This window comes from Streptomyces sp. 1331.2 (assembly GCF_900199205.1).
Lineage (GTDB): Bacteria > Actinomycetota > Actinomycetes > Streptomycetales > Streptomycetaceae > Kitasatospora.
This window is the reverse complement of the sequence record NZ_OBMJ01000001.1, coordinates 6,423,829-6,654,514: the sequence shown is the minus strand read 5'-3', so window position 1 is coordinate 6,654,514 and position 230,686 is coordinate 6,423,829. Positions and strand designations below refer to the sequence as shown.

186 protein-coding genes, 3 pseudogenes and 2 riboswitches (1 of these 191 cut by a window edge) are annotated in these 230,686 nt (G+C 73.6%); of the genes and pseudogenes, 90 read left to right on the top strand and 99 right to left on the bottom strand.

Going from position 1 to position 230,686, the window contains the following annotated elements:
* The 11 genes and pseudogenes from CRP52_RS28930 to CRP52_RS28880 all read right to left on the bottom strand — a co-directional run.
* Window positions 1-606 carry the 5' end (the start) of a non-ribosomal peptide synthetase family protein gene (locus CRP52_RS28930; protein ID WP_097239082.1) on the bottom strand. Its footprint begins 2,499 nt before the window's first position, so only the first 606 of its 3,105 coding nucleotides appear in the window; the start codon lies at window positions 604-606; the stop codon falls past the left edge of the window.
* A pseudogene (locus CRP52_RS28925) lies at window positions 603-3,773 on the bottom strand (non-ribosomal peptide synthetase); the annotation flags it as partial. The gene CRP52_RS28930 and the pseudogene CRP52_RS28925, both read right to left, overlap by 4 nt.
* 32 nt (window positions 3,774-3,805) lie before the next feature.
* Complete coding sequence (locus CRP52_RS28920; protein ID WP_097239080.1) at window positions 3,806-4,015, bottom strand: MbtH family protein; 210 nt, start codon at window positions 4,013-4,015, stop codon at window positions 3,806-3,808.
* Between the two features lie 188 nt (window positions 4,016-4,203).
* Window positions 4,204-5,532 (bottom strand): MFS transporter, encoded by a 1,329-nt coding sequence (locus CRP52_RS28915; RefSeq protein WP_179852958.1) that lies wholly within the window; start codon window positions 5,530-5,532, stop codon window positions 4,204-4,206.
* Complete coding sequence (locus CRP52_RS28910) at window positions 5,525-6,820, bottom strand: glutamate synthase-related protein (protein ID WP_097239078.1); 1,296 nt, start codon at window positions 6,818-6,820, stop codon at window positions 5,525-5,527. The genes CRP52_RS28915 and CRP52_RS28910 overlap by 8 nt, the downstream gene beginning before the upstream one ends.
* A complete protein-coding gene (locus CRP52_RS28905) occupies window positions 6,817-7,812 on the bottom strand; it encodes an asparagine synthetase A (protein WP_097239077.1) in 996 nt (331 codons plus the stop codon). The genes CRP52_RS28910 and CRP52_RS28905 overlap by 4 nt, the downstream gene beginning before the upstream one ends.
* Complete coding sequence (locus tag CRP52_RS28900) at window positions 7,809-9,245, bottom strand: methylaspartate mutase (protein ID WP_097239076.1); 1,437 nt, start codon at window positions 9,243-9,245, stop codon at window positions 7,809-7,811. Before CRP52_RS28900 ends, CRP52_RS28905 begins: the two co-directional genes overlap by 4 nt.
* On the bottom strand, window positions 9,242-9,766 hold the full coding sequence (locus CRP52_RS28895; protein WP_097239075.1) for a cobalamin B12-binding domain-containing protein: 525 nt from the start codon (window positions 9,764-9,766) through the stop codon (window positions 9,242-9,244). The genes CRP52_RS28900 and CRP52_RS28895 overlap by 4 nt, the downstream gene beginning before the upstream one ends.
* Window positions 9,767-10,008: 242 nt before the next feature.
* Complete coding sequence (locus CRP52_RS40640) at window positions 10,009-11,352, bottom strand: helix-turn-helix domain-containing protein (protein ID WP_097239074.1); 1,344 nt, start codon at window positions 11,350-11,352, stop codon at window positions 10,009-10,011.
* A 324-nt stretch (window positions 11,353-11,676) separates the two neighbouring features.
* Window positions 11,677-13,845: a HelD family protein gene (locus tag CRP52_RS28885; protein ID WP_179852957.1), complete on the bottom strand. Its 2,169-nt coding sequence runs from the start codon at window positions 13,843-13,845 to the stop codon at window positions 11,677-11,679.
* Between the two features lie 145 nt (window positions 13,846-13,990).
* Window positions 13,991-15,616: an ADP-ribosyltransferase domain-containing protein gene (locus CRP52_RS28880; protein ID WP_097239073.1), complete on the bottom strand. Its 1,626-nt coding sequence runs from the start codon at window positions 15,614-15,616 to the stop codon at window positions 13,991-13,993.
* 240 nt (window positions 15,617-15,856) lie between these two features.
* On the opposite strand from CRP52_RS28880, the gene CRP52_RS28875 reads away from it, so the two are divergent.
* The 3 genes and pseudogenes from CRP52_RS28875 to CRP52_RS28865 all read left to right on the top strand — a co-directional run bounded on the left by CRP52_RS28875 (window position 15,857) and on the right by CRP52_RS28865 (window position 17,921).
* Window positions 15,857-16,543: a macro domain-containing protein gene (locus CRP52_RS28875; RefSeq protein ID WP_097239072.1), complete on the top strand. Its 687-nt coding sequence runs from the start codon at window positions 15,857-15,859 to the stop codon at window positions 16,541-16,543.
* A gap of 103 nt (window positions 16,544-16,646) precedes the next feature.
* Window positions 16,647-16,703 (top strand): annotated as a pseudogene (locus CRP52_RS40915) (hypothetical protein); the annotation flags it as partial.
* Between the two features lie 330 nt (window positions 16,704-17,033).
* Complete coding sequence (locus tag CRP52_RS28865; protein WP_179852956.1) at window positions 17,034-17,921, top strand: N-acetylglucosamine kinase; 888 nt, start codon at window positions 17,034-17,036, stop codon at window positions 17,919-17,921.
* A gap of 43 nt (window positions 17,922-17,964) precedes the next feature.
* Here CRP52_RS28865 and CRP52_RS28860 read toward each other — a convergent pair whose 3' ends face one another.
* Entirely contained in the window at window positions 17,965-19,251 is a 1,287-nt protein-coding gene (locus CRP52_RS28860) for an SUKH-4 family immunity protein (protein ID WP_097239070.1), read from the bottom strand.
* Window positions 19,252-19,562: 311 nt separating this feature from the next.
* Between CRP52_RS28860 and CRP52_RS28855 the strand changes: the two genes are divergently transcribed.
* On the top strand, window positions 19,563-22,394 hold the full coding sequence (locus CRP52_RS28855; RefSeq protein ID WP_373560530.1) for a penicillin acylase family protein: 2,832 nt from the start codon (window positions 19,563-19,565) through the stop codon (window positions 22,392-22,394).
* Between the two features lie 88 nt (window positions 22,395-22,482).
* Window positions 22,483-23,094, top strand: coding sequence for a hypothetical protein (locus tag CRP52_RS28850; protein WP_143685848.1), 612 nt, complete (start codon window positions 22,483-22,485; stop codon window positions 23,092-23,094).
* A gap of 32 nt (window positions 23,095-23,126) precedes the next feature.
* On the opposite strand, the gene CRP52_RS28845 is transcribed toward CRP52_RS28850, so the two are convergent.
* Complete coding sequence (locus CRP52_RS28845) at window positions 23,127-23,456, bottom strand: hypothetical protein (protein WP_097239068.1); 330 nt, start codon at window positions 23,454-23,456, stop codon at window positions 23,127-23,129.
* Window positions 23,457-23,573: 117 nt separating this feature from the next.
* On the opposite strand from CRP52_RS28845, the gene CRP52_RS28840 reads away from it, so the two are divergent.
* On the top strand, window positions 23,574-24,794 hold the full coding sequence (locus CRP52_RS28840) for a threonine synthase (RefSeq protein WP_097239067.1): 1,221 nt from the start codon (window positions 23,574-23,576) through the stop codon (window positions 24,792-24,794).
* 126 nt (window positions 24,795-24,920) lie between these two features.
* Here the strand turns inward: CRP52_RS28840 and CRP52_RS28835 are convergent, their stop codons facing one another.
* Window positions 24,921-25,877: an AraC family transcriptional regulator gene (locus CRP52_RS28835; RefSeq protein WP_097239066.1), complete on the bottom strand. Its 957-nt coding sequence runs from the start codon at window positions 25,875-25,877 to the stop codon at window positions 24,921-24,923.
* 86 nt (window positions 25,878-25,963) lie between these two features.
* Between CRP52_RS28835 and CRP52_RS28830 the strand changes: the two genes are divergently transcribed.
* Window positions 25,964-26,869, top strand: a complete 906-nt coding sequence (locus CRP52_RS28830; RefSeq protein ID WP_097239065.1) for an NAD(P)H-binding protein — start codon at window positions 25,964-25,966, stop codon at window positions 26,867-26,869.
* Window positions 26,870-27,123: 254 nt separating this feature from the next.
* Window positions 27,124-28,461 carry a DUF3616 domain-containing protein gene (locus CRP52_RS28825; RefSeq protein ID WP_257032901.1) on the top strand — a complete coding sequence of 446 codons (1,338 nt, stop codon included), beginning with the start codon at window positions 27,124-27,126 and terminating at the stop codon, window positions 28,459-28,461.
* A gap of 58 nt (window positions 28,462-28,519) precedes the next feature.
* On the opposite strand, the gene CRP52_RS28820 is transcribed toward CRP52_RS28825, so the two are convergent.
* From CRP52_RS28820 to CRP52_RS28795, 6 genes are all read right to left on the bottom strand, one after another.
* Window positions 28,520-29,575: an MDR family NADP-dependent oxidoreductase gene (locus tag CRP52_RS28820; protein WP_097239064.1), complete on the bottom strand. Its 1,056-nt coding sequence runs from the start codon at window positions 29,573-29,575 to the stop codon at window positions 28,520-28,522.
* A complete protein-coding gene (locus tag CRP52_RS28815) occupies window positions 29,572-31,236 on the bottom strand; it encodes a phytoene desaturase family protein (protein ID WP_097239063.1) in 1,665 nt (554 codons plus the stop codon). Before CRP52_RS28815 ends, CRP52_RS28820 begins: the two co-directional genes overlap by 4 nt.
* 29 nt (window positions 31,237-31,265) lie before the next feature.
* The gene (locus CRP52_RS28810) at window positions 31,266-32,945 is read right to left on the bottom strand and encodes a phytoene desaturase family protein (protein WP_097239062.1); all 1,680 of its coding nucleotides are present in this window, start codon (window positions 32,943-32,945) and stop codon (window positions 31,266-31,268) included.
* Entirely contained in the window at window positions 32,932-42,171 is a 9,240-nt protein-coding gene (locus CRP52_RS28805; RefSeq protein WP_097239061.1) for a non-ribosomal peptide synthetase/type I polyketide synthase, read from the bottom strand. Before CRP52_RS28805 ends, CRP52_RS28810 begins: the two co-directional genes overlap by 14 nt.
* Before the next feature lie 64 nt (window positions 42,172-42,235).
* Window positions 42,236-43,093: a sterol desaturase family protein gene (locus tag CRP52_RS28800; protein ID WP_097239060.1), complete on the bottom strand. Its 858-nt coding sequence runs from the start codon at window positions 43,091-43,093 to the stop codon at window positions 42,236-42,238.
* Window positions 43,094-43,367: 274 nt separating this feature from the next.
* On the bottom strand, window positions 43,368-44,804 hold the full coding sequence (locus CRP52_RS28795) for a helix-turn-helix domain-containing protein (protein ID WP_257032900.1): 1,437 nt from the start codon (window positions 44,802-44,804) through the stop codon (window positions 43,368-43,370).
* Window positions 44,805-45,172: 368 nt separating this feature from the next.
* On the opposite strand from CRP52_RS28795, the gene CRP52_RS28790 reads away from it, so the two are divergent.
* Window positions 45,173-48,382 carry a M28 family peptidase gene (locus CRP52_RS28790; RefSeq protein WP_373560529.1) on the top strand — a complete coding sequence of 1,070 codons (3,210 nt, stop codon included), beginning with the start codon at window positions 45,173-45,175 and terminating at the stop codon, window positions 48,380-48,382.
* A gap of 101 nt (window positions 48,383-48,483) precedes the next feature.
* Here CRP52_RS28790 and CRP52_RS28785 read toward each other — a convergent pair whose 3' ends face one another.
* Window positions 48,484-49,371, bottom strand: a complete 888-nt coding sequence (locus CRP52_RS28785; RefSeq protein WP_097239059.1) for a hypothetical protein — start codon at window positions 49,369-49,371, stop codon at window positions 48,484-48,486.
* A gap of 23 nt (window positions 49,372-49,394) precedes the next feature.
* A complete protein-coding gene (locus CRP52_RS28780; protein WP_097239058.1) occupies window positions 49,395-50,015 on the bottom strand; it encodes a hypothetical protein in 621 nt (206 codons plus the stop codon).
* Window positions 50,016-50,220: 205 nt separating this feature from the next.
* On the opposite strand from CRP52_RS28780, the gene CRP52_RS28775 reads away from it, so the two are divergent.
* The 4 genes from CRP52_RS28775 to CRP52_RS28760 all read left to right on the top strand — a co-directional run bounded on the left by CRP52_RS28775 (window position 50,221) and on the right by CRP52_RS28760 (window position 55,352).
* On the top strand, window positions 50,221-51,477 hold the full coding sequence (locus CRP52_RS28775) for a cytochrome P450 (RefSeq protein WP_257032899.1): 1,257 nt from the start codon (window positions 50,221-50,223) through the stop codon (window positions 51,475-51,477).
* A gap of 178 nt (window positions 51,478-51,655) precedes the next feature.
* Window positions 51,656-52,162, top strand: a complete 507-nt coding sequence (locus CRP52_RS28770; RefSeq protein ID WP_257032898.1) for a carboxymuconolactone decarboxylase family protein — start codon at window positions 51,656-51,658, stop codon at window positions 52,160-52,162.
* Between the two features lie 192 nt (window positions 52,163-52,354).
* Window positions 52,355-54,106 (top strand): penicillin-binding transpeptidase domain-containing protein, encoded by a 1,752-nt coding sequence (locus CRP52_RS28765; RefSeq protein WP_097239056.1) that lies wholly within the window; start codon window positions 52,355-52,357, stop codon window positions 54,104-54,106.
* Window positions 54,107-54,230: 124 nt separating this feature from the next.
* Window positions 54,231-55,352, top strand: coding sequence for a hypothetical protein (locus CRP52_RS28760; RefSeq protein WP_179852955.1), 1,122 nt, complete (start codon window positions 54,231-54,233; stop codon window positions 55,350-55,352).
* A 202-nt stretch (window positions 55,353-55,554) separates the two neighbouring features.
* Here CRP52_RS28760 and CRP52_RS28755 read toward each other — a convergent pair whose 3' ends face one another.
* The 3 genes from CRP52_RS28755 to CRP52_RS28745 form a co-directional block, all read right to left on the bottom strand.
* A complete protein-coding gene (locus CRP52_RS28755; RefSeq protein ID WP_097239055.1) occupies window positions 55,555-56,682 on the bottom strand; it encodes a glycosyltransferase in 1,128 nt (375 codons plus the stop codon).
* A gap of 40 nt (window positions 56,683-56,722) precedes the next feature.
* Window positions 56,723-58,078, bottom strand: a complete 1,356-nt coding sequence (locus CRP52_RS28750; protein ID WP_097239054.1) for an ATP-grasp domain-containing protein — start codon at window positions 58,076-58,078, stop codon at window positions 56,723-56,725.
* 77 nt (window positions 58,079-58,155) lie between these two features.
* Window positions 58,156-60,219, bottom strand: coding sequence for a PEP/pyruvate-binding domain-containing protein (locus tag CRP52_RS28745; RefSeq protein WP_097239053.1), 2,064 nt, complete (start codon window positions 60,217-60,219; stop codon window positions 58,156-58,158).
* Between the two features lie 430 nt (window positions 60,220-60,649).
* Between CRP52_RS28745 and CRP52_RS28740 the strand changes: the two genes are divergently transcribed.
* On the top strand, window positions 60,650-61,453 hold the full coding sequence (locus tag CRP52_RS28740; protein ID WP_097239052.1) for a glycerophosphodiester phosphodiesterase: 804 nt from the start codon (window positions 60,650-60,652) through the stop codon (window positions 61,451-61,453).
* Window positions 61,450-62,952, top strand: coding sequence for an MFS transporter (locus CRP52_RS28735; RefSeq protein ID WP_097239051.1), 1,503 nt, complete (start codon window positions 61,450-61,452; stop codon window positions 62,950-62,952). The genes CRP52_RS28740 and CRP52_RS28735 overlap by 4 nt, the downstream gene beginning before the upstream one ends.
* Before the next feature lie 77 nt (window positions 62,953-63,029).
* Here the strand turns inward: CRP52_RS28735 and CRP52_RS28730 are convergent, their stop codons facing one another.
* From CRP52_RS28730 to CRP52_RS28700, 8 genes are all read right to left on the bottom strand, one after another.
* Complete coding sequence (locus tag CRP52_RS28730) at window positions 63,030-64,235, bottom strand: lanthionine synthetase LanC family protein (RefSeq protein ID WP_179852954.1); 1,206 nt, start codon at window positions 64,233-64,235, stop codon at window positions 63,030-63,032.
* Window positions 64,236-64,339: 104 nt separating this feature from the next.
* A complete protein-coding gene (locus CRP52_RS38560; RefSeq protein ID WP_179852953.1) occupies window positions 64,340-64,477 on the bottom strand; it encodes a hypothetical protein in 138 nt (45 codons plus the stop codon).
* Entirely contained in the window at window positions 64,474-67,179 is a 2,706-nt protein-coding gene (lanL, locus tag CRP52_RS28725; RefSeq protein ID WP_097239049.1) for a class IV lanthionine synthetase LanL, read from the bottom strand. Before lanL ends, CRP52_RS38560 begins: the two co-directional genes overlap by 4 nt.
* A gap of 239 nt (window positions 67,180-67,418) precedes the next feature.
* A complete protein-coding gene (locus CRP52_RS39935) occupies window positions 67,419-69,002 on the bottom strand; it encodes a trypsin-like serine protease (protein ID WP_097239048.1) in 1,584 nt (527 codons plus the stop codon).
* Between the two features lie 85 nt (window positions 69,003-69,087).
* Window positions 69,088-70,830, bottom strand: coding sequence for a trypsin-like serine protease (locus CRP52_RS28715; protein ID WP_097239047.1), 1,743 nt, complete (start codon window positions 70,828-70,830; stop codon window positions 69,088-69,090).
* A gap of 43 nt (window positions 70,831-70,873) precedes the next feature.
* Complete coding sequence (locus CRP52_RS28710; RefSeq protein ID WP_097239046.1) at window positions 70,874-71,392, bottom strand: hypothetical protein; 519 nt, start codon at window positions 71,390-71,392, stop codon at window positions 70,874-70,876.
* A gap of 39 nt (window positions 71,393-71,431) precedes the next feature.
* The gene (locus CRP52_RS37765; protein ID WP_143685847.1) at window positions 71,432-71,926 is read right to left on the bottom strand and encodes a hypothetical protein; all 495 of its coding nucleotides are present in this window, start codon (window positions 71,924-71,926) and stop codon (window positions 71,432-71,434) included.
* A gap of 617 nt (window positions 71,927-72,543) precedes the next feature.
* On the bottom strand, window positions 72,544-73,485 hold the full coding sequence (locus CRP52_RS28700) for a helix-turn-helix domain-containing protein (protein ID WP_097239045.1): 942 nt from the start codon (window positions 73,483-73,485) through the stop codon (window positions 72,544-72,546).
* A gap of 241 nt (window positions 73,486-73,726) precedes the next feature.
* Between CRP52_RS28700 and CRP52_RS28695 the strand changes: the two genes are divergently transcribed.
* Window positions 73,727-74,617 carry a hypothetical protein gene (locus tag CRP52_RS28695; protein WP_097239044.1) on the top strand — a complete coding sequence of 297 codons (891 nt, stop codon included), beginning with the start codon at window positions 73,727-73,729 and terminating at the stop codon, window positions 74,615-74,617.
* Window positions 74,618-74,950: 333 nt separating this feature from the next.
* Here CRP52_RS28695 and CRP52_RS28690 read toward each other — a convergent pair whose 3' ends face one another.
* Window positions 74,951-75,571, bottom strand: coding sequence for a maleylpyruvate isomerase N-terminal domain-containing protein (locus CRP52_RS28690; protein WP_257032897.1), 621 nt, complete (start codon window positions 75,569-75,571; stop codon window positions 74,951-74,953).
* Window positions 75,572-75,669: 98 nt separating this feature from the next.
* Window positions 75,670-76,572: an NAD(P)-dependent oxidoreductase gene (locus tag CRP52_RS28685; RefSeq protein WP_097239042.1), complete on the bottom strand. Its 903-nt coding sequence runs from the start codon at window positions 76,570-76,572 to the stop codon at window positions 75,670-75,672.
* A 212-nt stretch (window positions 76,573-76,784) separates the two neighbouring features.
* On the opposite strand from CRP52_RS28685, the gene CRP52_RS28680 reads away from it, so the two are divergent.
* The 3 genes from CRP52_RS28680 to CRP52_RS28670 all read left to right on the top strand — a co-directional run bounded on the left by CRP52_RS28680 (window position 76,785) and on the right by CRP52_RS28670 (window position 79,863).
* Window positions 76,785-77,777, top strand: a complete 993-nt coding sequence (locus CRP52_RS28680; RefSeq protein ID WP_441349064.1) for a helix-turn-helix domain-containing protein — start codon at window positions 76,785-76,787, stop codon at window positions 77,775-77,777.
* A gap of 192 nt (window positions 77,778-77,969) precedes the next feature.
* The gene (locus tag CRP52_RS28675) at window positions 77,970-79,082 is read left to right on the top strand and encodes a serine hydrolase domain-containing protein (protein ID WP_097239040.1); all 1,113 of its coding nucleotides are present in this window, start codon (window positions 77,970-77,972) and stop codon (window positions 79,080-79,082) included.
* A 4-nt stretch (window positions 79,083-79,086) separates the two neighbouring features.
* A complete protein-coding gene (locus CRP52_RS28670) occupies window positions 79,087-79,863 on the top strand; it encodes a MerR family transcriptional regulator (protein ID WP_097239039.1) in 777 nt (258 codons plus the stop codon).
* 150 nt (window positions 79,864-80,013) lie between these two features.
* On the opposite strand, the gene CRP52_RS28665 is transcribed toward CRP52_RS28670, so the two are convergent.
* The 3 genes from CRP52_RS28665 to CRP52_RS28655 form a co-directional block, all read right to left on the bottom strand.
* On the bottom strand, window positions 80,014-84,240 hold the full coding sequence (locus CRP52_RS28665) for a glycoside hydrolase family 38 C-terminal domain-containing protein (RefSeq protein ID WP_097239038.1): 4,227 nt from the start codon (window positions 84,238-84,240) through the stop codon (window positions 80,014-80,016).
* A 47-nt stretch (window positions 84,241-84,287) separates the two neighbouring features.
* Window positions 84,288-86,744 (bottom strand): endo-beta-N-acetylglucosaminidase, encoded by a 2,457-nt coding sequence (locus tag CRP52_RS28660; RefSeq protein WP_097239037.1) that lies wholly within the window; start codon window positions 86,742-86,744, stop codon window positions 84,288-84,290.
* Window positions 86,745-87,018: 274 nt separating this feature from the next.
* The gene (locus CRP52_RS28655; protein ID WP_097239036.1) at window positions 87,019-88,059 is read right to left on the bottom strand and encodes a LacI family DNA-binding transcriptional regulator; all 1,041 of its coding nucleotides are present in this window, start codon (window positions 88,057-88,059) and stop codon (window positions 87,019-87,021) included.
* Window positions 88,060-88,196: 137 nt separating this feature from the next.
* On the opposite strand from CRP52_RS28655, the gene CRP52_RS28650 reads away from it, so the two are divergent.
* From CRP52_RS28650 to CRP52_RS28625, 6 genes are all read left to right on the top strand, one after another.
* Entirely contained in the window at window positions 88,197-89,486 is a 1,290-nt protein-coding gene (locus tag CRP52_RS28650) for an ABC transporter substrate-binding protein (RefSeq protein ID WP_097239035.1), read from the top strand.
* Window positions 89,487-89,645: 159 nt separating this feature from the next.
* A complete protein-coding gene (locus tag CRP52_RS28645; protein WP_097239034.1) occupies window positions 89,646-90,518 on the top strand; it encodes a carbohydrate ABC transporter permease in 873 nt (290 codons plus the stop codon).
* A 4-nt stretch (window positions 90,519-90,522) separates the two neighbouring features.
* Complete coding sequence (locus CRP52_RS28640; RefSeq protein WP_257032896.1) at window positions 90,523-91,473, top strand: carbohydrate ABC transporter permease; 951 nt, start codon at window positions 90,523-90,525, stop codon at window positions 91,471-91,473.
* Window positions 91,474-91,568: 95 nt separating this feature from the next.
* Complete coding sequence (locus CRP52_RS28635; RefSeq protein WP_097239033.1) at window positions 91,569-92,834, top strand: glycoside hydrolase 5 family protein; 1,266 nt, start codon at window positions 91,569-91,571, stop codon at window positions 92,832-92,834.
* A gap of 103 nt (window positions 92,835-92,937) precedes the next feature.
* A complete protein-coding gene (locus tag CRP52_RS28630) occupies window positions 92,938-96,006 on the top strand; it encodes an alpha-mannosidase (protein ID WP_097239032.1) in 3,069 nt (1,022 codons plus the stop codon).
* Window positions 96,007-96,094: 88 nt separating this feature from the next.
* Entirely contained in the window at window positions 96,095-97,081 is a 987-nt protein-coding gene (locus CRP52_RS28625) for an ROK family protein (protein WP_097239031.1), read from the top strand.
* A 283-nt stretch (window positions 97,082-97,364) separates the two neighbouring features.
* On the opposite strand, the gene CRP52_RS28620 is transcribed toward CRP52_RS28625, so the two are convergent.
* The 6 genes from CRP52_RS28620 to CRP52_RS28600 all read right to left on the bottom strand — a co-directional run bounded on the left by CRP52_RS28620 (window position 97,365) and on the right by CRP52_RS28600 (window position 101,943).
* Window positions 97,365-97,760 (bottom strand): DUF2267 domain-containing protein, encoded by a 396-nt coding sequence (locus CRP52_RS28620; protein ID WP_097239030.1) that lies wholly within the window; start codon window positions 97,758-97,760, stop codon window positions 97,365-97,367.
* Window positions 97,761-98,055: 295 nt separating this feature from the next.
* Window positions 98,056-98,658: an acyl-CoA thioesterase gene (locus CRP52_RS38555; protein ID WP_179852952.1), complete on the bottom strand. Its 603-nt coding sequence runs from the start codon at window positions 98,656-98,658 to the stop codon at window positions 98,056-98,058.
* Window positions 98,655-98,966, bottom strand: a complete 312-nt coding sequence (locus tag CRP52_RS38550) for a hypothetical protein (RefSeq protein ID WP_179852951.1) — start codon at window positions 98,964-98,966, stop codon at window positions 98,655-98,657. Before CRP52_RS38550 ends, CRP52_RS38555 begins: the two co-directional genes overlap by 4 nt.
* Before the next feature lie 321 nt (window positions 98,967-99,287).
* A complete protein-coding gene (locus CRP52_RS28610; protein ID WP_097239028.1) occupies window positions 99,288-100,685 on the bottom strand; it encodes an NAD(P)/FAD-dependent oxidoreductase in 1,398 nt (465 codons plus the stop codon).
* A 107-nt stretch (window positions 100,686-100,792) separates the two neighbouring features.
* Complete coding sequence (locus tag CRP52_RS28605) at window positions 100,793-101,290, bottom strand: flavoprotein (RefSeq protein WP_097239027.1); 498 nt, start codon at window positions 101,288-101,290, stop codon at window positions 100,793-100,795.
* A gap of 167 nt (window positions 101,291-101,457) precedes the next feature.
* Window positions 101,458-101,943: a cysteine/serine endopeptidase inhibitor gene (locus tag CRP52_RS28600; protein ID WP_097239026.1), complete on the bottom strand. Its 486-nt coding sequence runs from the start codon at window positions 101,941-101,943 to the stop codon at window positions 101,458-101,460.
* A gap of 304 nt (window positions 101,944-102,247) precedes the next feature.
* Between CRP52_RS28600 and CRP52_RS28595 the strand changes: the two genes are divergently transcribed.
* The 10 genes from CRP52_RS28595 to CRP52_RS28550 all read left to right on the top strand — a co-directional run bounded on the left by CRP52_RS28595 (window position 102,248) and on the right by CRP52_RS28550 (window position 113,972).
* The gene (locus tag CRP52_RS28595) at window positions 102,248-102,463 is read left to right on the top strand and encodes a hypothetical protein (RefSeq protein ID WP_097239025.1); all 216 of its coding nucleotides are present in this window, start codon (window positions 102,248-102,250) and stop codon (window positions 102,461-102,463) included.
* A gap of 555 nt (window positions 102,464-103,018) precedes the next feature.
* Window positions 103,019-104,020 carry a TauD/TfdA dioxygenase family protein gene (locus CRP52_RS28590; protein ID WP_097239024.1) on the top strand — a complete coding sequence of 334 codons (1,002 nt, stop codon included), beginning with the start codon at window positions 103,019-103,021 and terminating at the stop codon, window positions 104,018-104,020.
* A gap of 67 nt (window positions 104,021-104,087) precedes the next feature.
* The gene (locus CRP52_RS28585) at window positions 104,088-105,305 is read left to right on the top strand and encodes an ROK family transcriptional regulator (RefSeq protein WP_097239023.1); all 1,218 of its coding nucleotides are present in this window, start codon (window positions 104,088-104,090) and stop codon (window positions 105,303-105,305) included.
* Between the two features lie 27 nt (window positions 105,306-105,332).
* Entirely contained in the window at window positions 105,333-106,922 is a 1,590-nt protein-coding gene (locus CRP52_RS28580) for an ABC transporter substrate-binding protein (protein WP_097239022.1), read from the top strand.
* 24 nt (window positions 106,923-106,946) lie between these two features.
* Entirely contained in the window at window positions 106,947-107,891 is a 945-nt protein-coding gene (locus CRP52_RS28575) for an ABC transporter permease (protein ID WP_097239021.1), read from the top strand.
* 4 nt (window positions 107,892-107,895) lie between these two features.
* A complete protein-coding gene (locus tag CRP52_RS28570; protein ID WP_097239020.1) occupies window positions 107,896-108,744 on the top strand; it encodes an ABC transporter permease in 849 nt (282 codons plus the stop codon).
* Window positions 108,741-110,396 (top strand): ABC transporter ATP-binding protein, encoded by a 1,656-nt coding sequence (locus CRP52_RS28565; protein WP_097239019.1) that lies wholly within the window; start codon window positions 108,741-108,743, stop codon window positions 110,394-110,396. The genes CRP52_RS28570 and CRP52_RS28565 overlap by 4 nt, the downstream gene beginning before the upstream one ends.
* Window positions 110,393-112,744 (top strand): arylsulfatase, encoded by a 2,352-nt coding sequence (locus tag CRP52_RS28560; RefSeq protein WP_097239018.1) that lies wholly within the window; start codon window positions 110,393-110,395, stop codon window positions 112,742-112,744. The genes CRP52_RS28565 and CRP52_RS28560 overlap by 4 nt, the downstream gene beginning before the upstream one ends.
* A 128-nt stretch (window positions 112,745-112,872) precedes the next feature.
* Window positions 112,873-113,526, top strand: coding sequence for a 4'-phosphopantetheinyl transferase family protein (locus tag CRP52_RS28555; RefSeq protein ID WP_097239017.1), 654 nt, complete (start codon window positions 112,873-112,875; stop codon window positions 113,524-113,526).
* A 62-nt stretch (window positions 113,527-113,588) separates the two neighbouring features.
* A complete protein-coding gene (locus CRP52_RS28550; RefSeq protein ID WP_097239016.1) occupies window positions 113,589-113,972 on the top strand; it encodes a barstar family protein in 384 nt (127 codons plus the stop codon).
* Window positions 113,973-114,002: 30 nt separating this feature from the next.
* On the opposite strand, the gene CRP52_RS28545 is transcribed toward CRP52_RS28550, so the two are convergent.
* Window positions 114,003-114,956, bottom strand: a complete 954-nt coding sequence (locus CRP52_RS28545) for a polysaccharide deacetylase family protein (RefSeq protein ID WP_257032895.1) — start codon at window positions 114,954-114,956, stop codon at window positions 114,003-114,005.
* A 203-nt stretch (window positions 114,957-115,159) separates the two neighbouring features.
* Between CRP52_RS28545 and CRP52_RS28540 the strand changes: the two genes are divergently transcribed.
* Together CRP52_RS28540 and CRP52_RS28535 are read left to right on the top strand one after the other, a co-directional pair.
* Window positions 115,160-116,764 (top strand): CehA/McbA family metallohydrolase, encoded by a 1,605-nt coding sequence (locus tag CRP52_RS28540; RefSeq protein ID WP_097239014.1) that lies wholly within the window; start codon window positions 115,160-115,162, stop codon window positions 116,762-116,764.
* A gap of 241 nt (window positions 116,765-117,005) precedes the next feature.
* Window positions 117,006-117,500, top strand: coding sequence for a hypothetical protein (locus CRP52_RS28535; RefSeq protein ID WP_097239013.1), 495 nt, complete (start codon window positions 117,006-117,008; stop codon window positions 117,498-117,500).
* 36 nt (window positions 117,501-117,536) lie between these two features.
* Here the strand turns inward: CRP52_RS28535 and CRP52_RS28530 are convergent, their stop codons facing one another.
* The gene (locus CRP52_RS28530) at window positions 117,537-117,995 is read right to left on the bottom strand and encodes a DinB family protein (RefSeq protein WP_097240402.1); all 459 of its coding nucleotides are present in this window, start codon (window positions 117,993-117,995) and stop codon (window positions 117,537-117,539) included.
* A 245-nt stretch (window positions 117,996-118,240) separates the two neighbouring features.
* Between CRP52_RS28530 and CRP52_RS28525 the strand changes: the two genes are divergently transcribed.
* From CRP52_RS28525 to CRP52_RS28515, 3 genes are all read left to right on the top strand, one after another.
* Window positions 118,241-118,813: a carboxymuconolactone decarboxylase family protein gene (locus CRP52_RS28525; RefSeq protein WP_097239012.1), complete on the top strand. Its 573-nt coding sequence runs from the start codon at window positions 118,241-118,243 to the stop codon at window positions 118,811-118,813.
* Window positions 118,810-119,688, top strand: a complete 879-nt coding sequence (locus CRP52_RS28520; RefSeq protein WP_097239011.1) for an RNA polymerase sigma-70 factor — start codon at window positions 118,810-118,812, stop codon at window positions 119,686-119,688. The genes CRP52_RS28525 and CRP52_RS28520 overlap by 4 nt, the downstream gene beginning before the upstream one ends.
* A gap of 109 nt (window positions 119,689-119,797) precedes the next feature.
* Window positions 119,798-120,691, top strand: coding sequence for a class I SAM-dependent methyltransferase (locus CRP52_RS28515; protein WP_257032894.1), 894 nt, complete (start codon window positions 119,798-119,800; stop codon window positions 120,689-120,691).
* 83 nt (window positions 120,692-120,774) lie between these two features.
* Here CRP52_RS28515 and CRP52_RS28510 read toward each other — a convergent pair whose 3' ends face one another.
* Both CRP52_RS28510 and CRP52_RS28505 read right to left on the bottom strand, forming a co-directional pair.
* A complete protein-coding gene (locus tag CRP52_RS28510) occupies window positions 120,775-121,407 on the bottom strand; it encodes a response regulator (protein WP_097240401.1) in 633 nt (210 codons plus the stop codon).
* A 29-nt stretch (window positions 121,408-121,436) separates the two neighbouring features.
* Entirely contained in the window at window positions 121,437-122,771 is a 1,335-nt protein-coding gene (locus tag CRP52_RS28505; RefSeq protein ID WP_257032893.1) for a sensor histidine kinase, read from the bottom strand.
* A gap of 276 nt (window positions 122,772-123,047) precedes the next feature.
* Between CRP52_RS28505 and CRP52_RS28500 the strand changes: the two genes are divergently transcribed.
* The gene (locus tag CRP52_RS28500) at window positions 123,048-124,958 is read left to right on the top strand and encodes an FtsX-like permease family protein (RefSeq protein WP_097239009.1); all 1,911 of its coding nucleotides are present in this window, start codon (window positions 123,048-123,050) and stop codon (window positions 124,956-124,958) included.
* Window positions 124,959-125,014: 56 nt separating this feature from the next.
* On the opposite strand, the gene CRP52_RS28495 is transcribed toward CRP52_RS28500, so the two are convergent.
* A complete protein-coding gene (locus CRP52_RS28495) occupies window positions 125,015-126,298 on the bottom strand; it encodes an MFS transporter (protein ID WP_257032892.1) in 1,284 nt (427 codons plus the stop codon).
* A gap of 239 nt (window positions 126,299-126,537) precedes the next feature.
* On the opposite strand from CRP52_RS28495, the gene CRP52_RS28490 reads away from it, so the two are divergent.
* Both CRP52_RS28490 and CRP52_RS28485 read left to right on the top strand, forming a co-directional pair.
* The gene (locus CRP52_RS28490) at window positions 126,538-127,914 is read left to right on the top strand and encodes a condensation domain-containing protein (RefSeq protein ID WP_179852949.1); all 1,377 of its coding nucleotides are present in this window, start codon (window positions 126,538-126,540) and stop codon (window positions 127,912-127,914) included.
* Between the two features lie 41 nt (window positions 127,915-127,955).
* Complete coding sequence (locus tag CRP52_RS28485) at window positions 127,956-129,062, top strand: alkene reductase (protein WP_097239007.1); 1,107 nt, start codon at window positions 127,956-127,958, stop codon at window positions 129,060-129,062.
* Between the two features lie 208 nt (window positions 129,063-129,270).
* On the opposite strand, the gene CRP52_RS28480 is transcribed toward CRP52_RS28485, so the two are convergent.
* The 5 genes from CRP52_RS28480 to CRP52_RS28460 all read right to left on the bottom strand — a co-directional run bounded on the left by CRP52_RS28480 (window position 129,271) and on the right by CRP52_RS28460 (window position 134,400).
* Window positions 129,271-130,827, bottom strand: a complete 1,557-nt coding sequence (locus CRP52_RS28480) for a M1 family metallopeptidase (RefSeq protein ID WP_097239006.1) — start codon at window positions 130,825-130,827, stop codon at window positions 129,271-129,273.
* A 185-nt stretch (window positions 130,828-131,012) separates the two neighbouring features.
* Complete coding sequence (locus CRP52_RS28475) at window positions 131,013-131,885, bottom strand: sulfurtransferase (RefSeq protein WP_097239005.1); 873 nt, start codon at window positions 131,883-131,885, stop codon at window positions 131,013-131,015.
* A gap of 165 nt (window positions 131,886-132,050) precedes the next feature.
* Window positions 132,051-133,133 carry a class I SAM-dependent methyltransferase gene (locus tag CRP52_RS28470; RefSeq protein ID WP_097239004.1) on the bottom strand — a complete coding sequence of 361 codons (1,083 nt, stop codon included), beginning with the start codon at window positions 133,131-133,133 and terminating at the stop codon, window positions 132,051-132,053.
* A 152-nt stretch (window positions 133,134-133,285) separates the two neighbouring features.
* Window positions 133,286-133,612, bottom strand: a complete 327-nt coding sequence (locus CRP52_RS28465; RefSeq protein WP_097239003.1) for a hypothetical protein — start codon at window positions 133,610-133,612, stop codon at window positions 133,286-133,288.
* Window positions 133,613-133,773: 161 nt separating this feature from the next.
* Window positions 133,774-134,400 (bottom strand): polysaccharide deacetylase family protein, encoded by a 627-nt coding sequence (locus CRP52_RS28460; RefSeq protein ID WP_097239002.1) that lies wholly within the window; start codon window positions 134,398-134,400, stop codon window positions 133,774-133,776.
* A 458-nt stretch (window positions 134,401-134,858) separates the two neighbouring features.
* Between CRP52_RS28460 and CRP52_RS28455 the strand changes: the two genes are divergently transcribed.
* Window positions 134,859-135,716 (top strand): SAM-dependent methyltransferase, encoded by an 858-nt coding sequence (locus CRP52_RS28455; protein ID WP_097239001.1) that lies wholly within the window; start codon window positions 134,859-134,861, stop codon window positions 135,714-135,716.
* A gap of 42 nt (window positions 135,717-135,758) precedes the next feature.
* Here CRP52_RS28455 and CRP52_RS28450 read toward each other — a convergent pair whose 3' ends face one another.
* The gene (locus CRP52_RS28450; RefSeq protein WP_097239000.1) at window positions 135,759-136,628 is read right to left on the bottom strand and encodes an Fpg/Nei family DNA glycosylase; all 870 of its coding nucleotides are present in this window, start codon (window positions 136,626-136,628) and stop codon (window positions 135,759-135,761) included.
* A gap of 167 nt (window positions 136,629-136,795) precedes the next feature.
* Between CRP52_RS28450 and CRP52_RS28445 the strand changes: the two genes are divergently transcribed.
* The 5 genes from CRP52_RS28445 to CRP52_RS28425 all read left to right on the top strand — a co-directional run bounded on the left by CRP52_RS28445 (window position 136,796) and on the right by CRP52_RS28425 (window position 140,202).
* The gene (locus CRP52_RS28445; RefSeq protein WP_097238999.1) at window positions 136,796-137,257 is read left to right on the top strand and encodes an SRPBCC family protein; all 462 of its coding nucleotides are present in this window, start codon (window positions 136,796-136,798) and stop codon (window positions 137,255-137,257) included.
* Window positions 137,258-137,337: 80 nt separating this feature from the next.
* Window positions 137,338-138,015, top strand: coding sequence for a hypothetical protein (locus CRP52_RS28440; protein WP_143685844.1), 678 nt, complete (start codon window positions 137,338-137,340; stop codon window positions 138,013-138,015).
* Between the two features lie 93 nt (window positions 138,016-138,108).
* Window positions 138,109-138,903, top strand: coding sequence for a DsbA family protein (locus tag CRP52_RS28435; protein WP_097238997.1), 795 nt, complete (start codon window positions 138,109-138,111; stop codon window positions 138,901-138,903).
* Entirely contained in the window at window positions 138,900-139,550 is a 651-nt protein-coding gene (locus tag CRP52_RS28430; protein WP_097238996.1) for a vitamin K epoxide reductase family protein, read from the top strand. Before CRP52_RS28435 ends, CRP52_RS28430 begins: the two co-directional genes overlap by 4 nt.
* 67 nt (window positions 139,551-139,617) lie before the next feature.
* Window positions 139,618-140,202: a dihydrofolate reductase family protein gene (locus CRP52_RS28425; protein ID WP_097238995.1), complete on the top strand. Its 585-nt coding sequence runs from the start codon at window positions 139,618-139,620 to the stop codon at window positions 140,200-140,202.
* 37 nt (window positions 140,203-140,239) lie between these two features.
* On the opposite strand, the gene CRP52_RS28420 is transcribed toward CRP52_RS28425, so the two are convergent.
* The 3 genes from CRP52_RS28420 to CRP52_RS28410 all read right to left on the bottom strand — a co-directional run bounded on the left by CRP52_RS28420 (window position 140,240) and on the right by CRP52_RS28410 (window position 143,194).
* Complete coding sequence (locus CRP52_RS28420; protein ID WP_097238994.1) at window positions 140,240-141,223, bottom strand: adenosine deaminase; 984 nt, start codon at window positions 141,221-141,223, stop codon at window positions 140,240-140,242.
* A gap of 70 nt (window positions 141,224-141,293) precedes the next feature.
* Window positions 141,294-142,586, bottom strand: coding sequence for an MFS transporter (locus tag CRP52_RS28415; RefSeq protein WP_218893207.1), 1,293 nt, complete (start codon window positions 142,584-142,586; stop codon window positions 141,294-141,296).
* The gene (locus CRP52_RS28410; RefSeq protein WP_097238993.1) at window positions 142,583-143,194 is read right to left on the bottom strand and encodes an ArsR/SmtB family transcription factor; all 612 of its coding nucleotides are present in this window, start codon (window positions 143,192-143,194) and stop codon (window positions 142,583-142,585) included. Before CRP52_RS28410 ends, CRP52_RS28415 begins: the two co-directional genes overlap by 4 nt.
* Window positions 143,195-143,349: 155 nt before the next feature.
* On the opposite strand from CRP52_RS28410, the gene CRP52_RS28405 reads away from it, so the two are divergent.
* Both CRP52_RS28405 and CRP52_RS28400 read left to right on the top strand, forming a co-directional pair.
* A complete protein-coding gene (locus CRP52_RS28405; protein ID WP_051829638.1) occupies window positions 143,350-143,631 on the top strand; it encodes a DUF6158 family protein in 282 nt (93 codons plus the stop codon).
* A 164-nt stretch (window positions 143,632-143,795) separates the two neighbouring features.
* The gene (locus CRP52_RS28400; RefSeq protein ID WP_097238992.1) at window positions 143,796-145,184 is read left to right on the top strand and encodes an NADP-dependent succinic semialdehyde dehydrogenase; all 1,389 of its coding nucleotides are present in this window, start codon (window positions 143,796-143,798) and stop codon (window positions 145,182-145,184) included.
* A gap of 48 nt (window positions 145,185-145,232) precedes the next feature.
* Here the strand turns inward: CRP52_RS28400 and CRP52_RS28395 are convergent, their stop codons facing one another.
* Together CRP52_RS28395 and ku are read right to left on the bottom strand one after the other, a co-directional pair.
* Window positions 145,233-145,514: a hypothetical protein gene (locus tag CRP52_RS28395; RefSeq protein ID WP_097238991.1), complete on the bottom strand. Its 282-nt coding sequence runs from the start codon at window positions 145,512-145,514 to the stop codon at window positions 145,233-145,235.
* Window positions 145,515-145,565: 51 nt separating this feature from the next.
* Window positions 145,566-146,582, bottom strand: a complete 1,017-nt coding sequence (ku, locus tag CRP52_RS28390; RefSeq protein ID WP_097238990.1) for a non-homologous end joining protein Ku — start codon at window positions 146,580-146,582, stop codon at window positions 145,566-145,568.
* Window positions 146,583-146,741: 159 nt separating this feature from the next.
* Here ku and CRP52_RS28385 point away from each other — a divergent pair, with 159 nt between their 5' ends.
* The 3 genes from CRP52_RS28385 (at window position 146,742) to CRP52_RS28375 (ending at window position 150,090) form a co-directional block, all read left to right on the top strand.
* A complete protein-coding gene (locus tag CRP52_RS28385) occupies window positions 146,742-146,990 on the top strand; it encodes a hypothetical protein (protein ID WP_143685843.1) in 249 nt (82 codons plus the stop codon).
* A 232-nt stretch (window positions 146,991-147,222) separates the two neighbouring features.
* Window positions 147,223-148,662 (top strand): amino acid permease, encoded by a 1,440-nt coding sequence (locus CRP52_RS28380; protein ID WP_097238988.1) that lies wholly within the window; start codon window positions 147,223-147,225, stop codon window positions 148,660-148,662.
* 234 nt (window positions 148,663-148,896) lie between these two features.
* Complete coding sequence (locus CRP52_RS28375; RefSeq protein ID WP_101948258.1) at window positions 148,897-150,090, top strand: helix-turn-helix domain-containing protein; 1,194 nt, start codon at window positions 148,897-148,899, stop codon at window positions 150,088-150,090.
* 325 nt (window positions 150,091-150,415) lie between these two features.
* On the opposite strand, the gene CRP52_RS28370 is transcribed toward CRP52_RS28375, so the two are convergent.
* Window positions 150,416-151,204: a S1 family peptidase gene (locus CRP52_RS28370; RefSeq protein WP_097238986.1), complete on the bottom strand. Its 789-nt coding sequence runs from the start codon at window positions 151,202-151,204 to the stop codon at window positions 150,416-150,418.
* Window positions 151,205-151,345: 141 nt separating this feature from the next.
* On the opposite strand from CRP52_RS28370, the gene CRP52_RS28365 reads away from it, so the two are divergent.
* The 4 genes from CRP52_RS28365 to CRP52_RS28350 all read left to right on the top strand — a co-directional run bounded on the left by CRP52_RS28365 (window position 151,346) and on the right by CRP52_RS28350 (window position 157,681).
* On the top strand, window positions 151,346-152,185 hold the full coding sequence (locus CRP52_RS28365) for an EI24 domain-containing protein (protein WP_097238985.1): 840 nt from the start codon (window positions 151,346-151,348) through the stop codon (window positions 152,183-152,185).
* A gap of 546 nt (window positions 152,186-152,731) precedes the next feature.
* A complete protein-coding gene (locus CRP52_RS28360) occupies window positions 152,732-153,400 on the top strand; it encodes a transglycosylase SLT domain-containing protein (RefSeq protein ID WP_097238984.1) in 669 nt (222 codons plus the stop codon).
* Window positions 153,401-153,671: 271 nt separating this feature from the next.
* Window positions 153,672-154,676, top strand: a complete 1,005-nt coding sequence (locus CRP52_RS28355) for a glycosyltransferase family 2 protein (RefSeq protein WP_097238983.1) — start codon at window positions 153,672-153,674, stop codon at window positions 154,674-154,676.
* 113 nt (window positions 154,677-154,789) lie between these two features.
* Window positions 154,790-157,681 (top strand): FAD-binding and (Fe-S)-binding domain-containing protein, encoded by a 2,892-nt coding sequence (locus CRP52_RS28350; protein WP_179852948.1) that lies wholly within the window; start codon window positions 154,790-154,792, stop codon window positions 157,679-157,681.
* Between the two features lie 11 nt (window positions 157,682-157,692).
* Here CRP52_RS28350 and CRP52_RS28345 read toward each other — a convergent pair whose 3' ends face one another.
* A complete protein-coding gene (locus tag CRP52_RS28345; RefSeq protein ID WP_097238982.1) occupies window positions 157,693-158,178 on the bottom strand; it encodes a CcdC protein domain-containing protein in 486 nt (161 codons plus the stop codon).
* A gap of 73 nt (window positions 158,179-158,251) precedes the next feature.
* Here CRP52_RS28345 and CRP52_RS28340 point away from each other — a divergent pair, with 73 nt between their 5' ends.
* Window positions 158,252-158,872, top strand: a complete 621-nt coding sequence (locus CRP52_RS28340) for a TetR/AcrR family transcriptional regulator (RefSeq protein ID WP_097238981.1) — start codon at window positions 158,252-158,254, stop codon at window positions 158,870-158,872.
* A gap of 32 nt (window positions 158,873-158,904) precedes the next feature.
* Window positions 158,905-159,315, top strand: a complete 411-nt coding sequence (locus CRP52_RS28335; protein ID WP_097238980.1) for a PaaI family thioesterase — start codon at window positions 158,905-158,907, stop codon at window positions 159,313-159,315.
* Between the two features lie 93 nt (window positions 159,316-159,408).
* Here CRP52_RS28335 and CRP52_RS28330 read toward each other — a convergent pair whose 3' ends face one another.
* Window positions 159,409-159,861 carry a CBS domain-containing protein gene (locus CRP52_RS28330; protein ID WP_097238979.1) on the bottom strand — a complete coding sequence of 151 codons (453 nt, stop codon included), beginning with the start codon at window positions 159,859-159,861 and terminating at the stop codon, window positions 159,409-159,411.
* A 75-nt stretch (window positions 159,862-159,936) separates the two neighbouring features.
* Window positions 159,937-160,959 carry an SPFH domain-containing protein gene (locus tag CRP52_RS28325; RefSeq protein ID WP_097238978.1) on the bottom strand — a complete coding sequence of 341 codons (1,023 nt, stop codon included), beginning with the start codon at window positions 160,957-160,959 and terminating at the stop codon, window positions 159,937-159,939.
* Between the two features lie 178 nt (window positions 160,960-161,137).
* On the opposite strand from CRP52_RS28325, the gene CRP52_RS28320 reads away from it, so the two are divergent.
* On the top strand, window positions 161,138-161,926 hold the full coding sequence (locus CRP52_RS28320; RefSeq protein WP_097238977.1) for a uracil-DNA glycosylase: 789 nt from the start codon (window positions 161,138-161,140) through the stop codon (window positions 161,924-161,926).
* A 64-nt stretch (window positions 161,927-161,990) separates the two neighbouring features.
* Here CRP52_RS28320 and CRP52_RS28315 read toward each other — a convergent pair whose 3' ends face one another.
* Window positions 161,991-162,869 (bottom strand): CHAD domain-containing protein, encoded by an 879-nt coding sequence (locus CRP52_RS28315; RefSeq protein WP_097238976.1) that lies wholly within the window; start codon window positions 162,867-162,869, stop codon window positions 161,991-161,993.
* 149 nt (window positions 162,870-163,018) lie between these two features.
* Here CRP52_RS28315 and CRP52_RS28310 point away from each other — a divergent pair, with 149 nt between their 5' ends.
* The 3 genes from CRP52_RS28310 (at window position 163,019) to CRP52_RS28300 (ending at window position 165,418) form a co-directional block, all read left to right on the top strand.
* Entirely contained in the window at window positions 163,019-163,693 is a 675-nt protein-coding gene (locus CRP52_RS28310) for a hypothetical protein (RefSeq protein WP_097238975.1), read from the top strand.
* A gap of 174 nt (window positions 163,694-163,867) precedes the next feature.
* On the top strand, window positions 163,868-164,683 hold the full coding sequence (locus CRP52_RS28305; protein ID WP_097238974.1) for a DsbA family protein: 816 nt from the start codon (window positions 163,868-163,870) through the stop codon (window positions 164,681-164,683).
* Between the two features lie 84 nt (window positions 164,684-164,767).
* The gene (locus CRP52_RS28300) at window positions 164,768-165,418 is read left to right on the top strand and encodes a vitamin K epoxide reductase family protein (protein ID WP_097238973.1); all 651 of its coding nucleotides are present in this window, start codon (window positions 164,768-164,770) and stop codon (window positions 165,416-165,418) included.
* 19 nt (window positions 165,419-165,437) lie between these two features.
* On the opposite strand, the gene CRP52_RS28295 is transcribed toward CRP52_RS28300, so the two are convergent.
* The 4 genes from CRP52_RS28295 to CRP52_RS28280 form a co-directional block, all read right to left on the bottom strand.
* The gene (locus CRP52_RS28295) at window positions 165,438-165,938 is read right to left on the bottom strand and encodes an NUDIX domain-containing protein (RefSeq protein ID WP_097238972.1); all 501 of its coding nucleotides are present in this window, start codon (window positions 165,936-165,938) and stop codon (window positions 165,438-165,440) included.
* Between the two features lie 103 nt (window positions 165,939-166,041).
* Entirely contained in the window at window positions 166,042-167,115 is a 1,074-nt protein-coding gene (locus CRP52_RS28290; RefSeq protein WP_097238971.1) for a serine hydrolase domain-containing protein, read from the bottom strand.
* Between the two features lie 58 nt (window positions 167,116-167,173).
* Complete coding sequence (locus CRP52_RS28285) at window positions 167,174-167,725, bottom strand: GNAT family N-acetyltransferase (RefSeq protein WP_097238970.1); 552 nt, start codon at window positions 167,723-167,725, stop codon at window positions 167,174-167,176.
* A gap of 24 nt (window positions 167,726-167,749) precedes the next feature.
* Complete coding sequence (locus tag CRP52_RS28280) at window positions 167,750-168,166, bottom strand: ankyrin repeat domain-containing protein (RefSeq protein WP_097238969.1); 417 nt, start codon at window positions 168,164-168,166, stop codon at window positions 167,750-167,752.
* Between the two features lie 394 nt (window positions 168,167-168,560).
* Here CRP52_RS28280 and CRP52_RS28275 point away from each other — a divergent pair, with 394 nt between their 5' ends.
* The 3 genes from CRP52_RS28275 to CRP52_RS28265 all read left to right on the top strand — a co-directional run bounded on the left by CRP52_RS28275 (window position 168,561) and on the right by CRP52_RS28265 (window position 171,153).
* A complete protein-coding gene (locus tag CRP52_RS28275) occupies window positions 168,561-168,755 on the top strand; it encodes a hypothetical protein (RefSeq protein WP_097238968.1) in 195 nt (64 codons plus the stop codon).
* 121 nt (window positions 168,756-168,876) lie between these two features.
* Entirely contained in the window at window positions 168,877-170,493 is a 1,617-nt protein-coding gene (locus tag CRP52_RS28270) for a hypothetical protein (RefSeq protein ID WP_097238967.1), read from the top strand.
* A gap of 285 nt (window positions 170,494-170,778) precedes the next feature.
* Window positions 170,779-171,153, top strand: a complete 375-nt coding sequence (locus CRP52_RS28265) for an RNA polymerase-binding protein RbpA (RefSeq protein ID WP_030058371.1) — start codon at window positions 170,779-170,781, stop codon at window positions 171,151-171,153.
* 89 nt (window positions 171,154-171,242) lie between these two features.
* Here CRP52_RS28265 and fxsA read toward each other — a convergent pair whose 3' ends face one another.
* From fxsA to CRP52_RS28240, 4 genes are all read right to left on the bottom strand, one after another.
* Entirely contained in the window at window positions 171,243-171,821 is a 579-nt protein-coding gene (fxsA, locus tag CRP52_RS28260) for an FxsA family membrane protein (protein ID WP_257032891.1), read from the bottom strand.
* Window positions 171,822-171,876: 55 nt separating this feature from the next.
* Complete coding sequence (lnt, locus tag CRP52_RS28255; protein WP_097238965.1) at window positions 171,877-173,523, bottom strand: apolipoprotein N-acyltransferase; 1,647 nt, start codon at window positions 173,521-173,523, stop codon at window positions 171,877-171,879.
* Between the two features lie 659 nt (window positions 173,524-174,182).
* Window positions 174,183-175,790 carry an amidohydrolase gene (locus CRP52_RS28245; protein ID WP_097238964.1) on the bottom strand — a complete coding sequence of 536 codons (1,608 nt, stop codon included), beginning with the start codon at window positions 175,788-175,790 and terminating at the stop codon, window positions 174,183-174,185.
* Window positions 175,791-175,851: 61 nt separating this feature from the next.
* A complete protein-coding gene (locus CRP52_RS28240; RefSeq protein WP_097238963.1) occupies window positions 175,852-176,292 on the bottom strand; it encodes an Lrp/AsnC family transcriptional regulator in 441 nt (146 codons plus the stop codon).
* A gap of 241 nt (window positions 176,293-176,533) precedes the next feature.
* Here CRP52_RS28240 and CRP52_RS38545 point away from each other — a divergent pair, with 241 nt between their 5' ends.
* Complete coding sequence (locus tag CRP52_RS38545) at window positions 176,534-177,028, top strand: hypothetical protein (RefSeq protein ID WP_179852947.1); 495 nt, start codon at window positions 176,534-176,536, stop codon at window positions 177,026-177,028.
* A gap of 187 nt (window positions 177,029-177,215) precedes the next feature.
* On the opposite strand, the gene CRP52_RS28225 is transcribed toward CRP52_RS38545, so the two are convergent.
* Window positions 177,216-178,379: an acyl-CoA dehydrogenase family protein gene (locus CRP52_RS28225; RefSeq protein WP_097240396.1), complete on the bottom strand. Its 1,164-nt coding sequence runs from the start codon at window positions 178,377-178,379 to the stop codon at window positions 177,216-177,218.
* A gap of 285 nt (window positions 178,380-178,664) precedes the next feature.
* Here CRP52_RS28225 and CRP52_RS28220 point away from each other — a divergent pair, with 285 nt between their 5' ends.
* Window positions 178,665-179,267, top strand: coding sequence for a uridine kinase family protein (locus CRP52_RS28220; RefSeq protein ID WP_257033145.1), 603 nt, complete (start codon window positions 178,665-178,667; stop codon window positions 179,265-179,267).
* 467 nt (window positions 179,268-179,734) lie between these two features.
* The gene (locus CRP52_RS28215; RefSeq protein WP_097240395.1) at window positions 179,735-181,804 is read left to right on the top strand and encodes an AAA family ATPase; all 2,070 of its coding nucleotides are present in this window, start codon (window positions 179,735-179,737) and stop codon (window positions 181,802-181,804) included.
* Between the two features lie 53 nt (window positions 181,805-181,857).
* On the opposite strand, the gene CRP52_RS28210 is transcribed toward CRP52_RS28215, so the two are convergent.
* The 10 genes from CRP52_RS28210 to CRP52_RS28165 form a co-directional block, all read right to left on the bottom strand.
* Window positions 181,858-182,856 carry an NAD-dependent epimerase/dehydratase family protein gene (locus CRP52_RS28210; RefSeq protein ID WP_097238961.1) on the bottom strand — a complete coding sequence of 333 codons (999 nt, stop codon included), beginning with the start codon at window positions 182,854-182,856 and terminating at the stop codon, window positions 181,858-181,860.
* Window positions 182,857-183,002: 146 nt separating this feature from the next.
* The gene (locus CRP52_RS28205) at window positions 183,003-184,049 is read right to left on the bottom strand and encodes a hemolysin family protein (protein ID WP_097238960.1); all 1,047 of its coding nucleotides are present in this window, start codon (window positions 184,047-184,049) and stop codon (window positions 183,003-183,005) included.
* Window positions 184,046-185,389, bottom strand: a complete 1,344-nt coding sequence (locus tag CRP52_RS28200) for a hemolysin family protein (RefSeq protein WP_097238959.1) — start codon at window positions 185,387-185,389, stop codon at window positions 184,046-184,048. The genes CRP52_RS28205 and CRP52_RS28200 overlap by 4 nt, the downstream gene beginning before the upstream one ends.
* 304 nt (window positions 185,390-185,693) lie before the next feature.
* On the bottom strand, window positions 185,694-186,134 hold the full coding sequence (locus CRP52_RS28195; RefSeq protein ID WP_097238958.1) for a PH domain-containing protein: 441 nt from the start codon (window positions 186,132-186,134) through the stop codon (window positions 185,694-185,696).
* A gap of 117 nt (window positions 186,135-186,251) precedes the next feature.
* A complete protein-coding gene (gene hisG, locus CRP52_RS28190) occupies window positions 186,252-187,100 on the bottom strand; it encodes an ATP phosphoribosyltransferase (RefSeq protein ID WP_097238957.1) in 849 nt (282 codons plus the stop codon).
* 52 nt (window positions 187,101-187,152) lie between these two features.
* Window positions 187,153-187,425 (bottom strand): phosphoribosyl-ATP diphosphatase, encoded by a 273-nt coding sequence (locus tag CRP52_RS28185; protein WP_097238956.1) that lies wholly within the window; start codon window positions 187,423-187,425, stop codon window positions 187,153-187,155.
* Between the two features lie 112 nt (window positions 187,426-187,537).
* Entirely contained in the window at window positions 187,538-188,011 is a 474-nt protein-coding gene (ribH, locus tag CRP52_RS28180) for a 6,7-dimethyl-8-ribityllumazine synthase (RefSeq protein WP_097238955.1), read from the bottom strand.
* Between the two features lie 32 nt (window positions 188,012-188,043).
* Window positions 188,044-189,315, bottom strand: a complete 1,272-nt coding sequence (locus CRP52_RS28175; protein ID WP_097238954.1) for a bifunctional 3,4-dihydroxy-2-butanone-4-phosphate synthase/GTP cyclohydrolase II — start codon at window positions 189,313-189,315, stop codon at window positions 188,044-188,046.
* Window positions 189,312-189,899, bottom strand: coding sequence for a nicotinamide mononucleotide transporter family protein (locus tag CRP52_RS28170; RefSeq protein ID WP_097240394.1), 588 nt, complete (start codon window positions 189,897-189,899; stop codon window positions 189,312-189,314). Before CRP52_RS28170 ends, CRP52_RS28175 begins: the two co-directional genes overlap by 4 nt.
* 56 nt (window positions 189,900-189,955) lie before the next feature.
* Entirely contained in the window at window positions 189,956-190,666 is a 711-nt protein-coding gene (locus CRP52_RS28165) for a riboflavin synthase (protein WP_097238953.1), read from the bottom strand.
* 218 nt (window positions 190,667-190,884) lie between these two features.
* A riboswitch (FMN riboswitch) is annotated at window positions 190,885-191,012 on the bottom strand.
* A 296-nt stretch (window positions 191,013-191,308) separates the two neighbouring features.
* Between CRP52_RS28165 and CRP52_RS28160 the strand changes: the two genes are divergently transcribed.
* On the top strand, window positions 191,309-191,557 hold the full coding sequence (locus CRP52_RS28160; protein ID WP_097238952.1) for an SCO4226 family nickel-binding protein: 249 nt from the start codon (window positions 191,309-191,311) through the stop codon (window positions 191,555-191,557).
* A gap of 212 nt (window positions 191,558-191,769) precedes the next feature.
* Here CRP52_RS28160 and CRP52_RS28155 read toward each other — a convergent pair whose 3' ends face one another.
* The gene (locus tag CRP52_RS28155; protein ID WP_179852946.1) at window positions 191,770-192,084 is read right to left on the bottom strand and encodes an antibiotic biosynthesis monooxygenase family protein; all 315 of its coding nucleotides are present in this window, start codon (window positions 192,082-192,084) and stop codon (window positions 191,770-191,772) included.
* 178 nt (window positions 192,085-192,262) lie between these two features.
* Between CRP52_RS28155 and CRP52_RS28150 the strand changes: the two genes are divergently transcribed.
* Window positions 192,263-192,958 carry an MSMEG_1061 family FMN-dependent PPOX-type flavoprotein gene (locus tag CRP52_RS28150; RefSeq protein ID WP_097238950.1) on the top strand — a complete coding sequence of 232 codons (696 nt, stop codon included), beginning with the start codon at window positions 192,263-192,265 and terminating at the stop codon, window positions 192,956-192,958.
* Window positions 192,959-193,055: 97 nt separating this feature from the next.
* On the opposite strand, the pseudogene CRP52_RS40910 reads toward CRP52_RS28150, so the two are convergent.
* Window positions 193,056-193,205 (bottom strand): annotated as a pseudogene (locus CRP52_RS40910) (YegP family protein); the annotation flags it as partial.
* A 207-nt stretch (window positions 193,206-193,412) separates the two neighbouring features.
* Here CRP52_RS40910 and CRP52_RS28140 point away from each other — a divergent pair.
* The 5 genes from CRP52_RS28140 to CRP52_RS28125 all read left to right on the top strand — a co-directional run bounded on the left by CRP52_RS28140 (window position 193,413) and on the right by CRP52_RS28125 (window position 199,726).
* Window positions 193,413-193,826, top strand: coding sequence for an HIT family protein (locus CRP52_RS28140; RefSeq protein ID WP_097238949.1), 414 nt, complete (start codon window positions 193,413-193,415; stop codon window positions 193,824-193,826).
* A gap of 150 nt (window positions 193,827-193,976) precedes the next feature.
* Entirely contained in the window at window positions 193,977-195,083 is a 1,107-nt protein-coding gene (locus CRP52_RS28135; protein WP_179852945.1) for a serine hydrolase domain-containing protein, read from the top strand.
* A gap of 23 nt (window positions 195,084-195,106) precedes the next feature.
* A complete protein-coding gene (locus CRP52_RS38540; protein WP_179852944.1) occupies window positions 195,107-195,274 on the top strand; it encodes a hypothetical protein in 168 nt (55 codons plus the stop codon).
* A 208-nt stretch (window positions 195,275-195,482) separates the two neighbouring features.
* Window positions 195,483-199,208 carry a SpoIIE family protein phosphatase gene (locus CRP52_RS28130; protein ID WP_179852943.1) on the top strand — a complete coding sequence of 1,242 codons (3,726 nt, stop codon included), beginning with the start codon at window positions 195,483-195,485 and terminating at the stop codon, window positions 199,206-199,208.
* 113 nt (window positions 199,209-199,321) lie between these two features.
* Window positions 199,322-199,726: a nuclear transport factor 2 family protein gene (locus tag CRP52_RS28125; protein WP_097238946.1), complete on the top strand. Its 405-nt coding sequence runs from the start codon at window positions 199,322-199,324 to the stop codon at window positions 199,724-199,726.
* 56 nt (window positions 199,727-199,782) lie between these two features.
* Here the strand turns inward: CRP52_RS28125 and CRP52_RS28120 are convergent, their stop codons facing one another.
* From CRP52_RS28120 to CRP52_RS28105, 4 genes are all read right to left on the bottom strand, one after another.
* Window positions 199,783-200,874, bottom strand: coding sequence for an S-adenosylmethionine:tRNA ribosyltransferase-isomerase (locus tag CRP52_RS28120; RefSeq protein ID WP_097238945.1), 1,092 nt, complete (start codon window positions 200,872-200,874; stop codon window positions 199,783-199,785).
* Complete coding sequence (locus CRP52_RS28115; protein WP_097238944.1) at window positions 200,871-201,725, bottom strand: SDR family oxidoreductase; 855 nt, start codon at window positions 201,723-201,725, stop codon at window positions 200,871-200,873. The genes CRP52_RS28120 and CRP52_RS28115 overlap by 4 nt, the downstream gene beginning before the upstream one ends.
* Before the next feature lie 205 nt (window positions 201,726-201,930).
* The gene (locus CRP52_RS28110) at window positions 201,931-203,181 is read right to left on the bottom strand and encodes an IS701 family transposase (protein WP_179852681.1); all 1,251 of its coding nucleotides are present in this window, start codon (window positions 203,179-203,181) and stop codon (window positions 201,931-201,933) included.
* Between the two features lie 80 nt (window positions 203,182-203,261).
* Window positions 203,262-204,224 (bottom strand): pseudouridine synthase, encoded by a 963-nt coding sequence (locus tag CRP52_RS28105; RefSeq protein WP_097238943.1) that lies wholly within the window; start codon window positions 204,222-204,224, stop codon window positions 203,262-203,264.
* Between the two features lie 207 nt (window positions 204,225-204,431).
* Between CRP52_RS28105 and CRP52_RS28100 the strand changes: the two genes are divergently transcribed.
* The 3 genes from CRP52_RS28100 to CRP52_RS40635 all read left to right on the top strand — a co-directional run bounded on the left by CRP52_RS28100 (window position 204,432) and on the right by CRP52_RS40635 (window position 207,227).
* Window positions 204,432-205,520, top strand: coding sequence for a PP2C family protein-serine/threonine phosphatase (locus CRP52_RS28100; protein ID WP_257032890.1), 1,089 nt, complete (start codon window positions 204,432-204,434; stop codon window positions 205,518-205,520).
* 144 nt (window positions 205,521-205,664) lie between these two features.
* Window positions 205,665-206,057, top strand: a complete 393-nt coding sequence (locus CRP52_RS28095; protein ID WP_097238942.1) for a DUF3224 domain-containing protein — start codon at window positions 205,665-205,667, stop codon at window positions 206,055-206,057.
* Between the two features lie 102 nt (window positions 206,058-206,159).
* Window positions 206,160-207,227 carry a DUF5995 family protein gene (locus CRP52_RS40635; protein WP_306458895.1) on the top strand — a complete coding sequence of 356 codons (1,068 nt, stop codon included), beginning with the start codon at window positions 206,160-206,162 and terminating at the stop codon, window positions 207,225-207,227.
* Here the strand turns inward: CRP52_RS40635 and CRP52_RS28085 are convergent.
* On the bottom strand, window positions 207,188-208,627 hold the full coding sequence (locus tag CRP52_RS28085) for a GuaB1 family IMP dehydrogenase-related protein (RefSeq protein WP_097238941.1): 1,440 nt from the start codon (window positions 208,625-208,627) through the stop codon (window positions 207,188-207,190). The two genes, CRP52_RS40635 and CRP52_RS28085, sit on opposite strands and share 40 nt — an antisense overlap.
* 324 nt (window positions 208,628-208,951) lie before the next feature.
* Between CRP52_RS28085 and CRP52_RS28080 the strand changes: the two genes are divergently transcribed.
* From CRP52_RS28080 to CRP52_RS38535, 3 genes are all read left to right on the top strand, one after another.
* Window positions 208,952-210,439 (top strand): SDR family NAD(P)-dependent oxidoreductase, encoded by a 1,488-nt coding sequence (locus CRP52_RS28080; protein WP_257033144.1) that lies wholly within the window; start codon window positions 208,952-208,954, stop codon window positions 210,437-210,439.
* A gap of 21 nt (window positions 210,440-210,460) precedes the next feature.
* Entirely contained in the window at window positions 210,461-210,922 is a 462-nt protein-coding gene (locus tag CRP52_RS28075; protein ID WP_097238939.1) for a nucleotide triphosphate diphosphatase NUDT15, read from the top strand.
* Window positions 210,923-211,428: 506 nt separating this feature from the next.
* Window positions 211,429-212,088: an Rv1733c family protein gene (locus tag CRP52_RS38535; RefSeq protein ID WP_097238938.1), complete on the top strand. Its 660-nt coding sequence runs from the start codon at window positions 211,429-211,431 to the stop codon at window positions 212,086-212,088.
* A gap of 65 nt (window positions 212,089-212,153) precedes the next feature.
* On the opposite strand, the gene CRP52_RS28065 is transcribed toward CRP52_RS38535, so the two are convergent.
* From CRP52_RS28065 to CRP52_RS28055, 3 genes are all read right to left on the bottom strand, one after another.
* Window positions 212,154-212,837 (bottom strand): YoaK family protein, encoded by a 684-nt coding sequence (locus CRP52_RS28065; protein ID WP_097238937.1) that lies wholly within the window; start codon window positions 212,835-212,837, stop codon window positions 212,154-212,156.
* A 133-nt stretch (window positions 212,838-212,970) separates the two neighbouring features.
* Window positions 212,971-213,705, bottom strand: a complete 735-nt coding sequence (locus tag CRP52_RS28060) for an MgtC/SapB family protein (protein WP_097238936.1) — start codon at window positions 213,703-213,705, stop codon at window positions 212,971-212,973.
* A gap of 53 nt (window positions 213,706-213,758) precedes the next feature.
* Window positions 213,759-215,405, bottom strand: a complete 1,647-nt coding sequence (locus CRP52_RS28055) for an NRAMP family divalent metal transporter (RefSeq protein WP_097238935.1) — start codon at window positions 215,403-215,405, stop codon at window positions 213,759-213,761.
* A gap of 442 nt (window positions 215,406-215,847) precedes the next feature.
* A riboswitch (M-box (ykoK) riboswitch) is annotated at window positions 215,848-216,023 on the bottom strand.
* A gap of 182 nt (window positions 216,024-216,205) precedes the next feature.
* Here CRP52_RS28055 and CRP52_RS28050 point away from each other — a divergent pair.
* The 4 genes from CRP52_RS28050 to CRP52_RS28035 all read left to right on the top strand — a co-directional run bounded on the left by CRP52_RS28050 (window position 216,206) and on the right by CRP52_RS28035 (window position 221,252).
* Window positions 216,206-216,976 carry an ABC transporter ATP-binding protein gene (locus CRP52_RS28050; RefSeq protein ID WP_257032889.1) on the top strand — a complete coding sequence of 257 codons (771 nt, stop codon included), beginning with the start codon at window positions 216,206-216,208 and terminating at the stop codon, window positions 216,974-216,976.
* Window positions 216,973-219,714 (top strand): FtsX-like permease family protein, encoded by a 2,742-nt coding sequence (locus CRP52_RS28045; protein WP_097238933.1) that lies wholly within the window; start codon window positions 216,973-216,975, stop codon window positions 219,712-219,714. Before CRP52_RS28050 ends, CRP52_RS28045 begins: the two co-directional genes overlap by 4 nt.
* A 279-nt stretch (window positions 219,715-219,993) precedes the next feature.
* Window positions 219,994-220,329, top strand: a complete 336-nt coding sequence (locus CRP52_RS28040) for a BlaI/MecI/CopY family transcriptional regulator (protein WP_257033143.1) — start codon at window positions 219,994-219,996, stop codon at window positions 220,327-220,329.
* Window positions 220,326-221,252, top strand: coding sequence for a M56 family metallopeptidase (locus CRP52_RS28035; protein WP_097238931.1), 927 nt, complete (start codon window positions 220,326-220,328; stop codon window positions 221,250-221,252). The genes CRP52_RS28040 and CRP52_RS28035 overlap by 4 nt, the downstream gene beginning before the upstream one ends.
* 95 nt (window positions 221,253-221,347) lie before the next feature.
* Here CRP52_RS28035 and CRP52_RS28030 read toward each other — a convergent pair whose 3' ends face one another.
* Window positions 221,348-222,433 carry a C40 family peptidase gene (locus CRP52_RS28030; protein WP_097238930.1) on the bottom strand — a complete coding sequence of 362 codons (1,086 nt, stop codon included), beginning with the start codon at window positions 222,431-222,433 and terminating at the stop codon, window positions 221,348-221,350.
* 409 nt (window positions 222,434-222,842) lie between these two features.
* Between CRP52_RS28030 and CRP52_RS28025 the strand changes: the two genes are divergently transcribed.
* From CRP52_RS28025 to meaB, 3 genes are read left to right on the top strand one after another with little or no spacing between them, the layout of a single operon-like run.
* Entirely contained in the window at window positions 222,843-224,723 is a 1,881-nt protein-coding gene (locus CRP52_RS28025) for a methylmalonyl-CoA mutase subunit beta (RefSeq protein ID WP_097238929.1), read from the top strand.
* Window positions 224,720-226,924 carry a methylmalonyl-CoA mutase gene (scpA, locus tag CRP52_RS28020; RefSeq protein ID WP_097238928.1) on the top strand — a complete coding sequence of 735 codons (2,205 nt, stop codon included), beginning with the start codon at window positions 224,720-224,722 and terminating at the stop codon, window positions 226,922-226,924. The genes CRP52_RS28025 and scpA overlap by 4 nt, the downstream gene beginning before the upstream one ends.
* Window positions 226,925-226,936: 12 nt before the next feature.
* Window positions 226,937-227,923, top strand: coding sequence for a methylmalonyl Co-A mutase-associated GTPase MeaB (meaB, locus tag CRP52_RS28015; protein ID WP_097238927.1), 987 nt, complete (start codon window positions 226,937-226,939; stop codon window positions 227,921-227,923).
* 204 nt (window positions 227,924-228,127) lie between these two features.
* On the opposite strand, the gene CRP52_RS28010 is transcribed toward meaB, so the two are convergent.
* The 4 genes from CRP52_RS28010 to CRP52_RS27995 form a co-directional block, all read right to left on the bottom strand.
* The gene (locus CRP52_RS28010) at window positions 228,128-228,658 is read right to left on the bottom strand and encodes a GNAT family N-acetyltransferase (protein ID WP_179852942.1); all 531 of its coding nucleotides are present in this window, start codon (window positions 228,656-228,658) and stop codon (window positions 228,128-228,130) included.
* A complete protein-coding gene (locus CRP52_RS28005) occupies window positions 228,655-229,497 on the bottom strand; it encodes a protein kinase domain-containing protein (protein ID WP_097238926.1) in 843 nt (280 codons plus the stop codon). The genes CRP52_RS28010 and CRP52_RS28005 overlap by 4 nt, the downstream gene beginning before the upstream one ends.
* Entirely contained in the window at window positions 229,461-230,030 is a 570-nt protein-coding gene (locus CRP52_RS28000) for a hypothetical protein (RefSeq protein WP_306458894.1), read from the bottom strand. Before CRP52_RS28000 ends, CRP52_RS28005 begins: the two co-directional genes overlap by 37 nt.
* A gap of 83 nt (window positions 230,031-230,113) precedes the next feature.
* Complete coding sequence (locus tag CRP52_RS27995) at window positions 230,114-230,539, bottom strand: hypothetical protein (protein ID WP_257032888.1); 426 nt, start codon at window positions 230,537-230,539, stop codon at window positions 230,114-230,116.
* Window positions 230,540-230,686 lie beyond the last annotated feature (147 nt).

Genomic DNA, 230,686 nt, shown 5'->3' with positions numbered 1-230,686 from the left:
GCCCTTGGGGCGGCCGGTGGAGCCCGAGGTGTAGACCACGTACGCGGGGTGCTGCGGGTGCAGCGGGGCGGTGCGCTCGGCGTCGGTGACGACGCCCGCCGGGCGCCGGGCCAGGGCCTCGGCGGTGGCGGCGGAGTCGACGGTCAGCGCGCCGGGCGGCAGCCGGTCGGCCAGGGCCTCGGTGGTGAGCACCAGGGTCGGCTCGGCATCGGCCAGCACGTGGGCGATCCGGCCGGCCGGGTGGTCCGGGTCGATCGGCAGGTACGCGGCACCGGACTTGAGCACGGCCAGCAGGGCGACCACCAGCCCGGCCGTGCGCGGCAGCACCAGGGCGACGGTCCGTTCGGGGCCCGCGCCGTGCTCGATCAGCAGCCGGGCGAGGCGGTTGGCGGCGGCGTCGAGTTCGGCGTAGCCGAGCACGGTGCCCTCGAAGACCACGGCGGTGGCCCGCGGGGTGCGGGCGGCCTGGGCCTCGAACAGCTCCGGCAGCAGGGCGGGCGGCGCGGGGGCCGGGTGGGACGCCGCCAGGGGCGGCGCGGGGGCCGGGGCCGGGTGCGTCCCCGCGGCAGGCAGCCCGGGTGCGGGCGGTGCGGGGGGCCGGCTCACGGTGTCTCCTTGCTCCGGCGCCGCAGGGCCGGGCGGGCCTTGCCGGCACGGGAGAGCCGCTGGGCCAGGGCGGCGACCGTCCGGGCCTCGAAGACGGTGCGGATGCCCAGTTCGGCGTCCAGGGCGGTGCGGATCCGGCTGATCAGGCGGGTGGCGAGCAGGGAGTGGCCGCCCAGGGCGAAGAAGCTGTCGTCGATGCCGACCTTCTCCAGGCCCAGCACCTCCGCGAACAGCGCGCAGAGGACCTCCTCCTGCGGGGTGCGCGGGGCCCGGCCGGTGCTCGCCGCGCTGTAGTCGGGGGCGGGCAGCGCCTTGCGGTCCAGCTTGCCGTTGGGCGTGCGCGGGATCGCCTCCAGGACCACGACGGCCGAGGGGACCATGTACTCGGGCAGGAAGGCGGCCACCTGCTCGCGCAGGTCGGCCGGGTCCAGGTCGGCCTGCCGGCCCTGATCGCCGATGACGTAGCCGACCAGCCGCTTGTCGCCGGGGGTGTCCTCGCGGGCCAGCACCACGGCCTGCCGGACGCCCTCGCAGCGCGACAGCGCGGCCTCCACCTCGCCGAGTTCGATCCGGAAGCCGCGGATCTTGACCTGCTGGTCGGCGCGGCCGAGGAACTCCATCACGCCGTCGGCGCGCCAGCGCACCAGGTCGCCGGTGCGGTACATCCGGGTGCCCGGCTCGAAGGGGTTGGCGACGAAGCGCTCGGAGGTGAGCGCCGGCTGGCCCGCGTAGCCGCGCGCCAGGCCCGGGCCGGCCATGTACAGCTCCCCGGCCACGCCCGGCGGGACGAGGTTGAGGAAGTTGTCCAGCACGTAGACCCGCTTGCCGGCGATCGGCCGGCCGACCGGCAGCGAGACCGACGAGGCGTCCGCCGGCACCGCCGTGTGGCACATGGTGAAGATCATGTTCTCCACCGGCGAATAGCCGTTCACCAGCCGGAGGTCGGGACGCTGCTCCAGGAGCTTGCGCACGTGCGGCATCGAGGCCGGCTCGCCGCCGGTCATCACCTGGCGCACCGAGCCGAAGACACCCGGGTACATGTCCAGCAGGAAGTTGAGCAGGCTCGCCGACACGTGCATCGTCGACACCTTGTGTTCGGCGACCAGCGCCTCGATCACCGCCGGCTCGGGGCGCTGGCCCGGCTGGAGCACGCAGGTGCCGCCGGAGAACAGCGCGCCGAACAGCTCCAGGGCGAAGGCGTCCCAGGAGACGGGCGAGCACTGCAGCCAGACCTCGTCCGCACCGAAACCGACGAACTCCTGGCCGACCAGGGTCGCCACCAGCGCACGGTGGGAGGCCACCACGCCCTTGGGACGGCCGGTCGAGCCGGAGGTTAACATCACGCAGGCCACGTCGTCCAGGCCGACGCTCAGGCCCGGGTCCGCCGGGTCCTGGGCGGCGATCCGCGCCGCATCCGCGTCCAGCCGCACCGCCCGCAGCTCGGGCAGCCGCTCGGCGTACTCGGCCGTGGTGACCACGACCTCGGCGTCCACCTGCCCCAGGACGGCCTTCCAGCGGTCCGCCGGGAAGTCGGTGTCCAGCACGGTGTAGCCCGCGCCGGCCTTCAGCACGCCCAGCACCGCCACCACCAGGTCGACGCCGCGCTCCAACAGCACCCCGACCACCCGGCCGCGCTCGACGCCGGCCGCGCGCAGCTGCCTCGCCAGCCGGTTCGCCCGGGCGTTCAGCTCCGCGTACGTCACCCGCTCGTCGCGGAAGACCAGGGCCGTCGCCTCCGGGGTCTCCGCGGCCCGGGCCTCGACCACCCCGTGGGCGCACTGCGCCACCGGCACGCCCGCCGGGCCGTTCCACTCCTCCAGCAGCGCCAACTCCTCGTCGCTGAGCAGGTCCAGCTCGCCGACCCGGGCGTCCGGGAACGCGGCCACCGCCTCCAGCACCCGCAGCAGGCTCGCCGCCAGCCACTCCGCCGTCCGGCGGTCGAACAGGTCGGCCGAGTACTGCAGGGTGCCGCTCAGCCCGGCCGGGCCGCCGAAGAGGTCCTGGCGCTCGGCGAGGTCCAGGGTCAGGTCGAACTTCGACCCGGTGCTGGCGGCGATCCGGTGCTCGGCGTCGAGGCCGGCGAAGTCCAGGCGCGCGGTGGCGGCGTTCTGCAGGACCAGCATCACCTGGAACAGCGGGTTGCGAGCGAGCGAGCGGTCCGGGTTGAGCTCCTGGACCAGCTGCTCGAAGGGCACGTCCTGGTTCTCGAAGGCCGCGAGGTCGCTGCGGCGGACCCGGGCCAGCAGCTCGGTGAAGGTCGGGTTGCCGGAGAGGTCGGTGCGCAGCACCAGGGTGTTGACGAAGAAGCCGACCAGCTCGTCCAGCGCCTCGTCGGTGCGCCCGGCCACCGGCGTGCCCAGCGGGATGTCGGTGCCGGCGCCCAGCCGGGAGAGCAGGACGCCGAGCGCCGCCTGCAGCACCATGAACAGCGTGCCGCCGTCGGCCTGGGCCAGCCGCGCCAGCCGGCGGTGCACGTCGGCGTCACCCTCGAAGCGGACGGTGCCGCCCAGGTGCGAGCCGACCGCCGGTCGGGGCCGGTCGGCGGGCAGCGCCAGCTCCTCCGGCAGATCGGCCAACTCCTGCTTCCAGAAGGAGAGTTGACGGGACAGCAGACTTTCCGGGTCGTCCTCCTCACCGAGCAGTTCGCGCTGCCAGAGGGTGTAGTCGGTGTACTGCACCGGCAGCGGCTCCCAAGCGGGCGCCCGGCCGGCGCAGCGCGCCTCGTACGCGGTGGCGAGGTCGCGCAGCAGCGGGGCCATCGACCAGCCGTCGCTGGCGATGTGGTGCATCACCACCACCAGCACGTGCTGCTGCGGGTCGACGGAGAGCAGCAGCGCCCGCAGCGGCATGTCCACCGCGAGGTCGAAGGGCCGCGCGGTCTCCGCGTCGACCAGCTCCTCCAGCTCCGCCTCCGTGCAGTCCCGGGTGACGAAGGTGAGCTGCACCGACTCCTCGTCCGCCACCTCCTGCCACAGCTCCCCGTCCCGCTCGCAGAACGTGGTGCGCAGCGCCTCGTGGCGGACCAGGACGTCGTGGAGGGCGCCGCGCAGGCTCTCGACCTCCAGCGGTCCCCGGAACCGTACGACCACGGGGACGTTGTACGTGCCGTTCGGCTCCTCCAGCTGGTTGATGAACCACAGCCGTCGCTGGGCGTAGGACAACGGGATCACGGGGACTCCTAGGGGTCGCGCGGGGCGGGTCAGTTCGACGCGTTGATCAGGCTGTTGGGCCGCATGTCCGTCCACGCGGACTCGATGTGGGCCAGGCACGCCTCCCGGGTGTCCTCGCCGTGGGCCGAGGTCCAGCCCTCGGGGACGGGGATCGAGGCCGGCCAGAGGGAGTACTGGCCCTCGTCGTTGACCAGCGCGTAGTACGACTCGTCCGGGTTCTCGAAGGGGTTGCTGCTCATGTCGGCTCCTGTGTCCGGGAATTCACTGCGGTATCGGGGTCCGCTGCGGGTTTCTGCTGCGGGTTTCTGCGGGGGATTCGCTGCGGGGGTCTGTCACCAGGGGATTCGCACGCGCCGCGGCCACGCCTACGACCGTACGAGCGGGGGGAAGCGCCGGGGGGCACTCGCTGAGGCAGTCCGGCGGCACTTCAGTCCAGCCGGGCCTTGCCGATGGCGGGCCGGAGGGCGGCGATGAGCGCCGCGAGCCCGGCCAGGGCGCCGTGCAGGAGCATCGTGGCGGGCAGCCCGACGGCGTTGACCAGCACGCCCAGCATCAGGTTGCCCACCGGCACGGCCGTGAAGGCCGTCATGTTGAGGACGGACATCACCCGGCCCCGCACCTCCGGCGCGGCCCAGCGCTGTACCAGCGAGCCGAGCACGTTGCCGACCAGCCCGGAGAGCATGCCGAGCCCGAAGTAGACGGCCACGGCCGGCCCGAAGGACCCGATCACGCCGAGGACGGCCAGCAGCAGGCCCTGCCCCGTCACCCCGACGACCACCATGCCGCCGCTGCGGCGGCGGGTCGGCCAGGCCGTCGAGATCAGGAAGCTGGCGACGGCGCCCAGGGTGAAGGCGGTGAGCAGCGCCCCGACGCCCAGCGGGGTGCCGTAGCGGTCGGCGAGCAGCACCAGGCCGACGTTGACCGGCCCCATGCTGGCGAGCTCGCTCAGGCCGATCAGCACGATCAGCCAGAACAGGTCGCGGTGGCCGCGGATGTACCGCAGGCCCTCCCGGATCCGGGCCGGCAGGCCCTCCGGCGGCGGGCCGCCACCGTCCTCGGCCTTTCCCGGGGACGGTGCCGCTGTCGGTACCGCTCGCCGTACGGCCGGGGCCCGCAGCAGCAGCACCGCGACGGCCGAGACGGCGAAGCTGACCGCGTCGAAGCCGGCCACCAGGGCCGCGCCGCCGACGCCCATGAGCAGCGCCCCGACCGGCCCGCCGAGTGCCTGGCCGCCGCGCGCGCCCAGCAGGAACAGCGAGTTGCCCCGCAGCAGGTGCTCGCGCGGCAGCAGGCGGGGGCGCAGCGCCCCGGAGGCCGGCATGAAGAAGGCGTCCATCAGGTTGGTCAGCAGCAGCACGGCCACGAAGACGGGCACCGACAGGTGGCCGAGCCAGGCGACGACGGCGGCCGCCGCCTGGACGGCGCAGCGCAGCAGGTCCGCCACGACCATGACCCGGCGCGGGCCGGTCCGGTCGACCACCGCCCCGCCGATCAGCAGGCCCAGCAGCGCGGGCAGCGAGCAGAGCGCCAGGACGGCGCCGGTCACGGTCGGGGAGGCGGTCTCGGTGAGCACCACGGTGAGGGCGACGAACCAGGCGGAGTTCCCGACCGCGGAGAAGCCGTTCGCGGCGACGAAGCCGAGGTAGCCGGGGCTGAACGGGCTTCCGTAGGCGTGCGGTTCGGGCTGTCCGGGCTGCCCCGGCCGGCCGGGCGGCTCCGGGCCGTCCTTGCGGACCAGGGTCTCGGCCTCAGCCACGGAGGTGGCCCTCCGCCTGGCTCCCCACCCGATGTTCGGCGGTGGCGGTCGTCGTGGGGTCCGCGCCGAACCAGACGTCCTCCGGGGTCAGCGCGCCGGTGGAGTAGACGCCGAGCGCGCTGGTGATCAGCCGCAGCTCCAGCGCCAGGCACTCCACCAGGCGGGCCAGGCCGTCCTGCGGGTCCTCGTCGACGGCCAGCAGCGCCGCCCGCCCGAGGCCGACGGCGGTGGCCCCGAGGGCGAGCGCCTTGGCCGCCCGGGCGCCCTCCCAGATCCGGCCGGCCGCGAGCAGGCAGCCGGTCGGGCTGACCCGGCGCAGGCACTCGTGCAGCGGGAGGCCGACCTGCGCCGGGAAGGCGCTGGGCGCCCAGCCTGAGCCGCCCTCGGCGCCGTCCACGGTCACCGCGTCGGCGCCGGCCGCCCAGGCCACCGCAGCGGCCGCGGCGACGTCCCGGGCCGGCGGGAGCTTCACCCAGACCCGGGCGTGCGGGAAGTTGTTGCGCATCAGCCGGATCTGCTGGCGCAGGATCTCGTCGGTGAAGGTGCCGGGGCTGCCGCTGCGCAGGACCCGCGGATCGTCCGGACCGAAGACCTCCTGGAGCTGGAAGCGGTCGGCGAGCCGGGCCGCCTCGGCGCGCGGCAGGACGGTCATTCCGCCGAGGCCGGGCTTCGCCCCCTGGCCGACCTTCAACTCGAAGCCCAGGCGCCCGGATTCGAGCAGTCCGCGGGTGCCGGGGTCGCTGTAGACCAGGTTCCAGACCTCGGCGTCGGCGTCCTCGGTGCTCTGCTGGACCACCAACCCGCCCAGTCCGTCCGGGAGTTCACCGGCATAGGCCTCGATCCTGCGCAGCAGGGCGCGCTGTTCGTCGGTCTCGGCGCGGCCGTAGCCCTGGACCGGGACGATGTTCTCGCCGATCACCATCGGCAGGCCGAGCCGGCCGGCCTGCCGGGCGGCGGCCACCCCGAGGTCGCGGCTGGCGACCTGGGTGGAGCCGAAGGCCGACACGTACAGCGGCAGTGCGGAGGCGAAACCGCCGACGGTGGTGGCGAGTTCGACGTCGGAGAAGAGCGGTTCGCGGCCCAGGTCGATCAGCTTCTCCAGCCGCTGCGGGACGAACACCGGCGGGACCAGCCGGGCCCGGTCGAGCGGGTCCGCGGCGGGCCGGCCGTCGTCGCCGTAGAGGGTGTGGCCGTAGTCGTCCACCGAGGGGAAGGCCGCGGCGGTGCCGGTGCGGGCGCGGGTGCGGATCTCGGCCTCCGGCAGGCCGACGGCGTGCAGGGCGCTCACGGCGACACCGTCCCGACCAGCTTGGGGAACGCGCTGGCCTGCCAGACGGCGTCCAGCCCGGCGACGTAGCGGGTGAGGCGCTGCAGGCCGATGCCGAAGCCGGAGCTGGCCGGGATGCCCTCGCGGGCGGTCTCCAGGTACCAGGCGTACTTGGCCGGGTTCTCGCCGGTCTCGCGGATCCGGGCGACGATCCGCGCGTAGTCGGACTCGCGCTCGCTGCCGCTGCACAGTTCGCCGTAGCCCTCGGGCGCGATCAGGTCGAAGTTGCGCAGCACGCCCGGATTTTCCAGGTTCTCCCGGTCGTAGAAGCCGCGCGAGCCCTTGGGGTAGTCGGTGACGAAGAACGGGCGGCTGGCCTTGCCGGAGAGCAACGCCTCGCCGGGCCAGTCGAGTTCGGCGTCCGGGCTCTGCCCGTGGCCGAGCTCGTGCAGCCGCTCGACGGCGGTGGCGTGCGAGATCCGGTCGAAGGCGGTGTTGATCAGGTCGGTGAACGCGCCCGGGTCGCGGCCGAGTTGCTCCAGGTCCTCGGCGTGCTCGGTGACCACGTGGCGGGCCATGTGGCGCACCAGGTCCTCGATCAGCTGGAGGATGTCGTCCCGGGTGGCGCCGGCCACCTCGACGTCCAGCTGGTGGAACTCGGTGAGGTGGCGGCCGGTGCCGGCGGTCTCCACCGGCTCCAGGCGGACGTTCGGCGCCACGTAGAAGATCTTGTCGAAGGCCAGCAGCGAGGCCTGCTTGTACAGGATCGCGCTGGTCATCAGCTTGTAGCGGTGGCCGTAGTAGTCGATGTCGACCTGCTTGGCGCCGCGGTTGCCCGGGTCGGTGACCGGCCCGATGATCGGCGGGAGCAGCTCGGTGAAGCCGTTGTCGCGCAGGAACTGGCGGGCGGCGGTCAGCAGCCCGCCCTGGATGCGCAGCGCGCCGCGGGTGACCGGGGAGGTCAGGTGCCGGCGGGGGTGCGGGAGTTCGGGCGTCTCGAAGGGGGTGTTCACGGTTGGGGCCTCGTGCTCTCTGGAGTGGATGAAGGAACAGTGGTGATCGACCGGCCCGCGGCGCGGCCGAGTTCCGCGCGGTCGTAGCCGCGTTGGACGTACGACAGCGAGGTCAGCAGTCCGGCCGAGGTGAGCGGCCGGGTGAGCCCGGTGACGGCGGCGCGGCCGAGCGGCATCGAGCCGGTCGCCGTCCAGCGCAGTCGGCCGGAGTCGTCGATGGTGCTGCGGGACAGGCCCGCGTTGTCCGGGTGCAGGCAGAACGGGACGTCCAGGTAGCCGCGTTCGAAGGCGGTCGGCAGGGAGCGGGCGACCACGCCGTCCAGGTCCAGCACCGCCTCCACAAAGGCCCGCGCCTCGGCGTAGACCTCGCTGTCCTCCTCGACCCCGGTGCCCGGTAGGGAGGTTGTCCCGGCTGCCACCCGGGCCGCGTGCTCCAGGGCGGTCATGTTCTCCCCGACGGTCGGGATCCCGAACGCCTCGGCGGAGGTCTTCACGATCAGCCGTGAGGCGCCTGAGCGGACCGCGAGCCGCGCCGAGGCGGCGAGCAGGTCGGCCGCCCCCTCGGGGGTCTGTGGGAAGACGCCCATGTAGGTGTAGACCACGATGTGCCAGGAGGGCGTGGGCAGGAACTCGGCCGCCAGCCGGCGCAGCGCGGCCACGGCCTCCTCGTCCTGCGGGCCGCTGGTCTGCTGGGCGTAGCTCAGCGAGACGTCGGTCACCCCGTTCTGGCAGAAGAACAGTCCCTCCAGGAGGCTGATGGCGACCAGCAGCGAGGGCGGGCAGAGCTGGCCCATCATGCAGCCGCCGAAGGTCTCCAGGTGCGGCTCCTCGCCGAAGTCCCTTACGGAGCCGAGCAGTCGGCAGCACTCGGCCCAGTTCTCCACCGACTCGCGCAGCGGCACCCGGCCGTACGGCAGGCAGTAGGAGGCCGGTCCGCCCTCGGTGGCGTGCAGGCCGGCCTCGGCCAGGGCGGTCATGATGCGCTGCGGCCGCGCCGAACCGTGCCGGACCTGGACGGGGAAGCCCTCGTCCAGCGCCCCGTCCAGGACGGCCCCGGTACGGGCAGTGCCGTGGGCGACGATCGGGTAGCCGTTGAGGCGCACCCCTGCGGCCAGCGCCCGGCGGGCGGCGTCGTGGTCGCCGACCCGGGTGTAGCTGTCCAGGGTGAGCGTGCCGACGGTGGTGGCCCGGGCCCGCTTGGTCGCGAGCAGCCCACCGCGCATCTCCTCGGGGTCGCTGAAGCCCATCCGGGGCTGGACGACCAACTGCCCGCGGGCATGCGCCCGGGCGACGAACTCGCCGAAGCCGGACCGCCGGACCGGGAGCACCCGGGCGGCGGACCGGGCGACCTCGCCGGTCCGCTCCGGATCGGCGGTTCGTACCGGTCGGGCGGTCCGGTCCGGTCCGGCGGCCCGCTCCGGCTCGCCGTTCATCGGGCGCCTCCCGCTTCCAGGGCCAGCGACGCCGGCGCCGTTCCAAGGCCGGCCTCCGACGTCCCCGCTCGCAGGGCCGCCTTCTCCAGGGATCCGACGAAGGAGCGGAAGGCCGTCACCCCGCCCGCGTCGTCGAAGACCGCGTCGAACCCGGCCGCCAGCAGCTCGGCCGAGCGGTCGCCTTCGTCGGCGCCGCGCACGCCGAGCTTCCCGCCGATGATCACCGGGCAGTCCGCCAGCTCCGGGCAGGCCCGCAGCCGTTCGATCGCCAGCAGGCCGTCCTGGGCACCGTGCCCGTTCACGCTGCTGAGCACGATCAGGTCCGGGCGGCGCCACTCGCACTCGGCGACCAGCAGGTCGCCGGGCACGCAGGGGCCGAGGTTGACGACTCGGTGCCCCAACTCCTCCAGCAGCAACTGGAGGTAGACGAGGTTCCAGGTGTGGGCGTCGGACATCACTCCGGAGACGACGACATCGAGTCCGGTTCTCGCGATGGCCGAGCGCGTGTTCTCTGTTTCCATAGTTCGCTTCCGCCGGGATGCCGCTTTTCGCGTCGCATCTGACGTCTCGATGAGCTCGCTGAGGTCGACTGTTTGCCGACTGAGCCGAACGTAGTGACGGCCCCGGCCCCCGAAGGGCACTCCCAGGGGCATCCGAGCGGTAGTTTCGGACCCACCGCGGGGTTCCCGCCGCGTGCTGCGACGCCACGAACCCCGCCCCGGGCCCTCCCCCGGACCCCACGCCGAATCCCGCCCCGGACGCGTCAGACCCCGCCCACGGGCACCGGCACGCCGGCCCCGGGCCCGGCTCCGGCCCCGACCGGCCGCTCGGCGGTCAGTGCACGAACCAGGTTGAGCACGGTGAACCGGCGCCGCAGCCCGTCGGCGGTCTCCCGCAGCAGACCGTGCACCAGCAGCCCGTGCACGGCCCGCGTGGCCTCCGCGTACCCGGCCGGGTCCGGCGCGGGGCCGGCCGCCTCGGCCACCGTCCAGGGCTCGGCCCGCCCGCCCATCCGCTCCAGCACCCTCCGCCCGGCCTCCGGCAGCGCGGCCAGGCTCCGGCCGAGGTGGCGACGGGCGTCCGCGTGCTGGCCCACCCCGCTCGGGGAGGAGGCCAGGATCAGCGGACTGTGCGTGGCCAGCGCCAGCAGGTCCGCCGGGCCCTCCGTCAGGAACCACTCGGCCGCGTGCGCCAGCGCACTCGGCACCCCGTCGAGCCGGCGGCAGATCGCCGCCACGGCCGGCGCGGTCGCCGCGTCCAGCCGGAACCCGGGGTGGAACCGGTGGACGTGCGAGACCAGCAGCCGGACGGAGTCGATCCTGGCCAGCTCGGCGGCCCCGGCCACCGACTCCGCCGGCACCGCCAGCGGACCCAGCGGGACGACCTGCTCCCCCGCCGTCCGCAACGGCGCCCGGGAGGTCACCACCACCCGCAGCCGGGGGCACCGCTGCAGCAGCCCCGCCAGCTCCGCCGCCGCCTGCTCACCGTCGGCATCCGATCCGTCGATCACCAGCAGGAGCTGCGCGTCACCGATCAGCGGACCGAGCGCGGCCAGGGCCCGCCGGGGGTCCTCCGCCGCCTCGGGCAGCAGCCTGCCGATCGGCAGGTCCGCCAGCCGACGGCCGCCCGCCTCCCGGCCCGACAGGGCCTGCCACGGCAGCCACAGCACCGGCCACCCGCACCCGGCGTGGACGGCCCCGGCGAGTTCGAGCGCCAACCGGGTCTTGCCGACACCCCCGAGCCCGACGATGCTCAGCGACCGATGACCGTCCACCGTCAACATCCGCATCAGACCGTCGAGTTCGGCGATCCGGCCGACCATCGGCGCGGTCGGCGCGGGCGGGGCCACCGACTCGCCGATGCCCCGCCGACCGACCGGCACCGGCGCGTACGCCGCCGACTCCAGCTCGGCCCGACGCGAGTCGTTCAGCCGCAGCACCTCGCTCAGCAGCCGGACCGTCTCCTGCCGGGGCCGCTGCGCCTTCCCCAGTTCGAGGTTGCGCACGGCGCGCACACTCAGCGTCGCCAGGTCGGCCAGCTGACGCTGGGTGAGCCCGCGCCGGTTCCGGTGGGCCCTGAGGAGTTCGCCGAATTGAGTCCCGTCCATGATGGTCTCCCCACGCTCATTCCCGCCCGGTCGGCCTCTGCCCCGCCGACCGGCGCGACGCCGCCGAGTCCAGCCCGACGACCGCTGGAGCGATCTTCCCGACCGGGGATCCACACCCGATCTCCGAGCGATCTGCGCCCCCCGAACCCCCAGCTCAACCCCCCTTCACCGCAGGGACCGGACGCCGCCCCTCCGCCCCACCGCACCCCCCACTCCCGCGTTCCCCTGCCCGGTCGGCGCCCTCCCCGCGCCTCATCCCGACCCACCGCGCTCCGCGTCCCCCGAAAGCCACCCGGGCGGCCCCTCCACCGCTACCGGTCTGTCTCACCCTCCCAGCGGGGCGGGCAGTGGCCGGGTGTGGAGGATGTCCAGCCGGGAGACCGCCCGGGTCACCACGACATAGAGCCGGTGGAGGCCACGCGGCTCGGCTGCCACGATCGCCGCCGGCTCCAGCACCACCACGTGGTCGTACTCCAGTCCCTTGACCAGCGAGGCCGGCAGCACCGTCACCCGGGCCGTGGTGCCGACCTGTTCGGCCGAGGCTGTCGGGATTCCGGCCGTCCGGAGGGCTTCGACGGCGTCCGCCAGTGCGCCGTCCGCCGCGATCACCGCGATCGATCCCTCCCGTTGCAGCGCGGCCCGCACCGCCGCGACCGCCGCGCCACCGAGGTCGCCGAGGTCGCCGCCATCGGCCTCGCCGACCCGCCGTACGGTCAACTCGCCGTCCTGCCGCAGCGAGACGGCCTGCGGCACGTCCACGTCCAGCGCGTCCAGCAGCCGGTTCGCCAGTGCCATCACCGCGGCCGGGACGCGGAAGCCGGTGGTCAGGGGCACCACGGTAGCCTCCGGCTTTCCGAGGTGGGCGAGCTGTTCGGGCCAGCTGCGGGCGGCCCAGGGGGCGGTGGCCTGGGCGAGGTCGCCGAGGACGGTGAGGGAGCCGAAGGCGCTGCGGCGGGCGATCGCCCGGCACTGCATCGGTGAGAGGTCCTGGGCCTCGTCGACGACGACGTGGCCGAAGCCGGCCGGGCGCTCGATCAACCCGGCCACCTCGTCCAGCAGCATCAGGTCGTGCTCCCTCCACTTGGCGCTCTTCTCGGAGCGTGGTGGCCGCCGCCAGAGGATCGCCGCCTGTTCCTCCGGGCTGAGCACCCCGTCGGCGGCTTCGGCCAGTACGGCGGGGTCGCCGAGCAGCGAGGCGACCACGGCTTCCGGGCGCAGGTTGGGCCAGGCGGCTTCCAGGAAGGCCGCGACGGGCTTGCAGCGCCCGACCTTCGCCCGCCAGGCGCCGGACATCACGCCGGCCCGCCGCTCGGCCTGGTCCTGCAGCAGGGCCACCACGCGGGTGCGGACGCTCTCCCGGCCGATCGCGTACGGCGGCGCCTGCTCGCGCAGTTCCGCGACGACCCGGTCGAGCTTCTCCGGCGGCACCCGCCACCGGTAGGAGCCGTCGGGGACGACCAGCGGCTCCGCGCCGGCCGCTCGGATCCGCCCGTAGAGGGCCCGGCGCAGCACGGTCGCCATCCGGACGTCCTGCTTGATCGTGGCGGCTCCTTCGTCGTCCACGGCCGTGACCGGCCGGGTGGCGACCAGGTCCGCCACGGTGCTCTGGGTGACGTCGATCTCGCCGAGCGCGGGCAGGACCTGGGCGATGTAGCGCAGGAAGGTCCGGTTGGGGCCGATGACCAGCAGCCCGCTGCGCCGGATCCGTTGCGGGAAGCTGTAGAGCAGGTAGGCGGCGCGGTGCAGGCCGACGGCGGTCTTGCCGCTGCCGGGGGCGCCCTGCACGCACACGGACTCGCTCAGCTCGCCGCGGACGAGTTCGTCCTGCTCCGGCTGGATGGTGGCGACGATGTCCCGCATCGGGCCGGTGCGGGGCCGTTCGATCTCGGCGGCGAGAATCCCACCCACCCCACCGCGCCCCGCCCCACCGCTCCCCGCCCCACCGCTCCCGGCTCCGCCGTTCCCCGCCGCTCCCCGACCGATTCCGTCGAGGCACTCGTCCTCCAGCCCGGTCAGTTCCTCCGGCGCGCCGAGGCTCCAGGGCGCCCAGCCGAACCGGCGGCGCTGCGCGAGCCCCTGCGGGTCGTGGGCGCTGGCCCGGTAGAAGGCGCGGGAGACCGGGGCCCGCCAGTCGACCACCAGGGGCGGCACGGTCGGGTCCCCGGAGATCCGTTGACGGCCCACGTAGTAGCGCTGGCGCCGGTGCTCCCCGGCCTGCGGGGTGTCGGCGAAGTCGAGGCGGCCGAAGAAGGACGGGCTCTCCGGCAGCTCCTTCATCTGCTTGGCGCGCGTCCGCAGGTACCGGCCGAGCGCCTCCGCGCTGGCGCCGTCGCCGGAGACGTCCTCTCCGGCGACGACCTGGTGGCTCGCGTCCTCGATCTGCCGGGCCAGTGCCACCCGGCAGACCTCGACGTAGGCCCGTTCCCGCCGCAGCTCGCCGTCGAGGTCCCGGGCTTGCGCCGCGGCGTCCGGCCGCCGGATTTCCGAGGTCATCGTGCACGTCCCTTTCCCCGTAGCGGGCTCACCCACTGGTCTGGAACCAGCTTAACTGAACCCAGTCAATATTCTTACTTGGTTACGCCAGCCCGGGGGGCGAGCCGGGTGAGCGCCACCGGAGGGACGGGACGGCAGGCTCGACTCAGGACACCAATGGCGCCTCCGCCAGCTCGGTCAGCGTCACGGTGCACAACCCGCCCCGCTCGGTCCGGACGTCCGTGACCTCCAGCTGCGTGCCCGGCAGCAGGATGAACTCCTCCTCGCCGGTGAACGCCGAGAAGCTCTGGATGCCGGTGGCCCGCACCGGTCGCACCTCGAAGAGCGTCCGCTTCCCTCGGCTGCCCAGGAAGGCCTGCGCCACCCCGAGCTCGGAGGTGCAGGAGGAGACGCCCCACCACGTCACCGTCTTGCCGAGCGGGTACTGCCGGCGGAGGTCCAGCGACACCCCGCGCCAGAGCGGCGCGGTGCGGACGGGCAGCCTCGACACCGCCGCGAACAGCAGCCGCAGGTACGGGAGGTAGGGCACCAGCCGGGCGCGGTCGGGCGAGCGCAGCACCGCGTTGATCTCCCGGTAGAACGCGGACTCACAGGTGTACAGGTACAGCGCGGCTATCTCGTCGGCGGACAGACCGGGAGCGGCCGCCTCGTCCACCCGCCGCTTCCCGAAGTCGTGCGACAGCGTGACGTGCCGGTCCAGGCCGCGCAGCAGCTCCGCGACCGGGGCGACGGCCTCCCGGAAGCCCATCAACGGGGTGTCGAACACCCCGGTGATGGCGGGCAGGACGAGGCCTTCGTCCTTCACGCTCGCGAGGCGGTCCAGGTAGAGCTGGTGCAGCTCCATCGTGGAGGCGATGAAGGCGCCCATCCGCTCGGCGACCCCGCCCTCCGCCCCGCCGCCCTCGACCGGCTGCGCGTTCCACCCGGCGCTGGGCAGCCAGTCGACCTCCTCGGCACCCAGCGAGGCGAGGGCGGCGTTCACCGTCCCGAAGTGCTCGCCGTCGCAGAAGATGTCCCCCTGGGCGGCCGGGTTGGCGTGGTCGATGTGCCGGACCTCGACCTCGGGGTACTTCTTCTGCAGCCGCAGCACGACGCTCTTCAGGTTGCGCGCGTGTGCACCCCACCAGGCGAAGACGACGTGGCGGTCCTCCTCGGCGGCCTGCTGCTTGGCCCGCAGGATCTCCTCGACGATCCGCTCCGCGACGGGCCGCCAGAACGCGGTGTGCTGGTCCGGGCCCATCGCGCCGTCGCTGCTGGCGGTCAGCGCCGCGTTCAGCAGCAGCACGCCCTGGGTGAGCATCGCCTGGAACCACTCCGGTGGCTGGACGGTCTCCTGCTCCTTCAGCAGCGCCCGTATGTCGGCGATCGGTGTCTTCTTGGGGATGCCGTACTTCCACATCGCCGCGGCCTTGATGATGCAGCGGATGCTCACCACCCGGCCGAACTTGCTGTCCTTCCAGTCGTGGAAGGTGTTGTCGAACATCGCGATGCCGGTCGCGCTCTCGGGCCGCGGGTACGGGTTCTGACCGAAGACCACGACCTTCCACTTGTGCGGCGCGTGCGGCTTGAGCGCCTGGAAGGTCAGCTCGCGGACCGGGACGACGTCCGGGCCGCGGGCGGGGCCGATGAAGGAGGCCGCGCCGGGCTGAGCCTCGATGACCGGCTTCAGCAGCGGGAGCCAGGGCTCGCCGCCGCCGGTGAACAGCTCCGCCAGGGCGAGCGGGTCGTTCGGGTCGGGCTGGGGGACGGTGGGGGTGTCGACAGCACTCATGGTGGTGCAACTCCGGCTGGTCGGGGCCGTGCCAAGGACGGACGGGTGGCAGACGAATGGCAGATGACGATCCGTCAGTTTCCCCTGGCGGACACCACAGTCCTACCAGCCGGGTCCGACAATCCGGGCCGCCCCGACAGCCGCCCGGAGGACCGATCCGGCACCCGGACGGATTGTCAGTGGCGCGCGCTAGCTTCGTCCCCGTCAGCAGGAACCGCACCGACCGACAGGAGCCCCGCCATGTCCACGGACCGTACGCAGTCGCCGCTCAAGGTGGTGCTGACCGACCTCAACGCAACGGTGGTCGAGTCGTGGCGCGCCGCCTTCGCCGACACCCCCGGCATCGAGATCCGGCACGCCTCGATCCTCACCGCGGAGGTCGACGCCTGGGTCAGCCCCACCAACTCCCGCGGCCGGATGGACGGCGGGACGGACGCGGCGATCAAGCGGCACCTGGGCGCGGGCATCCAGCTGCGGGTACAGAAGGCGATCCGCGACGGCCACGGCGGCACGCTGCCGGTCGGCAGCGCGGTGTGCGTCCCCTCCGGGGCCGTCACTCCCAGGTTCCTGATCTCGGCCCCCACCATGCAGACCTCCTCGCAGAACGTGAGCGAGACCTTGAACGTCGCGCTGGCCTGCGCCGCCGCCTTCCAGGCGGTCCACCGGCAGAACCAGCTGGAGCCGGGCTCCATACGGTCGGTCGCGCTGGTCGGCATGGGCGCCCAGACCGGCCGGGTGCCGGCCCGGGTCTGCGCCAACCTGATGTGGACGGGCCACACCCTCTTCAACGACCACCACTTCGAGGACGACGACGCCCTGCGCGCCACCATCCTCGCCCAGCTGGACGACCTCGAACGGGCCCCCGCCACCGAGCGGGTGCGGATCGCGCCGCCCGCCCGCGTCGCCTCCTCGCCCCGAAGGAGCTGACCACCGACGGAAGGCCCTCCATGCACCGTCCCGCGACATCGCCTGACACGAAGGCAGCCGGCTCCACCAGCCCGAGCAGGCAAGGACCGACGGCACCGACCTCCTGGTCACCGCCCGCGGCCACACCGACTTCTGGCGCGCCACCAGCTACGGCTTCGTCCGCGACGACGGGCACGCGCTGCTCACCGGCTTCCCGCCGGGCAGCGCGACGGAGGTGACCACGGTCCGTGCCCGCTGCGAGGACGGCCCTTGGCGCCCGGTCAGACGTGCGCCGCTGCCCCCGGCCGCACGGCGTCAGCCGGACCGTTCTGCGCCTCCCCCGAACGGGACGGCCGGCAGGTCCGCTTCACCCGGTTCGCCCAGGGACCGGCGGACGTGGCCCTGCACCTGGCACACTGACCGCCGACCGGCCCACCACGGCAAGCCCCCTCCGTCTCACGGAGGGGGCTTGCCGAAGACACCCTGCGGAAACGCCCACCGGAGCCGCCCCGTGACCACCCTCCACCTCGGCGTCGACGCCGGCGGCACTCACACCCGCGCCGTTCTGCTCGACACCACCGGCGCGCCGCTCGGTCGGGGCACCAGCGGCGGCGCCAACCCTGCCGGACGCGACCCGGCCAAGGCGATCGAGCACCTGGCCGCCGCCGTGTCGGCCGCGCTCGGCCCCCGGGATCCGGGCCGGGTCGGGTCGTGCCTGGTCGGCCTCGCCGGGTACCGGGCGCTGCCCGACCCGGACGGCTTCGCCCGCCGATCCGCCGCAGCCCTCAGCCTGAACTGCCCGGTTCGGCTCGTCCCGGACACCGTCCCGGCGCTGGCCTCCGGCGGCGTCACCGACGGCCGCGGCACCGTGCTGATCGCCGGCACCGGCGCGATCTGCGTCCGCCTCGACGGCACCCGCACGCTCACCCGCGCCGGCGGGCTCGGCTGGCTGCTCGGCGACGAGGGCAGCGGCTTCTGGCTCGGCCGCGAGGCGCTCCGACACGCCCACGCCCACCCCGACCCGGCCGACGCCCTCGGCGGCGCCGTCCGCGCCCACTGCGCCGCCGACTCGCCCGACGAACTGCTGCGATGGGCCTACGACGGCCCGCCGCAGCGGCTCGCCGGCCTCGCCCCGCTGGTCTCCCGACTGGCCGCGGACGGCGACCCCGCCGCGCTCGCCATCGCCCGCACCGCCGCGGACCACCTCGCCGACCTCGTCCGCGCCACCGTCGCGCCCACCGAACCGCTCGTGCTCACCGGCGCGGTGGCCACCTCACCCGGCCCGATCCGCACCCACCTGCTCCACCTCCTCGCCGACCTCACCCCACGCCTGCCGGTCACGGACGCCGCCACCGCCGCCGCCCGCCTGGCCGCCGGCCTCGCTCACCGCCCCCTCTGACCCCTCCGACCGCCTGCGCGGCCGACCGCCCGACCGACCGCCGCTACTCCAGCAGGCTCCCCATGTGCCCGTCCTCGATCCGTATCGGCCAGAAGTGGTCCTCGGAGGCGAAGGCCTCCGGATCCAGCCCGCGCAGGGCCCCCTCCGCCGCCCAGTCCAGCAGCTCCCGCGGATGGAAGACCGCCCACGGCACCGAGGTGTGCGGGTGCTCCCAGGGCCGCCGGTCGGCGCGCAGGCGCTCGTACGTCCAGACCACGTAGAGCAGCGCCGAGACGTCCTGGTGCAGGTACGCGGCGGGCGCGTCCCCGTCGAACCAGGCCGGGAGTTCGAGGCGCCCAGTGGCACCGTCGAGCGCGATGGGCATGTCGTACAGCCAGTCGGCGAAGGCCAGGAACCCGCCCTGGTAGGCGCGGTGGTGCTCCCCCTCGCCGTCCTCCCCCTCGCCGTCCTCCGAGTCGCCGTCCTCCGAGTCGCCGTTCTCCCCCTCGCCGTTCTCCGACCCGAAGGAGTCCGGGTACGTCTCCGCCATGGTCAGGAACGGACCCACCGGGTCGATCCCGAGCATCCCCCGGTCGGAGACCGGCAGACCGAGCGAGCCGAGCAGCTGCCGGGTCGGCGCATGGCTGAGGGCCGCGGGCAGGTCCTCCTCCTGGAAGCGCCGTACGGTGCCGTCGGTGAGCGCCGCGAGGTCCTCGACCAGCGACGCGTCGAGGGCGTACCGCAGGCCGCCCGGCTCGCCGGGCAGTGCGCCCCAGGCGAGCGCCCTGACCCGCAGCGCCGTCTCCCAGTGCGCGGGCCGGTCGTCCGTCCGCCGGAACAGCTCCGGATCGGCCTTGCGCATCCGCTCCAGGGAGACCCCGGCGACCTCGGCGACCGTCCCCGGGCCGCGCGGCTCGAACTCCTCGCCCTCCTCGGGCTCGTACGGCTCGGCCGCCCCCACCGTGACGGCCTCGACCTCGACCATCAGGGCGACCAGCGTGTCCAGGCTGCTGGCCAGCACGTCCCGCAGCAGCGCGCCGGACTCGTCCAGGCACGCCAGGTACACCTCGCCGGTGGCCCCGTCGAGCAGGACGTCCGCAGTGGAGAAGCCGAAGCAGTCGTCGTACCGCGTCTCGCCCAGCACGATCAGGCCCTCGACGCCCTCCAGCCGGATCCCGTCGTCGTACCAGGCCTCGGCCGTCAGCAACGGCTCGTGCCACGACGCCTGCAGGTCCAGGTACGCGTACGAGGCGGGCAGGCCCCCGGCGGCCAAGCGCTCGCGACTCGGCCCGTGGGTGAGCCCGGCGGGCAGCTCCCGGGGCACCCCCGCCCCCGCATTCGTCTCCACCATTCCTCCCCCTACCTCCCCGCCGCCTTCGACGGACGATCTTGCCTCCGACGCGACCGACCATAACCGACAGCACTGACAACCGGCCCGGCCCCCCGCAGCCCCCCGCCCGGACCCAGAGCCCGGCCCCCGCAGACCCTCGCCCACACCGTCGCCCGCACCCCCGACCCAAGCCCGCCCGAACCCACGCCCCACCCCACTCCCGCCCCGTCAACTCCTCCCCACCCCAAGGAAAATGGCATGCACGCCACTAGCCAACCGTCCAGTAGCCCCCCTACCGTCGATCCCCCGTGGTTTCGACGGAGGAGTCCTCCTTGCGCCTACGCCCCCACCCCCTCCGCTTCCCGGCCGCCGCTCTCGCGTCGGCCCTGCTCGTCACCGCCGCCCTGACCACCCCCACCGCGACCGCCTCCCCCACCACACCCACCAAGCCGGCGACCACCACCACAGCCGCCACAACCGCCGCCGCCAACGACTACTGCGGCGGCCACTGCGCCGACATCCTGCCTCCCGGCGAGAACGGCAACGCCACCCTCGCAGACATCCTGCTCAACCGGATGTTCGGCACCCGCCCCGCCCACACCGACGACCAGCTCGGCCCGTACGCCGCACTCGCCTCCGGCTACCCCGGCCTCACCGACGCCAAGCTGCGCGACTTCTTCAACGACGCCTCCTTCGGCGTCCCCGCCGACCAGGTCGCCGGCAGCACCAGCCCCCGCCCCGACGTCACCATCGTGCGCGACAAGGCCGCCGGCATCCCGCACATCACCGGCACCACCCGCTACGGCACCGAGTTCGGCGCGGGCTACGCCGCCGCCCAGGACCGGCTCTGGGTGATGGACCTCTTCCGGCACGTCGGCCGCGGCCAGCTGTCCGGCTTCGCGGGCGGCGCCGCCGCCAACCGCCAGCTGGAGCAGAGCTTCTGGCAGGCCGCGCCGTACACCGAGACGGAGCTGCAACAGCAGATCGACGCCATCGCCGCCCGCGGCGGCCGGGCCACCCAGGCCCTCGCCGACGCCAACGCCTACCTCGACGGCATCAACCAGTACGCCAAGGAGGCCTACAACGCCCGCACCTTCCCCGGCGAGTACGACCTGACCGGACACATCGACCCGATCACCAACGCCGGGTCGATCGAGCCGTTCAAGCTGACCGACCTGGTCGCCCTCGCCTCCGTGGTCGGCGCACTGTTCGGCTCCGGCGGCGGCAACGAACTCGCCTCCGCCCAGGTCAAGTCGGCCGCCGAGGCCCGGTACGGCAAGGACGCCGGGGACGCGGTGTGGAAGTCGCTGCGCGAGGCCGACGACCCGGAGGCCGTGCAGACCCTGCACGACGGGCAGAGCTTCCCGTACGCCACCGTGCCCGACCAGCCGCAGGGCGAGGCCCTGCCCGACCCCGGCTCGGTGGTGCCCGAGCGGATGATCTACGACGCCACCGGATCCGGCAACACCGCTGCCACCAAGGCGAACGGCGTGCTGCCCGGCAACCTGCTCACCGCCAAGCACGGCATGTCCAACGCGCTGCTGGTCTCCGGCGCGCACACCGACGACGGCCACCCGGTCGCCGTGTTCGGCCCGCAGACCGGCTACTTCGCCCCGCAGTTGCTGATGCTGGAGGAGATCCAGGGCCCCGGGATCAGCGCCCGCGGCGCCGCCTTCGCCGGCCTGAGCTTCTACGTGCAGCTCGGCCGCGGCCAGGACTACGCCTGGAGCGCCACCTCCGCCGGGCAGGACATCACCGACTCCTACGCCGTCCCGCTCTGCACCACCGACGGCTCCCCGGTCACCACGGCCGCCAACTCCTACCTGTGGCACGGCCAGTGCCTGCCCTTCGACCGACTGGACCGCAAGAACGCCTGGAGCCCGACCACCGCCGACTCCACCGCGGCCGGCTCCTACACCCTGGTGATGTACCGCTCCAAGTACGGCCTGGTCACCGCCCGCGGCACGGTCGGCGGCGCGCCCGTCGCCTTCACCTCGCTGCGCTCCACCTACCGCCACGAGGCCGACTCCATCATCGGCTTCCAGGAGCTCAACGACCCGGGCGCGGTGCACGACGCGGCGAGCTTCCAACAGGCCGCGCAGGACATCAACTACACCTTCAACTGGTTCTACGCCGACTCCCGCGACATCGCGTACTACAACTCCGGCAGCAACCCGGTCCGCGCCCCGGGGGTCGACGCCGGACTGCCCGTACTCGCCCAACCGGCCTACGAATGGGCGGACTTCGACCCCGCCTCCAACACCGCCCGGTACACCCCGGCGGCCCAGCACCCGCAGTCCGTCGACCAGGACTACTACATCTCCTGGAACAACAAGCAGGCCGACGGCTTCACTTCGGCCGGCTTCGGCAACGGCTCGGTACACCGCGGCAACCTGCTCGACGACCGGGTCAAGTCGCTGCTCCAGGGCGGCGGCAAGGTCAGCCGGGTCTCCCTCACCCAGGCCATGGAGAGCGCCGCGCTCGCCGACCTCCGGGCCGAGGACGTCCTGCCGGACCTGATCCGGGTGCTGCGCAGCGCGCCCGTCACCGACCCGGCGACCCTCACGGCACTCCAGCAGCTGGAGGCCTGGCTGGCCAATGGCGGTCAGCGGAAGGAGACTTCGGCCGGCAGCCACACCTACGCGGACGCGACCGCGATCCGGGTGATGGACGCCTGGTGGCCGCTGGTGGCCGAGGGCGTGATGCGGCCCGGGCTCGGCGACCAGCTGTTCGGCGCGCTGACCGGCGCCCTGCAGATCAACGAGTCCCCCTCCGGCGGCCAGAGCGGCCCGGCCACCGGCCCGGTGAGCGCCAACGAGGGCATCCCGCACAAGGGTTCGGCCTTCCAGTACGGCTGGTGGAGCTACCTGGACAAGGACCTGCGCTCCGTCCTCGGCGACCAGGTGAAGGGCCCGCTGGCCCGGCCCTTCTGCGGCGGTGGCGACCTCACGGCCTGCCGCTCCGTCCTGCTGGACACCCTCAAGCGCGCGGCCGCCCAGACCCCCGCCCAGGTTTACCCGGGCGACCCGGACTGCTCGGCCGGCGACCAGTGGTGCGCCGACAGCATCATCCAGCGCCCGCTGGGCGGCGTCACCGACCCCAAGATCACCTGGCAGAACCGCCCGACCTACCAGCAGGTCGTCCAGTTCCCGACCCACCGCTGACCCGCCACTGACCCACCGCCGACCCACTACCGAGCCCCACCACCCCGCCCCCGCCGGACTGTCGGCGGGGGCTGCCATCATGACCGCCATGAACACAGAAACGCTGCTGCACAAGCTGGCCGAGGAGTTCACCGACGAGTACCTCGGTGACCGCCCGCAGGAGTTCCACCAGATCGGCGGCCTGACCGTCGTCTCGGCGCTGGTCTTCAGCAGCCCCGACGCCCAGGAGTGGTCCGGCTGCGACGACGTGCCCGCCGGCACCCACCCCGTGCACATCGGCGTGGTCCGGCGACAGGACGCCGAGAGCGGCCGCGAGTCGGCGCACGTCACCATGGCGCTGATCCCCTTCGCCGACCCCGAGGCGATCGCCGAGGCCGAGTTCGAGGACGCCATCGAGGACTACCAGCCGCTCGGCCCCGACCACGGCTTCCTCTGGGACTCCACCGCGATGGACGCCCTGCGCTTCGACGGCCCGCGCCCGGACGCCTTCCCGGACCTCGACGCCTTCGTGGCGCACGTGGAGTCCGAGCTCGCCACCGCCGACGCGGCCGGCCGCATACCCGCCTGGGTGGACGTCACGGTGGACGAGCGCACCGGCGTCAACGTCCTGGCCTTCCCGGTCAACGCCGAGTCGGCCGGCTGCTACGAGGCCCGCGACGCCGACGGCCGCCTGGTCGCCCTCCTGTTCACCGCGTCGTGACCCTCCTCACCGCATGACCGTCCCCCGCCGGGTCAGGGCGCCTTCGCCGGCCCGGCGGGCTCCGGTTCGACTTCGACCGCCACCTTCCGCGCGCCGTCCGCCAGGTTCCTGGCCTCGTGCCGCAACCGCCCGGTCGCGAGGTAGTAGGTGTTCCGGCCCACCGGACGGGTCATCCGCATGTGGATGACGTCGACGAGCTCCGCCGCCGTCCCGACCAACTCGGCCAGGGCGCCGAGCAGCGCCGCCTCGTCGTTCGGCGGAACGTCGCTGCCGCGTGTCCGGGCCTTCGGCAGTGCGTCCTCCAGGAGCTTCGTCCTGGCTGCCCGGACCGCCTCGACCATGGCCTCGATCTCGCTGTCCATTGCTCCCCGATTCCCCGTCCGACCTCGTCCGACCTCCACCAACCCGGGGAGTGTGCCCGCGCGCACGGGAATCGCAAACCCACCCTGTAGTACCTGAAATGCCATTAGGCTACTTACATGGCACCAGCAGACTCCCTCGCGACCGGTCAGCGCTCGCTCGGCGACCCCACCCTCGACTACCCCCTCTGGCCCCCGCTCACCGCGGGCTGCCCCCGGACCGGCACCGAGGACGTCTCCTACCCCGTCGAGGTCGACTACGCCTACGACAAGGCCGACCCGGCGGCCCTGTTCGCCCCCGCGCCCACCCGCGGCGGCCTGGAGCAGTGGGCCCCGCTGCTGCCGCCGCTGCTCGCACCGGGCCTGGGCGAGGGCACCACGCCGCTGGTCGAGCTCTCGCCCGGGGTGTACGTCAAGGACGAGTCCCGCAACCCCACCTGGAGCCACAAGGACCGGCTGAACCGCTGCACCACGAGCGCCGCCGTCGGCGTCGGCGCGCCCGGCATCGCGGTCGCGTCCTCCGGCAACCACGGCGCCTCGGCCGCCGCCTACGCCGCTCGCGCCGGGCTGCCCTGCGTCGTGTTCACCGGCCCCGACCTCCCCCCGAACGTCGACGCCTTCCTCAACGCCTACGGCGCCGTGGTGCTCCCGGTGCCCTGGGAGGCGCGCTGGCCGCTGCTGCGGCAGGTGGTCGACCGCCTGGGCCTGCACCCGGTCAGCAACCTCACCCCCACCCACACCGGGCACGCGTACGGCCCCGAGGGCTACAAGACCGTCGCGTACGAGATCTTCCGGGACATCGGCCTGCCGAGCGCGGTGTTCGTCCCCACCGGGTACGGCGAACTGCTCTTCGGCGTCTGGAAGGGCTTCGCCGAGCTGCACCGTCTGGGCCTGACCGACCGGGTGCCGCGCATCCACTCCTGCGAGGCCGCCGCCTCCGGCCCGCTGGCCCGGGCGATCGCCGACGGCCTCCCCGCCGCCCACGTGACGGTCGGCCCGAGCGCCGCGTACTCGATCGCCTCCCCGGTCAGCGGCTACCGGGGCGTCGTCGCGGTCCGCGCGAGCGGCGGCCGGGCGCTCACCCTGGACGACAGGCAACTCGCCGACGCCCAGCAGGAGTTGGCCCGCGCCGGACTCTGGGCCGAGCTGTCCTCGGCGGCCGGCCTGGCCGGGCTGCGCAGCCTCGGCGAGCCGGACCTCTCCGACGGCCCGGTGGTCTGCGTGTCCACCTCCAGCGGCTTCAAGGACCTGGGCGTCGGCACCCGCCGCACCGACCCGGTCGCCCCGGAGTGGGACGCCGTCCTGCGCCGCCTGCGGACCGCCGGGATCGCCACCGGCTGACCGCGCTCACCCCTTCACCGCGTACCCCGGACAGGTGACCCGCGCCGCCTCGCCGCCCCACCACCCGCATCGCCCCCCGAGGCCTGTCCGGCGGATCCCGCCGAGCCGAGATCCGCCGGACGCGCCCTAACCCACGCCGACCGCCCGCCGATGCGCACTCGGCGTCACCCCCCGCACCCGCTTGAACGCCGCGCTGAACCCGAAGGCATCCGCGTACCCCACCCGCCGCGCCACCGCCGCGACCGTCTCCGGCGACCGCACCAGCAGATCGGCCGCCCGCGCCATCCGCCACTGCGTCAGATAGGTGAGCGGCGGCTCCCCCACCAGCTCGGTGAAGCGCTTGGCGAGCGTCGTCCGGGACACCCCCGCCTCGGCGGCCAGCCCGGCCAGCGTCCAGGGGCGCTCCGGGGCCCGGTGCATGGCCCGCAACACCGGCCCGACCACCTCGTCCCCCTGCGCGCGGTACCAGCCCGGGGCAGCCGCCTCCGGCCGGTCGAACCAGTCCCGCAGCGTGCAGACCAGCAGCCAGTCCAGCAGACGGTCCACCACGATCTGACGGCCGGGGCGCCCGGCCGTGAACTGTGCCTGGAAGAAGTCCCGCAGTGCCGCACAGCCGGCCAGGTCCTCCTCGTCATCCGGGACGACCAGCACCGGCGGCAAGGCCCGCAGCAGCCGCTGCGGCACCTCACCCCGCACCCGGTAGGCCCCCGCCATGAGCACCGCGCCGCCGGCCGGCTCCCGCTCCGCCTCCCCGCCCGTCCGCCCATCCAGCTCCGTACCCGGAAGCCCGTCGGCCTCCGTACACCGGACGTCCCGCAGCAGCTCCGGACGGCCGGCGTCGGCCGGATCGGCCGCGAACACGAACGGCTCCGGGCCCCGCACCACCGCCGTCTCCCCCTCCCGCACCCGCACCGCCCGCGCGCCCGCCTCCCGGACGATCCAGCCCTCCCCGGCCAGCGGCACGCACAGCGTCAGCTCCGCCGCGTCCGCGAAGCGCAGCGCCCACGGCGGCGTGAGCACCGACCGCCCGAACACCGCACCCTCCGCCCGCAGCCCACCCAACAGCTCGTCGAACACGTCCATGCCCCGACCCTAGGCGAACGAACGGACATGCCCGCCGGACGATCTCCCATGGCTCCCACCCCCTGCCCGCGAGTTGACTTGCCGCCATGACCACCGAACACCACGAGATCCTCGTCCTGGGCGCGACCGGCAAGACCGGCCGCCGACTCGTCCGCCGCCTGCGCGAGCACGGAGGACTGCACGACCACGGACTGCGCGTACGGGCCGCCTCCCGCAAGGGCGAGACCCGCTTCGACTGGGACGACCCGGGCAGCTGGGACACCGCACTGGCCGGCGCCGGGTCCGTCTACCTGATCGCACCGGAGGACCCGGCCCCCGTCCCCGGGTTCGTCGACCGGGCCGTGACGGCCGGCGTGCGACGCTTCGTCGTGCTCTCCGGACGCGGGCTGGACCGGGTCGGCCCGGACTTCGGCCAGGGAATGGCCGCCGCCGAGCGCGCCGTCCGGGCCTCCGGAGTCGACTGGGCGATCCTGCGGGCCAACAACTTCCACCAGAACTTCGACGAGGACCTCTGGCACGCCCCGCTACGCGCCGGCCGACTGGCCCTGCCGATCGGCGCGGTCCCGGAGCCCTTCGTGGACGCCGAGGACATCGCCGAGGTCGCCGCCACCCTGCTCACCCGCCCGGTACCCGACACGCCCACCGCGCCCGACGCCCCCAACACCCCCGACGGCCTCACCGCGCTCGGCGGGCGGACGTACGAGCTGTCCGGCCCGCAGGCGCTGCGCTTCGACGAGGCCGTCGACGTGATCGCACGGGCCGCCGGCCGGCCGATGCGCTACGTCGAGCTGACGCCCGAGGAGTACCGGGCGGAACTGCGTGCCGACGGCCACCCCGAGGCCGCCGTACGGGCGCTCGACGCCCTGTTCGCCCTGCACCGCGACGGCCACACCGCCGAACCGACCGACGGGGTACGGCAGGTCCTGGGCCGGGAGCCGCGCAGCCTCGCCGACTACGCGGCCCGCGCCGCGGCGGCCGGCGCCTGGGCGTAGGCGAGCCCCGCAACGCCGGTCTTCCCCAGCGGACTTCCGCCCGAGGGGAGACCGGCCCCGGCCCCGACGACCACCGGAAGCCTGTTGTTCGCCGCCCCGTTCGCCGACCGCGGGCCGGCGTTCGCCGAAGCACACCACGCTGGCAGCGTCCCGACTCCCCCGCGCCATCCCCCGCGTCATCCCCGCGTCGAAGGGTCTGCCACCGTGTCGCGTTCCCCCGCCGTCTGCTGCCGCTGGCCGTCGCCGTCGCGGCGGTGCCCGTGCTCGCCGCCCTGCCCGCCGTCCCGGCCTCGGCGGCGTCGTACGGCACCCCGACGATCTCCTTCTCGGCCGGATACCTCTCCGGCGCGGTCGGTGCCACCGGCGACCCGACCGTGACGGTCACGGTGGCGCAGAGCGGCGCCTCGGCCTCCGCGCTGACCGTCGCCGCCACGGCCAGCACCCGCAGCACCGTGGCCCGCACCGGCGACGTCACCGTGACCGACACCGGCGCCGCCCGCACGCTGTCGGTCACCGCCCAGGGCGTCGGCTACACCGACCTGACCGTCAAGGTCACCGGCCTGGGCGGCCTGAGCGCCACCCGCACCCTGCACTACGCCGCCTCCGCCGCCGTCCAGTACTCCGCCGCCAGCCGCTACCTGACGGGCTCCAGCGACGCCTCGGCCGCGGTGGACGCGGGCGGCGGCTTCATCGTGGTCGGCGACGACGAGTCCAACACCCTGCGCCTGTACGACCGCAACAACTCCGGTGCGCCGGTGCGCAGCTGGGACTTCAGCACGGCCCTCGGCGTCTCCAAGGAGATCGACATCGAGGCCGCCACCCGGGTCGGCAACACCATCTACTGGACGGGTTCGCTCGGCAACAACAAGGACGGCGTGGTCAAGCCGGACCGGCACACCGTCTTCGCCACCACGATCACCGGTTCCGGCGCCGCCACCCAGCTCACCCTCGCCGGCCAGTACCACGGCCTGCGCGACGACCTGATCGACTGGGACTCCGCGAACGGCGACCGCTACGGTTTCGCGGCCGGCGCCGCCGACGGCCAGGTGCCCAAGCAGATCGACGGGTTCAACGTCGAGGGCCTGGAGTTCGCCCCCGGCAGCAGCACCACCGCCTACGTGGGCTTCCGCGCGCCGCTCACCCCGGCGGTCACCGGCGGCCGGGCGCTGCTGGTGCCGGTCACCGACTTCCCGTCCCTGCTGGACGGTTCGGCCTCCCACGCGACCTTCGGCGACCCGATCGAGCTGGACCTCGGCGGGCTGTCGGTCCGTGACATCCGCCGCAACGACCTCGGCCAGTACCTGATCGTGGCCGGTTCCTGGGCCGCGGAGGACAACTCCGCGCCGTACGCCCTGTACCGCTGGAACGGCCTGCCCGGCTCCCAGCCGGTCAAGCTGGTCGACCTGCCGACCGGCGACTACGGCGCCTGGGAGGCCGTCCCCGACGTCCCGGACCTGGACGCCCCGGGCGCCCGGGCCCAGCTGATCACCGACGACGGCTCCGCCGACCTCTACCACGACGGCACCGCCGCCAAGGACCTCACCCACCCCGAGTGGAAGAAGTCCCGCAGCACCTGGTTCACCCTCAACTGACCGCGTACCGGGGCCCCTCGGCCACCCGCACCGAGGGGCCCACCGGGCAGTCCGTGGCTCAGAGCTCGACCAGCACCTTCCCCCGCATCGCCGACCGGTCGAGGTAGAGCCCGCGGTAGGCGGCGGGGATGGTGTCGAACCCGTGGTGGACGGTCTGCTGGTAGCGCAGCTCCCCGCTGCGGACCAGCGCCCCGAGGTCCCGCCGCAGCGCGGCCCAGTTCTCCTCGGTGAACCACTCCAGCGAGAAGATGCCGCGGATCGTGGTGCGCGGGAACATGATCAGCGGCAGCAGCCGCGGGCCCGCCCAGTCCCCGCCGACCTGGCTCCCCCACTGCCAGCAGACGGCCACCCGGCTCTCCACCGCGAGCATTTCGAAGACCACGTCGGTCAGCGCCCCGCCGAGGCTGTCGAAGTACCGGTCGATGCCGTCCGGGGCCAGCTCGGCGAGTTCCTTGCGCAGCCGGTCCGGGGCGTCGCCGTCGCGGTACAGCAGCACCGCGTCGAAGCCCAGCTCCCACAGCCGCTCGGCCTTCTCCGGCGTCGCCGTGGTGCCGATCACCCGCGCACCGCGGTGCCTGGCGAGCTGCCCGACCAGCGAGCCGACGGCCCCGGAGGCCCCGCTGACCAGCACCGTCGAGCCCGGCCGCACGTCCAGGAACTTCTCGACCGTGCCCCAGGCCGTCATCCCCGGCCCGCCCAGGACGCCGAGCGCGGTGGAGAGCGGCAGCGCCTCGTCGTAGTGGTCGCGGTCCAGCCGGCGGAAGGCCGGGAAGACCATCGGGAAGGTCCCGGTCTGCCAGAGCCTGGGCGCGCCGTTGCTGACCAGGTGGGTGCGCCAGCCGCCGAAGCCCTGGACGAGGTCGCCGACCGAGAACCGGGCGGCCGGCCCGGCCTCCAGCACCTCCATGATCGAGTCGGCGCCCATGTGGTCGCCGATCGGGGTGTCCAGCGCGATGCCCTGCAGGTACGGGTCGACCGACACGTACCGGGTGCGCAGCAGCATCTCGTCCTCGGCGAGCCGGACGTCCACCTCCTCCACGACCTTCCGGTACACCCGCTCGACGTCCGGCACGCCGTCCACGTGCTCCTGGACGATCCACTTCTCGATCCTCACGAGGTGACTCCAAACTGCCGGTCCGCGGGCCCGACCGGTTCGATGAGCAGGACGGGCGGCGGCGCGCTGTCGTCCACCTCGGCGGTGAACGGCTTGCGGTCGTCCCGGCAGATGAACTGGACGACGTGCCGGCCGGCCGCCGCCGCCCGGATCAGCCCGCCGGTGGTCGCCCAGACGCCGGAGAGGTAGAAGTTGGCGAGGCCGGGCAGCCCGGGGCCGTTGCGCTTGATCTCCTCCTCCAGGGTCTCGCCGCTCTCCACGAAGGGCTGCCAGCCCAGCACCGTGCCGTCGTAGTTGCCGGTGTAGCGGACCTGGGTGAGCGGGGTGGAGACGTCCTTGACGGCCACCGCCTCCTTGAGGCCCGGGTGGTGGCCGTCCAGGTACTCGATCAGGGTGTCCCGCACCCGGCGCTTCTCCCGCTGGTACTCCCGGCCCCGCCCGACCGGCAGGGTGTGCAGCTCCTCGCCGCGCCGCAGCCGGGGCGTCTGCTCGGGGCCGGTGCTCAGCTTTCGCCAGGGGGCGATGTCGCAGAAGTAGCTGGCGTACACCACGGTGGTGCCGGCCGGGGACAGCTCCGGGTAGTGCCGGCTGCGGAACTGGACGTTGATGCTCGGGTGCCGGATGCCGGTGAGCCGGGCGGCGACCTCGTCCTCCAGCAGGTAGGTGGTGCACGGGTCGCCGGCCGGGAAGGGCCGGCGCAGGCCGAGGAAGACGGTCACGTAGCCGGGGAAGACCATGCCGGGTTCGGTGATGGTCCGGGTGTACAGCCGCCGGTAGGTGTCGTTCAGGTAGCGGCCCTTGAGCAGGTCCATCATGGTCGTCCGGCCGTCGCAGGCCGCCACCACGATGTCCGCCCGCACCTCCTGCCCGTCGCTCAGCCGCACCCCGACCGCCCGGTCCCGCTCGACCAGGATCTCGGTCACCTTGGCGTTGTACGTGATCTCCCCGCCGAGCCGGCGGTAGCGCTGCTCGATCGACTGCGCCAGGCCGAGCGAGCCTCCCTCCGGCACCCCGGCCGACTGCCCGGCGTGCGAGGCGAGTTGGAAGTAGGTGGGCAGCACCGGGAAGTTGGGGTGCTTCTCGTACAGGACGAAGTTGAACGCCTCGCGCAGCAGCGGGCTCCGGAACCGCGCCGAGTAGTCGCTCATCAGCACCGTGATCGAGCGGCGGATGACGTTGAAGTACGGCAGGAAGGAGGCGAGCATCCGCCACCGCTCCCGCCGGCCCATCAGCCCGACCGGCTTGAGGAAGGGGTAACGGGCCAGCGCCAGCCGGAACTTGCGCAGTCCGGCGCAGAACTGCCGGATCTGCCGGGCGTCCTCGGGCGCCAGGTCGAGCAGGTGGGCCTCCAGCCGGTCCGGGTCGGAGTAGAAGTACACCGCCCGGCCGTCCCGGGTGCGCACCACGTTGAAGACGTCGAAGTTGCGCATCCGCTTGCCCTGCAGCGCGCCGAGTTCGAGCCAGATCCGGTGCATCTCGTTGCCCGGTCCGCTGCCCAGCAGCCAGCTGACGCAGCAGTCGAAGGTGAACTCGCCGCGGTCCCAGCCGGTGCAACAGCCGCCGGGGATCTCGTGCATCTCCAGGATCCGGGTGCGGTAGCCGTTCATCTGCGCGTAGCAGCCGGTGGACAGGCCGCCGAGCCCGCCGCCGATGATGACCATGGTCTGCCTGCTGCTGGTCGTCGTCCCGCTCACTCAGGTACTCCCACGGTGGCCCGGTCGAGTTGCGGCAGGCGGCCCCACTTGCCCGCGTGCCAGGGTTCCTGGTTGTCGCTGGGCCAGGCCCGGAACGGCCGGCCGAGTTCCCGGCAGAGGTACTGGGCGGCGTACCGCCCGCTGGTGGCGGCGCGGATCAGCCCGCCGAGCGAGGCCCACTGCCCGGCCATGGAGAAGCCGCGCAGCCCGGGCAGCCGCATCCGGTCCCGGTTGACCAGCCGGTTGGCGGCGTCCTCGGCCTCGGAGAAGGCCTGCCAGGCGAGGATGCTGCCGTAGGTGTTGCCGGTGAACCGCTCGGTGGTCACCGGCGAGGCCACGTCGACCAGTTCGATCCGACCGCGGAGTTCGGGGTAGGTCCGCTCCAGGAACTCCCGGACGAACGCGGCGACTTCCTGTTTGCGCGCCCGGTACGCCCGGCGGTCCCGCAGCCGCAGGTCCTTCCAGGAGCGGTAGTCGCTGAAGTAGGTGCAGTGCAGCACCGACTTGCCGGGCGGCGCGAAGCCCTCCGCGTAGGCCGAGCGCAGCTGCACCACCAGGCTGCACTGCAGCGAACCGGGCAGCCGGTCGCCGTCCTGCGGCGCCAGCAGGTAGGTGGTGCTGTGCGGTTCGCCCTCCGGTAGCGGGCCGTCGATGCCGACGAAGGCGGAGACCACGGCCGGGTACAGGTTGCCCGGCTTGTTCAGGAGTTCGCCGTACAGCCGGTCGGTGGCGGGGCTGGAGTAGCGGCCCTCCAGCAGCCGGTCGAGCACCGTCGGGCCGTCGCAGGCGGCGACCACGTGATCGGCGAAGTGCCGGGTGCCGTCCCGGAGTTCCACGCCGACGGCGCGCCCGTCCTCGACCAGGATCCGTTCCACCCGGCAGCGGTAGCCGATCGTCCCGCCGAGCGAGGTGTACCGCTCCTCCACCGAGCGGGCCAGCCCGAGCGAACCGCCCTGCGGGAAGCCCGCGTTGCCGTTGTGCGCGGCGGCCAGGGTGTACAGGTAGGGCAGCAGCGGGAAGCCGGCGGGCTCCTGCAGGAACATGTTGGGGAAGGCCCGGCGCAGCAGCGGGTCCTGGAAGCGCTCGGCGAAGCCGCTCATCGGGGTGGTGGCGGTGCGCCAGAACAGCCGGAAGGCGGGCAGGACGGCGCGCAGGGTGCGCAGCCGCTCGGCTGTGCTGCGCAGCGGCGGCGGGGTGAGGTCCCAGGGCAGGTCGATGGCGGCGTAGCGGCGCAGGTCCCGGCAGAACGCCCGGATCGGCTTGGCGTCGCCGGGCGCGAGGGCCAGCAGGTGCTCCTCCAGCCGGTCCGGGTCACCGAAGAAGGTGACGGCGCGGCCGTGTTCGTCGACGACCCGGTTGAAGGTGTCGAAGCGGGTCACCGACTTGCCGTCCAGGGCGCCGAGTTCGCGCCAGACCTGGTGGGCACCGGTGCCCTCGGCGGTGCCGATCAGCCAGTCGATGCAGTAGTCGAACAGGTAGCCGTGCCGGGACCAGGCGGTGCAGCAGCCGCCGGGCAGGACGTGCTTCTCGAAGATCCGGGTCTCCAGGCCGCTCATCTGCGCGTAGCAGCCGGTGGCGAGGCCGGCCAGGCCGGCCCCGATCACGATGACCCGGGGCGGGCCGCCGGGGGCCCGCTCCCGGCCGGACCAGTCCGGTCCGCGGTCAGTCGCGGCCATCGACGGTGCCTCCGGCCAGGATGGCGCCGGCCAGTTCGGCGTTGCGGGCGGCGTGCTCGCCGTCGAGCATCTCGGCGTGGCTGCCGTGGCCGGCGTACACGGCGGTGCCGGTGGTGGAGGCGCCGTGCCAGGAGCCCTCCTCGCCGCCGACGTGCACGGCCAGCCGTTCCCGTTCGCAGACCACGTCGAGATGGGCCGCCACGGTGCCGGTGTTGGGGGTGCGGCTGCAGAACTCCAGGTAGTCCCGGGCCTGTTCGAGGGTTTCCTGGGCGACGATCCGCGAGCCGGTGTGCCGGTGCAGGTGTTCGTGGAGTTCGCGCTCGAAGACGGCCACGTGCTCCTCGCCCAGGTCGAAGGCGTCCCGGACCCGGTAGGCGTCCACCAGCAGCACCGAGCTCACCGTGCGGCCCCGGCGTTCCAGTTCCTTGGCGACCTCGAAGGCGAGGTTGCCGCCGAGCGAGTAGCCGAGCAGGACGTACGGCCCGTCCGGGTGCAGTTCCTCGACCAGGTCCGCGTAGCGGGCGGTCTTGTCGTCGCCGGTGAGGTAGTTGAAGGAGGCGATCCGGTGTTCCGGCAGGTGTGCGGCGAGCTGCCGGTAGACCAGGCCGTGGCCGCCGGCCGGCGGGAAGCAGAAGACCGTACGGCCTTCGGTCGCCTCGGGGTTGAACCAGAGGTGGGGCTGGCCGCCGGCCAGTTCGCCGGTGATGATCTGCTCGACGGTGCGGGCCATGCCGTGCAGGGTGGTGACCTTGAACAGCTGGCCGACCGGGATGCTGATGTTGAACTCGGTCTGCAGGTGGTGGATCAGCTCGATGAGTCGGATCGAGCTGCCGCCGAGTTCGAAGAAGTCGTGCTGGAGGCCGACTTCGTCCAGGCCGAGGAGGTTCCGCCAGTGCTCGGCGACCCGGATCTCGTAGAGGGTGACGGGCGGTTCGTGCTGGGCGCCCGCGGTGTCAGCCTTGGGCTCCGGCAGGGCGGCGAGGTCGACCTTGCCGTTCGGGGTGAGCGGCAGGGCGGGCAGTTCGGTGAGGTAGGAGGGGATCATCACGGTGGGCAGGTGTTCGGCGAGGTGCCGGCGCAGCTCCCGGCGGTCCAGCACGGTGCCCTCGGCGGGGACGACGTAGGCGGCCAGCACGGCCTCGCCCGCGGCGTCCTGGCGGACCGCCACGCAGGCCTGGGCGAGTTCGGGCCGGGCGGTGAGGTGGGCCTCGATCTCGCCCGGTTCGATGCGGTGGCCGCGGACCTTGACCTGGTTGTCGATCCGGCCGAGCAGGTGCGCGGTGCCGGCGGTGTCCCAGTGCCCGAGGTCCCCGGTGCGGTAGAGCCGTACGGGTGTGCCGTCGAGTTCCAGGGTGACGAAGCGCCGGGCGGTCTGCTCCGGGTCGTTGGGGTAGCCGGCGGCGACGCCGGCGCCGCCGATCCACAGCTCGCCGGGCACGCCGGCCGGGACGGGCTCGCCGTACGGGTCGAGGATGTACAGCGCGCTGTTCGGGAAGGGCCGGCCGATCGGCACCATCCGGCCGGGTTCCAGGCTGTCGGCCGGGCCCTCGTAGTAGGTGCTGTCGACGCTGGCCTCGGTCAGGCCGTAGGAGTTGACCAGCCGGGTCCGCTCGCCGCACAGGGCGCGCAGCCGCTGGTGCTCGACGGCCTTCCAGGAGTCGGAGCCGACGATGAGCAGCCGCAGGAAGTCCAGCCGCAGGCCCTCGCGTTCGCAGTGCGCCAGCAGGGCGCGGGCCACCGCGGGCACGAACTCGCCGCAGTCCACGGCCTCCTCGCGCATCACCCGGTAGAGCCGGGCGGTGTCGAAGAGCAGTTCGCGGTCGACCAGGACGAGGGTCCCGCCGGTGCCGAGGGCCCGGGCGAGGTCGCCGGAGAAGACGTCGAAGGCCGTGCCGGCCATCTGCAGGTGGGTCCGGGCCTCGGTGTCCAGGCGGTACTCGGCGCGCCAGCCGGCGGTGACGGCGGCCAGGTTGCGGTGGTCGACGCGGACGCCCTTCGGGCGGCCGGTGGAGCCCGAGGTGTGGATCACGTAGGCGGCGCGGTCCGGGTCGGCGGCGGGCAGCGGCCCGGTGGCTGCGGCGGGCCGGTCCAGTTCCTCCAGGGTGACGGGCGTGGCGGGCAGGTCGGCCGGGAGCGGGCGCCGCTCGTCGACCACGACCAGGGTGGCGCCGACGTCGGCGAGCTGGTGGGCCAGGCGGTCGGCCGGGTGCCCGGGGTCGAGCGGCAGGTAGGCGGCGCCGGCCCGCCAGATCCCCAGCAGGGTGGTGATCAGCTCGGGTGACTTGTCCAGGCAGACGGCGACCACCGAGCCTTCGCCGACGCCGAGTTCGCGCAGCCGCAGGGCCGTGCGCTGGGAGAGCCGGTCGAGTTCGCCGTAGGTCAGCCGCCGGGTCTCCTCCCGGCCGGGGGCGACCACGGCGACGGCCTCCGGGTGTTCGGCGGCGGCCTTGGCGATCAGCTCCGGCACCGGGGTGTCGTGGTCGATCCGCCGTTCGGCGCCGCTGAATGCGGTGAGGATCTCCCGGCGTTCGGCCGCGTCCAGCATCCGCAGCCGTCCGACCGGCTCGCCCTCGGCGGCGCGGGTCATGGCGTCCAGCAGGTTGCGGTAGTGCGCGGCGAGCCGCTGGACGGTGGCGGGCTCGAAGAGGTCGGAGTTGTACTTGAAGACGCAGTGGAAGCAGCCGTCCGACCGGTCCTCGTAGGCGGACAGGGTGAGGTCGAACTGCCCTTCTTCTTCAGGGAGTTCGATGTACTCCAGGCGGTAGCCGAAGCGCTCCACGGCGACCTTGTGGGTGAGCAGGATGAACATCGCCTGGAACACCGCGGACCGGCTCGGGTCGTGCTGCAGCCCCAGCTGCTCGACCAGCAGCGGGAAGGGGTACTCCTGGTTGTCCAGCCCGCCGAGCACGCTCTCCCGCACCCGGGCCAGCAGCTCCGGCACGGTCGGCTCCCCGGCCAGACTGATGTGCAGCGGCAGCGGGTTGACGAAGTAGCCGTAGACGGAGGCGAACTCCTCCTGGGTGCGGCCGGTGACGGGGCTGCCGACCACGATGTCCGGCTGGCCGGACCAGCGGTGCAGCAGCAGGTAGTAGGCGCCGAGCAGCACCATGAAGGGGGTGGCGCCGTTCGCCCGGGCCAACTCGTGGACCCGGGATGTCAGTTCGTCGTCCAGCCGGAAGAACTCGGAGGCCCCGTTGTGGGTCTGCACGGCCGGCCGCGGCTTGTCGGTGGGCAGCGCCAGCACCGGCATCTCGGCGGGCAGGTGGCCGCGCCAGTAGTCGAGCATCCGCTGGGCGTCGGGGCCGGCCAGGAAGCGGTTCTGGTGGTTGAGGAAGTCCAGGTAGCGGGCGGCCACCGGGGGTAGTTCGGGGGTGCGGCCCTGCCGCAGCGCCTCGTAGACCTCGAACAGCTCCTCGATGAAGGTGAAGGTGGAGATCGCGTCCGAGACGATGTGGTGGACGGCCTTCATCAGCACCCAGCGGTCCGGCCCGCGCCGGAACAGCCGCAGCCGGACCAGCGGGTCCTCGGCCAGGTCGTACGGCCGCCGGTACTCGCGGACGATCAGCTCGTGGATCTCCTCCCACGGCCGGCCCTCGACGTCGAACAGCCCGGTGTCGGCCACCGCCTCCTCGCGGATGCGCTGGACCGGCCGGCCCTCCTCCGCCGTGAAGGCGGCCCGCAGGCCGGGGTGGCGGGCGACCAGGAAGCGGAAGGCCGCGAACACCAGCTCGGGGTCGAGCACGGCGCGCACCTCGACGGCGCCGCCGATGTTGTACGCGAAGCCGTCCGGGTGCAGCTGGCGCAGGAACCAGAGCGCCTGCTGGTTGTGGGTGAGCGGGTAGCGGCTCTCGTCGGTGTGCAGCTCGATCTCGGCCCGGGCCGGGCCGCCGTCGGCGAGCCGTTCGGCCAGGCCTTCGGTGAGCAGGTCGACCAGGTCGCCGACGGTGCCGTTGCTGAGCAGGGCCACCACCGGGAGGGCGACACCCAGTTCGCCGTGCACCCGGGCGCGCAGCTCCATCGCGAGCAGCGAGTCGAGGCCGTGCGCGCCGAGCCTGGTGTCCGCATCGATCCGTTCGGCGCCGGTCCGCAGCACGGCCGCGGCGGCGGCGGTGAACCGCTCGGTGACCAGCTCCCGGCGGCTCTGCGGGTCGGCCGTGCGGTAGGCGTCCAGGAAGCCGCCGGTCTCGGCCGGGGCCTGTTCGGCGGCGTCGGCCGCCAGGTCGGCGACCAGCGGCGGCGGCTCCGGGTACCAGGCGAGGAAGGTCGGCCAGTCCACGACGGTGGCGACCAGCAGCTGGGCCCGGTCCTGGCCGAGGACGCGTTCCAGGACGGCCGTCCCGGCGTCCGGCGGCAGCGAGCTCATGCCGCGGGCGTCGCGGTAGTGGGCGACCAGGCCCAGTTCCTCGATCATGCCGGTGGCCCAGGGGCCCCAGTCCAGGCTGAGCGCGGGCAGGCCGTCGGCCCGGCGGTGGTGCGCGAGGGCGTCCAGGAAGGCGTTGCCGGCCGCGTAGTTGGTCTGTCCGGCGGTGGTGAGCAGCGAGGCGACGGAGGCGAACAGGACGAAGTGGTCCAGCGGTTCGTCGCGCAGCAGCCGGTGCAGCAGGTGGCCGCCGACGACCTTGGGGGTGTACCCGGCGTCGAAGGAGCTGCGGTCCATCTGCGCCAGCAGGGTGTCCTTGACCTGTCCGGCGAGGTGGAACACGCCGCGGATCGGCGGGAGTTGGCGCTCGCGGTAGTCGGCGAGCCAGGCCGTGAGGGCGGCCTCGTCGGTGACGTCCACCGGGGCGAGCAGCGGTTCGGCGCCGAGTGCCTGGAGTTCACGCAGGAAGGCGATCCGCTCCCCGGCGGGGGTCTGCGGGTCGGTGTGGGCCCACTGGGAGCGCTCGGGCAGCGGGGTGCGGCCGACCAGGATCAGGCGGCGGGCGCCGCGTCGGACCAGGGTGCGGCAGAGCAGCCGGCCGAGGGCACCGAAGGCGCCGGTGACGAGGTAGCTGCCGTCGGGGCGCAGGACGGGCGGCAGCGGCCGGGTGAGGCCTTCGGCCTGGCGCAGCCGGCTGGTCAGGCGGGCGCCGGCCCGCAGGGCGATCTCCTGCTCGTCCCGGGCGGTGAGTTCGGCGAGCAGCGCCTCGGCCTGTGCGGGGGTGTCGACGGCGGGGTCGAGGTCGATCAGGGTGCCGCGCTGGGTGACGAGTTCCTGCTGCCAGAGCACCCGGCCGATGCCCCAGGCGGGGGCGCCGAGCGGTTCGACCCGGTCGCCGGGGGCGGCGGGCTGGGTGCCCCGGGTGACGATGTGCAGCCGGCCGTCGGGGCGGGCGGCGGGCAGGGCCTGGGCGAGGGCGATCAGGGAGTAGGCGCCGTGGGTGGCGAGCGGGCCGAGCCGGTCGGGTGCGGTGCTGCCCAGCGCGGGCAGGTCGAGGTTCCAGAGGTGGACGACGGTGGCGTAGCCGGGGTCGAGGTCGGCGAGCAGCTGCTGGACGTCCTCGGCCGAGTCGGGCCGTACGGTCGAGTGCCCGTCCTCGTGGCGGTACTCGGTGCCGGGCCGGACGAGGTGGCAGCGGGCGCCGCGTTCGGCGGCCAGCGCGGCCAGCCGTTCGGCGAGGCCGCCCTCGTCGGCGAGGAGCAGCAGGTCGCCGGGGGTCCGGTCGGCGGGCGCCTCGGACGCCTGCACCCAAGCGGGTTCGGTGAGCCAGCCGTCGATGGTGGCCAGCCCCACCGTGGCCGGGGCCTGGGCGACGTCGGCGACCCGGAAGCCGGTGATCCGGCCGATCGGGGTGCCGTCCTCGCTGTGCAGGGCGATGTCGCCGACGAGCTCGTCGCCGCTGTCCCGGGTGACAGTGGCGCGGGCCCAGAGCGGCCGGGCGCCGATCTCGTCGAGCCGGACCTCCTCGATGGAGACCGGCAGCCGGACGCTGCCGACCTCGGGGGCGTGCAGCGTGGTGGCGAGCAGGGTCTGGAAGCAGGCGTCCAGCAGCACCGGGTGGAGGTGGTGGTCGGCGGCGTCGGGGCCGAGCAGGTCGGTGGCCCGGATCCGGGCCAGGGCCTCGCCGGGGCCCGTCCACACCTCCTGGACGGCCTGGAAGGCGGGCCCGTAGTGGTAGCCGCGTTCGGCCAGCTGCCGGTAGCAGTCCGGGCCGTCGAGGTGGCGCCCGTGGGCCTGCGGCGTGGCGACGTCCAGCGCGGGGCCGTAGGAGCGGCGCTGGCCGGTGCGGACCCGGCCGCCGGCGTGCACGACGGGTTCGCCGCCGGGCGGGGTGGAGGCGATGGTGAAGCGGGCGTCCTCCGGTGCGTAGCCGAGCTGGACGGTGGCGGGCTCGGCCTCGGAGAGGAACAGCGCCCGGTTGAGCTCGACCTCGGCCAGCACGACCTCGGTGCCGCCGGTGAGCGCACGCACGGCCTGGGCGGCCATCTCCAGGTATCCGGCGGCCGGGAAGACGATCTGGCCCTCGATCCGGTGGTCGTTCAGGTACGGCAGCCGCTCGGGGTCGAGCGCGGTGGTCCAGCCGGGCTGGGCGCTGGGCGTGCGGCGGCCGAGCAGCGGGTGGTCGACCTGTCCGAGCCGGACCTGCTCGACCGGCTTGGGCTCGACCCAGTACCGGTCGCGCCGCCACGGGTAGCCGGGCAGCGGTGCGGGGCGCCCGCCGGGGTGCAGCGCGTCCCAGGTCAGCTCGACGCCCAGGGTGTGCAGTTCGGCGAGGCTGCGGGTGAAGCAGGCGGTCTCGTCCTGGCGGCGGCGGATCGACGCCACGGTGTGCGCCTGGCCGGCGCACTCGCGGATCGCGTGGCCGAGCACCGGGTGCGGGCCGAGCTCCAGGAAGAGAGCGTGTCCGTCCTCGGCCATCCGCTCGACGGCGGCGCGGAAGCGGACCGGGTTGCGGACGTTCTGCCACCAGTACTCGCCGTCCAGTTCGGGCCCCTTGGCGAGACCTTCGCGCGCGGTGAGGTAGAGCGGCAGCCGCGCGTCCTGCGGCTTGATGCCGGCGAGCGCGGCGACCAGATCGTCCCGGATCGGGTCCATCCGCACGCTGTGGTAGGGCACTTCGACGTCCAGGAGGCGGGCGAACACGCCCTGAGCGGTGAGCTCTTCGGCCAGTTCGGCCAGCGCCTCGGTGTCCCCGGCCAGGGTCACCGCCGAGGGGCTGTTGACGGCGCCGAGCGAGACCCGGGTGCGGTACGGGCGGATCCGGCGCTCCGCCTCGGCCTCGGGCAGGCCGACGGCGAGCATGCTGCCGGTGCCGGCCAGCCGCTGCTGGAGCCGGCTGCGGGCCAGCACCACCCGGACGGCGTCGGCCAGGTCGTAGACCCCGGCCTCGTGGAAGGCGGCCACCTCGCCGGTGCTGTGGCCCACCACCGCGTCGGGGCGCAGTCCGTGGCTGCGCCAAAGCGCCGAAAGTCCCACCTGGACGGCGAAGTTGGCGGGCTGGGCGAGCCAGGTCCCGGCCATCCTGGAGTCGGCCTCGTCCCGGCCCAGCTCCTCCAGCAGCGACCAGTCGGCCTGCGCCCGGATCTCGCGGTCGACGGCCGTGACGGCCTCGCGGTAGACCGCTTCGGTCTCGTACAGGCCGCGGCCCATCCCCCACCACTGCGGGCCCATGCCGGTGAACACCCAGGCCAGGCGCCGCTGCCGGCGCTCCCGGGCGCGGCCCCGCACCACCTGCGGGTGGTCCTCGCCGCGCTCGCAGGCGGCCAGTGCCTCGTCCAGGTCCTGCCGGGTGGAGTACGTCACCGCGAGCCGTTCGGGCAGGTGCTGGCGGCGGTGGGCCAGGGTGTGTCCGAGGTCGGCCGGCGAGGCGCCGGCGGCGAGCTCCTGCCGGACGGCGGCGGCGAGTTCGGGCAGTCCGGCGGCGTCCTTGGTGCTCAGCGGGAGGATGGTGCGCACGGGCTCCGCGACCGGCGCGGCGGGCCCGGGGCTCGGCGGTTCCTCCAGCAGGACGTGGGCGTTGGTGCCGCCGAAGCCGAAGGAGTTGACGCCCGCGCGGGCCGGGCCGCGGTGCTCGGGCCAGTCGACCGGCTCGGTCGGGATCTCGAAGGGCAGCGCGGCGAGGTCGATGCCAGGGTTGGGGCGTTCCAGGTTGAGGTGCGGCGGGATGCGGCGGTGCTTGAGGGCGAGCGCGGTCTTGATCAGCCCGGCGACGCCGGCCGCGGCCTCGGTGTGCCCGATGTTGGTCTTGACCGAGCCGACGTAGCAGCGGTCCCCCGAGCGGCGGCCGATGCCGAGCACCCGGCCGAGCGCGGCCGCCTCGATCGGGTCGCCGACCGGGGTGGAGGTGCCGTGCGCCTCGACGTACTGCAGGCTGCCGGGTGCCACCCCGGCCTCGGCGCAGACCCGTTCGATCAGAGTGACCTGGGCGTCCGCGCTGGGGACGGTGATGCCGTTGGTGCGGCCGTCCTGGTTGACGCCGCTGCCGAGGATGACGGCGTGCACCGGGTCCCCGTCGCGCTGCGCGTCGGAGAGCCGCTTGAGCACGACCACGCCGACGCCCTCGGCCCGGACGTAGCCGTCGGCGGAGGCGTCGAACGCGCGCGAGCGGCCGTCCGCGGAGAGGAAGCCGCCCTTGGTCTCGGCGATCGTGTACTGCGGTGCCATGTGCAGCAACGCGCCGCCGGCCAGGGCGAGTTCGGTCTCTCCGCGGAGCAGGCTCTGGCAGGCGAGGTGGACCGCGACCAGGGAGGAGCTGCACGCGGTGTCGATCGAGACGCTGGGGCCGCGGAAGTCGAAGCAGTGCGAGATCCGGTTGGACACCATCGTCATCATGGTGCCGGTGGCGGTGTGCGCGGCGATGGTGGCGAAGTCGAGGTCGGCGAACTGCAGGATCTTCCAGTCGAGGGTGAAGGCGCCCATGTAGACGCCGACTTCGCGCCCGGCGAGTTCGCCCGGGCGCAGGCCGCCGTCCTCCAGCGCCTCCCAGCTGACCTCCAGGAGCTTGCGCTGCTGCGGGTCCATGTGCTCGGCTTCGCGCGGGCTGATCCCGAAGAACTCCGGGTCGAAGGTGTCGAAGCCGTCGATGTAGCCGCCCCGGCCGCCGATCAGCCGGCCCCGCTTGGCCCGGTCCCGACTGCCCAGGGTGCCGGTGTCGTACCGGTCGGCGGGGGTCTCGGTGAGACAGTCCCGGCCCTCGATCAGGTTGCGCCAGTAGGTCCGGTGGTCGTTGGCGTGTCCCGGCAGGCGGCAGCCGATACCGGTGATCGCGATGGGCTCGCGGGGCACGGCGAAGGGCGAGGAAGTCATGATCCAATCCGAGGGTGATGGCGTGGCGCCGTGGACACGGGCAAGAGGGGGCTGCGTGGGCGGGTCAGGCGGACTGCTCGGTGGTCTTCGCCCGGCGCCAGGGGTGCAGCAGGGTGGCGCCGAGTTCACCGGTGGCGGGGAACGCAGCGGGATCGGTGAGGCCGACGGCCTTCGGCGCACGGCCGGGACGCCAGGTGAAGCTCCCGAACACGTGGTCCCAGAGCGAGAGGTCGGAGGAGTAGTGGCCGGCTTCGCCGAGGTCGGTGCTGTGGTGCAGGCGGTGGAGCTCCGGGCCGGCCAGGACGTGGCCGAGCGGACCGAGGTGGACGTCGATGTTCGCGTGGACGAAATACCCCTGAGCCAGAACGAATATTCCGACCACGAACACCGAATCCGCAGAGAATCCGATCAGCGCCAACGAGAGCTGGACCACGGACTGCGCGACGAAGACGTCCAGGAAATGGTTGACGCCGTTGTTCGCGACGTTCACCTTGTCCGGGACGTGGTGCACTCCGTGCAGCCGCCAGAGCCATCGGTTCCGGTGCGACCAGCGGTGCACGAGGTAGTCGCCGAGCGAGCCGACCAGCAGCGCGAGTGGGATCTCCACCGCGAACGGCAGTGCCGGGTGTGCCGGGCCGAGCACCTCCACCAGCGCCGTCACCAGCCCTTGGGCCAGTCCGCCGCCGACCATGCTCAGCACGAAGTAGACGCTGTACCAGCCTAGTTCACGACGGCTCGGGTGCCAGTCGGTCCGGTACGGGATCACCCGCTCCAGCACCGCCAGGTATCCGATGACGGCGATCAGGACGAGCGGGGAGACCCGGTCGGGTGCCCAGTGGAAGTGCAGGGTCGCAACGGAAATGGACAGGACACCCAGGAGCAGGAGCGGATGGGCGAGCCGGCGCGCAAGGGCTGAAAGCACGCGCCCCCCGTTCTTCGCGGACTAACGACTGGAAACGTCAGAGACTCTAGCGGGAGCCGCAAGCCCAGGAAGTCATTCGACGTGTTAACGCCATGAATGACCCGATCGGCGGAAGAATCGCGCACGAAGTTGACGCTCGAACGGCGTGAAGGGGGCGCATTTTGTGGCAGGAGTAGGAATTATCGGCGTGCGGCACCACTGTTCACCACCCCTCTTTGGTCGCACGCCCTCCCATGCGCCCCTGACGGTCGGGAGTCCCGAACGCCGCTCGCGGTCAGGACCGGGCCAGCTCCGCCAGCCGGTGCGCGGCGCGCGGTTCGTGCGCCGCGAGGCGTCCGCGCAGGCCGCGCAGCTCGTGCTCGACCAGCGCGGGCAGGGCGGTCGCGGGAGCGGCCTCCAGGGCGGGGGCGAGGATTTCGAGGGCCGTGCGCGGATCGTGCGCGCAGGCATGGCAGTCGGCCGCCCGGACGATGAACAGCAGTCGACTGGCCGGCAGTTGGTTCGGGCCGAGCAGACCCAGCGCGGTCTCGGTGGCGCTCAGCGCCCGGCGGGCCAGCCGCAGGTCGTCCCCGGCCGCGGCGAGATCGCGCAGCGCGGCGGCCGCCGCGGACTCGACCCGCATCCGCATCGAGGCGATGGAGAGCCAGGGCACGTCGACCTCGTCCTGCGTGCCGATGTGTTCCAGGTGCGCCCGGGCCAGACCGATCTGACGGACCGCCGCCCGGACGTCGCCGGTGAGGGCGTACGCGCGGGCCCGGCTGACCCGGTCCATCGCCCCGGCCCAGGGCCGGCCGGGGGCGATGCGGTCGATCTCGCGGGCGTAGCCGAGCGCGGCCTGCGGATCCCCGTCGAGCCGGGCCAGGATGCTCAGGTCGCTGAGCGTGCCGACCTGGGTGGCCAGGTCGCCGGCCAGCCCGGCCCAGGTCAGCGCCCGGTCGTAGCAGGCCATCGCGGTGGCGTTGCGGCCGTCCTGCATGCGCAGTGCGCCGGCGGCGTGGGCGTGCTCGGCCGCCAGCCGGGCCAGCGGTGCGCGCCGGGCGGCGGGCGCGGTGGCGAGCCGGGCGAGCACGGCGTGCAGGGTGCGTTCGACGGCGGCGGCCAGGCCCGGGCGGCCGCCGATCTCGCCGGCCCGCAGGTGGGCGGCGAGCAGTCCGGTGAGGGCGTGCGCGGTGCCGGCGTCCAGCGGCGGCGCGGCGGCCGGGTCGGCGAGCACCTTCGGTGAGCAGAACTCGGCGTAACGGGCCGCGAGTTCGGCGGGCCCGGGGACCTCGCAGCCCTCGGCGCCGTGCAGCGGGCAGAGCAGACCGTAGTCGGGCAGCCGCGCCGGGGACGGCAGGACGGCGTCGGCGGGTGGGACGGCGGCCGGCGCCCCGGCGGGCAACGGGGGGCGCAGCAGCGCGGGTGAGAAGGAGTCGAGCGCGGACAGCTCGGCGGTCTCGGCGTGCAGGCAGGCGGCGCTCAAGTCGCCGCCGGCGTCGAGGAGTCCGTCGATCCGGTCGGCGGTCCTGGGGGTGACCCGGCGGGTGCCGTGCTCGATCTTGCTGACCGCGGTGTGGTCGTAGCCGATCCCGGCGCCGAGTTGGGCCTGGGTGAGTCCGGCCCGGCGGCGCCAGTGCCGCACCCGGGCGCCGAACTCCCGCCAGGCGCCCTGGCCCTGGCCGGTCGGCCACGCCGGTAGCGCCGCCGCAGGGGCCACACGGTTCCGCTGCACGGCTGCCTCCCCGGGTGCGCCGTTCGTCCCCGGCCGGTCGCGGGGCCCGTCGGCGATTCCAGTGATTCCGACGACTCCGATGACTCAGATGACGAGGACGGTACTCGATGGCCACCCGCCCCGTACATGACGTGGTCTCAACCACTCGCAGAAAAGCCCAGCTTGACGCGAAGCGGAGGGGTCGGCTTGACGGAATTTGCCAACCCTATGCATCGCCTGCACCGGCCATTGACCCGAGCATGACGCCATGTGAGGGTTCGGGCACCCGAGCGCGGACGGCCCGCACGGCCGTCCCCCAGGCACGGCCTGCGGTGCGCCACCAGCCATGCCCGTCCGCGGTCGAGGACCCCCACACGCGAGGAGCCTCGATGCAACGCAGAGTTTCCACAGGTCGGTTGCTGACCACGGCGACCACCCTGACCGTGCTGGCCGGCATGATCGCCGCCGCCGCGGGGCCGGCCACCGCCGCGCCCACCCCCTCCCCCACACCTCCGAGCGCCCTGGCCGCCGCCGTCAACGCCGCCGACGCCGCGGCCGCGGCCGGCCTGGACGCCCTGGCCAAGGGCCCCGGCGAGACCTACGAGCGCCGCGCGGTCACCCCCTGGGTCGGCGGCCTCTACTCCGTCGCGTACGAGCGCAGCTACCGCGGCCTGCCGGTGGTCGGCGGCGACGCGGTGGTGCTCGCCGACGGGCAGGGCAAGGTCCGCGGCCTGCAGTCCGCCGCGACCGGCCCGGTCGGCGGCTCCGTCACCCCGCAGATCGGCGCGGACACGGCGGAGAGGACCGCCCGCACCAGGCTGCCCGTCGTGGACACGGTGGAGTCGAACCGGCTCGTCGTCCGGGTCAAGGACGGCAGCGGCGGCCGGCTCGCCTGGGAGACCGTGCTCAGCGGCAGCAAGGGCAGCGCCCCGAGCCGGCTGCACGTCTTCGTGGACGCGGCCACCGGCGAGGTCATCGACAGCTACGACGACGTCCGCGCCGGCACCGTCAACAGCAAGTGGAACGGCCCCGCGCCGGTCACCATCAGCACCACCGGCTCGGGCGGCTCCTACTCGCTGCGCGACCCGAACCGCCCCGGCCTGTCCTGTTCCGACTACAGCACCGGGCAGGTCTTCTCCAAGTCCAGTGACTCCTGGGGCACCGGCAGCCCGACCAGCAAGGAGACCGGCTGCGGCGACGCGATGTTCGCGGCCCAGAAGGAATGGGACATGCTCCGCGACTGGCTGGGTCGCAACGGGCACAACGGCAACGGCGGCAGCTGGCCGGTGAAGGTCGGCCTCAACGACGTCAACGCCTACTGGGACGGCAGCTCGATATCCATCGGCCACAGCCAGTCCAACGAGTGGATCGCCGCGATCGACGTGGTCGGCCACGAGTTCGGCCACGGCATCGACCAGTACACCCCGGGCGGCGCCAACAACGAGTCCGGCCTGGGCGAGGCCACCGGCGACATCATGGGCGCCCTCACCGAGGCCTACGCCAACGAGCCGGCGCCGTACGACAGCCCGGACTACACCGTCGGCGAGATGATCAACCTGGTCGGCAACGGCCCGATCCGGAACATGTCCAACCCCTCCTCGGTCAACAACGATCCCAACTGCTACTCCTCGTCCATCCCGCAGACCGAGGAGCACGCGGCGGCCGGTCCGCTGAACCACTGGTTCTACCTGCTGGCCGAGGGCTCCAACCCGGGCGGCGGCAAGCCCTCCAGCCCGACCTGCAACAACTCCTCCGTCACCGGCATCGGCATCAAGGACGCCGGCCGGGTCTTCTACGGCGGCATGCTGCTCAAGACCAGCGGCATGACGTACAAGCGCTACCGCACCGCCACCCTGACGGCGGCCAAGAACCTCGACCCGTCCTGCACCTTCTTCAACCGGGCCAAGGCCGCCTGGGACGCAGTCAGCGTGTCCGCTCAGAGCGGTGACCCGACCTGCACGCCGTCCGGCACCAACGACTTCTCGCTCTCGCTCGGCCCGGCGTCCGGCTCCGTCCAGCCCGGCTCCTCGACCACCGCGACGGTGAACACCGCGCTCACCTCGGGCACCGCGCAGTCCGTCAACCTGAGCGTCTCCGGCTCCCCGGCCGGCGTCACCGCGACGGTCAGCCCCTCCTCCGTACAGACCGGCTCCTCCGCCACCCTGACCCTGTCCGCCTCCTCGGGCGCCACGGCCGGGACGTACGTGATCACCGTCACCGGCACCGCCGGCGCGGCCACCCACACCGCCCAGTACACCCTGACCGTCGGTGGCGGGGGCAACCCCGGCGGGCCCGCGCCCGACATCGACGTGGCCAAGGTCCAGGCCCACCTGTCACAGCTGAACGCCATCGCCAACCAGAACGGCGGCAACCGCCGGGCGGGCAGCGCCGGGCACAGCCAGTCGGTGGCGTACCTCAAGGCCAAGCTGCAGGCGGCCGGCTACACCGTCAGCGAGCAGACCTGCACCTCCTGCACCTACCAGTCCGACAACCTGATCGCCGACTGGCCCGGCGGCCCGTCCGACCAGGTCACCATGTTCGGCGCCCACCTGGACAGCGTCGGCGCCGGCCCCGGCATCAACGACAACGGCTCCGGCTCGGCCACCCTGCTGGAGAACGCGCTCGTGCTCGCCCAGCAGAACCCGTCCCTGACCCGGCACGTCCGCTTCGCCTGGTGGACCGGCGAGGAACAGGGCCTGCAGGGCTCGCAGTTCTACGTCGGCCGGCTCGGCTCCGGCCAGCGCTCCGCGATCAAGGCCTACTACAACTTCGACATGGTCGGCTCGCCCAACGCCGGCTACTTCATCAACAACCTCACCTCCGCCGCCTCCGCGCCGATGAAGGCCTACTGGGACTCCCTCAACCTCCAGCCGGAGGAGAACGTCGAGGGCCAGGGCCGCTCGGACGACTACTCCTTCCAGCAGGCCGGCATCCCGACCTCGGGCTACGCGGCCGGCGCCAGCGACACCAAGACCTCCGCCCAGGCCGCCAAGTGGGGCGGCACGGCGGGCCGTTCGTACGACTCCTGCTACCACCAGTCCTGCGACACCACCGGCAACGTCGACGCAACGGTGCTCAACCGCAGCGCCGACGGCGTGGCCTACACCATCTGGAAGACCTCGGTCGGCGGCACCACGCCCGCCAACGACTTCTCCCTCGCGGTGAACCCGGCCACCGCCACCGTCCGGCCCGGTGACACCGCCACGGCGACCGTCGCCACCGCGACCACCTCCGGCTCGGCCCAGACGGTCAACCTGACCGCCACCGGCGCCCCGGCCGGCGTCACCGTCTCCTTCAGCCCCTCCTCGGTGCAGTCCGGCGGCTCCGCGACGCTCACCGTCGCGACCTCCGCCTCCACCGCGGCCGGCACCTACAGCATCACCCTCACCGGGACCGGCTCCGCCACCCACAGCACCAGCTTCTCCCTGGTCGTGGGCAACGGGAACCCCGACCCCGGCGGCACCTGGACTCCCGGCACCACCTACAAGGCGGGCGACACCGTGACCTACAACGGCGTCAGCTACGTCTGCGTCCAGGGTCACACCGCCCAGGTCGGCTGGGAGCCGCCGATCGTCCCGGCCCTGTGGCAGCCGGTGTGACCAGCGTGACCGGGGCGTTCTGACGCCACCTGAAACCGCTGCGCCGCGGTCCGTCGAGGGGGACGGACCGCGGCGCAGCCGTCTGTGCGGGGGCCCGGTTCTCAACCGGCGTGGAAGGCCACCCGGACGTCGGCGCCGACCGGGAGGACCAGCACGTTCCCGGTCTCCCACGTCCACTGCCGCGGGATCAGGAACATCCGGCCGCCCGCCTGCGCCAGCAACCGCAGGCCTTCGTAGCGGTAGCGGAAGTGCGCCCCGGCCTCGGCGGCCGGCAGCGGTGTCTCCCGCACCCCGGACCAGCCCAGCGAAAGCCGCTCCGACGTGTCGAGCACGACCGCCGGGCGCAGATGGAGGTTGTGGGAAAGCTGTTCGGCGTCGGCTTCCCCCTTCTCCTGGGCATAGCTGCCGACCGCCCAGTACGCACACAGTGCGATGATCGCCACCGTGACGCCCAACGCCGCCCGCTCGCCCGCCGCGGGGAACGCCGCGCCGGTGCCCCGCACGTTCAGCAGCCGCGCCAGGAGGGCGAGCAGCAGTGCGCCGCCGATCAGCACCGGAGTGCCCATCGGGCCCGCGTCGATCGCTTCGATCCCGGCCAGCAGGCCGAGCACCAGCAGTGCGGCCACCGGCAGGACGAGAGCCAGGCACACCCGGCGCAGTACCCGGGAACTCCCCGCACTGCGACGGGCTCTGCCGGACACGAGCGGGATCGCCAGGGCGGCCACCAACACCCCGCTGAGCACGACCCCGGCCGGCAGGTAGAGCGCCGAGGAGCTGCGCAGGAGCAGTTCCTGGGTGGAGAAGCCGATCGTCGCGGCGTCGATGCCGAAGTAGCTGTAGAGGGAGTTGGTGTAGGCGTAGCCGAAGAAGAAGAGCATTGCGGTGACGAAGGTGGTCGGGGCGATCCAGCCCGTGAGCGTGGCGATCCAGCCGCTCCACGGGCTTGCGGCGGGCCGTTCCTCGTCGGACGGCCGTTCCCCCTCCTCCACGGGCCGGTCCTCCCTGGAAGGGCTCAGGGCGCGCTCCCGCTCTCGGTGTCGGTCCCCCCGCTGCTTTCGTACGAGGTTGCGCCTCCGCCAGGGCTCGTCGATCCGCCACTCGGACCGGTCCCGCCGGTGCCGGGCGTGCCCGTGTCGGCCGTGCCGGCGACCGCTCCCGTCGCCTGGAGGTCCTGGCTCTCCCCGTCGATGGTCACCGTGTAACAGACCGGTCGAGTCGTCCCGCTCGACGTCGGGAGGGTGAACTCCACCGGTTCGCTCCCGGCGTCGGTCACGGTCACCGTGGCCTCGCTCGGGGTGGCGGGCGTGGCGTTGTCCGTGCAGTCGGTCACGTTGCTGATGACGGCCTCGGCCGGGGTGGGCGAGGAGCTCTTCAACATGACGACGGCCTTCGTGCCGGAACCGCGCGCACTGGCGGACACCGCGCCGGCGTTCTGGAAACTGCCCTGGATCTCACGCGCCTTGGTCCGCCGGTCGTCGGGCTGCGGGCCGCTGCTCTGCCCGTTGTCGGCCTGGCCGCTGTCGGAACCGCCTCCGCCCCCGCAGGCCGCCAGGGCCGGGGCGAGCAGGGCGGCCGCCAGCCACCGGGCCGCTCGGCGGGTCCAGCCGCCTCCGAAGTTCCGGGTCACGGGCATGCCCTCTCCCATCCGCGCAGCGAGCCGGGGCCGGTCGGCCCCGCCGCACGGTACCCGTTCGCATACGGCCCGGCGGGTTGCCGCGCGGGCTCCGGCCCGGCCGGCCACCCGGTCGGCGCAGCCCGGCCGACTCGGCCGGGCCGGCCGTCGAGCTGGCATAGAGTCTGAACGGACGAACCGTCAGCAGACCGGAAGGAACCCGCCCGTGAGCACGGAAACCCGCCCGGTACCGGAGTTGGGCCCCGAGATCGTCGAGCAGTGGCGGGCCGAGGAGGCCGAGCTGGTCGAGCTGCTGGCCCGGACACAGCGCGGCGTCGGCGGTGTCGCCGCGTTCCGGCTCGGCCCGACGCCGACCGTCCTGGTCACCGACCCCGCCGCCGTGCAGCACGTCCTGGGCCGCCACCCGGACCGGTACGTCAAGCGCTCGCACCGGGCCAGGATGCTCGTCGGGGACGGCGTGCTGTCCGCCACCGGTGACCCCTGGAAGCGCCAACGGCGGTTGCTGCAGTCGCAGTTCACCGGCACCGGGATGCGCAGGTACGAGCAGCGGATCGCCACGGCGGCGCGCCGGACGGCGGAGCGCTGGGAGCACCACCGGCGCACCGGGGAGACCTTCGACGTGGCCGAGGAGATGCGCCGCTTCGCCCTGGACACCGTCTGGCGGGCGCTCACCGGGCTGCCGCTGGACGACCGGACGGATCGCGAACTCCGGGCAGTGGAACGGGTGGTGGCCGCCATGCCGAAGCTGCCCACCGACACGGCGGACGCCCGGGACGCCGTCGCCGAGGACCTGGCCCGAATCGACGTCGTCGCTCACGCGGCGATCGACGCGGCGCGGGCGGGCGGCCCGGTGGAGGAGCCGGGCCTGCTCCGGGTGCTGCTGGAGGCGGGCGACCAGTACCCCGAGTACACCGACCGGTTGATCCGCGACGAGCTGGTCACCCTGCTCGTCGCCGGGCACGAGACCACCGCCACCACGCTGACCTGGCTCTTCCTGCTCCTCGACGAGCACCCCGAGGCCCGGACGGCCGACCCGCAGGCGCTGGTCAGCGAGGCCCTGCGGCTCTACCCGCCGGCCTGGCTGCTCCCCCGGCACGCCGTCGAGGACGACGTCATCGCCGGCCACCGCGTCGCCGCCGGGACGGACGTCCTGGTCTGCCCCTACCTCACCCACCGCGACCCCGCCCTGTGGACCGACCCCGAGCGCTTCGACCCGGCCCGCTTCGCCCCCGGCGCGGACCGCCCGCGCCAGCTCGGCGCCTACCTCCCGTTCGGCCTCGGCGCCCGCGCCTGCCTGGGCACCCAGTTCGCCCTCCGGGAGACCACGGCCCTGCTGGACCTCCTGCTGCCGATGGGCCCGTTGGAGTTCCGCGCCAAGCCGACGGGCGCCGCCTACAGCATCACCGTACGGCCGGACGGGCCCACACCCGCCGTCCTGCGCCCGGGCCCGGGCCGGCCCTGACCTCGACCGCGCGCACCGCGCCGCCGGGCCGCTCGCCCGGCTCACCACCATCGGCCCCGACGACGGGCGGTGGAACTCCTTTCGGCAGCGGTGTCACAACCGTGCCTCGGGATCCGTCGGAGCAGTGACAGCACCGCTGATCACGCCGACATCACGGCATCCCGAGAGGAACACCACGTTGACCACCCGATCGATCACCACCGAGATCCCGCAGCGCCCCCGCATGGCCCAGGACCCGGTGCAGCTCATCCCCGAACTCGCCGAGGTCTCGGCCGCGTTGTTCAAGGCCGTCGGCAACGGCTCGGTGCCCCGCAGCACCATCAGCCTGGTCCAGCTGCGCGCCGGCCAGATCGCCGGCAACACCTACCTGACCGTCCTGCACACCGGCTTCCTCCGCAAGGCCGGAGTGAGCGAGGAGCAGATCACCTCGGTCTCCTCCTGGCAGGACTCGCCGTACTTCACCGCCCCCGAGCGCGCCGCGCTCGCCCTGGTCGAAGCCACCCTGCAGCCCGCCGCGGACGGCGAACGCGTCAGCGACGCGCTGTACGCCGAGGTCGCCGGGCACTACGAGGAGAAGGCGCTCGCCACCCTGATGATCGCCATCGGCCAGGTCAACTTCTTCACCGCCATCGCCCTCATCGCCAAGCCCGTCCCGGGCCGCTCCTTCACCGATCCCTGGGCCTGACCCCCGCCCTCCCCCGGGAGGCCCGCCGGCCGAGTCTTCACGGCCGGCGGGCCTCCCGCTCTCGACCGATCCCGGCGCTCGGCTTAGGCTGGTCCGCGCCCGAACTGATCATGAACGGTTCGTCCGGGCGCGGCGGGCCGGGATGCCGGAGGGGGCAGGTCCGCGACAGGAGAAGGACCAGGGGGACCAAACATGCAGGACGAACAGGAATACGACGCGTACGAGGACGAGGCGCAGGAGCGGGCCCCGCGCCGGCCGGCCGCGAAGCGGATCCTGCTGGTGACGGCCGGCGGGGTGTTCGCCGCGCTGCTGGCCGTCGGCGGGTACGGCGCCTACAACATCGTGAACGCCGTCTCGAACGGCAACAGCTCCCCGGGTGCCGCCGGCCACCAGGGCTCCGCCGGCGCCGCGCAGACCCCGCAGGAGCCGGCGACGGCCGAGCAGGCCGAGAAGGTGTCAGCGGAGTTCCTGGCGGCCTGGAGCCGGGGGGACGTCGCGGCCGCCGCCGGGCTGACGGACAGTCCGGAGACGGCCCGCGCCGCGCTGGCGACCTTCCACGAGCAGGTCGCGGCCCGCACGCTCACGCTGACCGGGACCGGCCCCGCGCCGGCCGCCCCGGCGGGCCAACCGGCCGCGCCGGCCGCTACGACCTCGCCGAGCGCACCGACCGCGCCTGCCGTCGGCTTCCGCGCGAAGGCCGAGTTCGACGGCGCGACCGGCGCCTGGGAGTACGACAGCGCGCTGAGCGTCGTCCGGGCCCAGGACGGCCGGGCCGTCGTGCACTGGACACCGACGGTGATCCACCCCCGCCTCGGCCCGGGCCGCACGATCGCCGTGAAGGCGCTGCCCGACCCGGTGTCCAAGCCGACCGACCGCAACGGCAAACCGCTCGACGGCTTCCCGTCGCTGAGCGCCGTCCTGCCCCTGATCGCGCCCGCCGACGGCACGACGGCCGTCACCGGGCGGGCCGTGGTCGTCTCGGGCGGCGCCGGCAAGGAGCCCGAGCAGCTGTTCGTGCTGACCCCGCCGAGCGCGCCGCAGGTCAAGCTCACCCTGGACGCCGACCTCCAGCAGGTCGCCGAGGAGGCGGTCAAGCAGCAGTCGGCGGGCGGCAAGCCCGCCTCCCTGGTGGCCGTCCAGCCGAGTACCGGCCACATCCTCGCGATGGCCTACTCTCCGAGCGGGTTCAACCGCGCGGTCGCGGGCGGCCAGCCGCCCGGCTCCACCATGAAGGTGATCACCTCGGCCGCCCTGCTGCAGGCCGGGGTGACCCCGGACACCGTGGTGCCGTGCAAGGAGACCACCTACTCCCCGCGGGCCTGGCACAACGACGACAGCGGCGACTTCCCCTCGTACACGCTCACCGACGACTTCACCCACTCCTGCAACACCGGCTTCATCGACAAGGGCCTGGAGAAGCTGCCGCCCGGCACCCTCACCAAGGTCGCCCGCGACCAGTTCGGCCTCGGCCTGGAGTGGCACATCGGCATCCCGAGCCGGGACGCCACCATCCCGGTGCCGGGGACCAAGGACGAGGCGGCCGCCGAGTACATCGGCCAGGGCCAGATCCAGGTCAACTCGCTGCTGATGGCCTCCGTCGCCGCCACCGTGCAGAACGGCACCTTCCGTCAACCCGTCCTGCGGGAGGACGCCAAACGGGTGACGGCCCCCGGGACGCTGCCCGCCGACGTCGCCCGGGACCTGCGCGCGATGATGGCCAGGACCGCCACCCAGGGCACCGCCCGCGCCCCGATGTCCGGCCTGTCCGGCCAGATCGGCGCCAAGACCGGCACCGTCGAGGCCGGCAGCCAGGCCACCAACAGCTGGTTCATCGCCTACCGCGGCGACCTCGCCGTCGCCGCCGAGGTCGAGGGCGGCGGCCACGGCAACAGCGCCGCCGGCGTCGCGGCCGCCCAGGTCCTGAAGGCCGGCGGCAAGGGCTGACGGCCGGGCTCCCTCCCCTGCGGGGGGCAGGGAGGGAGCCCGATCGGAAAACCAGTTGCCAAGCCGGGAGTTCGGGTGCCACCATCGGCGCCATGATCACGAGAATCGAGCCCACCGACCGCTGGTGAGCGCCACGTCCGGGCGCCGGGCGCCCGCACCCACGAGCAGTCTGTACGACCACGCGCTGCGCCTGCACCGGCGGACGCCGGACGGGCCGCTGCCCCGGGGCGGGAAGCCGTACCCCGGCGGCCGTCGGCCCCGCCCCGAACCGCCCGAGGACTACCGCACGGCGGGCGTCCCGGTCGCACGCCTCCTGGACGAGCACTTCGCGCAGCCGCTGGCCCAACCCCGGGGGCTGGCGCAGGCGTTCCGCGAGGTCCACGTCCCGATCCACCCCGACGAGCACATCGCCAGGGCCGCGCACCGGGCCGCCCCCGAGCGTGCCCGGCGCACCGGGCGGTGGCTCGTGCAGCACGGGCACGAGGAGAGCACCGTCACGGTGGGGCTCGCCCTGCTCGCCGCGGTCGGGACGGCGGACGACGCCCCGCTGATCCGGACCATCGGCCTGCTCTCCGACACCTTCGGCCCGCTCGCGGCGCACGCGCTCGAACGGACCGAGGGCGGTGCGGCGCACCTGCTCTGGCTGGCCGACCGGGTCACGGGCTGGGGGCGGGTCCACGTCGTGGAGGCGCTGTGCCGGCTCGACGACCCGGCGACCCACCCGTGGCTGCTGCGCAAGGCGATCGACGGCGACTTCCTCAACGGCTACTTCGCGGGCAAGGTCGCCACCGCCGCCCGACTCCACGAGGCGCTACCCGAGTTGGGGCAGGACCGCGGACTGCTCGACCACACCGGGCAGTTGCTGCGGATGCTGACGCACAGCGCCGGCATGGGCATGGCCCTGCGGCACTACCCGCACGCCGCCACCGTCCTGGCCGCCCACGCCCGCCACGCCGGCGGCCCGCCACCGACCGTCGAACGCTTCTGCGTGGTGGCCACGCTGGCGCTGCACCTGGCCACCGAATCCGCCGAGTACTCCGGCTGCACCGAGGCGCAGCGCGAGGCGATCCTCGCCTCCTACCTCGCCCTCCTCGACCGCGAGGACTGGTACGCGACGGCCCGCGCCGCCCTGGCCGCGCAGAACAGCTGGCTGCTCTGGTTCGCGGACTTCAGCGAATCCGGACTGCGGCTGCGGGTGTTCGAGGACTGGAAGGCTGCCGCCGACGGCGCCGGGGAGGGACGCTGATGTCCAGCGGGAACGCACCCGACGCTGGGAGGAGGCGCGGATGACCTCCTCCCCACTCGGTGATTCCGTGCTGCGCGGTGTCGCCGCCAACCCGGCGCTGTCCGCCGCACGCCTCCACGCGCGGGGCCGGCGCCCGGCTCGGTAACGGACTTGTCCTTCCCGCAGCCTGGCACAGGCCCTGGCCGGCGGGAAGGACCTGCCGTCAGGCGAGGGCGGTGAGCTGCTTCGCCACCGTGGTGGGGCTCGGCATCCTCGCGATCTCGGCGCTGACCTCGCGGGCGGTGCGGGCCAGGGCGGTGTCGGTGAGCAGCTGGTCGAGCAGGGCCGGGCCGATCTCCTCGGCGGTGGCGCTGAGGCCGGCGCCGCGGTCGCGGACCGCGTGGGCGTTGATGTGGCGGTCGGAGCCGTCAGGCAGGGCGAGTTGGGGGATGCCGGCGTCGAGGGCGGCGAGCGCGGTGCCACTGCCGCCGTGGTGGATGGCGGCCGTGCAGGTGTCGAGCAGGGCGCGCCACGGCACCCAGCCGTGGGCGTGGACGTTGTCGGGCAGGGTGCCGAGGGTGGCGAGGTCGAGGTCACCGGTGGCCAGGACGAAGTCGGCGTCGGTGTCGGCGGCGGCCGCGATCACCCGCTCGATCCTGGTCAGGCCGTCGGTCTTGGGCGGTACGGTGCCCAGGGTGACCGCCACCCGCGGGCGGTGCGCGGGTGCGGCCAGGGGTACGGGGAGAGCGCCGTCGCCGTTGTAGGCGACGGGCCGCAGGAAGCAGCCGTACGGCTCCGGTCCGGCCATGCTCGGCGGGGCGAGGTCGATGGTCTCCGCCGGCTGGGGCAGCGGGTCGATGCCGTACCGGGCGAAGGTGTCCGCCATCTCGGCGAGCATCAGCGCACGCAACCGGGGGGTGCGGACGAATCCGAGGTCGTGCTGGACGGCGGGCACGCCCAGGACGGTCGCCGCGAGCAGGGCCACCGGGAACTGGTAGTCGTACACCACCAGGTCCGGCCGCCACTGCGTGGCGAGTTCGACGGCGGCGTCGGCCACCGCGCTGTTGACGTGGGCGGCGAGGGGGACGAAGGCCTCGCGGTCGGCCGAGTTGGTCTCGATGGTCCGCTGCAACAGCTCGGGCCGTTTGGTGCGGCCGGCCTCCCGGATCTCCCGGCCCCAGTCCACGCCCGGGGCGAGGGGCAGGTAGGGCAGCCCGGAGGCGGCGACCGGTTCGCCACCGTCCATCGAGGTCACCGCGACCTCGTGGCCGAGCTCGCTCATCGCTCTGGCCAGCGGTATCAGCGGGAAGAGATGGCCGGCGCCGGGCACGCCGGCGAACAGTACACGCATCGAAAGAACCTCGGTAGGGAGGACGACAGAAAGAAGGGGGTCAGCCGGCGGCGCGGTGCAGGGCGGCTTCCAGGCCGTTCAGCACGGCGTTGCAGTCGCGCTGCAGGGTGGCGGCGTCGACGGCGCTCAGCAGGTAGACCCCGAGCCAGTTGCGCGAGCCCGCGTTGGGGTCGAAGGCGGGCACCGGCTGTCCGGCCGGCATGGCGAAGGCGGGGACGGCCTCGATGGTGCTGCCCGGGGACAGCAGGCTCTGCCAGTCCACGGCCTGCGGGTTCCAGACCGGCCTGGTGCGCCAGGGCACGCCGAAGGCGTCGGCGGGGACGACGGCCACCGACGCGGCGGCGCGGATGCCGTCGGTGAGCATGGCCTCGGGGTAGTCGACCGGTTCGCCCAGCAGTTGCCGGACCAGCATGCCGATCGGGTCGAGGCCGAACACCTCGTGGACCTGGCGGGTCGTCAGCAGGCCGCCGAACCGGGCGGCGGTCTCGATGACCACCAGCTCGCCGTCCTTCATCAGCTTGAGCTCGGTGTGGGTGCCGCAGTTCTCCAGGCCGAGCGCGTCGACGGCCTGCCGCGAGACCTCCTCGATCCGGCGTTGCAGCGGTACGGCCATGACGGAGGGTGAGGTGCTGGCCACCTCGACGAAGGACGGGACGGTCGGCAGCTTGGCGGTGATGGCCAGCGGGCGGTAGACGCCGTCCGCGACGATGCCCTCCACGCTCACGTAGTCGCCGTAGCCGGGGTCCTGGTACCAGCCTTCGGTGGATCCCTGGGCGATCTCCTCGACCAGCCGGTCCCGGTCGGTGTCGGCGGCGTAGAGCTCGTTCATGCCGACCCGGCTGCCGGCCTGGAGGCCGCGCTCGATCTCGGCCCACGCCGGGGCGGCGTCCGCGGCCGAGTCGAGCACGATCTGGGCGACCGATCCGGCGCCCCAGGCGGGCTTGAGCAGCAGCGGGGGCGTGAACGCGGCCAGTGCGGCGTCGAGGTCGGCGAGGCTGTCGACCCGGCGGAACCCGGGGATCGGCACCCCGGCGGCGGCCCACGCCTCCCGCATCAGCCGCTTGTCCCGGGCGCGGACGATCCCCTCGCCGGGCCCGGCCAGGCCGAGCCGGCGGGCGGCGTGCGCGACGGCCAGCACCGCGAACTCCGAGAGCGTCAGCACCGCGTCGGCGCCGATCGCCTTCGCGTACCGGGTGATCAGCTCGACGAGTTCCTCGCCGCGCGGCGCGTCCGGCACCAGTTCGATGCTGGTGCAGCTGGGCCGCCACGCGTCCTGCGCGGTGGTGGGCAGCGGGGCCAGTGCGAGGACGTGCAGTTCCCCGCAGGCGGCGATGCGCGGGAAGGCGTACTCCAGCGGGGCGCCGCCCTTGACGTAGACGTACAGGATCCTCTTCAACGTGCTTTCTCCTGAGGGAAGTTCGCTCGGCCGTGGCGCACGCGGGGACGGTGACACCGGCACCCGCCGCGCGCGGGTCAGCGGGCGGCGGTGCGGAAGGGGCGCAGCTGCAGCAGGTCGATCCGGTCGCCCTCGATCGCCCACTCGATGTCGACCGGGTCGGCGTAGCTCTCGTCGGGCGAGAAGTGGGACTGCAGCAGCCGGCTGATCAGGGCCAGCCGGCCGACCAGGTCCTTGGTCGCGGGGTCCAGGTCGGTGCCGTCGGTGCCCAGCGAGACCGTACGGCTGCCGCCCTCCATGGTGTTGCACAGGTACTGGAGCGGGGCGCCCTGACCGGTGACGACCTCGGTCACCGAGCGCGGCGAGATGTTGACGTAGACGTCGCGGAAGTCCTGCGGGCTCAGCGGGTTGCAGGTGACCAGCACACCGCCGACGGCGGCGCCGACCTGCTCCTGGACGATGACGCCCATGCCGCAGTGGTCCAGCGGGATGCCCGCCTGCTGCCGCAGCAGGACGGCGCGGGGCGAGAGCAGCGAGGCCCAGACCTCCCGGACCGCGGCGAGGACGGCATCCGGGCCGCTGACGTTCGCCACCGATTCGTAGAGTCCGGCTGCAGAGAAGCCGGGCAGGTCCTCGGCGTTGGAGGAGCTGCGCACGACCACGAGCGGTGCGCCGTACAGGTGCCGGTCGAGCGCCCGGTCGATCTCGGTGCGGATCGGGTCGGGCAGCGGGGTGGCGCGGATCAGCTGCTGTGCCGCGCGGCAGAGCTCTTCCAGCTGCGCGGCCGCGGCCGCATCCGCCCCCGTCCCCGTCCCCGCCGTCCCCGTGCTCGTCCCCGAAGTTCCGTTCAGGAGCGCGGAGTCGAGCCGGTCGAGGGCTTCCCGGAGTTCGGCCGAGGAGTCGAGGAAGCGCTGCTGGAGCGAGAACGGCAGCACGATCCCGCGCGGCACGTGGGCGTGCTCCTTCACCAACCGCTGTGCGGCGGCGTCCAGTTCGGCCTCGTCGGCGTGCTCCGGGAGGCCGAGCTGCCGGGCCAGGTAGCGCAGCAGGTCGGCCCGGGGCGGGCGGGGGACGCGGTAGAAGCCGAGCCAGCGGGGCGAGCCCTGCTGGAGGAGGTGGGTGAGTTCGCCGAGGTTGGCGGCCTTGGTGCCGAAGCGGACGTGGTCGCCCGCGCGCAGGTCGGACAGCGCGGTGACCGGGGTGGGCGTGCGGTCGGGCCGGTCCACGGTGACGCGTTCGGCCGGCGGTGTCGGCGCGGCACCCTCGGTCCGCGGCGGCGCGGCTTCGAGGTGGAGGTCGGAGCCGTCGGCGTCGACCCGGTAGTGGACCCACCGACCGGCCAGCCCGGCCCGCTCGATCCGGTCGACGGCGTCGATGCCGACGGCGTTGGGGATCCGCCACCCGGCGGCCATCACGTTGATGTGGGAGAGCGGGGTGGTGTGCTCGGTGTGGATGATGCCCGACACCCGGGGAACGTCCTCGGGCACCCGGGGCATCACCACGATGTCGTGCCACTCCAGCGGTTCGGGGTCGGCCCGGTACTCCGCCTCCGAGCGGAACACCCGCAGCCGCCCGTGGGCCTCCCCGGCGTTCAGCGGCACGAAGGAGGCCGTGGAGTAGAGCTCGTGGGAGAGGACGCGCGGGATCTCGCTCTCCGGGATCCCGGCGACGTAGGCCTCCTGCCGGTGGTTGGCCGGCTTGAGGAGCAGCGGCAGCGCGGGGTCGATGTGGGCGCGCACCCGGTGGTAGAAGGCGCGCAGCATGTCCTGGGACATGGTGTCGACGTCGACGGTTTCCAGGGAGAGGAAAGCGGAGCCGCGCCGGTCGTGCAGGGCGAGGGTTCCCAGACAGAAACGGCGGTCGGGATTCCGGTAGACGTCGTCATTGAACGAATCGAGCCCGCGGGCCAGTTCGTCGATCGACATGCCGAGGATCTCGCACGCGATGTAGCGGACGTGGAGGGTGCCGTCGGCGCTGTCGATGAAGTGGAGCACCGACTCGGTGCGGTCGAGCACGATCTTCACGTAGGGGTAGCCGCCGACGGTGCCGGCGAGCCCCCGGAACTCCCGGGTGGTGAGCTTTTCGCCGGTCAGGCGGGGCCGCGTGGTCGCTTCGTTGCGATCCGAACGGGTCAGGCGCACAGTTCAGCCATTCGTCATCATGTACACGATCAGTGTGCAGCAGGTCAGAAGGTGGTACGGCTGCATACACACTGCCATCAAATCCGAACAACTGACGAATAGTCATGTGACATCAGGCCACCACGAAGTATTTCAGCCATGTGAACGGCATCAATTTGCCGTGGCGGCAAGTCAAGTCGTGGCAAAGGTCACAACAATGAGGCGCCTTGACGATCAAAAACGATCAAACATCGCCAAACTGTTAATTCTTGTACGATCTCCCGCCGGTCACGCCGACGGAACGACGGCGCCGGGGGACGGGCGCACCGCGCAGTGTGGAGGGTGCGGCATTACTGCTTGACAGAGTGCGTAATACTGTAACGCGCGCGGGTCCGGGACGGCGGTGGAGCCGGGCTGCGCGGCGTCCTCTCCCAGCAGCTCGGAGCACCACATGCACCCCTTCCTCGACCACCCGGGGCCGCTGGCCTTCGCCCACCGCGGTGGCGACCTCGGCCACCCCGAGAACTCGCTGGCCGCCTTCGAGGCCGCCGTCGCCCTCGGGTACCGCTACCTGGAGACGGACGTCCACGCCACCGCCGACGGCGTACTGGTGGCCTTCCACGACTCCCGCCTCGACCGGGTCACCGACCGCGCCGGAGCCGTCGCGGAGCTGCCCTGGGAGGCGGTCGGGCGGGCCCGGATCGGCGGCACCGAGCCCGTGCCGCTGCTGGAGGACCTGCTCGGCGCCTTCCCCGAGGCCCGGTTCAACATCGACGTCAAGGCCGCGCCGGCCGTCGCACCGCTGGTCGAGGCGATCCGCCGGACCGGCGCCTGGGACCGGGTCTGCGTCGGCGGCTTCTCCGACAGCCGGCTCGCCGCCGTCCGCGCCGCCGCCGGCCCCCGCCTGGCCACCTCGCTCGGCCCGCGCGAGGTGGCCCGGCTGCGGCTGCGCTCGCTGGCCGGGCCGCTGCTGCCGGGACGCGGGGCGCCGTACGCCGGGGTGTGCGCGCAGGTGCCGGAGCGGCGCCGGGGCGTGCGGGTGGTCGACGGGGCCTTCGTCCGGGCCGCCCACCGCCTCGGCCTGCAGGTCCACGTCTGGACTGTGGACGATCCCACACGGATCAGGGCTCTCCTGGACCTGGGTGTGGATGGCATCATGGCCGATCGCATCGACGTCCTGCGGGACGTCCTCGGCGAGCGCGGCTGCTGGACCGACGGCAGCACCGGCTCCAGCACGGTGATGGGGACCCCATGAGCACCACGAACCCGGCGAAGCACCTGCCGGACGATCCACCGGCCGACCCGGCGGCCCCCGCGGCGACGGGCGGCGACGACGGCCGTGCCCTGCGCCGGGTGCAGTTCGGCTGGTACATCAACGACTGGGCCAACGCCGCCTTCTCCGCCACCGTCCTGACGGTGTTCCTCGGGCCGTACCTGACCACCGTCGCCAAGAACGCCGCCGACGCGTCCGGTGACGTGCACCCGCTCGGCCTGTCGATCCGCGCCGGCTCCTACTTCCCGTACACCGTCTCCTTCTCGGTGCTGATCTCGGTCGCGGTGATGCTGCTGACCGGCACGGTCGCGGACCGCACCGGGCGGCACAAGGAGCTGATGTGCGGCTTCGCCTACGTCGGCGCGGTCGCCACGATGGGGATGTTCTTCCTCGACGGCGACCGCTACCTGCTCGGGGGCGCGCTGCTGGTGGTCGCCAACATCGCGTACGCGGTGTCGGTCGCGCTCTCCTACGCCTACCTGCCGGGCCTGGCCGCTCCCGACGAGCGGGACGCCGTCTCCTCCAAGGGCTGGGCGTACGGCTACGCGGGCGGCGGACTGCTGCTCATCGCCAACCTGGCACTGTTCCAGGGCCACGACGCGCTCGGCCTGTCCTCCGGCACCGCCGTGCGGATCTGCCTGGCCTCGGCGGGCCTGTGGTGGGCACTGTTCACGATCGTCCCGCTGCTGCGGCTGCCCTCCCGGGCGGGCGTCGCCCCGGGCACGGCCGGCACATCCCGTACGTCCGGTGCCTCCGGTACGTCCGGTGCCTCCGGTACGTCCGGTGCCTCCGGTACGTCCGGTGTCTCCGGTACGTCCGGTGCCTCCGAGGAGCCCGCCGCCGGCAGCCTGCGCGAACTGGGCCGGACCCTGAAGGGCATGCGCCGGCACCCGCTGACGCTGCTCTACCTGGCGGCCTTCCTCTGCTACAACGACGGCATCCAGACCGTCGTCTCCCAGGCCTCGCTCTACGGCAGCGAGGAACTCGGCATGGACCAGACCTCGCTGGTCGCCGCCGTCCTCATGGTCCAGGTCGTGGCGATCGGCGGCGCCCTGCTGCTCGGCCGGATCGCCCGGCGGTACGGCGCCAAGCGGACCATCCTCGGCTCCCTGGTCGGCTGGGTCGTCACCCTCGCGCTCGGCTACTTCATGCCCGCCCACCAGCCGCTCTGGTTCTACGCCCTGGCCTGCATGATCGGGCTGGTGCTCGGCGGCAGCCAGGCGCTGTCCCGCTCGCTGTTCTCCCACCTCATCCCGGCCGGGAAGGAGGCGGAGTACTTCAGCGTCTACAAGGTCAGTGACCGCGGCACCAGTTGGATGGGCCCGCTGGTCTTCGGCCTCGCGTACCAGATCACCGGCAGCTACCGGTCGGCGATCATCTCGCTGCTGGTGTTCTTCGTGATCGGCTTCGCGGTGCTGGTGAAGGTCCCGGTGCGGCGGGCCATCGAGGCCGTCGGGAACCCCGTCCCCGAGCGGCTGTGACGGGCCGGGCCCGGCGGCTCCTCGGCTCAGCCGACCGGTCAGGAGAGCCAACCGGCTGAGCCGGTCAACTGCGCCGGTCAGGAGAGCAGCAGGGCCCGGTCCCACCCGGGTGGCACGGGCGTCGTCGCGGCCAGCAGCACCAGCAGCACCCCGGCGGCGCCGTCGAGCAGCCCCGGGGTGAGCGCGGGGGCCCGTGCGTCACGGTCGTCCAGGCGTTCCAGGCCGTCCGGGCCGTCCAGGCGGTCGATCAGGCGGTCGATCAGGCGGTCGGCCAGGCTCCGGGCGGCCTGCCGGAAGGCCGGGGCCACCGGATCCCCCCGCTCCCCGGCGTCCCGGGCGAACCGGAGGGTGATCAGCAGCAGGCCGGCCAGGCCGTGGCAGAGGCCCGGCCGGCCGTCGACCCGCCGCAGCCCGGGCGGTCGGCGCAGCGCGGCCAGCAGCGTGTCGCGGGCGAGTTCGCGCAGGGGCGCGTCGTCGAGGGCGGTGCCGGCCAGCCAGAGCGCGCGGGCGATGCCCGGACCGCCGTGGCACCAGGAGGCGGGCACGGATCGGCCGTCAGGGCCGGCGTCCCGGTCCCCCGTCAGGTGCCAGTCCGGGCCCCAGTCGTCGTCCCGGCGGTGCTCCAGCAGCCGGTCCAGGGCCCGGCGGGCGGCCGCGCGCTGGCCCGGCACCTCGACGCCAGCCGACAGCGCCAGCGAGAGCAGCGCCAGCGGGCCGGCCGGGCCGTGGGCCATCCCCGGTGACTCGCCCGGGAACGCCGTCACCCGACGGCCGAGGTCGGTCAGGGCGGCGTGCAGCCGCTCGTCGGCGGCCGGGTCCTCCGTACGGCCGTCCTGACGGTCGAGCGTGCGGTCGAGCAGGACCGCGCCGCTCCCGGTCAGGCCGGAGCTGAGGTCCAACCCCCGGCGGTCGGCCTGCCCCGCGTGGTTGTCCGGCCGGAGGGTGAGCGGTCGCCCCAGCCGGCCCGCGGCGAAGGCGAGCCCGCCGAGACCGCCGAGCAGGCCCGGGGCGCGCAGGCGCATCCGCTCCGCGCCGCGGACGGCGGCGTCCAGGTGGCCGACGGCCACCGCGTGCCAGCCCTCACCGGGGCGGCAGAGGTCGAGCTGGTGGTAGGCGAGGGCCAGGCCCGCGCCGCCGCTGCCGAGGTCGGGCCGCACCGCTCGGGGCGCCGGGCGCGGTCGGCCCGCGACGGCGTCGACCAGCCGCCGGGCCGCGTCGGCCGCGGGGCCGTCGAGCAGGACGGGCCAGGCCGGGCCCGAGGAGCTACCGGAGTCGCCGGTCAACGGCCCCACTCCGTCGATAGGGGTGCTCTGATGATCGGGTGCTCTGATGATCGGGTGCTGTGAGGCGCCGGTGGCGGCTCTCACAGCACCACGGGGGTGGGCCGTCAGTCGACCGGGTCGAGACAGAGGTCGGTCGGCTCGTAGCTGTGGTGGCCGGTGTCGCAGCACATCATCGGCTCCAGCGGCTGCTCCTCGGTCTCGGGCAGCTCCTGCAGCTCCAGGACGGTGCTCTCCATGGTCATCCCCCCTCTCCGGGGCTCGGGTGATGGTGGTGGTGCGGGTCCGCGGCCGGCCGGTCGACCAGCCACGATCGGGGGCCGCCGTGCAGGCGGCGGAGCAGGAGGTCGAGCACGCCGCCGTAGCCGACGTTGTAGGCGGCGGTGACCTCCCTCAGGGTGTCGTCGGGGACGAGGTGGCGGCCGTCGCGGAGCGTGGCGCGCAGGGCGATGCCCTGGATGAGGTCGTCGGCGCGGGCGAGGTGGCGGTCGTCGCCGGTGGCGGCGGCCAGGTCGAGGAGCAGCTCGGCGTTGCCGGCCAGCCCGTGGCAGCTGCCGGGCCCGAGGCGGTGGCGGTCGCGGTGCACGGCGAGCGCGGCGCCCTCGGCGTGGGCGAGGTGGCGCCGGTCGCCGGTCTCCTGCCAGAGCCGCAGCAGGAAGGTGCCGATGCCCGAGGAACCGTGGCACCAGTAGTTCAGGCCCGGGCGTTCGGTGCGGCCGGGGCCCTTGGGCCAGTACGCGGCGCCGTCGCGCCAGTCGGTGAGCGCGCACAGGGCTTCGCCGCCGCCGAGTGCGATCCCGGTCAGTTCGGGCCGGCGCAGTTCGCGGCCGGCGGCGAGCAGGAAGGCTGCGTTGCCCGCGACTCCGTGGGCGAAGCCGTAGTGGGTGGAGCCGGCCAGTTCGGCGCGGTACCGCGGGCCGAGCGGCCAGTCCACGCCGGACCGACGGGGCTGACCGGACCCGCCGGACTGGCCGGACTGGCCGGACGTCAGCAGCTGCAGCAGCCCGTCCGCGCACTCCCGGGCCCGGTCGGCGAAGCGGCGGTCGTCGGTGCGGCGCCAGAGGTGGAGCTGGGTCAGGCCGGCGCCGGCGAGGCCGTGGCACACGTCGGCGCTGCCCGAGGCGAGCGGGATGCGCAGGGCGAGGGCGAGGGCCCGGTCGGCGAGTCGGCAGTCGTCCAGGGTGGTCGCCGCGTCGTGCAGGGCCCAGGCGGTGCCGGAGCGGCCGAAGTGGAGCCCGGGCAGGATCCGGTCGGGCTCGGCGAGCCTGGCGTCCAGCCAGTCGGCGGCCTCGCGCAGCGCGGGCCGGGCGGCCTCGTACCCGCAGCGGACGGCCCGGGCGAGCACGGCGAGCAGACCGGCGGCGCCGAGCTGCACGTTGCAGGGGTCGCCGTTCGGGAGGGAGCGCGGGGCGGGCCAGAGGTATTCGGCGGCGGTGTCCATGGTGGCGGCGAGGTGGGCGAGGCCGTCCTCGATCAGGCGCTCGGCGGTCACGCGCGAGGCGGTCGGCGGTGCGGCCGGGTACCCAGCGGTGGGCACGGTGGGCGCGGCCGGCGCGGCCGGCGCCGCCTCGCCGTCGAGGAACGCCGCCGCCCTGGCCACCGTCCAGCGCCGCGGCATCTCCGCCGTCAGCCCGGTGATCAGGGGCGCCAGGGCGCGCAGCGCGGGCAGGTCCGCAGCGGCGGCGGCGAGCAGTGCGGCGAGCCGTTCGCCGGCCGGGCGGGCCGGTGCGCTGTCCGCGGCGAGCACCGGGCTGATGCCGGCGACGGCGTGCAGCAGGGTCGCACCGAGGCTGAAGCAGTCCGCCTCCGGGCCGGGCGCGGGAACCGGCCCGACCACGGGCTCCACGGACGGACCGTCCAGGTACCCGGGGTCGGTGAAGCCGCGGGTGCCGGCCGGGTGGGCGGTGGCGCCGAACCGTACGGCGAGTTCGAGGTCGACCAGGACCGGCCGGTCCTGCGGGGTCATGATGACGTTGCCGGGCTTGAGGTCGCGCAGGACGAGCCCGGCGGCGTGCAACTCCCCCACCAGCCCGACGAGTCGGCGGGCGAGCGTGCGCGCCGCGGCGACGGGGACCTGCCCGTCGCCCCGGTCCAGGTGTTCGGCGGTCCACTGCTGGAGGTTCCGGCCGGGGATCAGGTCCTCGACCAGGAACAGGTGACCGCCGGCCTCGAAGAGTTCCCGCACCCGCGGGGTGACGCCCCGGGGAGCGAGTCCGTCCAGGACCTCCGCCTCGTAGCGCAGCCGGTCCCTGGCGTCCCGGCCCTGCGGGTCGACGCCGACGTGCGGCCGGGCCTCCTTGAGCAGGACGGTCTCGCCGCTGCGGGTGTCCTCGGCGCGGTAGACGCCGCCGCGGTTGGAGTGCCGGATGGCCTCCTTGACCAGGTACCGTCCGGCCAGCAGGACGGGCTCGCCCTTGCGGCGCGGCTCTCCCGCGCGCCGGGGCGCGGCGGGCACCCGCTCCGCAGCGGCGAACGGGTCCTCGGCCCACGGGGGCGGCGAGAACCAGGGGTTGCGCTCGTCCGGGTGGAGGCTGCCGTCCGGCGCGACCAGCCGGCCCTCGTAGAACCCCTCGTCGTTGAGCAGCCGGGGCCGCGCGAAGCAGCCGTAGCGGTAGTGCACCAGGCTGCCGGGGCGGTGGCGGCGGTCGGAGAGGATGGCGGGGCCGGGCAGTCCGGCGGTCGCCTCGGACAACTCCTCGGCGACGAGCCGGAGTTGGTCGTCATCGGCGGGGTAGGCGGTCAGGAACTTGCCCGACTGCGCCCGTACGGCCCGGGTGCCGGTCAGCTCCGCGGTGACCTTCGGCCGGGCCGCGAACTTGAACGCACAGCCGTGCGCGACGAGCACCCGGCCGGCGCGCTCCAGCACCTGCGGCGCCGAGACCACGGTCGCCGAGACGTGCAACTTCCATCCCTGGCGCCGCGGTTGGTGGCGCGGTGGGGTCACCATCCACCACGGCTCGACATGGCGGACGCGCCAGCCGGCATCGTGATCGGCTCGCGTCAGGACTTCCGCGAGAACGGACCGGTAGGCCTGGGTCACACGGCGACGCTAGCAACGGTCAAATCGCCAACACAAGCCTACTGCAGGCGATTTGATGCCGAGTTGGGGTCTTGATCAGCGTGGGAACCCCCAGGGCGGGCCGGTCCCGGCGCTCCGGTACCGACCCGCTCCCGGGGAAGGGTGCGTCAGTTGGTGGTGGCGGCGATGCCCTGGATGCTGCTGCTGGGGACGAGGTAGAAGGTGGTCCAGCTGCCGTCGGCCTTCTTGTCGGCGGTCCAGATCCGGTCGTCGCTGCCGATGGCGAACACCCGGGTGGTGTCGCCGATGGCGGTGGTGGCGACCTGCTTGACGCCACTGGCGTTGGGGACGGCGTCGAAAGCGCTCCACGGGCCGTTGTCGGTGCTGTCGGTGATCCAGATCTGCTGGTCGCCGCCGATGGCGAACAGCCGCACGGTGCTGCCGACGGTGGTCGCGCCGATGTGCTGGATGCTGCTGCTGGGGATGACCGCGAAGGTGGACCAGCCGCCCGCGGTGTAGTCACCGGTGGTGGTCCAGATCCGCTGGTCGCTGCCGATGGCGAACAGCCGCACCGTGTTGCCGACGACGGTGGCGGTCACCTCCTTGACCCCGGAGGCGCCGGGCAGCGCCTGGAAGGTGGACCAGGTGCCGGCGGTGTAGTCGCCGGTGGTGGTCCAGATCCGCTGGTCGGAGCCGACCGCGAACAGCCGGACCTTGTTGCCCATGGCGACGGCGGTCAGCTGCTGGATGCCGGCGGCGTCGGGCAGCGGCTGGAAGGTGGACCAGGCGCCGTTCACGCCGTCCTTGCTGGTGGTCCAGATCCGCTGGTCGCTGCCGACCGCGAACAGGCGTACGGTGCTGCCCATGGTGACGGCGGCGACCTGGCGGATGCCGCTGCCGTCCGGCACGGCGTCGAAGGTGCCCCAGGTGTTCGTGGTGTACGAGCCTTCGTTGCCCCAGATCTTGGTGTCACCGCCGATCGCGAACAGCCGGCTGCCGGGGCGCGACGCCTTCACCTGCTGCACCCAGGTGCCGAGGTCGTCGACCCGGCTGTTGTAGGCGCCGGTGCGGGTCTCGGTGGCCGGGGTGCCCAGGCAGCCGCCCTGCCAGGAGCGGGAGGCCACCGCGACCAGCTCGGCCTTGCCGTTGGTCTCCCGGATCGCCGGGGCACCGGTGTCGCCCTTGCAGACCGCGGCGCCGCCGGTGCCGGTGGTGCCGATGCCCGTCGCGCTCACCGTGTCCAGCGAGAACGCGCCGGTGTGCAGCTTCAACGGCGCCCACTCGTCCTTCGTCCGCCCGAACCCGGCGACGCGCAGCGTCTGCCCGGCGGTCGGTGCGGTGCCGGCCAGCGCCAGCGGGGCCACGCCGTCCACGGCCGCCGTCAGCCGGGCCATCACCAGGTCACGGTCCTGACGCGGCACCAGCTCGGCGACCTCGGCGGACTTCCCCGCGATGGTCGCGGTGGTCTTCCACTTCGGCGCACCGGCGGCCACTGCCTGCGGCTGCGCCGGGTCGTCGGCGAAGCAGGACGCGGCCGTGACCACCCAGTACCGGTCCACCAGGGCACCGGTGCAAGCCCGCAGGTTGTCGCCGATCGTCAGGCGTGCGGTCGAGGCGTAGGAGCCGTCGGCCGCAGCGTCACCGACCACCGCACCGGCCGGAGCGCCGGAGAAGGTGGCCAGCGCACTGGTCGCCGCAGCCGCAACCAGCACCCCCGCCCGTCGGTTGCGGGGCTTGGTCTCGCGGTTCATGGGGTTCTCTCCTCGGAGGTATGGGACGGTCGCGCCCCGTGGATGCCGGGGGCGAATCGGATGGACCGGGTGGACCGGATGCCGGTCAGGGCGCGGAGGGGCCGCCGTGGTAGCGGACCCAGCCCGGGCCCTGCGGGTCGACGGACCACAGGGTGCCGTTGCCGTCGCGCACGAAGGTGACCAGGTGCTTGCCGACCGGGTCCACGACGGTCTGCGGGACGGCGTCGGCGGCCAGGGCGGTGCCGGCCGGGGTGAGGATGAACTCGGTCCACTTCCCGGTGGAGAAGTCCAGCGAGTTCAGTCGGTTGTTCGGGCCGTTCACGTACACCACGGCCCTCCGGGCGCCCTGGTCGGCGATCGCGACCGGGTCGGTGGCGGCCATCCCGCCCCAGTCGCGCCAGCCGGGCCCGTACGGGTCGACGGACCACAGGTGGTGGGCGGTGTCCCGGACGAAGGTGGTGAAGTGCCCGGTGGCGGGGTCGACGACCGTCGAGGGAACGGCGTCGGCAGCCAGCACCGTGCCGGCGGCGGTCGGGACGAACTCGACCCGGCCGGCGCCCCGGCGGTCGATCGAGTTCAGCTTGTTGTCGGGCCCGTTGACGTACACCACGATGTGTCCGTCGTTCGGGTTGACGACCGGCACGGGGTCGGTGGCGGCCAGCGGGCCGTAGTCGTACCAGCCCTCGCCCTGCGGGTCGACGGACCACAGGTGGTGCGCCGTGTCGCGGACGAAGGTCACCAGGTGCCCGGTGGCCGGGTCGACCACCGTACGGGGCACGGCGTCCGGGGCGAGGACCGTACCGGCGGTGGTGCGGATGAACTCCGTCCACTTGCCGGTGGTGCGGTCGTAGGACCAGAGCTTGTTGTCCGGCCCGTTGACGTACACCATCACGTGGTTGTCGGCGGGGTTGACGATCGCGGTGGGGCGGGTGGCGGCGTAGCCGCCCAGGTCGTTCCAGCCCTCGTTCTGCGGGTCGACGGACCACAGGTGGTTCTTGCTGTCCTGGACGAAGGTGACCAGGTGCCCGCTGACCGGGTCGGCGACGGTGAACGGCGAGCCGGTCACCACGGTCCCGGACGGGGTGCTGTGCCGGACCTTCTCGATCCAGGCGCCGAGGTCGTCGACCCGGGTGCCGTAGGCGCCGGTGCGGGTCTCGGTGGCCGGGGTGCCCAGGCAGCCGCCCTGCCAGGACCGCGAGGCCACTGCGACCAGCTCGGCCTTGCCGTCGGCCTCCCGGATCGCCGGAGCACCGGTGTCGCCCTTGCAGACCGCCGCACCGCCCGTGCCCGTGATGCCGATCCCGGCCGCGCTCACCGTGTCCAGCGAGAAGGCACCGGTGTGCAGCTTGTTCGGCACCCACTCGTCCTTGGTGCGCCCGAACCCGGCGACGCGCAGCGTCTGCCCGGCGGTCGGTGCGGTGGTGGCGATCGTCAGCGGGGTGACGCCGGAGACCGGCGCCGCCAGGCGGGCCATCACCAGGTCCCGGTCCTGACGCGGCGCCAGCTCCACCACCTGAGCCGACGTGCTACCGACGGTGGCGGTGGTCTTCCACTTCGGTGCACCGGCGGCCAGTGCCTGCGGCTGCGCCGGGTCGTCGGCGAAGCAGGAGGCGGCGGTGAGCACCCAGTACTGGTCGACCAGCGCACCGGTGCAGCCTCGCAGGTTGTCGCCGATCACCAGCCGGGCGGTCGAGGCGTAGGAGCCGTCGGCGGCAGCGTCACCGACCACGGCACCGGCCGGGGAGGTGGCGAAGGTGGCCAGTGCGCCGGTCGCGAGAGCGGCGGTCAGTGCGCCGGCCCGGCGGCGGGGCGAGGAGTTGCGAGGCATGGGTTGGGTTCCCGGGGGTGAGAGAGGGGTGCGGGGAGCGGTGTCAGCCGGTGACGGTGAGTTCGACGAGGCTGGTCGGGGCGCTGCCGGTGCCTTCGCCGGTGCCCTTGAAGCCGTCCTTGGGGATGTCGAGGGTCTGGGTGGCGGTGCCGGCGGTGAGGCCGGCCCGGATGGCGCGGCCGGTGGTCTGGAGGGCGAATACGTCGGGCAGTTGCAGGGTGAGTGAGCCTGTGGTGCCGTCGGCGGTGAAGCAGATCTTGTTGTCCGGGTTGCCCGGGGCGCGGGTCCAGATCTGGATCTGGGTGGGCTTGGCGCAGTCGCCGAGCAGGATGTGTCCGTCGCCGCGTATGAGTTTGACGCGGGTGATGGCTGTGGCGCCGGGGTAGCTGAAGTCTTCGACGGCGGGGGGTGCGGCGGAGTTGTCGGCGGGCGGTGTGGTGTCGGCCGCGGCGAGTGCGGTCGCGCCGAGGAGGGCTGCGGTGGTCGCGGCGAGGGCGGCCGTCCATCGGCGGGCGGTGGTGCGGCCGGTCGTCTTCGCCGTGCGCGGGGGGTTGTGGGTCACCTGGGCTCCTGGGGGAGGGTGAGCGGGTGCCGGCGGTGGTCAGCCGATGATCCGCAGTTCGAGGAGGGCTGCGGGCTTGCCGGTGCCGGTGCCGCTGCCGATCCCGACGCTGGCGCCGCCGGGGCCCTTGGCGATGTCGATGGTCTGGGAGACGCCTTCGCTGGTGAGTTTGGCGCTGACTGCGTAGTCGTCCGTGCGGATCCGGATGACGTTCGGCACTTCCAGGGCGAGGTAGCCGGTGTTGGTGGCGGCGCGGAAGCAGATCTGGTTGCCGCTCTCGTTGGGCAGGTCCATGCTCAGGACCTTGATCTGGTCGTCGACGGCGCAGTCCGACAGCAGGATGTGGCCGTCGCCGCGCAGCAGCTTGACGTTGCTGTAGGGGGCCGGGCCGGGGTAGGTGAAGTCCTCGACCGCGGGCGGTGCGGTGGAGTTGTCCGCGGGGGTGCCCTCGGCCGAGGCGAGCGCGGTGGCGCCGAGCGTGGTCGCCACCGCGACGGCGCCGGCGGCGATCCACCGGGACACGTGCTTTGCCATGACTATTCCTCTTCGTTCATCTCGTGTTGCCCGTTGGGCGGGTCCTCGGAATGCGGTGAACCGACCTGGACGGTAGGCGGACCGACTCGCTGGGACGGCGCGTCAAGGGGGGTGGAGGACACCTCGGAACGATCGCTTCGCCACCCCCGGCGATCACAACGGAATCCGGGCCATCGAACCAGAGAGTCTGACATTACGCCAACTTCCGACCCGTTCTGAGCAGGCACTATGTCACGTTTTCGAACAGCCTGGGCGCTTGCTGACGATGCGTCGGAATTTACTGACTATGCATGGCTAACGGCAGTCCATTGCAGGCCGCATACCTCTCGACTTCGCGAGTTCATGCACTTTCTGTCACGGCAGAATGTGTCGGTAAGCTCCACTGCGGCCTTATTCGGCCGACATCGACAGTGGAGGTTCCTGGTGCGTCATCCGATATCCCGTTCACGCCGGCCTTCACCGCCTGGCGAACGAGCGGGATCGGGATCTCCGAATGGTCGGCGAACTGGGTCATGTTCCACCCGGCCGGGAACTGCCGTAGGACCACGACACGCCCGTGGGAGAAGCGGCCTCCGCCCCCTGAACGGGCGGAGGCCGCTTTCGTGTTCCGGGGACCGTCAGCCGGCGTCCGGGGTCTCCGCCGTCGGTTCGGCGCCGGTCCAGCCCTGGTTGGCGTCGACGGTGGTGAGGGGGGCGACGGAGGTGGGGCCGGCGGTGCCGAAGGCGGCGCAGACGGGGTCGGCGGTGTCGACGGTGACCAGGGGGTCGCGCAGGCTGGTGTCGAGTTTGGTGTAGAGGAGGAGGGTGCCGCCGGTGGTCTGGGCCGGGGTGCCCGGTTGGACCGTCACCGGGTGCTGCCAGCGCCAGGCGCCCCAGGTGAGGGTCACCGGGGTGTCGGCGGGCTTGCCGTCGGGGCGGGCGAGCAGGGCGTAGACCTGGCCCTGGTAGCTGTGGTCGTACTGGTAGACCCAGTGGGTGCGGGCGTCGCAGCCGGAGCCGGCGGCCGGCCAGGGCAGCGGTGCGGGCGGCGGGACGACGACGACGGTGGGCAGTGCCCGGGAGGGTGTCGGCTGGGGGCCGGCCTCGGCCGAAGCGGTGTCGCGCGGGAGTCGGAGGCCCGTCAGCAGGCCTGCGGTGAGGCCGACGACGAGGGCTGCGGCCGCGGTGGCGGGCCGTGAGGTCCACCACCGCGGGGTGGCCGAGGAGACGGGCCGTAGGGCCGGCGGCCGGGGCGGTCCGGCGTCGGCGGGCCGTGCGGGGACGGAGCCGTCCTCCGAGGTGGCCGGCTCGCCCAGCGCGTCGCGCGCCCGCTCCCAGTGGTCGCGCCACGGGGCGGGGTCGGTCTCCCCGCAGGCCTCCAGGAAGGCCTCGACCGTCGCCCAGGTCGGCAGGTCCACGCCGCCGGCGGCCTCGGAGAGGACCGTGGTCGAGCGGTGCACGCGCCGGCTCATCGTGGCGAAGGTCGGGTCGCCGGCCCGCTCGCGCAGGGCGCGCAGTCGCAGGGCGAACTCCGCGACCGGCCCCGCGCCGGGGTCCAGGCTCCGTTGTCTGCGGCCCACCGGTGCTGCCCTCCCCCGTACTGCGGCTTCGCGCTGATTGATTGTCCGGACGAAATTGTCCGCAACCATCTGCCCGGTGACCAGGGGTTGATCTTTTTCCGTGATTGTTTGTCCGAGTCCCGACGGTGTTGGCCACGACCGACCGGCCCGCCACTGTGGTGGGCGCACCGGGACCGCCGGACTCACAGGTGCACCACCAGCCCCGTCCGGGAACCGTCCACACCCTTTCCGGGAGACCGCTATGAAACCCCTCGCACAGTGGCTCGGACGCATCGTCGCCACGCTGGCCGTCCTCGCGGGCGGGCTGGTGGCGTTCGCCGCGCCCGCCTCGGCCGCCACGATCTGCGGCAACTCGCCCGTCCCGCCCGGGCAGGTGATCACCGCCGAGCGCACGAGCAACAGTTGTGGTGGCTACCTGGAACTGACCGTCCAGCCGCCGTTCAACGGCATCGGCATCTGCGGCGGCTCCCCGATCCCGCCCGCCTACGTGATCACCTCGGAGCAGACCAGCAACAGCTGCGGCGGCCACCTGGCCCAGACGATCAACATCGCCGCCTCGCGCATGGGCATCTGTATGGACTCCCCCATACCGCCGGGCTACGTGATCCTCTCCGAGCAGCAGACCAACAGCTGCGGCGGCCACCTGGGCGGGTACATCAGCAACGAGCTGTTCCCCGGGATCGGCGTGTGCGCCGACTCGACCGTTCCGGCCGGCTGGGTGATCCTCGCCGAGAACCAGACCAACAGCTGCGGCGGGCACCTGGCCGAGACCATCACCAACAGCCTCTTCAACGGCATCGACGTCTGCGCCGACTCCACCGTCCCGGCCGGCTACGTCATCACCGCGGAGCAGCAGAGCAACGGCTGCGGCGGACACCTGTCGGAGAACCTCAACACGCCGTTCCCCGGCATCAACGTCTGCGGTGACTCGCCGATCCCGGCCGGGTACGTGATCACCTCGACGCAGCAGAGCAACGGCTGCGGCGGGCACCTGGTGGAGATCATCACCAACAACCTGTTCAACGGCATCAACGTGTGCGCCAACTCGACGGTCCCGGCAGGGTGGTGGGTCGCGTCGATGTACACCACCAACGGCTGCGGCGGGTACCTGGGCGAGATCCTGCAGCACTGACGGCACCGGCGAACGCAGGTGCGTCACCCCTGATCCCCCGGCCCCGGTCGCCCGCAACCCCCGCAGGGCGACCGGGGCCGGGTCGTGGACTCCGCCAGGACGGCGGCCGCCCCCAGGGGGGAGGGGCGGCCGACCGCCGGCTCTGTCCGGCCGCCCGGGCGGGCATCCGCCGGGGCTGCCGATCGGCACCCCCGCATGCGGCGGAGATCTGCCGATCGGCACTACCGGAGGACCGTGCTGAAGGGGGAGGGTGAGGGGCACCAGGGGCCGCCGAAGGAGTGGCCCGCAAGGAGGTGAGTCGCTTGCGCACGTCGACGTGGGGAGCCCCCGGGCTCAGCGCACCCGCCCGTCCCACTGCCAGCCCTCGGCCGGGCGACGGGGGTGCCCGGGGAGAGCGGTCCGGCCGGTGCACCAGAGCAGGGTCTCGGCGTTGCCGTGGCCCGTCGGCGCCTCCGGGAACAGCCTGGCCACGGCCGGGCCCGCAAGGTGCTCCGGTGGCTGCCAGTCGAGCTCGAATGCCTGGGTCAGGTCCCAGCCGTGGACGAGGAGTTCGACCACGGCCATGGCCGCGAAGCCCGGACCGTCCGCGTGGCCCCAGGGGTGCCAGGCCCTGGCCTCCGGCGGGGTGTCCCGCACGGTGGCGGCGAGCAGGCTGCCCGCGATGCGCAGGCCCTCCAGGCAGTGCGGGATCGGGGCGCCCGGGTCCAGGGAGCCGAACAGGGTGATGTAGCGGTCGGTGGGGCGAGCGGTCAGCAGGCCCGCGTAGCCCAGCACGCCGAGCGCGAGGTGGTCCAGCATGGCCCGGGCTGACCAGTCGCTGCCGGCGGCGTGACGAGTCCAGTCGGCATCGGCGGCCCGTTCGAGGGCGCTGGTGGTCGTCGCGGCGGCCTCGACCACCAGCGCGGCCCAGTCGGCCCGGGAGAGCGGGGGGGCAGCGGGGCCGCTGACGCCCACAACGGAAGCAACGGGAACAACGGTATTCAGGGGAGCAACAGTTGACGGTTCGATGAGCATACGAACAGTATCCGGCATCAGCGTGGTGGAAGGAGCGCTCACTTCTCGATGACCTCGATGAGGCGCGCGTAACTGTCGGCCCCGTGGCCGGCGTCGATGGCCTGGCGGACGTGGCCGGCGAAGACCTCCGGCAGGGTGGTGTCGATGCCGCGCGCGTGGCTGGCGTGCAGCAGGTGCTCCATCGCGGCCAGGTGGATGTCCAGGCTGGCGTCGTCGCCCGGGTAGCTGCGGGCATCGGTCTGAGCGGCGTAGCGGCTGATGAACCCGGCCACCGCGCCGGACAGCCAACGGTTGGCCACCGGCGTGAAGTCGGCGGCCCGGACACCGTCCGCGCCGACCAGCGCGACGCCGTGCAGCCAGCCGCTCAGCGCGGACCACATCAGGCCGAGCAGCGCCGCGTCGTACAGGCCGGCGACCCCGGCGTCCGGGCCGAGCTCCACCGGCTCGCCGAGGGCGGCGAGCGTCGCGTGATGGCGGGTCAGGACGTCCGGTGCGCCGCTGTAGAGCACCGTGGCGTCCGGGCCTCCGATGCCGGGCGGGGTGATCATGATGGCGCCGTCCAGGTAGGCCAGGCCCAGCCCGGCGGCCCACTCGGCCATCTCCCGGGCCTGCTCGGGCGAGCCGGAGGTGAGGTTCACCAGGGTCCGCCCGGCGAGCGCCGCCTCCTGACCGGCCAGCACGGAGCGCAGCGTGTCGTAGTCCAGCACGCAGGCGACGATCAGCTGGCTGGCCGTCACCGCGGCCTCGGGCGAGGCGGCTGCGACGGCACCGCGCGCGACCAGCGGCTCGGCCTTGGCGGCCGTACGGTTCCAGACGGTGGTCGGGTGGCCGGCGGCGAGGAAGGCGCCCGCCAGCGCGGTGCCCATCGCGCCGAGGCCGAGGACGGTGACGGATTCACGCGCCAGCTCGTTGGACGACTCGTTCGACGGCTCGTTCGACATGGTGTTCTCCTGCTTCCGGTGGTTCAACGGGCCGGGCGCGCCCGGGCCTTGATCGACATCACCTACTTTCGCAATGGCCGAACGCCGCCGACAGTGGCAGGATTGCCCTTCACCGAACGGTTCCTGCCAGGGAGGTATCCACCGCCATGTCCGTTCCCGCCACCGGTCCCACAGCTGGTCCCGGCTTCGGCCCCGCCACTGGTCCCGGCACCGTGGCCGTCGCCGTCCTCGACCATGCCGAGCTCCCGCTCTGGGACCTGTACGAACTCGGCATGGCCTGCGCGGTCTTCGGCATCCCGCAGCCCGAGCTCGCCGACCGCTGGTACGAACTGCGACTGTGCGCCGAGACCCCGGACGCCCCGGCCCCGCCCCCGGCCCCCGGCGGCTTCGGCTTCTCGCTGCGCGCCGAGTACGGCTGGGACGCGCTCGCCGGGGCCGACACCGTGATCGTCACCTCCGTCCCGGACACCTGTGTGACCGGCGAACGCGAGGTGCCGCCCGCACTGGTGGCCGAACTCCGTCGCGCCGCCCAGGCCGGCGCACGGATGGTGTCCCTGTGCACCGGCGCCTTCGCGCTCGCGGCCGCCGGCCTGCTGGACGGCCGACGGGCCACCGCGCACTGGTCGCACACCGCCGACCTGGCCCGCCGCTACCCTGCCGTCACCGTGGACGACGGCGTGCTCTACGTCGACGACGGCGACGTGCTCACCAGCGCCGGCGTCGCCGCCGGGCTCGACCTCTGCCTGCACCTCGTCCGGCGCGACCTCGGCGCCCACGTGGCCAACCAGCTGGCCCGCAAGCTGGTGGTGCCCGCCCACCGCCCGGGCGGACAGGCCCAGTTCGTCGATCTCGCCATCCCCGTGGCCGACGACGACAGCCTCTCCCCCGTCCTCTCCTGGGCCACCGAGAACCTCGACCGCCCCATCACCACCGACGAGTTGGCCCGCCGGGCCAGGATGAGTCCCCGCACCTTCTTCCGCCGCCTCCAGGCCGCCACCGGCACCACCCCGCTCCAGTGGCTCCTCAACCAGCGCCTCGCCCGCGCCCAGTCCCTCCTCGAAGCCACCGACCTGCCCGTGGAACAGATCGGCGAACGCAGCGGCCTCGGCAGCGCCACCAACCTCCGCCGCCACTTCACCGCCCGCGTCGGCGTCACCCCCACCGACTACCGCCGTGCCTTCCGCTCCCCGACCGCCTCGATCTGACCGGAGTTCCACCCCGGCCGTGGCAGGCCCGGTCAGCACCGATCAGTGCCGGGCCGTTCCGATCAGTGCCGGTCCCCGTCGGGGTCGGGTGCTGTGAGCCGGGACACAGTTGAGGTTGACCCTGGGTCAGGGTGAAAGCTCCTCGCAACGGCCCGACAGCGAGTCGGAACCGTCCCACCTGGAGGAGCAATCATGACCGTCACCCTTTCCGTGCAGGGGCAGCACCGTCCGGAGCTGCGGCAGGCGATGGAGGAGATCGTCGCGTCGGGGTTCCTCGGCGTGCAGCTGCGGGTGAACGACGAGCGGGGCGAGTGGGTCGGCGGGGCCGGGGTGCGCGAACTGGGCGGGACCTCCGCGCCGTTGACCGAGGGACACTTCCGGGTCGGCAGCATCACCAAGAGCTTCGTCGCGACCACGGTGCTCCTGCTGGTGGCCGAGGGCAGGATCGGCCTCGACGCCCCCGTCGTCGGCTACCTGCCCGGGTTCGGGCTGGACCGGCGGATCACCGTGCGGATGCTGCTGCAGCACACCAGCGGCATCTTCAACCACACCGGCGAGCTCGGCGCGGACGGGACCTTCGAGCCCGGGGTCGCCTGGCGCGGCAAGGAGTGGGTGGACGGCCGGTTCCGCTCCTACCCGGCGGAGGAGCTGGTGCGGCTGTCGCTGTCCAAGCCGCCGCGGTTCGCGCCGGGGACGGACTGGAGCTACGCCAACACCAACTACGTGCTGGCCCGCCTGGTGGTCGAGAGCGTGACCGGCCGTCCGTTCGCCGAGGAGTTCCGGCGGCTGGTCCTGCGGCCGCTGGGCATGACCGGCACGGTGGCGCCGGGCACCTCCCCGGAGCTCCCCGAGCCGCACCACCACGGCTACTACCGCTACGAGGACGCCGGGCAGCAGAGGACGATCGACATCACCCGCCACAACCCCTCCTGGGTGTCGGGCGGCGGCGACATGATCTCCACCACCCGGGACCTGCACACGTACTTCTCCGCCCTGATGGGCGGCAGGCTGCTGCCCGCCGGGCTGCTGGCGGAGATGCGCACCCCGGAGGCGAAGGCCGGCTACGGCCTGGGCGTGTTCGTCCAGGACACGGGCGCAGGCGGCACCCTCTTCCACCACAACGGCGCCACCATCGGCTCGGCCGCGCTGATGTACAGCACGCCCGACGGCCGCACCACCCTCACCGCCGGGCTGAACTACGTGGACGACCCCGACGTGTCCATAGCCGCGGCGTTCCAGCAGGCCCAGCAGCGCCTCGTCGACGAGGTCTTCCGTGGCGGACCGGCCGAACACAAGGCAGGCTGAGCGGATGATCAACGGAGTCACGATAGGACAGGCGGCGGCGTTCGTCGGCGTCACGGTGAAGACGGTGCGGCACTACCACCGGCACGGGCTGGTCGCCGAACCGGAGCGCGACGGCTCCGGCTACCGCCGGTACGGCTCGGAGGAGTTGCTGCGGCTGGTCCAGGTCCGGGCGCTGGCCGCCGCCGGGGTGCCACTCGCCGAGATCGGGCCCCTCCTCGACGCCGACGCGGACGACTTCGCCGCCACCCTCGCCGACGTCGAACGGCGCCTCACCGAACGGATCGCCGACCTCACCGCACGCCGCGACACCCTGCACCGCCTCGCCGCCGGCGACCGCGCCCTCCTGCCCGACCGCGCCTGCACCATCCTGGAACGCATGCCCGGCCTCGGCTTCGGCCCCGACTACGTGGCCGCCCAACGCGAAGCCCTGGTCCTCGCCCGGGCGCTCGTACCGGAGGGCTTCGACGGCTTCCTCACCCAACTCGAACACCGCCTCGACGACCCCGAGTCCGTCGAACTGACCAAACGCGGCTGGGAAGCCGAGTCCTGGGAACCGGACGACCCGCGGATCGAAGAACTCGCCACCGCCATGGCCGACCACTACCTCGCCAACCCCGCCCTCCTCGGCAACCCCGCCAGCCTCCGCGCCTGGAGCAGGGCCGCCGCCCAATACCGACTGATCAACAACCACCGCGAGGCCCAGGCACCCATTTCCGCCCGCCTCACCGCCCTCACCGAGGCCAAACTCCGTGCCGCCGGCTTCCCCCTCCCCCACCGCTGACGACCCCACCCGCGGCCGCCCACCCGCCACCCCCAGCCGTCCGCGCCGGCCGCCGCCCGCTGAAACCGTCGGCGCCTCAGTGGCGGTGGTGGTCGTCGGGTGGGGCAGTGGGCAGGAGGGGGTAGCCGTCGAGCAGGCCGAGGACGGCCGTCATGCCTCCACCACCAGGGCCACCGTCGGGGCGTACTGGCAGCGGCCGAACCACATCACCTTGGCGAGGGCCCAGAACGAGCCGGGCTCGGCGGATTCGGCGGCGGACACCGTGAAGTCGACCACCGTGGAGGAGCCGGCCGGAACGGTGAAGCCGCGGACCGGGTCGGCGACAGCCTCCCAGGTGCCCCAGGGCGAGACCAGTTGCAGCTCGCCGCGGATCTCGCCGCGGGTGCGGTTGGTTAGGGTGAGGCTCAGCACGGATCGGCCGCCGGGGGTGACGCGGACGGTCTCGGTGGAGACGGTGACGTCCAGGCCGGTGGCACGTCCGGTGGTGGCCTTGGTGCCCTGGGCGGCCGTCCAGTCCTCGGGGGCGTCCCCGGGGAGGGGCAGCAGGTCGGGCAGGTCGCCGACGGCGATCGTGACCACGTCCTCGATCTGCTGGCCGCCGTGTTCGATCCGGACGACGGCGAAGTGCAGCCCGGGCTGGGCGTCGGCCGGCGGGGTGAGGGTGACCGGGAAGCGCAGGTGACCAGCGGGTGCGAGCCGGTACGGGTGGCTGCCGAGGCTGGTGGCCCAGCCGTCGGGCGGCAGTACGGTGACCGTGCCCTCGACGGCTGCGTCCTGCAGTTGCGAGGAGAGGGCGACGGAGAGCGTCACCGCCTCCCCCGCCGTCCGCAGCAGCCCGGGCGAGGCCCCGACGGACACCGGCAGGTAGCCGAGCGGTGCCGGGCCCCGGTTGTGCAGCCAGTAGCGGGCATGGACCGGCTGGGCGGGTTCGGCGGTCGGTCCGAGCGTCGGTCCGTCGGCCGGTGCCGTGACGCTGGGCGCGGCGAGCAGGGTGGCGATCCGGGAGCCGGGGAGGTTCAAATCGGCTGGACCGTACGGGTGTTCCAGCAGGTCGGCGGAGCGCAGGTCACCCAGGCCCAGAGCGCCGCCGAGCTGTGCCGTCCGCCCGAGGCCCGTGGACTCGACCAGGCGCACGGTGAGGTCGCCCCTGCCGTCACACCCGGCCGGGGCCGCCGAGCCCCGTGCGATCGGGTTTCCGGCCGGTTTGAGGGCGCCGAGCAGCACCTCGCGCTGCGGCTCGACCCGCAGCCAGGAGAGGGTGGCCGGGAGTGGGCCGTCCTGGGCCGGGGTGATCCGCGCGTACAGCGGGTGGTTGAACTCCTGGCCCTGCGCAGGCAGGGTCTGGTCCCGCCAGTCGCCCTCACCGCCCACCAGTGCGTAGCTGAACTCATGGGTCCAGTGCTGGAGTTGGAAGGAGGTAGCGTCGGGCAGGGTGCGCCGGGGCGGGTCGATCCAGACGCCGGACGGCCAGCCGGTGCAGGACCGCATCAGCGACAGGTGCAGGGCGCCGGTGGTGTCCACCGCGAAGCCGGGCAGGCCGAAGCTGAGCAAGGCCACGGTGTGGTCGGCGAGTTGGTCGTCGACGACGGACGGGCGGACGACGGAGGGGCAGACGACGGAGGGGCAGACGACGGTGATCCGGGCGTCGGCGAGGTCGTCGACCAGCGAGGAGAGGTCGGACACGATCAGCGCGGGCAGCGACCGCAGGTCGCGCAGGTCGGCATCCGGCCGCCAGACCTCGGCGAGCGGGGTCAGCGCCGGCACCCACACCGCGCCGTGCGCCTTGAGCACGGCCGCGCACTCCTCGCCCGCCCGCTCGATCAACTCCCGTGCCACATCGTTGACTTCTGGCGCACCGACGACGATCCGGAAGTCCGGCAGGTTGGAGTCCACCGCCAGCCAGCCGTACCGGGCCCAGTCCGCCGCCGAGGTCGTGGCGGTGACCCCGACCCGGGCGAGGGCGACCACCAGCGGGCGGGCGTCGGCGGCTTCGTCCAGGGTCGGGACGACGACTTCCGCCACGCCGAGGGCGCGCGAGCCGATCACCGTCCCGGTCGTGTCGGTCAGCACGGCCCGCGCCGTGGCGCCCACCCCGAACCAGGTGTGGGCCGGATTGTCCGGCGTCCACGGCGCCTCCGCCGAGTCCACCTCGGGCATCGCGAAGCCGCGCCCGATGACCGCGCCCGCGACCTCGCTCACCGGCAGGCCGCCGGGGACGTCGACCGGGAAGCGCAGCCGTAGCAGCCGGTCGGAGCCGGAGTGGTCCAGGACCCGGGTGCGGCAGTCCACCCGGTCGAGGCCGCGCCACAGCGTCACGGTCTGCGCGTACCGGACGGAGTCGACCGTCCCCTCGATCACCAGGCGCTCGCCGAGCGGCCCGGTCTCCCGGCGGACGGATGCAGCCTTGGAATCGCCGGAGCCGACGACCGGGCCGCTCGGCACCAGGTGCCAGGGGCCCTCGCCGAAGTCGGGGTGCTGCGGGTACTCCTCGTACACCCGCAGTTCGTTGCCGATCCGGCCGTCCTGGATCAACTCCCGCTCGTACCGGAGGTCGTAGACGGAGGAGAGCCCGCCGCCGCGCGCCGGGTCGGCGGTGACGCGGTACCGCTGGTTGGTGATGCAGACGCCCTCCGCCGCCGTCCAGGGCTGCTCCGCGTCGCCGTCCACCAGGCGCCAGGTGCGCCAGCCGAGCGCCGGCACGGAGGAGGCGAGGAACCGCAGCGTCCCCCGGTCGACGGCGCTCGGTACGGCCGCACCTACATCGTCCACGACCCTCACCGACCGTACACCGGCGGGGAGTTCGACCGTCACCAGGTCACTCCGGTCGAAGGAGAGCGTGTTGGTGACCACGACGGCCGCCCCCTCCCCCACCGTGGAGATCCGCGCCGTGAGCGCGTCCAGCGAAGCGTCCCGGACGGCGGCGGCCAGGTCGTACGCCTCCCGCCAGCCGCCCAGCAGGTCCAGGTACACCTGGTCCGACTCGGAGCCGGTGATGGCGTCGTGGTGGGCGCCGTAGGCGAGGTGGCGCCAGACCTTGTCCAGCGCCGCGCTCGGGTAGCGGCCGAGTCCGTGGACGGCGGCGAGGGTGGCGAGCTTCTCGGCGTCCACCGCCGCGACCTCGCCGGCCCGTTGGGCCTGCTTGGTGTCGATGTAGGAGACGTCCTTGCCGGTGTAGACCGGGTTCATGTCGCGGGTCTGGGGGCTGGGTCGCCGTCCCGTCGAGGCGAGTTCGGCACGGACGGCGTCGAGGAAGTCGCGCGGGGTGGCGCAGACGAACCGGGGCCAGAGGTACTTGGCCGGCCAGGAGCGGTGGATCTCGGTGACCCACTTGTTCGGCGGGGTGTAGTCCGTCCCGACGGGCAGCAGCAGGTTCTTCGTGGCGCCGACGGGCTTGAGCTTGCGGTACAGCGCGTAGACGGCCTGCTCGGCGGTGGCGAGATCGGGCGAGGAGTCCATCCACCAGCCGGCCGAGTAGTGGTGCGGCATGTAGTGGGTGAGCACGCCCTCGCCGCCGGGGGCGATCCACTCGAACTCGCTCGGGAACTGCATCACCCGGGCGTCGTCCTCGGCCTCGCGGAAGTTCTTCTGGATCGGGCCCCACTGGTGGAACGGGCCGCGGGCCCAGGCGCTGCCGGTGAGGCCGGCCGCGGCGAGGTGGCCGGGGAACTGCGGGTCGTGTCCGAACACGTCGAGCTGCCAGGCGGTCTGCGGGTCGCCGCCGAGGATGTCGCGCTGGTAGCCGATGCCGTGGACGAGGTTGCGGATGGTGGCCTCGGCGCCGGTGAGGTTGGTGTTCGGCTCGTTGTAGGTGCCGCCGACGAGTTCGACCTGCCTCCGCTCCAGCAGCAGCCGCAGGGTCGCGCGGCGTTCGGGATGCTGGTCGAAGTACGGCTTCAGGTAGTCGACTTCGGCGAGGACGAACTTGTACACCGGGTCCCGCAGGGCGAGGTCCAGGTGGGCGTCGACGAGTGCGAAGCCGTTGCGCTCCCAGCGGGGCCGGGTGGTGGCGTCGGCGGCGAGCAGGTCCCACGGGGAGGTGTAGGCGGCCTGGGTGTTCCACCAGACCGGGTCGTAGTGGAAGTGCGAGACCAGGAACATCGTCCAGCCCGGTTCGGCAACCTCCAACACCCCTTCCGCACGGGCGTCTTCGCAGCCGACCGTGACCGGGATCCGGTCGCCCGGCCGGGCTTCGGCGGCGATCTCCAGCGGGACTTCGACCGGCCCCGTGCCGGTCGCCTCGCCGCGGACGCCCGGGCCGCTGACGGTGATCCGGGCGGCGGCCGGGCCCTCGATCGTCACCCGCAGGAGCTGGCGCGGGGCGTCCTCGGGGCCGACGAACAGGTCGGTGCTTTCTACGGCGGTGATGGTGACCGGCACGGGGGTGGTCCTTTCCGGAGATCGAACTTCCGAAGACCAGGGCGGGGCTATACGCCCCAGGCCTCGAACTCGTAGATGCGGGCGGCCGGATCGGTGCTCTGGGTCGGCTTGGTGACGACCAGCCGCACGTAGCGAGCGGTGGTGTTCACCGGATGGGTGGTGGTACCGGCGGTGTTGCCGGTGACGGTGGCGACCGTCGTCCAGGGGTCGCTCGTGCCGGACCGGACCTGGACGGAGAAGTCACGGGTGTTGTACGAGGCGCTCTCGCCGCCCGCCGACGCGTGCTTGACCACGAACTTCGACAGCTGCTTCGCCGAACCGAGGTCCACCTCAAGCCACTTGGCGGAGGTCAGCGTGCACCACTTGTCGCTGTTACCGCCGTTCACGCTGCCGTTGACGGCCTTGCCCGGGCCCTCGTTGGTGTTGCACTGGCCGGAGGCGGTGGCCGGCCGGTTGAGCGCCAGGTTGCCCGAGGTCGGCGGCGTGCTGTTCCACCCCACGCTCGTCGAGGCCGCGTTGGAGCGTCCGTAGGTGGTGGACACGGCCTCGACGTCCAGCGTGGTGGCCGCTTCGCCGCCGGCCCGGTCGAGGCGGCCGACGAAGTAGGCGTCGTTGGGCGTCGCGCCGAGGAAGGTCCGGCTGCCGTCGGCGTTGCGCCGGTACACCTCGTAGTGGTGCACGTTGCCGCCGGGCGCCGCCGTCCAGGACAGCCGCAGGGACTGGCTGGAGCCGGCCGTCACGTCGCTCGCGCCGAGCACGGTGAGGCCGCTCGGCGCCGCCGGGGTCTCCACCGTGCCGTCGTACACGGCGATTCGGCCGACCCGCAGGTCGTACGCGGGGTCGGAGCCCTCGACCCGGAGCGCGATCTGGGCGATGGTGCGGCCCGCGTACGGGGAGAGGTCGAGGGTGTGGCGCTCCCAGCCGCTGCCGGCGTCCGCTCCGACGTCGATCGTGGTGAAGCTGTTCGGCGCGTCGGTGAAGGCGACGGCGGCCTTGAGCTTGGTCGGCCCGGCGGCCGGGGTCTTGACGACCAGGTCCAGCTTGGTGGTGGCGGCGACCGGCAGCTTGGTCTCGTACAGCCGGACGGTGTTGGCGGCGTCCAGGGTGCCGGTGAGCCGCAGCGAGGAGCCGCCCTGGTAGGAGTCCGTGAAGTCGACGGACGGGGTCAGCCTGCTGCCGCCGGAGTCGACCACCCAACGGTAGGTGGGCGGGACGTCCTGGAGCGAGAGGTTGTTCCAGCCGCCGGTGGCCACCCGGGTGCCGGCCGCGTTGTAGAAGTCGCCCTGCCCGGTGTCGAAGTTGGTGACGAAGGGCTTGGCGGTGATCGGTGAGGACTCGGCGACGTAGCCGGCCAGGCCGGGCCAGCTCGACGAAAGATCCGTACGGGACGGGTCGCTGGCGGCGCCGACCCAGTAGCGGGCGTCCTTGGTGTAGAAGTCGGCGCGGTCGGTGGCGGACTTCCAGGTCCACTCCGGGCGGTAGAGGCCCAGCGAGGTGGTGTGCGGGCTGCCGGGCGGGAAGAGGGTGTTCCAGTCCACCGAGGAGTTGTAGCCGTTGGCCTCGGTGTCGATGCCGGAGTAGAGCTCGTACTCGCTGCGGCCGAGTTGGCGGGCGAGTGTGCGCGAGGAGTCCAGGCCGCCGGCCGACCAGTCGAAGTTCAGGAACATCGAGTCCGAGGTCCGCTTCGAACCGTCCTGCAGGAAGGGCGAGTTGGCGGAAGTGAGGGCGTTCTGCCAGTTGACCGAGCCGGAGGTGGTCATCGCGTCGTACCACATGAACTCGGTGCCGCTCTGCGCCTTGGTGTACTGCATGAGGTTGCGCAGCTCGCCGGCGAGGGTCGAATCGCCGCCGCCGGTCTCCTGGTTGATGAACCAGCCGTCGAAACCGTAGTACTGCGCGGCCTGGGTGAGCTTGTCGGCGACGGGGTAGCGGCTGCCGGACTTCTGGACGAAGTCGCGCACCCACTGGAGCTGGCCGCCGTACGCGGCGGGCGGGAAGAAGACGGTGCCGTAGACCTTGACGCCGTTGCGGTGAGCGGCGTCGATCACCGTCGGGTTGGGGGCGAGGATCAGACCCTCGCTCGCCGAGCCGCCCCAGAACACCAGCTTGTCGACGTACTGCCAGTAGCCGAAGGCGTAGTAGTTGGGGTCGGCGGAGCCCTGCGAGGGGTTGTTGGAGGTGGGGGCGAAGGAGACCAGCGAGGCGATCTTCCCTTCGCCGGTACGGGCGTTGGGGTTGGCCTTGAGCACCGGGTCGCTGGTGCGCGGCTGGAGCGGGACGCGGGAGCGGTTGAAGCGGGCGTCCGGGTCGGTGGCCGGGTCCCAGGTGAGGATGGTGCCGGGGTACCAGTAGGAGGCGAAGGGCTGGCTGCCCGGGCCGGCCGCGGCGGTCGGCACCACCGCGGAAGCCGCGGCCGGTGGCGGCGCGGCCCAGGCCGCGGGGGTGGCGGTCAGCACCGCCGTCGCCAAGGCGGCGCTGAGCAGCAGAGGGAGGCGTCGTGACATGCGGGGCTCCGATCGCGCGGAGGGGGTGGGGGCGGGCCGGCCGTCGCGTACGGGGCCCGGGGTGCATGCGGGCGGTGCCGGTGCTGGAAACGCGTGCCGGGAAACGCGTGCCGGGAAACGCGTGCCGGAAGGCCGAAGGATTCCGGAGCAGAGCGCGCCGAGCGGGCCCGCTCGGCGCTGCGAGGCTAAACCGGTTCAGAATCGCTGTCAACGACTCGCGCAGCAACCACTCCGGAGGAGGAACCGGAGCTGGAACCCGCGACGGAAGCGCGGCTCAGGCCACGGAACCGGCCCCGCCACCCCCCGGCGGCGAGGTGGACTCCCGCACGGTCAGCCGCGGTGTCGGCATCTGCAGGTCCCGCCCCGGCCCGGCCTCGTCCAGCGCCTCCAGCAGGCTGCGCGCGACCTGCTCGCCGAGCGCGAAGGTGTCCCGGCTGAGCGCGGTCAGCGGCGGGTGGACGATCCGGGCCAGCACCGAGTCGTCGAAGGAGACGATGGACAGCTCCCCGGGCACCGCGACGCCCATCTCCCCGGCCACGCCGAGCCCCGCGACGGCCATCACGTCGCTGTCGTACACGATCGCGGTGGGCCGCCGGGCCCGGGAGAGCAGGGTGCGGGTGGCGGCCGCGCCCTCGGCGTCGCTGAAGTCGGTGGGCACCGACACCGCCTCCTCCAGGCCGAGCCGGCGCGAGGCGTCGCGCAGCGCGCGGATCCGCCGCTGGGTGTGCTGGAAGTGCGGCAGCCCGGCGAGGTGGGCGATCCGGCGGTGCCCGATGGCGGCCAGGTAGTCGACGATCGAGAGCATCGCCTCCCGGTCGTCGGCCCAGATCCGCAGCTGGTTGCCGCCCTTGCCGGGCCCGCCCAGGACGACGGCGGGCAGCCCGAGTTCGTCCAGCACCGGCAGCCGCGGGTCCTTGACCTGCAGGTCGACCAGGACGAAGCCGTCGACCCGGTGCTCGGAGGCCCAGCGGCGGTAGACCTCGATCTCGGCGGCGGTGTCCTCGACGACCATCAGGTGCAGCGCGACGGAGCTCGCCGAGAGCACCGCCTGGAGCCCGGAGAGCAGTTGGCTGAAGAACGGCTCGACGCCGATGGTGCGGGCCGGGCGGGCGATCACCAGCCCGACGGCGTCGGCCCTGGCGCCGCCGAGGGCACGGGCGGCGCTGTGCGGGCGCCAGTTCATCTCCTCGGCGACCCGCAGGATCCGGGCCCTGGTCGCCTCGCTCACGCCCGGCCGGCCGTTGAGCGCGAAGGACACCGCGCCCTTGGAGACACCGGCCTGGCGGGCGATGTCGGCGATCGTCGGTCTGCCCACAGATCCCGACTCCTCTCTTGACAGCCAAGTTTAGGCCGGAGCATAGTCCCTGCCAGAGCTGGACCGGTTTAGTTATGCAGGTTCTGAAACACACCCCCCACCCCATCCCAGAACCCCAGGACCACCGGGAGACCCTCATGCGAAGAATTTGGGCGGCACTGACGACAACGGCCCTCACCGCCGCCGCACTCACCGGCTGCGGGCTCGGTTCCGGCGACACCGGGAACAGCGACAGAGTGGCGAGTGCGGCCGCCACCGGCGAGGTCAAGGGCAAGGTCTCGCTCCAGACCTGGGCGCTCAAACCGAAGTTCACCGACTACATGCAGGGCGTCATCGACGGCTTCAAGAAGAAGTACCCCGGCGTCGAGGTCGAATGGCTCGACCAGCCCGGCGAGGGCTACTCCGACAAGGTGCTCAGCCAGGCCGCCGCCGGCACCCTGCCCGACGTGGTCAACCTCCCGCCCGACTTCGCCCTCCCGCTCGCCAGGAAGGACCTCCTGCTGGACGTCGCCAAGGCCGACCCCAAGCTCGCCGACGAGTACGTCGCCGGCGGCGTCGACGCCTACCGCTACGCCGGCCTCCAGGGCACCTTCGGCTACCCCTGGTACCTCAACACCGATGTCAACTACTGGAGTTCGGACCTCCTCACGCAGTACGGCCTGGACCCGAAGAAGCCTCCGACCACCCTGGACGAACTGATCGCCCAGGCTCGGGTGATGAAGGAGAAGTCCGGCGGCAAGGCCTACTTGATGAGCCGCAAACCCGGCATCGGCGACCTCTACAACGCCGGTGTGAAGATCATGTCCGACGACGGCAAGAGCTTCACCTTCAACACCCCCGAGGCCGCCGCGCTGCTCGACAAGTACCGCGACGCCTTCAAGGCGGGCCTGCTGCCGAACGACGTCCTGACCAACACCTACGCCGGAAACTCCAAGCTCTTCAACGCCGGCACCGTCGCCTGGACGACCGCCGGCGCCAACTACATCACCAGCCTCGCCACCGACAACCCGACGCTCGCCCCGAAGGTCGTCCCGTCCCCCGCGATGGCCACCCCGCCGCTGTACGTCCAGGGCCTGTCCATCCCCAAGGGCACCAAGAACCCGGCCGCCGCGGTCGCCCTCGCCCGCTGGGTCACCAGCGCCGAGAACCAGGCCGCCTTCGCCCACCTGACCAGCATCTTCCCGTCCACCAAGGCTTCGGCGAACGACCCGTTCTTCAGCAGGAGCGACGGCAGCAACGCGGGCGACGCCAAGGTGATCGCCTTCAAGTCGCTGGCCGAGGCCAAGCTCATCCAGCCGGTCCAGGTCGACGACGCGATGAGCACCATCGTCAACCAGCAGATCGCCCTGGCCATGAGCGGCGACGCCGGCTCCAAGCAGGCGCTGGACTCCGCCGTCGAGCAGTGCAACAAGCTGCTCAAGGGCTGAGCCCACGCCCGGGGCTGATCCCCGCTGCCACACAACCGCCCCACCCGGCACCGGCGCAGCGGCGGGCCCCGCACACCCGCCGCTCCCGGGAACGACCCGCACCCGCCCCGCACCCGCACCATCCCCCCGGCCCCACTCCCGGCCCAGGAAGGCAGGCGCATGACCCACCGGCGTTGGTTCACTCCCTGGCTGCTCGCCGGGCCCGCGATCGTCTGGCTGGCCGTCTTCAACCTCTGGCCGGCCGTCAACACGGTGATCCTGTCCTTCACCAACGCCAAGCCCCTGGGCGGTGGGCAGTTCACCGGCCTGGAGAACTACGGCCGGCTGCTGGACGACGAACAGCTCGCCGACGCCCTGCTCAACAGCATCGTCTTCATGCTGGTCTGCCTGCCCCTGCTGACCGTCCTGCCGCTGCTGCTCGCCCTGCTCGTCCAGCGCAGGATCCCCGGCATCACCTTCTTCCGCACCGCCTTCTACACCCCGGTGATCGCCTCCGCCGTCGTGGTGGCGCTGATCTGGGGCTGGGTGCTGGACGACCGCGGCCTGGTCAACGGAGTGCTCCAGCAGAGCGGGCTGACCGACTCCCCGGTGTCCTTCCTGACCGGCCGCTGGCTGCTGCTGTTCAGCGCGATCGCCCTGACCGTCTGGAAAGGCCTGGGCTACTACATGGTCATCTACCTGTCCGCCCTCGCCAACGTCCCGCGCGAGCTGCACGAGGCGGCGGCCGTGGACGGTGCCGGGCCGCTGAGCCGGTTCCGGCACGTCACCCTGCCCGGGGTCCGGCCGACCATGGTCCTGATCTCCGCGCTGATCTCGGTGAGTTCGCTGCGCGTCTTCTCCGAGCTGTACGTGCTCTCACACGGCCAGGGCGGCCCCGGCGGGCGGGACATGTCGGTGGTGATGCTGATCCAGATGTACAGCCGCGGCTTCAACGGCCACCTCGGCTACGCCTCCGCGCTCAGCCTGCTGCTGTTCGTCGTCACGCTCGGCCCGATGCTGTTCCTGATGCGGCTCAACCGGAAGGCGGCCTGACCCCGTGACCACCAGCCGCACTCCCGCGACCAGCGTCCGCCCTCCCGCGTCCACCGCCCGCACCAGGGCCGTGCACGGCCCCCGGGGCTCCCGGGGCTCCCGGGGCTCCCAGGGCTCCCGGGGCTTCAACACCCCCTCCCCCGCCGACACCGCCGTCCGCTACCTGCTCCTGCTGCTCGTCCTGCTCCTGGTCATCGGCCCCTTCCTCTGGCAGCTGTCCACCTCCCTCAAGGGCCCGGCCGAGGACGTCTACACCAGCACCCCGGCCTTCCTGCCCGACCAGCCCACCATCGGCAACTACGGCAAGGTCGCCGACACCGTCCCGGTGTGGACCTACGCGCTCAACTCGGTGATCGTGGCCGCGGTCTGCATCACCGGCAACGTGGTCGGCTGCACCCTGGCCGGCTACGCGCTGGCCCGGCTGCGCTTCCGCGGCGCCAAGCTGCTCCTCGGCCTCCTCCTCGCCACGCTCGTCCTGCCCGGCGAGGTCACCATCGTCTCCCAGTACGTGCTGGTGCGCAGCCTCGGCCTGGCCGACACCCTGGCCGGCGTCGCATTGCCGGGCTCGGTCGCGATGCTCAACGTGCTGCTGATGCGCACCGCCTTCGCCGCCGTCCCGGCCGAGCTCGACCAGGCGGCGCTGGTGGACGGCGCCAACGTCTGGCAGCGGCTGTGGCACATCGGCCTGCCGAACGTGCGCGGCATGCTCAGCGTGATCGTGATCTTCACCTTCATCGGCGCCTGGGACGACTTCCTCTGGCCGCTGATCGTGCTCAACGACCCGCAGAAGTACACCCTCACCGTCGGACTGCAGTACCTCAACGGCACCTTCTCCGCCAACCCCCGGCTGATCGCGGCCGGCACCATGATCGCCTTTCTGCCGATCGTCGTGGTGTTCGGCGTCTGCCAGCGCTTCTTCTTCCAGGGCGTCGAGCAGGGAGCCGTCAAGGGCTAGGACCTGCCCTCGGGCGTCCTGTGACGCGCCCCAGGCGAAGTCCGGCCCCGGCCCACCGTCCGTACGCCCCACCACCGTCGAGGAATCCACCGAAGATGACCGGCACCCCGCAGGCGCCCCGTTTCGGCGTCAACTACACCCCCACCGTCGGCTGGTTCCACCACTGGCTCGACTTCGACCTCGACTCCGTACGCGCCGACCTCGACTCCATCGCCGCCCTCGGCCTGGACCACGTGCGGGTCTTCCCGCTCTGGCCGCTGTTCCAGCCCAACCGCACCCTGATCCGCCCGCGCGCCGTCGACCAGTTGGCGGCCCTGGTGGACGCGGCCGGCGAACGCGGGCTGGACGTCGCGGTGGACGGCCTGCAGGGCCACCTGTCGAGCTTCGACTTCCTGCCCTCCTGGACCCGGACCTGGCACCGGCGCAACCTCTTCACCGACCCCGAGGTCGCCGACGGCCAGGCCGCCTACCTGCGCACCCTCGCCGAGGCGCTGAACGGGCGGCCCAACTTCCTCGGGATGACGCTCGGCAACGAGATCAACCAGTTCTCCGGCGCCCCGCACCCCGACCCGGACCGGGCCACCCCCGCCGAGGCCGAGGCCTGGCTGCGCCGGATGCTCGCCGCCTGCGAGGCGGGCGCCCCCGGCCGGCTGCACCTGCACGCCTCCTACGACGCCGCCTGGTACCTGGACGAGCACCCGTTCACGCCCTGGCACTCGGCCCGGATCGGCGCCGCCACCGCCGTGCACTCCTGGGTGTTCAACGGCACCGCCCAGCGCTACGGCGCCCGCTCCACCGCGACCGCGCAGCACGCCGCGTACCTGGTCGAGCTGTCCAAGGCCTGGGCGGAGGACCCGGCCCGCCCGGTCTGGCTGCAGGAGGTCGGAGCGCCCGCCCCGCACATCGCCCCCGGGGACGCCGCGCGCTTCACCGGCGCCACCGTCGAGGCGGTGCTGGACTGCCCGGACCTGTGGGGGGTCACCTGGTGGTGCTCGCACGACGTGGACCGCTCGCTCGCCGACTTCCCCGAACTCGAATACGGCCTGGGCCTGTTGACCACCGACCGGATGGTCAAGCCGGCCGGCATCCGGCTCGCCGAGGCCGCCGCCGAGGCCCGCCGCTGCTGGCAGCCGCCGAAGCCGCGCGGCACCGCCGTGGTGGTCGCCACCGGCGACGAGGTGAACTCCCCCGAGCGCTCGGTCTGCGGCCCCGGCGGTCCGGTGTTCGAGGCGTTCATGCGCCTCACCGAGGCCGGGGCCCGCCCGACCACCGTGCTCGCCGAGCGCGCCGAGGACCGGGCGCACCTGGCCGCGCGCGGCATCACCGAGGTGGTCCGCCCCGAGGACGTACGTTCTCCCTGACCCACCGCCCCGCCGACCGACCGACCCGCTGTCCCACCGATCCATCGCCCCACCGCCCTCGCGCGACTGTCCCTCCCGCCTGCACGCAACGGAGCCTGCCGACATGCACGATGACCGCACCCTGGTCGAGTCCCGCCTCAAGCGCGTCCTGGAGGAGCGCATCCGCCCGGCCGTCTACCCCGAGTCCGTCCCGCTGGAGGTCGGCATCTGGACGGCGCCGGGCGAGCCCGTCCCGGTCGCCGAGGGCCTGGCCGCCCCGCGGACCCCGATCGCGGTCGGCGACTCCTGGGGCGCACCGTGGGGCACCAGCTGGATCACGGTGACGGGCACGGTGCCCGAGGCCTGGGCGGGGCGCACCGTCGAGGCGCTGATCGACCTGGGCTTCGACGCCAACATGCCCGGCTTCCAGTGCGAGGGCCTGGTCTACCGTCCGGACGGCAGCCCGGTGAAGGGCCTGAACCCGCAGAACCAGTGGGTGCGGATCGCGTCCCCGGCGGCCGGCGGGGAGCAGGTGCTGCTGCACGTCGAGGCCGCCTCCAATCCGGTGATCCTGGACTACCACCCCTTCCTGCCCACCGAGTTGGGCGACAAGGAGACGGCCGGCGACCGGCCGCAGTACCGGCTGGCCCGGATGGACCTCGCCGTCTTCGACGAGACGGTCTGGCAGCTGGTGATGGACCTGGAGGTGCTCGGCGAGCTGATGGCCGAGCTGCCGGTGGAGGGCGCCCGCCGCTGGGAGGTGCTGCGCGCGGTCGAGCGGGCGCTGGACGCCGTCGACCTGCAGGACGTCAACGCCACTGCGGCCCGGGCACGTTCGCACCTCGCCGGGGTGCTGGCGGCGCCCGCCGTGCCGTCCGCGCACCGGATCAGCGCGATCGGCCACGCGCACATCGACTCGGCCTGGCTCTGGCCGCTGCGCGAGACCGTCCGCAAGGTGGCCCGCACCACCGCCAACATGACGGCGCTGCTGGAGGACGAGCCGGACTTCCTCTACACCATGTCCCAGGCGCAGCAGTTCGCCTGGATCAAGGAGCACCGCCCCGAGGTGTACGCCCGGGTCCGCAAGGCCGTGGCGGAGGGCCGGTTCGTGCCGGCCGGCGGCATGTGGGTGGAGTCCGACACCAACATGCCCTCCTCGGAGGCGATGGCCCGTCAGTTCGTGCACGGCAAGCGGTTCTTCCTGGACGAGTTCGGCGTGGAGAACCACGAGGCCTGGCTGCCGGACACCTTCGGCTTCGCCGGCGGCCTGCCGCAGATCATCCGCAACGCGGGCTCCCGGTGGCTGCTGACGCAGAAGATCTCCTGGAGCCAGGTGAACCGGTTCCCGCACCACACCTTCCTGTGGGAGGGCATCGACGGCACCCGGATCTTCACCCACTTCCCGCCGGTGGACACCTACAACTGCTCCATGAAGGGCAGCGAAATCGCCCATGCGGCACGGAACTTCAAGGACAAGGGGGTGGCCCGGCACTCGCTCGCCCCGACCGGCTGGGGTGACGGCGGCGGCGGCACGACCCGCGAGATGGTCGCCAAGGCGGCCCGGATGCGGGACCTGGAGGGCTCGGCCACCGTCCGCTGGGAGAAGCCCGCCGAGTTCTTCGCCAAGGCCGAGGCCGAGTACCCGAACCCGCCGGTCTGGGTCGGCGAGCTCTACCTGGAGCTGCACCGGGCCACGCTGACCAGCCAGGCGAAGACCAAGCAGGGCAACCGGCGCAGCGAGAACCTGCTGCGCGAGGCCGAACTCTGGTGCGCCACCGCCGCCCTGCGCACCGGCGCCGGGTATCCGTACGAGCAGCTGGACCGGATCTGGAAGACCGTCCTGCTGCACCAGTTCCACGACATCCTGCCCGGCTCGTCCATCGCCTGGGTGCACCGCGAGGCCGAGGCCACGTACGCGGCACTGGCCGGGGAGTTGGAGGAGCTGATCGGCGCGGCCCAGCGGGCGCTGGCCGGGCAGGCCTCGGGCGGGCGGGAGTTGGTGTTCAACGCGGCGCCGCACGCGCGTTCGGCGGTGCCGGCGGGCGGGGCCTCGGCCGCCGCGGTGTACGGCCCGGACGGCACGGACCGCCCGGCCGGCACGGACTGTACGGCGGTCGAGCGGCCCGAGGGCGGCTTCACGCTGCGCAACGGCCTGGTGGAGGTCGTGGTGGACGCCGACGGCCTGGTCGCCTCGGTGGTCGAGGTCGCGAGCGGCCGGGAGACCGTCGCGCCCGGCAGCCGCGCGAACCTGCTGCAACTGCACCCCGACTTCCCCAACATGTGGGACGCCTGGGACGTCGACCAGTTCTACCGCAACACCGTCACCGATCTGACCGGCGTGGACTCCCTCACCGCCTCGTGCACTGCCGGGCGGGCCTCGGTGCGGATCGCCCGCTCCTTCGGTTCCTCCACCGTCGTGCAGACGCTCACCCTGCGGGCCGGCGAGCAGCGCCTGGACATCGACACCGAGGTCGACTGGCACGAGACCGAGAAGTTCCTCAAGGCCGCGTTCCCGCTGGACCTCCACACCGAGCGCTACGCCGCCGAGACCCAGTTCGGCCACCTCCACCGGCCCACCCACACCAACACCAGCTGGGACGCCGCCAAGTTCGAGGCCTGCAACCACCGCTTCGTCCACCTGGAGGAGCCCGGCTGGGGCGTCGCCCTGGTCACCGCCTCGACCTACGGCCACGACGTCACCCGCACGGTGCGCGACGAGGACGGCGGCACCACCACGACCGTCCGCTTCTCGCTGCTGCGCGCCCCGCGCTTCCCCGACCCGGAGACCGACCAGGGCCTGCACCGCTTCCGGCACGCCCTGGTCCCGGGCGCGACGATCGGCGACGCCGTCCGCGAGGGCTACCGGATCGGCCTGCCCGAGCGCCGCGTCACCGGCTCTGCCGAGCGGGTCGCGCCGCTGGTGGCAGTGGACGAGGACGCGATCGTGGTCAGCGCGGTCAAGCTCGCCGACGACCGCAGCGGGGACCTGATCGTCCGCGTCTACGAGGCGGGCGGCGGCCGCGCCCGGGGCCGGCTGACCACCTCCTTCCCGCTGGCCGACGCCGTCCCCTGCGACCTGCTGGAACGGCCCTGGGACGGCACCCGCGGCGAGGTCGCGGTCGAGGACGGCTCGGTGCGCCTGGCGCTGCGCCCGTTCGAACTGGTCACCCTGCGGCTGCGCGCAGCCGAGTAGCGACAGGGCTCCGGGCCCTGCTCTACGCTGTGCGGCGCCCCGCCCCTCACCGGCCGGGGCGCCGCCCCTACCTCCACTGGAGCTCATCGTGCCTTCCACGCCGCTGTTCGCCGCCGTCGACATCGGCGGCACCAAGATCGCCGGAGCGCTGGTCGACGGCGCCGGGCGGCTGCGGCACTCGCTCCAGCTGCCCACCCCGGCGACGGAGTCGGGCGCGGCCGTGCTCGCCGTCGTGCACAAGGTGCTGGACCAGCTCTCCGGTACGGCCGACTGGGCCGCCGTGACGGCCGTCGGGATCGGCAGCGCCGGCCCGGTCGACCTGGTCGGCGGCACCGTCAGCCCGGTCAACATCCCCGGCTGGCGCGGCTTCCCGCTGGTCGCCGAGGTCGCCGCGCACCCGGCGGTGGCCGCGCACCCGGCGGTGGCCGGGCACCCGACAGCGGCCGGCCGCCCGCCGGCGGCCGGCGGCGCGCTGCCTGTCCGCCTCGCCGGGGACGGCGTCGCGATGGCCGCCGCCGAGCACTGGCAGGGCGCCGCCCGGGGCGCCGCCAACGCGCTCTGCCTGGTGGTGTCGACCGGTGTCGGCGCCGGGCTGGTGCTCGACGGCGCCGTGCGCCCCGGCCCCAGCGGCAACGCCGGGCACCTCGGGCACATCACCGTCGACCTGGACGGCGAGCCCTGCCCCTGCGGCTCCCGCGGCTGCCTGGAGGGCCTTGCCAGCGGCACCGCGATCGCCCGCCGGGCCCTCGCCGAGGGCTGGCGGCCGGACGGCGAGGACCGCTCTGCCCGCGCCGTCGCCGCCTCCGCCGCCGCGGGGGATCCGGTCGCGCTCGCCTCCTTCGACCGCGCCGCCCGGGCCCTGGCCGCCGGGATCGCCGCCACTGCCGCCCTGGTGGACCTCGACCGGGTGGTCATCGGCGGCGGCGTGGCCACCGCCGGGGACCTGCTGTTCGCCCCGCTCGCCCGCCACCTGGACCGCTACGCGGCCCTCTCGTACATCCGCGGCCTGGACGTGCGCCGCGCCGAACTCGGCACCGACGCCGGGCTGATCGGCGCCGCCGCCCTCTGCCGCTGAGCCACCTCCGCCGAGCCGACTCGGCTGAGTCACCTCGGCCGAGCCAGGGGATTCCCCTCGCCCACCGAGGAGTTCACGTTCTCCGGGCCCGACCGGACTCCCCGACGGCGCCGGACTCGCCCTTCCGGCAGGCGGGTCCGCCGACCTGCCCCCGGGCGCCGGGCCGGTCGGGCTGACCGGCCCGGAGGCGGAACTGCACCGGGCCACCACCGGGCCGCCACCGGGTGACGCCCGGCGCGACCGCTCGGACGGATGCAGGCCCTCGGGCGCCGGGTACCGGCGCTCAGGCCGGCGTCGGGTGCCCGAACAGCAGGTCGTAGCCCGCCGGAAGCTGCTCGACCACCCGGTCGACCAACTCCCCGGGAACGAGGTCCGCCAGGGTGCTGAGCACCGCCCCGATGTCCCACTGCGCCGTCGCAGGGGTCGCCCCGTCGATCCAGCCGACCACGGCCTGGACGAAGCGTTCGGCGGTCAGCGGCTCGCTCGCGGGCTGGGCGTCGCGCAGCAGCGAGGCGTACGTCCCGGGCAGCGCGTCGGCGAGTTCGCTCCGATCGGAGCCCACCAGGTGCTCGCCGAGCAGGGCGAGCACGACCCGGGCGGCGTGGTCGGCCTCCGCCTCGCCCCGGTACTCGCCGCGCTCCACGACGCGGGCGAGGAAGTCCTCCCAGGAGATGGTCATCGCGTCCTCCTTCCGGTCGGCGGGACCGGTAGGGCCGACGGCGCTCTGCGCCTGGACCGGGGAGGGGAGGTCGCAGCCCGTGACCGCCGTGGGACGAACCGGTTGCCCGTGCTGCTCAGCGTAACTCCGCCCGGGGCGTTCGGAACCGGCCGGGCACCGGGAAGCCGGTCCGGCGGATCGACGCCGTTGTCGATCACGCCGCCGGCCCGGGCACCGGCCCGGGATCGCGCGCCGCCACAGCACGGCTGCAGCGCGGTGCGGCTGCGGCTGGCACCGATCGGACGCCGAGCGGTCCTCAGCCCGCCGAGGCGCGACACCGCCGCCGCGGCCTGCGCGCGGACGACCGCCCGCCACCGGCGGCCCCCGAGGCCACCGAGGTCACCGGCGTCACCGCGGTCACCGAGGTCACGCGCTGCGCCGGCGCCGTCGCCGTCGCGGTGGTCCTCGCCGAGGCCAGCGCGGCCTCGGTGCGCGCCGTGTCCGGCATAAACGCCGACAGAAAGCGCCGCTCGTTCTCGCTGAGTTTGCGCGAGCGGCCGGTCTCGCGGTCCCGCGCGACCACCACGGTCCGCGCCCGCATAAACGTCCGCGGATCCCGGCAGACATTCACCTCGACGTGCGCGGAACTCCGTCCGAGCCGTTCCACGGTGAGCCGGACCGCCAATGGCTCGGGCTGGTGGTGCAGCTGCTCCAGGTAATCGATCTCGTGCCGCGCGATGATGAATCCGGACGGGAACAGCGATTCCCGGACGGCGGTCGCGTGGTGGCAGAACAGGTCGTAAATCCCCTCCTGGATGTAGCCGACCAGCCGGGCGTTGTTGATGTGCCCGTTCTCGTCGACGTCGCTCCACCGGGTGGGGCAGGACAGCACGTGCGCGCCCGGGTGCACCGCGCTCACTGCTGCGTCAGCCCGGCACCGGCACCGGCGGGGAGCAGCGCGCGCTGGAGCCTGGCGTAGTAGGCGGAGTGTTCGGCTGCCATCCGGGCCGCCGTCCAGCCCTCCTCGGCGGCCTCCGCGGCCGCCTGGACGACCAGGCTGTCGAGCACCGCGTCGACCGACCGGCACAATTCGGCGACGGCCGCGAGCCGCTCGGTCACATCGGATCCGCCCGGCGCGTTCCGGGCCGGGAATGCGGACAGCGACTCGACCGCGAGCTGCAGATCGTCGAGCGTGTCCGGCCGGTTTTCCGAAGGGGAATTCCGCATGTTTTTCTCCATGACTCATTCGGCCATTACGGCCCGGTAGCTGGCGTTCGAATGCACCTGATCGGTGCCGACCCCCCGACGCCTTCGACGCTATCCCAGCCGACCGGGGTCGACGGATGGTTTTCGGACCGCGACGGGAAACTGACTTCCATCGGAGTAGTTTGCCGGGGTACACAATATGCCCCATCAGCCGAATGCTGTCCGCAATTCGGGTGGTATCGCCGACGCGAGCTCCAAGATCGACTACTCCGGGCCTCAGATCTGCTAATAGCCACTCCACCACCTCCCTCGTGCCGGTCCCACCCTGCCGCCCCGCCGCACCTACCGCCCCGCGACCAGGTCGGCGAGCCGGGCGATCGGCGAGGTGGTGGCCCGTCCGGTCGCCTCCTGCCGGTCGGCCGCGTGGTAGGCGGCGTACATCGCCTGCACCCCGAGCCAGCGCAGCGGTTCCGGTTCCCAACGCCGCACCGTGTGGCCCACCCAGGGCAGCCGGGTCAGTTCGCTGTCCCTCCCGAGCACCAGGTCGCACAGGGTGCGCCCGGCCAGGTTGGCCGTCGTCACCCCGCTGCCGACGTACCCGCCGGCCCAGCCGAGCCCGCTCGACCGGTCCAACTCCACGGTGGCGCACCAGTCCCGGGGGACACCGAGCACGCCCGCCCAGGCGTGGTCGATCCCGGCCGTCGCGGCAGCGGGGAAGAACCGGTCCAGGATCGCGCGCAGTTGGCGCACCGTCTCCGCCTGGGTGCTGCCGTCCGAGTCCGTCCGCGAGCCGAAGCGGTACGGGATCCCGCGTCCACCGAGCGCGATCCGGTCGTCGGCGGTGCGCTGCGCGTACATGTAGGCGTGCGCGAAGTCCCCCAGCACCTCGCGGCCCTGCCAGCCGGTCTCCGCCCAGAACCCGGCGGGCAGCGGCTCGGTGACGACCATCGCCGAGTTCATCGGCAGCCAGGTCCGCTTCTCGCCCCGCAGCCCTGCGGTGAACCCCTCGGTGGCGCGCAGCACATGGTCGGCGGTGACGGTGCCGAGCGGGGTGACGGCGCGGGGCCTGCGGTGGGCGGTCCCGGGGAGGCCGGGGAGGATCGCGCCGACGGCCGTCCCCTCGTACACCTCGACTCCCGCGTCCCGTACGGCCCGGGCCAGTCCGCGCACCAGCTTCGCGGGCTGGATCCGCGCACCGTACCGGGACCAGCAGCCGCCGAGCGTGCCGGCCACCGCTACCCGGTCCGTGGCCTCCTCGGCGCTCAACAGCTCGACCCGGTCCGCCCCGTACGCCCGCTCGGCCCGGACGAAGGCCCGAAGCCGCTCCAACTGCGGCCGGTTGCGGGCGACTTCCAGCACACCGCTGCGCACCAGGTCCGCGTCGATCCGCTCGGCGACCGTGACGTCGACGACCTCGCCGACGGCCTCGTCCATCACCCGCTGCATCGCCGCCGCCCGCTGCTGCCCGTACCGCCGGGCGAATGCGGCGCGCCCCGCGAAGCCGTTGTACAGCCAGCCGCCGTTGCGCCCCGAGGCGCCGTAGCCGCAGAAGCGCTGCTCCAGGACCGCGATCCGCAGCGAAGGGTCGGCCTTCTTCAGGTAGTAGGCCGTCCAGAGCCCGGTGTACCCGCCGCCGACCATGCACACGTCGACGTCCCGGTCCCCCGGCAGCCCGGGCCCGGGCTCGGGCACCCCGTCCGCCGCGTACCAGAACGACACCCCGCCGTTGACCGCCGCCACCGGACACCTCCTGCACCCTCGCCGACCTGCCCGGACGCTACCTCCGGACGATCGGCGTGGACCACCCCGCACAGTGCCAGGATCGCCGGCCGCGATCAGCCACCCTGTCAGTCCCGCAGCAGCTCCAGGGCTCGCGTCCAGCTGTACGCCCCCGGCACGAACTCCGCGACCCGCACCCCCATCGCCCGCAGCCTCGCCAGGCTCTGCTCGTACGCCGGATGCGCGGCCTGCGCAGCGCTCAGACACGGCTGGACGGCGACCGGGATCCCCCACCCGTAGGACTCGCAGAGGATCCCGAGCGCGAGCGTGTCCGAGATCCCCAGGGCCCACTTGTTGACCGTGTTGAACGTCGCCGGGGACACCACGATCGCCTCAGGGTCCGGCAACGGCCGCGGCGCCCCCGGCCTGCGCCAGGCCGACCGGATCGGATACCCCGTCTGCGCGGTGATCGCCTCCGCGTCGATGAACCCCATCGCCTGCGGAGTGGCCACCACCCCCACCTGCCACCCCTCCGCCTGCGCGGCCGCGATCAACTCCCCGACCCCGCCCGCGACCCCCGCCGCACACACCACGACGTACAGCACCGGCTTCCGCACCTCGGACACCCCGCAACCCCCGCTCTCCAACACTCTCGAACCGTCGACGGATCCCAGAACAGTAAGCCGCCGACACGGCCGGGGACGGTGTCGGTGGCTTCGGGGCCGTCGAAGCCGATGCCGCTGCCCGCCCCCGGTGAGCTCGCGGGGGCGGGCAGCGGCGTTCGCGGGGCCGGTCAGCCGATGGTGGAGCCGGCGATCGGGGCGGACAGCTCGACGGTCTCACCCTTCAGACCGGTCTTGACGAACTGCCAGGTGAGGCCACTGATGACGCCCTTGTCGAGCGGGGCCAGCTTGGCGAAGGCGGGCTGGCTGAGGTCGATGTGGGTGGAGTCGCAGGAGGGGCACTGGTCCTTGACCGGGACGATGATGGTCTTGCCCTGGTAACTGACCTTGACCGAAATGCCCTTACAGACCGGGTCGTTGTTGGGGTTGGCGGTGGTCCACCAGGTGTGCGAGACGGCGACCAGCATCTGGGAGGAGGCGTTGATCTGGGTGCCGCAGGCGCCGTAGCCCGAGTCGGTGTAGTAGGTGGCCTTGCCGGTCATGGGCTTGTTGATCGGGATCGCGGCGCTGGCGGTGCCGGCGGTGAAGGCGATGAGAGCGGCTGCGGCGAGCGGGGCGCCCGCGAGGATCCTGAGGTTCTTGCCGATGGCGCGCATGGTCGTTCCCTCCGGTTGCAGTGCTGGCAGACGTACTGCTGGCCATGGGCGTGACAGAGCGAAGTCGCGCCCTCTGCAAGGAAGTTCAGCGACTCCGTGTCCGCCCGGTGAAGGGAACGTATGCGCCCGTCCTCGGTATGGTCCAGACCTCCGCGATGTTGGCATGAACACAAGGCAAGGATCTTTACGAATGCGTCCGAAGGGGCGAAGATACGTGACCGCACCGACACGGAGGGTGTTGACAGTCCGTCACCCGCATGCCCGCACCTCGCATGCCCGCACCCCGCACCGGAGGCCCCGTCCCATGCGTCGCACCGTTCTCGCCGCCCTGTTCCTCGGCGCCCTCCTGGTCCCGGCCGGCACCGCCACCGCTGCCGCCGCCGACTCCACCGCCACCGGCTCCACCCCGCGCGAGGTCAACCAGGGCTACAGCATCCCGGTCGGCGGGGTGACCGACCTCGGCGCACTGCCCGTCCTCGGCAGCCTCGGGCTGGACTTCGCCCGGCTCCTCGGCCAGTAGCATCCACAGCAGTCACGGAACGTAACGGCGCGCCGCCATCCGGGCAGGCCGAAGCCCCGGCGCGGGAACCCCCGCGCCGGCCCGGAATTACTTCCGCTCCGAAAATTAGTAACCCCCGCACCCGCAGGACAAGGCCGAACGCCCGCGCGAAGCGCGCCCGCCATCCGCCCGCCATCCGCCGCAACGGGCCGACACAGTCCGCAAGCGGCCGAAACGAAGCGGCAACAGCCTTTCCCACCAGGCAAGATGACGATTGACAGGCGGGCGCGGGCGTCCGCACCATGAAGCCCGAGCCCACTCGCAACGAGCCGGAAGGAGGGCCGATGCACACCGCCGTCCGCCCCGTTCCCCGCCGTTGCCGGCGCCGCTGTTGTCGCGGCGCGCTCGCGTTCTGACCGTCCGCACGACCGGACCGGCCCCCTTCACCCCGCCTTCCGTGCACCCTGCCGCGCCCTGCCGGGCGCCGCGGACCCGCGCCCCACCGCGCCCGCCGCGCCCCGCCACACCCGTTGTGCATCACTCACCGTCACCACACGCACCCGAAAGGGCCCCGCCATGACCACCACCCCGACCGCCCCGACCACCGTCCCGACCGCGACCACCACCTCGGCCACCACCCCCACCGCCCTGCGCCTCACCCCCGCCGCCGGCCGCCTCGGCGCCGTCGTGCACGACATACGCCTGGGCGGCGACCTCCCCGCCGAGACCGTCACCGCCCTCGAAGCCGCCCTGTACGAGCACAAGGTGCTCTTCTTCCGCGGCCAGCAGCACCTGGACGACGCCGAGCAGGAGGCCTTCGCCCGCCTGCTGGGCCACCCCGTCGGCCACCCCACCGTGCCCAGCGCGGACGGCCGCTACATCTTCGAGCTGGACGCCACCAAGGGCGTGCGCGCCAACAACTGGCACACCGACGTCACCTTCGTCCCGTCCTACCCCAAGGCCTCGATCCTGCGCGCCCTGGAGGTCCCGCCGGCCGGCGGCAGCACCGTCTGGGCGAACACCGCGGCCGCCTACCGGGACCTGCCCGCCCCGCTGAAGGTCCTCGCCGAGTCCCTGCGCGCCGTCCACACCAACGACTACGACTACGCCGCCCGGCTCGCCCTGCGCCCCGAGCTGGCGAACAACGCCGAGGTCGCCAAGCTGTTCCGGGACGTCTTCGTCTCCACCGCCTTCAAGACCGAGCACCCGGTGGTCCGGGTCCACCCCGTGACCGGCGAGAAGTCCCTGCTGCTGGGCGCCTTCGCGCAGCGGATCCAGGGTGTGTCCGGCGACGACAGCAAGGCGCTGATCGACCTCTTCCAGCGCTACGTCGAGCGGCTGGAGAACACCGTCCGCTGGGACTGGCAGGTCGGCGACGTGGCGATCTGGGACAACCGCGCCACCCAGCACTACGCGGTCGCGGACTACGGCGACGAGCCGCGCCTGGTGCGCCGGATCACCCTGGACGGGGACCTGCCGGTCGGCGTGGACGGCGCCCCGAGCCGCCTGCTGGAGCCGGCCGACCCGCCGCGGGTGCCCGGCCTGGTGCCCGCCGCGGAGCTCGAAGCAGCCCACTGACCCGCAACGACCGCCCCGCTACGACCGCCCCGAACCCGCCGCCCGACGACTCCCCGCGAACGAGACCATGCCCACGACCCTCCGCGCCGGCGATGACCGCCGGGACGCCAACGCCGCCGCCGTCCTGCGCACGGTGCTCGACCACGGGCCGATCGCCCGCAGCCGGGTCGCCGAGCTCACCGGGCTCAGCGCCTCGGCGGTCTCCCGGCAGACGGTGGACCTGGTACGGCTCGGACTCCTCAGCGAGCGGCCTGAGTTGGCGGGCGGCGGCACCGGTACGGTCGGCCGCCCGCAGCTCCCGCTGGCCGTGGACACCGACCAACTCGCCGTCGCCGGACTGCACATCGGCGTGCCGTACACCACCTTCGCGCTGCTCGACCTGCGCGGCCGGGTGCTGCGGCGCAAGGAGGTCTCCAACCGCGGCCGGACCGGACTCGCGGTGCTGAAGCCCCTGCTCGCACGACTGCCACGGCTGATCGACGCCCTGGCCGGCGGCCGTACGGTGGTCGGGCTGGGCGCCGTGAGCGGCGGCTCGGTCGATCCGGAGCGCGGCCTCGTGCTCCGCCACGGCCCGCTGGACTGGCAGGACCTGCCGCTGCGCGCGCTGCTGCGGGAAGCCACCGGGCTGCCGGTCCGGGTGGACAACCACGCCCGGGCGCTCACCCAGGCGGAGATCCTCTTCGGCCACCCGGCGGCCCGCCGCAGCATGGTCCAGCTGTTCGTCGGCCACGTCGTGGACGCGGCGCTGGCGGTCGCGGGCACGGTCCACCTGGGCCCGCCCTCGACCACCGGCGACCTCGGCCACCTGCCGGTCACCGGCACCGTCACCGACCCGGACGCGCAGAGCGAGGCGCGCTGCCACTGCGGCCGGCTCGGCTGCCTCTCGGTGGCCGCCTCCGACACCACGCTGTTCGAGGCGGCCGCCGCCGCGGGCGTCACCGCCGAGCCCGACCGCGCCCAGCTGATCGCGGCCGTCAAGCGCGGCGACCCGGGCGCGGACCGGCTGGTCCGCAACCGCGCCCGGATCATCGGCCGCGCCCTGGCGCTGCTCGCCGACGTGGTCAACCCCGACCTGCTGGTCCTCACCGAGACCTTCTCCTTCCTCGACCCGCGCTACCTCGACGTCGTCCGCGCCGAGTTCGCGCTCCGCTCGCACCTGCGCCGGGACGCCGACCTGCTGATCGCCCAGCGGCGCGGCCCGGACGTCCTCGCCGTGGCGGCCGGCACCCCGGTGCTCGGCGAGCTGTACGCCGGGCCCGTCCGCGCGCTGGCCCACCACCACTGACCGTCGTCCCCCTCCCGAAGGACCGCCATGACCGCGCTCACCCGTCCCTCCGCACCGAGCCGCCGCGCCCTGCTGCGCGCGGGCCTCGCCGGCGCCGGCCTGCTGACGCTCGCGGCCTGCCGGTCCGCCGTCGACGAGGCCTCGAACTCCGCGAAAACGGCGGGCAGTTCGGACGCCCCCCGGAAGGGCGGGGTGCTCTCCGTGGCCACCGGCGTCGACTTCACCCCGAGCCTGCTGTTCGCCCAGAGCGCCAACACCCTGGTCCAGCGACTCGTCTTCAACACCCTGACCAGGTACGACGACCAGCTCCGGCCGCAGCCCGAACTCGCCACCTCCTGGCAGGTCGCGCCGGACGGGCAGAGCGTCACGCTCAAGCTCCGCGAGGACGTGCTGTTCCACAGCGGCCGCCGGTTCACCGCCGACGACGTGGTCTTCGCGGTCAAGAACCTCCAGAACCCGGCCCGTTCGGCCCAGTTGCGCTCGACCGCCGCCACCGTCACCGACTTCCGCAAGAACGGCGACTTCGAGCTGACCCTGGTGCTCGCCCACCCGGTGAGCAACCTCTTCGACCTCTTCGAGTTCATGATCATCCCGGACTCCGGAACCGTCGAGGACGCCGTCGCCGGCACCAGGCTGATCGGCACCGGCCCGTTCACCCTCACCGACCGCAAGCCCGGCTCCTCGCTCACCTTCGCCCGCAACGAGACGTACTGGAACCCCGGCCGCCCCTACCTCGACGGCGTGGAGATCCGGATCGTCCCGCAGGCCGAGTCCCTGCTCTCCTCCCTCAAGACCGGCCAGACCCACCTGTCGTACAACGTCCGCGGCAAGGACGTGGCCGCCCTGCGCACCGACCCGCAGTTCCGGATCACGCAGTACGACACCGGCGCCGGCGCCCACTACATCGGCGTCAACGTCACCGCCGAGCACGTCGGCGACAAGCGCGTCCGCCAGGCCATCGCCTGGGCGGTCGACCGCGACCGCTTCGTCCAGCAGGCCCTCGGCGGCTACGGCAGCGTCTCCTCAATACCCTGGCCCAAGTCCTCCCCCGCCTACACCGAGGCCGGCGCCACCCACTACCGCCACGACCCGGACAAGGCCCGCGCCCTGCTCAAGGAGGCCGGACTGGAGAAGCTCACCCTGCCCTTCGCCCACTCCAGCGAGCCGGGCTCGACCGCGATCGCCCAGATCCTGCAGTACGACCTCCAGCAGGTCGGCATCGAGACGGTGCTCCAGCCCACCGACTCGCCGACCATGCAGAAGCAGCTCATCTCCCAGTCCATGCCCGCCCTGTGGACGCTCAGCCACGGCTTCGCGCAACTCCACCCGGCCACCCTCGCGGTGAGCGCCTACCCCTTCAACGAGGCCAAGAACAGCTCGCACTTCGCCTCCCCCGCCTACACCGACGTGGTGCAGCGGGCCTGGAACCGCAGCGACAGCGACAGCCCCGAGGCCAAGGCCCTCTACCAGCAGATCACCGACGTGCTGCTGGACGAGGAGTTCGTGATCGACCTCGCCATCGCCGGACTGGTCGAGGTCGCCGGCCGCAGGGCCCAGGGCGCCACGCTCAACAAGTTCGGCTACCTCAACCTCGACGACGCCCACCTGACGGCCTGAGCAGGACGGCCCGGAACCCGACCCATGCGCACCTTCCTCCTCAAACGCCTCCCCAGCGGACTGCTGGTCCTGGCCCTCGCCTCCTTCCTGGTCTTCCTCATCCTCCGCCTCATCCCCGGCGATCCGGCCACCTCTCTGGCCGGCCCGGACGCCTCCCCCGCCACCGTCGAGGCCATCCGCACCCAACTCGGCCTGGATCGGCCGCTGTTCGGTCAGTACCTCAGCTGGCTCGGCCACCTGCTCGGCGGCGACCTCGGCCCGAGCTACGCGATCGGCGGCCAGGTCGCCGACCTGATCGGCAACGGCCTCGGCGCCACCACCCAACTCGCCCTGGGAGCCCTGCTCCTGGTGGTACTGATCGCCCTGCCGCTGGCAGTGGCCGGAGCGACCGCCCAACGCCGACCGGCCGCCGCCGCGATCCAGGCATTCACCACCGCCGTCCTCGCGATCCCGCCCTTCGTCACCGGCGTCGTCCTGGTCCTGGTCTTCGCCGTCTCACTCCACCTGCTCCCGGCCGGCGGACAGCAGTCCCTGCTGGACGCCCCGGACCTCGCCGTCCAGTACCTGGCGATGCCCGCGCTCTGCCTGGCCCTGCCCAGCGCCGCCGTGCTCGCCCGCTACCTCAAGGACGGCATCGAACGCGCCCTCGCCGAGGACTACGTCCGCACCGCGACCGCGCTCGGCGTCTCCCGGCGGCGGATCGTCTGGCGGCACGCACTGCCCAACGCGCTGCCCTCCGCCGTCACCGTCCTCGGCCTGCAGATCGGCCAACTCATCGCCGGGGCCGTCCTGGTGGAGCGGATCTTCGCCTGGCCGGGCCTCGGCCAGCTGATCGAGCAGGGCGTCGCCCGCCGGGACTACCCGGTGGTGCAGGACCTGCTGCTGCTCGTGGTGGCGGTCTACGTCGCCGTCCAGCTGCTCACCGACCTCGCCTACGCCTGGCTCGACCCCCGGATCCGCTGGGAGTGACCCGATGACCACCGCCACCCTTCCCCTCAAGTCCCCCGCACGGCACAACCGTTACCTCTCCGGGCTGCGCACCTGGCGCGGCCTGACCGGCCTCGCCCTGGTCGGCCTCGTCGCCCTCGCCGGGCTGCTCGCCCCGCTGCTCACCTCCACCGATCCGAACGCCCAGAGCGCCCTCGCCCTGGCCGGTCCCGGCGCCGGACACCCCTTCGGCACCGACGACCTCGGCCGCGACCTCTACAGCCGGGTCCTGCACGGCATCGGCACCGACCTGGCCCTGATCGTCACCGCCGTCCCGATCGGCGCCCTGCTCGGCTGCTCGGCCGCACTGCTCGCGGCCACCTCCCGCTGGGCCGACCTCGCCGTCCAGCGGGCCTTCGACCTGCTGCTCGCCTTCCCCGGGCTGATCCTCGGCCTCGCCGTGACGGCCGTCCTCGGCCCGGGCCGCTGGCCGGTGGTGGTCGTCATCGCGCTGGCCGAAATCCCGGGCTTCGGGCGGCAGTTGCGGGCCGGGATCCTGGTCCAGCGGGAGCGCGAGTACGCCCTGGCGGCCCGCGTCGGCGGCGCCTCCCGGGCCCGGGTGCTGCTGCGGCACGTCGTGCCCAACGCCGTCGACCCGCTGATCGTGCAGACCGCCGTGGCGCTCTCGCTCGGCGTGTTCATCGAGGGCGCGTTGAGCTTCCTGGGCCTCGGGGTCCGCCCGCCGGAGCCCACCCTGGGCAGCATCCTCAGCCAGTCCGTCGCCTACCTCGCCACCGACCCGACCTTCGCGGCCGCCCCGCTGGCCGCCACCACCGCGCTGGTGCTCGGCTTCACGCTGATCGCCGAGGCCCTGAACCGGGGGATCCGCCGATGACCACCGCGCTCGACGTCACGGACCTCACCGTCCGGTTCGGAGATACGACCTCCGACGCCGCCACCGCCGGCACCACCGCCGGCACCACCGCCGTCGACGGCGTCGGATTCGCGCTCGGAGCCGGTGACACCCTGGGCATCGTCGGCGAGTCCGGGTCCGGCAAGTCCACCACCGCGCTCGCCCTGCTGCGGATGCTGCCGCCCGGCGGCCGGATCACCGCCGGCTCAGTCGAACTCGCCGGGCAGGACCTCGCCGCCCTCCCCGAGGAGGCGCTGCGCGCCCTGCGCGGCCGGCGGATCGCGATGGTCTTCCAGGACCCGATGTCCTCGCTCAACCCGGTCCTCACCATCGGCCGACAGCTCGACGAGGCGCTGCGCGCCCACGGAAGCCACCCGAAGAAGGCCGAACGCCTCGCCCGTGCCGCCGAATTGCTCGACCTGGTCGGCATCCCGGACGCTGCCGGCCGGCTGCGCGACCACCCGCACCAGTTCTCCGGCGGCCAGCGCCAACGCATCATGATCGCCCTCGCGCTGGCCCACGACGCCGAGGTGCTGGTCGCCGACGAGCCGACCACCGCCCTCGACCCGACCGTCCAGCAGCAGATCCTGCGGCTGCTCACCCGGATCAACCGGGAACAGGGCACCGCGCTGGTGGTGATCAGCCACGACCTCGGGGTGATCGCCCAGACCTGCCGCCGCCTGCTGGTGATGCGCCACGGCCGGGTGGTCGAGCAGGGCGTCACCGCCGAAGTCCTCGCCGACCCGCAACACCCGTACACCCGCGAGCTGTTGGCCGCCGTTCCCCGGCTGGACGAGCCCTCCCGGGCCGCCGCCAACAGCACCCCGGACCCCCGCCCCCTGCTCACCGTCCGCGGCCTGGCCAAGACCTACGGCTCCCGGCGGCGCTCCGTCACCGCGCTGCAGGGCGTCGACCTCGACCTGCACCCCGGCGAAACCCTCGGCCTGGTCGGTGAGTCCGGCTCCGGCAAGTCCACCCTCGCCCGGGCGCTCGTCCGGGCACACACGCCCTCGGCCGGTTCCATCCGCTTCCGCGGCGAGGAGCTGGGGCCTGCCCGGGGCCGCGGCAGCCGTCGCGGCGGGCCGCACCGCGAGGTCCAACTGGTCTTCCAGGACCCGTACTCCTCGCTCAACCCCCGGATGACCGCCGGGCAGATCATCGCCGAGCCGCTGATCGCCCACGGTCTCGGCGGCCGGGAACAGCGCGCCGCCCGGGTCGCCGAACTGCTGGAGCAGGTCGGCCTGGACCCGGCCACGGCCGACCGCCACCCGCGCGCCTTCTCCGGCGGTCAGCGCCAACGCATCGGCATCGCGCGGGCGTTGGCGCCCGAGCCGAGCGTGCTGATCTGCGACGAGCCGGTCTCCGCCCTGGACGTCTCGGTCCAGGCCCAGGTGATCGACCTGCTCGCCCGGCTGCAGCGCGAGCTCGGCCTGGCGATCCTGTTCATCGCCCACGACCTGGCCGTGGTCCGGCAGGTCAGCCACCGGATCGCGGTGATGCACCAGGGCCGGATCGTCGAGACCGGCCCGGCCGACCGCGTCGTCACCGCGCCCGAACACCCTTACACCGCCGAACTCCTGGCTGCCGTCCCGCGCCTGGAGACCGCACGAGCCACCACCCGGAGCAGCACATGACCACCACCCCCGGAGCGAACCCGCACCGGCGCGACCCGTACGCCGGTTTCCCCGGCACCGTCGGCCGCACCTTCCGCGAGTCCACCCCCGCCTGGCCGCAGCCGGTCCGCCCGCGCGAGGGCGCCCCCAACATCGTGGTCGTCCTGATCGACGACATGGGCTACAGCGACATCGGCCCGTTCGGCGCCGAGATCCCCACCCCGACCCTGGACCGCCTCGCCGCCGGCGGCGTCAAGCTCGCCAACTACCACACCATGCCGCTCTGTTCGCCCGCCCGGGCGGCCCTGCTGACCGGCCTCAACCCGCACCGCGTCGGCTACTCCTTCGTCGCCAACGCCGACCCGGGCTTCCCCGGCTACGGCATGGAGGTCGCCGGGGACATCCCCACCCTCGCCGAGCTGCTGCACGACGCCGGGTACGCCACCTACGCCGTCGGCAAGTGGCACCTCACCCGCGACTCCGCCTCCAACGCCGCCGACGACCGCGCCAACTGGCCGCTGCAGAAGGGCTTCGACCAGTACTACGGCGTCCTGGAGGGCCTGACCAGCCTCTTCCACCCGCACCAACTCGTCCGCGACAACAGCCCCTTGGACATCGACGAGTTCCCCGACGACTACTACTACACGGACGACATCACCGACCAGGCCATCAAGATGGTCAAGTCGCTGCGCGCCCACGACGACGACAAGCCCTTCTTCCTCTACCTCGCCCACAACGCCGTGCACGGCCCGCTGCAGGCCAAGCCCGCCGACCTGGCCCGCCACCGGGGCCGCTACGACGGCGGCTGGGACGAGCTGCGCCGCACCCGCTTCGCCCGCCAGCTCGCCGCCGGCCACTTCCCGCCCGGCACCGAACTGCCCGAGCGCAACTCCGAGGCCGGGTACGAGGTCGGCCCCTGGGACGAACTCACCGACGTCCAGCAGAAGTTGTACGCCCGCTACATGGAGGTGTACGCGGCGATGGTCGACAACGTCGACCAGAACCTCGGCCGGATCACCGACACCCTGGCCGCCCTCGGCGAACTCGACAACACCATCATCGTGTTCACCAGCGACAACGGCGGTACCGGCGAGGGCGGCGCCGAGGGCACCCGCAGCTACTTCAGCCGCTTCGTCCACCACCCCGGCCTCCCGGACGACTGGAACCCGGACGTCCAACGCGAGATCGACCTCATCGGCGGCCCGCAGAGCCTGGTCCACTACCCGCGCGGCTGGGGCATGGCCTCCAACACCCCGTTCCGGCTGTACAAGGGCCAGACCTACGCGGGCGGCGTCCGCGTCCCCTTCGTGCTCTCCTGGCCGGCCGGCCTGCCGCGCGCCGAGGGCGACGACGGCGTCCGCGCCCAGTACCAGTACGTCACCGACGTCCTCCCCACCCTGCTCGAACTCGCGGGTGTGGCACGGCCGTCGGAGCGCCGGGACCGACCCGTCCAGGAACTCGACGGCACCAGCTTCGCCGCCGTCCTGCGCGACGACGCCACCCCGAGCACCCACCACGAGCAGTACTGCGAGATGACGGGCAACCGCAGCTACTACCGCGACGGCTGGAAGCTGGTCACCCTGCACCGCCCCGGCACCCCGTACGACGACGGCGAGTGGGCGCTGTACGACCTGCGCACCGACCCCACCGAGATCCACGACGTCGCCGCCGACCACCCCGCCTTGGTCAAGGAGCTGTCCGCCGCCTGGGAGGCGGCCGCCTGGCGCAACGGCGTCTTCCCGCTGGCCGACGGCAGCGGCGCCCTCGCCCTGCGCGGCCCCGGGACGGACCGGCTGCGCCGCCCGCTCACCCTGCTGCCCGGCACCCCCGAGCTGGAGCGCTACCGCTCCTCCCGGCTGATCTCCTTCCGCTCCTTCACCGTCGAGGTCGCGCTGGACGGCTACCGCGACGGCGACCAGGGCGTCCTCGTCTCACACGGCGACCAGGGCGGCGGCTACAGCCTCTACGTCGAGGACGGCCGGCTGCGTCTCGCCTACAACCAGTACGGCGAGCTGCTGGAGGCCGACGGCGGCCCACTGGCGGCGGGCACCCGACGGGTCACCCTGGAGGCCACCGCCGTAGCCGACCTCAAGTGGGAGTTCCGGCTGCTCGTGGACGGCGCCGAGCCCCGGGGCGGGGTCGGCCGGCTCGGCCCGGTCCACCAGCTGATCGGCATGGCGCCGTTCCAGGGCATCAGCGTCGGCATCGACCGCAAGTCCCCGGTCTCCTGGCCGGTGCACGAGCGCCACCGTGCCTTCCGCTACACCGGCGCGCTGCACTCCGTCACCTACCTGCCCGGCGCACCGGCACCGTACGACCCGGAGACGGTCGCCCGGGCGCTGCGCGAGGCGGCAGCCGCCTTCGAGTAGCACCAGCCCTCGCCTAGGGCCTCACGCAGGCGACGGACCTCCGGGAACGGCCCCCCGGGATCCCCCCGCCCGGGTTACCCTCGTCCCGCGCGGCGACCGTCCCGCGCGGGAGAACGAGGGGGGAACGGGTGATCGGGGACCTGCTGCCGGAGGCCGTGGTGACCGTGGTGGCGTACGACGACCCGCCGGAGGCCCGGCTGGAGCCCGAGGAGGAGGCCGTCCTGGCCCGGGCGGTCGACAAGCGGCGCCGCGAGTTCACCACCGTCCGCCACTGCGCCCGGGCCGCCCTGGCCCGGCTCGGCGTGCCCTACCGCCCGCTCGTCCCGGGTCTGCGCGGCGCGCCGAGCTGGCCGGACACCGTGGTCGGCAGCCTCACCCACTGCGACGGCTTCCGCGCGGCCGCCGTGGCCCGGGCCGGCACCCTGGCCTCCGTCGGCATCGACGCCGAGCCTGCGGCACCGCTGCCGGAGGGCGTGCTGGACGTCGTCGCCCTGCCGGTCGAGCAGAAGCGCCTCGCCGAGCTGGCCGGCGCGCACCCGGGCACCCCGTGGGACCGCATCCTGTTCAGCGCCAAGGAGTCGGTGTACAAGGCGTGGTTCCCACTGACCGAGCTGTTCCTGGAGTTCAGCGAGGCCGAGCTGGACCTCTCCCCCGACGGCACCTTCACCGCCCGCCTGTTGGTCCCCGGCCCGGTGGTCGGCGGGCGCCGCGTCGACGGCTTCGACGGACGCTGGGCCGTCCGGGACGGCCTGCTGGCCACCGCCATCGCCGTCGAGCCGTAGGGCCTGTCCGGCGGAGCCCCGCCGTGAAGCCCCGTTCCCGGCCCGGGCATATCCTCGACCCCGTGACGGTGACCTATGTGATCGACGGCAGGAAGATCGGCACCCTGGAGGACTTCTGGGACGTCGTCGGGCAGGAGATCGGCGACGACGGCTACTTCGGCCGCAACCTCGACGCCTTCGCCGACTGCCTGCGCGGAGGCTACGGCACGCCCGACGACGAGGACTGGGTCATCGAGTGGCGCGACCACGAGGTCTCCCGCCGCAACCTCGGATACCCGGAGACCGCGCGCCAACTGCAGCTGCGGCTGGCCCGCTGCCACCCCGCCAACCGCGAGTACGTCGCCGCCGAGCTGGCCGCCGCCCGGGCGGGGAAGGGGGCGACGGTCTTCGACTGGCTGGTCCGGATCATCGAGGAGGAGCACCCCGGGGGGCTGCGCCTCGCGTAGTCGCTCCCCGAGGACCGCCCCCGCCCGGGCCTACATCACGTCCGAGAGCCGGACGAAGCGCCGCCCGGCCGCGAGCATCCCCGGTACCGCCGCCGCCACCCCGGGGGCGGTGCCGCCGCCCGGGTGGTTCAGGTGGCCGATCACGATCGCGCCCGGCCCGGCCGACGCGACCTCCTGCCGCACCTGGGAGGCGCTGAGTGTCGCCCCGCCGTCCCCGTTCACGGTGAAGCCGGCGACGCGTTCGCCCAGGTCGGCGACGATCCGGGTGGCGACGTCGTCGTAGTGCGCGGTGCCGGAGCGGAAGAAGCGGGGCGGTTGCCCGAGCAGTGCGGCGAGTTTGCGCGCGTTGCCCGCCACCTCGTCGTACACCTCGCCGACGTCGCTGGTCCCGGCGATGCCGTAGGCGGAGCGGCCGGTGACGGAGAGCGGACGGTGGAGGGTGCCGTGGTTGCCGATCTCGAACAGCGGGTCGGCGGCGAGCTGCTCGAACTCGTCCGGGTTGGCGTCGATCCAGCGGGCGTTCAGGAAGAGCGTGGCGGGGACGGCGTGCGCGCGCAGGAAGTCGATCAGGTCGGCGTCGTAGCCGTTGCCGCCGGGGCCGCCGCAGGCGTCGAAGGTGAGCGCCGTCGCGCTCTCGCCGTCGGGCAGCTCGGTGATCACCCCGGGGACGTCCAGTCCCCAGTCGGCCGGGCTCGCCTCGCCGTACCGCTCGACCACCTCGGCCCGGGTCGGCTCCTTCTTGGGGGCGGCGGTGGCCGGGGCCGGGGCGGTCGGGGCCGGGGCGGTCGGGTCCGCGGGCGCCGGGGTGGCCGCAGCCGTCGGCGCAGCAGCGGCCTCCGCAGGTATGCCTGATTCCGTGCCGGACGCCGTCACCGGGGCGGAGACCGACGGTACGGGCGCCCCCGACACCGCCGTCCTGGCTCCGCACCCCGCCAGCGCGCCCCCGGCCACCACCATGAGCAGCGTCCGCCGACTCACCGCCACGTCCGCCTCCCGGCCCATAAATCGTCATATAAACCGCTTACACGACTATGAACCGACCATTCGTCACTCCCCGCAACTCGCCCCCACCCCCGGCCGGCCCCCTCTTCACCGACCCGCCCGGCCCCGTGAGCCCCGACTCACCCCCGGTTCACCCACCGGGGTAAGCCCGCGAGCGACCCGCCCGCCGCGCCCCGGAGACCACGATGCCGACCGACCCCACCGATCCCACCGAGCCCACACAGCCCCCGAACCCCGCCCGCCGCGACCTGCTCCGCACCGGCCTCGCCACCGGCGCCGCCACCGCCCTGGGCCTGGCCGCCACCACCGCCACCCCTGCCGAAGCCGCCGCCGCACCGAGCCAGAACCCGAACCCCGGCGACCGCGTCCTCACCCTCACCGGCCATCTCCCCACCGGCGCACCCGACTTCGTCCACCTCCCGGTCGAAGTCCCGGAGGGTGTCCGCGAGATCGCCGTCTCCTACGGCTACGACAAGCCCCCGGTCCCGGCCGGCACCCCCGGCAACTCCTGCGACATCGGCATCTTCGACGAGCGCGGCACCGACCTCGGCGGCCCCGGCTTCCGCGGCTGGTCGGGCGGCTTCCGCACCGAGTTCAGCCTCGCCCGCGACGCCGCGACCCCCGGCTACCTCCCCGGCCCGATCAACCCCGGCACCTGGCACGTCGTGCTCGGCCCGTACCAGGTCGCCCCGCAGGGCCTGGACTACCGCGTCCAGGTCACCCTCCGGTTCGGCGCGCCCGGGCCGCACTTCACCCCGCACTACCCGGCGGAACGGGCCCGCGGCCGCGGCCGGGCCTGGTACCGGGGCGACTGCCACCTGCACACCGTGCACTCCGACGGACGGCGCCTGCCCGAGGAGGTCGCGGCCGGGGCCCGCGCCGCCGGACTGGACTTCATCGTCTCCACCGACCACAACACCAGCTCCTCGCACGCCGTCTGGGGCCCGCTGGCCGGCCCGGACCTGCTGATCCTCCCGGGCGAGGAGATCACCACCCGCAACGGCCACTGGCTGGCCCTCGGCCTGGAGGCCGGCCGGTTCGTCGACTGGCGCTACCGCTCGCGCGACGAGGAGTTCCCGCGCTTCGCCCGCCAGGTCCACCGCTCCGGCGGCCTGGTGGTGCCCGCGCACCCGTACTGCCCGTACGTCGCCTGCCAGTGGAAGTTCGGCTACGACCAGGCCGACGCGGTCGAGGTGTGGAACGGCCCCTGGACGTACGACGACGAGTCCGCGGTGGACACCTGGGACGGCCGGCTCGCCGTCGCCCTGCGCGAGGGCCGTTCCTGGCTCCCGGCCATGGGCAACAGCGACGCGCACAGCGAGCCGCAGGTCATCGGCTCCCCGCACAACGTGGTGCTGGCCGAGGACCTCACCCGGGACGCGATCCTGGACGGGCTGCGCGACGGGCGCAGCTGGCTCGCCGAATCCTCCGCCGTCCGACTGGAGTTCACCGTCACCGGGCACGGCCGCCAGGCCGGCATCGGCGAGGAGCTGACCGTCCCGGGAGACGCGCCGCTGGACGTCCGGCTCACCGTGGCGGGCGTGCCCGGCGGCACCGTCCGGCTGATCACCGACGAGGGGCAGATGCACCAGGAGCCGCTGCCCGCCGACGGCTCCGGCACGGTGGTGTGGCGCACGACGGCCTCGCTCGCCGCGTACGTCCGGGCCGAGGTGCGCCACCCCAAGGCGGACGGCACGCCGGGCAAGGGCAACGCGATGGGCCCGGACCTCCCCTGGGGCCCGATGGCGGCCCTCACCAACCCGATCGTCCTGCGCACCCAGGACCACTGACCGGCCACCGCCCCGGGCCGATCCCACGCCGAATCCCCCTGCCGCCCCACCCGCCGCCCCGGCCGTTCACCAGGCGGGGGACGACTCCGGCACCCGGTTGGACTAGGTTGATCCCCGAAACGCATCAGTCGTAGGGACGAGGCGGTCGGCTGTCCGGATCCGTGCCGACCAGCTCCTCCGCACTCCGACCGCCTCGCCCCGGCTACCCGCCCGTCCCCGGCCCGCGAAGGGATCAGCAGCTGTGAACCGTACGACCGAAGGTGGGCCGGAGCTCGGGGGCGGCCGGGGCGCCGGTGGCGTCCTCGTCCTTGTCGACCCGTCCGGGGCGGGGGACGGCCCGGTCGCGGCGCAGCTCGCACGGGAGCTGAACCCGGGCGTCCACCTGCGGACGGCCGACTTCCTGCGGGCCATCCGCGGCGACCAGCCGCCGCCCCACCTGCCGGAGGCCGGACGCCGGCACGCCGCCGCCCTGGCCGCCGCCGCCCAGGCCGCCTTCGCGTACGCCACCCGCGGCTACCAGGTCGTGGTCGAGTGCCGGACCGCCCCCGCCGCCCTCGACACCTTCCGCCGCGAGAGCCGCGCCACCGGCACCACCCTCCACTACGTCGTCCTCCACCCCGGCCCGGCCCCCGACGGCACCACCCACACCCTCGACACCACCGACCTCACCACCGAGACCACCACCAAGTCCGTCCTCGCCGCCCTCACCCACCGCACCCACCTCCTCGGCTGGTAGCGCGGGCCGGGCGCCGACGGCGCGCCCTACGCCCCGCTACGCCCCCACGACGCCGTCGATGGCCTCGCGCAGGAAGTCGGCGTGCCCGTTGTGGCGGGCGTACTCGTGGATCAGGTGCAGCATCACCAGGCGCAGCGACACCTCGGCGTCCCATCGGGCCTGGTAGCCGGTGACGTCGAGGGAGTCGGCGGCGCGTTCGATGCGGCGGGCGTGTTCGACCTCGGTCTGCCAGGCGGCGAAGGCCTCGGCCCGGGTGGATCCGGTGGGGTCGTAGGCGGCCTGGTAGTCGCCGTCCGCGGACCAGACCAGCGGGAGGTCCTGGCCGTCGATCACCCGGCGGAACCAGGTGCGTTCCACCTCGGCCATGTGCCGGACCAGGCCGAGCAGGGTCAGTGTGGAGGGCGGGCTGGAGCGCTGCCGCAGCTGTTCGTCGGTCAGGCCCTCGCACTTCATGGCGAGGGTCGCCCGGTGGAAGTCCAGGAAGCCGCGCAGCATCTCGCGCTCACCGCCGGTCAGCGGCGGGGCGGGGCGTTCGTCGGGGACGTTCACGGGGACGTTCTCCTCAGGGTGTGGTCACGATCTCGGGAATCCCGCGGACTGTAGCGAACCGGCCGCCCGCCCGTCGGGGATTTTTCTCCCCCGGTCCGATCCGGCGGCCCCATCCGCCTGTCACATCCGCCCGTCCTCCGGTGTCTTCATGCCCGAACGACCCGAACACACCACCACACGAGGAGGATTCCATGGCACTCCGCCTGCCGAAGGCCCAGCTGCCCACCGAGCTCGGCGAGAAGATGATCGAGGCGTTCGGCGCCGTCTTCGAACCCACCGAGGTGATCTGGCACAACCCCGGGGTCGCCGCCGCGAACACGGAGTTCGCGGGCAGGCTCGCCACCTGGGACGCACTCGACGAAAGCCTCAAGTCCTTCGCCCACATGGCGGTGGCCTCGCTGGTCGGGTGCAGCTGGTGCCTGGACATCAACTACTTCCAGGCGCGGAACCAGGGCCTGGACCTGGCCAAGGCCAGCCAGGTGCCGAACTGGCGGGCCTCGGAGGCGTTCACGCCGCTGGAGCGGGACGTGATGGAGTACGCCGAGGCGATGTCCGTCACGCCCCCGACCGTCACCGACGAGCAGTACGGGGTTCTGCTCGACGCGCTCGGCCCCGCCGCGATGGTCGAACTCACCGCCTACGTCGCCTTCGCCAACATGGCGGCCAGGAACAACATCGCCAACGGGGTCTCCTCGCAGGGCTTCTCCGACTCCTGCGAGGTCCCGCTCGCCGGGCGCCCCGCCGCCGGAGGGCCGTCGGCATGACCGTGACCCCGGCCGCCGACCCCTTCGTCACCCACCGCAGCCTGCTGTTCACCGTCGCCTACGAACTGCTCGGCTCGGCCGCCGACGCGGAGGACGTGCTGCAGGAGTCCTGGCTGCGGTGGGCCGGCGTGGACGAATCGCAGGTACAGGACGCGCGGGCGTACCTCGTCCGGATCGTCACCCGCCAGTCCCTCAACCGGCTGCGGACGCTGTCCCGACGGCGCGAGCAGTACGTCGGCGAGTGGCTGCCGGAGCCGCTGCTCACCAGCCCCGACGTCGCCGAGGACGTCGAACTCGCGGAGAGCGTCTCGTTCGCGATGCTCACCGTGCTGGAGACGCTGGGGCCGACCGAGCGGGCGGTGTTCGTGCTGCGCGAGGTCTTCGAACTGCCGTACGAGGAGATCGCCGAGGCCGTCGGCAAGAGCTCGGCCGCCGTGCGGCAGGTCGCCCGGCGGGCCCGCGGCCACGTGGCGGCCAGGCGGCCGCGGGTGCGGGTGAGCCGCACCGAACAGGAGCGGGTGGTGGAGCGCTTCCTGGAGACGCTGCGCACCGGTCGGCTGCAGGACCTGATGGAGGTCCTGGCGCCGGACGTGGTCCTGATCGCCGACGGCGGCGGGATCGCGCCGGCCCTGCTCGCCCCGCTGCACGGCGCCGAGGCGGTGGCGGCCCTGCTCGCGCGCGCCCACCGGGCGCCGCTCGGGTTCGACACCGAGACGGTGTGGCTCAACGGCGCGCCGGCCGGCCGGATCGACCTCGGCGGCGAGCCCTCGGTGGTCAGCGTCGCCGTGGAGGACGGCCGGGTCACCCGGGTCTACATCGTGCGCAACCCCCGGAAACTGACCAGGATCGACGCCCCGGCCGACCTCTCCCGGTAGCCGCCCCCGGTCGCGTGGTGGTGTTCCGAGCCCCCTCGGAGCACCACCACGCCCCTTTTCCCACCAAGCACATCCGTCCATCACGTACCGTGTTCGGACCACCACCGGTTTGGGTACGTACCTCGGCGCGTCCGGCGCCCGGGCGCCCACCGAGCAGGAGACGCCCAGCGATCAGGAGACCCAGCGGCCCATGGACCACAACCGCATTCCCCCGACCGTACGCCAGACCTACGGCGCCGGTGACCTATCGAAGGCCGCCAGCTTCGCCGGCGGATTCATCAACTTCGGCGACTGGCACGGCATCGACCTCACCGCCCCCACCCCCGACGACCGCGTGCACAGCCAGGAGCAGCTGTACCGCCGCGTGCTGCGCACCTTCCCCGAGCCGCGCGAACAGCTGCGCCTCGCCGAGGTCGGCAGCGGACGCGGGCTCGGCGCCGCCCTCGCCCTGCGCGAGTTCCGCTTCGCCGCCGTCACCGGCGTCGACATCCACCCCGACCAGGTCGAACGCGCCCGCGCCGTCAACGCCAAGGCCCTGGCCACCTACCCCGACCGCCTCGCCTACGCCATCGGCGCCGCCGACGAACTCCCCTTCTCCGACGCCTCCCTGGACGGCGTCTACTCGGTCGAGGCCGCCCAGCACTTCCGCGAACTCACCGGCTTCGCGCACGAGGCCGCCCGCGTCCTGCGCTCCGGCGGCCGGCTCGCCGTCACCACCTTCTTCGCCGCCGGGGGCCCTGAGGTCGCCGAGCGCCTGAGCATCCTGCTCGCCAGCTTCGCGGACGGGCTCGACGTCCCGCACACCCTCGGCGGGTTCACCACCGACCTCGGCAAGGCCGGCTTCACCGACGTCCACACCGAATCGGTCGGCTCCGACGTCTGGCCCGGCCTCGACCGCTACCTCGTCGACGTCGTCCCGCCCGGCCACTGGACCCGCAACTTCCTCCCCGCTTGGCGGGACGGACTCCTCGACTACCACGTCGTCACGGCCGTGCGCTCCTGAGCCGCTGCGTCCCGGGCCCCCGCCCGCCACCGTGAGCAGGGTGAGCGGGCGGGTCCCGGCGGGGGCAGAGCTCGGCACCGGCCTCAGGCCCGGAGGAACTGCAGCACCGCCAGCACCCGGCGGTGCGTCTCCTCGGCCGGCGGCAGGTCGAGCTTCATCAGGATGTTGCCGATGTGCTTGCCCACCGCCGCCTCCGACACCACCAACTCCCGGCAGATCGCCGCGTTCGACCGCCCCGCCGCCATCAGCGCCAGCACCTCACGCTCACGCGGGGTCAGCCGCTCCAGCGGGTCCCGGCGGCGGCGCAGCAGCTGCCGCACCACCTCCGGGTCCACCACCGTTCCCCCGGCGGCCACCGTGTGGACTGCCGCCACGAACTCCTCGATCTGCCCGATCCGGTCCTTCAGCAGGTAGCCGACGCCGCTGCCGTCCCCGGCGTCCAACAGCCGGGCCGCGTACGAGCGTTGCACGTACTGGCTGAGCACCAGGACGGGCAGCCCGGGGGTCCGTTCGCGCAGCAGCAGGGCCGCCCGCAGGCCCTCGTCGGTCTGGCCGGGCGGCATCCGGACATCGGTGACGACGAGGTCCGGCCGGTGCTGCTCGACCGCCACGCACAGCGACCCGGCGTCGCCGACCGCGGCCACCACCCGGTGCCCGAACCGGGCCAGCAGCCCGACCAGTCCCTCGCGCAGCAGGACGCCGTCCTCGGCGACCACCAACCGCAGGCCCTCCGCCGTCGGTTCACTCATCGTCGCCCCGCTCCTCCGTCGATCGGGGTGCAGGGGATCTCCACCCGCACCAGGGTCGGTCCGCCGACCGGACTGCTGACCGTCAGGATGCCGTCCACGACCGCGATCCGGTCGGCCAGCCCGGTCAGTCCGGTGCCGCATTCGGGGTTGGCGCCGCCGCGGCCGTCGTCCGCCACCTCGACCGTCAACCAGCCTTCCAGGTACCGTCCTTCGACGCTCGCGGTGCTCGCCCCGCTGTGCTTGGCGATGTTGGCGAGCGCCTCGGTGACGACGAAGTAGCCGGCCGACTCGACCGGCGCCGGCAGCCGGCCGGGCAGGTCGAAGCGGGTGGTGACGGGGATCGGCGAGCGGTCGGCGGCGTCCCCGCAGGCCTCCGGCAGGCCGTGGTCGGTGAGCACCTGCGGATGGATCCCGTTGATCAACTCCCGTAACTCGGCCAGGACTTCACCCGCCTCCCGCTGGGCGTCGGCGAGCCGGGCGACCAGCGGACCGTCCGCCGGGGCGTCCAGCCGGGCCAGCCCGAGCGCCATCGTCAGGGCCACCAGGCGCTGTTGGGCCCCGTCGTGCAGGTCGCGCTCGATCCGCCGCCGCTCCGCCTCGAAGGCGTCCACCAACCGGGCTCGGGAGCGTACCAGTTCACCGATCCGCTGCTCCCGCCCGCCGGGCGCCGCCAGCACCAGCCGGACCAGCGACGCCCGCGCGGCGGCCACCACCGCCACCGGATAGGCCAGCAGCGGAAGCAGCAGCAGCCCGGCCAGGCCGAGCAGCGCGGCGAGCACCGCCGAGTGCACCTCGACGACCTTGAGCACGTTCACCTGCTCGCCGTCGAGCACGAACAGCGGCAGCGCGGCGACGAGGTAGCCGGGCACGGCGAGCACGCAGCCGACCACTGCCAGGTCGATCGGCCAGAGCACGAACGCGGCGAGCAGCGCGAAGCCCAGCTCCCGCCAGGTCGCCTGTTCCCGGTAGCGCAGCCGTAACCAGGCTGCCAGGCCCGGCCGTTCGGGGACGCGGTGCGGGTCCGCAACGCGGCCGCCGTCCAGGTAGCGGACCAGCCGGCGCTCCCAGGCGGCGACCGGCAGCCCGGCCAGGCCCAGAGCCGCCGCCAGCGGCACCCCGATCAGCACCGCCGCCAGGGCCCCGGCGACCACCGCCGACAACAGCAGCCCGGCGCAGAGCAGCAGCCCGCTCACCCCGGTGACCAGCAGGTATCCGGCCGCCCGCCAGGGCGCCGAGGAGCGCAGGAAGCCCGCCCTGGCCACCGACGCCCAGGCGCTGCCCGTCCCCTGCCCGTCCTCCGCGACCGTCCCGGCCACCGCGCCCCCGCTCACCTTTGATCCCCTTGCCGCAGAAGTCCCGCCCGTACACCAACGCCCACCCTAGGCAGCGCAGCCCCGCCCGGCGGTAGGGTCTGGCCTACTTTCTCCGGCGTTACGACCTCTCGGCAGCCGCACACCGCCGGCACCGCACCCGGGCAGGGCCGGTAGGGCCACCCCTACCGTCCGGAGCGGCCCCTGACCCACTGTCGGACGTAGGCCCTGACGCACCGTCCGAAGTAGACCCTGCCCCGCCGACCGCCCCCGCCCCGGGGCGGTTCGCTGGAGGCCATGAGAATGCTGCGGATCGCCCTCGCCTCCCTGACCACCCGCTGGCCGTCCCTGCTCGGCGCCTTCCTCGCCCTCGTCCTCGGCGTCGCGATGACCGCCGTGATGCTGCTGGGCCTGGCCGCGGCGGTCGAGGCGCCGCCCGGCGGCGAGGAGTCGGTCTCGCTGGTCGCCGCCCTGGGAACGGCCGGCGGGGTGAGCGTGTTCGTCTCGGCGTTCGTGGTCGCCTCCACCTACTCCTACGCGGTCGTGCGGCGCCGCCGCGAGCTGGGTCTGCTGCGACTGGCCGGCGCGACCCGGGCGCAGGTGCGCCGTACGGTGCTCGCCGAGGCGCTGCTGCTGGCCGCGGCGGCGTCCGCCGTCGGCTGCGGGCTGGGCCGGTTCGGCGCGCCCCTGCTGATCCGGTGGCTGGCCGGGGTCGGCATGGCCCCGGCGGGTTTCGCGCCGAGCGGTTCCGTCTGGCCCTTGCACGCCGCGTTCTGGACCGGTCTGCTGGTCGCCCTGGGCGGGGTCGCGGTGGCCGCCCGCCGGGCGGGCCGGGTCGGCCCGCTGGACGCGCTGAGCGCGGCCGACGCCGACACCGGGGTGCTGACTCCCGGCCGGCTCGTGCTCGGTCTCGGCCTGCTCCTGGGCGCCGCCGTGCTCGCCGGTACCGCGCTGGCCACCGACCCGGCGGACCTGCTGCACCGCAAGACGTACACCACCCGGCCGATGTGGCTGATCTGCGCGTGCGGCCTGCTCTCCCCGCTGCTCGCGCCGCCGCTGGTGCGCGGGCTCGGCCGGCTGCTGCCCGCGCGGCTGTTCGGCCACGCGGGCCGGCTGGCGCGCGCGAACGCCGGCTCCGCGCTGCGCCGGACGGGGGCGGTGGCGGCGCCGGTGCTGGTGGCGGTGGCGCTGACCGGTTCGCTGGCGGGCGCGCTGGACACCGTGAGCGCCGCCCGTGGCGCCGAGGCCGCCGCCCGTACCTCCGCCGACCTCGTCGTCGTGCCCGGCTCGGCCCCGACGGCGCCGACGGCACGGCTGGTCGCGGCCCTGGGCACGGTCCCGGGCGTGGATGCCGTCTGCGCGACCGCGCCCACCCGGCTCGCCCTGGTCGAGCCGGACGGCGTCCCGGTGCGCGCCGAGGCCCGCGCCGCCGCCCCGGCCGGACTGACCGCCCTCGCCCGGCTCCCGCTGCTGGCCGGCACCCCCGCCGCCCTGGACGACGACGCCCTGGTGCTGCCCGCCGAATGGGGCCGTACGGTCGGCGAACGGGTGCCGGTGATCCGGGCCGACGGCAGCCGGACGGCCCTGCGGGTCGCCGCCGTGCTGCGCGACGGCCTCGCTGCCGACGGGCTGTACGTCACCCCCGCCAACGCCCCGGGCGCCCGTGTCGACCGGATCGAACTCCGCCTCGCCCCCGGAGCCGACCGTACGGCCGCCCTCGCCGCGGCACGCGCCACCGCCACGCCGTACGGAGCGACGGTGCTGACCCGGGCGGACTGGCTCGCCGTCGCCGCGCCTGCGACCGGCCGGATCGCCCGGCTCCGTACGGCCCTCGTGCTCGGCCTGGCCGTCGTCTACACCGGCATCACGCTCGCCGGCACCCTGCTCACCACCACGGCGGACCGCCGCCGCGAACTCGCCCTGCTCCGGCTGGCCGGCGCCACCCGGGCCCAGGTCGTGCGCCTGGTGACCGCCGAGTCGGTCCTGGTCGCGGCCGTCGGCGCAGCACTCGGCTGCGCCGTCACCGCCGCCCAACTCGCCACCATGCACGCCGCCTTGGCCGCCCTCGGCGTGCCCGCGCCCTGGGCCCTGCCCTGGCGTCCGGTCGGCCTGGTCACCGCGGGGGCAGTCGCCCTGGCAGCCCTGTGCACCGCCCCGGCCACCGTCTGGGTCCTGCGCGCCCGCCCGGTCATCGCCGCCGCCCGCTGACGGATCGCACCGCACCGCGACACACCGCAACGCCCCGCAACGCCCCGCGCCGAGGCTCAGCCGACCGCCACACCCGCCCGCCGCGCCGGCTCGGCCCCGGCGGCGGCCGGCCCGGCCAGAGCCGCCAGGCGGCGCAGGCTGGCCCGGCGCTGGAGCGCACCGAGGCCGACGGTCGCCGCGCCGAGGGCCAGCCAGCCGGCCGGACCGGCCGCCATCACCGCACCGGTGAGCAGCAGCGGGCCCGCCGACTTCTGCACCGACTGGGACATCCCGGCCACCCCCAGGTAGGAGGCCTGGGCGCGCGGCGGCGCCAGGGAGACCGCGAGCTCCCAGGAGCTCACCGAGCGCAGCAGTTCCGCCAGGGTGATCAGCATCGCCGCGGCCAGCAGCGCGATCGAGGCCGTCCACGGCCCGCCGTCGGTGGCGAGCACGATCAGCAGGCAGCTGCCCAGCAGCGTCGCCCCGTACCAGCGCACCGCCGCGGCCGCCCCGCGCGGGCCCTCCGCCCAGGCGGAGATGCGCAGTTGGAGCACGACCACGAGCACGGTGTTGAGGACGAGGAAGACCGGGACGACGGCGTGCGGTGCGCCGGTGTGGTGGACGAGCCAGAGCGGCAGTCCGACGTTGAGGATCGAGTCGTCCAGGTTCAGTGGCATGTCGAGCAGGACGAACAGCAGGTAGCCCCGGTCCCGCCAGGGGCTCGGCACGGGCGTCGGGTCGCCGGCCGGCTGTTCCCCGGCGGCCGCCGCGGCCAGGCCGTGCCCACGGGGCTCCCGGGTGCGCCAGACCAGCACAGCGGCCAGCACGTAGGAGAGCCCGTTGGCGAGGATGAGCGCGCGGTAGGCGGTCGTGGTGCCGACGGCCAGTCCGATCGCCGAGACGCCCGCGCCGAGGGCGTACCCGGCGTTGGCCACGCTGCGGAACAGCGCCTGGTAGGTGCCGCGCCGCTCGCCCGCGACGCGGGTGGCGAACAGCATCTCCAGGGTCTTGGCGGCCCGTTCGGCCAGGCAGGTCAGGGCGACCACGGGCAGCAGCGCGGCGAAGTCGTCGACGACCAGCAGCAGGCCCATCGTGCCGAGCCGCAGCAGGTGGCAGCCGATCAGCAGCCATCGCACCGGCACCCGCTCGGCCGCCCGCCCGGCCAGCGGCGACCCGGCGATCCCGGCCGCCGCGCCGACGCCCAGCAGCAGACCGAGCTGCCGGGCGTCCATCCCGCACACGTAGGTGAAGTACAGGACCGAGGCGGCCGCCCACACGCCGGTCCCGGTCCGGTCCACGCACTGTGCGAGCAGCATGATCCGCGCGTCCCGCCCGCCCGGCGGCTTCCGCAGCTGCGCCATCAGTCCGTTCCCCTGCATGGCAGGCCCCCGTTGCATGATCGACATCAATCTCGACATCAAGATACTTCATATCAAGACACCTGCGGAACCCCCATCTTCCCGAGCCCCCACCACCCGACCCCGAGCGCCCGGTCCCCTCGACGCGCCGCAGCAGGTGCGCCACACTCTCCCCAGCAGCACCCCGCGCTCCCAACGCACCGGCACGACGTCACGCCCACCGCACAACGGAGAGCCTCACCGTGACCACTCGCCACCCGCTGGAGATCGCCTTCTCGTCCGGACGCGCCGGTTCCGGGCCCGCCACCTGGGGCCAGCAGGCCATCTGGGACGCCGTCCGACGGCTGCCCCCGGCCGACGCGCCGCGCTACAACATCACCACCGCGGCGCCGCTGGACCCGGGGCTGCCGCTGCCCGTCCTGCTCGCCGCACTGGAGCGCCTGCTGCACCGGCACGACTCGCTGCACACCCGACTGCTCCCGCCCGACGACGACGGCGGCCCGCTGCGCCAAGTCGTCGACCCGGAAGGCACCTTGGGCATCGACGTCCGGACCGCCGGCGAGCGCGATGCCCCGGCGGAGCTCGGCGCCCGACTGCACGAGGAGCTGGCGGCGCAACCCTTCGACACCGCCGCGCAGTGGCCGATCCGGGTCGGCCTGGTGGTGGCGGACGACCTGGTCCGGCACATCAGCCTGGTGCTCTCCCACACGGCGGTCGACGGCTCCGGGATGAGCCGCCTGGTCGCGGACCTGACCGCGCTCTGCCTCGACAGCTCCCCGCAGGCGTCGGCCGAGCTCCGCAGACCATCCCAACAGCCGCTGGAGGAAGCCGGGTTCCAGACCTCCGAGCGCGGTGCACGCCGCGACGCGGCCGCCCGCCGGCAGGTCCTGCGCAAACTGCGCCAGGGCCCGCCCCGTCTGTTCCCGCCCGCCTCCGACCCATCCGCCCCGTTCCCCAACGCGGTGCTGCGCTCCCCCGCCCTGGCCCGCGCGGTCGAACGGGTGGCGGCCGCCCACCGGGTCAGCACCGGCTCCGTGCTGCTCGCCGCGACGGCCGCGATGACCGCCAGGCTCGCCGGGACGACCGAGGCCGTGCTGAACGTCGTGGTCAACAACCGATTCCTGCCCGAGCTGGCCGACGCGGTGAGCGTGGTCGCCGGCGACGGCCTGTTCCATCTCCCGGACGCCACCGGCGAGTTCGGCGAGGTCGTGCGCCGCACCCACGCCGCCGCGATCGGCACCTACCGGCACGCCTACTTCGACCGGCTCGCCCTGGCCACCGAGATCGAGCGGCTGACCGCCGAGGGCGTCCCGCTCGCCGACCGGTCCTGCGTCTTCAACGACACCCGCGACCTGCTCCCGGCCGCCCCCGACCCGGGCAACGACCGGACGACCCTCAGCTGGCCGGTCGAGTTCGAGCCCCGCCCCGGCCTGACCTACGCCCTGGACGCCCTGCAGTCCCCCGAGGCGATCAGCCTGGCCATGACGGCGAACCCGGCCGTGCTCCCGCGCCCGGCGATGGAGCGTTTCCTGTACGGCATCGAGGAGTTGGTCCTCACCGAGGCCGACACCGGGGCGGGCAAGCCGGGCACCGAGGCGGGCGTCGCCCCACCCCGCTGACGCTTGAACCTGACACCGGTGTCAGGTTCTACCGTACCGGCATGACCACCACCACGGAATCCCTGCTCAGCCCGTACCGCCTCGGCTCGCTCGACCTCCCCAACCGCGTCGTCATGGCCCCGATGACGCGTTACCGGGCCGCCGAGGACGGTACGCCGCTGCCCGTCGTCGCCGAGTACTACGCCCAGCGGGCGAGCGCCGGCCTGATCGTCACCGAGGGCATCTGGCCCAGCAGCCGCGGCCAGTCCGGCTGGTTCCTGCCGGGCCTGGAGACGCCCGCGCACGTGGCCGGCTGGCGTGCGGTCACCGAGGCCGTGCACGCGGCCGGCGGGCGGATCGTCGCCCAGCTGATGCACGGCGGCCGCCAGGGCCACCCGCTCAACCGGCTGCTCGGCGACCTCCCGGCCGGCCCCTCCGCCGTGCCCGCACCCGGCCCGGTGCACGTCAAGGGCGGCGGCAAGGCCGAGGCCGTCACCCCGCGCGCGATGACCCGCGAGGAGATCCGGCAGGCCGTCACCGACCACGTCGACGCCGCCCGCAACGCGCTCGCCGCCGGCTTCGACGCCGTGGAGCTGCACGGCGCCAACTCCTACCTCATCCACCAGTTCCTGGCCGACAACACCAACCTGCGCACCGACGAGTACGGCCCCCGCACCCTCGCCGACCGGCTGCGCTTCCCGATCGAGCTGGTCACCGCCGTCGCCGCCGCGATCGGCCCGGAGCGCCTGGGGCTGCGCCTGTCCCCCGGCAACCCGCAGTTCGGCATGCACGAGGCCGACCCGGCGCCGGTCTACCGGGCCCTGCTCGCCGAACTGGACGGCCTCGGCCTCGCCTACCTCCACCTCACCGACAACGACGACTACCCGGCCCTGGCCGACCTGCGTCCCCGCTGGTCCGGCCCGCTGATCGCCAACGTCGGCGAGAACCGCGCCGCCACCGACCGCGAGCGCGGCGAGGCGGTCCTGGCCTCCGGCGTGGCCGACCTGGTCTCCTACGGCCGCGCCTTCATCGCCAACCCCGACCTGCCGGAACGATTTGCCGCCCACGCCCCGCTCGCCCCCGTCGACCCGACCCACCTCTACGGCCAGGAGGCGACCGGCCTCACCGACTACCCGAGGTTCACCGACGCCGCGAAGTCGATCGACTGACGGCGGGCACCCCCGTCCTGACCGGTCGTCAGTGCCACCCGCCGAGGTCGGCCCCGAACGATGGTCCCGGTCCGCGACCTCATACCTCTCGCCGTCCGCCGCCGAACCGAACTGCTGGCGGCGGACGGCGCGGGCGCGGCCCGGCCGGCCGCTCCCGCGCGAGCGGCCGGCCGGGCCGCGCCCGTCACCTCGGCACAAAGTGCGGGCGTCAGTGCCCCGCGTCGTGCAGCGAGTTGGTCTCCTGGATCTTCTTCCAGGACTTGGGCTCCGCCGGCACCTGCGCAGCCTTGCCCGCAGCCGCACCTGCACCACCCGCATCCGCTCCCGCTCCCGGCGCGAGCGAGGCCGCCGCAGCGGTGCCCGCCGGCACCGGCCCGGTGGCCGGCTTCGCGGCGGTGAACAGCCAGGTGTCGAAGAGGTCGCCGAGCTTCTTGCCGGAGACCTTCTCGGCGTACGCCCGGAACTCCGGGATGGTGGCGTTGCCGTAGCGGCGCTCGGTCGGCCAGCCCTTGAGGATCGCGAAGAACTTCTCGTCCCCGACGGCGTTGCGCAGCGCCTGGATGGCGACCGCACCGCGGTCGTACACGGCGCCCGCGAACTGGTTGTCGGGGCCCGGGTCGCCCGGCTTGACGGTCCAGAACTTGTCGTCGGCCGGGTGCGAGGCGTAGACGTAGTCGGCCAGCTCCTGCGCGGTGCCCTCGTTCTCGTGCTCGGACCAGAGGAACTGCGCGTACCGGGCGAAGCCCTCGTTGAGCCAGATGTCGCTCCAGCGCGAGAGCGAGACGCTGTCGCCGTACCACTGGTGGGCCAGCTCGTGCACGACCACCGAGGTGTTGGAGCCCTTGGCGAACTGCCGGGGGCTGTAGAAGACCCGGGTCTGGGTCTCCAGCGCGAAGCCGGTCGGCACGTTGGGGACGTAGCCGCCGACCGAGCTGAACGGGTAGTCGCCGAAGTAGCCGCTCAGCCAGTCGACCAGTTCGCCGGTGCGCTCGACGCTCGCCTTGGCCGCGTCCGCGTTGTCGCCGAGGTCCTTGCTGTACGCGTTGTAGACCGGCAGCCCGCTCGGCGTGGTGTCGGTGGTGACGTCGAACTTGCCGACCGCGAGGGTGGCCAGGTACGTCGCCTGCGGCTTGTTCTCGCGCCAGCTGTAGCGGGTCCAGCCGGCCTGCGAGGAGGTGCCGGCCAGGATGCCGTTGCTGATGACCTGGTTGCCGTCCGGCACCAGCACCGAAATGTCGAAGGTGGCCTTGTCGCTCGGGTGGTCGTTGCTGGGGAACCACCACCACGCCGACTCGGGCTCGCCGGCGGCCACCGCGCCGTCCGGCGTGCGCAGCCAGGCGGTGAAGCCGTACTTCTTCACGGTGGACGGCACGCCCTTGTAGCGGACCACCACGGTGGCCTGGCTGCCCTTGGCGAGCGGCCGGGCGGGGGTGACCTCCAGCTCCTGCTCGCCGCTGGTCCGGAAGGTCGCGGGCCGTCCGTTGACCCGTACCTCGGAGACGTCCAGCCCGAAGTCGAGGTTGAACCGGGAGAGGTCCTGGGTCGCCGTGGCCAGGAGGGTGGTGGTGCCTTCGAGTTCATCGGTGGCGGGCTGATACTTCAGCCGGATGTCGTAGTGGGAGACGCGGTATCCGCCGTTGCCGTAGGTCGGGTAATAGGAGTCGCCGACCCCGGCCGCACCGGGTTGGAAGTCGGATGCCGAGGCGGGAACGGCCAGGAAAAGGCTCAGGGCACTGGCAGCAGAGACGATCAGCCTCTTGCGCACGTGGTCCTCCAGGGATCACCGGAACGATGGGTTGGATCGATCCTTGTCCCGGCGGTGCCCGCTCCACTCCCCAATCGTGAGATGTTCATGAAAAGAAACGCGCCGAAATGACGCCGTCGCGGCACGGCCGCAACGGCGTCACGATCCCCACCCGCACCCCCAACCCCTCAGGCCCCACCCGCCCCTCAGGCCCCGAGCACCACCGGCGCCCGCACCAGCGATCCGTACTCCGTCCACGAGCCGTCGTAGTTCTTCACGTGCGGGTACCCCAGCAGCTCGGTGAGGGTGAACCAGGTGTGCGCGGACCGCTCGCCGATCCGGCAGTAGGCGATCACCTCGCGCTCCGCCTCCACCCCCCGGCCCCCGTACAGCGCCCGCAGCTCCTCCGCCGAGCGGAACGACCCGTCGTCGTTGGCCGCCTGCGACCACGGGATGTTGACCGCCCCCGGGATGTGCCCCGGCACCTGCGCCTGCTCCTGCGGCAGGTGCGGCGGCGCGATCAGCTCGCCCCGGAACTCGGCCGGCGAGCGGACGTCCACCAGCACCGCGTCCGCGCCGGGTTTGGCGAACACCTCGGCCTTGGCCAGCACCTCGTCCCGCATCGCCCGCAGCTCCGGCCGCTCGGGCCCGGTCAGCCGGTAGCCGGTGTGCTGGTAGTCCATCACCTCCTGGACGAGCTCCCGGCCCTCCAGCTCCCACTTCTTGCGCCCGCCGTCCAGCAGCCGCACCGGCCCGAAGCCGCGCAGCCGCAGCAGCCAGTAGGCGTACGCGGCGAACCAGTTGTTGTTGCCGCCGTACAGCACCACGGTGGTGTCGTCCTCCACCCCGGCCGCCCGCAGCAGGTGCTGGACGCCCTCGCGGTCGGCGTAGTCCCGGCCGACCCGGCTGTGCAGGTCGGTGTTCCAGTTCCAGCCGACCGCGCCGGGGATGTGGTCCCGGTCGTACGCGGTGGTGTCCTCGTCAACCTCGACGATCCGGATCGTCCCGTCGTCGAGGTGGTGGGACAGCCACTCGGTGCCGACCAGCGCCTCGGGGTGTGCGTAGCCGTTGCCGGTCATCCCAGGCCCTCCTTCGCTCCGCCCAGGGCTGCGCCGACCGGGCCTCCGGGCGCGCACACACCGGCGCACCGCGAACGGGCCGGACACACTTCGAACGTACGTCGGAGCGCACCTCCCGGCCACCCCGGCCGGACGCCGACCGCTCCGGCCGGGCCGCGCAGCCCGTCAGCCCTTCGCCGCCCCGTCCGGCCGCGCCACGTAGTACAGGTTCAGGATGTCCCCCTCGACCCGCTTCACCCCGACCGATCCGAACCCGGCCTCGGCCAGCATCCGCCGCGCGGTCTGCTCGCCCCACACCGTCCCCAGGCCCTCCCCGCCCTCGCCGAGCGAGACCGTCATGCAGTAGAAGGTCGAGAAGGCGTAGAGGGCCGGCGCCAGCGGGTGTTCGAGGTTCTCCTCCAGCTTGCTGCTGGCGGCGACGTCGCCCATCAGGAAGACCCCGTCGGGCCGCAGCGCGCCCGCGATGGCGGCCAGGGTGCGGGTCGGCCGGGCGAGGTCGTGGATCACGTCGAACGCGGTTACCAGGTCGTACGTCCCCTCGATCGCGGCCGAGTCCGCCACCTCGAACCGGGCGTTGTCCAGCCCGAGTTCGGCCGCCGAGGCACGGGCGGCGGCGATCCCGTTCTCGGCGATGTCGATCCCGGTGACCCGGCTGGCCGGGAAGGCCTTGGCCAGCACCGTGACGGCGTGCCCCTCCCCGGTGCCGACGTCCAGGACGTCGATCCCGGCCCGCAGCCGCTCGGTCAACCCGGGCACCAGCGGCACGATCGCGTCCACCAGCGCCAGGTCGTACACCCGCGCGCTCTCCTCGGCCTGCAGCTGCTGGAAGCGCGGGTACGCCGAGTACGGCATCCCGCCGCCGGTACGGAAGTGGCCGAGCAGTTCCTGTTCGACCTCGCCCATCATCGCGAGGAAGGGCATCATGGCCGCCAGGTTGTCCGGCCCGGCCGCCCGGGTCAGTGACGCCGCGTGCTCGGGCGGCAGCACGTAGGTGTGCCGCTCGGGGTCGTACTCCACGAAGCCGGCCACGACCATGCCGCCCAGCCACTCGCGCACGTAGCGCTCGTTCAGTCCGGCGCCGCGCGCGATCTCTTCGCTGGTCGCCGGGGCCAGCCCGGCCATCAGGTCGAACAGCCCGGTCTGGTGGCCGAGGCTGGTCATCAGCCCCAGGCAGGCGTCGTTCAGGACTTCCACCATCCGCCCGGCGAACTCCTCCTGCTTCACCGCGTCCAGTTCCCGTACGGACATCGTTCCTCCTCCGTCGGCGGGGCCGTCGAAAGGCTCCGAAACGCCCTCCTTCACGCTACGCCGCCGCCGAGAGCCGCCCCAACGGACGGGCGGCCCGGTGACCGGTCACAACCGGTCACCGGGCCGCCCCCGGGTCGGTGGGGTGCTCGCCCTCAGGAGAAGACGACGGAACGCAGCTTCAGGCGGTCGCCGAGGATCTTGCCGGGGTTCATCACGTAGAAGGTGTCACCACTGCAGTCGAAGTCGAGGAAGACCGTCGCGGTGGAGGCGGTGAGGTTCTTCGGCGCGAAGGCCGGGTCCGTCTCGGTGGCGCCGAAGAGGTTGATGCACTTGCCGCTCTCGGGGTCGGCGATCCCGGCCGGGACCCCGGGGCCGACCTTGTAGAGGAAGTCGCCGATGGCGGCGTTGGCCGAGGTGGGGACGGTGAGGACGAGGGCGGCGGCGCTGGCGGCGGCGAGAACGGCGTTGCGGAGTCGCATGGATGAGGGCCTTTCAGGTGGTACGCATCGGTACCCGGTTCATTGGTGCGAATCCACCCTAGGGGCCCAAAATCCGCAGAAACGCTTCTTCCAATCCACCCGTTCGAGTGGTTTAAGCGGGAAAGCCGCGACCTCACCGCCCGCAGGAGTTCGGAGTTCCCTCAGTTGGGCGGAGCCGTGAAGAAGTACCCCGAGTCGATGAGCACCGGCAGGTACGCCTTCAGCGCCGCCACCGTCTGCGAGCGGTCCCCGCCGCCGTCGTGGTTGAGCACGATCGAGCCGGCCCGGACGTCCTTGAGGATGCAGTCGATGATCGCCGAGGTGCCCGGCCGGGACCAGTCCCTCGGGTCCACCGACCAGCCCATGTTCCGCATCCCGAGGTCCGCGGCCACCTTGAGCGAGACCGGGGACCAGTCCCCGCCCGGCGCCCGGAACCAGGTGGGCAGCCGGCCGGTGGTCCGGTGCAGCAGGTCGGAGGTGCGCTCCAGTTCCTCCCGTGCCTTGGCCTCGGAGAGGTTCCGCAGGTCGGGGTGGGTCCAGGTGTGGTTGGCGATGTGGTGGCCGCGGTCCGCGATCTCCCGCACCAGGGCCGGGTGCTCGACGGCGTTCTCGCCGATCAGGAAGAAGGTCGCCCGGATCCCGTACTGCTGGAGCAACGCCAGCACGGTCGGCGTGTACCGGGGGTCCGGCCCGTCGTCGATGGTGAGCGCCACCACCCGTCGCGCCGAGTCCAGTTCGTACACCGGCTTGCTCTCCGCCTCGGTGAGCACCTTGTGGACGGGCACCACGCCCTGGGCGGCACCCGGGGCAGCGGCACCCGGGGCAGCGGCTCCCGAGGCAGCGGCGGAGGCAGGCGCGGACGCCGCCCCCGCAGCGGCCGCCGAGGGCGCCCCCGACTGCGCGGCCGGTACCGCGCCCGGCGCCCCCTCGGGCCCGGCCGGCACCGCCGGAAGGACGGTTTCGTCAACTCCCGCCGCGGCCCCGCCCTCCCCGCCGCTCCAGGGGCTCCGGCAACCGGCGGCCGCCCCCAGCAGGGACATCCCGGCTGCGACCAGCAACAATCTTCGCGAAGTAATCTGACGATCTGACAGCATTCTTGATGCTTGCCCCGGCACTCACCGCCGCTCCCCGCCGGTGCTCCCGACGGCCCCGATCACCACTCCGACGGCCCAAGCGGGCCCGGGCCGTCAGGACCGCTACGCTGTGCCTTTCCCAGTGTGATGATCTGCCATCAGAGGACGTGGCCATGACGACAAGTCAGGACTTCCCCCAGCAGGCCCCGCAGGACGACACCGCCGAGCCGAGCCAGTGGGAACGTTTCGGCGTCGACACCACCACCCCGCACTCCGCGCGCGTGTACGACTACTGGCTGGGCGGCAAGACCAACTTCCCGCCGGACCGCGCCATGGGGCAGGCCATCGAACAGGCCGTGCCGAGCGTCAAGGAGATGGCCAAGGCCAACCGCGCCTTCCAGGGCCGGGCCGTCCGCCACCTGGCCCGGGAGCACGGCATCCGCCAGTTCCTCGACCTCGGCACCGGCATCCCCACCTCGCCCAACACCCACGAGATCGCCGAGGCCGTCAGCCCCGGCACCCGGGTCGTCTACGTCGACAACGACCCGATCGTGCTGGCCCACGCACGGGCACTGATGGTCTCCAGCCCGGCCAGCCGCACCACCTACATCCACGCCGACCTGCGCAATCCCGAGGAGCTGTTCGCCGACCCGGCGCTCACCTCCACCCTCGACCTGACCCAGCCGGTCGGCCTGCTGATGATCGCCGTGCTGATGCTGATCGCCGACGAGGACGACCCGTGGGGCCGGGTCGCCGCGCTGCGCGACGCCCTGCCCGCGGGCAGCTGCCTCGCGCTGACCACCCCCACCCCGGACTTCGACCCGGAGGCCGTCGGCAAGGTCGCCGAGGCCGCCCGGGCCGGCGGGATGACCCTGGTGCCGCGCGGCTACGACGACGTGCTCCGCTTCTTCGACGGCTGGGAGCTGGTCGAGCCGGGCGTCGCCCCGGTCCTGGCCTGGCGCCCGGACGGCGAGCCCCCGGCGGACCCGAAGGCCGCCTACTACTGGGGCGGCGTCGCCATCAAGCGCTGACCGGACCACCACCGGCCGAGGCGGGGCCGTCCGGGCCCCGCCTCACTTCAGCAGCCGCGACAGCCGCCGGTCCGCCAGCGGCTTGCCCCCGGTCTGGCAGGTCGGGCAGTACTGCAGCGAGGAGTCCGCGAAGGACACCTCCCGCACGGTGTCCCCGCACACCGGGCAGGGCTGCCCGGTCCGGCCGTGCACCCGCAGCCCGAGCTTCTTCTCCGCCTTCAGCTCCCCCGCCGCCAGCCCGCGCGATCGCTCCACCGCGTCGCGCAGCGTGCTGCCCAGCGCCTCGTACAGCCGCGCCGTCTCCTCCTCGGTGAGACTGGCCGCGATCTTGTACGGCGACATCCGGGCCGCGTGCAGCACCTCGTCCGAGTAGGCGTTGCCCACCCCCGCCAGCACGCTCTGGTCCCGCAGCACGCCCTTGATCCGGCGCCGGTCGCCGTGCAGCAGGGCGGCGAAGGCCTCCTGGGTGAAGTCCGGGTCCAGCGGGTCGGGGCCGAGCCTGGCCACGCCCGGCACCTCGGCCGGGTCCTTCACCACGTAGACCGCGAGGCCCTTCTTCGTCCCGGCCTCGGTGAGGTCGAAGCCGTCCCCGGCCTCGCCCTCCAGGCGCAGCCGCAGCGCCAGCGGGTTCTTCGGGCCGGGGTGCGGGGGCTCGGCGGGCAGGGTGTCCTTCCAGCGCAGCCAGCCGGCCCGGGCCAGGTGGACCACCAGGTGCAGCCCGCCGGCCTCGATGTCCAGGAACTTGCCGCGCCGGGTCACCGGGCCGACCGTGCGCCCCTCCAGGGCCGTCACGGGTGGGTCGTAGGTCTTCAGCGCGCTGATCGCCACCGGCTGCACCCGGGCGATCACGCGCCCGGTCAGCCGCTCGGACAGGAAGGCGCTCAACGCCTCGACCTCGGGCAGCTCCGGCATGCGCCCAGTCTCCCGCACCCCGCCGCGCGCCGCCCGCCCGCGCGCTCTCCACTGATCCCGGGCCGCCCCCCATTGGTCCCGGGCACCCCACGTGCGCCTCAGGCGCTCCCTTTGGCCCCGCCTGCCACGGAAGCGCAGGCTGGAACGGAGGGAGGTGCCCCGCCGCCATGAGCACCCTTGAGGAACAGATCGACATCGCCGCCCCCGTCCTGGCCGCCTGGGAGCAGCTGCACCGGGTGCACGAGTACCCGCGGTTCGTCGACGGCGTGCGCAGCGCCCACCCGCACGGGCGCAACCTCGCGCACCTCGGGGTGGCGGTCGGCGACGCCGAGCGCTCGGTCGACACCGAGATCACCGACCGCGGCCGGGGCCGGGTGATGGCCTGGCGGACGCTGGACTCCCTGCGGCTCAGCGGCGCCTTCGCCCTGCTGCCGCTCGACCCCCGGCACACCCGGCTGCAGATCCGGGTGGAGTACGACCCGGAGGCCGTGCACCGGGCGTTCGGCGGTCCGCGCGGCTTCGCCCAGGCCGGGGCGATCGAGCGGACGGTCCGCGCGGACCTGCGGCACTTCCGGGAGCTGGTGGAGGCCCGGGTGGGCGCCGCCGACGGCCCTCCCCAGGAGCCGTAAGGACCACATAAGCCCAGTTCAGAGCGGGTGGTGAGGCGCTTCACAGCGTTCCGCCGAGCCGACCGTTCCACGGTCGACCTGTGGCAGACTCGAATGCCATGGACATCGGCCCGGTCACCAGGACGCTCCGCGCGGCGGTCTTCGCCGCGCTGGTCGTGCTGCTCGCCGGGCTCGGCCAGGTACTGGTCACCGGCCGGGCGCTGCCGCTCGGCCCGATGGTGGTGGCCTCGACCGCCGTGTTCACCGTCGCCTTCGCGCTGGCCGGTCGTGAGCGCGGCTACCCGGCGGTCGCCGCGGTGTTCCTGCCGCTGGAGCTGGGGGTCAGCGCACTCTTCGACCTCGCCCAGCGCAGCTGCCCGTCCCTGCCGCCCGGTGCCGGGCACGGCCTCCAGCCGCTGCTCTGCGGCGGCGGTTCGCTGGGCGGTTTCCTGCTCGGCCACGGGGTCTCCCAGCAGACCGGCGTGCTGCTGCTCCTGCTGCTGCACTCGGTGATCGCCCTGGCCGGGGCGTACTGGCTGCGCCGCGCGGACGCCGCGCTGGCCGGCCTCGCCCGGACCGTCCGGATGCTGGGCGAGTTCCTGCACCGGCACCTCCCGGCGGCGGCCCGCTGGCTGCTGCTGCTCGCCGCGCCCGTCCCGGCCCGTCCGGTGGCCCGGGTGCCGTTCCCCGGGGCCAGCCGCGCGCTGGTCCCCGCCGAGGACGTCCTCGTCCGTCCGGCCGTCCGGCGCGGTCCGCCGCTGTTCGCCCTGGCCGCCTGAGCAGTCCCTCCGCTCGGCCGCCCTCTCTCCCCGGCGCAGACGCCGTTCCGTCGCGCCCGCCCCCGTACGTCAGAGAGCACAGGACGACACCCCATGAGCAACACCCGTAAGACCGACAAGAAGACGTCCGCCACCGAGCGCATGCGCTCCGCCCGGGTCCGGGCCGAGCGTTCCGACCGGATCCGCCGCCGGGTCGTGGTCGGCGCAGCCTCGGCCGCCGTGCTCGCGCTCGCGGCGGGCGTGGCCTTCGCCGTCGGCGGCTCCTCCGGCTCCGGTTCGGACGCCGCCGCGAACGGCCCGCTGGTCGTCCCCGCCAACGCGACCGGCTCGAACGGCACCGTGATCACCTACGGCAAGGCGGACGCGCCGCACACCCTGGAGGTCTACGAGGACTTCCGCTGCCCGTTCTGCGAGCAGCTGGAGACCACCACCGGCCCGACCGTCCAGCAGCTCGCGGACGCCGGCACGTACAAGATCGAGTACCACCTGGCGACGTTCCTCGACAAGAACCTCGGCGGCAAGGGCTCGCGCACCGCGCTGGCCGCCGCCGGCGCCGCATTGAACGAGGGCGTGGACAAGTTCAAGCAGTTCCACGACGTGCTCTACGCCAACCAGCCCGACGAGCGCAGCGACGCCTTCGGCGACGTCAACCGCCTCCTGGAACTGGCCGGCCAGGTGCCCGGGCTGAAGACCGACTCCTTCGTCAAGGCCGTCCAGGACGGCACCTACGCGCCGTGGGCCGCCAAGGTCAACGAGGAGTTCGACAAGAGCGACGTGACCGGCACTCCGACCGTCAAGCTGGACGGCAAGAAGCTGGACGTCCTGACCAACGGCAAGGCCGTCTCGCCCGAGCAGTTCACCGCGCTGGTCAAGCAGGTGACCGGGTGACGCCCGCTGCTCCCGAGGCCGCCACCCCCGAAGCCACCGACCCCGCCGAGCGGACGACGTACGGCGCGAGCCGCCCGTTCGCCTGGCTGCTGCTGGTCGGCGGTGCGGTCGGCCTGTTCGCCTCGGCGGTCCTCACCCTGGACAAGATCCGGCTGCTGAAGGACCCGTCGTACGTCCCCAGCTGCAACATCAATCCGATCATCAGCTGCGGTTCGATCATGCGCAGCGCGCAGGCCGAGGCCTTCGGCTTCCCCAACTCGCTGATCGGGCTGGTCGCCTTCGGGGTGGCCGTCGCGGTCGGCGCCGGGCTGCTCGCGGGTGCGAGGTACCGGCGCTGGTTCTGGCTCGGCTTGCAGGCCGGGACGGTCTTCGGGATCGGCTTCGTGAGCTGGCTGATGTACCAGGCGCTCTACCGGATCGGCGCGCTCTGCCCGTACTGCATGGTGGTGTGGGCCGCGGTGATCCCGCTGTTCTGGTACACCACGCTGCACAACCTGCGCTCGGGCGTGATCCCGGTGGGCCCGCGCCTGCGGGTGGTCGTCCGGGAGGCGGCCCGCTACCACTGGGTCGTCCCGGCGCTGGGGTACGCGGTCGTCGCGCTGCTGGTCCTCAACCGGTTCTGGTACTACTGGAGCACCCTGATCTGATCCCCCGTCCGCCGCCCTCCCGCGCCACGCGGGGAGGGCGGCGGACCATTCCTCCCGGTGGGGTGCCATGCGCCGCAGGATCGTCCTCTTCGTCTCGCTCTCGGTCGACGGCTACTTCGAGGGCCCGGACCACGACCTCAGCTGGAACCTGGTCGACGACGAGGTCCACACCCACTTCAACCGGGAGCTCGCCCGGATGGGTGGTTTCGTCTCCGGCCGGGTGACGCACGAGCTGATGGCCTCCGTCTGGCCCACCGCCGACCAGGATCCGGCCGCCGACGGCCCGATGCGCGAGTTCGCCGGCATCTGGCGCGCCATGCCGAAGACGGTCTTCTCCCGCACCCTCGACCACGCCGACTGGAACACCACGATCGTCCGCGAGGTCACCCCCGAGTCGATCGCCGCCCTCACCGCCGGCCCCGGCGGCGACCTCTCCCTCAGCGGCGCGAACCTCGTCGAGTCCTTCCTCGCCCAGGACCTGGTCGACGAGTTCCGCCTCTACGTCCACCCCGTCGTCCTCGGCCGCGGCACCCTGTTCTTCCGCCCCACCGGCCGCCCCACCCCGCTCACCCTGCAGGACACCCACCGCTTCACCAACGGCGTCACCCTGAACCACTACGTGCGCAGCGGCCCGTCCCCCCTCGACGGGTGACGGGCCGCTGCGGCAGGCGCTTCCGGACCGGGGCCGACTAGAAGACGAACTCCTCGACCTCGGCGAGGAGTTCGGCCCGGCGGCGGTCGCTGATGAACGAGGCGCGGAAGGAGTTGGCGGCCAGTCGGCGCAGGGTGTCCTGGTCGAGGCCGAGGGCGGCGTGGACGGCGCGGAAGTTGTCCTCGACGTAGCCGCCGAAGTACGCCGGGTCGTCGGAGTTGACGGTGACCAGCAGGCCGGCCTCCAGCATCTCCCGCAGCGGGTGGTCGGCCAGCGTGTCGATGCAGCGCAGGCGGACGTTGGAGAGCGGGCAGAGGGTCAGCGGGATCTGCTCGCGGACCAGCCGGGCGACCAGCTCGCCGTCTTCCAGGCAGCGCAGCCCGTGGTCGATGCGCTCCACGCCGAGGACGTCCAGCGCCTCGGTGATGTACGAGGCCGGGCCCTCCTCCCCCGCGTGGGCGACGCGCCGCAGCCCGGCCTCCGCGGCCCGGCGGTACACCTCGCGGAACTTCGCCGGCGGGTTGCCGACCTCGGCCGAGTCCAGGCCGATGCCCGCGATCCGGTCGAAGTACGGCCGGGCGGCCTCGAAGGTCTCCAGCGCGGAGTCGGCGGACTCGTCCCGCAGGAAGCACATGATCAGCTGGGTGCTGATCCCGTACCGCTCCTCGCTGCGCTCCAGCGCCCGGGTCAGGCCGTCCACCACCACGCCCAGCGGCACCCCGCGGGCGGTGTGCGCCTGCGGGTCGAAGAAGATCTCCGCGTGCCGCACGCCCTGCTCGGCGGCCCGCGCCAGGTAGGCGTCGGCGAGGTCGGCGAAGTCCTCCTCGGTGCGCAGCACGGCCATCAGCGCGTAGTACAGGTCCAGGAAGGACTGCAGGTCGCTGAAGGAGTACGCGGTGCGCAGCTCCTCGGTGTCGGCGAACGGCAGCCGGACCCCGTTGCGGGCGGCGAGCTCGAAGGCGAGCTCGGGCTCCAGGGTGCCTTCGATGTGCAGGTGGAGTTCGGCCTTGGGAAGCGGCATCAGCGATCTGTCCGAGCGGTAGCGGGGGGAACCCGAAGGTACGGATGAATTCATCCTACGATCCGGGCGATCATCGCACCGCCTCCGCGGCTCCGGTCGGCAGTTCCCGGACCGTGCGCAGCGGAGACAGCAGCGGCAGCGCCGCGCACAGCGCCAGCAGTCCGGTCATCACCCACATGGTGGCGCGCAGGCCGATCACCGCGCCCAGCGCGCCGCCGGCCAGGGCGCCGAGCGGGATGGTGGCGTGGTTGGCGCACATCGACGTGGCGGCGACCCGGCTGAGCAGCGCCGGCGGGAGGTAGGACTGCCGGAAGCTGTCGAGCACGACGTTGCAGAACACCACCGCCGCGACCACGACCAGCGCCCCCACCAGGTACAGCAGCATCCCGGGGCCCGGTCCGGCCAGGGCCATCAGCATGCCGAAGGGCGACAGCGCAACCAGCACGGTCCGGAGCGCGCGGGCCGTGCCGAGCCGTCGGCACAGCGGCCGGGCGGCCAGCGCGCCGAGCACTCCGCCGACCGCGCCGGCCGAGGCGAGCCCGCCGACCCAGCCCGGGGCGACTCCGGCCTCCCGGATCAGGAACAGCGCGGTGATCGACTGGTAGCCGGTGAGCGCGAAGTTGGCGGCCGCACCGTAGAGCGTGAAGGAGCGCAGGTAGGGGTCGCGCAGCAGGAAGACGAGACCCTCGCGGGCCTGGCGCAACGTCCCCTCGGCCGCGGTTCCGGCCGGGGCGGGGCGGGGCCTGGCCCTGATCCTCAGCAGGGTGACGGTCGCGACCAGGAAGCTCGCGGCGTCGGCGAGCAGCCCGGTCGTCGCGCCGAGCAGCTGGACGGTCAGGCCCGCCAGTCCGCGCCCCGCCACCGCGGCCGCCGAGGCGCTGCCCTGCAGCTTGGCGTTGCCCTCGATCAGGTCCTCGGGCGCCACCAGCTCGGGCAGGTAGGCCTCGAAGGCGGCGTCGAAGAACACCGAGGAGACCCCGGTCGACACGGCGACCACCAGCAGCTGCGCCAGGGTGAGCGCCCCGAACCAGCCGGCCACCGGCACGCTCGCGAACAGGACGGCGGAGGCGAGGTTGCAGGCGATCATCACGGTCCGTCGGGGCACCCGGCCGACCCAGACTCCGGCCGGCAGGCCGAACACCAGCCACGGCAGCCAGACCGCGGCGGTCAGCGCGCCCGTCGCGAGCGGTCCGGCGTCCAGTGCCAGCACTGCGACCAGCGGCAAGGCCACGGAGGTGATGTTGCTGCCCAGTTTGCTGACGGTCTCGCCCGCCCAGAGCAGCCGGAAGTCGCGCCGGGCGAACAGACCCCAGCGCGAGCGGGCCCTCCCGGACGCCCGCTCCGGGGCCAGGACCGCGCTCACGGCTTGGCCGGGACGCTGTGGGCGAAGGCGAGGACGGTCTCGCGCTCGCACCCGTCCTCGGGCACCGGCCGGTTCGCCCACTTCTGGATCACCTCGTGCAGGTCCGCCGCCAGGCTCCGGGCCTCCTCCGGGGTGAGCCGCAGCCAGGCCTGGGTGGCCACCGAGCAGCCGTCCCGCCAGTCGGGCCGGTACCCGGCGCGCCGCACGGCCCATTCGCGGACCAGCTCGACCTGGCGCTCCAGCAGGATCGATCCGGCTGCGTCGGCGACCGCCTCGGTGACCGGGTCGCCGTCGAAGTCGGCCCTGGTCCAGCTGAGTTCACGGTCCGCGCGGCGCCACCACCGCTCGCGCCTGGTCCGGGCGAGCTCGGGCGCCTCCTCGATCAGTCCGCTCTCGGCCAGCACCTTCAGGTGATGGCTGACGTTGCCCACCGCCTGCTCGGTGCGCTCGGCCAGCTTCCCGACCGTGGCGGGGCCGTCCACCTTGAGGAGGTCGAGCAGCCGGCGGCGCAGCGGGTGGGTGAGGGCGGCGAGCACCCGGGAGTCCTGGATCTCCCGGGCGCCGCGCGGCTCGTCCGTCGGATCGGTCGGATCGGTCGTGTCGGTCATGCCCGGAGACTACCAACAAGATCTCTTGTACGATATTCCTTTTACAACTCTCCTTGTTGATACATCCGCACCACCCGCCCCGGGATCGAACGGGTGCACCGGCGGCGGTCGGCGGGCACCCTGTAGGAGGGGACTTCCGCCGAGGAGGCACCGAGATGCGGCACGCCGACGACCCGCACATCCGGCCCGCGGGCATCTCCCCGCACGCCCTGGGCAACGACACGCTCCTGCACGAGCTGGAGCAGTTGCACCGCACGCGCCACGAGACCTTCCTGTACGGCTCGGAGGACGCGCTGAAACGGCACACGCTGCGCACCGGGGAGCTGGAGGCCGAGTACCTGCACCGCTTCCCCAACCGGCAGGTCACCGCGGCCAGGACCAGGGCCGGTGCCCGGGCCAGGGAGGCGGCGGCCCGGGTGGAGTCACTGCCGGAGTGACCGGCCCCGTCCGCCGATGTGACCGGCGCCGCCCGCCGGAGTGACCGGCCCCGTCCGCGCACCCGGCGGGACACGCCGGGCGCGCCGTGGCGTGCCCGGAGCCGGGCCGTCGGGGAGGGTGTGAGGGCAGACGCACCGGACCCAGACCCCCTCGGGAGCCCCGCATGCCCATCGCCAGCGTCAACCCCGCGACCGGCGAGACCCTGCAGACCTTCGAACCGCTCGACGCGGCCGGGATCGAACAGCGGTTGGCCCGCGCCGAGGCCGCCTTCCACAGCTATCGCAGCACGCCGTTCCCGGTCCGCGCCGGACTGATGCTCGCCGCGGCCGACCTGCTGGACCAGGACCTGGAGGCGGTCGCCCGCACCATGACGGAGGAGATGGGCAAGCCGCTCGCCGCCTCCCGGGCCGAGGCCGCCAAGTGCGCGAAGGCGATGCGCTGGTACGCCGAGAACGCCGAGGCGCTGCTGGCCGACGAGCAGCCGGCCCCGGCCGACGTCGCCGACTCCGGGGCCGCCCGGGCTTACGTCCGCTACCGCCCGATCGGACCGGTGCTGGCCGTGATGCCGTGGAACTTCCCGTTCTGGCAGGTGATCCGGTTCGCCGCACCGGCCCTGATGGCGGGCAACGTCGGCCTGCTCAAGCACGCGTCCAACGTGCCGCGCACGGCGGTGGCGATCGAGGAGCTGTTCCGGCGGGCCGGCTTCCCGGAGGGCTGCTTCCAGACCCTGCTGATCGGCTCGGGCGCGGTCGAGGGCGTGATCCGGGACCGCCGGGTCGCCGCCGTCACCCTCACCGGCAGCGAGCCGGCCGGGCGGGCGGTCGCGGCCACCGCGGCGGACGAGGTCAAGAAGGCCGTGCTGGAGCTGGGCGGCAGCGACCCGTTCGTCGTCCTGCCGAGCGCCGACCTGGACGCGGCGGTGCGCACGGCCGTCCGGGCCCGGGTGCAGAACAACGGCCAGTCCTGCATCGCCGCCAAGCGCTTCATCGTGCACACCGACGTCTACGACCGCTTCACCGCCGGCTTCACCGCGGCGATGCAGGCGCTGCGGGTCGGCGATCCGATGGACGAGGCCACCGACGTGGGCCCGCTGGCCAGCCGCCAGGGCCGGGACGACCTGGAGGAGCTGGTCGAGGACGCCCGGACGCACGGCGCCCGGGTGGAGTGCGGCGGCGGGCGCCCGGAGGGCTGGGACAGCGGCTGGTTCTACGAGCCGACGGTGCTGACCGGCATCACCCCGGCGATGCGGATCCACCAGGAGGAGACCTTCGGCCCGGTCGCCACCGTCTACCGGGTCGCCGACCTGGACGAGGCCGTCGCGGTCGCCAACGACACCCCGTTCGGCCTCAGCGCCAACGTCTGGACGACCGACGGGGCCGAACAGGAGCGCTTCGTGCGCGACATCCAGGCCGGCGGGGTGTTCTTCAACGGGATGACCGCCTCCCACCCGGCGCTGCCGTTCGGCGGCGTCAAGCGCTCCGGCTTCGGGCGGGAGCTGTCCGGGCACGGGATCCGGGAGTTCTGCAACGTCACCACGGTGTGGATCGGCTGAGTCGTCCCGGACCCCGCCCTCCGGCCGCTTCGGGAACGCCCGGCCGGGTCAGGCCGCCATCCGGTGCCTGCCCTGGCCGGGCGTCATCCAGCGGGCGAGCACGCCGCCCATGGCGACGACCGTCAGCCCCCAGAAGATCGCCAGCACGACCAGCACCCACAGCTGGCTCACCTGGACGGCGACCATGCCCAGGCCGACCGAGAGCGCGACCATGATCGTCACCACGGTCGGGCTGAGGGTGAGCAGCCAGACCCAGGCCCGGTGCCCGAAGCTCTGGTTGCGCTGGGCTTCGGGGCGGGATTCGACTTCCTTGTAGGTCAGCAGGTCCATCGGGATCGCCTCCAATGCTGGACGGGAGGGAAGGCCTGGCCCAGGGACGGGTCAGGAGGCCTTGCGGGGAGCCGCGGACTTCCGGCTCGTGGTCTTCTTCGCCGCGGAGGCCGTCTTGGTCGCCGACCCCTTCGCCGGCGTCTTCGCCTCCGACGTCTTCTTCGCGGCGGTCTTCTTCGCGGCCGCGGCGGTCTTCTTCGCGGGGGCGCGCTTGCGCGGCGCGGGCTCCTCCTCCGGTTCCGCCTCGGGTTCCGCCTCCGCCGCCCCGGCCGGACCGCGCCCGCCCTTGGGCCCGCCCTTGGCCTGCTTGAGGCTGCTGCGCAGCGCCTCCATCAGGTCGATGACGTTGTCCGGGGCCTCGCCCGCCTCCTCCTCGTGCGGGATCTCCACGCCCTCCAGCCGCGCCGTGATCACCTGTTGCAGCGCCTGCTGGTAGTCGTCGTGCAGCTGGGACAGGTCGAAGTCCTCGGAGAGGGTGTCCATCAGCGACCGCGCCATCTTGAGCTCCTGCGGCCGGACGGTGACACCCTCCTCGGGTGCGATCCCGGCCGCCGGGCGGACCTCGTCGGGCCAGATGCAGGTCTGCAGCACCAGCGTGTTGTCGTGCACCCGCAGCACCGCGGGGGACTCCCGGGTGCGCAGCGCGATCTTGGTGACGGCGATCTGCCCGGAGTCGGTGAGCGCGTCGCGCAGCAGGGCGTACGGCTTGGCGGCGGCCTTGTCGGCGACGCCCACGTAGTAGGCCTTGGAGAACATCAGCGGATCGATCTCGCCCTCGTCCACGAAGGCCAGCACGTCGATGACCTTCTTGCTCGGCAGCGGCAGGTCGGCCAGGTCCTCGTCGCTGAGCGTGACGGTCCGCCCGTCGGGGGACTCGTAACCCTTGGCGATCTCCGCGTACGGGACCTCCTTCTCCTCCCGCTCGCAGTACCGCTTCATCCGCACCCGGCCGCCGTCCTTGGCGTGCACCTGGTGCAGCGGGACGTCGTGCTCCTGCGTCGCGGAGTAGAGGTGGACGGGGATGCTGACCAGCCCGAAGCTGATCGTCCCCTTCCAGGTGGTCTGCATGGGGTCGCTCCTGACCGGCGCCGGGAACCGACCGCGCCGAGAACGCTCGGGGAATGCCCTCGGGGGGTGCTCCGACGAGTGCCCCGAGAGTCCCACTCTGCTCTGGTTTGCCCCGATCGGCCACACCGCGCCGACAATGGGCCGAGGAGGTCGATGCGGATGTCCGCCACACCCCGGCCCGGCCACGCTCCGCCACCGGACCGCACGACGTACCGGGTGACCTACACCGCGTTCGGCGACGGCCGGGTGCGCGAGGACGAGGTCACGCTGGTGCCCGGCTACTCGCGGGAGGACGACATCCCGCGGATCCTCGCCGCCCGGCTCGCCGGCCGACTCGCCGCCCGCCCGAGTGGACTCCGCCCGGCGCGGCGCCCGGAGGTCGTCGTCCTCGATGTGAGCGAGATCTGACCTCCTACACCTTCCCGTGACCTGACTATGTGTCAGATCTGAGCTTTTCCGACCCCCATTACACCGGCCCTGACCTGGGCTTTTATGTCCGGTGAGCGAACAGTTATCAAAGGATTGTTCCGATACTCGGGCGTAGAAGTTAGGTTGCACCGCAATGCGCGGGTCTGTCCCCCCACCCTGTGGCGCGACGAGCCGAGGGTCGCCGCGCTGGAAAGGCACAGGGCACCCCTAGATGAGTGCGAACACCACGAAGCCGACGGCAACCGCCCAGGTCCCCCACCAGGCGGGGCCGCACGGGCACGGTGGCGACGGCCACCTGAAGGCCGGGCTCAAGAACCGCCACCTGTCGATGATCGCCATCGGCGGCGTGATCGGCGCCGGCCTCTTCGTCGGCTCCGGCGCGGGCATCGCGTCCACCGGCCCCGGCATCCTGCTGTCCTACGCACTGGCCGGCGCGCTGGTCGTGCTGGTGATGCGGATGCTCGGCGAGATGGCCGCGGCCGACCCGCAGAGCGGCTCGTTCTCGGCGTACGCGGACCGCGCGCTGGGCCGCTGGGCCGGGTTCACCATCGGCTGGCTGTACTGGTTCTTCTGGGTCGTGGTGCTCGCGGTCGAGGCGACGGCCGGCGCGAAGATCCTCAACCAGTGGGTGCCCGGCGTACCGCAGTGGGGCTGGGCACTGATCGTGATGGCGGTGCTGACCTCCACCAACCTGTTCTCGGTGGCCTCCTACGGCGAGTTCGAGTTCTGGTTCGCCGGGATCAAGGTGGTCGCGATCGCCGCGTTCCTGGTGATCGGCACGCTGGCCGCCTTCGGCCTGCTGCCCGGCACCCACGCGGTCGGCGCCAGCAACCTGACCGGCCACGGCGGCTTTCTGCCGCACGGCGTGGGCGCGGTGTTCACCGGCATGCTGACCGTGGTCTTCGCCTTCATGGGCAGCGAGATCGTCACCCTGGCGGCCGGCGAGTCGGAGGACCCGCAGAAGGCGGTCACCAAGGCGACCAACAGCGTGATCTGGCGCATCGGAATCTTCTACCTGGGCTCGATCCTGCTCGTGGTCACCCTGCTGCCGTGGGACTCGGCCGAGGTCAAGGCCAGCCCGTACGTGGCGGTGCTGGACCACATCGGCATCCCGGGCGCCGGCCAGGTGATGGACGTCATCGTGCTGACGGCCGTCCTGTCCTGCCTCAACTCCGGGATGTACACGGCCTCCCGGATGGCCTTCTCGCTCGGCCAGCGCGGCGACGCCCCGAAGGCCTTCGCCAAGGTGACCGAGCGCGGCGTGCCGCGGGTGGCCATCCTCTCCTCGGTGGTCTTCGGCTTCGTCGCGGTCTTCTTCAACTACACCTCGCCGGACACCGTCTTCGCCTTCCTGCTCAACTCCTCCGGCGCGGTCGCGCTGTTCGTCTGGCTGGTGATCTGCGCCACCCAGCTGCGGATGCGCAAGATCATCGAGCGGGAGATGCCCGAGCGGCACACCGTCAAGATGTGGCTGTACCCGTACCTGACCTGGACCGCGATGGGCATGATCGGGTTCGTCATGGCGTACATGTTCACGGACGCCGACGGGCGCAAGCAGATGTACCTGTCGCTGGTCGCCGCGGCGATCGTGCTCGCGGCCTCGGCCGTGGTGGGCCGCCGGCGGCGGGCCGCGGTGGCGGCGGGCTCCTGACCCGTCCGATCCGCTCGCAGACGCCGGGCCCGGGAGCCGTTGCGGAGGCTCCCGGGCCCGGTGCCGTTCTCCGGGGCCGTGCCACCGCCCGCGCCCACCGCCCGGCCGAGCGGCGCACCGGCAACAGGGCACCGGCAGGAGGTCGGCGCACCCTCGTTTGACCAAGGCACGTCAAGGGGGATACCTGGGCATGGCGCTCCCCCACGAGCGTCCCCCAGCCCTCCGGGAGATCCCGTGCCGCCCCTGCCCGCCCCCACGCCGCACCAGCCCGCAGCCACCCCGCCCCGGCCCCGCACCGAACCCGAGTCCGCGCGACTGCGCTTCGGGCGCCGGCTGCGCCACTGGCGAGAGGCCCGCGGCCTCAGCCAGACCGAGTTCGGCCGCCTGCTCGGCTACCACAACTCGCTGATCAGCCGGGTGGAGAACGCCCGCCGCTGGCCACCGCCCGGCTTACCCGCCCGAGCGGACGAACTCCTCCTGGCCGGAGGGGAGCTGGCCGCACTGTGGCAGACCGTCCGGCAGGAGCGCGAACGCCTCGACGAACTCGCCGCCGCCACCCGGCCGCCGCTCGCCGCCGACGCCGCCCCACCGGACGCGGCCACCGTCGAGGTGCTCGCCCACCTGCTCACCGGCTACCGCGCCGCCGCCTGCCGGATCGGCGGCGAGGAGCTGACCGCCGTCCTGGAGCACCACGCCCGCACGCTGGCCGGCTGGCAGCACACCGCGCCGCGCACCAGCCTCGCCGCCGTCCGCTCGCTCGCCGCCCAGTACGCCGAACTCGCCGGCTGGGCCCACTTCGAGGGCGACCGCTGCGCCCGCGCCCTCAGCTGGTACGCCACCGGGCTGGAGTGGGCGCACGCGACCGGCGACCGGGCCACCACGGCCGCACTGCTCGCCCGGCAGAGCACCCTGCACTGGTGGAGCGGCGACCCGGCCACCGCACTCGCCCTCGCCGAGGCCGCCCGGGCGGCCGCCCCTCCGCTGCCCGAACTCCGGGCCTGGGCCGCCGTCGCCAAGGCCCACGCCCACGCGCTGGTCGGCGAAGCACCGCAGGTGCGCCAGGCGCTCGCGGACGCCCACCGGCTGACCGAGGCCGCCCGGCACTCCGACGGACCCACGCCCTGGTCGGCGCGCGCCGACCTGGTCCTGGCCGTCGCCCACGGCACCTGCCACCGGGACCTCGCCGTCCACACCGGCCGCCCCGCCCACGCCCGCACCGCCGCGGCCCGGCTGGAGGCCGCCCTGGCCCTGCTCGACCCGGCCGCCCACCCGCGCGACCACACCCTGGTCACCGCCCGTCTCGCCGGAGCCCACGCCCACGCCGGGCACCCCGACGCCGCGGCCGCCCTGCTCGCCCGCCTGCCCCCGGGCACCACCGGCCGGATCGCCCGCGAACAGCGCCGCGCCCGGGAGTGGCTGCGCAGCTGAAGGCCCGGGCAGGGCGGGGCCCTGCTCGGGCACTGGGCGAGGCTGCCCAGGCGCAGGGGGGTTCTCATCAGGGATCTCCTTGTGGCGAGTGAGAGGGAGTGTGCACGGCTCGTCGAGGCGAGCGCGTTCCAAAGCCGTCGGCATTCACACCGGGCGACCTTTCGCTCACGGTGCGCGCATCCTGACGGCGCGCTCCCAGCCAACCGCCGGGGCCGTGGCGCACGCCACACGGAGTGGCCGATCGACGCCCCGCCCACCACACGCGGCAGGGCCGACCACCACCTGCGGGTGTGGTGACCGGCCCTGCCGTACCAGGGTCAGGCGCTCAGAGGCCGGCGGCCGCGGCGGCGATGTCCGCCGCGTAGGTGCTCACCTGGGTGTACACGCCCGGGTAGCCGGCGCGGGCGCAGCCGTTGCCCCAGCTGACGATGCCGACCTGGACCCAGCGGCCGGCCGTGTCCTGGCGGACCATCGGGCCGCCGGAGTCGCCCTGACAGGTGTCCACGCCGCCCTGGGCGACGTAGCCCGCACAGAGCGAGCCGGCGGTGTTCAGGCCCGGGTACGCGCCGGCGCAGGTGGCGTCGTCGACGAACGGGACGGCGGCCTTGAGCAGGTACCGCTGCTGGGCACCGCCCTCGCGCGCCGCGCCCCAGCCCATGATGGTGAAGGTGCCCTTGTCGTAGGCCGTGGTGGTGGCGATCGGCAGGGTGCTGACCTGGCTGCTGGTCACCGGCGAGGCCAGCTTGATCAGCGCCCAGTCGTCGCCGTTCTCGGCACCGGTGAAGGCGGGCGACTGGTAGACGTACGAGGACTGCACCTTGATCGCGCTGCCGCTGCGCAGGTCGACCACGCCGAAGGTGGCGGTGATGCTGCTGTCGGCGCCGGTGCCGTCGACGCAGTGGGCGGCGGTGAGCACGATCTGCGAGGTGTAGAGCGCGCCGCCGCACCCCATCGAGAGCCGCACCATGAACGGGAACTCGCCCTGCGCCGCCCGCGTGCCGCCGACGACGGTCGGCGAGGGCGCGGGCGAGGCGGCAGCGGGCAGCACCAGCGCGCCGGCGCCGAGCACCAGGCCGGCCAACAGGCTGAAGACTCTGCCGAGTTGACGCTTCATCACGATCCTCCTTGCAGGTGGGGGAAGACCGAGAGTGGCCCGGCGAGCCGCGCGACAGGAGGGGGTCGGCCTTGCCGGTCGAATCTGGCAGGAACACGGCAATGCACGGTTCCGGCTGCGGAGGCTCTAGGCTCATCGCCCATGCGGGATCTTGTGGCGGGGATGAAGTACCTGGTCGAAGGCCAGAAGTGGGTGGGCCGGCACGGCCGCTGGTGGGGCTTCGGGATGCTGCCGGCCCTGCTCGCCCTGATCGGCTACGTCGCCGCGCTCGCCTTCCTCGCCGCCCGCGCCGGGGACCTCGCCGCCTGGGCGACCCCGTTCGCCGACCACTGGGGCTCACCCTGGCGGGCACTGCTGCGCGACACGCTCGCGGCGGTCGCCTTCGGCGGCGGCCTGCTGCTCTCCGTGCTCACCTTCACCGCCGTCGCACTGCTGGTCGGGCAGCCCTTCTACGAGGCGCTCTGCGCCAAGGTCGACGAGACCGAGGGCGGTGCACCCACCCCGCCGGACACCGCGCTCTGGCGCGAGCTGCTGGTCGCGCTGCGCGACAGCGCGTCCGTGCTGGTGCGGGTGGCCGGGTTCGGTGTGCTGCTGTTCGCCTGCGGGTTCATCCCGGTGGTCGGGCAGACGGTGGTCCCGGCGCTCGGCTTCCTGGTCTCCGGCTTCTTCCTGACCGTCGAGCTGACGGCCGTCGCCCTCCAGCGGCGCGGGGTGCCGCAGCGCGAGCGGATCCGGCTGCTGCGCGCCCGGCTCGGGCTGGCGCTGGGCTTCGGGACGCCGCTGGTGCTGGCCTTCCTGGTGCCGCTGGTGACGGTGCTCGCCATGCCGGGGGCCGTCGCCGGCGCCACCCTGCTGGCCCGCGATCTCGTCCCGGCCGGGGCGGGAGAGGAAGAGGAGGAGAAGGAGGAGGAGCAGCCGACCGCACCCTTCCCCACCCCCGCCGCACGGCCCGCTCCCGGGAACCCGTACGCGACCCCGTGACTCCGTGACCGCCCGGTCACACTGCGCCGAACTCGCGCGGTCGACGATGTGAGGCCGCCCACAGGGGGTCCGGCGTCTACGATCCTCGCTAGTGGACGGTCGCCGGGCCGCCCCCGCCGGAGCACCGCCGCCGTGTGCCGTCCAGGCAGCGACCCCGTACCGGCTACCTGAAGAACGCAGGCCACCATGCCTGTCACTCTTACGTTCCTCCGATGTCACCCGGTCGCCACCCCCGAGTGCGCAATGTGGACAAACCCTGCCAAATCCCCCGGCTGGCCCCGCCGCGGCCGCCCCGCGGCCACTACCCGGCGTAGTAGCGACTGCCTTTGCCACCCGTCCCGGGCCCTGCCAAGAATGGCCCGTCGCCAGGCAGCGCGGTCCGACCCCGACCAGGTCCCGCCGCGCAGCCCGCCCGCCCCGCCGCTTCCGCCGGGGCGCCACGGCCGTCCCGGACGGCCGCGCGGGCCCCGCTCACCCGGAGCCCGTGCGATGCGCCGTGCCCGGCACCACCGGCACGGTCCCCGACGGAGAAGGAACGCCCGCTTCATGCAGCTCAGCCATGCCCGCCGCAACTCCCTGATCACCGGCATCGCCACCCTCGTGGTCGCGAGCGCCGCCACCGCCGCTCTCGCCATCCCGCAGGCCGGGAACACCATCGAGGCCGCCGCCCCCGCGGCCGCCGTCTCGGTGGACGGCAAGCCGGCCGCCGACCAGGCCCGGGCTGACACCGCTGCCGCCGACCAGCAGGCCGCCCAGGACGCCCAGGCCAAGGCCGACGCGGACGCCGCCACCCAGGCCGCGGCGCAGGCGGCCGCCCAGGCGCAGGCCGAGGCCGAGGCGAAGGCCCAGGCGGACGCCAAGGCCAAGGCCGACGCGGACGCCGCCGCCTCCCGCTCCCAGCAGCGCCAGAACCTCGCGACCACCTACTCCGGCACCCCGCAGCAGATCGCCGCGCAGATCGTCCCGGCCGGCCAGCTGCAGTGCTTCAGCAACATCGTGTTCCACGAGAGCAGCTGGAACCCGCTGGCCGTCAACGCGTCCTCCGGCGCCTACGGCCTGGTCCAGGCCCTGCCGGGCTCCAAGATGGCCTCCGCGGGCGCCGACTGGCGCACCAACCCGGCCACCCAGATCAAGTGGGGCCTCGACTACATGAACAGCCGCTACGGCAGCCCCTGCGCCGCCTGGTCGTTCTGGCAGGCGCACCACTGGTACTGAGCCGACCCGCTCACCCGGCACCCCCGGAGGCCCGCGACGCACCGACGCGTCGCGGGCCTCCGCCGTTCGCGCGCGTCCTTCCTGCCGCCGGGCGGTCCGGCCCAAGGCGTCCGGCGCCGGGCGTCCGACCCGACGTCCGGCCTGACGTGGACGCGTCCGGAAGGTGACGTGAAGATATGGCGCACGGTCGTACGATTTGCCGCCAATTGCTGGGAATTACGCACCGTCAGGGCTTTGCCACGGTCCGCGGGCCCTCTTACGCTCCGGCGTCATGGCCTCACCCCTGATCAGCGTCGTGCTCCCCGCCTACGACCAGCACGAACAACTCGCCGACTGCCTGGACTCGCTGCTCGCGCAGTCCCTGGCCGACGTCGAGGTGATCGTGGTCGCCGACCGCTCCCCCGAGACCGCGGCCGGACTCGCCGACTCGTACGCGGCGCGGTATCCGCGGGTGTCCGTGCTGCACCTGAACGCGGCGGTCGGCGTCGGGGTGGCCCGGAACGCGGGGGCCGCCCGGGCCTCCGGCGAGTACCTGCTGTTCCTCGACGCGGACCACCTGCTCCCCCGGGACGCGCTCCAGGCGCTCGCCGACCGGCTGAAGCAGACCGGCCCGGTGGACGTGCTGCTGTTCGGCCACTCCCGCCGGCACCAGGGCCGGGACTGGCCCGGCGGGGCCGAGGCGCTGCTCGCCGAGGCAGGCCCCGAGGTGTTCGCCCCCTTCGACCGGCCCGAGCTGTTCGGCGCACCGCCGCTGGTCTGGGACCGGCTGATCCGCCGCGGCCACTGGGCGGGGCTGGAGCTCGCCTTCCCGCCCGGCCGCTACGAGGAGGTCCCGGTGGTGCACGCGGCGCTGCTCGGCGCGCAGAAGGCCGCCGTGCTGGCGCGCGAGTGCGTCCAGCTGCGCCGCCGGGAGACCGTCCACCCGGCGGGCGGGCCGGGCAGCAGCGTCTTCGACCTGTTCGAGCAGTACGAGCGCAGCTTCGCCCTGCTGGAGGAGCAGCCGCACCTGTACGCCGTGCGGGACGCGCTGTTCGTCCGGATGATCCGGCACTACCTGTTCGTCTTCGACCTCGCGGGCTGCGTCAGCCGCGCCGAGCGGCCGCAGTTCTTCCACCGGGCCGCCGAGCACCACCGCCGCTTCCTGCCGCCGGGCCACCGCCGGCCGGGCGGCCGCGAGGGGATCAAGTTCTCGCTGCTCGCGGGCGGCGCCTACCCGGCGTTCGAGGTCGCCAAGCTCTCCCACATCGCGCGCGGCACGCTCACCGGGCGGAAGTAGGCCCGCCCGGGCCCGGGACACCCCGACGGTGGTACCCCCGTCGCGCCCGGTACCCCTTCGGCGCCCCGGCTGCGATCATCGGGCCCTGCCCTGTCGCGCCCGGGAGGTCCCTGGTGAGCCGTCCGTCCGCCGTCCCCGGCGCCGAGCTGGCCCGTGAGCTGGCCGCCGTGCTGCGCGGCGAGGTCCGCTTCGGCGCCGCCGAACGGACCGTCTACAGCCACGACGCGTCCAACTACCGGCAGCTGCCGCTCGGCGTGGTCAAACCCGCCGACCCGGACGACGTCCGCACCGCGCTGGCGCTCTGCCGCCGCTACCGGGTGCCGGTCGTGGCACGCGGCGCCGGGACCAGCATCGGCGGCCAGGCGATCGGCCCGGGCGCGGTGGTGCTGGACTTCCGCCGCCATCTCGGCGAGGTGCTGGCGATCGACCCCGAGGCGCGCACCGCGCGCGTGCGCCCCGGCACCGTCCTGGACGACCTCCAGCGCGCCGCCAGGCCGTACGGGCTGCGCTTCGGCCCGGACCCGTCCACGCACAGCCGCTGCACCATCGGCGGCATGATCGGCAACGACTCCTGCGGCTCGCACTCGCTCGTCTGGGGGCGCACCGCCGACAACGTCGAGCGACTGGAGCTGCTGCTCGCGGACGGCACCGAGCTGACGGTCGGCGGCCGGCTCACCGCCGCCGAGCGCGCCGCGCTGGCCGGGCAGCCCGGGCGGGCCGGTGAACTCCACCGGCAGCTCCAGGAGTTCACCGACCGCAACCTCGCCGCCATCCGTCAGGGCATGCCCCGGCTTCCGCGCCGCACCTCCGGCTACCCGCTGGACGCGCTGCTGCCCGAGCAGGGCCACGACCTCGCCCGGGCGCTCACCGGCACCGAGGGCACCTGCGCGCTGCTGCTGGCCGCGACCGTCCGCCTGGTCGCGGACCCGCCCGCGCGCGCTCTGGTGGTGGCCGGCTACCCCGACGAGGGCGCCGCCGCCGACGCCGTCCCCGCGCTGCTGCCGTACGGCCCGCTGACCGCCGAGGGCATGGCCGCCGACCTGATCGCCGCCCTGCTCGCCGCCGGCCCCCGCCCGCCCGCACTGGACCGGCTGCCCGCCGGCGCGTGCTGGCTGTTCCTGGAGACCGGCGGCGACACCCCGTTGGCCGCCTACCAGGCCGCCCGCCGGCTCGCCGACGCGGTGCGCCGCGAGCGCTCCGCCTCCGTCGCCCTGGTCACCGACCCGGCCCAGCAGCGCCAGCTGTGGGCCGTCCGGGAGGCCGGCGCCGGAATCGTCACGCGGCTGCCCGGGGGCGGGGAGGCCTGGCCCGGCTGGGAGGACTCTGCCGTCCCGCCCGAGCGGCTCGGCGACTACCTGCGCGCCCTGCGGGCCCTGCTGCGCCGGCACAGCCTGCACGGTGTCCCGTACGGGCACTTCGGCGACGGCTGCGTGCACCTGCGGATCGACTTCCCGCTGGACGAGCCCCAAGGGGTGCTGGTCTTCCGGGAGTTCCTGGAGCAGGCGGCCGATCTGGCGGTCTCGTACGGCGGTTCGCTCTCCGGCGAGCACGGCGACGGCCAGGCCCGGGCCGAGCTGCTGCCGCGTATGTACCCGCCCGAGATCATCGGCCTGTTCGGCGAGTTCAAGCGGATCTGGGATCCGGAGAACCTGCTCAACCCGGGCGCCCTGGTCGACCCGCGGCCGCTCGACGCCGACCTGCGCTTCGTCACCGCCCCGCGCCGCCCGCTGCCGCTGGCCCTGCCGTACGAGCAGGACGCCGGCAGCCTGGCCAAGGCGGTGCACCGCTGTGTGGGCGTCGCCAAGTGCGTGGACCCGACCACCGGGGTGATGTGCCCGAGCTACATGGCCACCGGCGAAGAGCGGCACTCCACCCGGGGGCGGGCGCGACTGCTCGCCGAGATGCTGCGGGGCGACGCGATCCCCGACGGCTGGCGGTCCGCGGAGGTCCGGGAGGCGCTCGACCTCTGCCTGAGCTGCAAGGGCTGCGCGAGCGACTGCCCGGTGCACGTCGACATGGCGACGTACAAGTCCGAGTTCCTGTACCAGCACTACCGGCACCGGCCGCGCCCGCTCGCCCACTACTCGATGGGCCGGCTGCCGCTCTGGCTGCGGGCCGTGGCACTCGCGCCCGGGGCCGCCAACACGCTGCTCCGCTCACCGCTCGGCGGGCTGCTCAAGCGGCTCGGCGGGATCGACCCGCGGCGGGTGCTGCCGGTCTTCCCGCCGGAGACCTTCACCGCCTGGCACCGCCGGCACCGCGCCGCGCACCCGGCACCGCCGGGCGCACGACCGGTGCTGCTGTGGCCGGACACCTTCTCCGACCACCTCCAGCCGAACGTGCTGCGCTCGGCCGTCGAGGTGCTGGAGCACCTGGGCTTCGAGGTCCGGCTGCCCGCGGGCCCGGTCTGCTGCGGCCTCACCTGGTACTCCACCGGCCAACTCGACGGCGCCCGCCGGGTGTTGCGGCGGAGCCTGCGGGCCATCGGGGCAACCGGAGTCCCGGCCGACACCCCCGTGGTCGGCCTGGACCCCAGCTGCACCGCGACCCTGCGCGAGGACCTGCCCCGGCTGCTCGGCACGGACGGCCGCCCGCTCGCCCAACGCACCCGCACCTTCGCCGAGTTCATCGACGAGTACGCCCCGGACGCCCCGCTGCCGCGCGTGCCGCTGGAGGCCGTCACCCAGACCCACTGCCACCAGCACGCCGTGCTCGGCTCCGCCGCCGACCGCCGGGTGGAGGCCCGACTCGGCCTGGACAACCGGGTTTTGGACTCCGGCTGCTGCGGTCTGGCGGGCAACTTCGGCTTCGAGCGGGGCCACTTCGAGGTGTCCGAGGCGATCGCGGAGCGCGTCCTGCTGCCCGAGCTCCGGGCGGCCGGCCCGGACACCGTGGTGCTCGCCGACGGCTTCAGCTGCCGTACCCAGATCGCCCAACTCGCCGACGGGAGGCAGGCCCTGCACCTGGCGGAGCTGATCGCCCGGGCCCTGCGCACCGCGGGGTGACCGCGTCGACGCTACCGCTCGAAGGGCCGCCGCTCCGGTGCGAACGGCACGCCGGAGGCGAGCGCGCGGCAGCCGACCACCAGCGCCTCCCCCAGGAAGCCGACACCGATGGACAGTTGGACCGGCCGGGCGTCCGCCGCCAGGCCGTTGCGGGCGGCGAGCGCGGCGAAGCCCGCCATCGCGGCGAGCGAGAGCCCGGCCACCAGGAAGGTCCGGCCGGTGTAGCGCTGCCACAGCATCCCGTCCCGCTCGTAGACCCGGATGGTGGCGCCGCGAAGCGCCCCGAAGGCGACGCCGAGCACGGCACCCGCCCCCACCCAGATGTAGTCCCCGACGCCCAGGCCGTGGTGCTGCGAGAGCGCCCACAGGCCGAGGCCGGTGAGGACCACCGGCGGCGCGAGGAGGTCCCGCGCGTTGAGCGGTTCGCCGCGCAGCCGCCGGACCACCACCACGACCACCACGGCGGCGATCAGCGCCGTGTGCACCCAGTTGTTCATCCCTGCTCCCCGAATTTTTATAGCTCGATCGTGCTAAATCGGCAATTTAGCTCGCCCGTGCTATAACGGCAACATGCCGAAGATCGTCGATCCCGCCGAACGCCGCCAGGCCGTCGCCGACGCCGTCCTGCGCGTCGCCGCCCGGGAGGGCCTGGAGCACGCCTCGCTGCGCAACGTGGCCGACGAGGCCGGGCTGGCGATCGGCTCGGTGCGGCACTACTTCGCGGGCAGCTCCGAGCTGATGATCTTCGCGATGCAGGAGCTGGCCCGCCGGATCGACGCCCGCATCCGCACCCACGCCCGCGCCCTGCTCGACCCGGCACACGCCCCCGGCACCGACCGGCGTGAACAGACCGCACGGCTGCTCGCCGAAACCCTCCCGCTGGACGCCGAGCGCCGGGAGGAGTCCGCGCTCTGGCTCTCCTTCGTCACCGCCGCCCGCACCCGGCCCGAACTCCGGCCCCGCGCCGCCGAGCTGCAGGCCGGCCTGGACGAGCTGGTCCGGCGCGTCCTGGTCGAGATCGCCCGGGCCGGTGCCCTGGCCCCCGGCCTGGACCTCGCCGTGGAGACCCGCCGACTCTCCGCCCTCCTCGACGGCCTCACCCTGCAGGCCGTCCAGCACCCCGACCTGGTCGGCCCGGAGGACCTGCGCGCGGTGCTCCGCCGCCACCTGGACACCCTCGCGACGTCCTGACACCCCGCCAACGCTCTTGGCACAATGGCGCGATGACCCTCACCCCCGCCGAGGCGGACAAGATCCTGGCCGAGAACTTCGCCCCCTGGGTGCAGGCCCTCGGCCTGACCACCACCGAGACCGGCGAGCAGCACGCCGTCCTGCGCCTGCCCTGGTCCGACCAGCTCGCCCGCGAGGGCGGCGCACTCTCCGGCCAGGCCCTGATGGCCGCCGCCGACACGGCCTGCGTGATCGCGGTCTCCGCGGCCCGCGGCGGCTTCGGCCCGATGACCACCGTCCAGCAGTCCACCAGCTTCCAGCGCGCCGTCCTCGACCGCGACGTCCTGGTGCACGCCCGGATCACCAAACTCGGCCGCCGGATCGCCTTCCTCGACGTCACCCTCACGCCCGAGGGCGCCGAGGGCCCCGCCGCCCACGCCACCACCGTCTACGCCCTGGGCTAGGGCCCCACCTCCTGAAGGCCCCTCCCCACCCCCGCCCCGGCCTGGCGGCGCCGTTCACCGCGGCCGGGGCCGGTCCGATCTCCGTGCGCCGGGTCAGCCCTGCAACGCCTCCTTCTTGGGCGGCTCCTCGGCGCAGACCGCCGACACGAACTCCGCGAGCCGCGCCTGCGGCAGGCCGCGCGCGATGTCCGCCTCGCTGATCATGCCGACCAGCTTGTGCTCCGGATGGTTGATCACCGGCAGCCTGCGGACCTGGTACTGCTCCATCACCCGCAGCACCTGCTCGCAGTCCTCGTCCGCCTCCACCGTCATCGGCCGCCCCTGGGCCAGTTCGCCCGCCGTCACCTGCGCCGGGTCACGCCCCTCCGCGACGCACCGCAGCACGATGTCGCGGTCGGTCACGATGCCGAGCAACCTGTCGTTCTCCCCGCAGATGGGCAGTGCGCCCACGTGTCGTTCCCGCATGATCCGGGCGGCGGCCGCGAGCGTCTCGTGCTCGCGGATGCACTCCGCGCCCGGGTGCATGATGTCGCCGGCACTGGTCATGGTCCGCCTCCTGACCTGGCTTGCTCCCCCTCGTCCATCCTGGTCCGACCGGGTGACGGACGCCACCGGGCACCGTCAGGACGCCTCCTTCGGCTCCGTACGGTCCTGCGCCACCGCCTCCGCCACGGCCTGACCGTCCGCCTCCGCCCGCCCGCCCTCCAGGTCCGCGCCTTCCAGCGGCGAGTGGGACAACAGCTCCTCCAGCGGCGGGACTTCACGCGTGGGCTGCTCGCGGCCGAGCTCCTCCTCCGAGACCTCACCGCTCTCCACCGCCTGCTTCGCGGACTTCGCCGCCGCGGCGACCGCGGCCGCCGCCAGCAGGTCCCGCTGCTGGGACTCCGTCGCGCTGTCCAGGAAGCGCAGCAGCTCCACCGGGAAGGGCAGCACCAGCGTCGAGTTCTTCTCCGCCGCCACCTCCACCACGGTCTGCAGCAGGCGCAGTTGCAGCGCCGACGGGGTCGCGCTCATCACCGCGGCCGCCTCCGACAGCCGGGACGAGGCCTGGTACTCACCGTCCGCCGTGATGATCCGCGCGCGGCGCTCCCGCTCGGCCTCCGCCTGGCGGGCGATCGAGCGCTTCATCGACTCCGGCAGGGCGACGTCCTTGATCTCCACCCGGTCGATCTCGATGCCCCAGCCCAGCGCCGGGCTGTCGATCATCAACTCCAGGCCCTGGTTGATGGGTTCGCGGTTGGCCAGCAGGTCGTCCAGCTCGCTCTTGCCGATGATCGAGCGCAGCGAGGTCTGCGCGACCTGGGAGATCGCGAAGTTGTAGTCCTGCACGTTGACCGTCGCCTTCACCGCGTCCACCACCCGGTAGTAGACCACCGCGTCCACCCGCACCGTCACGTTGTCCCGGGTGATGCCCTCCTGCGCCGGGATCGGCATCGTCACGATCTGCACGTTCACCCGGCGCAGCCGGTCCGCGATCGGCACCAGCGCCACCAGCCCGGGCTCGCGCACCTCGTCGCGCACCCGCCCGAACCGGAACACCACGCCCTTCTGGAACTGCTGGACCACCCTGATGCTCAGGCTCGCCCAGATCGCCCCCAGCCCGGCCAACCCCCCGAGAACTCCCAACACCGCATCGACGATCATCGCGGCCTCCTCGCGGCCTGCGCGCACACCGGAGCGTCCGACCACCCGCGGACCCGACCGGGCCGGGGCCGCCGGAACAACTGATTCCACGCTACGCCTGCCCGGAAGCCACCGGACGGCGGTGCAGCCCGCCGGCGGAGAGCCCTGGGCGCCGTGGAAGAGCCCTAGGATCGGGGCCATGCCGAGCGTGGCCACTCCCCACTCCCCCGCCGACGACCCCGGCGACCCCCGCCACCCCGCCGACGCCGCCGCCCTGGCCCCCGGACTGGCCGCGCTGGACCGGGTGGTCACCGACTGCCGGGCCTGCCCCCGGCTGGTCCGGTGGCGCGAGGAGACCGCCCGTACCAAGCGCCGCGCCTACCAGGACTGGGAGTACTGGGCCCGCCCCATCCCCGGCTTCGGCCCGCCCGACGCCCCGCTCGTCCTGGTCGGCCTCGCCCCCGCCGCCCACGGCGCCAACCGCACCGGCCGGATCTTCACCGGCGACCCCTCGGGCGACCTGCTCTACGCCGCCCTGTACGACCTCGGGCTCGCCAACCGCCCCACCTCCGTGCGCCACGGCGACGGCCTGGAACTGCACGGCGTACGGATCACCGACCCGGTCCGCTGCGCCCCGCCCGACAACAAGCCCAGCACCGCCGAACGCGACACCTGCCGGCCCTGGATCACCCGCGAACTCCAGCTGCTGCGCCCCACCGTACGGACCGTCGTCGCCCTCGGCGGCTTCGCCTGGCAGGCGCTGCTCCCGGTGCTCGCGGACGCCGGCTGGCAGGTCCCCCGCCCCCGGCCCGCCTTCGGCCACGCCGCCCGGGTCGACCTCCCCGCCCGGGACGGCGGCCCCGCCCTGCGGCTGTACGGCTGCTACCACGTCAGCCCGCGCAACACGAACACCGGCCGGCTGACCACCGACATGCTCCGCGGCCTGCTGCGCGAGGCGGCGCACTCGGCGGGGCTCACCACCCTGTAGTCGGCCCGCGCGGCCTGCCCCCACCCGCCGGCGGCACCCTCGACGGAAGCCCCTTCGACGGCCGCTACCCGAACCGCGTCAGCTTCCGCTTCCCGGCCCGCTTCCACACCCCCGGCAGCCGCTCGCGCGCCGCCTCCGCCGCGGCCAGCTGGCGGCCGTAGAGGACGCCGTAGCCGAAGGCCTCGCCGGAGGCCGACGCGTGGGCGGCCAGGGTGGCGGCGGCGACCACGGCGTCCTGGTGTTCGCCCAGCACCTCCTGGACGGCCTTCATCCGCTCCGCGTAGCGCTCGGCCCGGGCGCCGACCGCCGGGGCGGCGGTCTCGCCGGCGTAGCGGGCCCGCTTGGCCGCCTTGCGGGCCTCGTGCAGGGCACGGTCGCGCTCCTCGGGCCCCGCCGCGAGGGCCGTGCGGACCCGCTCGGCGGTACGGTCCTGCTCCCGGGCGGCGAGCCGGGACAGCTCGGCGACGGCGGGGCGGGCGGCCCGGTGGCGCAGCGGCGGATCGGCGAGCAGGGCGGCCAGGGCGTCGCCGAGGGCGCGGCGGCGCGGGCTGTCCAGGGCGGCCACCACCTCCGGCCAGACCTCGCGGTACGCGGCTTCGCCCCACCGCTCCAGCGCCGCGGCGACCCGTTCCGGATCGCACTCGGCGGGCAGCTCGCGGGCCTGGGCGGCCAGCCGGGCGGCCAGCACCTCGCGGTCGCGGGCGCCGCCGAGGGCGCCGGCCAGCCAGCGCAGGTCCGCGACCAGCCCGTCCGTCGCGCCCCGGGTGAACAGCCGCCGGAAGGTCCGCAGCGCGCTGCGCAGCCGCCGGCAGGCGACCCGCATCCGGTGCACCGCGTCCGGCTCGTCCGCCCGGACGGCGTCGTCCAACCCGGCCAGCACCTTCGCCTGCGCCTCGATGCGGGCCAGCAGCACCTGCCCCACCGTGGTCTCGGGTTTCGCCATGTGCGGTCATCCCCTCGTCGGGGTCACTCACCGGGAACGCTTCCAGGCTAAGGCGTGTCCGAGCGCGCAGGGTACTGAGCCGCTGTCAGCCGGAACAGGGACGTACGGGCCCTCGTCCCGGATACGGGCGTCATGACATACTCCGGGGCGTGACGACCTCGACCCATGCGACCAGGGCCCTGCGGGCCGCGGTGTTCACCGCGCTCGCCGTGCCGATGGCCGCGCTGGGCCAGGTGGTCATCACGGGCCGCCCGCTGCCGCTGTCGCTGGTGGCCTCGGCGTGCGTCGTCGTCTTCCTGGTCGCGGCCGCGATGGCCGGCGGGGAGCGGCGGATGCTGCACATCTCCGGCGTGATGGTGCCCGTCGAGCTGCTGCTCAACACCACCTTCAACCTGGGCCAGACCAGCTGTGGGCCGATGCTCACCGGGCAGGTCCCCGCCCGCGGGGTGAACCTGCTGGTCTGCGGCGGCGGTTCGATGGACGGCTCGCTGCTCTCCGGTTCGCTGGGCCACGCCGGGCAGTTGGCGCCGGTGGCGACCCAACTGCTGCTCCTGCTGGTGCACCTGGTGATCGCACTGGCCGCCGCCGGCTGGCTGCGGCTGGGCGACGCGGCGCTGTCGGGCCTGGCCCGGGCGCTGCGGGCGCTGCAGAAGTCCCTGGCCCGCCCGCTGCGCGCCCTGCTCGTCCTGCTGCTCCCGGCTCCGGTGCGCCCGGTGCTGCGGGTGCCGCTGCCGGTCTCGGACCGCGTGCGGCCGCGCCGCGAGGACGTGGTGCTGAGCCCGGCGCCCCGGCGCGGCCCGCCGGCCTTCGCGCCTGCCTGCTGATCGCTTCCGCCGGTTCGCCCGCGTTCGTCGATCACCCCTCCCGTACCCGGCCGGACTCCTCCGGCCCCCCTACGCCCGCAGGCAGTGCGCACGACTCCCGCGTTCCCCGACCCCGCCGCACCCGGTGCGGTTTCCCGCGCGCACCCGCGCGCCGCGTACAGGAGTTGACTTCCCATGGCTCAGACCCCCAGCAAGCAGCAGGACAAGCGCATCAGTGCCCGTGAGCGGATCCAGGAGGCGCAGCGCATCGAGCAGCAGGCCGCCAAGCGCCGTCAGCGGATCGTCGTGACGGTCTCCGCCGTCGTGGTGCTCGCCCTGGCGGGCGGTGTCGCGGTCGCCGTCAACTCGGCCTCGAACAAGGACGACAAGGCCTCCGCGGCCGCGAGCTCGGCCGCGCTGGTCGTCCCGGCCAACGCCACCGGCCCGAACGGCACGGTGATCACCTACGGCAAGGCGGACGCCCCGCACACCATGGAGGTCTACGAGGACTTCCGCTGCCCGATCTGCAAGCACTTCGAGGCGGCGAACGGCGAGACGGTCAAGAAGCTCACCGAGGACGGCCGGATCAAGGTGGAGTTCCACCTGGCGGCCTTCCTGGACAAGAACCTCGGCGGCAGGGGCTCGCGCACCGCGCTGGCCGCCGCCGGTGCCGCGCTGAACGAGGGCGTGGACAAGTTCAAGCAGTTCCACGACGTGCTGTACGCCAACCAGCCCGACGAGCGCGAGGACGGCTTCGGCGACGTCAACCACCTCCTGGACCTGGCCGGCCAGGTGCCCGGGCTGAAGACGGACGCGTTCGTGAAGGCCGTCACCGACCGGACCTACGCGCCGTGGGCGGCGAAGGTCGCGGACGCGTTCAACGACAGCGGGGTGACGGGCACCCCGACGGTCAAGGTGGACGGCAAGCCGGTCACCCTGTTCGCCGGCAACGCGGTCGTCTCGCCGGAGCAGTTCACCGCCCAGGTCACGCAGGCCGCCGGCCTGCAGTAAGGCCGGTCCACCGCACGGCACCACCGGCCCGGCCGACTCCCGGCCGGGCCGGCCCTCCCCCCGCCACCACCGGAGTGTGCTGCCATGTCCGCCGCTACCACCGTGCACCCCTCCCGTCCCGCCCCCGACGCCTCCGGCAGGGCCCCGATCGGGGCGAGCCGGGCCTTGGCCGTCCTGCTGTTCCTCGGCGGGCTGGTCGGGCTGGCCGCCTCGGCCGTCCTGACCTTCGACAAGCTCCGCATCCTGGAGAACCCCTCCTACGTCCCCGGCTGCAACATCAACCCGGTGATCAGCTGCGGTTCGGTGATGCGCACCGAGCAGGCGGAGGTGTTCGGCTTCCCGAACCCGCTGCTCGGCCTGGCCGCCTTCGGCGCGCTGACGGCGATCGGCGCGGGGCTGCTGGCCGGTGCCGCGTACCGGCGCTGGTTCTGGCTGGGCCTGCACGCGGGCACCGCGCTGGGCGTGCTGTTCGTGCACTGGCTGATCGGCCAGGCGCTGTACGAGATCGGCGCGCTGTGCCCGTACTGCATGGTGGTGTGGGCGACGGTGGTGGCGCTGTTCTGGTACACCACGCTGCACAACCTGCGCTCGGGCGTGATCGCGGTGGGCCCGCGCCTGGGCGTGGTGGTGCGGGAGGCGGCCCGCTACCACTGGGCGCTGCCGGTGCTGTGGGCGGCGGTGATCGCGCTGCTGGTGCTCAACCGGTTCTGGTACTACTGGAGCACGCTCCTCTGATCCTCCTCGGCCGTGGTCGTCAGCCCACGTACCCCGCCGAGTGCAGCAGGGCGGCGGCGCCGGTCCGCCGGGCCTCCAGGGCCCCGGTGAGCCGGCGCGCCGCGCACGGGTGCAGCACGGCGGCGGCCTGCGCCGGGGTGAACCAGCCGTGGTCGGCGATCTCCTCGGCCTGGAGACGGACCGCCACGCCCGTCTCGGCCGTCCCGCCGTCGAACATGAACTGCACGGCGGGGTGGGCGTGTTGACCCTGGTCGGGGATAGCGTCGCGCCACTCCACCACGAGCAGCCGGAGCGCGCCGACGACCAGCCCGGTCTCCTCGCGCAGCTCCCGCGCCGCGCACTCGGCGGGCCCCTCCCCCGGGTCCATCCCGCCGCCGGGGAACTGCCACTGGTCGCGGTAACTGGCCTTCAGCAGCAGGACCTTGCCCGCCCCGTCGGTGAGCAGCACGCTGCAGCCGACGTAGGCGCGCACCAGCCGGGCCAGCCAGTCCTCCTCGGTGAGTGTCCAGGTTTCCGTCATCGCGCCTCCTCCGCCGGGTGCCGTTCTCGTGCTCACTCTGCCGCGATCGCCGCTCCGCAAACGGTGGTTCGTACTCCATCACCCGAACGAGTGCCGTGGAGGTCTACCCGAAGACCGCCCTCCGGAAGGCGTTGCGCAGATCGGTGAGCGGCTGGGTGAGGCGGTCGTAGTGCACCTTGTTGGTGAGCAGCAGTGCCCAGCGGCCGAGTCGCGGGGAGACCCAGAAGCCGGTGCCGGTGAAGCCGTAGTGAACGAAGGTGCCGTCGGCGGGCTCGGTGCCGGGGGCGTACAGCCAGGACAGGCCGCGGGCGGGCCGCAGTCCGCCGGTCTGCTCGCGCAGCGACTCGCGGATCCACGGCTCCCCCCAGAGCAGGCCGGGCGGCGGGGCGAGCAGCGCGGTGAGGAAGCGGGCGAGGTCGCGGGCGGTGGAGAAGGCCCCGGCGTTGCCGGAGACGCCGCCGAGCAGCCGGGCGGAGGGGTCGTGGACGACTCCGCGCAGGTGGCCGCCGGCCCGCGCCTCGTACTCGGTGGGCGCGGTACGGGCGGTGAGCGCGGCGCCGAGCGGCCCGTACCGGGTGTCGGCCATGCCCAGCGGGTGCCAGGCCCAGCGCTCGGCGAGGACGTCCAGCGGCGCGCCGCCCAGGTCCTCGACCAGGTAGCCGAGCAGCACGGCGGCCCGGTCGGTGTACTCCACGGACGTGCCGGGCGCGCGGGCCACCGGGGCGGCGATCACCCCGGCCCGGATCGCGGCGGGGTCGGGGCCGTACAGCGACTCGAAGCGGGTGTACGGGAGCATCCCGGCGGTGTGGGCGAGCAGCCCGCGGGCGGTCACCGCGCCGACGGGGTGCCCGGCGGCCGGCGGCCACCACCGCCCGAGCGGTTCGTCCAGCGGCAGCCGTCCGGACTGCCGGAGCACCCCGGCGCAGGGCCAGAGCGCGACGATCTTGGTGAGGCTCGCCAGGTCGTACAGCGTGTCCGGCCCGGGTTCGAGCTCCGCGTACGGCCCCAGGCCGAGCCGGCCGTGGCTGCCGCCGCCGAGCGTGCCCCCGGCGTCGCCGACCGCCCAGACGGCGCCGGCCCCGACGGCGCGGACGCCCTCGCGGAGCAGCCGGTCCAGCTCCCCGCCCGGCGCGGCCAGGGCGGGGAGCCGGTCGGCTCCGGGTGCTCGGTGGCTCATCCGTTCTCCCAAGGACCGGTCGTCAGGGCGACCGGAACCTACCCGGGGCGGCGGCCGCTCAGACCGCCGCGACGGGCTCCTCGGCGGGCTCCTCGGCAGACTCCTCGCCGAGCTCCTTGCCGAGGCAGACGCTCAGCGGGTGGTCCTTGTAGAACCCGAACTTCCGGATCGCGACGTAGCCCTCGGACTTGTACAGCGCGATGGCCTCGGGCTGCTCGGTGCCGGTCTCCAGGACGAACCGGGTGCGGCCGGCCTCGACGGCCGTCCGCTCCAGGTGGCGCAGCACGGCCCGGGCCAGACCGCGGCCGCGGGCCCCGGGGACCACGAACATCCGCTTCAGCTCGGCGTCGCCGTCGCGCAGCCCGTCCGGGCCGCCCTGCTTGGCCCGCCAGCCGCCGCAGGCGACCGGACGGCCGTCCAGGTAGGCGATCAGGAAGAGTCCGGCCGGCGCCTCGAAGTCCTCGGGGCTCATCTCGGTGAAGTCGGGGTCGCCGTAGCGCCGGACGTACTCCTGCTGCACCTCCGCCGACAGGGCCTGGGCGTCGGGGTGGGCGTAGCCGGTGATGCGGAACTCGACGGTGCCGGTGTCCTTGGTCGCACTGGTGTCCATGGTCGAAGAGCCTACGGTCCCGGCTCAGCGGGCCTCGAACCGGGCGACCAGCTCCTCCTTGCCGAACATCCGGGCGGTGTCGACGGCGCTCGGGACGCCGGCGTGCGGGTCGGCGCCGCCGGCCAGCAGGGCGGTGAGCACGTCCTCGGCGCCCTTGAAGACGGCGCCGGCCAGCGGGGTCTGGCCGCGGTCGTTGGCGAGGTTCGGGTCGGCACCGTGCCGGAGCAGCACCTCGACGGTGGCGGCGTGGCCGTGGTACGCGGCGAGCATCACGAGGGTGTCGCCGCGGTCGTTGGTGAGGTCGGCCGGGGCCCCGGCCTCCAGGTAGGCGGTCAGGGTGTCGGTCTCCCCGGCCCGGGCGGCGTCGAAGAGCTTCCCGGCCAGGGCGATCACCTCGGCGTCGGGGGCGTCGGCGGGCTGCTGGCTGGCGGCGTCGGTCATGGCGGGCGGCCTTTCCGGTCGGTTCGTCGGGCGGTCACGGGCTGCGCCCAGGGCACGGTAGCGGCCGCCGCCGGAGCGGGCCAGCCGTCGTCCGTGATCCGGATGACGGCCCGGGCCGCCCCGACACGCGGCCGCACGGGTTGCACGGCCATCCGAGCGAACTTCCCGGACCCCCGGGAAACTTCCCGCCCACCCCCCGGGAATGCCTGGCGGCACCGAATCCCCGCAGCGACCGGCTCCACCCCGGCCGGTTCGCATACCGCCATCCGGTGTCCGGAACGGTATCGGACGGCAGAACCACCCATTTGCACCGTTCCATCATCTATTACTTTTTGTCACGATTAATGCACTTTCCGTAACACCCCCGCTTGTCCCCCCTCCCGAGGAGCGGATCGTGATCCTCTCGATTTCCGGCATCGTCCTGTTCGGCACCATCGCATTTCTCTTCTTCCGAAGGGACGGACTGAAGGTCTCCCACGCCATCGTCTGCGCCCTCTTCGGCTTCTACGTCGCCGGTTCGTCGATCGCCCCGAGCATCACCGCGGGCGGCGCCAGCCTCGCGAGCCTGCTCGGCGGCATCAGGTTCTAGCCGCCACTCTCCCCCGTTCCGGCCCGGGCGCGGATCCCACACCGCCCCGGGCCCCGTCGTACCCCACCGCCCCACCCGTCCCACACCTCCCACCCGTCCCACTCGCCCGGGGAGTCAAGGAATGCCGCTCCACCGCCACCTCAGCAAGGGCCGCGAGATCGCCCGGACCGCCGGGGACCACGCCTCCGACATGTTCGCCCCGCTCTCCGTCATCGGCCGCGGCCTGCGCCACCACGCCGACTGGGCCAAGGCCCGCTGGCAGGCCACCCCGAAGGAGCGCCGCGGCCCGACCCTCTTCCTGTCCGCCGCGATGCTGGTCGGCATCTACCTGCTGCCGCACGGACTGCTGTTCGCGCTGATCGCCCTGATGGCCAGCACCGCCTGGGCCGGACGCGCCCCCAAGGCCCCGCCCGCCCCGCCCGCGCCGGACGTCGCCGACCTCAAACTGACCGCCCTCTACTCCGCGCTCACCCCCTACCTGTGCGGCCCCGAGGACGCCAACCCGCTCTACCACTTCGAGGGCAGCTACAAGAACGCCTTCGGCTCCTGGGAGTTCGACGGCGAGGGCCGGCTCTCCCGGCTGGAGCTGAGCTACCCCGCGTACTTCACCGACACCGAGCCCGCCGCCCGGGCCCGGATCGAGCAGGTCGTCCAGGGCAAGGCCGGCCGGGCCCGGGAGTACCGCTTCGACTGGGACGAGGAGTCCAACCGGCTGAGGATCGCCGCGCTCGCCCCGCTGCCCACCGACGTCGTCGCCCAGCGCTTCGTCGCCACCCCCGGCGAGATCGTGCTCGGCTTCACCGACGAGGACGGCACCGCCCGGACCATCCCGGTCACCCAGGGCGGCACGACCGTCCAGCAGCCGCCGGTGGTCTGGCGCACCGGCCCGCGCTCCTCCGAACCGCACCTGCTGGCCCTCGGCGTCACCGGCTACGGCACCTCCAGCCTGCTGCGGTCGATCGCCCTGCAGGTCCTCCCGTACGCCGACCTGGTGGTGGTCGACGGCGCCGGGACCGGGGAGCACGCCTGCCTGGTGAACCGGCCCGGCGTGCACACCGTGGAGACCAGCCTGCACGGCGCGCTGGCCGCACTGGAGTGGGCCGCCCAGGAGACCGACCGGCGGCTCACCGCGCTCAACGCCGCCCGGCACGCCGGTACCGCCCCGCCCGAGGACGTCACCCGGCCGCTGTGGCTGCTGCTGGACCACCCGACCGAGCTGAGCGAACTCGCCCAGGCCGAGGGCCGCCCCGACCCGCAGGACCTGCTGGAACTGCCGCTGCGGCACGGCCGGGCCGCCCGGGTCACCGTGGTGATCGCCGACGACGTCGAGGCCCGGGACCGGATCACCCCCACCGTCCGCGCCACCACCCGGGCCCGCGTGGTGCTCGGCCCGGCCGGCCCCGACGAGGCCCGTGCCGCGCTCGGCGCACCGCTGGACATCGTGCCCGCCGCACACGCCCCGATCGGCCGCGGCTACGCCAGGGTCGGCAACGGCGCCCCGGTCCGGCTCCAGGTGCCCGCCACCGTCGACCCGCTGGACGACGAGGCCCCGGCCCCGCTGAGGGACGCGGTGATCGCCCTGCTGCCGCACCGCGACACCCGCATCGAGGCACCCGCCGGCACCCCGCCCCGCCCGGAGCGCCCGCCGACGGCCGCACCGGCCGATCCCGCCCCGGCCGCCCGCCCGGTCGACCTGGCCAAGGACGAACCGATGATCCGCCCACGTCCGATCTCCTGACCGGCCCGAAGGCTCCGGGTCGGGGCCGCCGAACGCCGTCAGAACCCGTCCCGGTACGCTCGTCACAGAAAGTCCGCACGATCACCAGATGTGAAATAGGTGACACCTGGGGTGATATCACCGGCCAGATGTGACAAATCGGGCGCAGGTGGGTACAAACAGGGGCGGCACGACAGACGACGCATGTCCCGGGACGGGAATCTTCGTCGGAAGCCGAGCGTTGACCGAACGACGAAGAACAGCGACCACTAGTCCTGTGGGCCATAAGCCCGGGAGGCACGATTCATGAGCGAGCGAGCTCTCCGCGGCACGCGACTCGGGGCCACTAGCTACGAGACCGACCGCGGTATCGATCTGGCTCCCCGCCAGACCGTCGAGTACGCATGTCAGAACGGACACCGATTCGAGGTTCCATTCTCGGTCGAGGCGGAGATCCCCGCAGTCTGGGAATGCCGCTTCTGTGGCCAGGAGGCAGCACTCCTCGACGGCGACGAGCCGGAGGAGAAGAAGACCAAGCCGACGCGCACCCATTGGGACATGCTGATGGAGCGCCGGACGCGCGAGGAGCTGGAGGAGGTGCTGGCCGAACGGCTGGCCGTGCTCCGCTCCGGCGGGATGAACCTCGCGGTGCACCCGCGAGACACCCGTAAGAGCGCCTGACCTCGCTCCCGCCGCGGCGGGAGGACGCGAAAAGGGACCCTGGTTTCCAGGGTCCCTTTCGCGTTGTCCGGTCTCTTTCGTGCGCTCCGTCACCCGGTGATCGGCGGGCGGTAGGTGGTGTCCGGGCCCTGCGGGCCGCGCGGTCCTGCCTCCGGCTCGACCACCTCGCCCTGGATGACCTTGCCGTCCGGGCGGTGGATGCGCAGCTGCTCCTGCAGTCGCATCGCGTCGGCGAACGGGTCGGCGCCGACGGTGGAGGTGGCGCGCATCGCCTTGTCGGCGACCCGCCGAGCGGCCGCTCGCCACAGCGCCCGGGTGGGCGGGAACAGCAGGGTCAGGGCCACCAGGTCGGACAGGAAGCCGGGGACGATCAGCAACAGGCCGGCCAGCACGGTCATGCTGGTGCCGGTCTGCGGCTGCGCGGACTGCGGGTTCTTGCTCTGCTCGATCGCCGCCGACAGCGCCTTCAGCCCGGCCCGCCTGATCAGCGACCCGCCGATCAGGGCGCCCGCGATCAGCAGCAGCAGGACGGTCAGGCCGCCCAGCCAGGAGCCGACCTGGACCAGCAGCCAGATCTCCAGCACCAGCCAGGCGGTGAGCAGCAACGGCAGCACCCGGCGGAGCTTTCCGCGCGGGGCCGGACGGGTGGGGGCAGCTTGCTGGGTCACGGTACGAATCCACTCCATGCGGTGCTCTGCGCGCCGCACGGGAGGTCCGGGCCGGCTACGGCACCACCTGGTCCAACGATTCCTGCCCGGCCGGTGTTCCGGCGCCCGACCGCCGACGGCGTCCGACCAGCACGGCAGCGCCGCAGGCCAGCAGGCCGCCGATGGCCAGCGTCCACTCCGGGGCGGCGCCGACCCGGTCGGCCACCGTGGTGCCGTCGCGCAGCGGGACGGTCGCCGACAGCTCGGCCGGCGTCAGCTCCTGGGTGCGCTGCTGGACGGTGCCGTCCGGGGCGATCACGGCACTGATGCCGCTGGTGGCGGCGATCAGCACCGCCCGGCCGTGTTCGACCGCCCGCAGCCGGCTCATCGCGAGCTGCTGCTCGGGCTGGCCGGTCTTGGCGTAGGTCGCATTGTTGGTCTGGACCACCAGGACGCGGGCGCCGCTGTCCACGGTGTCGCTGACGATCTCGTCGTACGCGACCTCGAAGCAGATCACGTCGCCGATCCGGGCCGGGCCGAGCTGCATCACGCCGTTGTGGTCGCCGGGGTAGAAGTCCCGGGCGACCCGCTGGAGGCGGGTGATCACCTTCATCAGCTGGGCACGGAACGGCACGTACTCGCCGAACGGGACGGGGTGCTGCTTGGTGTAGGAGGCGCCGGGGCCGGTTGCCGGATCCCAGACGATGCCCTCGTTCTGGACGTGCTGGGCGTCCGGGCCGTCCACCAGGGTGCCGACCAGGGTGGGCACGCCGATCGCCTTGACGGCCTCGTCGATGCGCAGGCGGGCCAGCGGATCGCTGAACGGGTCGAGGTCGGAGGAGTTCTCCGGCCAGATCACGATCTCCGGGCGCTCGACCTTGCCGGCCGCGACGTCGGCGGCCAGGCGCTCGGTGGCCGTGGCGTGGTTGTTGAGGACCATCATCGGGCGGCCGAGGAAGTCCATGCCCGGGTTGGGCACGTTGCCCTGGACGATGGCGACCTTCACGGAGTCGGCCGCGGCGGTGGGCACCGGGACGAGGTAGCCGGCGAGCAGCGCCGCCACGGCGCCGAGCGCCGCCAGTGCCGCCGTCTTCGGGGCCTTGCCCGGCCCGCGCAGGCGCAGCGCCGCCCAGGCGAGCAGGCCGCCGGACAGGGCCACCGCGAAGGTCACCAGCGGCGCACCGCCGAGCGCGGCCAGCGGGGTGTACGGGGTGGCGGTGTTGGCGAAGGCCAGCCGGCCCCAGGGGAAGCCGCCGAGCGGCAGCCGGTCGCGGGCCCACTCCTGGGTGATCCACAGGCAGGCCGTCCAGAGCGGCCAGCCGGGCAGCCGGGAGACGAGGGCCAGTGCGCCGCCGAGCAGTGCCAGGAACAGCGCCTCGACGATCGACAGGCCGACCGTGGCGTCCCAGCCGACCACCCGCAGCCAGCTGAGCAGCATCAGGAAGAACGGCAGGCCGAAGGCGAAGCCCGTCCACAGGCCCTGACGGAAGGTGCGGCCCCGGGTGAGCAGGGAGAGCGCGGCGACGCCGAGCAGCGACAGCGGCCAGAGGTCGTACGGCGGGAAGGCGAGGGCGAGCAGCAGGCCGGCCAGGGCCGCGAGGCCGGTCCGGGGCAGGCCGGCACGGACCTTGGCGAGCGCCCGGGCGCCGCGGCCCGGGCGGGGCGCCGGCTCCTGCGGCTCGGGGGCGGTCCCGGACCGCTCCTGGGTGACGGGACTGGCCACCGGCGCACCATCTTCCTGGGGCTTGCTGTTTCGGACGCTGTGCGAAGAAGGTACCCCGGAACGCCGGTGGGACGTGAGGTGAGGGTGCCGGGCCCGAACCGGCTGGCCAGCGGGCGGTGTAGCGGATCTCGCCGAGTGGCCACTGCTCGGCGAGCCAGGTGGAGACGGCGTGGTGGAGCGGGGCGTCCAGGTGGGCGCGGTCGGCCCGGACCCAGGAGCTGACGCCGACCGCGGACGGGTCCTCGCGGTCCGGGTAGATGTAGACGCAGCCGATCACCTCGCTCCCCTCGGGTTCCAGGACGGTGTAGGTGAAGCCGGTCCGCGCGGCGAAGTCGGCGGCGTGGCGGCGCAGGTCTTCGAGGTTGCGCTCCGGCGACATCCCCTCGACGGGAGGCCAGCTGCCGCCGACGAAGCCGGGGGTGGCGCGGATGTGCTCGATGCTGCCGGTCCAGGCCGCATGGTCGGAGGCGTTGTGCTGCTCGCCCAGGGGCTCCAGGCGGAACTCCGGGGCGAGCAGTTCGCGCGGGACGGTGAAGTCGGCGGGGACCAGCGGATGGGTCGTCATGGCGATCAACCTACGACCGGTGCCGCGCCGCTTCAGCCGGTTTTGCCGTCGGTAGGCGGCGACCCGTCGCCGGGCGGCCACCGCTGGTCGGCGGCTACCGCCGGTGGACGGTGCGGCCGCGGACCACGGTGCGCAGGCAGGTCGGCAGCGGGTGGCCCGGGGTGAGGTCGGGCAGGCCGGGGGTGCCGGAGCGCGGGTCGGTGGACCAGCCGGCGACCCGGGAGTCGGGGGCCTGGACGACCAGCTCGCCGGCGGCCCAGATCGCGTAGCTGGCGACGGCTCCGGGCACCAGCACGCCGTCCTGGTCTCGGCCGATCGCTCGCCAGCCGCCGCGGGTGTGGGCGGTGAAGGCGGCGCGGACCGAGATCCGGTGGTCGAGGGTCCGGTGGAAGGCCGCGGCGCGGACGGTGCCCCAGGGGTCGAGCGGGGTGACCGGGGCGTCCGAGCCGAAGGCCAGCGGGACGCCGGCCCGCAGCAGGGCGGCGAAGGGGTTGAGGGCCGCGGCCCGCTCGGCGCCCAGGCGCTGGACGTACATGCCCTCCGGGCCGCCCCAGGCGGCGTCGAAGGCGGGCTGGACGGAGGCGGTGAGGCCCAGCTCGGCGAAGGCGGCGATCGACGTGTCGTCCAGGGCCTCGGCGTGCTCGACGCGGTGGCGCAGGGCCTTCACCCGGCCGGCGCCGACCCGCTCGCCGGCCGCCCGGACGCCCTCGATGACGGCCGCCACGGCCGCGTCGCCGATGGCGTGGAAGCCGGCCTGCAGCCCGGCCTCGGTGCAGGCGGCGACGTGGTCGGCGACCTGCTCGGCCGTCAGGTAGGCGGTGCCGGTGTGCTCGGCGTCGTCGTACGGGCTGTGCAGGCAGGCGGTGCGGGAGCCGATCGCGCCGTCCACGAAGAGGTCGCCGCCGGCGCCGACCGCGCCGAGCCGGCGGGCCGTCTCCACGCCGCCCAGCTCTCCCCAGTAGCCGAAGACCTCGGGGCCCTCGCCCTCGGCGGCCAGCGCCAGCAGGGCTGCCAGGTCCTGCTCGGAGGAGATCTCCGGCCCGGCGCACTCGTGCAGGGCACCGATGCCGAGTTCGGCGGCGCGGGCCAGGGTGGCGCGCTGGGCGCGGCGGCGCTGCTCGGGGGTGAGGCGGGCCAGCGCGGTCTGCCGGACGACGTGGTGGGCGTCCTTGGTGAGCGGACCGTCGGCGGCGTACCCGGGCCGTTCGGCGAGGCCGTCGGTGAGGGTGCGCAGGGCGGTGGTGGCGAGCGCGGAGTGCACGTCGGTGCGGGAGAGGTAGAGCGCGGCGCCGCGGGCGGCCTCGTCCAGTTCGGCGAGGGTCGGCGGGCGGCCCTCGGGCCAGGCGCTCTCGTCCCAGCCGTGGCCGATCAGCACCCCGCCGGGCTCGGCCTGGGCGTCCACGAAGGCGGTGACGGCCGCCAGGGCGGCGGCCAGCGAGGGGCTGCCGGTGAGGTCGAGGCCGGTGAGCGCCAGGCCGGTGGCGGTGGCGTGCACGTGGGCGTCCACGAAGGCCGGGGTGACCAGGGCGCCGTCCAGTTCGACCACCTCGTCGGCGCTCGCGGCGTACGCCTCGGCGGCGCCGTCGCTGCCGACCCAGGCGATGTGCTCGCCTTCCACGAGCATCGCGGTGGCGAAGGGGTCGGCGGGGCTGTAGACGGCGCCGCCGCGCAGCAGGACGGTCCGGGAGGTGCGTTCGGTCATGGCGCCAAGTCTGCACCCCGCCCGTTCGGGGTCAGAGCTTCGGGGGTCGGGGATTCGGCAGTCAGAGCTTCGGGGGCCGGGCCTCGTACGGGGTGGACAGCACGACGGTCGTACGGGTGGAGACGCCGGCGGCGCTGCGGATGCGCGCGAGCAGGTCCTCCAGGTCGCCGGGGGCGCCGACGCGGACCTTGAGGATGTAGTTCTCGTCGCCCGCGACGCTGTGGCACGCCTCGATCTCGGGCAGGCCGGCCAGGCGCTCCGGGGTGTCGTCCGGGGCGCTGGGGTCGAAGGGTTTGACCGAGATGAAAGCGGTCAGCGCCAGGTCGACCGAGTCGGGGTCGACGATCGCGGTGTAGCCGCGGATCACCCCGCGCTGTTCGAGGCGGCGCACGCGCTGGTGCACCGCCGAGGTGGACAGGCCGGTGGCCTTGCCCAGGTCCGTGTAGCTCATCCGGCCGTCCTCAAGCAGCAGCTGGACGATGCGTTGGTCGAGATCCTCCACAGTCCGTCAACCTACCCGGTCGGGTGCACGGGGGGCGCACGAGGTGGCACGAGAGCGGCAGGAGCAAGCACCGCAGGTGCGGGGCGGGGCACATGCCGCGTGAATGTGGCAGCGGATGTGGTCAAGGACACACCCGGTGCATCACGGTGCACAACACCGCAGGGTTATGAGTCCGAATCGCAGGGAAGTGCTGGTTGTGGCCCTGGACGACCAAGTCGGGCCCGATCCTAGGGGGATCCTCATGCCTGCTACTGACCAGCGCGAGCTGGCCGCCGACGAGACCGACGATATGACCGGCCGCGACGACCTCGCGGTCGACCACGCGCCGGGCGCCGAGCTCGGCGAGGCCGAGACCTGGGAGATCTTCCGGGTCCACTGCCCCGAATGCCGCCGCCCGATCGCCCTGGTGGCGGACGAGGAGCGGCTGCCGGAGCACGCCCTGCTGCCGACCGCCTGGAACCCCTTCGCCCCCGCGGTCTGCCCTGGTTCGGGCACGCCGACCGACGACCTCGCGGAGGTGGAGGCCCCGGCGGACGCCCAACCGACCGGATTCGGGGCCCTGTTCAAGCTCCCGAGCGAACTGGACTGGCGCACCCAGCCGTTCTCGCACGCGGTGGCGCACTGCCCGGTGCGGGTCGCGGCGATCGGCCAGGCCGTGCCCGCCCTCGCCTCCGTCCCGACGGTCTCCGCGCTCCGTGCCATCCCGGAGCAGCGCCGCCGGCTCGTCCGGCACTGACGGTCGGAGCAACGCGGGCCGGTCGGAGCAACGCCGGCAGGTCGGCGCACCGCACCGCCCGCGGCGCACCACCAGAACGCCTCCGGCCGTCACTCCGCACCCTGGAGTGACGGCCGGAGGCCGTGCACGGGGAAGGCGCCGGGTCGCCGCGGGGCGCCCGGCCCTCCCGGGGGCGTCAGCCCGTGGTTCAGCCCTTGGTGAGGTGGCGGCCGATCACCAGGCGCTGGATCTGGTTGGTGCCCTCGACGATCTGCAGCACCTTGGCCTCGCGCATGAAGCGCTCGGCTGGGAAGTCCTGGGTGTAGCCGTAGCCGCCGAGCACCTGGACGGCGTCGGTGGTCACCCGCATCACCGTGTCGGTGCAGAACAGCTTGGCCATCGCCGCCTCCTTGGAGAACGGCCGGCCCGCGTCCTTCAGGCGCGCGGCGGACAGGTAGAGCGCACGGCCCGCCTCGATCTGGGTGGCCATGTCGGCGAGCATGAAGGACAGGCCCTGGAACTCGGCGATCGGACGGCCGAACTGGCGCCGGGTGCGCGCGTAGTCGACCGCGAGGTCGAGCGCGGCCTGGGCGACGCCGATCGCACACGCGGCGATGCCGAGGCGGCCGGAGTCCAGCGCGGCGAGCGCGATCTGGAAGCCCTGGCCCTCCTCGCCGATCAGCCGCTCGCGGGGCACCCGGGCACCGTCGAAGTGCAGTTGCGCGGTCGGCGAGGAGCGCATGCCCATCTTCTGCTCCGGCGGGGCCGAGGACAGGCCCTGCTGGGTGCCGGGGACGAGCAGGCAGCTGATGCCCTTGGGCCCCTCCTCGCCGGTGCGCACCAGGGCGCTGTAGAAGTCGGCCTGGCCGCCGTGGGTGATCCACGCCTTGGTCCCGTTCACCACGTACGCCTCGCCGTCGAGGTCCGCACGGGTGCGCAGCGCGGCCGCGTCGGAGCCGGACTGCGGCTCGGAGAGGCAGTAGGCGCCGAGCTGTTCGCCGGAGAGCATGCCGGGCAGCCACGTGTCGCGTTGCTCGTCGCTGCCGAAGGTGGCCAGCGCGTGGCAGGACAGGGTGTGCACGCTCACGCCGAGGCCGATCGCCAGCCAGCCGGCCGACAGCTCCTCCAGGACCGGCAGGTACACCTCGTAGGGCTGCTCGCCGCCGCCGTGCTTCTCGTCGTACGGGAGGGAGAGCAGGCCCGCCTCGCCGAGGGTGCGGAAGACCTCCCGCGGGAAGCGGCCGGCGGCCTCGTCCTCCGCCGCGCGCGGCTGGAGCTCGCGCCGGACCAGGTCCCGGGTGAGGCTCAGCAGCTCGCGCGCCTCCTCACTGGGCAGCTGGCGCTCCACGGCTATCACAGGGGAGGGGGTCATGGCGGTGGTCGCCTCCTCGATCGGGCGACGGACCGGCCTGTCGGCTGGTCCGGCGCGGGTGTGGCAGGTCGGACCGACCTTCACCGGGTTGCGGTGAACGGTCGTTCACAGGCGTGGCGAAGCGAGTATGCCCGAAACCCGCGCTGCCGTCACGACCTGCACAGATGAACTGTCCGCAGTGGTGGGGTACGGCACCGTAGGGTTGACGTTGTGGCTGCTTTCGGACCCTCCTCCTCCCCCTCCCGGCACTCCCCGGTCGACGGGCCGAGCGCGCTCGCGGTCGAGCTGAGCGCGCTCGCCGCGGAGCTGCGGGCGCTGCCGCCCTCCTGCGGGCCGGTGCGGCTGGTCGCGGTGGACGGGCACGCGGGCTCCGGGAAGACGACCTTCGCCGGGCGCCTGTCGGCGGCACTGGGCGGGGCGCCGGTGGTGCACCTGGACGACCTGGCCACCCACGGCGAGCTCTTCGAGTGGACCGGGCGGCTGCGCGAGCAGGTGCTGGAGCCGCTGGCGGCCGGCCGGGACGCCGCGTACCGGGTGTACGACTGGACGCTGCGCCGCTTCGCGGGCACGGCCGCGGTGCCGGCCGCCCCGGTCGTGCTGGTCGAGGGGGTCGGCTCGGGCCGGCGGGCGGTGCGGCCGTGGCTGGCCCGGGTGATCTGGATGGAGCTGGACGCCGGTGCGGCCCGCCGCCGGGGCGAGGAGCGGGACGGCCCGGAACTGGCCGAGTTCTGGGCGGGCTGGGCCCGGGCCGAATCGGCGCATTTCGCCGACGACCCGAGCCGCCCGTACGCCGCGACGCGGGTCGACGGGGTGACCGGCCGGATCGCGCCGGGCACCGTCGGTGAAACTTCAACAAGCGCCTTGACCTGCGACATCGCCAGGACTTAGGTTCTCCTCAGTCGCCGGAACGAAAGCGTCCGGTGCCTCGGACCCGGCGTCCCCGGCTTGTTCCCCCGTGAGCCGGGGGCGCCGTCCGGTCCTCTTTCCGAAACCCGCTCCCCCGCCTTTCTGCGCCGCTCCTCCGGCGCCCGGTTCGGCAGCTGTTTCGACACCCGTCCTGGCGTCCGTTTCGACGCCCCTTCGACACCGTTCCCGGTGCCCGGCCGCTCAACGGCCGCTCGCCCGATCACATTTGACCCCGTTAGGCACCCTTCCGGATCAGCCCCGCGCCGGTACGATTTCCTGGCGGGCGCATATGCGCCGCAGGGGCTCGACGACCACCGGTCAGGCAGCGCGCACGCGAGTCACCGGCCGGGCCCCGGGCCACACCGCGGGGGGCGTGAGTGACGGTGGACAGTTCGGACAGCACGGCGGGCGGCCCGGACCGGCTCGCCGACCGGGCCTGGCTTCGCGCCATGGACGCCTACACGGCCGGCGCGTACGCCCGGGCCGAGGAGGAGTTCCGGGCGGCCGTCCGGCTGGACCCGGGCATGGCCGACGCCTGGCTCGGCCTGCACGCGCTGCGCAGCGACACCTCGGCGGCGCTGCTGGCGATGTACCGGCACCAGAAGCGGTTCGGCGAACAGCGGCGGCTGCACCGACGGCCGCTCAGTTCCTGGTACTGGCTGGGCTGGTGGGTGCAGCCCGTGCTGGAGGACGCCCGCGACCTCGCGCTGGCGCACGCCTCGCACTGGCTGGACGGCCGCCACCTCGCCGAGCTGGACCGGGCGTTGGAGCAGTGCCCGGCCCCCAGCGAGGACCCGTCCGCCCGCTTCCTGTACGCCTGCCGGTCCTACCTGCTCAAGGACTGGGAGCAGCTGATCCGGGACACCGACCGGCTGCTGGACGACCCGATGCTCGGCATCGAGGCCGGGCTGTTCGCCGGCATGGCCCGGGTAAGGCTGGACATGTGCGCGCAGGCGCAGGCGCCGCTGGCCGCCTCGCTGGCCCGCTGCCGCTCCGAGCAGCCGCAGCGCAAGGAGCTGCGGTACTGGCTGGCCCGGGCGTACGAGGGGGCCGGGCGCAGTGCGGCGGCGCTGCCGCTGTACCGGGCGGTGCACCGGGCCGACCCGGCGTTCATGGACACCGCGGCCCGGCTGGCCGCCATCTCGGCCGAGGACGAGCTCTCGGACGGGCTCGCGGGTGGGCTCGCGGAGGCGCTGGCGGGTGGGCTCGCGGACGGGCTGCCGGCGGGCGGGCGTTCGGGCGGGGCCGAGGACGCCGGGCTGGACGTCGGGCCGGAGGTCGGGCCGGACGCCGAGGTCGGGCTCCCGGACGACGCCGGGTACGCCGCCGGGCCGGGGTACGGCGAGGAGTTCGAGGACGGGGTCGGGCAGGGCGGTGCGACCGTGTCCGGCGACGGGGTGCTGGACGACGTGATGCCGAACGGGGGCGTACCGTCCGGGGCGCCGACCGGCGGACCGGCGGTGGACTCCGGCCTCGCGGACTCCGATCTCGCGGACGGCCGCCCGGCAGGCAGGACGCCCGTCGACGGCGCACCGCAGGCCGCCGGGGAGCGGTCCGGGTCGGGCGGCGCCCAGGGCGGCCCCTCCGCGCCTCCGCCGCTGCCGGTCCGCGGCCAGCCGCAGCCCCGGTCGGCGGCCGAGCCCGCACCTCGACCGGACAGTGACGAACGGGAGCTGGACGCCGCCCTGGCCGAACTCTCGCTGATGGTCGGCATGGAGCCGGTGAAGCGCCAAGTCCGGGCGCTGTCAGCCCAGTTGAGAATGTCGCGACTGCGGGCCGCCCAGGGCCTGCCGGTCCAGCCACCCAAGCGCCACTTCGTCTTCTCCGGCCCCTCCGGCACCGGCAAGACCACCGTGGCCCGCATCCTCGGCCGGGTCTTCCACGCCCTCGGCCTGCTCTCCGGCGACCACCTGGTGGAGGCCCAACGAGCCGACCTGGTGGGCGAGTTCCTCGGCCAGACCGCGGTCAAGGCGAACGAGCTGATCGACTCCGCGCTGGACGGCGTGCTGTTCATCGACGAGGCGTACAGCCTCTCCAACTCCGGCTACACCAAGGGCGACGCCTACGGCGACGAAGCGCTCCAGGTACTGCTCAAACGCGCCGAGGACAACCGGGACCGGCTGGTGGTGATCCTGGCCGGCTACCCCGAGGGCATGAACCGGCTGCTCGCCACCAACCCCGGCCTCAACTCCCGCTTCACCACCCGGGTCGACTTCCCGAGCTACCGCCCCGGCGAGCTGACCGCGATCGGCGCCGCGCTGGCCGGCCGGGACGGCGACGGCTGGGACGAGGATGCCGCCGAGGAGCTGGCCAGCATCTGCACCCACGTGGTCCGCGAGGGCTGGATCGACGAGCTGGGCAACGGGAGGTTCATCCGGACCCTGTACGAGAAGTCCTGCGCCTACCGGGACCTGCGGCTGTCGCTGCTGCGCGAGCCGCCCGGGCGGGAGGACCTGGCCACTCTGCGCCTGCCGGACCTCGTCCAGGCGTACGGGGAACTGATCGACGGCCGGGGCTGAGCCCCGGACCGGCGGACAGGCCCAAGGGCGTGTCCTGCCGCCCGACGCGGGAGTCACAGCCCGGCTGATCCCTTGAGCAGCGCGGCCTCCCGGTCGGGGTCGAGGCCGACGGTGGCCCGGTCGGAGCGTTGCGGGGCGGTGCCGCCGATCTCCTGCAGCCAGGCCCAGGTGGACTCGACCGTCTCCGCGACCGGGCGGCAGCGCAGCCCGGCGCCGACGGCACGCTCGACCGAGCCGGTGTGCAGGAAGTCGTACAGCTCGCCGGGGGCCAGCCAGATCGGCAGCTCGGTCCACGGCTCGATGCCCGCCGCCAGGATCCGCTCGGGCTCGGTCCAGCGCAGCTCGGCGTCCGAGCCGGTGGCCCGCACGCAGGCCTCCAGCAGCTCGCCCATCGTGGCGTGGCCGGACGGGCTGACCACGTTGTACGGGCCGGCGAGGCGGGCCACCGCGGCGTCCAGGGCCCAGGCCGCGAGGTCGCGGGCGTCGACGTACTGCAGCGCCAGCTCGCGCGGCCCGGGGGCGAGCACCGGGCCGCCCCGGGCGATCCGGTTCAGCCACCAGGGCAGGCGGCCGATGTTCTCGTGCGGGCCGAGGATCAGTCCGGCGCGGGCCAGCAGGGCCTGCCCGCCGAACTCCGCCTCCAGCGCCAGCTCGGCGCCGCGCTTGGCCTCGGCGTAGGGCACCTCGCCGGTGAGGTCCGGCGAGGAGGCCACCACCGGCGCCGACTCGCCCGCGTCGGCGGCCAGCGGGTACGCGTACACCGACCGGCTGGAGACGTACCCGTAGTGGCCGACCCGGCCCTTCAGGGCCCGGGCGCTGTCGCGCACCGCCGCCGGGGCCCAGGACCAGGTGTCCACCACCGCGTCCCACTCCTGCGTCCCGAGCGCGGCGAGCCCGTCCTCGGCCGTGCGGTCGCCCTCCAGCACCCGGACGCCGTCGGGCGCGGGCTGTGTGCCGCGGTTGAGGGCCGTCACCTCCCAGCCCCTGGCCAGCGCCTCCTCGGCGACGACCCGTCCGACGAACTTCGTTCCACCCAGCAGGAGAAGTCTCATGCCGGCCACTCTCCTCCGAGGGCGGCCGGCATGGAACGGCTGCATGCTCTGGGCAGAATCGCCGGGAGCGGACACGCCCTCGGCGAACGCGGGAACCCCGTGGTGCGAACGCGGGAACCGGAGGCGCCGGGACGGGGACGGGAGACCTACGCGGTCGCGCGGTGGTCGGGGTCGTGCATCTCCCCGATCAGCTCCTCCAGGACGTCCTCCAGCATGACCACGCCGAGCGTGCGCCCGTCCTGGTCCAGCACGGCAGCCAGGTGGCAGGCGGCGCGGCGCATCGCGCCGAGCGCGTCGTCCAGCGGGAGGCCGCCGCGCAGCACCGTGATCGGCCGCCAGAGGCGGGCCGGGACCGGGGCCGAGGGCTCCTCCACGTCGAGGAGGTCCTTGAGGTGGACGTAGCCGAGGTAGCCGTGGCCGGCCGGGTCGCCGTCGGTGACCGGGAAGCGCGAGAAGCCGGTGCGCAGGGCGAGCTCCTCGATCTCGGCGGCGGTCGCCTTGGTGTCCACGGTGACCAGCTGTTCGGGCTTGAGCAGCACCTCGGTGACCGGGCGGTGGCCCAGCTCCAGGGCGTCCTCCAGGCGCTCCTGGCGGTCCTCGTCGAGCAGGCCGGCGTCCCGGGAGTCGACCAGCAGGTACATCAGCTGCTCGGTGGTGAAGACCGACTCGACCTCGTCCTTGGCGTCGACCCGGAACAGCCTGAGTACGCCGTTGGCGAAGGCGTTCAGCACCCGGATGACCGGGGCCAGCCAGCGGGCCAGCCGGTCCAGCGGCGGGCCGAGCCAGAGCGCGGCCTTCTCCGGGCCGGCCATGGCCATGTTCTTCGGCACCATCTCGCCCATCACCATGTGCAGGAAGACCACGAGGGCGAGCGAGATCCCGTACGAGAGCGGGTGCATCAGGCCGGACGGGATCCCGATCGCGTGGAACGGGTCCTCCAGCAGGGAGGCGATGGTCGGCTCGGCGAGGGCACCGAGGCCCAGCGAGCAGACGGTGATGCCGAGCTGGGCGGCGGCCAGCATCGCGGAGACGTTGGACAGCGCGTGCAGGACCGTGCGGGCGCGCTTGTGCCCGGCCTCGGCGAGCGGTTCGATCTGGCTGCGGCGCACCGACACGACGGCGAACTCGGCGCCGACGAAGAAGGCGTTGCCCAGCAGGAGCAGGAGGGCGACGGCGAGTTGGAGGGCGATCATCGGACGGCCTCCTCGTCCTCGCCGAACACGGCGGGTGCGACGGTGCGCTCCACCCGGACCTGGCTGGTGCGGTGGCGGTCGACACTGGTCACGGTGAGCCGCCAGCCGGGCAGCTCGGCGTGCTCGCCGACCTCGGGGAGCTTGCCGAGCAGGTCGGCGAGCAGGCCGGCCAGCGTCTCGTACGGGCCGTCCGGGGCGTTCAGGCCGATCTGCTCCAGCTGGTCGATCCGGGTGCGGCCGTCGGCCTCCCAGACCGGCAGGCCGTCGACGGCCGGCAGCCGGAACAGTTCGGGGTGGTCGTCCGGGTCGTGCTCGTCCTGCACCTCGCCGACGATCTCCTCGACGATGTCCTCGACGGTGACGACGCCGGCGGTGCCGCCGTACTCGTCGACCACGATGGCCATCGGCTGGAGGCGGCGCAGCCGTTCGAGCAGCCGCTCGGCGGGCAGGGTCTCGGGCACCAGCAGCGGCGGCGAGGAGAGCTCGCCGACGCGGACCAGGCCGCGCCGGGCGGCCGGAACGGCGAGGGCGTCCTTGAGCGTGACGATGCCGGTGACCTCGTCCAGGCTGTCGGCGTACACCGGGAAGCGGGACAGGCCGGTGGCCCGGGTCAGGTTGAGCACGTCGGAGGCGGTGGCGTCGCGCTGGAGCGCGGCCACGTCGACCCGCGGGGTCATCACGGACTCGGCGGTCAGCTCGCTCAGGCCCAGGGTGCGGACGAACAGGGTCGCCGACTCCTCGTCGATCGCGCCGGCCTTGGCCGAGTGCCGGGCCAGCGAGACCAGCTCGGCCGGGGTGCGGGCGTGGCCCAGCTCCTCCTGCGGCTCGATGCCGAAGGCCCGTACGGTGCGGTCGGCGGCGCCGTTGAGGAAGCTGATCAGCGGGCGGCAGGCGAAGGAGAACGCCATGTGCGGGGCCGCGACCGCGCGGGCCACCTGGAGCGGGCGGGAGATCGCCCAGTTCTTGGGCACGAGCTCGCCGATCACCATCTGGACGACGGTGGCCAGCACCATGCCGACGACCACGGCGACGCCGCGGGCGGCCGAGTCGGGCACGCCGAGGCCGGACATCACGGGTGCGAGCAGGGTCGACAGGGCCGGCTCGGCGAGCATGCCGACCACCAGCGAGGTGACGGTGATGCCGAGCTGGGCGCCGGAGAGCTCGAACGAGAGGTGCCGCACGGCCCGGGCGACGCGGGCGGACTTGGCGTCGCCCGCCTCGGCGGAACGTTCCACCGCCCCGCGCTCGACGGTCACGAAGGCGAACTCGGCGGCCACGAACAGGCCGTTGGCGAGGATCAGGAGAACGGCTGCGAACAACAGCAGCCAGGCGGTGATCACAGTGCCGCCTGCCTTCCGTGGATCGGAAGTGAGGCGGCGCAGGTACTACCGGACGGATCGTCCATCGAGGGGGAGAGTCACTCCTCAGGTCGGTGCGGGGACGCATCCGCGGTCGCTGCCGGAGGCCGCGTCGCGGTCGCGTCGGGGTCGCGCGTCGGAGCAGGGCGAACTTTGCCCTGCTTTTACCAGCGTAGACCATACCCAGGCGGAGGCAGGAAGCGTGTTCGGACTCAGGGCGGGAAGGGTGCCAGGACCCACCGGGGCCCGGAACCGCAGGTCGGGGCTCCGGAGCCGCGGCCCGTCCTCAGACCTTCGCGTGGTGCTCGACCAGGTCGCGCAGGGCGCGGGCGTCCGCGATCGCCTGCGCCTTGCCGACACCGGACTGGATGCCGACCGCGGCGAGCGAGGTGCCGTCGGCGAGGTCGAGGGTGGCCCACGGGTCGCCCTGGCGGAAGTTGACCCGGACGATCTCGGCCCAGGCGAGCCGGCGCTTGCGGACGAAGTTGACCACCGTCACGCCGTCCCGGTCGGCGCTGACCCGGGGGCGGGCCAGCATCAGGCCGACGGCGGCGAACAGCACGCCGCTGCCCGTCATCATGATCCGGTCGTTGAGCTGCCAGTTCTCCGGGAGCAGCACGGCCAGCACGGCGAACAGCGCCACCAGCACGACGCAGACCGGCAGCAGCACGGCGCGGGTGCGGCGCGGCGCCCAGGTGACGGGGAACTCGACGGGCGGCGTGGACACGTGGGGTCTCCGATGGGGTGGTTCCAGGCGAAGGGCGGGGACGCCGTCCGGCGTCCCCGCCCCATTCAACCCTTGCTTAACTGCGCGACGACGACCGGCCGGGCCGGAGTGCGCAGGTCAGAGGCGGCAGGCGTGGATGTTGGTGACCAGGATGGCCCGGGCGCCGATGCCCCACAGGTCGTCCATGATCCGCTGGGCCTCCTTGCGGAGCACCATCGCGCGGACCGCGACCCAGCCCTCGGTGTGCAGCGGCGAGACGGTCGGCGACTCCAGGCCGGGGGTGAGCGCCACGGCGGCGCCGACGCTCTCGGCGCGGATGTCGTAGTCCATCAGCACGTAGCGGCGGGCCACCAGCACGCCCTGGAGGCGGCGCAGGAACTGCTCCACCCGTGCGTCCTCGCCCGCGCCCTTGGGGCGGATCACCACGGCGTCCGAGATCAGGATCGGGTCGCCGAAGACCTCCAGGCCCGCGTTGCGCAGGCTGGTGCCGGTCTCCACGACGTCGGCGATCACGTCGGCCACACCCAGCTGCACCGCGGTCTCGACCGCGCCGTCCAGCTTGGTGACCGTCGCCTTCACGCCGTGGTCGGCCAGGTGCTGCTCGACCAGGCCGGTGTAGGAGGTCGCGATCCGCAGGCCCTCCAGGCCCTTGACGTCCTCCACGGCGACGCCCTCGGGGCGGGCGAAGCGGAAGGTCGACCCGGCGAAGCCGAGGGCGAGCACCTCCTCGGCGTTGGAGTGCGAGTCCAGCAGGAGGTCGCGGCCGGTGATGCCGACGTCCAGCCGGCCGGAGCCGACGTAGACGGCGATGTCGCGCGGGCGCAGGAAGAAGAACTCGACCTCGTTGTTCGGGTCGACGAGGACGAGCTCCTTCGGGTCCTTCCGCTGGCGGTAGCCGGCCTCATGGAGCATCTCCGCCGCGGGACCCGAGAGAGAACCCTTGTTGGGGACGGCGATGCGCAGCATGTGAGGTTGCTTCCTTACCTGTTGGGAGGGGTGTGCTCGGGGAGCTTGTCGGTCAGAGGTACTTGTAGACGTCGTCGAGCGTCAGTCCACGGGCGATCATCATCACCTGAAGGTGGTAGAGGAGCTGCGAGATCTCCTCCGCCGTCTGCTCGTCCGACTGGAACTCGGCGGCCATCCAGACCTCGGCGGCCTCCTCGACGACCTTCTTGCCGATCGCATGGACGCCCTGCTGGACGAGCTGCGCGGTACGGGAGGACGAGGGGTCGCCGGTGGCGGCCTTCTGCTGGAGCTCGGCGAAGAGCTCCTCGAATGTCTTCGAAGCCATGATGGGGCCACCTTACGGCGTGCGGGCGGACGGACGGTAAACGGTCCCGGACCGTGGACAGTCCGGTGGACGTCCACGGTCCGGGACCGCTCCGGCGCCGTACGGGCTGTGGTCAGAGCGCGGCGCGCAGCACCGCGGCGGTGGCGACGGCGGCGGTGACCGCCTCGTGGCCCTTGTCCTCGGCGGAGCCGGGCAGGCCGGCGCGGTCGAGCGCCTGCTCCTCGTTGTCGCAGGTCAGCACGCCGAAGCCGACCGGGACGCCGGTGTCGACGCTGACCTGGGTGAGGCCCGCGGTGGCCGCCTGGCAGACGTAGTCGAAGTGCGGGGTGCCGCCGCGGATCACCACGCCGAGCGCCACCACGGCGTCGTAGCCGCCCTCGGCGAGGCGCTTGGCGGCGACCGGCAGCTCGAAGGTGCCGGGGACGCGCAGCACCGTCGGCTCGGCGATGCCCAGCTCCTTGAGCGCGCGGTGGGCGCCGTCCAGCAGGCCGTTCATCACCGTGTCGTGCCACTGGGCGGCGACGACGGCGACCTTCAGGTCGGCGGCGCCGTCGATGGTCAGCTCGGGGGCTCCGTGGCCGCTCATGTCTTCCTGCTTCCTGTGGTTGGTGGGGTACTTCAGGAGCCGAGGCCGGGCAGGTCGTGGCCCATCCGGTCGCGCTTGGTGCGCAGGTAGCGCAGGTTGTGCTCGCCCGGCGCGATCTCGACGGCCTCTCGCCCCTTGACCTTGAGGCCGTGCTCGGTGAGCGCGGTCAGCTTCTGCGGGTTGTTGGTGAGCAGGGTGAGCGAGCGGATGCCGAGGTCCACCAGCATCTGCGCCGCGATGCTGTAGTCGCGGGCGTCGGCGGGCAGGCCCAGGTCCAGATTGGCCTCGACGGTGTCGCGGCCCTGCTCCTGCAGCTCGTACGCGCGCAGCTTGTGGGCCAGGCCGATCCCCCGGCCCTCGTGGCCGCGCAGGTAGAGCACCACGCCGCGGCCGGCCTCGGCGACCCGCCGCAGCGAGGCCTCCAGCTGCGGGCCGCAGTCGCAGCGCAGCGAGCCGAAGACGTCACCGGTCAGGCACTCGGAGTGGACCCGCACCAGGACGTCCTCGCCGTCCGGCAGCCGCCCGTCGGCCGCCAGGCCGCCGGCCACCAGCGCGATGTGCTCGACGCCGTCGATGGTGCCCTTGTAGCCGACGGCGGTGAACTCGCCGTACGCGGTGGGCAGGGCGGTGACGGCGGCGCGGTCGACGTGCAGCTCGGTGCGGCGGCGGTAGGCGATCAGTTCCTCGATGGAGATGATCGCGAGGCCGTGCTCGCGGGCGAAGACGACCAGCTCGGGCAGCCGGGCCATGGAACCGTCGTCGTTGACCACCTCGGCGATCGCGCCGGCCGGTGCCAGCCCGGCGAGCCGGGCCAGGTCGACGGCGGCCTCGGTGTGGCCGGGGCGCACCAGCACGCCGCCCTCGACGGCACGCAGCGGGAAGACGTGCCCGGGGCGGGTGAGGTCGCCGGGCTCGGTGCCGGGCGAGGAGAGCAGCCGCACGGTGCGGGCGCGGTCGGCGGCCGAGATGCCGGTGTCCACCCCCTCGCGGGCGTCCACCGAGACGGTGTACGCGGTGCCCTTGCGGTCCTCGTTGACCTGCGTCATCGGCGGGAGCTTGAGCCGGTCCAGCTCCTCGCCGGTCATCGGGGCGCAGATCACGCCGGAGCTGTAGCGGATGGTGAAGGCCATCAGCTCCGGGGTGGCGGCGGAGGCGGCGAAGACGATGTCGCCCTCGTTCTCGCGGTCCTCGTCGTCGACCACGATCACCGCGCGGCCGAGGGCGATGTCGGCGATCGCCCGCTCGACCGGGTCGAGGACGAGCTCGACCTCGGTGGTGCCCTTGCCGGACTGGTTCTCGGTCATGCCGTGACTCCCTGCGGGACGGTGGCGGACTTGACGCGCGGCTCGCGGGTGCTCAGCCACCAGGAACGCAGGCCGAGCAGCACCAGGACGAAGTAGACGGAGTAGGTGAGGCCGGAGAAGGTGTAGCCGCTGTTGAAGGCGAGCGGGACGCCGACGACGTCGACCGCGATCCAGGCGAACCAGAACTCCAGCCAACCGCGGGCCTGGGCGACCATCGCGGCCAGCGTGCCGACGAAGATGTACGCGTCCGACCAGGGGCTCCACGACAGGTTGGGGAAGGACGTGAAGAGCAGGGCGAGCGCGACCGTTCCGACCGCGGTGCCAACCACCAGCGCGATCCGCTCCGGCCAGTTGGCGAACCGCACGGCGATGGTGCCGCTGTCCCGGCGACCCCGCCGCCACTGCGCCCAGCCCCAGGAGGCAGTGGCGATGACGATCAGCTGCTTGCCGATCAGGCCGGGGACGTGGCCCCCGAGGTAGGCGGTGATCAGCACCGCGCCGGACAGCAGCTGGACCGGCCAGCTCCAGACCGAGCGGCGCCAGCCGAGCGCCAGGCCGGCGAAGCCGAGCAGGTTGCCGAACATGTCGGCCCACTTCACGTGTTCGCCGAGGACGGTGAACGCCTCTCCGCTGAGCCAGCTCACTTGGACTCCCCCGGGGTCTCGTCGGTCGACAGGGTGGTGCTGTCGGGCAGGTTCGGCAGGGCCTGCAGGTTGGGCAGGGTGCGGGATTCGAGCAGGCGCTCCACGTACTTGGCGAGCACGTCCACCTCCAGGTTGACGCTCTCGCCGACGGCCTTGGCGCCGAGCGTGGTCAGCGCGAGGGTGGCCGGGATGAGGCTGACGGTGAAGCTGTCCCGGGCAGCCTCCACCACGGTGAGGCTGACGCCGTCGACGGTGATCGAGCCCTTCTCCACCAGGTAGCGGGAGATGGTCTCGGGCAGCGAGAACCGCAGTACCTCCCAGCGCAGTTCGCCGTCGGCGTCGCGCTCGCCGGGCTCGCGGCTCAACAGCCGCCCGGTGGCATCGACATGGCCCTGGACGAGGTGGCCGCCGAGCCGGGCGCCGAGCGCCATGGCGCGCTCCAGGTTGACCCGGGAGCCGGGCTTCAGCTCGCCGAGGCTGGAGCGGTGCAGCGTCTCGGCCATCACGTCGGCACTGAACTCGCCGGTGCGCTCGGCCAGTTCGGCCGGGGAGTCGACGACGGTCAGGCAGACGCCGTTCACCGCGATGGAGTCGCCGTGGCCCGCGTCCGCACAGACCACCGGGCCGCGCAGTCGAATACGCGAGGAGTCGCCGATCTCCTCGATCGACACGACCTCGCCGAGCTCTTCGATGATGCCGGTGAACACCCGGGTTCTCCTCGCGCTTGGGGCGCGGACTCCGGGGCGGCAGAAGGGAGATGACACGGACGGGCAACGGTGCACGAGCCGCCGGCACCACCCGTCGCCGGGGTTGCCGAGGCCGCCGGGAGATCGCTCGCCCGGCCCGGGAGACACCGCTCCCGCCGTCCACCTGACCGTGGTCCGGTCCGGTAACGATGGACCACGGGTACTGCTCTTCGTCCGCCCGCGCACGCCTCCCATCCGGACTTTAACCGTCGGTCCAGGAATTTCACCTGGTCAACCGGCCGCTGGCTGCGGACGGGTCGCGGACTGTAACCGCCGGTTCGGATTTTCACCGACCCCGGAGTGCGCTGAACGTCACTGCTGTTGCGGTCATTCTGCCACGGCCCGCGCGAGGGCAGGGAGGGGGTTGCGCTGTGGTCTGTTTCACGGACGGGCGGGGAATGCGCGGCGGGGGTGCTCCGGGCCGTCGCCGGATCCGGCGCTTCGGGGCGGTCCGCAGTGGTCCGCGACGGTTCGCGGTGGTTCGCGGTGGTTCGCGGTGGTTCGCAGTGATCGCGGCGGTTCGGTGGCGGAGGCGGCCGGAGGGGGCGAGGCTGGGTGATGGGGTCCTGCCGGTGACGCACCGAAGCTACGGAGGCGAGGGCGATGGCGAAGTTCATGGACGTCCACCACGGGATGGCCGGAATCACGGCGGACCAGCTCAGGCAGGCCCACGCTGCCGACCTGGCGATCCAGGGCGAGGAGGGCGTCCACTTCGAGCAGGCGTGGGCGGACCCGGAGTCGGGCACGGTGTACTGCCTCTCCGACGCGCCCTCCAAGGAGGCCGTGCAGCGGGTGCACAGCCGTACCGGGCACCCGGCGGACGAGATCCATCCGGTGCCGCTGACGGCCTGAGCCCGCGAGGACGGCGCCCGGCACAGCACGGCGCGAGAAGGTGCGCGGCGCTCGACACAGCACGGCGCGAGAAGGTGCGCGGCGCTCGACACAGCACGGCGCGAGAAGGTGCGCGGCGCTCGACACAGCACGGCGCGAGAAGGTGCGCGGCGCGCGGATGTTGCGCGGCGCGGATGTTGCGCGCCGTGGATGTTGCGCGCCGCGGACGATGCTCAGAGCGTCGCGGGGGTGGCGATCTGCAGGAAGTGGGTGACCTCCGGAGGGTGGGCGAGGTAGCTCAGCTCGCCCTCCGACCAGACCGGCCGGATCCGCCACATCGGCCCGGCGTAGCCGCGCAGGGCCGCCTCGTCGCGCCAGCGGCTCACCACCAGTACGCGGCGTCCGTCCTCCGTCACCGAGCGCAACAGCTCGCCGCCGAGGCAGCCGTCCGTCTGCCCCAGCTGCGGGATCACCTGGGTGGTCAGGTGCGCGCAGAACTCCTCGATGCGGCCCGCCAGGACCTGCCCGGCCCAGATTCTCACGATCACGACCACCACCTCCGCGCGGCTGGAGTCCCTGGCCCCATTATCAGCGGAAAACCGCTGGTGGCGAGGGGTGGAGCCAGGATTCGGCGAGGGGTCCCGGCGGTGGCTTCGACGCCACCCTCGGCCTCCGGGAGGCCTCACCGGCCGGGGTGCGCCGAGGGGGCTCGGTTAGATTCCCGGTATGACCACCACACCGGAAGCTGTCGTCCCGTCAAGCCTGGGTCCGGACCGGCCGGGCAGCCTGTTCGCCGCTCTCAGCGCAGGGGCCCTCACCGACCCCGCCCAACTGCGCGAGGTCTACGAGCAGCCCGGCGACCACGCGCGCCGCAAGCAGGTCGACCACCTGCACGAGGTCGCGAAGCGCCTGATCGCCTGCGCCTCCCTGGTGTTCGTCGCCAGCACCGACGCCGCCGGCCGCTGCGACGTCTCGCCGCGCGGCGGGCCGGCCGGGCTGGTCTCGGTGCTCGACGACCACACCCTGGCCCTTCCGGACGCCACCGGCAACAAGCGCCTGGACACCCTGCACAACATCCTGGAGAACGGCCGGATCGGGCTGCTCTTCGTCGTCCCGGGCCGGGACACCACGCTGCGGGTCAACGGGCGGGCCTGCGTCTCCACCGACCCGGAGCTGCTGCGGCAGCTGACCGCCGTCGGCAAGCCGCCGCGCAGCGCGATCGTGGTCGGGGTCGAGGAGGTGTACGCGCACTGCCCGAAGTCGCTCATGCGCGGGTCGGCCTGGAAGCCGGAGAACTGGCTCGCCAAGGACGCGCAGCCGAGTTCGGCGGAGGTCACGCTCTCGCACCTGCGGGACGAGTCGCTGACCATCGAGATGATCGAGCAGAACGAGCGGGAGGCACTGCTGTACCGGTACGAGTGAGCCGGCGGCGCGGCAGCGTGCCGGTGCGGGGTCGGCTGGTGGGCCCGTGCGGGGCCGGGTCGGCGGGCCGGGTCGCCCGCCGGCCGGCCCTGTGCGCTCAGGCGGCCTTGGGGAGGTCCACCACGGATGCGCCGTCGGCGGCCCGCTGGACGGCGTCGACGCCCTTGTGGGCGGCCTCCTTGCTGACGTAGCCCTGGCCGGTGGCGACGATCTCGCCGTTGCCCGCCTTGAGCCGGAACCGGTACTTGCCACCGGCGTCCTCCTAGACCTCGAACTTGCCCGACATCCGGGCCACCTCCTCGTGCGGCGCGTGACGCGCCGCTGGTCGGCCCCCTGCAGCACCGTGCGCCCGCCGGCCGGTCGGCCGCACCCGGTCGGCGGCCGGACGGGTGAAGCCGGGCCCACGGGGGTTTGCCGGGGTGCCGGGGCGGCCGCCGGTGGCTTGAATGGACGGATGGACTGCGTCTTCTGTGCGGTGGTGGCGGGCGAGGAGCCCGCGCACCTGGTGCTGGAGGACGAGGCCGCGGTCGCCTTCCTGGACCGCCGGCCGCTGTTCCCCGGGCACGTCCTGGTCGTCCCCCGCGTCCACCACCGGACGCTCGCGGACCTGCCCGCCGAGCTGGTGGGACCGTTCTTCCTGCGGGTGCAGCAGGTGGCGGCGGCCGTCGAGCGCGGGATGGGTGCGGCGGGCAGCTTCGTGGCGGCGAACAACCGGATCAGCCAGTCGGTGCCGCACCTGCACGTCCACGTGGTGCCGCGCAATCCCAAGGACGGGCTTCGCGGGTTCTTCTGGCCGCGGGGGAAGTACCCGGACGAGGCGGGCGCCGCGGAGGTCGCGGCCCGACTGCGGGCGGCGCTGGAACGGTGAACGCGTTCCGGCGGCCGTGCGTAGCAGGTGACATTCCGGGCCTACCGCGCCGGGCGCAGCGGGGCGTACTCCTGGAGGAGCATCGGAGGCAGCCGAGATTCATTGTCCCGGCTGACGATTCGGCAGGTGGGGCCGCCTAGTCTCATGGTCATGAACGAACTCGCGTGCGTCGTGCAGGAGACGGCTGACCGGCTCGCGGGCCGGCACGTCGGCGCGGTGGTCGCCGGGCTGGCCGGCGGTGCCACGGAGATCCGCGGCGTCGGACGGACCGGGCCGGGCGGCGGCCTGCCCGGGCCGGACACGCTGTTCGAAATCGGCTCCGTCACCAAGGTGTTCACCTCGCTGGTGCTGGCGCGGCTGGCGCTCGACGGCACGGTGCGGCTCGACGAGCCGCTGGCCGAGGTGCTCGCCGGGGTGCGCGACGGAGTCCGCGAGGGGGTGCGTGGCGGAGTCCGCGAGGGCCGGGCCGCCGTTCCGGGCCGGGGCCGGGAGCCGATCACGCTGCGGCACCTGGCCACGCACACCTCCGGGCTCCCCCGGCTGCCCCGGGGCATGCTGGTGAAGGCGCTGCTCAGGCCCAACGACCGGGATCCGTACGCTCGTTGCACGGCCGAGTACGTGCTGGACGGGCTCACCCGGACGAGGCTGCGGACCGCGCCCGGGCGCGGCTTCCGCTACTCCAACCTCGGCGCCGGGCTGCTCGGCCTGGCCCTCGCGCACCGCAGCGGCACCGGGTACGAGGAACTGGTGGCCCGGGAGGTCTGCGAGCCGCTGGGGCTGACGGACACCCACGTGCGGTCGGACGCGGAGCAGTCCGGGCGGCTGGCGCACGGGCACACGACGGGCGGGCGGCCGGTGCCGTACTGGGAGATGGCGGCCATACCCGGCATGGGCGCGCTCCGCTCGACCGCCGCCGACCTCGCGATACTCCTGCGGGCCCAGCTGGCCGCCGGGCGCGAGCCGGACGCGCCGCTGGCGCCCGCGATCACGCTCACCCGGGAGACCAGGCACCGGGTCAATCCCTTCGCCTGGGTCCACCTGGGCTGGCTCGGCCATCGGCTGCACACCCAGCAGGGCGGCCACCTGCAGATCTGGCACAACGGCGGCACGGGCGGCTTCCGCTCGTTCGTGGCCTTCGACCCGGAGACGCAGGTGGGGGTGGTGGTGCTGGCCAACACCCGCCGGTCGGTCGATCCGGACGGGACGGCGCTGCTGCGCCGGCTGCAGAAGGACTTCGCGGCGACGACGGCGGGCTGAGGCAGGGCGGCCTGTGCCCCGAGGTGGCCGTCGAGGGGTGGGAGGGGTGCCGGGAGGATCTGCTGGAGGCCGCCGCCGACTACGCGGCCGCCCTCCCGGAGCCCGGGCACGGCGACCTCCTGGTGCTGGGCGGGGAGCCGCTGCCGGTCGGCTGGCTGGCCGAGGAGCGGGTGTTCGTCAGGCCGCTCTGACCGTCGAGGTGCCGCCCGGGTGGTACCGGGTGCAGTCGCTGAAGGTCGAACCCGGCAGCCGGGCCCCCTTCTGCCTGGAGCGCCTGCTGCCACGGTGAGCTGCTGCTGCGGCGGTGCGTGACCTACTCCGGTGAGCGCCTGCTGCCCCGGTGCGCGGATTGCCAGGGTGAGCGGCCGCCCGGGGCCGCGTGCGAAGATGGCAGGGCTGGTGGGAACGATCTCCGGACGCCTCTGGGACGGTTCTCTGGCCATGGTGGACGACAACGCGCAGCGCGCGGAGGAGCCGCGGCAGGACGCCCTGCAGATGGTGCCGATCGCCACGGCGCTGATCGCGGCCGACGGGCGCATCCTGCACTGGAGCGGCGACGCGGAGGCACTGCTCGGTCACCGTGTGGAAGAGGCGGTGGGGGCGACGGCCGCCCAGCTGCTGACCTCCGACGACGAGCGGCCCGAGGTGCTGGAGCTGTTCCGGCAGATCCTGGAGGGCCGGCCCTGGAGCGGCGTCTTCCCGGTGCGCCACCGCGACGGGCACCTGGTCAACCTGGAGTTCCGCACCCACCCGATCCGCGGGCCCGGCGGTGAGCCGCTGGTGCTGGCCGTCGCCTCCGAGGTGACGACGCTGCGCCGGATCCAGGCGGACCTGGCCGTCCTGGACGGCTTCTTCACCCAGTCCCCGGTCGGCATGGCGGTGTACGACACCGAGTTGCGCTTCGTCCGGCTGAACGAGGCGCTGGCCCGGGCGAACGGCCTGACCGCCGAACAGCACCTGGGCCACCGGCTCACCGAGGTGCTGCCCGGGCTCAACGGCGCCGAGTCCGAGGCGGTGATGCGCGAGGTGCTGGAGAGCGGCGAGCCCGTGCTGGACACCCGCTCGCACGGCCGCACCCCGGGCGATCCGCAGCACGACCACGCCTGGTCGGCCTCGTACTTCCGGCTGGAGGACCGCAGCGGGCGGGTGCTCGGGGTGAGCGCGACGGTCATCGACATCACCGAGCGCTTCCGCGCCGACGCCCGTGCGGCCCGCGCCCAGGAACGGCTGGCCCTGCTCGTCGACGCGACCGCCTCCATCGGCACCACCCTCGACCTGCGGCAGACCGCGCGCGAGCTGGCCGACGCCATGGTGCCCAAGCTGGCCGACATCAGCGGGGTGTTCGCGCTGGAGGCGCTGGTGGCGGGCCGCAACGTCGAGCCGCCCGCGCCGGACGCCCCGCAGCTGGTGCGCCGCCTGGCGCTGGCCACCGCCGATCCGCTCTACCCGTCCGAGGCGCTGCCGGTGGACACCGTCTACGAGCTGCCGCCCGACTCCTCGTACGCCCGCGCGCTGATCACCGGGCGGACGGTGGTGGTGCCGTCCTGGGAACTGCCGGCGCTGAGCGAGGGCATCAACGAGAGCCGCCGGCAGGCCTTCCTCGGTGACCGCCCGCGCTCGGTGCGGATCACCCCGCTGGTGGCGCGCGGCACCACGCTCGGCATGGTGGTGTACTCGCGGCGCGGCGAGCGCGAGTCCTTCGCCGAGGCCGACATCACCCTCGGCGACGAGCTGGCCTCACGGGCCGCCGTCGCGATCGACAACGCCCGGCTGTACCTGCGCCAACACCAGACCGTGCTGGCCCGCCAGCAGGCGCTGCGCGAGGCGAAGGCCGCGCAGGAGCGCCTGGCGCTGGTCAACGTGGCCTCCACCCGGATCGGCACCACGCTCGATCTCGCCCAGACCGCCCAGGAGTTGGCCGAGGTGGCGACGCCCCGGCTGGCCGACACGGTGGTGGTGGAGGTGCTGGAGGAGCTGGTCCGCGGCGAACGCGAGGCCCGGGCGCCGGCGGACGGCTCGGCGCTGCTGCGGCGGATGGCCTTCCACTCGGTGCACGGCTCGACCATGCAGCCGATCGCCCGCACCGGCAACGTGCACCGCTTCCAGCCCGGTTCGCCGTACGCGTGGAGCCTGGCACACCGCAAGCCGGTGCTGGTGCCGCGGATGGACGAGCACGGGCTGGCCTGGTTCGCCGACGATCCGGTGCGCACCGCCGCCGTACGGGAGCAGAACGTGCGCTCGTTCATGGTCGTCCCGCTGATCGCGCGCGGTACGCCGGTCGGTGTCGCGGGCTTCTACCGCACCCTCGTGGAGCGCCCGTACGAGGACGACGACCTCGCGCTGGCCGGGGAGTTGGCGGTGCGGGCCGCCGTCTCGATCGACAATGCGCTGCTGTTCGGCCGCGAGCGCGACGCGGCCGCCGCCCGGCAGCGGGCGCTGGACGAGGCCTGGGCCGCCCAGCAGCGGCTGTCGCTGCTCAACGAGGCCAGCAACCGGATCGGCACCACGCTCGATCTGCACCGCACCGCCCAGGAGTTGGTGGAGGTGGTGCTCCCGCGCTTCGCCGACTTCGTCACCGTGGACCTGCGTGACGCGGTGCTCAGCGGCGAGGAGCCCGGGCCAGTCCCCGCGGAGGGCAGGGTGCTGATGCGGGCGGTGGCGGTCGGCGAGGCGGGCCCGGACGGCAGCCTGACCGGGGCCGCCGACCAGGTGGGCGAGACCGCGCAGTCCGCCCAGCTGTACGCGCAGAGCCTGCGCACCCGGCGCTCGATCCTGGTGTCCGAGGTGACCGAGGAGGAGCTGCGCCGGATCGTCGCCTCCCCCGACCGGGTCCAGCCGGGCCTGGATGCCGGGGTGCACTCGTACCTGATGGTGCCGCTGGTGGCGCGCGGACACGTGCTGGGCGGCGCCGAGTTCGTCCGTACCCACAACCCGGTGCCGTTCGGCCCGGCGGACCGCTCGCTGGCCGAGGAGCTGGCCGCCCGCACCGCGCTCGCGATCGACAACGGCCGTCTCTACCGGCGCGAGCGGGACACCGCGCTCACCCTCCAGCGCAGCCTGCTGCCGCAGGAGGTGCACCGCACCCTCGGCCTGGAGATCGCCTACCGCTACCTGCCCAGCAGCGTGGTCAGCGAGGTCGGCGGCGACTGGTTCGACGTCGTCCCGCTCTCCGCCGGGCGGGTCGCCCTGATCGTCGGGGACGTGATGGGCCACGGCATCCGCGCCGCCGCAACCATGGGCCAACTCCGTACCGCGGCACGGACGTTGATCACCCTCGACCTCGACCCGGCCCGGGTCCTGTACCGGCTCGACGAGGCCACCACGACCGTCGGCGAGGGCCAGTTCGCCACCTGCGTCTGCGTGGTGTACGACCCGGTGGACCGTCGCTGCACCGCGGCCTCCGCCGGGCACCTGCCGCCCGTGGTCGCCGACACCGAGGGGCGGGCGCACCTGGTCGAACTGCCCACCGGCGCACCCCTCGGCGTCGGCGGAGTCCCCTTCGAGAGCGCGGAGTTCACCCTCCCCGAGGAGGGCATCCTGGTGCTCTACACCGACGGGCTGGTCGAGCGCCGGAGCCGCGACCTGGACGAGGGCCTGCGGCTGCTCTGCCGTACCGTCGCCGACCGGCGCGCCTCGCTGGAACAGACCTGCGACGCCGTGCTGACCAGGCTCACCGGCCGCACCAGCGAGGACGACATCGCCGTCATCATGGCGCAGGTGCGCCCGCACGGCGCGGACCGGATCGCCACCCTGCCGCTCACCGGCGACCACGCGATGGTCGCGCACTCGCGCCGCTTCACCCGCGAGACGCTGAACGCCTGGGGGCTCGACACGCTCGCCGACTGGGCCGAACTGCTCACCAGCGAGCTGATCACCAACGCCCTGGTGCACGCCGGATCCCCCACCCAGCTACGGCTGTTCTGCAACCGGGTGCTCACCGTCGAGGTCGCCGACCAGGAGGCCGCGGCGCCCCGGATCCGCCGCGCCCGCACCGAGGACGAGGGCGGTCGCGGCATCCACCTGGTCAACGAGCTCGCGCACCGCTGGGGCAGCCGCCGGACCGCGGACGGCAAGGTGGTCTGGTTCGAGCTGGAGCTGCCCCCGGGCGGTTCGTCGGCGGCCTGAACAACCGACGGTTGTCGGACCGGCGCCACGGTTGTTGGCCCGGCGGCCCGCCCCTGCGGTTGTCTGGTGCCACGGCGGGACAGCCCCGACCGGACGGACCAGAGGAGCCCAGCGTGCAGCACCCCGACGCCCGCACCGTCGTCACCGACTACGTCACCCTGCTCGCGGCGGGCGAACTCGACGCCGCGATCGCCCTGTTCGCCGAGGACGCCACCTGGACCTACCCCGGCAGGCTCGCCCTCTCCCGCACCTGGCGCGGCAAGCAGGAGATCTTCGGCGACTTCCTGGGCCAGGTCGGCGCCCTGTTCGCCGCCGACGGCCTGCCCGCCATCACCCTCACCCACGCCCTCGCCGACGGCCCGCAGGCGGTCGCCGAGTGGACCGTCGTCGGCACGGCTGCCAACGGCGAACCGTACGAGAACCATTGCCTGGGCGTCTTCACCGTCGAGGACGGCCGGATCACCGCCGTCCGCGAGTACCTCGACACCGACCACGTCGCCCGCACCCTGCTGGCCTGACCCGCCTCCCCGGTCGGCACCCGGTCCGAGAGGTGGAGTCCGCCCGAGCGGAGAAGTCAGTCCGGCAGGAGGAGGTTGACGTCGCCGAACTCGTGCCAGAGGTAGCGCTGTCGGACGGCGGCGCGGTAGCAGGAGGTGAGCAGCGGGCGGCCGGCGACGGCGGCGAGCATCAGCAGGTGGGACGCGCGGGGCTCGTGCCAGCCGGTGAGCAGCCCGTCGACGGCACGCACGCCACGCTCGGGGGTGATGACCAACTCCGTCCAGCCGTCGGCCTCCTGGAGTGTGCCGTCCGGTCCGACCGCCGATTCCAGGGCACGGACCACGGTGGTGCCAACGGCGATCACCCGGCCGCCCCCGGCCCGGACATGGCCGGCCAACCGGGCGGTGGCGGCCGGGACATGGAAGCGTTCCGCGTACGGGGCCTCGTGCGCCTCCGGCGAGGCCACCCCGGTGTGCAGGGTGACCGGCGCGACGAGCACCCCCCGGCCGGCCAGCCTGGCCACCACCTCTGCACTGAAGGGGCGTGCGGCGCTGGGCATTTCGCTGCTGCCGGGGACGGTCGCGAAGACCGTCTGGTAGGCCTCGATCGGCCACTCCCGGTCCACGTAGCCGTACCGGATCGCCCGGCCGTGCAGCGTCAGGTACGGCAACAGCGTTGTCGGCAGGGCGAGTTCGGCGTGCCAGAGGCGGGAGGTGAAGGCCCCGGTCAGCTCCGCCGCGCCGCCCGCGGGCAGGGTGACCCGCAGGCCCGCCCGGGCCGGGGACTCCTCCGGCGGGTAGTACGCCGCCGCCTGCCCGGGCACGACGCGGCGCAACTCGACCAGATGGGCGCCGTGCCGGTCCGGTTGGGCCGAGGAGAGGTGCACCGCGACGGGCGTGCCGTCGGGCAGCCGGCCAGGCAGCGCAGCGGGCAGGGTGGCCGAGTTGTTGACCACCAGGAGGTCCCCCGGGCGCAGTACTTCGGGCAGTTCGGCGAAGCGGCGGTGCTCGACCCCGCCGGTGGCGCGGCGGCCGACCAGCATCCGGACGCCGTCCCGGGCTTCGCCGCGCGCTTCCGCCGGTGCGCGGGCGGAGAGTTCGGGCGGGACGTCGAGGTCGAGACCGAGGTCGAGGCCGAGGTCGGTGCCGAGGTCGGTGCGTGCGGTCACCGGCCACCCCGGTCCGCGGCTGCGACGGCCGGCTGCTGCTCGGCCGGGGCGGTGGGGTTCTCGGCCGGGGCTGCCAGGTCCTCGGCCCGGTAGCGGCCGGACGGGGTGCGGTCGCGGAGCAGGCCGAGCAGGAGCGGCGCCACCTGCTCGGGCAGCGGCTCGCCGGAGATGTCCTCGCCCGGGCTGGCCTCCTGGAGCATCCGGGTGCGCATCGAGCCCGGGTCGACCGCCCAGACCCGCAACTCCGGCTCCTCCCGGGCCAGGACGGCTGTGGCGAAGTCGAGCGCGGCCTTGCTGGCGCCGTAGCCTCCCCAGCCGAGGTAGGGCACCACGGCAGCGTCGGAGCTGACGTTGAGCACGGCGCCGGCGTGGGCCCGCAGTTGGGGCAGGACGAGCTGGGTGAGGGCGATCGGGGCGAGCGCGTTGACCTCGAAGGTCTCCAGCAGGTCCGGCAGCGGGTAGTCGGCCAGTCGGGGCAGCGGCTCGGAACCGGGGGCGGCGGCGCCGTTGAGCGTGCCGGCGTTGTTCACCAGCAGACTCGCCCCGCCCAGGCCCTCGGCGGCCTCGGCGAGTCGGGCGCGATGGTCGTCGTCGACGATGCTGCCGGGCAAGGCGACGACCTTGGTCACGGCGGCCAAGTCGGCCTCGGCGGCCGCGAGTTCGGCCGCGCCCCGGGCCGTGATCACCAGGTGCCAGCCCTCGGCGGCGAGAGCGTGCGCGAGGGCCAGCCCGAGGCCCCGGGAGGCGCCGGTGACCAGGGCGACTCGGGCGGTGTGCGGCGCAGCGGCGTGCGCTGCGACGGGGTGCGGCGTGGTGGGGTGCGATGCGACGGTGTGCTGTGCTGCGTTCATGCCGCAACGATGGCGCCGCCGGGGCGGGCGGCGGATCGGCCACCGGGACCGGGCCCCGGTCGGACCTTGGGCCTAGGGCGACGGACGGTCCTAGTAGGGCTTGGTCAGGTCTGTTTTCGTGTGGGTATGTCGCGGTGGCAGGTGGGGCAGGCGCCGGCCCAGGTCGCCAGAAGGATCTGGAGCTCGCGGACGACTTGGTAGAGGCTCAGGCCGGCCCCGCGTCTTTTGGGGCGGTGGCCAGTCTGCGCAGGGTGCAGAACGCGTGGGCGAGAGAGACGAGCGTGACGTGGTGATGCCAGCCGGTGAACGTGCGGCCCTCGAAGTGGGCCAGGCCGAGGGCCTGTTTCATCTCCCGGTAGTCGTGCTCGATCCGCCAGCGGAGCTTGGCCATTCGCACCAGAGTGGTCAGCGGGGTGTCGGCGGGCAGGTTCGAGAGCCAGAACTGGACCGGCTCGGCTTCCTTGGCGGGCCATTCGGCCAGCAGCCAGCACTCGGCCAGCTCCACGCCCTCGGTGGCGTCGCGGATCTCGCGTCCGGCCGGGCGGATCCGCAGCGCCACGAAGCGCGAATACATCCGCTTGAAGCCGCTCTTCGCCTTGCCTGGGCGCGACCCCTCCCGCCACGACACCGGCCTGGCCGCTTTCGGCCCGGCAGCGATGGCCAGGTCCTTCACACTGCGGGCCTTGTCCGGGTACTTCGCCACCGGCGGCCGGCCGGTGCCGCTGTAGGCGGGCGTGACGGGCCGGGCTTCGGCAGGGTGCGCGGTCGGCGTGGTGGAGATCCCCAGCACGTAGTGCAGGCCGCGTTGCTGGAGGCCGAGGCGGAAGGCCGCGGCGTCGCCGTATCCGGCGTCGGCGATGGCGAGCGGGACGTGGACACCCCAGCACCGGGTCTCGTCGATCATGTCCAGGGCCAGCTGCCACTTCTCCACGTGGCCCAGGCCTGCGGGGATGCCGCACCGGTCTCGCCGGGCGACCTTGTCCGGGTCGGCCTTCGTCGATTCGGGGTCCCAGGACGCGGGGAGGAACAGCCGCCAGTTGACCGGCGCCGAGGCGTGGTCACGGGCCAAGTGGAGCGAGACGCCCACTTGGCAGTTGGTGACCTTGCCCGCGGTTCCGGTGTACTGCCGCGACACACACGCCGACGCGTCGCCGTCCTTGAGGAACCCCGTGTCGTCGATGATCAGCGCGGTCGGATCGATGGCGTCCTGCATCCTCCAGGACAAACGGGCCCGGACATGTGCCGGATCCCAGGGGCTTGTCGTGACGAAGTGCGCGAGAGCCTGCCGGTTTCCGTCCTCCCCGAGCCGCGCGGCCATCGGCTCCACCGACTTCCGCTTGCCGTCCAGGAGCAGCCCACGCACGTACGCCTGCCCCCAACGCCGCTGGTCAGCGCGCGTGAACGCTTCGAACAACCCCGCCGTGAACGCCTCCAGGTCCTCCCGGACCTCGGCCATCTCCCCAGGTGTCACACACCAACAACGCGCCACCTACTCCCCAGGACACGCCACCACGGCACCGACCTGACCAGGCCCTACTAGGACCCGGTGCCGGTCCCTTCCTCCCAGCCGGCCGGGTCGGTCCAGGCGGCCAGGGTGCGGCGGGTCTCGAACCGGCGCTCGCGGCCGGTCAGCGGGTCGGTGAACTCGACCACCGAGGCGAGCAGTTGCAGCGGGCGGCGGAAGTCGTCCGGGGCCGGTTCGGGCAGGACCACCGGGTACACCGGGTCGCCGAGGATGGGCAGTCCGAGGCCGCTCATGTGCAGCCGCAGCTGGTGGGTGCGTCCGCTCAGCGGGCGCAGCCGGTAACGGGCGAGGCCGTCGCGGCGCTCCAGCAGGTCGATCCGGCTCTCGCTGTTCGGCGGTGCGTCCTCGACCTCCTGCGCGGCGATCACCCCGCGCTCCTTGACGATGTGGCTGCGCACGGTGCGCGGCAGGCTCAGCTCCGGGTCGTAACCCGCGATCGCCTGGTACTCCTTGCGCACCAGGCGGTCGCGGAACAGCGTCTGGTAGGCACCGCGGTCCTCGGGGCGGACGATGAACATGGCCAGGCCGGCGGTGAGCCGGTCAAGGCGGTGCGCGGGGCTGAGCGCGGGCAGGTCGAGACTGTGCCGCAGCCGGGAGAGCGCCGTCTCGGTGACGTGCTTGCCGCGCGGGGTGGTGGCCAGGAAGTGCGGCTTGTCGACGACCACCAGGTGCTCGTCGCGGTGCAGCACGACCAGCTCGAACGGGACGTGCACCTCGTCCGGGAGGTCGCGGTGGAACCACAGGTGGGCGCCGGGGCGAAACGGTTCGTCCGGGGCGATCGGGCCCTGCTCCCCGACGATCTCGCGGTCGCGCAGCGCCGCGTCGATCCGCTCGGCCGGGACGGCGGGCAGCCGGTCCACCAGGTGGTCCCGCACGGTCGGCCAGGGGCCTTCGAGCGGCAGCCGCAGGTGCACCGGGTCCACACCGTGGCGCTGCGGGAGGGGGGAGGCGGGGCGGCGGCTCTTACGTCTCATGTCCCGGCCCAGCGTAGTGCGCGCCCCGAGCGGGCCCGTGACCGAGGTACCAGGCCGGGGGCGGCCCGACGCGCCGGGGGCGGGGGCGGGCCGAGGTGCTGACCCGGGGCCGGGCGAGGAGAGTGGACCGAGGCCCTCGCTCCGCCGGGGGCCTCCGACCATCTGCCGGACACCTGTCGGATCAGCCGACGGACCACTGGAGGACGCGTGACCGCCGACGGCCCGGACGGGGTGCCGCCGCTGCACCTGCCCCGACGGACCCGGATGCTGCTGTACGGCTCACTCCTGCTGCTGGTCGCAGCCGTGGTGGCCGCGCTGGCCATCGGCCCGGGGACCACCCTGTCGCCACTGCTCGCGGTGGCCCCCGTCCTCGCCGGGGCGACCACCCGGCGGGCCCGGGTGCCGCTACTGGTCGGCGCCGCGGCGCTGCTCGCGGTCGGGCTGCTGGAGTCGGCCAACACGCAGCTGCCGGCCTCCGTGCGGATCAGCGTGCCGGTCACCGTGCTGGCCTCCACCCTGGCCAGCGCCGCCAGCGTGGTCCTGGTGGCGGCCCGCGAGCGGGAACTGTTCCAGGTCCGGACGGTGTCCGAGGCCGCGCAGCGGGCCCTGCTGCGGCCGCCTCCCGAGCGGGTCGGCCCGCTGCGGGTGGCGGTGCGCTACGTCGCGGCGGCGGCCGAGGCGCGGATCGGCGGCGACCTGTACGCGGTGGTCGACACCCGGTTCGGGGTGCGGATCCTGCTCGGCGACGTCCAGGGGCACGGGCTGCCGGCGGTGGAGACGGCGGCGGACGTGCTCGGGGTGTTCCGGGAGGCGGCGCGGACCGAGCCCGATCCCGGGCGGCTCGCGGAGCGCCTGGACGCGGCGCTCACCGCCCGCCCGGACGGGGACCGCTTCGCCACCGCGCTGCTGCTCGACGTGGCGCCGGACCGGGGGCCGGTGCGGGTGGTGAACTGCGGCCACCCGCCCCCGCTGCTGCGCCGGGCGGGCCGGGTGAGCGAGCTGGAGCCTCCGTTCTCCGCGCCGCCGCTGGGGCTGCTCGGGCTGACCGGCGACGAGTACCAGGCGCGGGCGTTCGAGCCGGAGCCGGGCGACGTGCTGCTCCTGCACACCGACGGCGTCTCGGAGGCCCGGGACGCCGGCGGGCGGTTCTACCCGCTGGCGGAGCGGCTGCCCGGACTGCACGGTGGGAGCCCGGCGGACCTGCTGGACGCGGTGCTGGCGGACGTCGGCGGCTGGGTCGGGGACTCCGGGTTGGCGGACGACGCGGCGGTGCTGGCGGTGCGCTGGGAGCCGTGACCGGGCGGCGCTGCTCCCCCGGTCGGCTCGGGCTCGATTGTCAGTGCCGTGTGCAAGGCTTCATCCGCGGTCGGCGAGGTGCCGGCCGTACGGGCGGCTGACGGCAGACGGCAGACGGCAGACGGCAGACAAGGGGACAGTGCCATGGGGAGCAGGGCGAGCGGGTCGTTCGAGGTCACGGCGTTCGAGCCGGTGGAGGCGGAGGAGCGGGAAGGCGGTGCGGCCTTCGGGCGGGTCCGGATCACCAAGGCGTTCACGGGCGGGCTGAGCGGTACGAGCGAGGTACGGATGCTGTCCGTCGCCGGCCCGAGCGGCGGCCCGGCGTCGTACGTCGCGGTGGAGCACGTGACGGGTGAACTGGACGGGCGGGAGGGCTCGTTCGTGCTCCAGCACGCGGCCTGGGACACCAGCGGCACGACGGTACGCGTGGTGCCGGGCACGGGGGCGGGCGAGCTGGCCGGGATCACCGGGGAGTTCCACCTGACCGTTGACGAGTCCGGCGCCCACACCTACGTCCTGGAGTACGAGCTGGGCTGAGGCCCGCCGCCCACTCGGGCCCGGCGTGCCGCGCCCGCCCGGCTCCGGGCCGCGCTGTCACGATGATGCGATCAGTGCACGATCGACATCGGAGGGTGACGCATGCCCGGAACGGCGATGGGTGGTCGGACGGTCACGGCCGGGATGACCGGGACGGCCGGGACTGCCCGACCGGCGAGCACGGTCGAGGAGGTGGTCGGCAGGCTGCGGGAGATCGGGGCGGGGCTGCCCCCGGCCGACGGGGTGGCGGTCTTCAACCGGCTCTACCTCGATGTGACGGAGGCCGTGCGCGACGGGCTCGGCGCCGGGTACTTCACGGATCCGCCGACGATGGCCGAGCTGGACGTGGTGTTCGCCGGGCGGTACCTGCGGGCCGTGGCCGCCGACACGGCCGGGCAGGAACCGCCCGCCTGCTGGCAGCCGCTGTTCGCGCTGCGCACCCACCCGGGCGTGCACCCGCTGCAGTTCGCCTTGGCCGGGATGAACGCCCACATCCAGCACGACCTGCCGCTCGCCGTCATCGACACCTGCCGCCGCCGGGGCTGTGCGCCGGCCGACATGGAGGAGGACTACCACCGGATCAACGAGGTGCTGGCCGCCGTGGAGACGGCCGTCCGGGAGCAGCTGATGCCCGGGCCCGACCTGCTGGAGTGCGCGGAGCCGCTCACCCACCTGCTCAGCGCCTGGTCGGTGGAGGCCGCGCGCGAGGGAGCCTGGTCTGCTGTCCGGGCGCTATGGGAGCTGCGCCACCTGCCGGGCGCGGCGCGGGCCTTCGCCACCGCACTGGACTGCTCGGTCGGGCTGCTCGGCCGCGCACTGCTGGTCCCCCTGGGGACCTCAGGGCCGCGCCACCCGTCGGGCCACCGGCCGGGCCGTCGGTCGGACCACCCGACGGACCACTGGTCGGGTGACCCGTCGGACCACTGGTCGGGTGACCCGTCGGGCCTCGCCCCCGGCGGCCCCGGCACGGCGCCGGCCGGCCGGCTCCCCGAGGCGAGGAGCCGGCCGGCCGGTGGATCCGCCGGAGCGGACGCGAGCGCCGCAGAAGCAGGCGCCGCGTCCGCGGCCCCCGCTCACGCGGGTGCTGCGGACGCGGGTGCTGCGGACGCGAGCGCCGCCGACGCGGGTGATCAGGCCCAGCTGGAGTGCAGCGGCTTGCCCTCGGCGTAGCCGGCCGCGCTCTGGATGCCCACGATCGCCTTCTCCTGGAACTCCTCCAGGCTGCTGGCGCCCGCGTAGGTGCAGGAGCTGCGCACGCCCGCGATGATCGAGTCGATCAGGTCCTCGACGCCCGGGCGGGCCGGGTCGAGGAACATCCGGGAGTGCGAGATGCCCTCCTCGAACAGCGCCTTGCGGGCCCGGTCGTACGAGGAGTCCTGGGCGGTGCGGTTGCTCACGGCGCGGGCCGAGGCCATGCCGAAGCTCTCCTTGTACTGGCGGCCGTCGGCGGCGGTCTGCAGGTCGCCCGGGGACTCGTAGGTCCCGGCGAACCAGGAGCCGATCATCACGTTGGAGGCGCCGGCGGCCAGCGCCATGGCGACGTCGCGCGGGTGCCGCACGCCGCCGTCGGCCCACACGTGCTTGCCGAGCCGGCGCGCCTCGGCGGCGCACTCCAGGACGGCGGAGAACTGCGGGCGGCCGACGCCGGTCATCATCCGGGTGGTGCACATGGCGCCGGGGCCGACGCCGACCTTGAGGATGTCGGCGCCCGCCTCGACCAGGTCGCGGACACCGGCGGCGGAGACCACGTTGCCGGCCACGATCGGGATCTGCGGGTCCAGGCCGCGCACAGCGCGCAGCGCGCTGATCATGGACTCCTGGTGGCCGTGCGCGGTGTCCACCACGAGCACGTCGGCGCCGGCCTCGATCAGGGCCTTGGCCTTGCCCGCGACGTCGCCGTTGATGCCGACGGTGGCGGCGATGCGCAGCTTGCCGTTCGCGTCCACGGCCGGGGTGTACAGGGTGGCGCGCAGCGCGCTCTTGCGGGTGAGGATGCCGACCAGGCGGCCGTCGGCGTCGACCACCGGGGCGAGCTTGCGGTGCGCCTCGGTGAGCTTGTCGAAGGCGGCCCGCGGCTCGATGCCCTCGTCCAGCAGCAGGAGGTCGCGGGACATGATGTCGGCGAGGCTGGTGAATCGGTCCACGCCCTGGCAGTCGGAGTCGGTGACGACGCCGACCGGCTTGTCGTCCTCCACCACGACGAGGGCGCCGTGCGCGCGCTTGGGCAGCAGCGAGAGCGCCTCGGCGACGGTGGCGCCCGGGGCGAGGGTGATCGGGGTGTCGTACACCAGGTGGCGCCGCTTGACCCAGGTGATGACCTCGGCGATGACCTCGGTGGGGATGTCCTGCGGGATGGCGACCAGGCCGCCGCGGCGGGCGACGGTCTCGGCCATCCGGCGGCCGGCGATGGCGGTCATGTTGGCCACGACCAGCGGGATGGTGGTGCCGGTGCCGTCGTTCGAGGAGAGGTCCACTCCCTGCCGGGAGCCCACGGCGGAACGGCTGGGGACCATGAAGACGTCGTCGTACGTCAAGTCGTACGAGGGCTTGAGGTCGTTCAGGAAGCGCATGAAGGGGGCTCTCTGGCTGGGAGAAATTACACCTCGGGTGCGGTTGCGGCGATGCCGTCGGGGCGCACTCGGGCGCCCTGCACCCAGCGTTCGATTCTCCGTGAGGGTGGGGACAAAAGCCAGTTCGAGGAACATTGCTGGGGCAGTCCACAAACCGTGATCAATGCTTCGCGCGTAGACATGGAGGATCATCCAAATGACCTCCCCACACCCTCTCTGACGTCCGCTTTTCGCCCCGGCCGGGACCACTCCCGTAGCATTCACGCGGTAATGGGCAGGGCGAGCAGGAGAGCGGCAGCAGGCGTGGGCATCGGGCAGACGGACATCCGGCAGGGCCAGGACGAGGACACCGAGGAGGAGATCGACTACGGTCCCGGCCTCGACCCCGAGCGGCTGAAGCTCTGCCTGGAGGTGCTCGCGGACCTCGACCGGCTGCACGTGGACCACCCGGACGCGATCACCGTCCGCAAGGCCGTCGGCGGTATATTCCGCACGCTCAAGCAGCGCCGCCGCCAGGAGACCCGGGCCCGCAAGACCGCCAACGACCGCGCGGTCACCGCCCGCACCGCCACCGGCGCCCCCACCCGGATCGACGACGAGACGGCCGGCGCCTTCGGCCTGACCACCGTCACCACCACCGAGATCGCCGGCATCCTGGAGCGCCCCCGCTCCTGCTACACCTGCAAGCAGCGGTACGTCGAGGTCGACGCGTTCTACCACAACCTCTGCCAGGACTGCGCCGTCAAGAACCGCTCCCGCCGGGACGCCCGGGCCGACCTCACCGGCAAGCGCGCGCTGCTCACCGGCGGCCGGGCCAAGATCGGGATGTACATCGCGCTGATGCTGCTGCGCGACGGCGCCCACACCACCATCACCACGCGCTTCCCCAACGACGCGATCCGCCGCTTCAAGGCGATGCCGGACAGCGCCGACTGGATCCACCGCCTCAAGGTCATCGGCATCGACCTGCGCGACCCGGCCCAGGTCATGGCCCTCGCCGACGAGGTCGCCGCCGACGGCCCGCTGGACATCCTGATCAACAACGCCGCGCAGACCGTGCGCCGCCCGCCGGAGTCCTACCGGGAGCTGGTCAACGCCGAGTCCGCGCCGCTGCCCGCCGGCGAGCTGCCGCAGGCCATCACCATCGGCCGCTTCGGCAGCGGCAGCGTCGACCTGCCGGCGCTCCCCCACCAGGCGAGCGGCGAGAGCGAGCGGATGGCCGCGGAGGACGTCACCTCGCTCGCCCTGGTCACCGGCTCCGCCACCCCCGCCCGGATCGCGGCGGGCACCGCGATCGACGCCGGCGGCCTGGTGCCCGACCTCGCGCCCACCAACAGCTGGGTGCAGTCCGTCAGCGAGGTCGGCCCGGTCGAGCTGCTGGAAGTCCAGCTCTGCAACTCCACTGCGCCGTTCATCCTGATCAGCCGACTGCGCCCGGCGATGGCCGCCTCGGCCTCCCGCCGCAAGTACGTGGTCAACGTCTCCGCCATGGAGGGCGTCTTCCAGCGCGGCTACAAGGGCGCCGGCCACCCGCACACCAACATGGCCAAGGCCGCGCTCAACATGCTCACCCGCACCAGCGCCCAGGAGATGTTCGAGTCCGACGGCATCCTGATGACCGCCGTCGACACCGGCTGGATCACCGACGAGCGGCCGCACCCGGACAAGATGCGCCTCGCCGACGAGGGCTTCCACGCCCCGCTCGACCTGGTCGACGGCGCGGCCCGGGTGTACGACCCGATCGTGCGCGGCGAGCAGGGCGAGGACCTGTACGGCTGCTTCCTCAAGGACTACGAGCGCTCCAACTGGTAACCAGCTGAAGGAGACCGCGAGTTGAGCACCACACCGACCGCACCGCTGCTCGGCGCCGGGATCGTCGTCCCCACCGGGGACGGCCGGGTGCTGCTCGGCCGGCGCACCACCGCCGGTGAGCCGCCCACCTGGAGCCTGCCGGGCGGCAAGGTCGACCCGGGCGAGTCCTTCGAGCAGACGGCGGCCCGCGAACTCGCGGAGGAGACCGGCATCCTGCTGCCGGCCGAGGCGATGCGGGTCCTCGGGGTGCACCTCGACCACGAGCTCGGCCGGCCCCGGCTGACCGCCGCCGTGCTGGCGCCGCCGAGCCTGGCCGAGGCGGTGGTCACCGAGCCGCACGCCTGCGGCGGCTGGGAGCGCTTCCCGCTGGACGCGCTGCCGGAGCCGATGTTCTACCCGTCCGCGCTGGTGCTGGGCAGCTGGCTGCCGCACCTCGCCCCGGCGCTTCGGGCCGGGACGCACGGCTACCCCGTCGCCCGCTGACCGGCGGGCGACGGGGCGGACGGGCAGACGGGCAAACGGGCGAGGTCAGCCGTTGTGGGCCGCCGCCGGTCCCGGTGATCCGCTTCAGCAGCGTCAGCGTCAGCGTCAAGGCGATGATCCCGACCGAGGCGTAGCCGGCGAGTTACGGCCATGACCTGAGGAGACGTCAGAACGCTGACGCAGCAGCGGGAGTGCAGGGGGCGGCCCCCACGGCCGCCCCCTGCCCCGCACCTCGGCCCGACGACCCCCACGATCACCGGGCCGTGGCGGCGCCCGGGCACGGGGGAGGGCGCCGCCGGTACCCAGCCTGCCCCGGCGGGGGTGCGGCTGCCGAGGGTCGAAGGTCCCGGCTGCGGGGACGAGCGGCACTGGCGGAACGCCGCGGCCGACCATGGCGGCCACGGCCGGTACTACGGGCGCGCACCACTCTTGTGCGCGGGAGGCCGTCGGGTGGAGATTGGGTGGCGCGCCACCTTGATCCCCGACGTCCCCGAGGAGCCGTCACCGTGTCCAGCACATCCCGCCGCCCGGCCCGGCCCGCGTCGCTGCCGCGACGAACCGGCCGTCAGCTCCGGCGGGCCCTCGCTGCCCGGCACGAACCGCTCGCCCGCCCCCTCGACCGCTCCCGCGCCCGCGCCTGGCTGCTCGCCGCGCTCGGCGCGGTGCTCGCCGTCGCCCTCGCCGCGGGCGGCGCCCTGCTCCTCTACCGCGACACCGCCTCCCGAGCCGCCGCGGAACGCGCACGGCTGCACCAGGTCGACGCGGTGATCCACAGCGCCCCGGACCACGCCGCTCCCGCCGGCAGCCGCTACGCCGGGGGCTACAGCAACCGGGCCGACGTCGAAGCCGCCTGGACCGGCCCCGACGGCAGCCGGCACGTCGGCACCCTCCAGGCCACGCGCACCGCCCTCACCGGCACCCGGATCCCGATCTGGATCGACCAGGCCGGCAACGCCTCCGCACCCCCGGTCGAGCGCATCACCATCGCCCTCTCCGCCGCCTGCACCGGCAGCGGCGCCCTCGTCGTCCTGCTCGCCGCCCTCACCATCGCCCTGCGGCTGCGCCTGCGCGCCCTCGACCGCCGCGCCGAAGGCGCCTGGGGTGACTCCTGGGCGCGGCTGGAACCGCTCTGGAGCGGCCGCGCGGGCCACCGGCACGAGGACTGAGCCGGCGAAGGCGGGTTCGGACGGCGTGGCGGCGGTGCCGCAAGCGCCTGGTGCGGCCGGCGGGCTCAGCGCGGTCGGGTCCAGGCGGGCGCCGGGGTGGGCTTGGCGGCGTGGTGGGTGAGGGCGACGACGGTGAGGAGGAGGGCGAGGGCCAGGGCGAGGGCGGCGGGGACGGTGGTGTGGAGGACCAGGAGGGCGCCGAGGAGGGCGCCGGCGAACATCCAGACGGCGGAGGCGAGGCGGCGGGGGCCGGCGCGGTCGGCGGCGAGGGCGGTGATGGTCATGGTGAGCACGGTGGTGGTGAGGTCGGGGACCTTCAGGGCGCGGACCACCGCGTTCTGCCCGCCCATGGCGAAGCCGAGCAGCCCGATCAGGCTGTAGCGGGCCGGGTCGGAGCTGTGTCCGACGGCCGCCGCCAGGACGGTGGCCCCGGCGAGGAGCACCGCCTGGACGGCGACGGCGGCGGTCAACAGGTGCCCGCGGTGGCCGGGCAGCCGGCGGGTGAGGTGGCCGCCGGCCATGGCGCCTAGCAGGAAGGCGACGAGGGCGGCCAGCGAGGCGGTGGCGGAGAAATTGGCGGCGCCGGCCAGGGCGAAGCCGAGGAACACCACGTTGCCGGTCATGTTGGCGACGAAGACGTGGCCGAGTTCGAGGTAGCTGACCGCGTCCACCACCCCGGTGACCACGGTCAGCACCAGCAGCATCGGCACCAGCGGCCCGTGCTCGGGGTCGGGTCGGCGGATCGGCATCGGGCCTCCCAGGCGGTTCGCGCGTTGGTCCTGACGTCGGTGTGACGGACTTTCCGTTCTACTCCCCCGGCCTCCCCGGGTCTCCTCAGGCCTCCTCAGGCCTCCCGGTCTCCTCAGGCCTCCTCAGGCCTCCTCAGGCGAGCGCCGGGTTGCCCGGGTCCTCCGGGTCCTCGTCCAGGTGCCAGTGCAGGTCGCGGACCCCGGGTTCCAGGGACAGCCGGGTGACGACCTGTTCGAGGGCGGGGGCGACCTGCCCGGTGGTCGCGACGGTGGCCCGCAGGTTGGTGGCGTCGCCCTGTTCGGTGCGGCGGGCGCGCAGGCCGGTCGGGGCGAGGCCGGAGGCGGCGAGGGCCTGGAGCAGCAGGGCCCGGATGTGGGTCTCGGACTTGCGGTCGCACTCCAGGTGGACGGTGGCGCGGATGGTGGAGTCCGGGTCACTGCCGGACTGCGGGGCCCGGTCGAGCAGCCGGCCGGCCGGGCGCAGGACGAGGTGCACGGCGAGCACGGCGAGCGTGCCGAGGACGGCCAGCTCCAGTTTCCCGGCCGCGGCCAGCACCCCGACGGCGGCCGAACACCACAGTGTGGCGGCGGTGTTGAGGCCGCGGATGCCGGCGCCGTCGCGCAGGATGACGCCACCGCCGAGGAAGCCGATGCCGGAGACGACGTAGGAGGCGACCCGGGTGGGGCTGCCGGTGTCGGCGACGGCCTCGCTGTACAGGACGAACAGGGTGGCGCCGGCGGCGACCAGGGCGTTGGTGCGCAGGCCGGCCATCCGGGCCCGCCACTGGCGTTCGACGCCGATCAGGGCGCCGCAGGCGACGCCGGTGGCGAGCCGGACCAGGAACTCGACGGTGGTCAGGGTGTGCACGACGGCACCTCCTTCACGAGGGGGCCTTCACGGGGAGGGTGGACGGACGGGGCTCAGTGACTCAGCGCGGTCTGGACGACCTTGATGATGACCATGATCATTGCGATCAGCAGGTAGGCGCGCAGGGCGCCCATGCCGGCCTTGCGGGCGGTGGACATGGCGGGCTTGGCGAGGGTTTCCAGCGGGGGCATCCGCCAGTTCTCCCGGTCGGTGCGGTCGACGGGGTCCTCCTTGGTGGCCGTACGGCCGGAGGTGAAGAAGTACCCGGCGACCAGGACGCCGGCCACGCCGCAGCCCGTCATGATCCACAGGATGGCCTGGGAGCTGATGTCGGGCCAGACCACGGCGGCGGTCAGGATCATCGAGAGCGTGACCAGGACGCCGACCACGGCCGAGGTGAAGGCGTTGGTCCGCGGTCCGTTGACCCAGGGACCGAGGACGGCCTTGTCGTTGCAGAGCAGGAGCAGGAAGACGGTGGCGGAGGGCAGCAGCACCCCGGCGAGGACCTGGACGAACTGGGTCATCAGGCCCTGGGTGTACCCGGTGGACAGCAGGGTGATCGCGGCGGCCACGGTCACCAGGCCGGCGTAGATCCCGTAGAAGCCCTTGGCGCCCTTGACGCCCCGGTGCAGCGAGTGCCTGATGCCGAAGACGTCGCCGATGGCGTAGGCGGTGGACAGCGACACGGCGAAGGCGCCGATGATGGAGGCGTCGAGCAGGGCGATGGCGAAGAGCACGCCCGCCAGGTGACCGGCCTTGGCCTCGATGCCCCGGGCGACGGCGGCCGCGTCGGAGAACTGGCCGAAGCCGTCGGTGCCCGAGAAGGCCGCGGCGGTCAGGCCCGTCATCGCGGCCGCGCCGACGATCACGACCACGATGCCGATCCACAGGTCGATCTTCTCGTAGCGCATGAAACGCGGGGTGATCCGCTTGTCGATGACGTACGACTGCTGGAAGAACAGCTGCCAGGGAGCGACGGTGGTGCCGACGATGGAGATGATCACCAGCATCACGGCCGCGAGCTGACCGGAGCCGCCCGGCATGGCGGGCACCACGAAGTCGTGGGCCATCTGCGAGGTGCTGGGGTGGACCAGGAAGTACACCGGCACCAGCAGCAGCGAGCCGACGCAGAGCGTGATGGCGACGCGTTCGAAGCGCTGGAAGGAGCCGGTGAACGCCGAGGCGATGATGATCGCGGCGGCCAGGACGACCGCGGCGGCCTTGGGCAGGCCGAGGTAGCCGGCGGCGAGGGTGACGCCGATGAACTCGGTGACCAGGGTGAGGGCGTTGAGCAGGAACAGGTCGATCACGCTGAACGCGCCCCAGAACCGGCCGAAGCGCTCCAGGATCAGGCGGGCGTGGCCGACGCCGGTGACGGCGCCCAGGCGCAGCACCATCTCCTGGTTGACGTACAGCACCGGGACCAGCATCAGCAGCGTCCACAGCAGCTGGGTGCCGTAGTTCTGTCCGGCCTGGCCGTAGGTGGAGAAGGCGCCGGCATCGTTGTCGCCGACCATGACGATCAGGCCGGGGCCGATGATCGCGAGGAGTGTCTTGAGCCGGGCGGAGAGCCCGTGGCGCGGGGTGGTGTCGTCGAGCCGGATGGTGCCGAGGGCACCCTTGATGTCGCCGACGTGGGCGTCGTCCAGCACCGCGGTGCGCGGCGTCGGGACCTTCGGGTCCAGCATCACATTGGTCATGACAGGGCCTCCCTGAACCCTCTTGTGCGAGGGGGAAGTTGGGGGCACGCAGCAGCAACCCCCCCCTGCGGGCGCGCGACAGGAACGCATGGCACCGGACCGCATCGACACCGGACCTCATGGGCGCCGGAACGCACGGCACCGGACCGCACGGCGGCGCTGAGCGGCGGCGGCCGTACGGGCGAACGGATGGTGCGCGGCTGTGGTGACGACGCGTCAGGCCGCTTGCATCAGCGCACGGTTGGGCGCAGGAGCGAGCAACTGGTTTACGCGCAGGGGTGGTTGTTACCGCGTGCCGGAGGTGTGCGAGGGCATGCGGGGACAGGGGCAACTGTGGCCCGGACTACTGCAGTCCATGTCTCTCGCCTCCTCCCGGCCGGGGGCGCACCGTCTGTGCGCCGCATCACGACACGGCAAGGAGCACACCGGCCCGTACGGGACCGGCACACCCCAACTCGTCAGAGCTTTGGCACTCCACGGCGTGTCCGGCCGACCGGCCGGAAGCCACTTGGGGTCAACCCTTAACTCGGGAAGACCTGTCCTGAACCTGGGCGTCTCTCGACGTCGTCGGGTCAGTGGCCTGTGTCCGTGAAGACGCCTCACCGAACGAGGTGCCTCTTCAAACCTCGAAGAGCATAGCCCCGCCGCGGGCGCCGTGGGACCGCTTTCCGGCCGATCTTCGACAGCTTTGTAGAACTTTGACCAATCCAGCCCGACTTGATCGCCAGCCTCCGGCATATATAGTTCACCGACATATAGTTCATCGACATATGCAGCTGAACAGCCCACAAGGGGGAAGTGTGTCCCACACCGATCCGAGCCGATCCGCGCCCGTCCTGCGCCTGGCCGACGTCACCCGGGTGCACGGGCGCGGCGCCGCCGAGGTGCACGCCCTGCGCGGGATCGACCTGGCCGTCCACCCCGGCGAGTTCGTCGCCGTCATGGGGCCGTCCGGCTCCGGGAAGTCCACCCTGCTGACCCTCGCCGGCGGGCTCGACCAGCCCAGCGACGGCGAGGTGCTCGTGGAGGGCGTCGCGCTCGGCGGCCTCGGCCGCGGCAAACTCGCCGACCTGCGGCGGCGCTCCATCGGCTACGTCTTCCAGGACTACAACCTGATCCCGGCGCTCACCGCCGCCGAGAACATCGCCCTGCCGCGCGAACTCGACGGCGTCTCCGGGCGCCGCGCCCGCCGGGAGGCGCTGGCCGCGCTGGAGGAGCTGGGCATCGGCGAGCTCGCCGACCGCTTCCCCGACGACATGTCCGGCGGCCAGCAGCAGCGCGTCGCCATCGCCCGGGCCCTGATCGGCGAGCGCCGGCTGGTGCTCGCCGACGAGCCGACCGGGGCGCTGGACTCCGCCACCGGTGAGGCCGTCCTCGCCGTCCTGCGCGCCCGCTGCGACGCCGGAGCGGCCGCCATGATGGTCACCCACGAGGCCGCGCACGCCGGTTGGGCGGACCGGGTGGTCCACCTGAAGGACGGCACGATCGCCTCCGAGAGCCGCGGCTACCGCTCCGCGACCTGCCCGGCGAGCGTCCACCGTCCCGCCGAGACGGGCGGGGTGACGCAGTGAGGCTGGGAGCCTGGCGGGTCGCCCTGCGCATCGCCCGCCGCGACGCCCTGCGGGCCAAGGGCCGCAGCGCCCTGATCGTCGCCATGGTCGCGCTGCCCGTGCTCGGCGTCACCGGCGCCGACGTCGTCCACCGCAGCGGTCAACTCACCCCTGCCGAGCGGGTCGAGCGGGTGGTGGGCCAGGCGGACGCCCTGGTCACCGCGCTCTCCCCGGGCCGCGCCGTCGAGCAGGCGCCGGTCGCCGAGGACGGCGCCTTCAGCGTCGACACCCGCGCCGGGCAGCAGCCGACGGCCGAGCAGCTGAAGGGCGCGAGCACCGACCCGGTGACCCTGGTCTCCGCCCTGCTGCCGCCCGGCAGCGCACTCACCCCGGCCCGGCCCGGGTCGGAGACCGGCGCGAACACGCCGGAAGGCCTGGTCCGCACCCTCACCACCGAGGCCGACCTCGGCGACCCGATCTGGCACGGCCGGATCGACCTGGTCGAGGGCCGCGCCCCGAAGGCACCGCACGAACTCGCCGTCACCCGCGCCTTCCTGGACCACTCCGGGCTCAAGGTCGGCGCCACCACCACCGTTCTCGGCCTGGAGAGCACCCCCTTCACGGTGACCGGCATCGTGGAACACCCCGACGACCTCGGACGGGTCGAACTCGTCGCCAGGCCGGGCGAGTTGCTCGACCCGATGGCCGCCGCGGCCGCGCCCGGCCAGTCCGCCGCCGAACGCACCTCGGGCGAGCGCACCCGCTGGCTGGTCCGGCTCCCGGCGGGGGCCGCGCTCGACTGGGCCAAGGTTCAGGAGTTCAACGCCTACGGCTACACGCTCACCGCGCGCTCCGTCGCGCTCGCCCCGCCGCCGAACGCGGCCGTCCCGTACTTCCGGGACGGCTACCGCTACCGCGACCCGGCGGCCGACAACAGCACCAAGGTGGTCGTCGGCACCGTCACGGGCATGGCGCTGCTGGAGGTCGCCCTGCTCGCCGGGCCCGCCTTCGCCGTCGGCGCCCGCCGCTCCCGCCGCCAGCTCGCCCTGCTCGGCGCGGCCGGCGGCCGGCGCACCCACGTCGGCGCGGTGGTGCTCGGCGGCGGCCTGGTCCTCGGCGCGGCCGGGGCGCTGGCGGGCGTGGTGCTCGGCACCGGACTGGTCGCCGTCCTGCGGTCGCGGATCGAACAGGTCGGCGGCGCCCGCTTCGGGCACTTCGCCCTGCCCCCGCTGGACCTGCTCGCGATCGCCGGGATCGGCCTGGTCACCGCCCTGCTCGCGGCCGCGCTGCCGGCCCTGCAGGCCGCCCGCCGAAGCGTCACCGCCGGGCTCACCGGCCGGGACACCATCCGCAGGCCCAGCCGTCTGATCACCGTGACCGGCCTGCTGCTGGTCCTCCTCGGCGCCGGCGTCGCGATGTACGGCGCGGGCGCGGTGCAGCGCGGACTGCCGGTGGTCAGTACCTTCGACACCCGCACCCTCACCGTGCTCGGCGGCTCGATGACCGCCGAACTCGGGCTGCTGCTCTGCACCCCGATGCTCGTCGCGGCGATCGGCCGGGCCGCCGGGAAGCTGCCGCTGGGGCCCCGGCTCGCCCTGCGCGACTCCGCCCGGCACCGCTCGCGCACCGCCCCGGCCGTCGCCGCGGTGATGGCCGCGGTGGCCGGTGCCGTGGCCATCGGGGTGTACAGCACCAGCACCGACGCCGAGAACCGGCGCGACTACCGGCCGCAGGCCCCGTACGGCGCCGTCCGGCTCACCAGCTTCACCGAGGGCGCCGGGACCGACCAGGTGCGCACCGAGGTGGAGAAGCAGCTCACCGGGCTCGGCCCGCGCGGCGACCTCGCCCAGGCGGTCTACCGGTTCTGCCCCAACTGCTCCAGCACCGTCCAGCTCAAGGGCACGGCGAACTGGCGCACCCTCACCGAGCAGCCGCACCTGGCCGTCGGGGACGCCACCGTGCTGCACAACCTGTTCGGCATCCACGACCCGGCCGCCGAGCAGGCGCTGGCCGCCGGGAAGCTCCTGGTCTTCGACCGCACCCTGGTCGGTGCCGACGGCAAGGCCGTCATGGTGCTGCGCGGCGGCGGCGGTGAACCGCTGCAGCCGGGCGAGGTCCCCAAGCCCGACCTCCAGGAGGTCCCGGTCGAGGCGGTCCTGGTCGACAACCCGAACGCCGCCCGCTTCGCCCAGGGCATGGTCCTGCCCTCCGCGCTCCCGGCCCTCGGGCTCTCCGCACAGCCCACCGGCTCCGTCTGGCTGCCCGCCACCCCGCCCGACCGCAAGCAACAGCAGCGCGCCGAGGCGGCCACGATCCGGGTCGACCGCTTCTCCACCCTGGACATCGAACGCGGCTACCAGCCGAAGAGCGACGCCCTCACCCTGGCGCTCACCGGCTTCGCCGGGCTGGTCGTGCTCGGCGCAGCCGGGATCGCCACCGGCCTCGCCGCCGCCGACTCCCGGCAGGACCAGGCCACCCTGGCCGCCGTCGGCGCACCGCCGCGGATCCGACGGACCATGGCGGGCCTGCAGTGCGCACTGATCGCCCTGCTCGGGGCGCTGCTCGGGGCGGCCAACGGGTTCGTGCCGGCGGTGGGGCTGCTCAAGTCCCGGGCCAGCGGGTTCGGCGCCCGGCCGGCGATGATCACCGCGCCGTGGGGCGAGCTGCTGCTGGTCGTGCTGGTGCTGCCGGTGGTGGCGGGGCTGCTGGCGGCGCTGTTCACCAAGTCCCGGATCCCGCTGGGGCGGCGGCTGTCCTGAGCGCTGGTCGGACACTGTTCGATCACTCCCTGACATCACCGGACACCACGTGGACACCGAACGGAACACGCCGGGCGTCCGCCTCCGCAGGCCGGAGGCGGGCGCCCGGCGCTCGCCGTACCATGGGCGGCGCTCCGGCGGGCAGAGGACGCGCCGGTTCGTAGGCTCAGTAGGTTCAGCGGTCCGTAGGGTCAGCGGTTCGTAGGGTCAGCGGTTCAGCGGTTCGGCAAGGGAGACAAGGCGGTGCTACGGGGGTTCGGCGACCTGGAGGCCGAGATCATGGACCGGCTCTGGTCCTGGGGCCGGCCGGCCACGGTGCGCGAGGTGGTGGACGACCTGCAGCAGCAGCGGGCGGTCGCGTACACCACCGTCACCACGGTCGCCGACATCCTGCACACCAAGGGCTGGCTGCGCCGCGACAAGGTCGGCCGCGCCTGGGTGTACGAACCGACCTGCACCCGCGAGGAGTACACCGCCCGGCTGATGCACCAGGCCCTGGACACCACCTCCGACCGGGCCGGAGCACTGCTCCGGTTCATCGACCGGATCAGCGGGGACGAGGCCACCGCCCTGCTCGCCGCCCTCGAACAGGTGAAGGCCCGGGACGCGCAGTGACCCTCGCGCTGCTCCTGCTCTACCTGATGGCGGTCGGCGTCCTGCTGCCCCGCCGGCTGGCCGGCTCCGCCCGGCTCCAGGCCCGCCCGGCGGCGGGCGCGGCGCTCTGGCTCGCGCTGATGGCCTCGTTCACCGTGGCTGCGGCGCTCACGGCGCACCACGCGCTGGAGCCCTTCGCCCACGAGCCGGCCGGGCTGCTCGGTCTGCTCCCGCACGCCGAGCCGGCCGGGCCCGTCCTCCCGCACACCCACGACTGGTGGCTCCTGACCGCCGCCGGCGCCGCGGTCGCCGTCCTGGTGGCCGCCGTCGGCCTGCGCACCGGGCGGGCCCGGCGGCGGCACCGGGCGATGCTCGACCTGGTCGCCGTACGGGACGGGCGCTGGGGCGCGCTGGTGCTGGAGCACGCGCACCCGACCGTCTACTGCCTGCCCGGGCGGCGCGCCCGGGTCGTCCTGTCGAGCGGGGCGCTGCGGCTGCTGGACGAACGGCAGCTCGCCGCAGCCGTCGCCCACGAACACGGGCACATCCGGGGCCGCCACCACCTGTTCCGGCTGCCGGCGGACACCTTCGCGCTGCTCCTCGGGCCGCTGCCGCTGGCCCGCACGGGGCGCTCGGAGGTGGCGCTGCTGCTGGAGATGGCCGCCGACGACGCGGCGCTGGCCCGGGTGTCGCGGGGCGAACTCGCCTCGGCGCTCTGCAGCTTGGCGACCTTCGGGGCCTCGCCCGCTCCAGCCGGCGAGGCACCCGGGGAGGCGCCCGGCGAGGCCCCCGGGGAGGCGCTCGCCGCGGCCTCCACCGGAACGCTGGCCCGGGTGCGTCGGCTGGCCCGCCCGGGCGGCGGCCGTCGGCAACGCGCCTGGCAGTTCGGCCTGTTGGCGCTGCCGGTGCTGCCGTACCTGCTGGCCTGCGCGCCACACCCGTAATGCACCACACCCGTAACGCGCCACAGCCGTAACGCACCGCAGCCGTAGCGGGGCCGGACCGGACCGCCACGGATGCGGGCGCGGACGGGCGCCGGTCAGGCCGGGCGGACGGCGCCCTTGTACGGCATCACCGAGATCGGCAGCACCTCGATGTTCTTGCCGGTGCGCGGCGCGTGGATCATCTTGCCGTCGCCGATGTACAGCCCGACGTGGTGGATGTCGTCGTAGAAGAAGACGAGGTCGCCGGGCTGGAGGTTGGCGCGGTCGACGTGCGGGCCGTCGTTCCACTGGTCCTGGGACATCCGGGAGATCCTGACGCCCGCCGCCTTGTACGCCATGCTGGTGAGGCCGGAGCAGTCGAAGCTGTCGGGGCCGGTCCTGCTCCAGCCGTACGGCTTGCCGAGCTGGGCCTGGGCGAAGGCGATGATGGTCGCGGCCCGGCCGCTCGCGGCCGGCACCGGGGCGCCCGGGTCGGGGCGGTCGGCGGAGCGGGAGGCCCGGTCGGCCGCGGCGGCTGCGGCGGCCTGCTTGGCCTCGGCCTTGGCCTTCTCCGCGGACTGCTGGGCGTTGATCTTGGCGCGGTCCTCGGCGCTGAGCTTGTTGAGCATCTCCTGCGACTTGGCCAGCTTGGTCTGGATGTCGTTCTTCTGCTCCGCCAGCTGCTTGCCGACCGAGTCGAGCGCGGCCAGGGTCGCGGTGGCCTCGGCGCGGTCCTGGTCGAGCCTGCGCTGCTCGTCCTGGGCCTGCTTGAGCAGGCCCGCCTGGGTCTCGGAGACCTGGTTCTGCACCGCGGCGCGCTCCAGGTAGCCGGCCGGGTCGGAGTCGAGCATCAGCTGGACGGACGGGTCGATGCCGTTGTTGCGGTACTGGTCGGCGGCGACCGAACCGAGCCGGGTGCGCAGCTCGTTCATCGCCTCCTGTCCGCGGACGACCTTCTCCTGGATCCGGTTGGCCTCGCCCTGGAGGTTCTGCTGCTTGGCCTGGAAGCCGTTGAAGCGCTCGATCGCCTGCTCGGCCTCCTCGTTGAGCTGGTCCACCTGCTCCTTGACGGAGGCGAGGGTCGGCGTGGGCTCGGCGTGGGCGGTGCCGGAGGCGAGGACCGCGCCACCGGCCGCCATGGCCGTGGTGAGGACCGCCATGCGGGCCCGGCTCGGGGGGCTGGGCTTGCGGCGCTTTCCCATGGGCGGTCGGCTCTCCTTCGGGGGAATTCCGCGGAGGCCGGGGACGGCTTCGCGGGGGGGGGCCGGGGCAGGCGAAGGCAGGCAGGGCCGACAACGGGGGGATGCCGCCCCGCCCACCTTCTTCGAAGTAACTTAATAGATGAGTGGCATGGTTCCGCAATCCCCCTGATCATGGCTTTACGGGCCATGACGGGGCGGATCGCCTTCCGCCTCAACGATGTTGACTACGGACACCGCCGGGGTTCCGGTTCAACCGCCGTCCGCACCCCGCCGGACCCGCCGACCGCCGCCCGGGACACCGCCCACGACACCGTCTGCCGCACGGAGTGCCAAGGCCCTGCCAAATCGAGGGAAACGTCACACGCGCCTCCCCTCCTGCGGCTCTGCGAACGGGCGCTAACCTGCGGACATGAAGGTCCCGCCCGAAGGGCTCCCCCTCGCCGCCGAGTTTCCGGCCGCGCACCGTGAGCAGTGGCAGCAGCTCGTGCAGGGCGTGCTGCGCAAGTCCGGTGCCCAGCCCGAGGACGGCGCCGCCGCCGAGCAGGTACTCGCCACGACCCTCCAGGACGGGCTCGCCGCCCGGCCGCTGTACACCGCCGAGGACACCGCGGTCAACCCCGGGTACCCGGGCTTCCCGCCCTTCGTCCGCGGCGGCCGCCCCCAGGGCTCGGCCGTCGCCGGCTGGGACGTACGCCAGCGGCACACCGACCCGGACCGGCAGCGCACCAACGAGGCCGTCCTGGCCGACCTGGAGAACGGCGTCGGCTCGCTCTGGCTGGAACTCGGCGGCGAGGGCCTGCCGGTGGACGCCCTGCCCGAGGCGCTGACCGGGGTGTACCTGGACCTGGCCGCCGTGGCGCTCGACGCCGGACCCGAATTCACCGACGCCGCCGAGCAGTTGTTCAAGCTCTACGAGCAGCGCGAGGTCTCCCCCGGCGCGGCCGCCGGCAACCTCGGCGCCGACCCGCTGGGCCTGCAGGCGCGCACCGGCGACACCGCCCGCACCGACGCCCTGCTCGCCGAGGCCACCGCCCTGGCCGCCCGCTGCGCCGCCGGCTACCCCGGCGTCCGGGCGCTGACCGTCGACGCCCTGCCGTACCACGAGGCCGGCGCCTCCCCCGCCCAGGAACTCGGCTGCTCGCTCGCCACCGGCGTCGCCTACCTGCGCGCGCTCACCGCGGCCGGACTCTCCGTGGACGCCGCGCTCGGCCAGCTGGAGTTCCGCTACGCGGCCGACGCCGACCAGTTCCTGACGATCGCCAAGTTCCGTGCCGCGCGCCGCCTCTGGGCCCGCGTCGCCGAGGTGTCCGGCGCCTCCGGCAAGGCCTCGGCGCAGCGTCAGCACGCCGTCACCTCCCGGGTGATGATGACCGCCCGCGACCCGTGGGTGAACATGCTGCGCACCACCATCGCCTGCCTGGCCGCCGGGGTCGGCGGCGCCGACGCCGTCACCGTGCTGCCCTTCGACAGCGCGCTCGGCCTGCCCGACGCCTTCGCCCGCCGGATCGCCCGCAACACCCAGTCGATCCTGCTGGAGGAGTCCCACCTGGCCCGGGTGGTCGACCCGGCCGGCGGCTCCTGGTACGTCGAGCAGCTGGGCGAGGAGCTGGCGCAGGCCGCCTGGGCCTGGTTCCAGGAGATCGAGCGGGCCGGCGGACAGCAGGCCGCCCTCGGGTCCGGACTGGTCGGCGAGCGGATCGCCGCCACCTGGGCCGAGCGCTCCGTCAAGCTCGCCAAGCGGCGCGAACCCGTCACCGGTGTCAGCGAGTTCCCGCACCTCGACGAGCAGCCGCTGGTCCGCGAGGCCGCGCCGGCCGGGCGCACGGGCGGCCTGCCGCAGGTGCGCCGCGCCGAGGCCTACGAGGCGTTGCGGGACCGCTCCGACGCCCTCCTCGCCGCGACCGGGCAGCGGCCGAAGCTGTTCCTGGCCTCGATCGGCACCGCCGCGGCGCACACCGCGCGCACCACCTTCGCGGCCAACCTGTTCCAGGCGGGCGGCATCGCGACGGCCTCGACCGAGTCCGTCGATCCGGCCGCGTTCGCCGAGGCGTTCCGCGCCTCCGGCGCCACCGTCGCCTGTCTCTGCTCCAGCGACGCCCTGTACGGCGAGCACGCCCCCGCCGTCGCCGCGGCCCTGCGGGCGGCCGGCGCCCGGCGGGTGCTGCTGGCCGGTCGGCTCGGCGAACTGCCGGACGGCGTCGACCAGTTCATCCACGCGGGCGGGGACGCGGTCGCGACCCTGACCGGTCTGCTCAACCTGATCACCGACGAGAGCGAGGCGGCCCGATGATCCCCGACTTCACCGGAATCGGGCTGGACGGCGGCACCCGCGGGCCGGTCACCGACGCCCAGTGGCAGTCCGCCTGGCGGGAGTCCACCGGCAAGGACGTCGACGAGCAGGTCTGGGACACCCCCGAGGGCATCGGCGTCAAGCCGCTGTACACCGCGGCCGACCTCGCCGGGCTGGACTTCCTGGAGACCTACCCCGGGATCGCCCCGTACCTGCGCGGGCCGTACCCGACCATGTACGTCAACCAGCCGTGGACCGTCCGCCAGTACGCGGGCTTCTCCACCGCCGAGGAGTCCAACGCCTTCTACCGCCGCAACCTCGCGGCCGGCCAGAAGGGCCTCTCCGTCGCCTTCGACCTGCCGACCCACCGCGGCTACGACAGCGACCACCCGCGCGTCACCGGGGACGTCGGCATGGCGGGCGTCGCCATCGACTCGATCTACGACATGCGCCAGCTCTTCGACGGCATCCCGCTCGACCGGATGTCGGTGTCGATGACCATGAACGGCGCCGTGCTGCCCGTCCTGGCGCTGTACATCGTCGCCGCCGAGGAACAGGGCGTGCCCGCCGAGAAGCTGGCCGGGACCATCCAGAACGACATCCTCAAGGAGTTCATGGTCCGCAACACCTACATCTACCCGCCGCAGCCGTCGATGCGGATCATCTCGGACATCTTCGCGTACACCTCGCAGAAGATGCCCCGGTACAACTCGATCTCCATCTCCGGCTACCACATCCAGGAGGCCGGTGCCACGGCCGACCTGGAGCTGGCCTACACCCTCGCCGACGGGGTCGAGTACCTGCGCGCGGGCCTGGACGTGGGCCTGGACGTGGACGCCTTCGCGCCGCGGCTGTCGTTCTTCTGGGCGATCGGCATGAACTTCTTCATGGAGGTCGCCAAGCTGCGCGCCGCCCGGCTGCTCTGGGCCAAGCTGGTCAAGCAGTTCGACCCGAAGAACGCCAAGTCGCTGTCGCTGCGCACCCATTCGCAGACCTCCGGCTGGTCCCTCACCGCGCAGGACGTGTTCAACAACGTCACCCGCACGTGTGTGGAGGCGATGGCCGCCACCCAGGGCCACACCCAGTCGCTGCACACCAACGCCCTCGACGAGGCGCTCGCGCTGCCCACCGACTTCTCCGCGCGCATCGCCCGCAACACCCAGCTACTGCTGCAGCAGGAGTCCGGAACCTGCCGGGTCATCGACCCGTGGGGCGGCTCTGCCTACGTCGAGAAGCTGACCAACGACCTGGCGGCCCGCGCCTGGCAGCACATCCAGGAGGTCGAGGCGGCCGGCGGCATGGCCAAGGCCATCGACGCCGGCATCCCCAAGATGCGCGTCGAGGAGGCCGCCGCCCGCACCCAGGCGCGCATCGACTCCGGCCGCCAGCCGGTCATCGGCGTCAACAAGTACCGGGTGGAGAGCGACGAGCAGATCGACGTGCTCAAGGTCGACAACTCCTCGGTGCGGGCCCGGCAGATCGAGAAGCTGCGCCGACTGCGCGAGGAGCGCGACGAGGCCGTCTGCCAGGACGCCCTGCGCGCCCTGACGGCCGCCGCCGAGGCCGGCCCGCAGCGCGACGGCTCCCTCGACGGCAACCTGCTGCACCTGGCCGTCAACGCGGCCCGGGCCATGGCCACCGTCGGCGAGATCTCCGACGCCCTGGAGAAGGTGTACGGCCGTCACTCCGGCCAGATCCGTACCATCTCCGGTGTGTACCGAGACGAAGCGGGCCCCTCGGCCTCCCTCCAGCGCACCCGCGACCTGGTCGAGCAGTTCGAGCAGGCCGAAGGCCGCCGACCGCGCATCCTCGTCGCCAAGATGGGCCAGGACGGCCACGACCGCGGCCAGAAGGTCATCGCCACCGCCTTCGCCGACCTCGGCTTCACCGTGGACGTCGGCCCGCTGTTCCAGACCCCGGCCGAGGTCGCCCGCCAGGCCGTCGAGGCCGACGTGCACATCGTCGGCGTCTCCTCGCTGGCCGCCGGACACCTCACCCTGGTGCCCGCGCTGCGCGCCGAACTCGCCGCGGCCGGGCGGGAGGACATCACCATCGTGGTCGGCGGAGTCATCCCCCCGCAGGACTTCGACGCCCTGTTCGAGGCGGGCGCGGCGGCGGTCTTCCCGCCCGGGACGGTCATCCCGGACGCGGCGTACGACCTGCTGAAGTCCCTGGCGGCCGACCTCGGCCACGAGCTGTAGGTCTTCGATCGCATGCCTCCTCGGACGATCGACCTCGACAGCTACGCGACGGGCGTGCTGGACGGCTCGCGCGCCTGGATCGCGCGCGCCGTCACCCTCGTCGAATCCACCCGGCCCGACCACCGCGCACTCGCGCAGCAACTGCTCCAGCGGCTGCTGCCGCACGCGGGCGGGGCGATCCGGGTGGGCATCACCGGGGTGCCGGGTGTCGGCAAGTCGACCTTCATCGACTCCTTCGGCACCATGCTGACGGGGCTGGGGCATCGCGTCGCCGTCCTCGCCGTCGACCCGACGTCCAGCCGGACGGGCGGCTCCATCCTGGGCGACAAGACCCGGATGGAGCGCCTGGCCGTCGACCCTGCCGCGTTCGTCCGGCCGTCCCCGACCTCGGGGACGCTGGGCGGGGTCGCCAAGGCCACCCGGGAATCCATGGTGGTCATGGAAGCGGCCGGCTACGACGTCGTGCTGATCGAGACGGTGGGCGTCGGCCAGTCCGAGACCGCCGTCGCCGGAATGGTCGACACCTTCCTGCTGCTCAGCCTCGCCCGCACCGGCGACCAGTTGCAGGGCATCAAGAAGGGCGTCCTGGAACTGGCCGACGTCATCGCCGTCAACAAGGCCGACGGCCCGCACGAACGCGACGCCAAAGCCGCCGCCCGCGAACTCGCCGGCGCCCTAAGGCTGTTGCAGGCCCCGGACGCCGCCTGGACCCCGCCGGTGCTGACCTGCAGCGGGCGGGACGGCGCCGGGCTCGACGTGCTGTGGGAGCGGCTGCAGCAGCACCGCAAGGTCCTGGACGCCACCGGCGCCCTCGCCGCCAAGCGCCGCGACCAGCAGGTGGAGTGGACCTGGGCCATGGTCCACGACCAGCTGTACGCGCGGTTGCACGAGCACCCCGAAGTGCGGCGCCTCGCTCCCGAGTTGGAGGCCGGCGTACGATCCGGAACCCTGCCGGCCGGGCTGGCCGCCCAGCAGATCCTGGACAGCTTCTTCGGCTGACCGCCCGCCCGACAACGAAGCGCCGTGCCCCCACACCCTGCATGGGTCACGGCGCTTCGTCGGCTCCGGGGTACTCGAACCACACCACCTTCCCCGCCCCCGCCGGGTACCACCCCCACGCGTGCGCCAGCACGGCATCGTCCGCCAGCGGGACACCCCACTGCAGCGGGACCGGAAACCGGGCGTTCCTCCATGGACCGGCCATCAGAGTTGCCCGGTACCCCCCTCCTGGCCGGCCATCAGGCGACCTTCCCGGTTGTGCGGAACGAACAGACCAGACGCGGACTGGATGGCATAGGTGCGGAATCCCCCGGCCACGCCGGTGGGTGTGAACCCGGCCTTGAGGAGTACGCGGCCCGACGCTGGGTTGTCAGGGTGGTGCTTGGCGTGGACCTCTGGCAGTCCGAGGTGGCCGAAGGCGAGGACGAGGATCTTGCGGACCCCCTCGGTGGCGTGGCCCATGCCCCAGGCGTTGGGTCGCAGGATGTAGCTGATCGCGGCGACGGGCCGGTCAAGGTGGAGCTTGACGACTCCGAGGAGGTCATCGCTTACGGTGAGTCCGAGCGTGTACAGGGCGCGTGGGGTCGATGCTGCGGAGGCTTCGGCGGTTCGGGCATAGGACCGGGCGGCGGCGGCGTCCATCGGGGCCCTTCCCACGTATTTCGTCGCCTCAGCGCTGTAGATGCGAAGTAGGGCGTCAGCGTCGCCGGGGACCAGCTCCCGCAGTTCGATCACGCGTCCGCGGCTTTCACGAGCCTCGTCAACTCGGCGGCGGTCGGGCGGTCGTCGGGTGCGGCCAGGAGGACGTGCCGCAGGCGGGCTTGGAGGGACGGCCAGGGCATGGTGGTGGACAGCGGGACGGCGCGGTGGGCGATGGCTTTGCGCAGGACGTCCAGTGGCGTCCCCCTGCCGAGTCCGGCGGTCTCGTAGTCCAGTGGCCAGGTGCCGGTGACGCCGGTCCACAGGGTTCCGGCAAGGGCGTAGACGTCGGCGGTCTGCGTGGTCTCGACGGGTTGGGGCCCGTTGATGATCCGGGCGGCCAGCTCGGGCGCAGTGAGGTGGATCATCGTGCCGTCGAACGTCGTCCACGGCGTGGTGCCGAGCGGCCGGGACCACGCGAAGTCGAGGAGACGGACGCCCTGCTCGGTGTGGATGCCGTGCTGGGGCTGGAGGTCCCCGTGCACCCAACCGGCTTCGTGCAGATCTTCCACGGCACGGCACAGACCGACCGCAGCGGCGAGGGCTTCGGCCTTCCCCCCGACGCCCTTGCGCACGCTGCGGAAGACGTCCCAGGTGGACGGCCCGGCCTGCCACGGGGTGACGTACCAGACGCCGTCGGCAAAGCGGCCGACGGTCACGGTGTACTCGGGGAGCTGGTCCAGCACGGCAGCCTCGCGGGCGGTGACCTCGGCGGCGTCGCCGGTACCGAGCTTGATGCTCGCCACGCCCTGGGGGCCGCTGGCCTTCCACACCGCCGAGCCGCGCCGGTTGTTGATTTCCTCCAGTTCGAACGGCCCGCAGACGGCCTCCGCTGCCGTCAGCGCCGCTGCGGCCTCGGAAGTGAACGTGCCCATTCTCGTACTGCCTTCCACTCGCAAGGGATGTGCTCGAAGACGTCCCGGCCGTCGTCGGCCGCTACGGGAAGCGCTGCGGCAAGGTCGGGTGTCGCCTCCAGGAACATCGGGTCCAGCGGCCGGACGCCCGCCCGTGCCGGAAGGAACGACAAGGGTGGCGGCGGGATGCTCTGCCCGCGCCGGCCAGTCTCGGCAGCACCCTGGGCGAACTTGCCGAACATGATCCCGACCGGGACGTAGAGGTGTTTGAGCGCCCAGTGCGGCCAGGCCATCAGCTCCCGATGGTCAGCGCCTTCGCAGTGCCCAAGCAACACCACGTTCTCGCACGCGAGAACACCGTAGGGCCGACCCATCAGCGGGCGGACCCATTCCGCGGCCTGGACCCCGGCGTAGAACAACTCGGCTTCCACGGCGTACTGGTGGCTACCCGGTGTGATCTCGTAGACGGTCCAGCCGGTCATGCCCCGGCGGATGGACGGCCGCAGGAACGGGCAGTGCTCGTACAGGTCGGCGAGGTAGCCGCTCACGTCCACGGTGACGGGGTTCTCCGTCCGGGCCTCGGTGAGGCGGAGCGCCCCGGCGGTCGGCCGGGACGCTCCGTCGGATGGTGCGGTGATCACCGGGTGGTCTTCTCCGGGGTCACGACGCCGTGGTCCCCGTCTCCGCCGGCGGGCGAGCAGTCCCACTCGGCGTAGACCTCGCCCGTGTCCCGGTAGCGGGCCAAGGCCTCGGTGTTGACCGTGCCGTTGGCGTCGGTGAACCAGATCTCCGGCAAGGGGCCGTACGCCTCCTCGTACGCACTCACCCAGGCGATGTGGCCGTTGCCCGAGCTCTCGACGTGGGCCAGCTTGCGGCCGGCGTGCCGGAGCGCGAACGCGTCGTGCGCGACGGGGTCGCCGACGAGCTGGTGCCACGCGGAGTCGATGGCGGCGGAGAACATCTCCGGAGCGGTCTGGCCCGCGTCGATCCGGCGCGCGGCGATCGTGAAGAACTTGCCCAGCTCGTCCAGCTCGGTGCTGGGCTCGGTGGTGGCGGTGCTCACGTGCCTCTCCAATCGGGTTGGCTCTGCCCTCCCGGGGACGGGCGAGCAGTTGTGCGTGGTGGTGCAGCCCGGCCCATCAGACCCTTTCCGACGGGCCGGGAGGCTGTGGGCGCCCGAAGGCGCGGGGGCCGGCAGGAGGAACCCGAA

Bases quoted from the DNA above. Each gene is read 5' to 3' on its own strand.
- CRP52_RS28920 (WP_097239080.1), bottom strand. From the start codon at position 4,015: ATGAGCAGCAACCCCTTCGAGAACCCGGACGAGTCGTACTACGCGCTG.
- CRP52_RS28900 (WP_097239076.1), bottom strand. From the start codon at position 9,245: ATGAACGGCGAGCCGGAGCGGGCCGCCGGACCGGACCGGACCGCCCGA.
- CRP52_RS28895 (WP_097239075.1), bottom strand. From the start codon at position 9,766: ATGGAAACAGAGAACACGCGCTCGGCCATCGCGAGAACCGGACTCGAT.
- CRP52_RS40640 (WP_097239074.1), bottom strand. From the start codon at position 11,352: ATGGACGGGACTCAATTCGGCGAACTCCTCAGGGCCCACCGGAACCGG.
- CRP52_RS28885 (WP_179852957.1), bottom strand. From the start codon at position 13,845: ATGACCTCGGAAATCCGGCGGCCGGACGCCGCGGCGCAAGCCCGGGAC.
- CRP52_RS28880 (WP_097239073.1), bottom strand. From the start codon at position 15,616: ATGAGTGCTGTCGACACCCCCACCGTCCCCCAGCCCGACCCGAACGAC.
- CRP52_RS28875 (WP_097239072.1), top strand. From the start codon at position 15,857: ATGTCCACGGACCGTACGCAGTCGCCGCTCAAGGTGGTGCTGACCGAC.
- CRP52_RS28860 (WP_097239070.1), bottom strand. From the start codon at position 19,251: ATGGTGGAGACGAATGCGGGGGCGGGGGTGCCCCGGGAGCTGCCCGCC.
- CRP52_RS28850 (WP_143685848.1), top strand. From the start codon at position 22,483: ATGAACACAGAAACGCTGCTGCACAAGCTGGCCGAGGAGTTCACCGAC.
- CRP52_RS28845 (WP_097239068.1), bottom strand. From the start codon at position 23,456: ATGGACAGCGAGATCGAGGCCATGGTCGAGGCGGTCCGGGCAGCCAGG.
- CRP52_RS28840 (WP_097239067.1), top strand. From the start codon at position 23,574: ATGGCACCAGCAGACTCCCTCGCGACCGGTCAGCGCTCGCTCGGCGAC.
- CRP52_RS28835 (WP_097239066.1), bottom strand. From the start codon at position 25,877: ATGGACGTGTTCGACGAGCTGTTGGGTGGGCTGCGGGCGGAGGGTGCG.
- CRP52_RS28830 (WP_097239065.1), top strand. From the start codon at position 25,964: ATGACCACCGAACACCACGAGATCCTCGTCCTGGGCGCGACCGGCAAG.
- CRP52_RS28815 (WP_097239063.1), bottom strand. From the start codon at position 31,236: ATGGTCATCATCGGCGGCGGGCTCGGCGGCCTGTCCACCGGCTGCTAC.
- CRP52_RS28810 (WP_097239062.1), bottom strand. From the start codon at position 32,945: ATGGCCGCGACTGACCGCGGACCGGACTGGTCCGGCCGGGAGCGGGCC.
- CRP52_RS28805 (WP_097239061.1), bottom strand. From the start codon at position 42,171: ATGACTTCCTCGCCCTTCGCCGTGCCCCGCGAGCCCATCGCGATCACC.
- CRP52_RS28790 (WP_373560529.1), top strand. From the start codon at position 45,173: ATGCAACGCAGAGTTTCCACAGGTCGGTTGCTGACCACGGCGACCACC.
- CRP52_RS28780 (WP_097239058.1), bottom strand. From the start codon at position 50,015: ATGCCCGTGACCCGGAACTTCGGAGGCGGCTGGACCCGCCGAGCGGCC.
- CRP52_RS28765 (WP_097239056.1), top strand. From the start codon at position 52,355: ATGCAGGACGAACAGGAATACGACGCGTACGAGGACGAGGCGCAGGAG.
- CRP52_RS28755 (WP_097239055.1), bottom strand. From the start codon at position 56,682: ATGCGTGTACTGTTCGCCGGCGTGCCCGGCGCCGGCCATCTCTTCCCG.
- CRP52_RS28740 (WP_097239052.1), top strand. From the start codon at position 60,650: ATGCACCCCTTCCTCGACCACCCGGGGCCGCTGGCCTTCGCCCACCGC.
- CRP52_RS28735 (WP_097239051.1), top strand. From the start codon at position 61,450: ATGAGCACCACGAACCCGGCGAAGCACCTGCCGGACGATCCACCGGCC.
- CRP52_RS38560 (WP_179852953.1), bottom strand. From the start codon at position 64,477: ATGACCATGGAGAGCACCGTCCTGGAGCTGCAGGAGCTGCCCGAGACC.
- lanL (WP_097239049.1), bottom strand. From the start codon at position 67,179: ATGGTGACCCCACCGCGCCACCAACCGCGGCGCCAGGGATGGAAGTTG.
- CRP52_RS39935 (WP_097239048.1), bottom strand. From the start codon at position 69,002: ATGAACCGCGAGACCAAGCCCCGCAACCGACGGGCGGGGGTGCTGGTT.
- CRP52_RS28715 (WP_097239047.1), bottom strand. From the start codon at position 70,830: ATGCCTCGCAACTCCTCGCCCCGCCGCCGGGCCGGCGCACTGACCGCC.
- CRP52_RS37765 (WP_143685847.1), bottom strand. From the start codon at position 71,926: ATGGCAAAGCACGTGTCCCGGTGGATCGCCGCCGGCGCCGTCGCGGTG.
- CRP52_RS28695 (WP_097239044.1), top strand. From the start codon at position 73,727: ATGAAACCCCTCGCACAGTGGCTCGGACGCATCGTCGCCACGCTGGCC.
- CRP52_RS28685 (WP_097239042.1), bottom strand. From the start codon at position 76,572: ATGTCGAACGAGCCGTCGAACGAGTCGTCCAACGAGCTGGCGCGTGAA.
- CRP52_RS28675 (WP_097239040.1), top strand. From the start codon at position 77,970: ATGACCGTCACCCTTTCCGTGCAGGGGCAGCACCGTCCGGAGCTGCGG.
- CRP52_RS28670 (WP_097239039.1), top strand. From the start codon at position 79,087: ATGATCAACGGAGTCACGATAGGACAGGCGGCGGCGTTCGTCGGCGTC.
- CRP52_RS28660 (WP_097239037.1), bottom strand. From the start codon at position 86,744: ATGTCACGACGCCTCCCTCTGCTGCTCAGCGCCGCCTTGGCGACGGCG.
- CRP52_RS28650 (WP_097239035.1), top strand. From the start codon at position 88,197: ATGCGAAGAATTTGGGCGGCACTGACGACAACGGCCCTCACCGCCGCC.
- CRP52_RS28645 (WP_097239034.1), top strand. From the start codon at position 89,646: ATGACCCACCGGCGTTGGTTCACTCCCTGGCTGCTCGCCGGGCCCGCG.
- CRP52_RS28635 (WP_097239033.1), top strand. From the start codon at position 91,569: ATGACCGGCACCCCGCAGGCGCCCCGTTTCGGCGTCAACTACACCCCC.
- CRP52_RS28630 (WP_097239032.1), top strand. From the start codon at position 92,938: ATGCACGATGACCGCACCCTGGTCGAGTCCCGCCTCAAGCGCGTCCTG.
- CRP52_RS28620 (WP_097239030.1), bottom strand. From the start codon at position 97,760: ATGACCATCTCCTGGGAGGACTTCCTCGCCCGCGTCGTGGAGCGCGGC.
- CRP52_RS38550 (WP_179852951.1), bottom strand. From the start codon at position 98,966: ATGCGGAATTCCCCTTCGGAAAACCGGCCGGACACGCTCGACGATCTG.
- CRP52_RS28600 (WP_097239026.1), bottom strand. From the start codon at position 101,943: ATGCGCGCCATCGGCAAGAACCTCAGGATCCTCGCGGGCGCCCCGCTC.
- CRP52_RS28595 (WP_097239025.1), top strand. From the start codon at position 102,248: ATGCGTCGCACCGTTCTCGCCGCCCTGTTCCTCGGCGCCCTCCTGGTC.
- CRP52_RS28590 (WP_097239024.1), top strand. From the start codon at position 103,019: ATGACCACCACCCCGACCGCCCCGACCACCGTCCCGACCGCGACCACC.
- CRP52_RS28585 (WP_097239023.1), top strand. From the start codon at position 104,088: ATGCCCACGACCCTCCGCGCCGGCGATGACCGCCGGGACGCCAACGCC.
- CRP52_RS28580 (WP_097239022.1), top strand. From the start codon at position 105,333: ATGACCGCGCTCACCCGTCCCTCCGCACCGAGCCGCCGCGCCCTGCTG.
- CRP52_RS28575 (WP_097239021.1), top strand. From the start codon at position 106,947: ATGCGCACCTTCCTCCTCAAACGCCTCCCCAGCGGACTGCTGGTCCTG.
- CRP52_RS28570 (WP_097239020.1), top strand. From the start codon at position 107,896: ATGACCACCGCCACCCTTCCCCTCAAGTCCCCCGCACGGCACAACCGT.
- CRP52_RS28565 (WP_097239019.1), top strand. From the start codon at position 108,741: ATGACCACCGCGCTCGACGTCACGGACCTCACCGTCCGGTTCGGAGAT.
- CRP52_RS28560 (WP_097239018.1), top strand. From the start codon at position 110,393: ATGACCACCACCCCCGGAGCGAACCCGCACCGGCGCGACCCGTACGCC.
- CRP52_RS28540 (WP_097239014.1), top strand. From the start codon at position 115,160: ATGCCGACCGACCCCACCGATCCCACCGAGCCCACACAGCCCCCGAAC.
- CRP52_RS28530 (WP_097240402.1), bottom strand. From the start codon at position 117,995: ATGCTGCGCGGCTTCCTGGACTTCCACCGGGCGACCCTCGCCATGAAG.
- CRP52_RS28525 (WP_097239012.1), top strand. From the start codon at position 118,241: ATGGCACTCCGCCTGCCGAAGGCCCAGCTGCCCACCGAGCTCGGCGAG.
- CRP52_RS28520 (WP_097239011.1), top strand. From the start codon at position 118,810: ATGACCGTGACCCCGGCCGCCGACCCCTTCGTCACCCACCGCAGCCTG.
- CRP52_RS28500 (WP_097239009.1), top strand. From the start codon at position 123,048: ATGAGAATGCTGCGGATCGCCCTCGCCTCCCTGACCACCCGCTGGCCG.
- CRP52_RS28495 (WP_257032892.1), bottom strand. From the start codon at position 126,298: ATGGCGCAGCTGCGGAAGCCGCCGGGCGGGCGGGACGCGCGGATCATG.
- CRP52_RS28485 (WP_097239007.1), top strand. From the start codon at position 127,956: ATGACCACCACCACGGAATCCCTGCTCAGCCCGTACCGCCTCGGCTCG.
- CRP52_RS28475 (WP_097239005.1), bottom strand. From the start codon at position 131,885: ATGACCGGCAACGGCTACGCACACCCCGAGGCGCTGGTCGGCACCGAG.
- CRP52_RS28470 (WP_097239004.1), bottom strand. From the start codon at position 133,133: ATGTCCGTACGGGAACTGGACGCGGTGAAGCAGGAGGAGTTCGCCGGG.
- CRP52_RS28465 (WP_097239003.1), bottom strand. From the start codon at position 133,612: ATGCGACTCCGCAACGCCGTTCTCGCCGCCGCCAGCGCCGCCGCCCTC.
- CRP52_RS28455 (WP_097239001.1), top strand. From the start codon at position 134,859: ATGACGACAAGTCAGGACTTCCCCCAGCAGGCCCCGCAGGACGACACC.
- CRP52_RS28450 (WP_097239000.1), bottom strand. From the start codon at position 136,628: ATGCCGGAGCTGCCCGAGGTCGAGGCGTTGAGCGCCTTCCTGTCCGAG.
- CRP52_RS28445 (WP_097238999.1), top strand. From the start codon at position 136,796: ATGAGCACCCTTGAGGAACAGATCGACATCGCCGCCCCCGTCCTGGCC.
- CRP52_RS28435 (WP_097238997.1), top strand. From the start codon at position 138,109: ATGAGCAACACCCGTAAGACCGACAAGAAGACGTCCGCCACCGAGCGC.
- CRP52_RS28425 (WP_097238995.1), top strand. From the start codon at position 139,618: ATGCGCCGCAGGATCGTCCTCTTCGTCTCGCTCTCGGTCGACGGCTAC.
- CRP52_RS28420 (WP_097238994.1), bottom strand. From the start codon at position 141,223: ATGCCGCTTCCCAAGGCCGAACTCCACCTGCACATCGAAGGCACCCTG.
- CRP52_RS28410 (WP_097238993.1), bottom strand. From the start codon at position 143,194: ATGACCGACACGACCGATCCGACCGATCCGACGGACGAGCCGCGCGGC.
- CRP52_RS28405 (WP_051829638.1), top strand. From the start codon at position 143,350: ATGCGGCACGCCGACGACCCGCACATCCGGCCCGCGGGCATCTCCCCG.
- CRP52_RS28400 (WP_097238992.1), top strand. From the start codon at position 143,796: ATGCCCATCGCCAGCGTCAACCCCGCGACCGGCGAGACCCTGCAGACC.
- CRP52_RS28395 (WP_097238991.1), bottom strand. From the start codon at position 145,514: ATGGACCTGCTGACCTACAAGGAAGTCGAATCCCGCCCCGAAGCCCAG.
- ku (WP_097238990.1), bottom strand. From the start codon at position 146,582: ATGCAGACCACCTGGAAGGGGACGATCAGCTTCGGGCTGGTCAGCATC.
- CRP52_RS28385 (WP_143685843.1), top strand. From the start codon at position 146,742: ATGTCCGCCACACCCCGGCCCGGCCACGCTCCGCCACCGGACCGCACG.
- CRP52_RS28380 (WP_097238988.1), top strand. From the start codon at position 147,223: ATGAGTGCGAACACCACGAAGCCGACGGCAACCGCCCAGGTCCCCCAC.
- CRP52_RS28370 (WP_097238986.1), bottom strand. From the start codon at position 151,204: ATGAAGCGTCAACTCGGCAGAGTCTTCAGCCTGTTGGCCGGCCTGGTG.
- CRP52_RS28365 (WP_097238985.1), top strand. From the start codon at position 151,346: ATGCGGGATCTTGTGGCGGGGATGAAGTACCTGGTCGAAGGCCAGAAG.
- CRP52_RS28360 (WP_097238984.1), top strand. From the start codon at position 152,732: ATGCAGCTCAGCCATGCCCGCCGCAACTCCCTGATCACCGGCATCGCC.
- CRP52_RS28355 (WP_097238983.1), top strand. From the start codon at position 153,672: ATGGCCTCACCCCTGATCAGCGTCGTGCTCCCCGCCTACGACCAGCAC.
- CRP52_RS28345 (WP_097238982.1), bottom strand. From the start codon at position 158,178: ATGAACAACTGGGTGCACACGGCGCTGATCGCCGCCGTGGTGGTCGTG.
- CRP52_RS28340 (WP_097238981.1), top strand. From the start codon at position 158,252: ATGCCGAAGATCGTCGATCCCGCCGAACGCCGCCAGGCCGTCGCCGAC.
- CRP52_RS28335 (WP_097238980.1), top strand. From the start codon at position 158,905: ATGACCCTCACCCCCGCCGAGGCGGACAAGATCCTGGCCGAGAACTTC.
- CRP52_RS28330 (WP_097238979.1), bottom strand. From the start codon at position 159,861: ATGACCAGTGCCGGCGACATCATGCACCCGGGCGCGGAGTGCATCCGC.
- CRP52_RS28325 (WP_097238978.1), bottom strand. From the start codon at position 160,959: ATGATCGTCGATGCGGTGTTGGGAGTTCTCGGGGGGTTGGCCGGGCTG.
- CRP52_RS28320 (WP_097238977.1), top strand. From the start codon at position 161,138: ATGCCGAGCGTGGCCACTCCCCACTCCCCCGCCGACGACCCCGGCGAC.
- CRP52_RS28315 (WP_097238976.1), bottom strand. From the start codon at position 162,869: ATGGCGAAACCCGAGACCACGGTGGGGCAGGTGCTGCTGGCCCGCATC.
- CRP52_RS28305 (WP_097238974.1), top strand. From the start codon at position 163,868: ATGGCTCAGACCCCCAGCAAGCAGCAGGACAAGCGCATCAGTGCCCGT.
- CRP52_RS28300 (WP_097238973.1), top strand. From the start codon at position 164,768: ATGTCCGCCGCTACCACCGTGCACCCCTCCCGTCCCGCCCCCGACGCC.
- CRP52_RS28295 (WP_097238972.1), bottom strand. From the start codon at position 165,938: ATGACGGAAACCTGGACACTCACCGAGGAGGACTGGCTGGCCCGGCTG.
- CRP52_RS28290 (WP_097238971.1), bottom strand. From the start codon at position 167,115: ATGAGCCACCGAGCACCCGGAGCCGACCGGCTCCCCGCCCTGGCCGCG.
- CRP52_RS28285 (WP_097238970.1), bottom strand. From the start codon at position 167,725: ATGGACACCAGTGCGACCAAGGACACCGGCACCGTCGAGTTCCGCATC.
- CRP52_RS28280 (WP_097238969.1), bottom strand. From the start codon at position 168,166: ATGACCGACGCCGCCAGCCAGCAGCCCGCCGACGCCCCCGACGCCGAG.
- CRP52_RS28270 (WP_097238967.1), top strand. From the start codon at position 168,877: ATGCCGCTCCACCGCCACCTCAGCAAGGGCCGCGAGATCGCCCGGACC.
- CRP52_RS28265 (WP_030058371.1), top strand. From the start codon at position 170,779: ATGAGCGAGCGAGCTCTCCGCGGCACGCGACTCGGGGCCACTAGCTAC.
- CRP52_RS28245 (WP_097238964.1), bottom strand. From the start codon at position 175,790: ATGACCGAACGCACCTCCCGGACCGTCCTGCTGCGCGGCGGCGCCGTC.
- CRP52_RS38545 (WP_179852947.1), top strand. From the start codon at position 176,534: ATGCCTGCTACTGACCAGCGCGAGCTGGCCGCCGACGAGACCGACGAT.
- CRP52_RS28225 (WP_097240396.1), bottom strand. From the start codon at position 178,379: ATGACCCCCTCCCCTGTGATAGCCGTGGAGCGCCAGCTGCCCAGTGAG.
- CRP52_RS28215 (WP_097240395.1), top strand. From the start codon at position 179,735: ATGGACGCCTACACGGCCGGCGCGTACGCCCGGGCCGAGGAGGAGTTC.
- CRP52_RS28210 (WP_097238961.1), bottom strand. From the start codon at position 182,856: ATGAGACTTCTCCTGCTGGGTGGAACGAAGTTCGTCGGACGGGTCGTC.
- CRP52_RS28205 (WP_097238960.1), bottom strand. From the start codon at position 184,049: ATGATCGCCCTCCAACTCGCCGTCGCCCTCCTGCTCCTGCTGGGCAAC.
- hisG (WP_097238957.1), bottom strand. From the start codon at position 187,100: ATGCTGCGCATCGCCGTCCCCAACAAGGGTTCTCTCTCGGGTCCCGCG.
- CRP52_RS28185 (WP_097238956.1), bottom strand. From the start codon at position 187,425: ATGGCTTCGAAGACATTCGAGGAGCTCTTCGCCGAGCTCCAGCAGAAG.
- ribH (WP_097238955.1), bottom strand. From the start codon at position 188,011: ATGAGCGGCCACGGAGCCCCCGAGCTGACCATCGACGGCGCCGCCGAC.
- CRP52_RS28175 (WP_097238954.1), bottom strand. From the start codon at position 189,315: ATGACCGAGAACCAGTCCGGCAAGGGCACCACCGAGGTCGAGCTCGTC.
- CRP52_RS28170 (WP_097240394.1), bottom strand. From the start codon at position 189,899: ATGTTCGGCAACCTGCTCGGCTTCGCCGGCCTGGCGCTCGGCTGGCGC.
- CRP52_RS28160 (WP_097238952.1), top strand. From the start codon at position 191,309: ATGGCGAAGTTCATGGACGTCCACCACGGGATGGCCGGAATCACGGCG.
- CRP52_RS28150 (WP_097238950.1), top strand. From the start codon at position 192,263: ATGACCACCACACCGGAAGCTGTCGTCCCGTCAAGCCTGGGTCCGGAC.
- CRP52_RS28140 (WP_097238949.1), top strand. From the start codon at position 193,413: ATGGACTGCGTCTTCTGTGCGGTGGTGGCGGGCGAGGAGCCCGCGCAC.
- CRP52_RS28135 (WP_179852945.1), top strand. From the start codon at position 193,977: ATGAACGAACTCGCGTGCGTCGTGCAGGAGACGGCTGACCGGCTCGCG.
- CRP52_RS28115 (WP_097238944.1), bottom strand. From the start codon at position 201,725: ATGAACGCAGCACAGCACACCGTCGCATCGCACCCCACCACGCCGCAC.
- CRP52_RS28110 (WP_179852681.1), bottom strand. From the start codon at position 203,181: ATGGCCGAGGTCCGGGAGGACCTGGAGGCGTTCACGGCGGGGTTGTTC.
- CRP52_RS28105 (WP_097238943.1), bottom strand. From the start codon at position 204,224: ATGAGACGTAAGAGCCGCCGCCCCGCCTCCCCCCTCCCGCAGCGCCAC.
- CRP52_RS28095 (WP_097238942.1), top strand. From the start codon at position 205,665: ATGGGGAGCAGGGCGAGCGGGTCGTTCGAGGTCACGGCGTTCGAGCCG.
- CRP52_RS40635 (WP_306458895.1), top strand. From the start codon at position 206,160: ATGCCCGGAACGGCGATGGGTGGTCGGACGGTCACGGCCGGGATGACC.
- CRP52_RS28085 (WP_097238941.1), bottom strand. From the start codon at position 208,627: ATGCGCTTCCTGAACGACCTCAAGCCCTCGTACGACTTGACGTACGAC.
- CRP52_RS28065 (WP_097238937.1), bottom strand. From the start codon at position 212,837: ATGCCGATCCGCCGACCCGACCCCGAGCACGGGCCGCTGGTGCCGATG.
- CRP52_RS28055 (WP_097238935.1), bottom strand. From the start codon at position 215,405: ATGACCAATGTGATGCTGGACCCGAAGGTCCCGACGCCGCGCACCGCG.
- CRP52_RS28040 (WP_257033143.1), top strand. From the start codon at position 219,994: ATGGACCGGCTCTGGTCCTGGGGCCGGCCGGCCACGGTGCGCGAGGTG.
- CRP52_RS28030 (WP_097238930.1), bottom strand. From the start codon at position 222,433: ATGGGAAAGCGCCGCAAGCCCAGCCCCCCGAGCCGGGCCCGCATGGCG.
- CRP52_RS28025 (WP_097238929.1), top strand. From the start codon at position 222,843: ATGAAGGTCCCGCCCGAAGGGCTCCCCCTCGCCGCCGAGTTTCCGGCC.
- scpA (WP_097238928.1), top strand. From the start codon at position 224,720: ATGATCCCCGACTTCACCGGAATCGGGCTGGACGGCGGCACCCGCGGG.
- meaB (WP_097238927.1), top strand. From the start codon at position 226,937: ATGCCTCCTCGGACGATCGACCTCGACAGCTACGCGACGGGCGTGCTG.
- CRP52_RS28005 (WP_097238926.1), bottom strand. From the start codon at position 229,497: ATGGGCACGTTCACTTCCGAGGCCGCAGCGGCGCTGACGGCAGCGGAG.